This window comes from Ramlibacter tataouinensis TTB310 (assembly GCF_000215705.1).
In the GTDB taxonomy this organism is placed as follows: Bacteria; Pseudomonadota; Gammaproteobacteria; order Burkholderiales; family Burkholderiaceae_C; genus Ramlibacter; species Ramlibacter tataouinensis.
Window position 1 is genome coordinate 3,355,644 of the sequence record NC_015677.1, and the last position, 219,113, is coordinate 3,574,756.

220 protein-coding genes, 5 tRNA genes and 1 pseudogene (2 of these 226 cut by a window edge) are annotated in these 219,113 nt (G+C 70.0%); 111 read left to right on the forward strand and 115 right to left on the reverse strand.

The genetic code is table 11. The features are described from left to right. Positions 1–410: the end of a UTP--glucose-1-phosphate uridylyltransferase GalU gene (galU, locus tag RTA_RS16085; protein WP_041675669.1), read on the forward strand. Its footprint begins 478 nt before the window's first position; only the last 410 of its 888 coding nucleotides appear in the window; its start codon lies beyond the left edge, outside the window; its stop codon occupies positions 408–410. Positions 411–434: 24 nt separating this feature from the next. On the opposite strand, the gene RTA_RS16090 is transcribed toward galU, so the two are convergent. Genes RTA_RS16090 through cysM form a run of 3 tightly spaced genes read right to left on the reverse strand, consistent with a single transcriptional unit; the run spans position 435 to position 2,145 of the window. Further along, the gene (locus tag RTA_RS16090) at positions 435–662 is read right to left on the reverse strand and encodes a sulfurtransferase TusA family protein (RefSeq protein WP_013902489.1); all 228 of its coding nucleotides are present in this window, start codon (positions 660–662) and stop codon (positions 435–437) included. A gap of 41 nt (positions 663–703) precedes the next feature. Next, positions 704–1,246: an NUDIX hydrolase gene (locus RTA_RS16095; RefSeq protein ID WP_013902490.1), complete on the reverse strand. Its 543-nt coding sequence runs from the start codon at positions 1,244–1,246 to the stop codon at positions 704–706. Further along, positions 1,243–2,145: a cysteine synthase CysM gene (gene cysM / locus RTA_RS16100; RefSeq protein WP_041675670.1), complete on the reverse strand. Its 903-nt coding sequence runs from the start codon at positions 2,143–2,145 to the stop codon at positions 1,243–1,245. Before cysM ends, RTA_RS16095 begins: the two co-directional genes overlap by 4 nt. Before the next feature lie 43 nt (positions 2,146–2,188). Here cysM and RTA_RS16105 point away from each other — a divergent pair. Beyond that, positions 2,189–2,275, forward strand: a tRNA-Leu gene (locus RTA_RS16105). Positions 2,276–2,289: 14 nt separating this feature from the next. Here the strand turns inward: RTA_RS16105 and RTA_RS16110 are convergent. Continuing rightward, a complete protein-coding gene (locus RTA_RS16110) occupies positions 2,290–2,604 on the reverse strand; it encodes an H-NS histone family protein (protein WP_041675671.1) in 315 nt (104 codons plus the stop codon). A gap of 103 nt (positions 2,605–2,707) precedes the next feature. On the opposite strand from RTA_RS16110, the gene RTA_RS16115 reads away from it, so the two are divergent. The 3 genes from RTA_RS16115 to RTA_RS16120 all read left to right on the forward strand — a co-directional run bounded on the left by RTA_RS16115 (position 2,708) and on the right by RTA_RS16120 (position 6,187). Next, positions 2,708–3,742: a S1C family serine protease gene (locus tag RTA_RS16115; protein WP_013902493.1), complete on the forward strand. Its 1,035-nt coding sequence runs from the start codon at positions 2,708–2,710 to the stop codon at positions 3,740–3,742. A gap of 142 nt (positions 3,743–3,884) precedes the next feature. After that, on the forward strand, positions 3,885–4,058 hold the full coding sequence (locus RTA_RS21035; protein ID WP_013902494.1) for a hypothetical protein: 174 nt from the start codon (positions 3,885–3,887) through the stop codon (positions 4,056–4,058). Continuing rightward, entirely contained in the window at positions 4,055–6,187 is a 2,133-nt protein-coding gene (locus RTA_RS16120; protein ID WP_013902495.1) for a hypothetical protein, read from the forward strand. Before RTA_RS21035 ends, RTA_RS16120 begins: the two co-directional genes overlap by 4 nt. Here RTA_RS16120 and RTA_RS16125 read toward each other — a convergent pair. Beyond that, the gene (locus RTA_RS16125) at positions 6,184–7,110 is read right to left on the reverse strand and encodes an SDR family oxidoreductase (RefSeq protein ID WP_013902496.1); all 927 of its coding nucleotides are present in this window, start codon (positions 7,108–7,110) and stop codon (positions 6,184–6,186) included. The two genes, RTA_RS16120 and RTA_RS16125, sit on opposite strands and share 4 nt — an antisense overlap. 45 nt (positions 7,111–7,155) lie before the next feature. Between RTA_RS16125 and RTA_RS16130 the strand changes: the two genes are divergently transcribed. From RTA_RS16130 to RTA_RS16140, 3 genes are all read left to right on the forward strand, one after another. Beyond that, a complete protein-coding gene (locus RTA_RS16130) occupies positions 7,156–8,238 on the forward strand; it encodes a CDP-6-deoxy-delta-3,4-glucoseen reductase (RefSeq protein ID WP_013902497.1) in 1,083 nt (360 codons plus the stop codon). A 10-nt stretch (positions 8,239–8,248) separates the two neighbouring features. Beyond that, complete coding sequence (locus tag RTA_RS16135) at positions 8,249–9,217, forward strand: Bug family tripartite tricarboxylate transporter substrate binding protein (RefSeq protein WP_013902498.1); 969 nt, start codon at positions 8,249–8,251, stop codon at positions 9,215–9,217. Between the two features lie 183 nt (positions 9,218–9,400). Beyond that, entirely contained in the window at positions 9,401–10,018 is a 618-nt protein-coding gene (locus tag RTA_RS16140) for an outer membrane beta-barrel protein (RefSeq protein WP_013902499.1), read from the forward strand. 67 nt (positions 10,019–10,085) lie between these two features. On the opposite strand, the gene RTA_RS16145 is transcribed toward RTA_RS16140, so the two are convergent. From RTA_RS16145 to RTA_RS16165, 5 genes are all read right to left on the reverse strand, one after another. Then, a complete protein-coding gene (locus RTA_RS16145; RefSeq protein ID WP_013902500.1) occupies positions 10,086–10,802 on the reverse strand; it encodes an ABC transporter ATP-binding protein in 717 nt (238 codons plus the stop codon). A gap of 1 nt (position 10,803) precedes the next feature. Beyond that, positions 10,804–11,607, reverse strand: coding sequence for an ABC transporter ATP-binding protein (locus RTA_RS16150; protein WP_013902501.1), 804 nt, complete (start codon positions 11,605–11,607; stop codon positions 10,804–10,806). 11 nt (positions 11,608–11,618) lie between these two features. Beyond that, positions 11,619–12,716, reverse strand: a complete 1,098-nt coding sequence (locus RTA_RS16155) for a branched-chain amino acid ABC transporter permease (RefSeq protein WP_013902502.1) — start codon at positions 12,714–12,716, stop codon at positions 11,619–11,621. 10 nt (positions 12,717–12,726) lie between these two features. Further along, positions 12,727–13,656: a branched-chain amino acid ABC transporter permease gene (locus RTA_RS16160; protein WP_013902503.1), complete on the reverse strand. Its 930-nt coding sequence runs from the start codon at positions 13,654–13,656 to the stop codon at positions 12,727–12,729. Between the two features lie 173 nt (positions 13,657–13,829). Next, positions 13,830–15,152, reverse strand: coding sequence for a replication-associated recombination protein A (locus tag RTA_RS16165; RefSeq protein WP_013902504.1), 1,323 nt, complete (start codon positions 15,150–15,152; stop codon positions 13,830–13,832). Positions 15,153–15,187: 35 nt separating this feature from the next. Here RTA_RS16165 and RTA_RS16170 point away from each other — a divergent pair, with 35 nt between their 5' ends. Then, the gene (locus tag RTA_RS16170; protein WP_013902505.1) at positions 15,188–15,586 is read left to right on the forward strand and encodes a hypothetical protein; all 399 of its coding nucleotides are present in this window, start codon (positions 15,188–15,190) and stop codon (positions 15,584–15,586) included. 6 nt (positions 15,587–15,592) lie between these two features. On the opposite strand, the gene lolA is transcribed toward RTA_RS16170, so the two are convergent. The 3 genes from lolA to RTA_RS16185 all read right to left on the reverse strand — a co-directional run bounded on the left by lolA (position 15,593) and on the right by RTA_RS16185 (position 19,414). Beyond that, positions 15,593–16,225, reverse strand: coding sequence for an outer membrane lipoprotein periplasmic chaperone LolA (gene lolA, locus RTA_RS16175; RefSeq protein ID WP_013902506.1), 633 nt, complete (start codon positions 16,223–16,225; stop codon positions 15,593–15,595). A 69-nt stretch (positions 16,226–16,294) separates the two neighbouring features. Continuing rightward, positions 16,295–18,631 (reverse strand): DNA translocase FtsK, encoded by a 2,337-nt coding sequence (locus RTA_RS16180; protein ID WP_013902507.1) that lies wholly within the window; start codon positions 18,629–18,631, stop codon positions 16,295–16,297. Between the two features lie 108 nt (positions 18,632–18,739). Beyond that, on the reverse strand, positions 18,740–19,414 hold the full coding sequence (locus RTA_RS16185) for a Crp/Fnr family transcriptional regulator (RefSeq protein WP_013902508.1): 675 nt from the start codon (positions 19,412–19,414) through the stop codon (positions 18,740–18,742). Positions 19,415–19,593: 179 nt separating this feature from the next. Here RTA_RS16185 and trxB point away from each other — a divergent pair, with 179 nt between their 5' ends. The 4 genes from trxB (at position 19,594) to RTA_RS16205 (ending at position 21,726) form a co-directional block, all read left to right on the forward strand. Further along, the gene (trxB, locus tag RTA_RS16190) at positions 19,594–20,544 is read left to right on the forward strand and encodes a thioredoxin-disulfide reductase (protein WP_041676521.1); all 951 of its coding nucleotides are present in this window, start codon (positions 19,594–19,596) and stop codon (positions 20,542–20,544) included. Positions 20,545–20,698: 154 nt separating this feature from the next. Further along, entirely contained in the window at positions 20,699–20,932 is a 234-nt protein-coding gene (gene rpmB, locus RTA_RS16195; RefSeq protein WP_013902510.1) for a 50S ribosomal protein L28, read from the forward strand. A gap of 13 nt (positions 20,933–20,945) precedes the next feature. Further along, positions 20,946–21,116 carry a 50S ribosomal protein L33 gene (rpmG, locus tag RTA_RS16200; RefSeq protein WP_013902511.1) on the forward strand — a complete coding sequence of 57 codons (171 nt, stop codon included), beginning with the start codon at positions 20,946–20,948 and terminating at the stop codon, positions 21,114–21,116. 166 nt (positions 21,117–21,282) lie between these two features. Continuing rightward, the gene (locus RTA_RS16205) at positions 21,283–21,726 is read left to right on the forward strand and encodes a DUF3597 domain-containing protein (RefSeq protein WP_013902512.1); all 444 of its coding nucleotides are present in this window, start codon (positions 21,283–21,285) and stop codon (positions 21,724–21,726) included. A 63-nt stretch (positions 21,727–21,789) separates the two neighbouring features. Here the strand turns inward: RTA_RS16205 and RTA_RS16210 are convergent, their stop codons facing one another. The 3 genes from RTA_RS16210 to purN all read right to left on the reverse strand — a co-directional run bounded on the left by RTA_RS16210 (position 21,790) and on the right by purN (position 24,977). After that, positions 21,790–23,004 (reverse strand): DesA family fatty acid desaturase, encoded by a 1,215-nt coding sequence (locus RTA_RS16210; RefSeq protein WP_013902513.1) that lies wholly within the window; start codon positions 23,002–23,004, stop codon positions 21,790–21,792. A gap of 105 nt (positions 23,005–23,109) precedes the next feature. Further along, positions 23,110–24,375 carry an RsmB/NOP family class I SAM-dependent RNA methyltransferase gene (locus RTA_RS16215; RefSeq protein ID WP_013902514.1) on the reverse strand — a complete coding sequence of 422 codons (1,266 nt, stop codon included), beginning with the start codon at positions 24,373–24,375 and terminating at the stop codon, positions 23,110–23,112. 11 nt (positions 24,376–24,386) lie between these two features. Continuing rightward, positions 24,387–24,977, reverse strand: a complete 591-nt coding sequence (gene purN / locus RTA_RS16220; protein ID WP_013902515.1) for a phosphoribosylglycinamide formyltransferase — start codon at positions 24,975–24,977, stop codon at positions 24,387–24,389. 94 nt (positions 24,978–25,071) lie between these two features. On the opposite strand from purN, the gene RTA_RS16225 reads away from it, so the two are divergent. The 3 genes from RTA_RS16225 to RTA_RS16235 are packed head-to-tail and all read left to right on the forward strand — an operon-like array spanning position 25,072 to position 28,756. Next, positions 25,072–26,253: an acyl-CoA dehydrogenase family protein gene (locus RTA_RS16225; protein ID WP_013902516.1), complete on the forward strand. Its 1,182-nt coding sequence runs from the start codon at positions 25,072–25,074 to the stop codon at positions 26,251–26,253. Between the two features lie 12 nt (positions 26,254–26,265). Further along, positions 26,266–27,381 (forward strand): acyl-CoA dehydrogenase family protein, encoded by a 1,116-nt coding sequence (locus tag RTA_RS16230; RefSeq protein ID WP_013902517.1) that lies wholly within the window; start codon positions 26,266–26,268, stop codon positions 27,379–27,381. A gap of 1 nt (position 27,382) precedes the next feature. Next, on the forward strand, positions 27,383–28,756 hold the full coding sequence (locus RTA_RS16235) for an alpha/beta fold hydrolase (protein WP_013902518.1): 1,374 nt from the start codon (positions 27,383–27,385) through the stop codon (positions 28,754–28,756). A 20-nt stretch (positions 28,757–28,776) separates the two neighbouring features. Here the strand turns inward: RTA_RS16235 and RTA_RS16240 are convergent, their stop codons facing one another. After that, positions 28,777–29,334, reverse strand: a complete 558-nt coding sequence (locus RTA_RS16240; protein WP_013902519.1) for an HNH endonuclease — start codon at positions 29,332–29,334, stop codon at positions 28,777–28,779. A 130-nt stretch (positions 29,335–29,464) separates the two neighbouring features. Between RTA_RS16240 and RTA_RS16245 the strand changes: the two genes are divergently transcribed. The 4 genes from RTA_RS16245 to RTA_RS16260 all read left to right on the forward strand — a co-directional run bounded on the left by RTA_RS16245 (position 29,465) and on the right by RTA_RS16260 (position 35,682). Further along, on the forward strand, positions 29,465–30,463 hold the full coding sequence (locus RTA_RS16245; RefSeq protein WP_013902520.1) for a bifunctional riboflavin kinase/FAD synthetase: 999 nt from the start codon (positions 29,465–29,467) through the stop codon (positions 30,461–30,463). Positions 30,464–30,592: 129 nt separating this feature from the next. Then, the gene (ileS, locus tag RTA_RS16250) at positions 30,593–33,463 is read left to right on the forward strand and encodes an isoleucine--tRNA ligase (protein ID WP_013902521.1); all 2,871 of its coding nucleotides are present in this window, start codon (positions 30,593–30,595) and stop codon (positions 33,461–33,463) included. Next, a complete protein-coding gene (gene lspA / locus RTA_RS16255; protein WP_013902522.1) occupies positions 33,463–33,972 on the forward strand; it encodes a signal peptidase II in 510 nt (169 codons plus the stop codon). The genes ileS and lspA overlap by 1 nt, the downstream gene beginning before the upstream one ends. A gap of 42 nt (positions 33,973–34,014) precedes the next feature. Next, the gene (locus RTA_RS16260) at positions 34,015–35,682 is read left to right on the forward strand and encodes a Na/Pi cotransporter family protein (protein WP_013902523.1); all 1,668 of its coding nucleotides are present in this window, start codon (positions 34,015–34,017) and stop codon (positions 35,680–35,682) included. 9 nt (positions 35,683–35,691) lie between these two features. Here RTA_RS16260 and RTA_RS16265 read toward each other — a convergent pair whose 3' ends face one another. The 3 genes from RTA_RS16265 to RTA_RS16275 form a co-directional block, all read right to left on the reverse strand. Continuing rightward, positions 35,692–36,078, reverse strand: coding sequence for a response regulator (locus tag RTA_RS16265; RefSeq protein WP_013902524.1), 387 nt, complete (start codon positions 36,076–36,078; stop codon positions 35,692–35,694). A 151-nt stretch (positions 36,079–36,229) separates the two neighbouring features. Further along, positions 36,230–37,033 (reverse strand): NUDIX hydrolase, encoded by an 804-nt coding sequence (locus tag RTA_RS16270; RefSeq protein WP_013902525.1) that lies wholly within the window; start codon positions 37,031–37,033, stop codon positions 36,230–36,232. Positions 37,034–37,037: 4 nt separating this feature from the next. Next, positions 37,038–38,027, reverse strand: coding sequence for a quinone oxidoreductase family protein (locus tag RTA_RS16275; RefSeq protein ID WP_013902526.1), 990 nt, complete (start codon positions 38,025–38,027; stop codon positions 37,038–37,040). 91 nt (positions 38,028–38,118) lie between these two features. On the opposite strand from RTA_RS16275, the gene RTA_RS16280 reads away from it, so the two are divergent. Beyond that, positions 38,119–39,018, forward strand: coding sequence for a DMT family transporter (locus RTA_RS16280; RefSeq protein WP_013902527.1), 900 nt, complete (start codon positions 38,119–38,121; stop codon positions 39,016–39,018). A gap of 64 nt (positions 39,019–39,082) precedes the next feature. Continuing rightward, positions 39,083–39,592: a DinB family protein gene (locus tag RTA_RS16285; RefSeq protein ID WP_013902528.1), complete on the forward strand. Its 510-nt coding sequence runs from the start codon at positions 39,083–39,085 to the stop codon at positions 39,590–39,592. Positions 39,593–39,601: 9 nt separating this feature from the next. Here the strand turns inward: RTA_RS16285 and RTA_RS21040 are convergent, their stop codons facing one another. Further along, positions 39,602–39,781 (reverse strand): DUF3606 domain-containing protein, encoded by a 180-nt coding sequence (locus RTA_RS21040; protein WP_158307848.1) that lies wholly within the window; start codon positions 39,779–39,781, stop codon positions 39,602–39,604. Positions 39,782–39,946: 165 nt separating this feature from the next. Here RTA_RS21040 and RTA_RS16290 point away from each other — a divergent pair, with 165 nt between their 5' ends. Next, on the forward strand, positions 39,947–40,393 hold the full coding sequence (locus tag RTA_RS16290) for a septal ring lytic transglycosylase RlpA family protein (protein WP_438865675.1): 447 nt from the start codon (positions 39,947–39,949) through the stop codon (positions 40,391–40,393). 75 nt (positions 40,394–40,468) lie between these two features. On the opposite strand, the gene RTA_RS16295 is transcribed toward RTA_RS16290, so the two are convergent. The 4 genes from RTA_RS16295 to RTA_RS16310 all read right to left on the reverse strand — a co-directional run bounded on the left by RTA_RS16295 (position 40,469) and on the right by RTA_RS16310 (position 44,340). Then, positions 40,469–41,260 carry an SDR family oxidoreductase gene (locus RTA_RS16295; protein WP_013902530.1) on the reverse strand — a complete coding sequence of 264 codons (792 nt, stop codon included), beginning with the start codon at positions 41,258–41,260 and terminating at the stop codon, positions 40,469–40,471. A gap of 67 nt (positions 41,261–41,327) precedes the next feature. Beyond that, entirely contained in the window at positions 41,328–42,242 is a 915-nt protein-coding gene (locus tag RTA_RS16300; RefSeq protein ID WP_041676524.1) for a DMT family transporter, read from the reverse strand. Between the two features lie 78 nt (positions 42,243–42,320). After that, positions 42,321–43,841, reverse strand: coding sequence for a tripartite tricarboxylate transporter permease (locus tag RTA_RS16305; protein WP_013902532.1), 1,521 nt, complete (start codon positions 43,839–43,841; stop codon positions 42,321–42,323). A 10-nt stretch (positions 43,842–43,851) separates the two neighbouring features. Beyond that, positions 43,852–44,340 (reverse strand): tripartite tricarboxylate transporter TctB family protein, encoded by a 489-nt coding sequence (locus RTA_RS16310; protein WP_013902533.1) that lies wholly within the window; start codon positions 44,338–44,340, stop codon positions 43,852–43,854. Positions 44,341–44,573: 233 nt separating this feature from the next. Here RTA_RS16310 and RTA_RS16315 point away from each other — a divergent pair, with 233 nt between their 5' ends. Then, positions 44,574–45,092, forward strand: a complete 519-nt coding sequence (locus tag RTA_RS16315) for a hypothetical protein (RefSeq protein ID WP_158307849.1) — start codon at positions 44,574–44,576, stop codon at positions 45,090–45,092. Next, positions 45,085–45,756, forward strand: a complete 672-nt coding sequence (locus tag RTA_RS16320; RefSeq protein WP_013902535.1) for a hypothetical protein — start codon at positions 45,085–45,087, stop codon at positions 45,754–45,756. The genes RTA_RS16315 and RTA_RS16320 overlap by 8 nt, the downstream gene beginning before the upstream one ends. 21 nt (positions 45,757–45,777) lie before the next feature. Here the strand turns inward: RTA_RS16320 and tfpB are convergent, their stop codons facing one another. The 4 genes from tfpB to RTA_RS16340 all read right to left on the reverse strand — a co-directional run bounded on the left by tfpB (position 45,778) and on the right by RTA_RS16340 (position 50,546). Beyond that, positions 45,778–47,571 carry a type IV pilus assembly ATPase TfpB gene (gene tfpB / locus RTA_RS16325; RefSeq protein ID WP_013902536.1) on the reverse strand — a complete coding sequence of 598 codons (1,794 nt, stop codon included), beginning with the start codon at positions 47,569–47,571 and terminating at the stop codon, positions 45,778–45,780. A 10-nt stretch (positions 47,572–47,581) separates the two neighbouring features. Further along, the gene (locus tag RTA_RS16330) at positions 47,582–48,334 is read right to left on the reverse strand and encodes a class I SAM-dependent methyltransferase (protein WP_013902537.1); all 753 of its coding nucleotides are present in this window, start codon (positions 48,332–48,334) and stop codon (positions 47,582–47,584) included. Between the two features lie 31 nt (positions 48,335–48,365). Further along, on the reverse strand, positions 48,366–49,652 hold the full coding sequence (locus tag RTA_RS16335) for a serine hydrolase domain-containing protein (RefSeq protein WP_013902538.1): 1,287 nt from the start codon (positions 49,650–49,652) through the stop codon (positions 48,366–48,368). A gap of 69 nt (positions 49,653–49,721) precedes the next feature. After that, on the reverse strand, positions 49,722–50,546 hold the full coding sequence (locus tag RTA_RS16340) for a TatD family hydrolase (RefSeq protein ID WP_013902539.1): 825 nt from the start codon (positions 50,544–50,546) through the stop codon (positions 49,722–49,724). Between the two features lie 100 nt (positions 50,547–50,646). Here RTA_RS16340 and RTA_RS16345 point away from each other — a divergent pair, with 100 nt between their 5' ends. The 4 genes from RTA_RS16345 to RTA_RS16360 are packed head-to-tail and all read left to right on the forward strand — an operon-like array spanning position 50,647 to position 54,808. Beyond that, the gene (locus tag RTA_RS16345; RefSeq protein WP_013902540.1) at positions 50,647–51,654 is read left to right on the forward strand and encodes a S1C family serine protease; all 1,008 of its coding nucleotides are present in this window, start codon (positions 50,647–50,649) and stop codon (positions 51,652–51,654) included. A 23-nt stretch (positions 51,655–51,677) separates the two neighbouring features. Continuing rightward, positions 51,678–52,700 (forward strand): AAA family ATPase, encoded by a 1,023-nt coding sequence (locus RTA_RS16350; protein ID WP_013902541.1) that lies wholly within the window; start codon positions 51,678–51,680, stop codon positions 52,698–52,700. Beyond that, positions 52,681–53,754 carry a DUF58 domain-containing protein gene (locus RTA_RS16355; protein WP_081466303.1) on the forward strand — a complete coding sequence of 358 codons (1,074 nt, stop codon included), beginning with the start codon at positions 52,681–52,683 and terminating at the stop codon, positions 53,752–53,754. The genes RTA_RS16350 and RTA_RS16355 overlap by 20 nt, the downstream gene beginning before the upstream one ends. A gap of 13 nt (positions 53,755–53,767) precedes the next feature. After that, positions 53,768–54,808, forward strand: coding sequence for a VWA domain-containing protein (locus RTA_RS16360; protein ID WP_013902543.1), 1,041 nt, complete (start codon positions 53,768–53,770; stop codon positions 54,806–54,808). A 77-nt stretch (positions 54,809–54,885) separates the two neighbouring features. Here RTA_RS16360 and RTA_RS16365 read toward each other — a convergent pair whose 3' ends face one another. The 4 genes from RTA_RS16365 to RTA_RS16380 form a co-directional block, all read right to left on the reverse strand. Next, entirely contained in the window at positions 54,886–56,520 is a 1,635-nt protein-coding gene (locus tag RTA_RS16365) for an aminotransferase class V-fold PLP-dependent enzyme (RefSeq protein WP_013902544.1), read from the reverse strand. A gap of 37 nt (positions 56,521–56,557) precedes the next feature. Next, positions 56,558–57,055, reverse strand: coding sequence for a Rid family detoxifying hydrolase (locus RTA_RS16370; protein ID WP_013902545.1), 498 nt, complete (start codon positions 57,053–57,055; stop codon positions 56,558–56,560). 311 nt (positions 57,056–57,366) lie between these two features. Further along, positions 57,367–58,047 carry a lipoprotein-releasing ABC transporter ATP-binding protein LolD gene (lolD, locus tag RTA_RS16375; protein WP_013902546.1) on the reverse strand — a complete coding sequence of 227 codons (681 nt, stop codon included), beginning with the start codon at positions 58,045–58,047 and terminating at the stop codon, positions 57,367–57,369. Next, on the reverse strand, positions 58,040–59,296 hold the full coding sequence (locus RTA_RS16380; RefSeq protein WP_013902547.1) for a lipoprotein-releasing ABC transporter permease subunit: 1,257 nt from the start codon (positions 59,294–59,296) through the stop codon (positions 58,040–58,042). Before RTA_RS16380 ends, lolD begins: the two co-directional genes overlap by 8 nt. Positions 59,297–59,380: 84 nt before the next feature. Between RTA_RS16380 and RTA_RS16385 the strand changes: the two genes are divergently transcribed. Beyond that, entirely contained in the window at positions 59,381–60,334 is a 954-nt protein-coding gene (locus tag RTA_RS16385; protein WP_013902548.1) for a hypothetical protein, read from the forward strand. Beyond that, complete coding sequence (gene recJ / locus RTA_RS16390) at positions 60,331–62,052, forward strand: single-stranded-DNA-specific exonuclease RecJ (protein WP_013902549.1); 1,722 nt, start codon at positions 60,331–60,333, stop codon at positions 62,050–62,052. The genes RTA_RS16385 and recJ overlap by 4 nt, the downstream gene beginning before the upstream one ends. Here the strand turns inward: recJ and RTA_RS16395 are convergent. Both RTA_RS16395 and RTA_RS16400 read right to left on the reverse strand, forming a co-directional pair. Then, positions 62,049–62,378 carry a hypothetical protein gene (locus RTA_RS16395; RefSeq protein ID WP_013902550.1) on the reverse strand — a complete coding sequence of 110 codons (330 nt, stop codon included), beginning with the start codon at positions 62,376–62,378 and terminating at the stop codon, positions 62,049–62,051. The two genes, recJ and RTA_RS16395, sit on opposite strands and share 4 nt — an antisense overlap. Positions 62,379–62,491: 113 nt before the next feature. Then, on the reverse strand, positions 62,492–62,788 hold the full coding sequence (locus RTA_RS16400) for a hypothetical protein (protein WP_013902551.1): 297 nt from the start codon (positions 62,786–62,788) through the stop codon (positions 62,492–62,494). A gap of 133 nt (positions 62,789–62,921) precedes the next feature. Between RTA_RS16400 and RTA_RS16405 the strand changes: the two genes are divergently transcribed. Next, positions 62,922–63,830 carry a delta(1)-pyrroline-2-carboxylate reductase family protein gene (locus tag RTA_RS16405; protein ID WP_013902552.1) on the forward strand — a complete coding sequence of 303 codons (909 nt, stop codon included), beginning with the start codon at positions 62,922–62,924 and terminating at the stop codon, positions 63,828–63,830. A 30-nt stretch (positions 63,831–63,860) separates the two neighbouring features. Here RTA_RS16405 and dcd read toward each other — a convergent pair whose 3' ends face one another. After that, positions 63,861–64,427, reverse strand: coding sequence for a dCTP deaminase (gene dcd, locus RTA_RS16410; protein WP_013902553.1), 567 nt, complete (start codon positions 64,425–64,427; stop codon positions 63,861–63,863). Positions 64,428–64,542: 115 nt separating this feature from the next. On the opposite strand from dcd, the gene RTA_RS16415 reads away from it, so the two are divergent. The 9 genes from RTA_RS16415 to RTA_RS16455 are packed head-to-tail and all read left to right on the forward strand — an operon-like array spanning position 64,543 to position 72,297. Then, positions 64,543–65,040 (forward strand): RDD family protein, encoded by a 498-nt coding sequence (locus tag RTA_RS16415; protein WP_013902554.1) that lies wholly within the window; start codon positions 64,543–64,545, stop codon positions 65,038–65,040. A gap of 10 nt (positions 65,041–65,050) precedes the next feature. After that, positions 65,051–65,758 carry an RDD family protein gene (locus tag RTA_RS16420; RefSeq protein ID WP_013902555.1) on the forward strand — a complete coding sequence of 236 codons (708 nt, stop codon included), beginning with the start codon at positions 65,051–65,053 and terminating at the stop codon, positions 65,756–65,758. Further along, on the forward strand, positions 65,755–66,732 hold the full coding sequence (locus RTA_RS16425) for a stage II sporulation protein M (RefSeq protein ID WP_013902556.1): 978 nt from the start codon (positions 65,755–65,757) through the stop codon (positions 66,730–66,732). Before RTA_RS16420 ends, RTA_RS16425 begins: the two co-directional genes overlap by 4 nt. Beyond that, positions 66,722–67,453 (forward strand): hypothetical protein, encoded by a 732-nt coding sequence (locus tag RTA_RS16430; RefSeq protein WP_013902557.1) that lies wholly within the window; start codon positions 66,722–66,724, stop codon positions 67,451–67,453. The genes RTA_RS16425 and RTA_RS16430 overlap by 11 nt, the downstream gene beginning before the upstream one ends. Beyond that, a complete protein-coding gene (locus RTA_RS16435; protein ID WP_013902558.1) occupies positions 67,440–68,165 on the forward strand; it encodes a DUF4129 domain-containing protein in 726 nt (241 codons plus the stop codon). The genes RTA_RS16430 and RTA_RS16435 overlap by 14 nt, the downstream gene beginning before the upstream one ends. After that, positions 68,165–69,388, forward strand: a complete 1,224-nt coding sequence (locus RTA_RS16440) for a DUF4350 domain-containing protein (RefSeq protein WP_013902559.1) — start codon at positions 68,165–68,167, stop codon at positions 69,386–69,388. Before RTA_RS16435 ends, RTA_RS16440 begins: the two co-directional genes overlap by 1 nt. After that, on the forward strand, positions 69,372–70,364 hold the full coding sequence (locus RTA_RS16445; protein ID WP_013902560.1) for an AAA family ATPase: 993 nt from the start codon (positions 69,372–69,374) through the stop codon (positions 70,362–70,364). Before RTA_RS16440 ends, RTA_RS16445 begins: the two co-directional genes overlap by 17 nt. A gap of 10 nt (positions 70,365–70,374) precedes the next feature. After that, a complete protein-coding gene (locus RTA_RS16450) occupies positions 70,375–71,724 on the forward strand; it encodes a DUF58 domain-containing protein (protein WP_041675673.1) in 1,350 nt (449 codons plus the stop codon). Between the two features lie 39 nt (positions 71,725–71,763). Beyond that, positions 71,764–72,297: a DUF805 domain-containing protein gene (locus tag RTA_RS16455; protein ID WP_013902562.1), complete on the forward strand. Its 534-nt coding sequence runs from the start codon at positions 71,764–71,766 to the stop codon at positions 72,295–72,297. Positions 72,298–72,310: 13 nt separating this feature from the next. Here the strand turns inward: RTA_RS16455 and guaD are convergent, their stop codons facing one another. From guaD to RTA_RS16510, 13 genes are all read right to left on the reverse strand, one after another. Further along, positions 72,311–73,597 carry a guanine deaminase gene (guaD, locus tag RTA_RS16460; RefSeq protein WP_013902563.1) on the reverse strand — a complete coding sequence of 429 codons (1,287 nt, stop codon included), beginning with the start codon at positions 73,595–73,597 and terminating at the stop codon, positions 72,311–72,313. Between the two features lie 22 nt (positions 73,598–73,619). After that, positions 73,620–74,693, reverse strand: coding sequence for a BMP family ABC transporter substrate-binding protein (locus RTA_RS16465; protein ID WP_013902564.1), 1,074 nt, complete (start codon positions 74,691–74,693; stop codon positions 73,620–73,622). 75 nt (positions 74,694–74,768) lie between these two features. Then, positions 74,769–76,520 (reverse strand): tetratricopeptide repeat-containing glycosyltransferase family protein, encoded by a 1,752-nt coding sequence (locus tag RTA_RS16470; RefSeq protein ID WP_013902565.1) that lies wholly within the window; start codon positions 76,518–76,520, stop codon positions 74,769–74,771. 17 nt (positions 76,521–76,537) lie between these two features. Beyond that, positions 76,538–77,578: an adenosine deaminase gene (locus RTA_RS16475; RefSeq protein ID WP_041676530.1), complete on the reverse strand. Its 1,041-nt coding sequence runs from the start codon at positions 77,576–77,578 to the stop codon at positions 76,538–76,540. 46 nt (positions 77,579–77,624) lie between these two features. Further along, positions 77,625–78,620, reverse strand: a complete 996-nt coding sequence (locus tag RTA_RS19940; RefSeq protein WP_013902567.1) for a glycosyltransferase family 2 protein — start codon at positions 78,618–78,620, stop codon at positions 77,625–77,627. A gap of 184 nt (positions 78,621–78,804) precedes the next feature. Further along, positions 78,805–79,233 (reverse strand): VOC family protein, encoded by a 429-nt coding sequence (locus RTA_RS16485; protein WP_013902568.1) that lies wholly within the window; start codon positions 79,231–79,233, stop codon positions 78,805–78,807. A 381-nt stretch (positions 79,234–79,614) separates the two neighbouring features. After that, complete coding sequence (locus RTA_RS20435) at positions 79,615–79,857, reverse strand: DUF1653 domain-containing protein (protein ID WP_013902570.1); 243 nt, start codon at positions 79,855–79,857, stop codon at positions 79,615–79,617. 198 nt (positions 79,858–80,055) lie between these two features. After that, positions 80,056–80,403 (reverse strand): hypothetical protein, encoded by a 348-nt coding sequence (locus RTA_RS16490; RefSeq protein ID WP_013902571.1) that lies wholly within the window; start codon positions 80,401–80,403, stop codon positions 80,056–80,058. A gap of 89 nt (positions 80,404–80,492) precedes the next feature. Continuing rightward, positions 80,493–80,900, reverse strand: coding sequence for a DUF1428 domain-containing protein (locus tag RTA_RS16495; RefSeq protein ID WP_013902572.1), 408 nt, complete (start codon positions 80,898–80,900; stop codon positions 80,493–80,495). 33 nt (positions 80,901–80,933) lie between these two features. Continuing rightward, the gene (locus RTA_RS16500) at positions 80,934–81,386 is read right to left on the reverse strand and encodes a DUF4256 domain-containing protein (RefSeq protein WP_081466305.1); all 453 of its coding nucleotides are present in this window, start codon (positions 81,384–81,386) and stop codon (positions 80,934–80,936) included. Beyond that, positions 81,305–81,646 carry a DUF6714 family protein gene (locus tag RTA_RS21470; protein ID WP_353511638.1) on the reverse strand — a complete coding sequence of 114 codons (342 nt, stop codon included), beginning with the start codon at positions 81,644–81,646 and terminating at the stop codon, positions 81,305–81,307. The genes RTA_RS16500 and RTA_RS21470 overlap by 82 nt, the downstream gene beginning before the upstream one ends. Then, positions 81,573–82,025: a GNAT family N-acetyltransferase gene (locus RTA_RS16505; protein ID WP_013902574.1), complete on the reverse strand. Its 453-nt coding sequence runs from the start codon at positions 82,023–82,025 to the stop codon at positions 81,573–81,575. The genes RTA_RS21470 and RTA_RS16505 overlap by 74 nt, the downstream gene beginning before the upstream one ends. Before the next feature lie 31 nt (positions 82,026–82,056). After that, positions 82,057–82,308, reverse strand: a complete 252-nt coding sequence (locus RTA_RS16510; protein WP_041675674.1) for a hypothetical protein — start codon at positions 82,306–82,308, stop codon at positions 82,057–82,059. A gap of 67 nt (positions 82,309–82,375) precedes the next feature. Here RTA_RS16510 and RTA_RS16515 point away from each other — a divergent pair, with 67 nt between their 5' ends. Both RTA_RS16515 and RTA_RS16520 read left to right on the forward strand, forming a co-directional pair. Next, a complete protein-coding gene (locus RTA_RS16515; RefSeq protein ID WP_013902575.1) occupies positions 82,376–82,681 on the forward strand; it encodes a helix-turn-helix domain-containing protein in 306 nt (101 codons plus the stop codon). 26 nt (positions 82,682–82,707) lie between these two features. Then, on the forward strand, positions 82,708–83,640 hold the full coding sequence (locus RTA_RS16520) for a DMT family transporter (protein ID WP_013902576.1): 933 nt from the start codon (positions 82,708–82,710) through the stop codon (positions 83,638–83,640). A 42-nt stretch (positions 83,641–83,682) separates the two neighbouring features. Here the strand turns inward: RTA_RS16520 and RTA_RS16525 are convergent, their stop codons facing one another. Genes RTA_RS16525 through RTA_RS16540 form a run of 4 tightly spaced genes read right to left on the reverse strand, consistent with a single transcriptional unit; the run spans position 83,683 to position 88,422 of the window. After that, positions 83,683–84,861, reverse strand: a complete 1,179-nt coding sequence (locus tag RTA_RS16525; RefSeq protein ID WP_013902577.1) for a BMP family ABC transporter substrate-binding protein — start codon at positions 84,859–84,861, stop codon at positions 83,683–83,685. Between the two features lie 42 nt (positions 84,862–84,903). After that, the gene (locus RTA_RS16530) at positions 84,904–85,824 is read right to left on the reverse strand and encodes an ABC transporter permease (RefSeq protein WP_013902578.1); all 921 of its coding nucleotides are present in this window, start codon (positions 85,822–85,824) and stop codon (positions 84,904–84,906) included. Continuing rightward, entirely contained in the window at positions 85,824–86,894 is a 1,071-nt protein-coding gene (locus RTA_RS16535) for an ABC transporter permease (protein ID WP_013902579.1), read from the reverse strand. Before RTA_RS16535 ends, RTA_RS16530 begins: the two co-directional genes overlap by 1 nt. Next, entirely contained in the window at positions 86,887–88,422 is a 1,536-nt protein-coding gene (locus RTA_RS16540; RefSeq protein ID WP_013902580.1) for an ABC transporter ATP-binding protein, read from the reverse strand. The genes RTA_RS16535 and RTA_RS16540 overlap by 8 nt, the downstream gene beginning before the upstream one ends. Before the next feature lie 65 nt (positions 88,423–88,487). Here RTA_RS16540 and xdhA point away from each other — a divergent pair, with 65 nt between their 5' ends. From xdhA to RTA_RS16560, 4 genes are all read left to right on the forward strand, one after another. Next, the gene (gene xdhA, locus RTA_RS16545) at positions 88,488–89,987 is read left to right on the forward strand and encodes a xanthine dehydrogenase small subunit (RefSeq protein ID WP_013902581.1); all 1,500 of its coding nucleotides are present in this window, start codon (positions 88,488–88,490) and stop codon (positions 89,985–89,987) included. After that, the gene (gene xdhB, locus RTA_RS16550; protein ID WP_013902582.1) at positions 89,984–92,401 is read left to right on the forward strand and encodes a xanthine dehydrogenase molybdopterin binding subunit; all 2,418 of its coding nucleotides are present in this window, start codon (positions 89,984–89,986) and stop codon (positions 92,399–92,401) included. Before xdhA ends, xdhB begins: the two co-directional genes overlap by 4 nt. A gap of 31 nt (positions 92,402–92,432) precedes the next feature. Beyond that, positions 92,433–93,323 carry a DUF3014 domain-containing protein gene (locus tag RTA_RS16555; RefSeq protein WP_049871321.1) on the forward strand — a complete coding sequence of 297 codons (891 nt, stop codon included), beginning with the start codon at positions 92,433–92,435 and terminating at the stop codon, positions 93,321–93,323. Positions 93,324–93,500: 177 nt separating this feature from the next. Then, positions 93,501–94,352 carry a glycosyltransferase gene (locus tag RTA_RS16560; protein ID WP_013902584.1) on the forward strand — a complete coding sequence of 284 codons (852 nt, stop codon included), beginning with the start codon at positions 93,501–93,503 and terminating at the stop codon, positions 94,350–94,352. Here the strand turns inward: RTA_RS16560 and RTA_RS21045 are convergent. From RTA_RS21045 to RTA_RS16570, 3 genes are all read right to left on the reverse strand, one after another. Next, positions 94,306–94,455, reverse strand: a complete 150-nt coding sequence (locus tag RTA_RS21045) for a hypothetical protein (RefSeq protein WP_158307850.1) — start codon at positions 94,453–94,455, stop codon at positions 94,306–94,308. The two genes, RTA_RS16560 and RTA_RS21045, sit on opposite strands and share 47 nt — an antisense overlap. A 197-nt stretch (positions 94,456–94,652) precedes the next feature. Then, the gene (locus RTA_RS16565; protein WP_013902585.1) at positions 94,653–95,798 is read right to left on the reverse strand and encodes an alpha/beta hydrolase family protein; all 1,146 of its coding nucleotides are present in this window, start codon (positions 95,796–95,798) and stop codon (positions 94,653–94,655) included. Between the two features lie 26 nt (positions 95,799–95,824). Beyond that, on the reverse strand, positions 95,825–96,718 hold the full coding sequence (locus tag RTA_RS16570; RefSeq protein WP_013902586.1) for a LysR family transcriptional regulator: 894 nt from the start codon (positions 96,716–96,718) through the stop codon (positions 95,825–95,827). 82 nt (positions 96,719–96,800) lie between these two features. Here RTA_RS16570 and RTA_RS16575 point away from each other — a divergent pair, with 82 nt between their 5' ends. From RTA_RS16575 to RTA_RS16590, 4 genes are read left to right on the forward strand one after another with little or no spacing between them, the layout of a single operon-like run. Then, positions 96,801–98,954, forward strand: coding sequence for a thiamine pyrophosphate-dependent enzyme (locus RTA_RS16575; RefSeq protein WP_013902587.1), 2,154 nt, complete (start codon positions 96,801–96,803; stop codon positions 98,952–98,954). A 10-nt stretch (positions 98,955–98,964) separates the two neighbouring features. Beyond that, positions 98,965–100,578 carry an indolepyruvate oxidoreductase subunit beta family protein gene (locus RTA_RS16580; protein WP_013902588.1) on the forward strand — a complete coding sequence of 538 codons (1,614 nt, stop codon included), beginning with the start codon at positions 98,965–98,967 and terminating at the stop codon, positions 100,576–100,578. 23 nt (positions 100,579–100,601) lie between these two features. Further along, positions 100,602–101,633, forward strand: coding sequence for a Bug family tripartite tricarboxylate transporter substrate binding protein (locus RTA_RS16585; protein ID WP_013902589.1), 1,032 nt, complete (start codon positions 100,602–100,604; stop codon positions 101,631–101,633). After that, a complete protein-coding gene (locus RTA_RS16590; protein ID WP_013902590.1) occupies positions 101,633–102,046 on the forward strand; it encodes an acyl-CoA thioesterase in 414 nt (137 codons plus the stop codon). Before RTA_RS16585 ends, RTA_RS16590 begins: the two co-directional genes overlap by 1 nt. A 3-nt stretch (positions 102,047–102,049) precedes the next feature. Here RTA_RS16590 and RTA_RS16595 read toward each other — a convergent pair whose 3' ends face one another. The 4 genes from RTA_RS16595 to dctP form a co-directional block, all read right to left on the reverse strand. Then, entirely contained in the window at positions 102,050–103,393 is a 1,344-nt protein-coding gene (locus RTA_RS16595; RefSeq protein ID WP_013902591.1) for a sialidase family protein, read from the reverse strand. A gap of 69 nt (positions 103,394–103,462) precedes the next feature. Beyond that, a complete protein-coding gene (locus RTA_RS16600; RefSeq protein ID WP_013902592.1) occupies positions 103,463–104,782 on the reverse strand; it encodes a TRAP transporter large permease in 1,320 nt (439 codons plus the stop codon). Further along, a complete protein-coding gene (locus tag RTA_RS16605; protein WP_013902593.1) occupies positions 104,779–105,297 on the reverse strand; it encodes a TRAP transporter small permease in 519 nt (172 codons plus the stop codon). The genes RTA_RS16600 and RTA_RS16605 overlap by 4 nt, the downstream gene beginning before the upstream one ends. Before the next feature lie 8 nt (positions 105,298–105,305). Beyond that, positions 105,306–106,280 (reverse strand): TRAP transporter substrate-binding protein DctP, encoded by a 975-nt coding sequence (gene dctP / locus RTA_RS16610; RefSeq protein ID WP_013902594.1) that lies wholly within the window; start codon positions 106,278–106,280, stop codon positions 105,306–105,308. A 127-nt stretch (positions 106,281–106,407) separates the two neighbouring features. Here dctP and RTA_RS16615 point away from each other — a divergent pair, with 127 nt between their 5' ends. Beyond that, the gene (locus tag RTA_RS16615) at positions 106,408–107,388 is read left to right on the forward strand and encodes a LysR family transcriptional regulator (protein ID WP_013902595.1); all 981 of its coding nucleotides are present in this window, start codon (positions 106,408–106,410) and stop codon (positions 107,386–107,388) included. A gap of 425 nt (positions 107,389–107,813) precedes the next feature. Here the strand turns inward: RTA_RS16615 and RTA_RS16620 are convergent, their stop codons facing one another. After that, positions 107,814–109,169 carry a glycerate kinase type-2 family protein gene (locus RTA_RS16620; protein ID WP_013902596.1) on the reverse strand — a complete coding sequence of 452 codons (1,356 nt, stop codon included), beginning with the start codon at positions 109,167–109,169 and terminating at the stop codon, positions 107,814–107,816. Next, positions 109,166–110,071, reverse strand: a complete 906-nt coding sequence (locus RTA_RS16625; protein WP_013902597.1) for a LysR substrate-binding domain-containing protein — start codon at positions 110,069–110,071, stop codon at positions 109,166–109,168. Before RTA_RS16625 ends, RTA_RS16620 begins: the two co-directional genes overlap by 4 nt. Before the next feature lie 81 nt (positions 110,072–110,152). Between RTA_RS16625 and RTA_RS16630 the strand changes: the two genes are divergently transcribed. After that, positions 110,153–110,905, forward strand: coding sequence for a maleate cis-trans isomerase family protein (locus tag RTA_RS16630; RefSeq protein WP_013902598.1), 753 nt, complete (start codon positions 110,153–110,155; stop codon positions 110,903–110,905). A gap of 38 nt (positions 110,906–110,943) precedes the next feature. Beyond that, entirely contained in the window at positions 110,944–111,918 is a 975-nt protein-coding gene (locus RTA_RS16635; RefSeq protein ID WP_013902599.1) for a Bug family tripartite tricarboxylate transporter substrate binding protein, read from the forward strand. Positions 111,919–111,967: 49 nt separating this feature from the next. Here the strand turns inward: RTA_RS16635 and RTA_RS16640 are convergent, their stop codons facing one another. From RTA_RS16640 to xdhC, 4 genes are all read right to left on the reverse strand, one after another. Then, entirely contained in the window at positions 111,968–113,041 is a 1,074-nt protein-coding gene (locus RTA_RS16640) for a hypothetical protein (protein WP_013902600.1), read from the reverse strand. A 138-nt stretch (positions 113,042–113,179) separates the two neighbouring features. After that, positions 113,180–113,602, reverse strand: a complete 423-nt coding sequence (locus tag RTA_RS16645) for a secondary thiamine-phosphate synthase enzyme YjbQ (protein ID WP_013902601.1) — start codon at positions 113,600–113,602, stop codon at positions 113,180–113,182. Further along, entirely contained in the window at positions 113,599–114,822 is a 1,224-nt protein-coding gene (locus tag RTA_RS16650; RefSeq protein ID WP_013902602.1) for a urate hydroxylase PuuD, read from the reverse strand. Before RTA_RS16650 ends, RTA_RS16645 begins: the two co-directional genes overlap by 4 nt. Positions 114,823–114,949: 127 nt before the next feature. Continuing rightward, on the reverse strand, positions 114,950–115,753 hold the full coding sequence (xdhC, locus tag RTA_RS16655; RefSeq protein ID WP_041675678.1) for a xanthine dehydrogenase accessory protein XdhC: 804 nt from the start codon (positions 115,751–115,753) through the stop codon (positions 114,950–114,952). 142 nt (positions 115,754–115,895) lie between these two features. Between xdhC and RTA_RS16660 the strand changes: the two genes are divergently transcribed. Then, a complete protein-coding gene (locus RTA_RS16660; protein ID WP_013902604.1) occupies positions 115,896–116,408 on the forward strand; it encodes a hypothetical protein in 513 nt (170 codons plus the stop codon). Positions 116,409–116,901: 493 nt separating this feature from the next. On the opposite strand, the gene RTA_RS16665 is transcribed toward RTA_RS16660, so the two are convergent. From RTA_RS16665 to uraH, 3 genes are all read right to left on the reverse strand, one after another. Then, entirely contained in the window at positions 116,902–117,243 is a 342-nt protein-coding gene (locus RTA_RS16665) for a transposase (protein ID WP_013902605.1), read from the reverse strand. A 17-nt stretch (positions 117,244–117,260) separates the two neighbouring features. Next, complete coding sequence (locus RTA_RS16670; protein WP_143763000.1) at positions 117,261–117,995, reverse strand: hypothetical protein; 735 nt, start codon at positions 117,993–117,995, stop codon at positions 117,261–117,263. Between the two features lie 1,000 nt (positions 117,996–118,995). Continuing rightward, positions 118,996–119,352, reverse strand: a complete 357-nt coding sequence (uraH, locus tag RTA_RS16675) for a hydroxyisourate hydrolase (protein ID WP_041675679.1) — start codon at positions 119,350–119,352, stop codon at positions 118,996–118,998. A gap of 60 nt (positions 119,353–119,412) precedes the next feature. On the opposite strand from uraH, the gene puuE reads away from it, so the two are divergent. Genes puuE through RTA_RS16690 form a run of 3 tightly spaced genes read left to right on the forward strand, consistent with a single transcriptional unit; the run spans position 119,413 to position 123,363 of the window. Beyond that, positions 119,413–120,351, forward strand: a complete 939-nt coding sequence (puuE, locus tag RTA_RS16680) for an allantoinase PuuE (RefSeq protein WP_041675680.1) — start codon at positions 119,413–119,415, stop codon at positions 120,349–120,351. 1 nt (position 120,352) lies between these two features. Then, positions 120,353–122,140, forward strand: a complete 1,788-nt coding sequence (gene uraD / locus RTA_RS16685; RefSeq protein ID WP_013902609.1) for a 2-oxo-4-hydroxy-4-carboxy-5-ureidoimidazoline decarboxylase — start codon at positions 120,353–120,355, stop codon at positions 122,138–122,140. Continuing rightward, a complete protein-coding gene (locus tag RTA_RS16690; protein WP_013902610.1) occupies positions 122,137–123,363 on the forward strand; it encodes a M20 family metallopeptidase in 1,227 nt (408 codons plus the stop codon). Before uraD ends, RTA_RS16690 begins: the two co-directional genes overlap by 4 nt. Before the next feature lie 92 nt (positions 123,364–123,455). Here RTA_RS16690 and RTA_RS16695 read toward each other — a convergent pair whose 3' ends face one another. After that, positions 123,456–123,722 carry a GlsB/YeaQ/YmgE family stress response membrane protein gene (locus RTA_RS16695; protein ID WP_013902611.1) on the reverse strand — a complete coding sequence of 89 codons (267 nt, stop codon included), beginning with the start codon at positions 123,720–123,722 and terminating at the stop codon, positions 123,456–123,458. A 327-nt stretch (positions 123,723–124,049) separates the two neighbouring features. On the opposite strand from RTA_RS16695, the gene RTA_RS16700 reads away from it, so the two are divergent. The 6 genes from RTA_RS16700 to RTA_RS16725 all read left to right on the forward strand — a co-directional run bounded on the left by RTA_RS16700 (position 124,050) and on the right by RTA_RS16725 (position 128,366). Then, on the forward strand, positions 124,050–125,084 hold the full coding sequence (locus RTA_RS16700) for an ABC transporter substrate-binding protein (protein ID WP_013902612.1): 1,035 nt from the start codon (positions 124,050–124,052) through the stop codon (positions 125,082–125,084). Continuing rightward, the gene (locus tag RTA_RS16705) at positions 125,081–125,929 is read left to right on the forward strand and encodes an ABC transporter ATP-binding protein (RefSeq protein WP_013902613.1); all 849 of its coding nucleotides are present in this window, start codon (positions 125,081–125,083) and stop codon (positions 125,927–125,929) included. The genes RTA_RS16700 and RTA_RS16705 overlap by 4 nt, the downstream gene beginning before the upstream one ends. Beyond that, positions 125,926–126,702 (forward strand): ABC transporter permease, encoded by a 777-nt coding sequence (locus RTA_RS16710; RefSeq protein WP_013902614.1) that lies wholly within the window; start codon positions 125,926–125,928, stop codon positions 126,700–126,702. The genes RTA_RS16705 and RTA_RS16710 overlap by 4 nt, the downstream gene beginning before the upstream one ends. Beyond that, positions 126,699–127,529, forward strand: a complete 831-nt coding sequence (locus tag RTA_RS16715) for an urease accessory protein UreD (protein WP_013902615.1) — start codon at positions 126,699–126,701, stop codon at positions 127,527–127,529. Before RTA_RS16710 ends, RTA_RS16715 begins: the two co-directional genes overlap by 4 nt. A gap of 142 nt (positions 127,530–127,671) precedes the next feature. Further along, positions 127,672–128,154: a hypothetical protein gene (locus RTA_RS16720; protein ID WP_013902616.1), complete on the forward strand. Its 483-nt coding sequence runs from the start codon at positions 127,672–127,674 to the stop codon at positions 128,152–128,154. Further along, a complete protein-coding gene (locus RTA_RS16725; protein WP_041675681.1) occupies positions 128,151–128,366 on the forward strand; it encodes a hypothetical protein in 216 nt (71 codons plus the stop codon). The genes RTA_RS16720 and RTA_RS16725 overlap by 4 nt, the downstream gene beginning before the upstream one ends. Positions 128,367–128,590: 224 nt before the next feature. Here the strand turns inward: RTA_RS16725 and urtE are convergent, their stop codons facing one another. The 5 genes from urtE to urtA are packed head-to-tail and all read right to left on the reverse strand — an operon-like array spanning position 128,591 to position 134,158. Further along, positions 128,591–129,295 carry an urea ABC transporter ATP-binding subunit UrtE gene (gene urtE / locus RTA_RS16730; RefSeq protein WP_013902617.1) on the reverse strand — a complete coding sequence of 235 codons (705 nt, stop codon included), beginning with the start codon at positions 129,293–129,295 and terminating at the stop codon, positions 128,591–128,593. 4 nt (positions 129,296–129,299) lie between these two features. After that, the gene (urtD, locus tag RTA_RS16735) at positions 129,300–130,160 is read right to left on the reverse strand and encodes an urea ABC transporter ATP-binding protein UrtD (protein ID WP_013902618.1); all 861 of its coding nucleotides are present in this window, start codon (positions 130,158–130,160) and stop codon (positions 129,300–129,302) included. After that, positions 130,157–131,269, reverse strand: coding sequence for an urea ABC transporter permease subunit UrtC (urtC, locus tag RTA_RS16740; RefSeq protein ID WP_041675682.1), 1,113 nt, complete (start codon positions 131,267–131,269; stop codon positions 130,157–130,159). The genes urtD and urtC overlap by 4 nt, the downstream gene beginning before the upstream one ends. After that, positions 131,266–132,828, reverse strand: coding sequence for an urea ABC transporter permease subunit UrtB (gene urtB, locus RTA_RS16745; protein ID WP_013902620.1), 1,563 nt, complete (start codon positions 132,826–132,828; stop codon positions 131,266–131,268). The genes urtC and urtB overlap by 4 nt, the downstream gene beginning before the upstream one ends. A gap of 46 nt (positions 132,829–132,874) precedes the next feature. Beyond that, positions 132,875–134,158 (reverse strand): urea ABC transporter substrate-binding protein, encoded by a 1,284-nt coding sequence (gene urtA / locus RTA_RS16750; RefSeq protein ID WP_013902621.1) that lies wholly within the window; start codon positions 134,156–134,158, stop codon positions 132,875–132,877. Between the two features lie 338 nt (positions 134,159–134,496). Here urtA and RTA_RS16755 point away from each other — a divergent pair, with 338 nt between their 5' ends. Then, a complete protein-coding gene (locus RTA_RS16755; protein WP_013902622.1) occupies positions 134,497–135,699 on the forward strand; it encodes a glycosyltransferase in 1,203 nt (400 codons plus the stop codon). Positions 135,700–135,747: 48 nt separating this feature from the next. Here RTA_RS16755 and RTA_RS16760 read toward each other — a convergent pair whose 3' ends face one another. From RTA_RS16760 to RTA_RS16770, 3 genes are all read right to left on the reverse strand, one after another. Continuing rightward, the gene (locus tag RTA_RS16760; protein ID WP_049871322.1) at positions 135,748–136,947 is read right to left on the reverse strand and encodes an ATP-binding protein; all 1,200 of its coding nucleotides are present in this window, start codon (positions 136,945–136,947) and stop codon (positions 135,748–135,750) included. Between the two features lie 159 nt (positions 136,948–137,106). Further along, a complete protein-coding gene (locus RTA_RS16765; RefSeq protein ID WP_013902624.1) occupies positions 137,107–138,114 on the reverse strand; it encodes a response regulator transcription factor in 1,008 nt (335 codons plus the stop codon). Beyond that, on the reverse strand, positions 138,111–141,653 hold the full coding sequence (locus tag RTA_RS16770; protein ID WP_013902625.1) for a hybrid sensor histidine kinase/response regulator: 3,543 nt from the start codon (positions 141,651–141,653) through the stop codon (positions 138,111–138,113). Before RTA_RS16770 ends, RTA_RS16765 begins: the two co-directional genes overlap by 4 nt. On the opposite strand from RTA_RS16770, the gene RTA_RS16775 reads away from it, so the two are divergent. The 8 genes and pseudogenes from RTA_RS16775 (at position 141,652) to RTA_RS16810 (ending at position 146,129) form a co-directional block, all read left to right on the forward strand. Beyond that, positions 141,652–141,954, forward strand: coding sequence for an urease subunit gamma (locus RTA_RS16775; RefSeq protein ID WP_013902626.1), 303 nt, complete (start codon positions 141,652–141,654; stop codon positions 141,952–141,954). The genes RTA_RS16770 and RTA_RS16775 overlap by 2 nt on opposite strands. Positions 141,955–141,977: 23 nt before the next feature. Next, a complete protein-coding gene (locus RTA_RS16780; RefSeq protein ID WP_013902627.1) occupies positions 141,978–142,163 on the forward strand; it encodes a hypothetical protein in 186 nt (61 codons plus the stop codon). A gap of 16 nt (positions 142,164–142,179) precedes the next feature. After that, positions 142,180–142,485 carry an urease subunit beta gene (locus tag RTA_RS16785; protein ID WP_013902628.1) on the forward strand — a complete coding sequence of 102 codons (306 nt, stop codon included), beginning with the start codon at positions 142,180–142,182 and terminating at the stop codon, positions 142,483–142,485. After that, positions 142,486–144,204, forward strand: a complete 1,719-nt coding sequence (gene ureC, locus RTA_RS16790; RefSeq protein WP_013902629.1) for an urease subunit alpha — start codon at positions 142,486–142,488, stop codon at positions 144,202–144,204. A 3-nt stretch (positions 144,205–144,207) separates the two neighbouring features. After that, positions 144,208–144,714 (forward strand): annotated as a pseudogene (ureE, locus tag RTA_RS16795) (urease accessory protein UreE); the annotation flags it as partial. Next, complete coding sequence (locus RTA_RS16800; protein WP_013902631.1) at positions 144,653–145,375, forward strand: urease accessory protein UreF; 723 nt, start codon at positions 144,653–144,655, stop codon at positions 145,373–145,375. The pseudogene ureE and the gene RTA_RS16800, both read left to right, overlap by 62 nt. Then, complete coding sequence (ureG, locus tag RTA_RS16805; RefSeq protein ID WP_041675686.1) at positions 145,372–146,019, forward strand: urease accessory protein UreG; 648 nt, start codon at positions 145,372–145,374, stop codon at positions 146,017–146,019. Before RTA_RS16800 ends, ureG begins: the two co-directional genes overlap by 4 nt. Positions 146,020–146,039: 20 nt before the next feature. Beyond that, positions 146,040–146,129 (forward strand) — tRNA-Ser (locus tag RTA_RS16810). A gap of 8 nt (positions 146,130–146,137) precedes the next feature. Here RTA_RS16810 and hemW read toward each other — a convergent pair. From hemW to RTA_RS16835, 5 genes are all read right to left on the reverse strand, one after another. After that, positions 146,138–147,325, reverse strand: a complete 1,188-nt coding sequence (hemW, locus tag RTA_RS16815) for a radical SAM family heme chaperone HemW (RefSeq protein ID WP_013902633.1) — start codon at positions 147,323–147,325, stop codon at positions 146,138–146,140. Continuing rightward, positions 147,322–147,882 carry a non-canonical purine NTP pyrophosphatase gene (locus RTA_RS16820; RefSeq protein ID WP_049871395.1) on the reverse strand — a complete coding sequence of 187 codons (561 nt, stop codon included), beginning with the start codon at positions 147,880–147,882 and terminating at the stop codon, positions 147,322–147,324. Before RTA_RS16820 ends, hemW begins: the two co-directional genes overlap by 4 nt. A gap of 90 nt (positions 147,883–147,972) precedes the next feature. Then, a complete protein-coding gene (gene rph, locus RTA_RS16825; protein WP_041675687.1) occupies positions 147,973–148,704 on the reverse strand; it encodes a ribonuclease PH in 732 nt (243 codons plus the stop codon). A gap of 60 nt (positions 148,705–148,764) precedes the next feature. Further along, positions 148,765–149,667: a PP2C family protein-serine/threonine phosphatase gene (locus tag RTA_RS16830; RefSeq protein ID WP_013902636.1), complete on the reverse strand. Its 903-nt coding sequence runs from the start codon at positions 149,665–149,667 to the stop codon at positions 148,765–148,767. A 12-nt stretch (positions 149,668–149,679) separates the two neighbouring features. Next, positions 149,680–150,687, reverse strand: coding sequence for a serine/threonine protein kinase (locus tag RTA_RS16835; protein WP_041675688.1), 1,008 nt, complete (start codon positions 150,685–150,687; stop codon positions 149,680–149,682). 78 nt (positions 150,688–150,765) lie between these two features. Here RTA_RS16835 and RTA_RS16840 point away from each other — a divergent pair, with 78 nt between their 5' ends. The 6 genes from RTA_RS16840 to RTA_RS16860 all read left to right on the forward strand — a co-directional run bounded on the left by RTA_RS16840 (position 150,766) and on the right by RTA_RS16860 (position 155,371). Next, complete coding sequence (locus tag RTA_RS16840) at positions 150,766–151,689, forward strand: YicC/YloC family endoribonuclease (protein WP_013902638.1); 924 nt, start codon at positions 150,766–150,768, stop codon at positions 151,687–151,689. A gap of 83 nt (positions 151,690–151,772) precedes the next feature. Next, the gene (locus RTA_RS16845) at positions 151,773–151,997 is read left to right on the forward strand and encodes a hypothetical protein (RefSeq protein WP_041675689.1); all 225 of its coding nucleotides are present in this window, start codon (positions 151,773–151,775) and stop codon (positions 151,995–151,997) included. Continuing rightward, the gene (locus tag RTA_RS21050) at positions 151,994–152,152 is read left to right on the forward strand and encodes a hypothetical protein (protein WP_013902639.1); all 159 of its coding nucleotides are present in this window, start codon (positions 151,994–151,996) and stop codon (positions 152,150–152,152) included. The genes RTA_RS16845 and RTA_RS21050 overlap by 4 nt, the downstream gene beginning before the upstream one ends. An 8-nt stretch (positions 152,153–152,160) precedes the next feature. Beyond that, positions 152,161–152,781, forward strand: a complete 621-nt coding sequence (gmk, locus tag RTA_RS16850; RefSeq protein ID WP_013902640.1) for a guanylate kinase — start codon at positions 152,161–152,163, stop codon at positions 152,779–152,781. A gap of 21 nt (positions 152,782–152,802) precedes the next feature. After that, positions 152,803–153,006: a DNA-directed RNA polymerase subunit omega gene (gene rpoZ, locus RTA_RS16855; protein WP_013902641.1), complete on the forward strand. Its 204-nt coding sequence runs from the start codon at positions 152,803–152,805 to the stop codon at positions 153,004–153,006. Positions 153,007–153,100: 94 nt separating this feature from the next. Then, positions 153,101–155,371, forward strand: coding sequence for a RelA/SpoT family protein (locus RTA_RS16860; protein ID WP_041675690.1), 2,271 nt, complete (start codon positions 153,101–153,103; stop codon positions 155,369–155,371). On the opposite strand, the gene greB is transcribed toward RTA_RS16860, so the two are convergent. Then, positions 155,360–155,941 (reverse strand): transcription elongation factor GreB, encoded by a 582-nt coding sequence (greB, locus tag RTA_RS16865; RefSeq protein ID WP_041675691.1) that lies wholly within the window; start codon positions 155,939–155,941, stop codon positions 155,360–155,362. The two genes, RTA_RS16860 and greB, sit on opposite strands and share 12 nt — an antisense overlap. Positions 155,942–156,115: 174 nt before the next feature. Between greB and RTA_RS16870 the strand changes: the two genes are divergently transcribed. After that, positions 156,116–156,838, forward strand: coding sequence for a hypothetical protein (locus RTA_RS16870; RefSeq protein WP_013902644.1), 723 nt, complete (start codon positions 156,116–156,118; stop codon positions 156,836–156,838). Here the strand turns inward: RTA_RS16870 and RTA_RS16875 are convergent. Continuing rightward, positions 156,820–159,288 (reverse strand): sensor domain-containing protein, encoded by a 2,469-nt coding sequence (locus RTA_RS16875; protein ID WP_226986085.1) that lies wholly within the window; start codon positions 159,286–159,288, stop codon positions 156,820–156,822. The genes RTA_RS16870 and RTA_RS16875 overlap by 19 nt on opposite strands. Positions 159,289–159,472: 184 nt before the next feature. Here RTA_RS16875 and RTA_RS16880 point away from each other — a divergent pair, with 184 nt between their 5' ends. Then, positions 159,473–159,871: a response regulator gene (locus RTA_RS16880; protein WP_041675693.1), complete on the forward strand. Its 399-nt coding sequence runs from the start codon at positions 159,473–159,475 to the stop codon at positions 159,869–159,871. Here the strand turns inward: RTA_RS16880 and RTA_RS16885 are convergent. The 10 genes from RTA_RS16885 to RTA_RS16930 all read right to left on the reverse strand — a co-directional run bounded on the left by RTA_RS16885 (position 159,868) and on the right by RTA_RS16930 (position 172,199). Next, complete coding sequence (locus RTA_RS16885) at positions 159,868–161,691, reverse strand: putative bifunctional diguanylate cyclase/phosphodiesterase (RefSeq protein WP_158307851.1); 1,824 nt, start codon at positions 161,689–161,691, stop codon at positions 159,868–159,870. The two genes, RTA_RS16880 and RTA_RS16885, sit on opposite strands and share 4 nt — an antisense overlap. Positions 161,692–161,752: 61 nt before the next feature. Continuing rightward, positions 161,753–162,232 (reverse strand): hypothetical protein, encoded by a 480-nt coding sequence (locus RTA_RS20845; protein WP_013902648.1) that lies wholly within the window; start codon positions 162,230–162,232, stop codon positions 161,753–161,755. Between the two features lie 289 nt (positions 162,233–162,521). Further along, on the reverse strand, positions 162,522–162,827 hold the full coding sequence (locus RTA_RS20850) for a hypothetical protein (protein ID WP_143763002.1): 306 nt from the start codon (positions 162,825–162,827) through the stop codon (positions 162,522–162,524). Between the two features lie 83 nt (positions 162,828–162,910). Further along, positions 162,911–164,533: a catalase gene (locus tag RTA_RS16900; RefSeq protein ID WP_013902650.1), complete on the reverse strand. Its 1,623-nt coding sequence runs from the start codon at positions 164,531–164,533 to the stop codon at positions 162,911–162,913. Positions 164,534–164,880: 347 nt separating this feature from the next. Continuing rightward, positions 164,881–167,904, reverse strand: coding sequence for a phage tail fiber protein (locus RTA_RS16905; protein ID WP_013902651.1), 3,024 nt, complete (start codon positions 167,902–167,904; stop codon positions 164,881–164,883). 154 nt (positions 167,905–168,058) lie between these two features. Further along, positions 168,059–168,478 carry a DUF1353 domain-containing protein gene (locus RTA_RS16910; RefSeq protein WP_013902652.1) on the reverse strand — a complete coding sequence of 140 codons (420 nt, stop codon included), beginning with the start codon at positions 168,476–168,478 and terminating at the stop codon, positions 168,059–168,061. Position 168,479: 1 nt separating this feature from the next. Continuing rightward, positions 168,480–168,923 carry a glycoside hydrolase family protein gene (locus tag RTA_RS16915; RefSeq protein WP_013902653.1) on the reverse strand — a complete coding sequence of 148 codons (444 nt, stop codon included), beginning with the start codon at positions 168,921–168,923 and terminating at the stop codon, positions 168,480–168,482. Next, positions 168,920–169,258 (reverse strand): hypothetical protein, encoded by a 339-nt coding sequence (locus RTA_RS16920; RefSeq protein ID WP_041675697.1) that lies wholly within the window; start codon positions 169,256–169,258, stop codon positions 168,920–168,922. The genes RTA_RS16915 and RTA_RS16920 overlap by 4 nt, the downstream gene beginning before the upstream one ends. A 177-nt stretch (positions 169,259–169,435) precedes the next feature. After that, a complete protein-coding gene (locus RTA_RS16925) occupies positions 169,436–171,748 on the reverse strand; it encodes a phage tail fiber protein (protein WP_013902655.1) in 2,313 nt (770 codons plus the stop codon). A 139-nt stretch (positions 171,749–171,887) separates the two neighbouring features. Beyond that, entirely contained in the window at positions 171,888–172,199 is a 312-nt protein-coding gene (locus RTA_RS16930; RefSeq protein ID WP_013902656.1) for a response regulator transcription factor, read from the reverse strand. 155 nt (positions 172,200–172,354) lie between these two features. Here RTA_RS16930 and RTA_RS20450 point away from each other — a divergent pair, with 155 nt between their 5' ends. Further along, on the forward strand, positions 172,355–172,636 hold the full coding sequence (locus tag RTA_RS20450) for a helix-turn-helix domain-containing protein (protein WP_013902657.1): 282 nt from the start codon (positions 172,355–172,357) through the stop codon (positions 172,634–172,636). Positions 172,637–172,661: 25 nt separating this feature from the next. On the opposite strand, the gene RTA_RS20455 is transcribed toward RTA_RS20450, so the two are convergent. Next, on the reverse strand, positions 172,662–172,973 hold the full coding sequence (locus RTA_RS20455) for a helix-turn-helix domain-containing protein (protein ID WP_081466309.1): 312 nt from the start codon (positions 172,971–172,973) through the stop codon (positions 172,662–172,664). A gap of 423 nt (positions 172,974–173,396) precedes the next feature. On the opposite strand from RTA_RS20455, the gene RTA_RS16940 reads away from it, so the two are divergent. Next, the gene (locus RTA_RS16940; protein ID WP_013902658.1) at positions 173,397–173,738 is read left to right on the forward strand and encodes a hypothetical protein; all 342 of its coding nucleotides are present in this window, start codon (positions 173,397–173,399) and stop codon (positions 173,736–173,738) included. 508 nt (positions 173,739–174,246) lie between these two features. Here the strand turns inward: RTA_RS16940 and RTA_RS20460 are convergent. Beyond that, the gene (locus RTA_RS20460; RefSeq protein ID WP_081466310.1) at positions 174,247–175,227 is read right to left on the reverse strand and encodes a DUF4435 domain-containing protein; all 981 of its coding nucleotides are present in this window, start codon (positions 175,225–175,227) and stop codon (positions 174,247–174,249) included. 12 nt (positions 175,228–175,239) lie between these two features. After that, positions 175,240–176,751 (reverse strand): AAA family ATPase, encoded by a 1,512-nt coding sequence (locus RTA_RS16950; protein ID WP_013902660.1) that lies wholly within the window; start codon positions 176,749–176,751, stop codon positions 175,240–175,242. Between the two features lie 104 nt (positions 176,752–176,855). Between RTA_RS16950 and RTA_RS21475 the strand changes: the two genes are divergently transcribed. Continuing rightward, the gene (locus tag RTA_RS21475; protein ID WP_143763003.1) at positions 176,856–177,320 is read left to right on the forward strand and encodes a tyrosine-type recombinase/integrase; all 465 of its coding nucleotides are present in this window, start codon (positions 176,856–176,858) and stop codon (positions 177,318–177,320) included. 22 nt (positions 177,321–177,342) lie between these two features. On the opposite strand, the gene RTA_RS16955 is transcribed toward RTA_RS21475, so the two are convergent. From RTA_RS16955 to hrcA, 3 genes are all read right to left on the reverse strand, one after another. Continuing rightward, a tRNA-Arg gene (locus RTA_RS16955) sits at positions 177,343–177,419 on the reverse strand. A 46-nt stretch (positions 177,420–177,465) separates the two neighbouring features. Then, a tRNA-Ile gene (locus RTA_RS16960) sits at positions 177,466–177,542 on the reverse strand. A gap of 25 nt (positions 177,543–177,567) precedes the next feature. Further along, on the reverse strand, positions 177,568–178,569 hold the full coding sequence (gene hrcA, locus RTA_RS16965) for a heat-inducible transcriptional repressor HrcA (RefSeq protein WP_013902662.1): 1,002 nt from the start codon (positions 178,567–178,569) through the stop codon (positions 177,568–177,570). Positions 178,570–178,610: 41 nt separating this feature from the next. Here hrcA and RTA_RS16970 point away from each other — a divergent pair, with 41 nt between their 5' ends. From RTA_RS16970 to rapZ, 3 genes are read left to right on the forward strand one after another with little or no spacing between them, the layout of a single operon-like run. Continuing rightward, entirely contained in the window at positions 178,611–179,507 is an 897-nt protein-coding gene (locus tag RTA_RS16970) for an NAD kinase (protein WP_013902663.1), read from the forward strand. Next, on the forward strand, positions 179,504–181,177 hold the full coding sequence (gene recN / locus RTA_RS16975) for a DNA repair protein RecN (RefSeq protein WP_013902664.1): 1,674 nt from the start codon (positions 179,504–179,506) through the stop codon (positions 181,175–181,177). The genes RTA_RS16970 and recN overlap by 4 nt, the downstream gene beginning before the upstream one ends. Next, positions 181,174–182,076 carry an RNase adapter RapZ gene (gene rapZ / locus RTA_RS16980; RefSeq protein WP_013902665.1) on the forward strand — a complete coding sequence of 301 codons (903 nt, stop codon included), beginning with the start codon at positions 181,174–181,176 and terminating at the stop codon, positions 182,074–182,076. Before recN ends, rapZ begins: the two co-directional genes overlap by 4 nt. On the opposite strand, the gene mutY is transcribed toward rapZ, so the two are convergent. The 3 genes from mutY to mutM form a co-directional block, all read right to left on the reverse strand. After that, positions 182,077–183,117 carry an A/G-specific adenine glycosylase gene (gene mutY / locus RTA_RS16985; protein WP_041675700.1) on the reverse strand — a complete coding sequence of 347 codons (1,041 nt, stop codon included), beginning with the start codon at positions 183,115–183,117 and terminating at the stop codon, positions 182,077–182,079. Further along, complete coding sequence (locus tag RTA_RS16990; protein ID WP_013902667.1) at positions 183,114–185,072, reverse strand: dynamin family protein; 1,959 nt, start codon at positions 185,070–185,072, stop codon at positions 183,114–183,116. Before RTA_RS16990 ends, mutY begins: the two co-directional genes overlap by 4 nt. Positions 185,073–185,133: 61 nt before the next feature. Beyond that, complete coding sequence (mutM, locus tag RTA_RS16995) at positions 185,134–185,946, reverse strand: bifunctional DNA-formamidopyrimidine glycosylase/DNA-(apurinic or apyrimidinic site) lyase (RefSeq protein WP_013902668.1); 813 nt, start codon at positions 185,944–185,946, stop codon at positions 185,134–185,136. A gap of 30 nt (positions 185,947–185,976) precedes the next feature. On the opposite strand from mutM, the gene RTA_RS17000 reads away from it, so the two are divergent. The 8 genes from RTA_RS17000 (at position 185,977) to RTA_RS17035 (ending at position 192,155) form a co-directional block, all read left to right on the forward strand. Beyond that, complete coding sequence (locus RTA_RS17000; protein ID WP_041675701.1) at positions 185,977–187,725, forward strand: tetratricopeptide repeat protein; 1,749 nt, start codon at positions 185,977–185,979, stop codon at positions 187,723–187,725. Continuing rightward, a complete protein-coding gene (locus tag RTA_RS17005; RefSeq protein WP_226986086.1) occupies positions 187,722–188,243 on the forward strand; it encodes an outer membrane lipoprotein LolB in 522 nt (173 codons plus the stop codon). The genes RTA_RS17000 and RTA_RS17005 overlap by 4 nt, the downstream gene beginning before the upstream one ends. Beyond that, positions 188,243–189,106: a 4-(cytidine 5'-diphospho)-2-C-methyl-D-erythritol kinase gene (ispE, locus tag RTA_RS17010; RefSeq protein WP_013902671.1), complete on the forward strand. Its 864-nt coding sequence runs from the start codon at positions 188,243–188,245 to the stop codon at positions 189,104–189,106. The genes RTA_RS17005 and ispE overlap by 1 nt, the downstream gene beginning before the upstream one ends. A gap of 18 nt (positions 189,107–189,124) precedes the next feature. Then, positions 189,125–189,201: transfer RNA gene (locus RTA_RS17015), tRNA-Gln, on the forward strand. Between the two features lie 65 nt (positions 189,202–189,266). Continuing rightward, a complete protein-coding gene (locus tag RTA_RS17020) occupies positions 189,267–190,244 on the forward strand; it encodes a ribose-phosphate pyrophosphokinase (RefSeq protein WP_013902672.1) in 978 nt (325 codons plus the stop codon). 79 nt (positions 190,245–190,323) lie between these two features. Further along, positions 190,324–191,031, forward strand: a complete 708-nt coding sequence (locus tag RTA_RS17025) for a 50S ribosomal protein L25/general stress protein Ctc (protein WP_013902673.1) — start codon at positions 190,324–190,326, stop codon at positions 191,029–191,031. A gap of 77 nt (positions 191,032–191,108) precedes the next feature. After that, positions 191,109–191,720, forward strand: a complete 612-nt coding sequence (pth, locus tag RTA_RS17030; protein ID WP_013902674.1) for an aminoacyl-tRNA hydrolase — start codon at positions 191,109–191,111, stop codon at positions 191,718–191,720. Between the two features lie 24 nt (positions 191,721–191,744). Next, on the forward strand, positions 191,745–192,155 hold the full coding sequence (locus tag RTA_RS17035) for a hypothetical protein (RefSeq protein WP_013902675.1): 411 nt from the start codon (positions 191,745–191,747) through the stop codon (positions 192,153–192,155). A gap of 8 nt (positions 192,156–192,163) precedes the next feature. On the opposite strand, the gene RTA_RS17040 is transcribed toward RTA_RS17035, so the two are convergent. Further along, the gene (locus RTA_RS17040; protein WP_013902676.1) at positions 192,164–192,466 is read right to left on the reverse strand and encodes a YfhL family 4Fe-4S dicluster ferredoxin; all 303 of its coding nucleotides are present in this window, start codon (positions 192,464–192,466) and stop codon (positions 192,164–192,166) included. A gap of 50 nt (positions 192,467–192,516) precedes the next feature. On the opposite strand from RTA_RS17040, the gene RTA_RS17045 reads away from it, so the two are divergent. Genes RTA_RS17045 through RTA_RS17085 form a run of 9 tightly spaced genes read left to right on the forward strand, consistent with a single transcriptional unit; the run spans position 192,517 to position 202,248 of the window. Then, complete coding sequence (locus RTA_RS17045) at positions 192,517–193,467, forward strand: ABC transporter permease (protein WP_013902677.1); 951 nt, start codon at positions 192,517–192,519, stop codon at positions 193,465–193,467. After that, a complete protein-coding gene (locus RTA_RS17050) occupies positions 193,464–194,342 on the forward strand; it encodes an ABC transporter permease (protein WP_013902678.1) in 879 nt (292 codons plus the stop codon). The genes RTA_RS17045 and RTA_RS17050 overlap by 4 nt, the downstream gene beginning before the upstream one ends. 2 nt (positions 194,343–194,344) lie before the next feature. Next, positions 194,345–195,364: an ABC transporter ATP-binding protein gene (locus RTA_RS17055; RefSeq protein WP_013902679.1), complete on the forward strand. Its 1,020-nt coding sequence runs from the start codon at positions 194,345–194,347 to the stop codon at positions 195,362–195,364. Beyond that, entirely contained in the window at positions 195,361–196,173 is an 813-nt protein-coding gene (locus RTA_RS17060) for an ATP-binding cassette domain-containing protein (protein WP_013902680.1), read from the forward strand. The genes RTA_RS17055 and RTA_RS17060 overlap by 4 nt, the downstream gene beginning before the upstream one ends. Before the next feature lie 41 nt (positions 196,174–196,214). Next, entirely contained in the window at positions 196,215–197,711 is a 1,497-nt protein-coding gene (locus RTA_RS17065; protein ID WP_013902681.1) for an ABC transporter substrate-binding protein, read from the forward strand. Beyond that, positions 197,708–199,141 (forward strand): amidase, encoded by a 1,434-nt coding sequence (locus tag RTA_RS17070; protein WP_013902682.1) that lies wholly within the window; start codon positions 197,708–197,710, stop codon positions 199,139–199,141. The genes RTA_RS17065 and RTA_RS17070 overlap by 4 nt, the downstream gene beginning before the upstream one ends. Further along, positions 199,131–200,465 (forward strand): tetratricopeptide repeat protein, encoded by a 1,335-nt coding sequence (locus RTA_RS17075; RefSeq protein WP_013902683.1) that lies wholly within the window; start codon positions 199,131–199,133, stop codon positions 200,463–200,465. The genes RTA_RS17070 and RTA_RS17075 overlap by 11 nt, the downstream gene beginning before the upstream one ends. A 1-nt stretch (position 200,466) precedes the next feature. Further along, positions 200,467–201,162, forward strand: a complete 696-nt coding sequence (locus tag RTA_RS17080) for an alpha/beta fold hydrolase (protein ID WP_013902684.1) — start codon at positions 200,467–200,469, stop codon at positions 201,160–201,162. A gap of 9 nt (positions 201,163–201,171) precedes the next feature. Further along, on the forward strand, positions 201,172–202,248 hold the full coding sequence (locus tag RTA_RS17085) for an Ldh family oxidoreductase (RefSeq protein WP_041675702.1): 1,077 nt from the start codon (positions 201,172–201,174) through the stop codon (positions 202,246–202,248). Here RTA_RS17085 and RTA_RS17090 read toward each other — a convergent pair. Beyond that, the gene (locus tag RTA_RS17090) at positions 202,234–203,118 is read right to left on the reverse strand and encodes a LysR family transcriptional regulator (protein WP_013902686.1); all 885 of its coding nucleotides are present in this window, start codon (positions 203,116–203,118) and stop codon (positions 202,234–202,236) included. The genes RTA_RS17085 and RTA_RS17090 overlap by 15 nt on opposite strands. A 79-nt stretch (positions 203,119–203,197) precedes the next feature. Here RTA_RS17090 and RTA_RS17095 point away from each other — a divergent pair, with 79 nt between their 5' ends. The 4 genes from RTA_RS17095 to RTA_RS17110 are packed head-to-tail and all read left to right on the forward strand — an operon-like array spanning position 203,198 to position 208,947. After that, entirely contained in the window at positions 203,198–204,745 is a 1,548-nt protein-coding gene (locus RTA_RS17095) for a UxaA family hydrolase (protein WP_041676542.1), read from the forward strand. A 22-nt stretch (positions 204,746–204,767) separates the two neighbouring features. Then, the gene (locus tag RTA_RS17100) at positions 204,768–205,751 is read left to right on the forward strand and encodes a tripartite tricarboxylate transporter substrate binding protein (RefSeq protein ID WP_013902688.1); all 984 of its coding nucleotides are present in this window, start codon (positions 204,768–204,770) and stop codon (positions 205,749–205,751) included. 22 nt (positions 205,752–205,773) lie between these two features. Further along, complete coding sequence (locus RTA_RS17105; protein ID WP_013902689.1) at positions 205,774–207,531, forward strand: IlvD/Edd family dehydratase; 1,758 nt, start codon at positions 205,774–205,776, stop codon at positions 207,529–207,531. Positions 207,532–207,558: 27 nt separating this feature from the next. Next, positions 207,559–208,947: an MATE family efflux transporter gene (locus RTA_RS17110; RefSeq protein ID WP_226986087.1), complete on the forward strand. Its 1,389-nt coding sequence runs from the start codon at positions 207,559–207,561 to the stop codon at positions 208,945–208,947. 199 nt (positions 208,948–209,146) lie between these two features. Here the strand turns inward: RTA_RS17110 and coaD are convergent, their stop codons facing one another. Both coaD and rsmD read right to left on the reverse strand, forming a co-directional pair. Continuing rightward, complete coding sequence (gene coaD, locus RTA_RS17115) at positions 209,147–209,650, reverse strand: pantetheine-phosphate adenylyltransferase (RefSeq protein WP_013902691.1); 504 nt, start codon at positions 209,648–209,650, stop codon at positions 209,147–209,149. 48 nt (positions 209,651–209,698) lie between these two features. Continuing rightward, positions 209,699–210,334 (reverse strand): 16S rRNA (guanine(966)-N(2))-methyltransferase RsmD, encoded by a 636-nt coding sequence (gene rsmD / locus RTA_RS17120; protein WP_041675703.1) that lies wholly within the window; start codon positions 210,332–210,334, stop codon positions 209,699–209,701. A gap of 105 nt (positions 210,335–210,439) precedes the next feature. Here rsmD and RTA_RS17125 point away from each other — a divergent pair, with 105 nt between their 5' ends. Then, complete coding sequence (locus RTA_RS17125) at positions 210,440–210,637, forward strand: hypothetical protein (RefSeq protein WP_041675704.1); 198 nt, start codon at positions 210,440–210,442, stop codon at positions 210,635–210,637. A gap of 234 nt (positions 210,638–210,871) precedes the next feature. Here the strand turns inward: RTA_RS17125 and RTA_RS17130 are convergent, their stop codons facing one another. Then, positions 210,872–212,245 (reverse strand): M16 family metallopeptidase, encoded by a 1,374-nt coding sequence (locus tag RTA_RS17130; RefSeq protein ID WP_013902694.1) that lies wholly within the window; start codon positions 212,243–212,245, stop codon positions 210,872–210,874. Positions 212,246–212,263: 18 nt separating this feature from the next. After that, the gene (locus RTA_RS17135) at positions 212,264–213,682 is read right to left on the reverse strand and encodes a M16 family metallopeptidase (RefSeq protein WP_013902695.1); all 1,419 of its coding nucleotides are present in this window, start codon (positions 213,680–213,682) and stop codon (positions 212,264–212,266) included. 30 nt (positions 213,683–213,712) lie between these two features. Here RTA_RS17135 and ftsY point away from each other — a divergent pair, with 30 nt between their 5' ends. Beyond that, the gene (gene ftsY / locus RTA_RS17140) at positions 213,713–214,858 is read left to right on the forward strand and encodes a signal recognition particle-docking protein FtsY (RefSeq protein WP_081466311.1); all 1,146 of its coding nucleotides are present in this window, start codon (positions 213,713–213,715) and stop codon (positions 214,856–214,858) included. 189 nt (positions 214,859–215,047) lie between these two features. Continuing rightward, complete coding sequence (locus tag RTA_RS17150) at positions 215,048–215,455, forward strand: type II toxin-antitoxin system VapC family toxin (protein WP_013902697.1); 408 nt, start codon at positions 215,048–215,050, stop codon at positions 215,453–215,455. Between the two features lie 28 nt (positions 215,456–215,483). Here the strand turns inward: RTA_RS17150 and phnE are convergent, their stop codons facing one another. The 5 genes in view from phnE to RTA_RS17175 are tightly spaced (at most 33 nt apart) and all read right to left on the reverse strand, a layout consistent with a single transcriptional unit that may run on beyond the window. Beyond that, the gene (gene phnE, locus RTA_RS17155) at positions 215,484–216,317 is read right to left on the reverse strand and encodes a phosphonate ABC transporter, permease protein PhnE (RefSeq protein ID WP_013902698.1); all 834 of its coding nucleotides are present in this window, start codon (positions 216,315–216,317) and stop codon (positions 215,484–215,486) included. A 7-nt stretch (positions 216,318–216,324) separates the two neighbouring features. Continuing rightward, positions 216,325–217,164: a PhnE/PtxC family ABC transporter permease gene (locus tag RTA_RS17160; protein ID WP_041675705.1), complete on the reverse strand. Its 840-nt coding sequence runs from the start codon at positions 217,162–217,164 to the stop codon at positions 216,325–216,327. A gap of 6 nt (positions 217,165–217,170) precedes the next feature. Continuing rightward, a complete protein-coding gene (locus RTA_RS17165) occupies positions 217,171–218,007 on the reverse strand; it encodes a phosphonate ABC transporter ATP-binding protein (RefSeq protein ID WP_013902700.1) in 837 nt (278 codons plus the stop codon). 5 nt (positions 218,008–218,012) lie between these two features. Continuing rightward, a complete protein-coding gene (locus tag RTA_RS17170) occupies positions 218,013–218,879 on the reverse strand; it encodes a putative selenate ABC transporter substrate-binding protein (protein ID WP_013902701.1) in 867 nt (288 codons plus the stop codon). Between the two features lie 33 nt (positions 218,880–218,912). After that, positions 218,913–219,113 carry the final stretch of an SUMF1/EgtB/PvdO family nonheme iron enzyme gene (locus tag RTA_RS17175; protein ID WP_013902702.1) on the reverse strand. It continues 894 nt past the right edge of the window, so the window shows 201 of its 1,095 coding nt (coding positions 895–1,095); its start codon lies beyond the right edge, outside the window; it ends in the stop codon at positions 218,913–218,915.

The following is a 219,113-nucleotide window of genomic DNA, read 5'->3' on the forward strand; positions in this document are numbered from 1 at the left end:
AGGCCTCCGTGCTCGCCGTCCAGGAAGTGCCGCGCGATCACGTCAAGCGCTACGGCATCGTCGCCGGCGAAGCCAGCGGCGAACGCCTGATCCGGGTGCGGCAGATGGTCGAGAAGCCCGCCCCCGAGGTGGCGCCTTCGCGCCTGGGGGTGGCCGGCCGCTACGTCCTGACCCCCAGCGTGTTCGACCAGATCCGCCAGCAGCCCCGCGGCACGGGCAACGAGATCCAGCTGACCGACGGCATCGCGCGGCTGATCGCCACCGAGGGCGTCTACGCCTATGCCTACCAGGGCAAGCGCTACGACTGCGGCAGCAAGCAGGGCTTCCTGGAGGCGACGGTGGAGCTGGCGCTCAAGCACCCCGAGGTGGGCCCCGGCTTCCAGGAATACATCAAGACCACCTTCTGCTGAAGCGCTACGTGCTCGCCGGGCGCTTCAGCGCCGGCGCAGCACGTGGATGAATTCCTGCCCCGCGGTGCGCTGCTCCACCAGCTCATTGCCGGTCTGCTTGGCGAATGCCTGGAAATCGCGGATCGAACCGGCGTCGGTGGCCACCACCTTGAGCAGCTGGCCGGTCTGCATGTCGGTCAGGGCCTTCTTGGCCTTGAGGATGGGCAGCGGGCAGTTCAGGCCACGCGTGTCGATTTCCTTGTCGATGTTCATCGTGCTTGTCCTGAAGCGATGCGCCGATTCTAGGCAATGCCTCAGGCGCTGCGCGGGAACTCCATGAACTGCGGCTGGTGGCCGCGGCTGCGCAGCCAGTCGGCCAGAGCGTAGCCGGTGCCGGCCGGCCAGCACTTCACCGCGTCGTAGTCGTACAGCCGCCAGTCGGCCAGCTCGGGCGAGAGCCTGACCTCACCCTCGGCCACCACGTGGTAGGCGATGATGACCTGGTTCATGCGCTGGAAGTCGTAGACCCCGATGAGATGGACCTCGGTTGCGCGCAGGCTGGTCTCCTCCAGCACCTCGCGCGCGATGCCGTCCTGCGGCGACTCGCCCGCCTCCATGAAGCCGGTGATCAGCGCGTACATCTTGTGCTGCCAGGCGGCATTGCGCGCCAGCAGCACCTTGTCCTGGTACTGGACCACCGCGGCCAGCACCGGCGTCGGGTTGTTCCAGTGCGTCCAGCCGCAGGCCGGGCAGCGCAGCCGCTGCTTCTCGCCGCCGTCCTCCAGCTGCGCGATCCACCGCAGCGGCGTGGCACAGGCCGGGCAGAAGCGGTACGCCCCGTCCGCGCTCCCGCTCATGCGGGGAACACCCCGGTGGACAGGTAGCGGTCGCCGCGGTCGCACACCACGAAGACGATGGTCGCGTTCTCCACCTGCACCGCGACCTGCTGGGCGACCCAGCAGGCGCCGGCGGCCGAGATGCCGGCGAAGATGCCTTCCTCGCGCGCCAGCCGGCGGCACATCTCCTCCGCATCCTCCTGGCTCACGTAGACCAGCTCGTCCACGGCGCTGGGGTCGTAGATCCGCGGCAGGTACTCCTGCGGCCACTTGCGGATGCCGGGGATGCGCGAGCCCTCGCTGGGCTGCGCGCCGATGATGCGCACCGCCGGGTTCTTCTCCTTGAGGTAGCGCGAGACGCCGGTGATGGTGCCGGTGGTGCCCATGGCGCTGACGAAATGGGTGATGCGGCCGCGCGTCTGCTCCCACAGCTCGGGGCCGGTGGTCTCGTAGTGGATGCGGGGGTTGTCGGGGTTGGCGAACTGGTCCAGCACGCGGCCCCTGCCCTCGCGCTGCATGTTCTCGGCCAGGTCGCGCGCGTACTCCATGCCGCCGCTCTTGGGCGTGAGCAGCAGCTCGGCGCCGAACGCCTTCATGGTCTGCGCCCGCTCGACCGACAGGTCCTCCGGCATGATCAGCAGCATGCGGTAGCCCTTGATGGCGGCGGCCATGGCCAGGGCGATGCCGGTGTTGCCCGAGGTGGCCTCGATCAGGGTATCGCCGGGCTTGATCTCGCCGCGCTCCTCGGCGCGGCGGATCATGGAGACGGCGGGCCGGTCCTTGACCGAGCCGGCCGGGTTGTTGCCCTCGAGCTTGCCCAGCACGACGTTGCCGCGCCGGCGGTTGGCGTCGGCGCCTATGCGCTGCAGCGCCACCAGCGGTGTCTTGCCAATGGCGTCTTCGATGGTGGGGTAGTTCATGGCGACCACTGTGCCATAATTTCCGGCTCCCCTTTTTCTTGCTGCCGGAGTGGTGAAATTGGTAGACGCAGGGGACTCAAAATCCCCCGCCCGAGAGGGCGTGCCGGTTCGATTCCGGCCTCCGGCACCAGCAAGCAGCAGCGCTCAAGCCGCCAGGTCGTCGAGCTTCTTGCCGCCCTTGAGCGCGTCGACCACCCACTGCGGCTTGCGGCCGCGGCCGGACCAGGTCTTGCCGTCGGGGCCGCGGTACTTGGCGCTCGCGGCAGTCCCGCCCGCCCTGGCACTGCGCCGACCTGCGCCGGCGGCGGCGCGCAAGCCCAGGTCCTCGGCCGTGAGGCCATAGGCCTTGATCTTGGCCTTCACGTCGTTGATCGCGTCCTCGGTTTCCTTCTGGCGCAGCTGCTCGGCCTGCGCCATCAGCCGTTCGGCCTGTTCCTTGAGTTCGAGATAAGTAGCCATCGCAAGTTGAATGTTGTAGAGAGAGGGCGCGAATTTAGCCGATTGCAGGGGCATTGCGATTGGCGCATCCTCCAGCCGTCCGGTCCTCTTTCAAGGAGCTGTCATGGTCGCGATGCGTCGAATGCAGTGGTGGGGCTTGCTGGTCCTGGCTTTCGCCTCGGGCGGCACGTGGGCACAGACCCCCACGCCGCAGCAGGACGCGCAGCAGCAGGCCGTGGTGGAGGCGCTCACCCGGGCGCACGCGGCCGTCGTCGGCGTGCAGGTCGAGGCAGCCGAAGGCGCGCGCTCGGCCGAGACCCTGGGGCGCCTGCGCAGCGGCTCGGGCGTGGTGATAGCCCCCGACGGGCTCATCCTCACCATCGGCTACCTGACGCTGGAGGCCGACAGCATCCAGGTGGTCACCGCCGACAACCGCACCTGGCCGGCCCGGGCGGTGGCCTACGATCCGGCCACCGGCTTCGGCTTGGTGCGGCCGCTGCTGCCCCTGCCGGGCGTGCTGCCGGTGCCGCTGGGCACGGCTGCCGATGTCGAGCGGGGTGAGCCGCTGATGGGCGCGGTCGGCGGCGCGGATGCCGGCGTGGGGGTGCTGCAGCTGGTGGACAAGCGCCCGTTCTCCGGCTACTGGGAGTACCACATCGACACGGCCCTGTTCACCAGCCCGCCCTTGTCCAACCACAGCGGCGCGCCGCTGTTCAACCGCCGCGGCGAACTGCTGGGGATAGGCAGCCTGTTCGTGATGGACGCCGCCGGGGAGGACCGCCGCCTGCCGGGCAACATGTTCGTGCCGGTAGAGCTGCTCAAGCCCATCCTGGAGGAACTGCAGCAGACCGGCACGACCCGGCAGGCGCGCCGCCCCTGGCTGGGACTGACCTCCACCGGGCAAGGCGGCCGCGTGCAGGTGGTGCGGGTCAGCCGTGACAGCCCTGCCGAGGCGGCCGGCCTGCGCGTGGGGGACGTGGTGCTGGCGGTGGATGACCAGCGCGTGGCCACGCTGGAGGAGTTCTACAAGCGCATCTGGGCGCACCGCAACCCGGACGACGAGGTGCGGCTCACCATCCAGCAGGGCGAGCAGGTCAAGGCCGTGTCGGTCAAGGCCGTCGATCGCATGACCACCATGGTCAAGCCGGCCGGCATCTGAGCGCCGCGAAAGGCCGCACTCAGGCGCTGCAGTCCTTCTCCCACACGCCGTCGCGACGAGCCCTGACGCCGGGCGCCCGGCGCCCCGCTAGCCTCCTTCACGCGGGCGTTTCCCCGCGGACCTGACAAGGAGTGGCCGGCCCATGGCCGACGCCGAACGGATCCCGTTGACCCGCCGCCTGGCGCGGCACCTGCAGCGCTGGGGCGCCTACTGGGTGGCGGCGCTCGCCCTGCTGGCCGCCTCGGAGGTGCTGTGGTGGTGGCAGACCTGGCCCGTGCGCGAGCTGCTGCCGGCGGCGCAGGAGCCCGCCGCATGAAACGCCGGCTGCGGCTCGAGCATGCGGTGCTGGCGCTGCTGGTGGCCTGGGCCTGCGGCCTGGCGGTCGCCGCCGTGCGGCTGGATGCCTGGCGGCACGAACTGAGCCGCACCCTGATCCAGCTGCGCGCGGACACGCTGTTCCGCGCCAACATGGCCCGCGAGCGGGACAAGATCCAGCCGGCCTGGTATCGCCAGAAGGCGCTGTCGCTGATCTCCGCCCTGGAGCGGATGCGCCACGACGCGGCCTGGACCCTGTTCATGCCCGGCTCGTGGCACGTGTTCGACGACCTCGAGGAGCGCCTGGCCGGCCACATCGGCGAGGCGTTCGGCCACACCGTGGTGGACACCGTCCACCGGGAGCTGTACGCGCGGGCCGCCGTCTTGACCGGGGTGCCGCAGGATGCGGTCACGGCACAGCTTCAGGTCGGCCGCGGCTGCACGGCGCCGGGAGCGCGGGCTGCTACGGGCCGCCACGCCAACGCAACGCCCGAGGACATGCCCGAATATGCGGCGCTGACGCAGTACCTGGCCCAGGCCGAGGCGCTGGACCGGGCGGTGCAGGCGCTGACGCGGCTGCAGAGTCCCGCCACGGCCAAGCCCGAGGACGTGCAGATGCTGGTGCGCTATGCGCTGCAGGCCGAGCTTCCCGGCGAGGTCTCGCGCAGCATCGCGCTGTTCCATTCGATGGCCGGTCGCGAGGGCCGCGCCGCACACGACCTGGCGACCCGCATCCAGTGGGCGACGCGCTGCAGCCTGGGCAGCGGCATGGCGGCCCTGCATGCGCGCCTGATGACGGGCAACGAGCTGCTGTCGCTGGAGACCGAGCTGGCGCAGGCCGGCGCGGGCCTGTTCGATCCCGCGCACCGCGCCGCCCCGGCGTCGCCCGAGGCCGTGCTGGTGCGCTACCACCAGGTGTCGGCGCTGCTGCAGCGGCAGGAGGCCCTGCTCGCCCAGGGCCGGCACGAGTGGATGCAGCAGGACGCGATGCAGCTGGGGCCGGGCTACCAGCGGCTGGTCGAGCGCATAGCCGCCATCGGCCTGCTGGGTCCGCAGGCGGCGGCCCAGGTGCAGGCCGAGGCCGACCGCGCCTTCGTGCAGTTCCGCCAGCGGTTCAACGCGCTGTTCGGCCGGCCCGGCAGCGGCATCGTGTGGCTGCCGGGCGAGCGCCGGTTCGCCCTGTCGCCCGAGCGCCAGGCGCTGCGCGAAGGGTTCTCGGTGCTGCTTCGCGAACCTTCCATGGCCCTGCCCCGGGGCGCGGCGCCGGGCACCGAACCGCGGCGCACAACGGTGGCGGCCACCGTCGCCGTCGCCGCGCCGTCCGCTTTCGGGCCGGGCGACGTGCAGGAGATGCTGGAGGCGCGCAAACGCCTGCTGCGCGAGGCCCTGCCGGTGTTCCCGCCGCGCGCCCGGGCGTCCGTGGCACGGTTCGTCAACGCGCGCGTCGCGCAGGTGGCCTACGAGCGGGCCGCCCTGGCCCTGGCGCCGCCGGCCGGAGAGGCCGCCCTGGGGCCGTTGGATTCTTCTGCCGTGGCCATGCAGCGCGACCGGGCCGCCGCCCTGCAGGCCCTGTTGCAGGAGCTGGGCGCGCCAGGGCTGGCGCAGCAGCTGCGCGATACGCTGGGCCGCGAGCAGCTGCGCCGCATCGCCTCGGCTGAGGACAGCCTGCGCGGCCTGCCGCTGTTCAATGCGCGCTCGTTCGACTTCAGTTGGTGGCAGGGCGAGTCCGGGCCCTTGCTGCGGGTGTTCAACGCACCCAATGGCGAGGCGCTGCAGCGCTTCGTGCCCGAACAGGTGGGCCGGCTGGAGCGGCTGGGCGGGCAGGCCGCGCAGATGCTGGCCTCCACCGATCCTTCCATGGCCGCCGACCCGGCGGCCCAGCGCTGGGCGCCCCTGCTGGGCGAGCTGCAGCGCTACCGCAACCGGCAGGCCGACAGCAGCCTGGTGGCACTGGAGAGCTACCTGGCCGCGGTGGGCGGCGACCTGCGGCGCGACAACTGCCTGGAACGGCTGGTAGCCCAGCCGGCGCCGCAGCCGCGCGACGAGATCGGGCGCCGGCACGCTCAGCTGCATCGCGGCCTGGTCGCGCGTTGCCTGCAGCTGCGCCAGTCGGGCACGCCTGCGCTCTAGGCCCGCAAGCCCTGCGCCACCGTGGGATAGCGCAGCCGCAGGCCCAGCTCGCGCTTGAGCCGGCCGTTCAGCAGCCGTCGCGACTCGCTCATGAAACTGAGCAGCATCAGGGGCAGTTCGTCGTGCGCAGTGCCGCGGGCCACCCGGGGCGGCCGCGGCAGGCCGTAGAGATCGGCCGCCAGGTCGAAGTAGTCGCCCATGCGCAGCTCGGTGTCGTCGCTGGCGTTGTAGACGCGCTGGGACTGGCCGCGCCACAGCGCTGCCGCCACCGCGCGTGCCAGGTCGTCCGCATGGATGTGGTTGGTGTAGACGTCGTCCTCGGCCTGCAGCACCGGCGTGCCGCGCAGCAACCGCTCGCGCGGCGTGCCGCCGGCGCGGTCGGGCGCATAGATGCCGGGGATGCGCAGGATGGCGGCGCGCACGCCGGTGGCCCGGCCGTAGTGGCGCACCGCCGCCTCGGCATGGGCCCGCCGCTGGGCTCGGGGGGTGGCGGGCGCCGGCGGCCGCGTCTCGGCAACCCAGGCGCCGCCGCAGTCGCCGTACACGCCGCTGGTCGACCCGTACACCAGCGACCGCGGCGGCGAGCGCCGGCGCAGCACGCGCAGCAGCGCCAGGGTCCGAGGGTCGCGCCACCAGGCGGGCCCGCCCTCGCCGGGCGGCGGCGCCAGATGCACCACGCGCGTGGCCAGGCCGGCCAGCCGGCCCAGGGTGGCGGGCCGGTCCAGGTCGCCCACCAGCGGCGTGATGCCCCGCGCACGCAGGGTGCCCACACGCTGCGGGGTGGAGGTAAGGGCAAGCAGGCGGGTGTGCGGCGCCAGCACGCGGGCCAGGCGCTGCCCCACGTCGCCGCAGCCGACGATGAGCACGCGCTCGCGCCGGAAGCGGGCCGGCCGCGCGCCGATGGGGTTGTGGTTTGCGGGCAAAATCGGGCGCAGTCACTGCAACACGAGAGCCCGAGGATACCCAACATGACGAGCGCGACGGCCGCGGCAGGCCCCTTCCAGGTCACGGTGCAGCCCAGCGGCCGCAGCTTCGGCGCTACCGGCGGCGAGACCCTGCTGGCCGCCGCCATCCGCCAGGGCATAGGCCTGCCCTATGGCTGCAAGGACGGTGCCTGCGGCTCGTGCAAGTGCCGCAAGCTGGAAGGCCAGGTGGTGCACGGGCCGCACCAGAGCAAGGCCCTGAGCGCGCAGGAAGAGGCTGCCGGCTTCATCCTGACCTGCAGCGCCACCGCATTGACCGACGTGGTGCTGGAGTCGCGCCAGGTCACCGACGAGAGCGCCTTCCCGATCAAGAAGATGCCGGCGCGCGTGCTGTCGCTGGAGAAGAAGTCCCATGACGTGATGATCGTGCGGCTGCAGCTGCCGGCCAACGAGCCGATGCGCTACCACGCCGGCCAGTACATCGAGTTCATCCTGCGCGACGGCGACCGCCGCAGCTACTCCATGGCCAACGCGCCGCACACCCTGGTGCGCACCGATGCCGGCGCGCCCAGCGGGCCGGCGGTGGAACTGCACATCCGCCACATGGCGGGCGGAAAGTTCACCAGCCACGTGTTCACCGCCATGAAGGAAAAGGAGATCCTGCGCGTGGAAGGGCCCTACGGCAGCTTCTTCCTGCGCGAGGACTCGCCCAAGCCCCTGGTGCTGCTGGCCTCGGGCACCGGCTTCGCACCGATCAAGGCGGTGATCGAGCACATGCGGTTCAAGGGCATCCGGCGGCCGGCCACGCTGTACTGGGGCGGCCGCCGGCCGGCCGACCTGTACCTGGACGAGTGGGTGCGCGAGCGCTGTGCCGAGATGCCGCACCTCACTTATGTGCCGGTGGTCTCCAACGCCCTGCCCGAGGACGACTGGACGGGCCGCACCGGCTTCGTGCACAAGGCGGTGCTGGAGGACTTTCCCGACCTGTCCGGCCACCAGGTCTACGCCTGCGGCGCGCCCGTCGTGGTCGATTCGGCGCGCAGCGAGTACACCGGCCTGGCCCGGCTGCCGGCCGAGGAGTTCTATGCCGACTCGTTCACCACCGAGGCGGACAAGCACAAGGGCTGAGGCCAGGCACATGAAGCGAAGAAACCTTCTGCTGGTCCCCGCGGCCGCCGCCCTCGCCGCCCCTTTGCCCGGCTGGGCACAGCCCCGGCCCCTGCGCATCATCGTGCCCTATGCCGCCGGCGGGCCGATCGACGTGACGGCGCGGGTGCTGGCCGAGGGGGTCAAGGACAGCCTGGGCCCGGTCATCATCGAGAACCGGCCGGGCGGCGGCGGCAACATCGGCGCCGACGTGGTCGCCAAGGCTGCCCCGGATGGGCTGACCCTGGGCATCTCGGCGGTAGCCACGCACGCCATCAATCCCTGGCTGTTCAGCAAGATGCCGTACGACGCGGCCCGTGACTTCACCCCCATCACCCAGATGGTGCGCGTGCCCAATGTGCTGGTGATGAACGCCGACACCGCCGTGCGGCTGAAGATCAACACCTTGCCCGACCTGATCGCCTATGCCAAGGCCAACCCCGGCAAGCTCAACTACGGCTCGGGCGGCAATGGCAGCGCGGGCCACCTGGCGGGCGAGATGTTCAAGCGGGACGCCGGCATCTTCGCCGTCCACATCCCCTACAACGGCGGCAATCCGGCGCAGCTGGCGCTGCTGTCGGGCCAGGTCGACTTCAACTTCGACAACCTGGCGACTGCCGCGCCGAACATCCGCTCGGGCCGCCTCAAGGCCCTGGCCGTGACCACCCTGCAGCGCTCAACCAGCCTGCCCGAGGTGCCGCCGGTGGCCCAGACGCTGCCCGGTTTCGCCATCGATACCTGGTGGGGACTGGTGGGTCCGGCCGGGCTGGCGCGCGACACCGTGCAGCGGCTCAACCAGGCTTTCGTTGCTGCGCTGCAGGCGCCTGAGACGCGCTCGCGCTTCGCCCAGCTGCTGGCGGAGCCGGTGTCCACCTCGCCCGAAGAGTTCGGCGCCTTCATGCAGGCCGAGCTCGTCAGGTACGAAAAAATAGTCAAGGCCTCTGGCGCCAAGGTAGACTGACCGGACGCTTTTCCGGACGTTTTCTGCACTGCAACATGGCGTAGGCTGGACAGCCTGCTCCTGTTTTCGGAGTGCCGAAAAGTCGCGTCCTACGAGGGTGTGCGGCTTATCTGACAGCCAGCTCGACGGCAGGAGGCTAGATTTGTTCCCATTGGAAACAGAACCTCGCCGGGAGATACAAAAATGCCAACCCTCAAACCCTTTCCGTCGGCTGCCGCGGTCGCAGCTGCGCTGCTGGTCCTGCTCGTGGCAGTGCCGGTATGGGCCCAGCCTTCCTCGTCGCCCGGCGGCTCCGGCACGTCCCTGAGCGGCGGCCGCGGCGGTTACCTCGGCCTGAACGTGGGCCGCTCCAGCTACCGCCTCCCTTGCGGCCCCTCGTCGCTGACCTGCGACACCGACGACGAGTCGCTGAACCTGTATGCCGGCACCCTGCTGGGCAGCTTCTGGGGTGCCGAGGTCGGCTTGCTCGACATGGGCCGGGTGGAACGCGCGGGCGGACGCACGCGGGCGCGGGGCCTGAATCTCAGCCTGGTCGCGCGCGCGCCGGTGTGGCAATCGGCCGGCGTGTTCGGCAAGCTGGGGACCACTTACGGCCGCACCGACACCTCGGTCCAGACGGGCGGCGACATCCCCGGAGGCAGCGAGAACGGCTTCGGCCTGTCCTTCGGCGCCGGCATCAGCTGGGACTTCACCCCGCGGCTGTCGGCGGTGCTGGAATGGGACAGCCACGACTTCCGCTTCGCCGGCGGCGGGCGCGATCCCGTGCGCTCGACCAGCCTTGGCCTGCAATACCGGTACTGAACGAAGAAGCTCAGGGAAAGCGGAAGCCCAAGACGCCCACCGGCCGCCAGGCCGGTGGGCGATCTTCTTACTCGCCCAGGTAGGCAGCGCGCACCTTGGGATCACTGAGCATCTGCCGGGCTTCGCCCGTCATGGTGATCAGGCCCGACTCCATCACGTAGCCGCGATCGGCGATCTGCAGCGCGCGGCTGGCGTTCTGCTCGACCAGCAGCACGGTGACGCCCTGGGCGTAGACCTCGCGCACCACCTCGAAAATCTTGTCCACCATGAGGGGCGACAGGCCCATGGAGGGTTCGTCCAGCAGCAGCACCTTGGGCCGGCTCATCAGCGCCCGGCCCATGGCCAGCATCTGCTGCTCGCCGCCGGACATGGTGCCGGCCAGCTGGTCGCGCCGCTCCTTCAGCCGCGGGAAGATGGTGAACACCTTGTCCATGTCGGAGGCGATGCCGGCCCGGTCGTTGCGGATGTGCGCGCCCATCTGCAGGTTCTCGGTGATGGTCATGCGGGTGAACACGCCGCGGCCCTCCGGCACCATGGCCAGGCCCTGCCTGACCAGGTCCCAGGCGCCCTTGCCCTTGATGCTGCGGCCCAGGTACTCGATGTCCCCGCCGGCCAGCGGCAAGGTGCCGGTGATGGCCTTCATGGTGGTGGTCTTGCCCGCGCCGTTGGAGCCGATCAGCGTGACCAGCTCGCCCTCGCGCACCTCGAAATCCACGCCCTTGACGGCCTGGATGCCGCCGTAGGCGACCTTCAGGCCGCTGACCTTCAGCAGTGTCTGCGCCATCTCAATGCCCTCCGCCCTGCGCCGCGGCGGCACCCGTGCCGTGCCCGTGACCGAGGTAGGCCTCGATCACCTTCTCGTTCCTCTGCACGTCGGCCGGCGTGCCCTCGGCGATTTGCTTGCCGTAGTCCAGCACCGTGACGCGGTCGCACAGACCCATCACCAGCTTGACGTCGTGCTCGATCAGCAGGATGGTGCGCCCGTCGTGGCGGATGCGGTTGATCAGCTCGCGCAGCTGCACTTTCTCGGTGGCGTTCATGCCGGCCGCCGGCTCGTCCAGCGCGATCAGCTGCGGGTCGGTGGCCAGGGCGCGGGCGATCTCCAGCCGGCGCTGGTCGCCGTAGGACAGCGTGCGGGCCTTGTAGTCGGCGTACCGGCCGATGCCGACGTAGTCGAGCAGCTCCTGCGCGCGCCGGGCGATGGCGTCCTCCTCGGCCCTGAACTTGCGGGTGCGCAGGATGGCGCCCAGCAGGCCGGAGCCGGTGCGGATGTGCCGGCCCACCATCACGTTCTCCAGTGCCGTCATGTCGGCGAACAGGCGGATGTTCTGGAAGGTGCGCGCGATGCCGGCCTTGGCCACCTCGTGCACCGCGGTGGGCCGGTAGGGCTTGCCGGCCAGCTCGAAGCTGCCGCCGTCGGGCGTGTACAGGCCGGTGATCACGTTGAAGAACGTGGTCTTGCCCGCGCCGTTGGGGCCGATCAGGCCGTAGACCTGGCCGCGCTCGATGGTCACCCCCACGTCCGACAGGGCCTGCAGGCCGCCGAAGCGCTTGGAGATGCCGGCTACCCGGAGAACCGTTTCTGCCATGGTGCCGCTCCTCACTTGCCGCCGTTGCCCGGCACCTTGCCGTGCTCCCGCGTGGGCCACAGGCCGCGCGGGCGCAGCAGCATGATGATGATCATGGCCAGCGCGATCAGCAGCTGGCGCAGGATGGAGGCGTCCAGCCGGCCCTCGGTCAGGCGCTGCAGGTCGAACACGCCCGACACCCAGCGCAGCACCTCCGGCATCGCCGACAGCAGCACGGCGCCCAGGATCACGCCGGGCAGGTGGCCGATGCCGCCCAGCACCACCATGGCGACGATCATCACCGACTCCATCAGGCTGAACGACTCGGGCGAGACGAAGCCCTGGAAGGCCGCGAACATGGAGCCCGAGACGCCGCCGAAGGTGGCGCCCATGCCGAAGGCTAGCAGCTTCATGTTGCGCGTGTTGATGCCCATGGCCTTGGCCGCGATCTCGTCCTCGCGGATGGCCATCCAGGCGCGGCCGATGCGCGAGAGCTCCAGCCGGTGGCAGATCACCACGCTGATCACCACCAGGATGAGGAACAGGTAGTAGTAGAGCGTGACCGCCGACAGCGTGAAGCCGCCGATCTCCAGCGGACGCCCCAGGTTCAGCCCCAGGATGCGGATGGAATCGATCTGGCCCAGGCCCTTGGGGCCGTTGGTGATGTTGACCGGGTGGTCCAGGTTGTTCAGGAACACGCGGATGATCTCGCCGAAGCCCAGCGTGACGATGGCCAGGTAGTCGCCGCGCAGCTTGAGCGTGGGCGCGCCCAGCAGGATGCCCAGGATGCCGGCCAGGAAGGCGCCCAGCGGGACCACCAGCCAGATCGAGGTGTGCAGCCCGGTGGGGAACATCTTCGCGAACCAGGCGAAGGTCTCGGACAGGTGCGGCGAGGCCATCAGCCCGTACATGTAGGCGCCGATGGCGAAGAAGGCGACGAAGCCCAGGTCCAGCAGGCCGGCGTAGCCGACCACGATGTTCAGGCCCAGGGCCAGCAGCACGTATAGCAGCGCCATGTCGGCGATGCGCACCCAGAAATTGCCCATGCCTTGCAGCAGCAGCGGCAGCACCAGCAGCACCACCGCCGAGACGGCGTAGACCACGATCTTTTTATTCGGCTTGCCTGCCATGGTCCCTCCCTTAGGCGCGGTCCGCCACCCGCTCGCCGAGCAGGCCCGAGGGCCGCAGCGTGAGCATGATGATCAGCACGATGAAGGCGAAGATGTCCGAGTAGTGGCTGCCCAGCACGCCGCCGGTGACCACGCCGATGTAGCCCGAGCCGATGGACTCGATCAGCCCGAGCAGCAGGCCGCCCACCACCGCGCCGGCCAGGTTGCCGATGCCGCCGAACACCGCCGCCGTGAACGCCTTGAGCCCCGGCAGGAAGCCCATGGTGTGCTGCACCGTGCCGTAGTTGGACGCGTACATGATGCCGGCGATGGTGGCCAGCACCGCGCCGATGATGAAGGTGGCCGAGATCACGGTGTCGGGCTTGACGCCCATGAGGGCCGCCACCCGCGGGTTCTCCGCGGTGGCGCGCATGGCGCGTCCCAGCCGGGTGTAGTTCACCAGGTACATCAGCACCGCCAGCGACAGCGCCGTGAGGCCCAGGATCATGATCTGCGTGGGCGTGATCACCGCGCCGCCGACCTGGATGGGCGCGGCCGGCAGCAGCGTGGGATAGGGCTTGTAGTTCGGCTTGAAGATGATCATCGCCAGCGTCTGCAGCAGGATGGACATGCCGATGGCGGTGATCAGGGGCGCCAGCTTGGGGCTGTTGCGCAGGGGGCGGTAGGCGATCTTCTCGATGGCGAAATTCAGGACCGCGGCCACCACGCAGGAGATCAGCATCGCCAGGATCAGGATGATCCAGCCGGGCGTGCCGGGCATGGACTCCTGCATGGTCACGATGATGGCCCAGCTGGTCAGGGCCCCCACCATCAGCACCTCGCCGTGGGCGAAGTTGATCAGGTTGATGATGCCGTAGACCATGGTGTAGCCCAGGGCCACCAGGGCATACATGCTGCCGAGGACCAGACCATTGATGATCTGCTGCAGCAGGATTTCCATAGACAGTTCCCCGTTGGTGATGGGTGGCGCCTTGTGGGCCGGCCAGCCATCTAGCAAAAAACCCGCCAAGTCCTTGAGCGGGTTTACGGAGCGCGATTGTAGCGATGCGGCACAGCGGTAAGAATCGGTGCGCGCCGGGGTTTACCCTGCCGGCGCCTGCAGCGGCGGGCCGATCAGGCCTGCTGATCCGCGTCCGGGTCCTGGCCGTTCAGCCGGCGCAGCTCGCGCAGCTTCTCGCCGATGCGGATCTCCAGGCCGCGGTCCACCGGACGGTAGAAGCGCGGCGGCTGCAGGCCTTCGGGAAAGTAGCTCTCGCCCGCCGCGAAGCCGCCGGCCTCGTCGTGCGCATAGCGGTAGCCCTTGCCGTATTCGAGCTGCTTCATGAGCTGGGTCGGCGCGTTGCGAAGGTGCAGGGGCACCGGCCGCGTGCCGTCCTTCCTGACCAGCGCCTTGGCCTCGTTGAAGGCGGCGTAGATCGCGTTGGACTTGGGCGCCACGGCAAGGTAGACCACGCATTCGGCCAGCGCCAATTCGCCCTCGGGCGAGCCCAGGCGCTCGTAGGTCTCGGCGGCGTCCAGCGCCAGGCGCAGCGCGCGCGGGTCCGCCAGGCCGATGTCCTCGCTGGCCATGCGCACCAGGCGGCGCGCCATGTAGCGCGGGTCGGCCCCGCCGTCGAGCATGCGCACGAACCAGTACAGCGAGGCGTCCGGGTCCGAGCCGCGCACGCTCTTGTGCAGGGCGCTGATGGTGTCGTAGAACTGCTCGCCGCCCTTGTCGTAGCGCCGCATGCGCTCGCCCAGCACCTTGAGCAGCCAGTCGTCGGTGATCTGCGCGCGCCCTTCCTGGGTCGCGGCGACGGCCAGCGTCTCCAGCGTGTTGAGCAGCCGGCGGGCGTCGCCGTCGGCATAGGCGATCAGGCGGCCCTGCGCCGTGTCCTCCAGCGCCGGGACGGCGCCTATCGCCTGCGCCTTGGCCACCAGCTTCGCCAGGTCGTCCTCGGTCAGCGGCTGCAGCACGTAGACCGCGGCGCGCGACAGCAGCGCCGAGTTGACCTCGAACGAGGGGTTCTCGGTGGTGGCGCCGATGAAGGTGAACAGGCCCGACTCCACGTGCGGCAGGAAGGCGTCCTGCTGGCTCTTGTTGAAGCGGTGCACCTCGTCGACGAAGACGATGGTGCTGCGCTGCTCCAGGCCGCCCCGGGCGCGCTGCGCGGCCTCCACCGCCTCGCGGATGTCCTTGACGCCGCCCAGCACCGCGCTGATGGTGATGAACTGCGCGTCGAAGGCGTCGGCCATCAGCCGCGCGATGGTGGTCTTGCCCACGCCGGGCGGGCCCCACAGGATGCAGCTGTGCGGCTGTCCGGACTCGAAGGCGATGCGCAGCGGCATGCCCTCGCCCAGCAGGTGCTGCTGGCCGATCACCTCGCCCAGGCTTCGCGGGCGCAGGCGCTCGGCCAGCGGCTGGGACGGTGGGGTCGGGGTCTTGGCGGCGGCCATGGGCGGGGAGGCTGGAGTTTATAGTCCGCCCCAGCATGAACGCGGCACTGTGGTCCACCGTCTCCGCCCTGCTCGGCGCCCTGGTGGGCGGCGCCATCAGCTGGCTGCTCAACCGTCAGCAGTTCCAGCACCAGTTGCGCATGCAGCGCGAGCTGCACAAGACCGAGTTCATGGCCGAGGAGACCGCCCGCCTGTTCCTCAGCCACAAGGGCTTCACCGATCGCTCGTTCGAGACGCTGCGCCGGCACCTGGGCGGCTTCGAGGACGACGAGCTGCGCAAGATCCTGGTGCGCGCCGGTGCCATGCGGGTCTACCGCGAGGACGGCTCGGAATGGTGGCGCCTGATCTCGCGCATGGACGAGTTCATCGAGCGCAAGGCGCTGGGCCGGATCGCACGCGAGATCGAGCCGGCCGACCAGGGCCGGCCGTCTTGAGGCCGGCTACTGGCGCAGCACGTCCGCGCCTGCCGGCGGCTTGAACTGGAAGGTGCCCGCCGGCAGGGGCACGTTGGGCTGCATGCCGGTGAAGGTCATGACCGAACGCTGGCCGAAGCTGTCCAGGATCTCCAGCGCCGCCAGTTCCTTGCCGCGAAAGCCCACCAGCACGCTGCGCAGCTGGCCGTCGCGTGCGCGGGGCGTGGCCTGCACCCACTGCAGGCCGTCGCGCTGCGGCGCCTCCTGCAGCTCGAAGTCCTTGCGCAATGCGGCCAGGTCGGGCGCGGCGGCCACCAGGGCGGCCGGCGTGGCGCCCAGCACCTGGGACTGGCTGCGCGCCGTCACCTGGTTCAGGTCCAGGTCGTGCAGCCACAGCGTCTGGCCGTCGGCCACGATGACCTGCTCGAACGGCTTCTGGTAGTGGAAGCGGAAGCGGTTGGGCCGCTGGAACTCGAAGGTGCCGCTGGAGGTCTTGCTGCGCGCCTGCTGGCCTTCGCGCGCCGGCGCGGTCACCACCTGGGTAAAGTCGGCACTGCCGCTGTGCGCCGAGCGGACGAAGTTCTCCAGGCTTTCCAGCCCTGCGGCCTGCGCGGAGAGGGCGCACAGCGCTGTCGAAACGGAAGCGATCCAGGTTTTCATGGCGGTGGCGATGATGCTTGCGGTTGGGTTCGTCCGGCGGCGCGAAGTTCGCAACCGGATGTAGGCGGGCTACTCGGCGCGGCTGGGCACCAGGATCTCGCGCTGGCCCTGGCCGTTCATCGCGCTGACCAGGCCGGCGTTCTCCATGTCCTCCACCAGGCGGGCCGCGCGGTTGTAGCCGATCTTCAGGTGGCGCTGCACCAGCGAGATGCTGGCCTTGCGGTTCTTCAGCACGATCTCCACCGCCTGGTCGTACATCGGGTCCTTCTCGCCGCCGCCACCGCCGCCCGGCAGGTCGCCGCCGGCGCCGTCCTCGTCCACCGTGCCGCCTTCCAGCACGCCCTCGATGTAGTTCGGCTCGCCGCCCTGCTCCTTCAGGTAGGCCACCACGCGGTGCACCTCCTCGTCGCTGACGAAGGCGCCGTGCACCCGCACCGGCAGGCCGGTGCCCGAGGCCATGTACAGCATGTCGCCCATGCCCAGCAGGGCTTCGGCGCCCATCTGGTCCAGGATGGTGCGGCTGTCGATCTTGCTGGAGACCTGGAACGCGATGCGGGTCGGGATGTTGGCCTTGATCAGGCCGGTGATCACGTCCACCGAGGGCCGCTGCGTGGCCAGGATCAGGTGGATGCCGGCGGCGCGCGCCTTCTGCGCCAGGCGCGCGATCAGCTCCTCGATCTTCTTGCCCACCACCATCATCAGGTCGGCCAGTTCGTCGATCACCACCACGATGTGCGGCAGCCGCTCCAATGGCTCCGGCTGTTCGGGCGTGAGGCTGAACGGGTTGTAGATGAACTCGCCCCTGCCCTTGGCCTCGTCGATCTTGACGTTGTAGCCCGCCAGGTTGCGCACGCCCAGCTTGCTCATCAGCTTGTAGCGGCGCTCCATCTCGGCCACGCACCAGTTCAGGCCGTGCGCCGCCTGGCGCATGTCGGTGACCACCGGCGCCAGCAGGTGCGGGATGCCCTCGTAGACCGACATTTCCAGCATCTTGGGGTCTATCATCAGCAGGCGCACGTCCCGGGCCTCGGCCTTGTACAACAGGCTGAGGATCATGGCGTTGATGCCCACCGACTTGCCCGAGCCGGTGGTGCCGGCCACCAGCACGTGCGGCATCCTGGCCAGGTCGGCCACGACCGGGTTGCCGACGATGTCCTTGCCCAGGCCCATGGTCAGCATGGACCGGGCTTCGTTGTAGACCTGCGAGCCCAGGATCTCGCTGAGCTTGATGGACTGGCGCTTGGCGTTGGGCAGCTCCAGCGCCATGTAGTTCTTGCCCGGGATGGTCTCGATGACGCGGATGGACACCAGCGACAGCGAGCGCGCCAGGTCCTTGGCCAGGTTGACGATCTGCGAGCCCTTGACGCCGGTGGCCGGCTCGATCTCGTAGCGCGTGATCACCGGGCCGGGCTGGGCCAGCACCACGCGCACCTCGACGCCGAAATCCTTGAGCTTTTTCTCGATCAGCCGGCTGGTCATCTCCAGCGTCTCGGCCGACACCGTCTCCTGCCGCGCCTGGGCGCTGTCCAGCAGGTCGACTTGGGGCAGCTTGCTGTCGGGCATCTCGGTGAACAGCGGCTTCTGGCGCTCCTTGACCACCCGCTCGCTCTTGGGCACCTCCGCCACCACCGGCTCGATCAGCACCGGCGTGGGATGGTGCTCCTCGATCTCCACGCGCTCGACCTGCACGGTCTCCTCGCGCTCGCGGGCCGCGCGCTGGCCCAGGGCCAGGTCCTGCGCGATCTCGCGCTTCTCACGGCGCGCGGCGACGAACTCGTCCACGCGCGCGCCGATGCGCTCGGCCAGCTGGCCCCAGGAGAAACGGAACACCACCGAGGCGGCGACCACCACCAGCGCGACGAACACCAGGCCGGAGCCGGTGAATCCCAGCCACTGCACGCCCAGCGGCCCGGTCAGATAGCCCAGCGCCCCGCCGGCATGGTCCGGCAGGCGGGCTTCGAAGCGGTACAGGCGCGACCACTCCAGCCCGGTGCTGGCGCACAGCAGCACGGCCAGCGCCAGCCAGAACGCCAGGCGGGTGAGCGAGAAACGGGGCCGGTCCATGGGCTCGCCGGTGCCGCCGCGCATCCAGCGTGCCAGCGTGGCCAGCCAGGCGCGTACCGCGGCGGCGAAGCCCCACCAGACCGAGAAACCGAGCAGGAAGTAGCTGCCGTCGGCCAGCCAGGCGCCCAGCCGGCCGCCCCAGTTCGCCACCGGCGCCCCGGAACCGGACGTGGAGAACGCGGGATCCTGCGGCGAGTAGCTGAGCAGGGAGAGCAGCCAGAAAGTCAGGGCTGCCAGCCCCAGCACCAGCACGAATTCATGGGCGAAGCGCGCCGCACCTGCGCGCGGCGTGGCGCGGCGCTGGCCAGGAGGAGGGGCGAGAGTGTGGAGGGAATAGGTCATGCGAAGCTCAAGCTTAGCGCTGCGGGGAGGGTCTTCGACACCGCCGCTGCGGGGCATGCGCAGGCGGCTGGTTTCCCGTGGTGCCGCGGCGACACGCTGCGCGGTGGATCAGCCCAGCGTGTTGAGCCGGTCCTTGATCAGCATGGAGCCGTCGGCGCGCGTCTCGATGAAGCCGCGGTCCTCCAGGTCCTTCATCACCCGGCTGACCATCTCGCGCGAGGCCCCCACCATCTTGGCGATGTCCTGGCGCGAGATGCGCTCGCGGATCGTCATGTTGCCTTCGCGGTCCGGCGCGGCGAATTCCAGCAGGGCCCGGGCGACCCGGCCGTACACGTCCATCAGGGCCAGCGATTCGATCTTGCGGTCGGCCTGGCGCAGGCGCTGCACCAGCCCGCGCATGACGGCATAGGCCATGGAGCTGTTCTCGGGCAGGCAGCGCGCGAACTCGGCGCGGCCCAGGGCCAGCATGTCGGTCTGAACCTCGGCGCGCACGGTGGCGGAGTGGGCTTCGTTGTCGATCAGGCTCATCTCGCCGATGTAGTCGCCGGGCTGCAGCGTGGCCAGGATGACCTCGCGGCCGCGCTTGTCGGAGGTGACCACGCGCACGCGCCCGGTCAGGATGATGAACAGGGTGTTGGACTTCTCCCCCTGCTCCACGATCACCTCGCCGCGCTTGAAGCGGCGCTTGGCGACCGCGTCGGCCACCGACTCCGCCTGGGCCGACGTCAGCAGCGCGAACAGCGGCACGCGGCGGATCAGCTCCAGGTTGGACAGCATCGACATTACATCCCTCCCGTGCAGGGCCGGCCCGTGACGGGCCGGCGGCACACGTCATCGGTTCTTACAATCGCTTCCATTGAAAGAGACAAGCTCCCGCACTGCGTTGCGCAATTGATACTTGCCGGCGTGGCCCCGAAATGTACACCGGGCGGCAACGCGCCCGCACGGCTTTTACCGACACCATGACCACCAGACACGCCAAAGTCCTGATCCTCGGCTCCGGTCCCGCGGGCTACACCGCCGCGGTGTACGCGGCCCGCGCCAATCTCCACCCCTTGCTGATCACCGGCATCGCCCAGGGCGGCCAGCTCATGACCACCACCGAGGTGGACAACTGGCCGGCCGACGTGCACGGCGTCCAGGGGCCCGAGCTGATGCAGCGCTTCCTGGAGCACGCCGAGCGCTTCAAGACCGAGATCGTGTTCGACCACATCAACGCGGTCGACTTCGGCAAGCGCCCCTTCACCCTCAAGGGCGACAGCGGCGAGTACACCTGCGACGCGCTGATCCTGGCCACCGGCGCCTCGGCCCGCTACCTGGGCCTGCCGTCCGAGCAGGCCTTCATGGGCAAGGGCGTGAGCGCCTGCGCCACCTGCGACGGCTTCTTCTACCGGGGCGAGGTCACCTGCGTCATCGGCGGCGGCAACACGGCCGTCGAGGAGGCGCTGTACCTGTCCAACATCGCCAGCAAGGTCTACCTGGTGCACCGCCGCGACAAGTTCCGCGCCGAGCCCATCCTGGTGGACAAGGTGATGCAGAAGGTGGCCGAGGGCAAGATCGAGCTCAAGCTGTTCAAGGCCCTGGACGAGGTGCTGGGCGACGAGACGGGCGTGACCGGCATCCGGCTGAAGGACGCCAACACCGGCGCCACCGAGGACCTGCAGCTCAAGGGCTGCTTCATCGCCATCGGCCATTCGCCCAACACCGAGATCTTCAAGGGCCAGCTGGAGATGAAGGACGGCTACATCCTGACCAAGTCGGGGCTGAACGGCTTCGCCACCATGACCAGCGTGCCCGGCGTGTTCGCTGCCGGCGACGTGCAGGACCATGTGTACCGCCAGGCCATCACCAGCGCCGGCACCGGCTGCATGGCCGCGCTGGACGCGCAGCGGTTTCTTGAGCAGCAGGAGTAGCTGGCAGGCGCCTTACCGGCATCTCGCTATAATCGCGGGCTTTGCTGCATTTAGGCCTGGGAAGGCGCTGGCAGCGGATGGGTTACCGCCACCCTACTTGGCGAGGTGAGGCGCTCGTGACAACGACCGCCGTTTTTTGACTTTGGAGTGCTTCATGGCACGCGTGTGCGACGTCACGGGCAAGGGCCCGATGGTCGGGAACAACGTTTCCCACGCCAACAACAAAACCAAGCGCCGGTTCATGCCGAACCTGCAATACCGCCGTTTCTGGGTCGAGAGCGAGAACCGCTGGGTGCGCCTGCGCGTCTCCAGCGCCGCGCTGCGCTTGATCGACAAGAACGGCATCGACAGCGTGCTGGCGGACCTGCGGGCCCGCGGCCAGGCCTAAGGAGCAAGTCACCATGGCAAGCAAAGGCGGACGCGAAAAGATCAAGCTGGAGTCCACCGCGGGCACCGGCCATTTCTACACCACGAGCAAGAACAAGAAGACCATGCCCGAGAAGATCTCGATCATGAAGTTCGACCCCAAGGCTCGCAAGCACGTCGAGTACAAGGAAACCAAGCTCAAGTGATCCCGGCCTCCCGCAAGCGCGGGAGGTGCCATGAAAAAAGCCCCGCCGTGCGGGGCTTTTTTCATGGGCCGCAGCCGGCGAAAGCGCCACCGTCCCACAAGCCGGAGGCCTGGTGCGTGTCCATCATCGCTGCGGCAATCCTGCCTTGCCCTGGAGAACAGACACCATGAGCATCCTCGGAAAGATCTTCGGCCGCATCTTCCCCAAAGCCAATGCCGCACAAGCGCCGGCGGCCTCCCCCACGCCTGCGGCGGCAGCCTCGCAGCCCAATCCGGCCGTCGTGCCGCCGCAGCAGCAGCCCGCCACGAACGCGGCCGCCGCCGGTGCGGGCCCGGCCACCGCCACCATCGAGCGGGTGGACATCGAGCAGGTGCTGGAAGGCTTGGCCGCGAAGAACCCGCAAAAGCTCAATTGGCGCAATTCCATCGTTGATCTGATGAAGCTGGTCGGCATGGACAGCACGCTGCAGGAACGCCGGGAACTCGCCGACGAGCTGGGCTATACCGGTGACAAGGGCGACAGTGCGGCCATGAACATCTGGCTGCACAAGCAGGTGATGCGCCGCCTGGCGGAGAACGGCGGCAAGGTGCCGGCCGACCTCATGGATTGAGGCGGCACCCAGAAAAAAGCCCCGCATCGCGGGGCTTTTTTTCATCTGCGGCCGTCAGGGCCGTTACGCGTGTGCGGCGCGCAGCCGCATGGAGAACTGCTGCAGCTGGGCGATGCCGCTTTCCTCGGCCCGGCGGCACCAGGCCTGCAGCTCGGCGGCCAGCTGCTCGCGCGAGCGGGAGGTGTTCATCCACATCTGGCGCAGTTCCTCGCGCATGGTGGCCATGGTGTCCAGCACCGGGTGGGCGGCGCGTGCCTGCGCCAGGTGCGGGCGGGCGGCGGCCGGCACCCGGTCGTCGTCGCGGTGCAGCCAGCGCTTGGCGGCCTTGAGCACCGACAGGTCGTGGCCCTTTTCCTTGAGCAGGACGATCTCCGCCTTGCAGGCCCCGCGCATCTCGCGGCCGTAGCGGGCCATCACCTCGTAGCGGTTGGCGATCACCGCCTCCAGCGTCTTCTCGTCGGCCACCGGCTTGATGGCGCCCAGGCGCAGCTTGGGCGGCACCTTCTTGACCTTGGCCAGGCCGATCCTGCTCATCAGGCTGATGTAGACCCAGCCGATGTCGAACTCGTACTTCTTGACCGAGAACTTGGCCGACGTGGGATAGGTGTGGTGGTTGTTGTGCAACTCCTCGCCGCCGATGATGATCCCCCACGGCGAGATGTTGGTGCTGGCGTCCGGCGCCTCGAAGTTGCGGTAGCCCCAGTAGTGGCCGATGCCGTTGATCACGCCGGCGGCCGACACCGGGATCCAGAGCATCTGCACCGCCCACACCGCCAGGCCCAGGGCGCCGAACAGCGCCAGGTCCAGGATCAGCATCAGGCCCACGCCCTGCCAGGTGAAGCGCGAATACAGGTTGCGCTCCAGCCAGTCGTCGGGCGTGCCGTGGCCGAACTTGACCATGGTCTCCTTGTTCTTGGCTTCGGCCTTGTACAGCTCGGCACCCTGCCAGAACACGGTGTCGATGCCGCGCGTCTGCGGGCTGTGGGGGTCTTCCTCCGTCTCGCACTTGGCGTGGTGCTTGCGGTGGATGGCGACCCATTCCTTGGTCACCATGCCGGTGCCTATCCACAGCCAGAAGCGGAAGAAGTGCGAGGGGATGGCGTGCAGGTCCATGGCCCGGTGGGCCTGGGTGCGGTGCAGGAAGATGGTCACGCTGGCGATGGTGATGTGGGTGGTCACCAGCGTGTACAGCACGATCTGCCACCAGGACAGATCCCACAGGCCGTGGCCCAACCACTCGATCGCAGCGTTCAGCACGGCCCAGTCAGGAAGCAGCATCAAAATGGATTCTCTTTCCAAAGAAGGGTATGACTGATTTTACGGGTGGGGGTTCTGACCAGGGGCGTTAAATGTCAAGGTCAGCCGCCACTTTGCAACGGATGACTACTTTCTGGTCCAGATCGCCGCGAAAAAGCCGTCCGTGCCATGGCGGTGGGGCCACAGTCTGAGGAATTCCCCGGCTTTGCCGCTGCAGAGGCTGTCGGCCTGCGGCACCTTCAGCCCCGCCAGCACCTGCGCTGCGGCCAGGGGCGAGAAGCCGGCATCCTCGGCCGTGAAGGCCTGGGCGATGGCCTCGTTCTCGTCCGGCAGCAGGCTGCAGGTGGCATAGACCAGCCGCCCGCCCGGCTTGAGCAGGCGCGCCGCGCTGCGCAGGATGGCGGCCTGTTTCACGGTCATCTCCTGCACCGCCTGGGGCGACTGGCGCCATTTCAGGTCGGGGTTGCGGCGCAGCGTGCCCAGGCCGGAGCACGGCGCATCCACGATGACCCGGTCGATCTTGCCGGCCAGCCGCTTGATGCGCTCGTCGCGCTCGTGCGCGATGGCCGCCGGGTGCACGTTGGACAGCCCGCTGCGGGCCAGCCGCGGCTTGAGCGCGTCCAGCCGGTGCGCCGAGGTGTCGAAGGCGTACAGGCGGCCGGTGCTGCGCATGGCCGCGCCCAGCGCCAGGGTCTTGCCGCCGGCGCCGGCGCAGAAGTCCACCACCATCTCGCCGCGCCTGGCCTCCAGCAGCAGCGCCAGCAGCTGGGAACCCTCGTCCTGCACCTCGATCGCGCCGCGGCTGAAGGCATCCAGCCGGGTCAGCGCCGGCTTGTCGGCCAGGCGCAGGCCCCAGGGCGAATACGGCGTGGGCTCGGCCGCGATGCCGGCCTGCCGCAGCTCCTGGCGCACCTCGTCGCGCTTGGCGCTGAGCGTGTTCACGCGCAGGTCCAGCGGCGCCGGCCGGTGGAGCGCGTCCACCAGCGCCCAGAACTCGTCGCCCAGCTGCTGCTTGAGCGGCTGCACCAGCCACTCGGGCAGGTTGTGGCGGTGCCGCTCCAGCAGGTCTTCGGTGCGTACCGCATCGCATTGGTCGAGCCAGCGCTTCTCCGGGTCCGACAGCGCGCTCTTGAGGAAGTCGCGCGGGCCGGCAAAGCCCAGGATGGCCAGGCGGCGCTCCTTGGGGCCGCTGCCCGAGGGCGCGAGATGGTCGAACAGCAGCTTCCTGCGCAGCACCGCGTAGGCCGTCTCGGCCAGGGTGGCGCGCTCGCGCGGCCCGAGCGAACGGTGGTCGCGGAAGTAGCGCGAGACCACGGCGTCGGCGGGGTGGTCGAATTTCAGGACCAGCCGGACCAGGTCGGCGCAGGCGTCCAGCAGGGCTTTGGGGTGCATGAAGAAGATACCTACAGGCGGGGCAGCAGGCGGGCGATGGCCCGCGGGTAGAGCAGGTGCTCCTGGGTGAGCACCCGGGCCGCCAGCGTCTCGGCCGTGTCGCCGGGCAGGACCGGCACCACCGCCTGGTCCAGGATGGGCCCATGGTCCAGCTCCGCCGTGACCTGGTGCACCGTGGTCCCGGCGAAGCGGCAGCCGGCCTCCAGCGCGCGCCGGTGCGTGTGCAGGCCCGGGAAGGCCGGCAGCAGCGAGGGATGGATGTTGAGCAGCCGGCCCGCGTAGCGCGCCACGAAGCCCGGCGTCAGGATGCGCATGAACCCGGCCAGCACCACCAGGGCCGGCCGGTGCGCATCGATCACCCGGGCCAGCTCGGCGTCGAACAGCTCCCGGGATTCGAAGCGCTGGTGGTCCACCACCGCGGCCGCGATGCCCTGCTCGCGCGCGAAGGCCAGGCCCTTCGCATCGGCCTTGTTGCTGACCACGGCCGCGACCCGCGCGCCGAACCGCTGCCGCCAGTCCTCCTGCTGGGCCGCGCGCACGATGGCTGCCATGTTGGAGCCGGTGCCCGAGATGAGGATGACGATGTTCTTGTCGCTGGCCATGCTGGGCCGGGATTATCCCCGTCATGTCACAACCTGGACACGCGGAAAAGAACGCCCGTGCGGATAATCCGCCGACGCATTGGAGACACGCCCCATGGATTTGGCATTCACACCCGAAGAGCAGAAGTTCCGCGAGGACATCCGCGCCTGGGTGCGCGAGAACCTTCCCAAGGACATCGCGCACAAGGTCCACAACAGCCTGCACCTGACGCGCGACGACATGCAGCGCTGGGCCAAGATCCTGGGCAAGAAGGGCTGGCTGGGCTACGGCTGGCCCAAGCAGTTCGGCGGCCCCGGCTGGAACGCGGTGCAGAAGCACCTGTTCGAGGAGGAGACCGCCCTGGCCGGCGCGCCGCGCATCGTGCCCTTCGGGCCGGTGATGGTGGCGCCGGTGATCATGGCCTTCGGCAACGCCGAGCAGCACAAGCGCTTCCTGCCCGGCATCGCCTCCGGCGAGGTGTGGTGGAGCCAGGGCTATTCGGAGCCGGGCGCCGGCTCCGACCTGGCCTCCCTCAAGACCCGGGCCGAACGCAGGGGCGACAAGTACATCGTCAACGGCCAGAAGACCTGGACCACGCTGGGTCAGTACGGCGAGTGGATCTTCTGCCTGGTGCGCACCTCCACCGAGGGCAAGCCGCAGACCGGCATCTCCTTCCTGCTGATCGACATGAAGTCGCCCGGCATCCAGGTGCGGCCCATCGTCATGCTGGACGGCGGCCACGAGGTGAACGAGGTGTTCTTCGATAACGTCGAGGTGCCGGCCGAGAACCTGGTCGGCGAGGAGAACAAGGGCTGGACCTACGCCAAGCACCTGCTGTCGCACGAGCGCACCAACATCGCCGACGTCAACCGCGCCAAGCGCGAACTCGAGCGGCTCAAGCGCATCGCCAAGGCCGAGGGCGTGTGGGAGGACATTCGCTTTCGCGACGAGATCGCCAAGCTGGAAGTGAACGTGGTGGCGCTGGAGATGCTGGTGCTGCGCGTCCTGTCGGCCGAGAAGTCGGGCAAGAACTCGCTGGACATCGCCGGCCTGCTGAAGATCCGCGGCAGCGAGATCCAGCAGCGCTATTCCGAGCTGATGATGCTGGCCGGCGGCGCCTTCAGCGTGCCGTTCATCCTGGAGGCCATGGAAGCCGGCTGGCAGGGCGACTTCCCGGGCGGCGCCGTGGGCCTGGCCCCGCTGGCCGCCACCTATTTCAACCTGCGCAAGACGACGATCTACGGCGGCTCCAACGAGGTGCAGCGCAACATCGTCGCCCAAACGGTCCTGGGCTGAAGGAGCAAGAACATGGATTTCGATTTTTCCGACGACCAGGAACAGCTGCGCGACGCGGTGCGCAAGTGGGTGGACCGCAGCTACGACTTTGACCGCCGCCGCGCGGCCGTGAAGGCAGGCGGCTTCGACCGCGCCACCTACGGCGAGCTGGCCGAACTCGGCCTGGCCGGCCTGTACATCCCCGAGGAGCACGGCGGCATGGGCATGGGCCCGGTCGAAGGCATGGTGGTGATGGAGGAACTGGGCCGCGGCATCGTGCTGGAACCGCTGGGCCAGGCCCTGGTGGCCGGCGGCGTGCTCAGCGGCTACGCGCCCGACGCCGTCAAGTCGGCCTGGCTGCCCAAGATCGCCGCGGGCGAGGCCCTGGTGGTGCTGGCCCATCAGGAGCGCAAGGCGCGCTGGCGCCTGGACGTGTGCGCGGCCCAGGCGGCGCAACAGGGTGGCGGCTGGGCCGTCAGCGGCACCAAGAGCATCGTGCCGGCCGGCGACCACGCCGATGCCTTCCTCGTGCCGGCCACGGCGGGCGGCAGGATCGCCCTGTTCCTGGTCGAGCGCGCCGCGTCGGGCGTGAAGGCCCAGGGCTACAACACCATGGACGGCGGCCGGGCGGCCGAGGTGGCCTTCAGCAATGCACCCGCCACCCTGGTCACCCAGGACGGCCTCACGGCGCTGGAGCACGCGGTGGACGTCGGCATCGCCGCCGCCTGCGCCGAGGGCGTCGGCGTGATCGACAAGACCATGGCGCTCACCGCCGAGTACATGAACACGCGCAAGCAGTTCGGCGTGCCCATCGCCAGCTTCCAGGCGCTGCGCCATCGCATGGCCGACATGAAGATGCAGCAGGAGCTGGCCCGCTCCATGAGCTACTACGCCTCGCTCAAGCTCAATGCGCCGGCCGACGAGCGCCGCCGCGCGCTGGCCCGCGCCAAGTACCAGCTGGGCGTGGCCATGCGATTCGTCGGCCAGAACTCGGTGCAGCTGCACGGCGGCATCGGGGTGACCGACGAGTACATCGGCAGCCATTACTTCAAGAAGCTCACACAGCTGGAGCTGACCTACGGCGACACGTTGCACCACCTGGGCGAGGTGTCGGCGCGCATGCAGGACACGGCCGGGGTATTCGCCTGACATGATCGCCCGCCGCCTGTTCCTGGGACTGCTTCCCGCGCTGCTTGCGGCGGGTTGCGCCACCTCCCCCTCCCCCGCCGAGGCGCCGCCGGTCGTCTTCGTCCATGGCAACGGCGACAGCGCCGCGCTGTGGCAGACCACGCTCTGGCGCTTCGAGTCCAATGGCTGGCCGCGCCAGCGCCTGCATGCCATCGACCTGCCCTACCCGCTGGCGCGCGACGACGACGCCAGGCCGCAGCCGGGCCGCAGCGGGACCGCCGACCACATGGCCTTCCTGAAGGCCGAGGTGGACAAGGTGCTGGCCGCCACCGGCGCCAGGCAGGTGGTGCTGGTGGGCAATTCGCGCGGCGGCAACGCCATCCGCAACTACGTCCAGAACGGCGGCGGCGAGCGGACCGTGAGCCACGCCATCCTGGGCGGCACGCCCAACCATGGCGTGCACGCGATCAAGGGCTACAACGAAGGCAGCGAATTCTCCGGCGTGGGCCCCTTCCTCACCGGCCTGAACGCGCCCAAGAACGCGGCCGGCGACGAGGTCGCCGGCCCGGTGAAGTGGATGACCCTGCGCTCCGACAGCAATGACAAGTTCGCACAGCCCGAGGGCCAGTGGGTGGGCCTGCGCGGCAAGCCCACCAACGTCAGCTACGCCGGCCCCGAGCTCAAGGGCGCGACCAATGTGGTGATCCCGCGCATCGACCACCGCGAGACCTCCTACTCGCCGCAGGCTTTCGAGGCCACGTACCGCTTCATCACCGGCCAGGCACCGGCGCGCGGCGGCATCGCCACCGAATCGCCGGCGCGCCTTGCAGGCAAGGTGACGGGCCTGGGCCTGTCCTCCACCGACCCGAAGTCCGGCAACTTCAGCAACAACCTGCCCTTGCCTGGCGCCAGGCTGGAGGTCTATGCCGTGGACGCCGACACCGGCGAGCGCCGCGGTCCCGCGGCCTACACCACCACCGTCGGCGCGGACGGACGCTGGGGCCCGTTCGCGGCGCAGACCGGCCAGCCCTACGAGTTCGTGGTCAGCGCGCCCGGCTACGCCACCACCCACCTCTACCGCAGCGGCTTCCCGCGCGGCAGTGACCTGGTCCACCTGCGCCCCGAGCGCATCGCCGAGGCCGACAAGGACGCCGCGGCCCTGGTGAGCATGACGCGCCCGCGCGGCTACTTCGATCCGGCGCGCGACAAGATGAGCTTCGACGGCACCAGCCCGCCGCCCGGCGCGCTGCCGGGGGCCGGCGTCGCCAGCTCCAGGATCAAGCCGGCCAGCGCCACGGCGCGGCCGGTGGTGGCCGAGTTCAACGGCGAGCGCGTGGTCGGCCGCGTCTGGCCGGCGGCCGAGAACCGGGTGACGGTGCTGGAGCTGACGTACTGAGCGCGACGGCGCCCGGAGCGTCACGCGTGAAGGCGTGACGACTTGGGCAGGTGCGCCATCAGGAACTCCATCTGGTCCGCCAGGATGCGGCGGTTGCGCAGGATGAAGTCCTCCCACAGGCTGGGCACGTAGGGGGCATACAGCAGGGGCATGCGCGCCTGCTCGGGCGTGCGGCTGCTCTTGCGGTGGTTGCAGGCGCGGCAGGCCGTCACCACGTTCATCCAGTGGTCCTTGCCGTTCTGGGCGAAGGGGATGATGTGCTCGCGCGTCAGGTCGCACTCGTCGAAATGCCCGCCGCAGTAGGCGCAGACGTTGCGGTCGCGCGCGAACAGCTTGCCGTTGGTCAGACCGGGCTTGAGGTCGAACGGGTTGATGTTGGGCACGCCCTTGGTGCCGATGATGCTGTTGACCGCGATGACGGACTGCCCGCCCGTGACGGCGTTGTGCCCGCCGCGGAACACCGCGACCCGCGCGCCGACCTCCCAGCGCACCTCGTCGGCCGCGTAGTGCAGCACGGCCTGCTCCAGGGAGATCCAGGACTGGGGCAGTCCCTGGGCCGACAGCTTCAGGACTTTCAAGAAAAAGCCTCCTTCAACGCAACAGCAAGCACAATATAACCCTGTTTCCCACGGCACACCCGGCCCGCAGCGCTTTTGCAACAAGCCTGGGCTGCTATCAAAAAGATATCGACCTGAGGCCCCACGCGCGATGCAGATCTTCCGCGGCTTCCACCATCCCGGCATCGCACCGGCCTGCGCGCTCACCATCGGCAACTTCGACGGCGTGCACCGCGGCCACCAGGCCATGCTGGCCCTGCTGAACAGCGAGGCGCGGCATCGCGGCGTGCCCAGCTGCGTCCTGACCTTCGAGCCGCACCCGCGGGACTATTTCGCCCGGGTCCAGCGCAGGCCGGAACTCGCGCCCGCCCGCATCGCCACCCTGCGCGACAAGCTCACCGAGCTGGCCGCCTGCGGCGTCGACCAGTGCGTGGTCCTGCCGTTCGACTCGCGTCTGTCCAGCCAGGTTCCCGAGGCCTTCATCGACCAAGTCCTGGTACGAGGCCTGGGCGCCCGGTACGTGCTGGTGGGCGACGACTTCCGCTTCGGCGCGCGCCGCGCGGGCGACTACGCCATGCTGGACGCCGCCGGCCAGCACCGGGGCTTCGACGTGGCCCGCATGAACAGCTATGAAGTCCACGGCCTGCGCGTGTCCAGCTCGGCGGTGCGCGAGGCGCTGGCGCGCGGCGACATGGAGGCCACGGCGGCCCTGCTGGGCCGTCCCTACAGCATCAGCGGCCACGTGGTGCACGGCCGCAAGCTCGGCCGGGAACTGGGCTTCAAGACCCTGAACTTGCGCTTTTCCCACTGGAAGCCCGCGGCCAGCGGCATCTTCGTGGTGGAGGTGCACGGCCTGGGCGACCCGCCCCTGCCCGGCGTGGCCAACCTGGGCATCCGGCCCTCGCTCGATCCGAACGACGTCAACGGCGGGCGCGTGCTGCTGGAGACGCACTGCCTGCAATGGCCCGCCCACCTGGGTGCCGAGGGGGCCTACGGTAAAATCATCCGTGTGGACCTGTTGCACAAACTGCACGACGAGCTGAAATACCCGTCGCTCGACGCGCTCACGGCCGGCATCGCGCGCGACTGCGACGACGCCCGGGCGTTCTTCGCGTCCACCCGCCGCCAGACCACGCGCGACCGAATTTAGCTGCCGGGAACCGTCCGTTCGCCGCCTTCGACAGGCTCAGGGCGAACGGCCTCCCGACCAGCGCCGCACCCGATCCCTGCTTGCGCACCGTTCGGGCTGAGCTTGTCGAAGCCCCGAGAAAGCTTTGCCATGTCCGAAACGAAGACCGATTACCGCGCCACGCTCAACCTGCCCGACACGCCCTTTCCCATGCGCGGCGACCTGCCCAAGCGCGAGCCGGGCTGGGTCAAGGAGTGGGAGGACAAGGGTCTGTACAAGCGCCTGCGCGAGGCGCGCTGCGGGCACGAGAAGTTCGTGCTGCACGACGGCCCGCCGTATGCCAATGGCCAGATCCACATGGGCCACGCCGTCAACAAGATCCTCAAGGACATGATCGTCAAGTCGCGCCAGCTCAAGGGGCTGGACGCCGCCTACATCCCGGGCTGGGACTGCCACGGCCTGCCGATCGAGAACGCGATCGAGAAGAAGCACGGCCGCAACCTGCCGCGGGACGAGATGCAGGCCAGAAGCCGCGCCTTCGCCACCGAGCAGATCGACATCCAGCGCGCCGACTTCAAGCGCCTGGGCGTGCTGGGCGACTGGGACCATCCCTATCGCACCATGGATTTCCGCAACGAGGCCGACGAGATCCGCGCCTTCAAGCGGGTAATCGAGCGCGGCTTCGTCTACCGCGGCCTGAAGCCGGTGTACTGGTGCTTCGACTGCGGCTCCTCGCTGGCGGAGTTCGAGATCGAGTACGCCGACAAGAAGTCGCAGACGCTGGACGTGGGCTTCCGGAGCGCCGAGCCGGACAGGCTGGCGGCGGCCTTCGGCGTCGGCCGGCTGGCCAAGGACGCGTTCATCGTCATCTGGACCACCACCGCCTGGACCCTGCCGGCCAACCAGGCGCTGAACCTGAACCCGGAACTGGACTACTCGCTGGTCGACACCGAACGCGGCCTGCTGGTGCTGGCCTCGGTGCTGGTGGAGGACTGCCTGCAGCGCTACGGCCTGCAGGGCGGCACGGTGCTGGCCACCGTCAAGGGGGAGAAGCTGGGCGGGCTGGAGTTCCAGCACCCCCTGTACGACGTGGACCCCGGCTACCGGCGGCTGTCGCCCGTCTACCTGGCCGAGTACGCCACCGCCGAGGACGGCACGGGCATCGTGCACTCCTCGCCCGCCTACGGCATCGAGGACTTCAACTCCTGCGTCGCGCATGGCGTGAAGTACGACGACATCCTCAACCCGGTGCAGGGCAACGGCGCCTACGCGCCCGAGCTGCCGCTGTTCGGCGGCCAGAACATCTGGAAGGCGGCGCCGCAGATCATCGACACGCTGCGCCAGGCGGGGCGCCTGTTCGCCACCGAGACCATCACCCACAGCTATCCCCATTGCTGGCGCCACAAGACGCCGGTGATCTACCGCGCGGCCGCGCAGTGGTTTATCCGGATGGACCAGGGCGAAGGCGTGTTCACCCGGGACAAGGCCCCCGCCACGCTGCGCCAGATGGCGCTGGCCGCCATCGAGGAGACGTCCTTCTACCCCGAGAACGGCAAGGCCCGCCTGCGCGACATGATCGCCGGCCGGCCCGACTGGTGCATCAGCCGGCAGCGCAGCTGGGGCGTGCCTCTGCCCTTCTTCCTGCACAAGGACACGCACGAGCTGCATCCGCGCACCATGGAGATCCTGGACATCGCCGCCGACATGGTGCAGGCCGGCGGCATCGAGGCCTGGAGCAAGGCGTCGCCGGAGGAGATCCTGGCCAAGGTCGGGGCCGCGGCCGACGCGGCCGCCTACGCCAGGAGCACCGACATCCTGGAGGTCTGGTTCGACTCCGGCACCACGCACACTACGGTGCTCAAGGGCTCGCACCAGGGCAGCGGGCACGAGAGCGGCCCGGAGGCCGACCTGTACCTGGAAGGCCATGACCAGCACCGCGGCTGGTTCCACTCCTCGCTGCTGACGGCCTGCGCCATGTACGGCCGCGCGCCCTACCGCGGCCTGCTGACCCACGGCTTCACCGTGGACAGCCAGGGCCGCAAGATGAGCAAGTCGCTGGGCAACGGCGTGGACCCGCAGCAGACCACCCAGAAGCTGGGCGCCGAGATCATCCGCCTGTGGGTGGCCGCTTCCGACTACTCGGGCGACATCGCCGGCGACGACAAGATCCTGGCCCGGGTGGTGGACGCCTACCGGCGCATCCGCAACACGCTGCGCTTCCTGCTGGCCAACGTGAGCGACTTCGACCCGGCCCGGGACGCCGTGCCGCTGGCCGGGATGCTGGAGATCGACCGCTGGGCCATGAACCGCGCCGCGCAGTTCCAGGCGGAGGTGCTGGCGCACTACGAGGTCTACGAGTTCCACCCGGTGGTGGCCAAGCTGCAGGTCTACTGCTCGGAGGACCTGGGCGCTTTCTACCTGGACATCCTCAAGGACCGGCTCTACACCACAGCGCCCAGGTCGCATGCCCGCCGCAGCGCCCAGACGGCGCTGTGGAACATCACCCACGCCATGCTGCGCTGGATGGCGCCTTTCCTCAGCTTCACCGCGGAGGAGGCGTGGAAGGTGTTCGGCACCTCCGACTCCATCTTCTTCGAGACCTACGCCGAGATCGGCGCGCCGGACCCGGAGCTGCTGGCCAAGTGGAGCCGCATCCGCGAGATCCGCGATTTCGTGAACCAGGCGATCGAAAGCGAACGGGCGGCAGGCCGCCTGGGTTCCTCGTTGCAGGCCAATCTGTCGCTGCGCCTCGGTCAGCAGGATGTGGAGCTCCTGCGCTCCCTCGGTGATGACCTGAAGTTCGTGTTCATCGTCTCCAAGGTCACGGTGGAGCCGGCTTCCCCTGCCGACGATGTGCAGCCTGGTGAAGGTCGCTTCATCGCAGTGCCCTCGTCCGACCCCAAGTGCGAGCGCTGCTGGCACTGGCGGGCCGACGTCGGGCGGGACCCAGCGCACCCCACGATCTGCGGCCGCTGCGTCAGCAACCTGTTCGGCGCCGGCGAAGACCGGAGGCACGCCTGATGGCCCGGGCCGCCACCGCCGCCGCCGCGCCCGCCAGCGGCCGCATGCTGCCCTGGCTGGGCCTGGCATTGCTGATCGTCATCGCCGACCAGCTCACCAAGGTGCTGATCCTGGGCGCCTACCAGCTGGGCGACAGCACCACCATCACCTCCTTCTTCAACATCGTGCGGGCGCACAACACCGGCGCGGCCTTCTCCTTCCTGGCCGGCGCCTCGGGCTGGCAGCGCTGGTTCTTCACCGCCATCGGCGTCGCCGCCACGGTGTTCATCGTCTGGCTGCTGCGCTCGCACGGCGGGCAGAAGCTGTTCGCCTTCTCGCTGGCCTGCATCCTGGGCGGCGCGGTGGGCAACGTGGTCGACCGGCTGCTGCACGGCTATGTGGTGGACTTCCTGCAGTTCCACTACGGGGGCTGGTACTTTCCGGCCTTCAACGTGGCCGACAGCGCCATCACCGCCGGCGCCGTGGGGCTGATCCTGGACGAACTGCTGCGGATGCGCCGTGGCCGCTGAACGCCCATTGCTCAGCCGGGCGTATCATCGGATGCTTCAGGCATGAAGCATCTTCTGAATCTGCTGGCGGCCGTCGCGCTGCTGGTCTGGGGCACCCACCTGGTCCGCACCGGCATCCTGCGGGTGTTCGGCGCCAACCTGCGGCAGGTCCTGGCGCGCAGCACCAGCAACCGCGCCAAGGCGGCGGTGGCGGGCCTGGGCGTCACCGCCGTCCTGCAGTCCAGCACCGCCACTGCGCTGATCGTTTCCTCCTTCGTCGGCCAGGGCCTGATTGCGCTGCCGCTGGCGCTGGCCGTGATGCTGGGCGCGGACGTGGGCACCAGCCTGATGGCGGTGGTGTTCTCGTTCGACCTGTCCTGGCTCTCGCCGCTGCTGATCCTGTCCGGCGTGGTGCTGTTCCTCTCGCGCCAGACCAACAACCTGGGCCGCTTCGGCCGGGTGCTGATCGGCCTGGGCCTGATGCTGCTGGCGCTGCGCCTGGTGTCCGAGTCGGCCCAGGTGATGACGCAGTCCCCGGCGGTCAAGCTGCTGCTGGCCTCCATCTCCAGCGACCTGCTGCTGGAGATCACCGTGGGCGCGCTGCTGGCGGTGCTGGCCTATTCCAGCCTGGCCATCGTGCTGCTGGTGGCCACCATGGCCGCCTCGGGCATCGTGCCGCTGGATCTGGCCCTGGGCCTGGTGCTGGGCGCCAACCTGGGCAGCGGCCTGCTGGGCGTGCTGACCACGATGCGCTCCACGGTGGAGGTGCGCCAGGTCCCGCTGGGCAATTTCCTGTTCAAGGCCGTGGGCGTGCTGATGGCCGCGCCGTTCGCCGGCCTGTGGCTGCGGCACGCACGGCCCTACGTGCCGGACGCGGCCACGGCCGTGGTGCTGTTCCACCTGAGCTTCAACATCGTGATGGGCCTGCTGTTCATCGCGTTCACCCACGTGGCCGCCCGGCTGGTGAGCGTCTGGCTGCCCAAGGCCGACAAGTCGCTGGTGGCCGGCCGGCCGCACCACCTCGACCCGTCCGCCCTGGCCACGCCGTCGCTGGCCATCTCCTGCGCCGCGCGCGAGGCACTGCACCAGGCCGACGTGGTGGAAACCATGCTGCTGGGCATCCTGCCCGTGATCCGCAACAACGACCTGCGCCTGGCCGAGGAGCTGCGCAAGCTGGACGACTCGGTGGACGAGCTGTACTCGGCCATCAAGTACTACCTCACCAAGATCTCGCGCGAGGCCCTGGGCGAGGAGGAAAGCCGCCGCTGGACCGACATCATCAGCTTCACCATCAACATGGAGCAGGTCGGCGACATCATCGAGCGCGTCCTCCTCGACATCGAGGACAAGAAGATCCGCAAGGGCCGCAGCTTCTCCGATGCCGGCATGGCCGAGATCTGCGAGCTGCACGCCCGCCTGATCGACAACCTGCGCCTGGGCATGAGCGTGTTCCTCAACGGCTCGGTGCGCGATGCGCAGAAGCTGCTGGAGGAGAAGATGCGCTTTCGCGACCTGGAGCGCGCCTACGCCTCCACCCACCTGTCGCGCCTGTCGGGCAACACCGTGCAGAGCATAGAGACCAGCTCGCTGCACATCGACCTGATCAGCGACTTGAAGCGCATCAACTCTCACATCTGCTCGATCGCCTACCCCATCCTGGACTCGGCGGGCGCGCTGGCGCCCACCCGCCTGCGCGAGCGCAACGTGCCCGAGATGCCCGACGCGTCCTGAGCGGCGCGCTCAGCCGGCCGGCGCGGTGGTGCGCGCCTTCACGCAGTACTCGACCAGCGCGTCGATCTCGGTGGACTTGTCGAACACGGCGTCGGCACCCAGCTGGGCGCAGCGCCAGCGCACGTCGTTGGTCGCGTGGTTGGACAGCACCACCAGCTTCTGCGTGGGACGGCGGCTGCGGCAGGCCTCGATGATGTTGAGGCCGCTGCCCTCGCGCAGGAACAGGTCGATGATGGCGATGTCCCAGCGGCCGCCGTTGTGCTCCAGCCAATGCCTGCCCTCGTGCTCGGTCTCGGCCACGCCCACCGGCTCGACCTCGGCCAGCTCCTGCAGGGTCTCGATCAGGTTCTCGCGGATCGTCGGGCTGTCCTCGACGATGTAGGCTCGAAACGCCATGGCTTTCTCCCTGCCCCGCTCGGGCCTCCGGGCGGGGCCATCGATTCGTTGCCACCCACTCTAGGCAGGCGCCCTGCTCACCCATGCAAGCCCGCGGGCCAAACGACTGTAGGAAAGCCCGCGTAGGCGCCGTCGGCCATCGCGGGCGCCGCTACAACCCGGCGGCCGCCAGCAGCAGCGCCGCCTCGGTGGTGAATTCGCCCGCCAGCAGCCGGGCCACCACCTCGTCAGCGGGCATGAGGCGGAATTCGTCCACCTCGCCGTCCTGGTTGGCCGGCCACACGCCGTCCGGCACCACGCAGGTCCACCAATCGATGTGCTCGACCACGTAACCACCCCCGCCCCGGCTCTCGGCGCGGGGCCGCCGGCTGGCCAGGCGTCCGCCCCAGGCCAGGCCCCGCAGCTGCTCCAGCCGCAGGCCGGCCTCCTCCCAGGTCTCGCGCGCCAGCGCCTGCTCCGGCGTGTCGGTGGCCGGCACCATGCCGCCCATCAGCGTGTCCCACAGGCCCGGGTCGTTGGCCTTGGTCAGCGCGCGCCGCTGCACCCAGTGCTCGCCATGAGGCGCCAGGGCCAGCAGGTGGACCGCCGAGGTGGCGATGCCCAGGGGGCGCACCACCGCGCGCTCCACGGTGCCCAGCATCCGGCCCTGCGCGTCGCGCACCGCCAGCTGCTCGTCGCGCCAGGCATGGGCCAGGCCGGCCTCGCGCAAGGCCAGGGCCAGCCGGCCCAGCGTGGCCGTGAGCTCGCCTCCCAGGTGCCAGCCCTGCCCGGTCCGCCAGAGCAGCGGGCCCGCGGTATCCGACGCCAGGCCGATCCGGTCCAGGAACTCCGGCTCCACCGAGCCGATGGCCGCGTCCCGCCACCACAGGGGCACGCGCGGCCGCGCCGGCGGCTGCTGCGCGCCGGCGCGCAGCTGGGCGAGCCAGTCGGCATGCCGGGCGGCGAGCAGGCCCACCGGCTCAGAGGGTGAGGATGGTGCAGCCGGTGGTCTTGCGCGCCTCGAGGTCGCGGTGCGCCTGCTGCACCTGCGCCAGCGGATAGCGCTGGTCGATGCGGATCTTCACCTGGCCGCCGGTGACGGCCCGGAACAGGTCGTCTGCCATCTCCTGCGTGGCCTCGCGCGTGGCGATGTGCGTGAACAGGGTCTGGCGCGTCATGTAGATTGAGCCCTTGGGGCCCAGGATGCCCGGCGCGAACGGCGGCACCGGCCCCGAGGCGTTGCCGAAGCTGGCCATCAGGCCGAAGGGCTGCAGGCAGTCCAGCGACTTGTCCCAGGTGTCCTTGCCCACCGAGTCGTACACCACCTTCACGCCGCGCCCGCCGGTGATGTCCTTGACGCGGGCCAGGAAGTCCTCCTTGGCGTAGTTGATGACATGGGCGGCGCCGTGCTCCCGGGCGAGCTGGCACTTGGCGTCCGAGCCGGCCGTGCCGATCAGCTGCAGTCCCATGGCGCGCGCCCACTGGCAGGCGATCAGGCCGACACCGCCGGCGGCAGCGTGGAACAGCACGAAGTCGCCCTCCTTGAGGCCGCCCTGGGGCAGCGTGCGCTTGAGCAGGTACTGCGCCGTGAGGCCCTTGAGCATCATGGCCGCGCCGGTGTCGAAATCGATGGCGTCGGGCAGCTTGCACACGGTCTTGGCCGGCATCACCCGCAGCTCGCAGTACGAGCCCGGGGGCTGGCTGGCGTAGGCCGCGCGGTCGCCCGGCTTGAGGTGGGTGACGCCCGGGCCCACCGCCTCCACCACGCCCGCGCCCTCCATGCCCAGGGCCGCCGGCATGGGCAGCTGGTACAGGCCGGTGCGGTGGTAGACGTCGATGAAGTTCAGGCCCACGGCCCGGTGCCGGATGCGGATCTCGCCGGCGCCGGGCTCGCCGACCTCGACCTCGTCGATCGCCATCTGCTCCGGGCCGCCGTGCTGGCGGATGCGCACTGCCTTGCTCTTGGTCATGCTCGTCTCCTTCGAAGGGGCGCATGGTGCCACGAATCCGACGGGACCGTGCCAGCGCGGCGGTGCCCGCTGGGCTACAGTCGACGGCCCCATGCAGCACCGCCTGACGTTCCGCACCGCCGTCCTGCTCACCGTGCCGCCGCTGCTGTGGGCCGGCAACGCGGTGGTGGGCCGGCTGGTCAGCGGGCTGGTGCCGCCCCTCACGCTGAACTTCCTGCGCTGGGCCCTGGCCTTCGTCCTGCTGCTGCCGGCGGCGGCCTGGATCCTGCGCGCCGACAGCGGCCTGTGGTCGCATTGGCGGCGCTACGCGGTGCTGGGCCTGCTGGGCGTGGGCTGCTACAACGCGCTGCAGTACCTGGCGCTCAAGACCTCCACCCCGCTGAACGTGACCCTGGTGGCCGCGAGCATGCCGATCTTCATGCTGGCCATCGGGGCCCTGTTCTTCGGCCAGCGCATTACCGGCCGCCAGGTGGGCGGCGCCGCGCTGTCCGTCGCCGGCGTGCTGCTGGTGCTGGCGCGCGGCGACTGGGCGGTGCTGGCCCAGGTGCGCCTGGTGCCGGGTGACGTCTACATCCTGCTGGCGACGGCGGCCTGGGCGTTCTACAGCTGGCTGCTGGCCCAGCCGGGCGACCCGCCGGCCATCCGCGCCGACTGGGCCGCCTTCGTGCTGGCCCAGATGGTGCCCGGGCTGGCCTGGTCCGGCCTGTTCGCCGCCGGCGAATGGGCGCTCACGGACGCGCGCATCTCCTGGGGCTGGCCGCTGGCGGCCGCCCTGGCCTACGTGGCGGTGGGCCCGGCCATCGTCGCCTATCGCTGCTGGGGCCTGGGCGTGCAGCGCGTGGGTCCCAACATCGCCGGCTTCTTCGGCAACCTCACGCCCCTGTTCGCGGCCGTGCTGTCGGCCGCCTTCCTGGGCGAGCTGCCGCGGGCGTACCACGCGGCGGCCTTCGTGCTGATCGTCGGCGGGATCCTGGCGGCGTCGCGGCGCTAGGTCCGTTGGCAGATACCACCGGCATGGGCTAGCATGCCCATCCGTCAATGACGCTGCCATCTCGATGAGCGCCGATGCTGAGCACCTTCGCAGGCTGATGCACTACTCGGCCTGGGCCAACAATGTGCTCTACGCGGCCCTTTCCGGTGTCGATGAGAGTGTCCTGGCGCGACCGCGCCCGGGGCGCCCTGCCGGCGCGATCGGCGTGCTTGGCCATATCTACGTGGTCGGCATGATCTGGAAGGCCCATCTCACCCGGCAAGCACACGGACTCAGAACCAGGAGCCTGGAAGCGCCTCCTCCACTCTCCACCTTGCAGGCGTGGCAGGCTGACTTGGATCAGTGGTATCTCCAGTTCGCCAGCAACCTGCCGGCGGATTGGCGAAGCACCTCCATCGGCTTCCATTTCGTTGATGGCGGCACGGGCAGCATGACGGCCGAAGAGATGCTGTTGCACGTAGCCAATCACGGCACCTACCACAGAGGGTACGTGGCCGACATGCTGTACGAAGCGGGCCTGAAACCACCGACGATGGACCTGCCAGTCTTTATCCGTGAGGCGGCACCACGTTGAAAGCGCGCCTCAGGCGCGCGTGTTGAGGTAAGCGCGGACTTTGTCGGGGTCGTTCCCTACCTCAACGATGATGCGCTTGAGTTCGGCCGGACTCACTCCCAGGCTGTTCGACCAGATTCGTAGCTGTTCGGGATCGTCAGCCTGGATCCTGTCTGGGGTGGGTCTTCCCGTATGTGGCACTTCCTTCATGAGCTGCTCCTGTGGGTCTTGAGTCTTTGCAGTGTGCTTTGAAGTGCGCGCTTTCGGTGAAAACATCCTTGAGGCAGGTGCGCCCGCTTCCCGGCCGCCCGCTACCGTCCCGGCCGACGACATGATCGACCCGGCCCTGGCCTGCCGCTTCCTACAATGGCTCCCGTGAAAACGCCGGTCGCCCCCCATGCCGACAAAGACGTTGTGGCACTCCTGACGGACCGTCGCGAGCACCTGGCCGGATGGACCTTGATGGCCTTATCGGGGGTCCTGGCCGGATGCTCCACGGCACCGGACCGCGTCCGCCCAAGATCGCCGGGCGCCGAGTTCGCCAGCGGCAAGGCCTCCTGGTACGGGCCGGGCTTTGACGGCAGGCGCACGGCCAGCGGCGAGCGTTTCGACATGAGCGCCTTGACTGCGGCTCACCGGACCCTTCCGTTTGGCACCCGCGTGCGCGTGCGCAACACCCGAAATGGCCGGGAGGTGATCGTACGCATCAACGACCGCGGCCCTTACATCCGTGATCGGATCATCGACCTGAGCAAGGCGGCGGCTGCAGCGCTCGACCTGTTGCAAGCCGGCGAAGCCCCAGTCGTCCTCATCGAGCCTTGACGGGAGACGGTGCAAGGCACCTGGGCTTCGTTCGCCTGCTTGCCGGGCGCCCGACGCCAGCTGCAGCGGGGGGCTTCAGTACGTCCCCGGATACGCCCCGCCATCCGCCAGCACGTTCTGCCCCGTCATGTAGCCGGCGTGCCGGCTGCACAGGAAGGCGCAGATGGCGCCGAACTCCTCGGGCTCGCCGAAGCGCTGCGCCGGGATGGCCTTGCGGCGCGTGTCCGACACGGCCTCCAGGCTCTGGCCGGTGCGCTGGGCCATGCCGGCCAGGGTGCCCCTGAGGCGGTCGGTGGCGAAGGCGCCCGGCAGCAGGTTGTTGATGGTGACGTTGGCCGCGACCAGCTTGGGGTTGCGGGCAACGCCGGCCACGAAGCCGGTCAGGCCGCTGCGCGCGCCGTTGGACAGGCCCAGCACCTCCAGCGGCGCCTTCACCGCGCTGGAGGTGATGTTGACGATGCGGCCGAAGCCGCGCGCCGCCATGCCGTCCACGGTGGCCTTGATCAGCTCGATGGGCGTGAGCATGTTGGCATCCACGGCGCGGATCCAGGCCTCGCGGTCCCAGTCGCGGAAATCGCCGGGCGGCGGGCCGCCGGCGTTGGTGACGACGATGTCGTAGTCGCGTCGCGCCGCGAAGACCGCGTCACGGCCGGCGACCGTGGTGATGTCGGCGGCGACCGCCTGCACCTGCACGCCCGGCTGCGCATCGCCGCGCAGCCGCTCGGCCGCGGCCGACAGCGCCTCGGCGCCGCGCGCCACGACCACCAGGTTCACGCCTTCACGGGCCAGCGCCTGCGCGCAGCCGTAGCCCAGCCCCTTGCTCGCGCCGCACACCAGCGCCCATTTGCCCGCAATGCCGAGGTCCATAAATTCCTGCCGTGTCTGTGGATTGGAAGAAGCGGGCCATGATAAGTGCAGCCCGCTCTCCACGTCGTCAGCGCCCGGCGCGGCTGAAGACGTAGATGCCCGCGATCACCAGCACGGTGCCGGCGGCGATCCAGCCGGTGAACGGCTCGCCCAGGATCAGCACGCCCATCAGGATGGTAGACATCGGCCCGATCATGCCGGTCTGCGCCGACATCGCAGCGCCTATGCGCTCGATGGCCATCATCACCAGCAGCACCGGCAGCGCGGTGCACAGGGTCGCGTTGAGCACGGACAGCCAGATCACCTCGGGGGCGACGGCCAGCGCCGCCTCGACCGGGCGCAGCAGGGCGAACTGCAGCAGGCAGCACAGGCAGGCCACGCTGGTGGCCAGGCCCACCAGCCGCAGCGAGCCCAGGCGCTGCACCAGCTGGCCGCTGTAGACCAGGTAGACGGCGTAGCTCACGGCGCTGGCGAACACCAGCAGCGTGCCCAGGGCCACGTCGCCGCCCTGCACGCCGGCTTCCTGGCCGAACACCAGCAGCACGCCGGCATAGCTGAGCGCCATGCCCGCCAGGTGGATGCGCGTGAACGGCTTGCCGTAGACCAGCCAGCCCAGCAGCATCACCAGCGTCGGGTTGAGGTAGAGGATCAGCCGTTCCAGCGACGCGCTGATGTACTGCAGGCCGGCGAAGTCCAGGAAGCTGGCCAGGTAGTAGCCGGTCACGCCCAGCCCCAGCACGCCCCACCAGTCGCGCCCGGCCAGCGGCGGCTTGCCCCGGCTGGCCCACCACGCCATGCCGGCGAAGATGGGCAGGGCGAACAGCATGCGGTACATGATCAGCGTGACCGCGTCCACGCCGTAACGGTAGGCCAGCTTGACGATGATGGCCTTGCCGCTGAAGGCGATGGCGCCGACGGCCGCCAGCGCGACGCCGGTGGCCAGCTGCGGCTTGTGGCGGGGGGAGGCGAAGGGGGAGGTCATGCGCTGGCCGCGATTGTCGCAGCGCAAAAAAGAAGCGGCACCCGCAGGTGCCGCTTCGTCATGCCGGATCGCGACGGGCTATGCCTCTTCCTCGTGGAAGACGTCCTCGCGGCGGCGCTTGACCGAGGGCAGCAGCACGATGATCAGCAGCAGCGCCGCGGCGGCGAGCAGGCTGGCCGACAGGCCGCGGGTGATGAACACGCTCCAGTCGCCGCGCGAGAGCAGCAGCGCCCGGCGCAGGTTCTCCTCCATCATCGGCCCCAGGATCAGGCCCAGCAGCAGCGGCGCCGGCTCGCAGCCGAGCTTGATGAAGGTGTAGCCGATCACGCCGAACATGGCCACCATCCAGATGTCCCAGGTGTTGTTGTTGGTCGAGTACACGCCGATCGCGCAGAACAGCACGATGGCCGGGAACAGCCAGCGGTAGGGGATGGTGAGGAACTTGATCCACACCCCGATCAGCGGCAGGTTCAGGATGACCAGCATGGCGTTGCCGATCCACATCGACACGATCAGGCCCCAGAACAGCTGCGGGTTGCTGGTCATCACCTGCGGGCCGGGCTGGATGTTGTGGATGGTCATCGCGCCGACCATCAGCGCCATCACGGCGTTGGGCGGGATGCCCAGCGTCAGCAGCGGGATGAACGAGGTCTGCGCGCCGGCGTTGTTGGCCGACTCCGGGCCGGCCACGCCGCGGATGTTGCCCTTGCCGAACGGCACCTCGCCGGGCTTGAGCTTGATCTTCTTCTCGATGGTGTAGGCAGCGAAGGCCGACAGCAGCGCGCCGCCGCCCGGCAGGATGCCCAGGGCCGAGCCCAGGGCCGTGCCGCGCAGCATGGCCGGCGCCATGCGCTTGAAGTCCTCCTTGGTCGGGAACAGGCCCTGCACCTTGGCGGTGAAGACCTCGCGCTCGCTCTCCGGCTTGGACAGGTTGCTGATGATCTCGCCATAGCCGAACACGCCCATCGCGATGACGATGAAGCCGATGCCGTCGGTCAGCTCGGGGATGTCGAAGGAGTAGCGGGCGACGCCGGAGTTGACATCGGTGCCGATCAGCCCGATCAGCAGCCCCAGCAGGATCATCGCCACCGCCTTGAGCAGCGAGCCCGAGGCCAGCACCACGGCGCCGATCAGGCCCAGCACCATCAGCGAGAAGTACTCGGCCGGCCCGAACTTGAAGGCCACCTCGGTCAGCGGCGGCGCGAAGGCCGCCAGGATCAGCGTGCCCACGCAGCCGGCGAAGAACGAGCCGATGCCGGCGGCCGCCAGCGCCGGCCCGGCCCGGCCCTGGCGCGCCATCTGGTAGCCGTCGATCACGGTGACCACCGAGGACGATTCGCCCGGCAGGTTGACCAGGATGGCGGTGGTCGAGCCACCGTACTGCGAGCCGTAGTAGATGCCGGCCAGCATGATCAGCGCGGCCACCGGGGGCAGCGCATAGGTGGCCGGCAGCAGCATCGCGATGGTGGCCACCGGCCCGATGCCCGGCAGCACGCCGACCAGGGTGCCCAACAGGCAGCCGATGAAGGCATAGGCCAGGTTCTGCAGCGTGAAGGCCGCGCCGAAGCCGATGGAAAGGTTGTTGATCAGATCGCCCATGGTGCCGGCCTCAGCGTGTCAGGAAGGAAGGCCACACCGGGAACTGCAGGTTGAGCAGCCAGATGAAGGCGAAGTAACTGAAGATCGCCAGGATGGTCGCCAGGATGGCGACTTCCTTGGGGCGGAAGCGGTCGCCCGCCAGGCTGGCCACGAACACCAGGCCGTAGATCGCCACCATCAGGCCCATGGCCGGGATGCCCAGCTTGGGCAGGCCACCCAGCAGCAGGCCGAACAGCAGGTTGGCGCCGATGATGAAGCCCAGCGGTTTCCAGGCGATGGCGCCGATCTTGTGGCCGTCCTCGGTCTCGACCACCAGGGACTGGAAGGTGATCATCACCCCCAGCACCGCCAGCAGGATGCCCAGCAGCAGCGGGAAGTAGCCCGGGCCCATGCGCGCCGCGTCGCCCACGGAGTAGGTGGTGGCGCCCCAGGCGAAGGCGGCCCCCACGACCAGGAACATGAGCCCGGCGGCGAAGTCCTTCTGGCTCTTTATTTTCACGGGTGTCTCCTCGAAACGGAATGCAAACGCGCGATTGTGGGCGCATTCCGGGGGGCACCCGATGTGGGTTTCACCTATGCGAAAGCACCGGCCCGTGTCGCCGCGCCGCCACTGGCGGGCCTTGCGTCTATTGGCGACACCACGGCTCAGCAGATAAATTGCGGCTTTGCAACTGATGAGGAGTAGGAGCGATGGACCGCAGAACCGCAGTTATTACGATGGCCTCGGCTGCCATGGCCACCTTGGGCGCAGGCTGCGCTTCTTCCACCCCCGCCGACCCGAACGACACCACCCTGTCCCTGGTGTACGGCTACATCGACGGCAAGGACGCCAAGATCGACTGGGTGGAGATCAAGCAGTATGGGGAAGGCGCGGGCTACTATCAGATACCCTACAACCGCAAAACCGGCGTGTTCTTCTCGGTCAGCATCGAGCAGGGCGCCCACCAGGTGTTCAAGTTCGGCAACAGCGACACGCACTATATGTGGAGCGCCAACGGGCGCAACGCCACTGCCCTCAAGGTCGACAAGCCGGGCGCCTACTTCATGGGCTCGTACAAGTTCGTGCGGCACGACCAGGGCTTCTTCAAGGCCGACAAGTTCGAGATGCGGCCGGCGCAGCAGCCGACCGAGGCCGAGGTGCTGGCCATCGTGATGCGTGAGTTGGAAACCGATGCCGAGTTGACGTCCTACGTACACCAGCGCGGCTACGCGAAAGCGCGCCTGGCGCAGCTGGGAGGCCGCCGTGCTTGAACGCCGCTCACTGCTCCAGGCCGCTGCCGCCTTCGGCGCCGCTGCCGTGCTGCCCGCCTGCCACACCGTGCAGGAAAACGCGTCGACCGAGCTGCCGGCGCCCGGCACCGGCAAGGTGATGCTGGTCGGTCGCATCGAGGTGGTACCGCGCATCTCGCCGCGCGAGCAGAACGTCGCGGTGCAGAACGACATCTTCAACACCAAGCGCCACTTCATGGGGCGCGCTGTCATCCGTCTGGCTGACCGGCGCGACCCCGGCGACTTCCATCAACTGGGCGCCCTGTTCCTGAACCCGAACCTGGAAGAGACGTTCTTCTATTCCGTGCCGCGCACCGAGCGTTTCGTGGCAGACGCCAGCATCGCCATGGAGTGGCAAGACCTCACGCCGGCCTCGAAGAACCTGACGCTGCAGAAGGTCGAACTGAAGCTTCCGGTGCCGCTGGAGTTGGACATCCAGCCGGCCGACCAGGCGCTCTACTTGGGCACGGTCCGCATGCACCGCGACGTCTATCACACCCTGCTGCGCGTGGAAGTGCTGGACCAGCAGTCGCAGGCCCAGGAGGAGTTCAGCCGCCGCTTCGGCCCGCAGGCGCGCATGCGCAAGGCGCTGCTCAAGGTGCCGGGCGCGGTGACGCCGGCCGTACCGCGTCCGCGCGCGGCGTGACCCGGGCCGCAACGCCGTCCGTCACGCCTCCAGCGGCGGCGTGGCAGTGAGCACCTCCTCCAGGGTCGTGAGGCCCTCCGCCACCCGCAGGGCGCCGGCCAGCCGCAGCGGCCGCATGCCGTCGGCCACGGCCTGGCGGCGCAAGGCCTCCAGGCCGGGCGCCTGGGTGACCTGCGCCTTGAAGCCCTCGCTCACGGTGAGCAGCTCGTACAGGCCCATGCGCCCCATGAAGCCGGTCATGCGGCAGTCGACGCAGCCCACCGGCTTGAACGGGCGGTACTCGCCGGACAGCTTCCAGGGCCTGACGACCTCGTCCAGCGCCGCCCGGGAGGGCTGCTCTTCCGCCTGCTTGCATTGCGGGCACAGCGTGCGCACCAGGCGCTGGGCCAGCACGCCCAGCACCGTGGCGTTGAGCAGGTAGGACGGCACGCCCAGCTCCATCAGCCGGGTGAGGGCCGAGGGCGCGTCGTTGGTGTGCAGGGTGGAGAACACCAGGTGGCCGGTCAGCGCCGCCTGCACCGCCATCTCGGCCGTGGCCAGGTCGCGGATCTCGCCCACCATGATGATGTCCGGGTCCTGGCGCATCAGCGCACGCAGGCCGTCGGTGAAGCCGAAGTCCAGCTGCGGCTGCACCTGGGTCTGGTTGAAGGCCGGCTCGATCATCTCGATCGGGTCCTCCACCGTGCTGACGTTGACCTCCTCGGTCGCCACCCGCTTGAGCGTGGAGTACAGCGTGGTGGTCTTGCCCGAGCCGGTCGGGCCGGTCACCAGGATGATGCCGTGCGGCCGGCGCACCAGCGCCTCCCAGCGCTGCGCGTCGTGCGGCGAGAAGCCCAGCGCGTCCAGGTCCTTGACCGCGGTGTCGGGGTCGAAGATGCGCATCACCATCTTCTCGCCGAAGGCGGTGGGCAGCGTCGACAGGCGCATCTCGACCTCGTCGCCGCGCGGGTTTCGCGTCTTGATGCGGCCGTCCTGCGGGCGGCGCTTCTCCACCACGTCCATGCGCCCGAGCAGCTTGATGCGCGCCGTCATGGCGTTGAGCACGCCCATGGGCATCTGGTAGACCGGGTGCAGCACGCCGTCGATGCGGAAGCGGATCACGCCCTGCTCGCGCCGCGGCTCCAGGTGGATGTCGCTGGCGCGCTGGTCGAAGGCGTAGGTCCACAGCCAGTCCACCACCTGCACCACGCCCTGGTCGTTGGCGTCCAGCTGCTTGTTGCTCCTGCCCAGCTCCACCAGCTGCTCGAAGCTGCCCGCGCCGTTGTTGCCGCCGGACTTCTGGGCCGCGCGCACCGACTTGGCCAGGGCGAAGAACTCCGCCGTGTAGCGGTGGATGTCCTGCGGGTTGGCGACCACGCGGCGCACGGTGCGGCGCGACTGGCGCTCGACCTCGTCCACCCAATCGGCGAGGAAGGGTTCGGCGGTGGCCACCACCACCTCGGTGCCGGTCACCTGCACCGGCAGCACGCGGTGGCGCTCGGCATAGGCGGCGCTCATGGTGTCGGCCACCTTGCCCACGTCCACCCTCAACGGGTCGATGCGCAGGTACTCCAGCGCGGCGCGGCCGGCCAGGTACTGCGTGAGGGCCTCGATGTCCAGCGGCTTGCCGTCGGAGGCGCGCGCCATGGCCACCGCCGCCAGCCGCACCAGCGGATGCTGCGCGCTCTGGGCCTGCGAGCAGCGGGCGATGGTGCGCCGGGCCTCCTCGCGCGAGATCACGCCGTCCTCGCTCAGCCACTCGACCAGGTGGCGCCAGTCCAGCGGGCCGCGGTGCGGGGTGCGGGCGGAGACGGGCGACTGGGGGATTGCGCTCATGGACGGCAGCTCACGCGAAGGGCTTGAAGACGCGCAGCCACTTGGGGGCCGGCAGGCCCCAGCGAGTGTGGATGGTTTCCGCCCGCTCGGCAAGCGTGGCCCGGTCGGGGCGCTGCGGCATGCGCTGGGCCAGCACCACGGTGTTGCCCTCCCGCGTCGGCTTGAAGGCCCAGAGCGCCTGCGGGCCGAAGGCGGCGGCGATCTTGGCGGCGCTGCGCTCGAAGCTGGACGAGCGGCCGAACAGGTTGACCGTCATGCAGCCGTCGTCGGTGAGCAGCCGCCGGCAGTCGGCGTAGAAGGCCTCGCTGTCCAGCACCGGCGCCGCGGCCTCGTGGTCGTACAGGTCCACCTGCAGCGCGTCGATGCGGCCGCGCCAGTGGGCGTGCGAGGCCACCTCGGCGGCGTCGCCCAGGACCACCGACAGCCGCGCGTCGTCGGGCGGCAGCTTGAACCACAGGCGGCAGGCGGCGACCACCTGCGGATTCAGCTCGATCGCGGTGGTCGCCATGCGCAGCCGCTTGTGGCAGAACTTGGTCAGGGCCGCGGCGCCCAGCCCCAGCTGCATGGCATGCCGTTTCGCCACCGAGGCCGGCGGCACGAACAGCAGCCAGGCCATCATGCGCTGCACGTACTCCAGGTGGATGTCGAAGGGCTCGTCGATGCGCATCGAGCCCTGCACCCATTCGGTGCCCAGGTGCAGGTAGCGCACGTCGCCCAGGTCGGAGACGTTGACGTCGGGCAGGGGTTCGGGTCGTTTCTTCAAGCCGGCCGATTATCCGCGCCCGTCCCGGCGCTCACTTCTCCATCGCGGCGTACACCATGTTGCGCAGCATGGAGCGGTAAGGCACGCGCTGCTTGGGCGACTGCATCATGAACAACACGAACAGGTTGTTGCGCGGGTCCACCCACATGTAGGTGCCGCCGGCGCCGCCCCAGTTGTATTCGCCCGCCGGGCTCACGTAGGGCGCCTCGCCGTTCACCTTGCGCACGGCAAAGCCCAGGCCGAAGCCGTAGCCGGCGCCCGGCAAATACAGCGGCGTGGTCGCGACCGAGGTGCCCAGGTGGTCGGAGGTCATGTACTCCAGGGTCCGGGGGCTGAGGTAGCGGCGGCCGTCCAGCGTGCCGCCGTTGGCCAGCATCTGCAGGAAGCGGGCGTAGTCGTCCGCGGTCGACATCAGGCCGCCGCCGCCGGACTCGAACTTGCGCACCACGCGCGGGTCGCCCATGGCCGCGCCGGCGCCGAAGGAACGGTCTTCCGGGAAGGGCTCGGCGATGCGCGCCTGCCGTGCCGGCTCCGGCACGTAGAAGCTGGTGTCCTTCATGCCCAGCGGCTCGAACAGCCGGCTGCGCAGCAGGCTGCCCAGGCTCTGTCCGGTGGCCACCTCGAGCACCCGGCCCAGCACGTCGGTCGAGTAGCTGTAGTCCCAGGTGCTGCCCGGCTGGTAGTGCAGCGGCAGCCCGGCGAGCTTCTCCACGAACTCGGCCGAGGTGAAGTCCCCGGCGCCGACGCCGGCTTCCAGGTAGGCCTTCTTGACCAGCGAGTCGCCGAAGAAGCCGTAGGTCAGGCCCGAGGTATGCCGCAGCAGGTCCTGCACCGTCATCTGGCGGCGCATGGGCACCAGCTCCAGGCTCCTGGCGCCGGACGCGTCCACCTTCTCCACGCCCACCTTCAGGTTGGCGTAGCTGGGGATGTAGCGAGACACCGGCGTCTCCAGCAGCAGCCTGCCCTCCTCCACCAGCATCATGGCCGCCACGGACACCACCGGCTTGGTCATGGAATAGATGCGGAAGATGCTGTCCTTGGCCATGGGACGGCCGGTGCCCGGGTCCTGCTGGCCGAAGGACTGGTAGTAGGCGGTCTTGCCGTTGCGCGCGACCATGATCACCGCGCCCGGCACCTTCTTGGCCGCGATCTCCGCTTCCATCCACTGGCCCAGGCGGTTCAGCCGTTCGCTGGAAAAGCCCAGCTGCTCGGGCCGGGCGGCCGGAAGGTTCTGCGCCAGCAGCGCGGGCGCGGCGGCAACGAAGCTGGCCGCAAGCAGCCAGGAACGCCAGTGGCGGGCGAAGCCGAGGGAACGCATGGGTTTGTCTCCTGTCGTCGGGATGCGTGCTTATCGCATGCGTGCGCGCTTGGCGCAGTCGCGTGCATGTCAGCCGGGCAGCAGGGCCCGCAGGCGCGGCAGCGCCTCGCCGGCATTGCGGCAGGTCGCGGCGGCGAGCTCGTCGGCCGGCATCCCGCGAAGCTGGGCCAGCACCTCGCCCATCCTGGGCAGCTCGGCCGGTTCATTGCGCCCTTGCGGCTGGCCCTGGGCGCGCTCCTGCGCCGTACGGTAGAGCCAGTGCGGCGGGATGTCGGGCGCGTCGGTCTCCAGCACCAGCGCCGACAGTGGCAGCTCGGCCGCGAGCCGGCGGATCTGCAGGGCACGCTCGTAGGTCAGCGTGCCGCCGAAGCCCAACCGGAAGCCCAGCCGCACGAACTCCCGGGCCTGCTGCAGGCTGCCGTTGAAGGCATGGGCGATGCCGCGCACGGGAATGCGGCGCAGCTGCCGCAGCAGCGGGTCCGCCGAACGGCGTACATGCAGCAGCACCGGCAGGCCATGCCGGTGCGCCAGCCGCAGCTGCTCGCGATAGAACCATTCCTGCCGCGGGCCGTCCAGCCCGGGCACGAAGTAGTCCAGGCCGATCTCCCCCACGGCGACCAGATGGGGGTCGGCGGCATGGGCATCGAGCGCCCGCTCGAGCGCGGCCAGGTCGTGCTCCCCGCATTGGGGCGTGCACAGGGGATGGATGCCCAGCGCATAGCTGTCGCCCCAGCGGTGCGCCAGCTCGCGCACCAGCGCGAAGTTGGCCGGCGAGACCGCCGGCAGCACGCAATGCACGACCCCGGCGGCGGCAGCCCGCTCCCGCACCGCCTGCGCATCGGCGGCGAACTCAGCCGCATCCAGGTGGCAGTGCGTATCGATCCATACCGGCATGCATTGATGATGCCGTAAACCTCGTGCAGGGCCGATGGAACCGTGATACCGTGTGTTTTCGCTTTTCCTTCCTCCCCGAAGTCTCACCCAAGGTGAACGGATGCGCAGGTCCGCCCTCTACAGCTCAAGCCGCACGGTGCGCGCGGCGGAAGAAGTAACCCCCTCCGGCACCGCTGATGCCGCCGCGCCCGAGGCGGCCGGCGCCCCGGCGCCTGCCAAGGCGGGCCGCCGCCTGCGGCCCAGTTCCAACCAGATGCTGTGGGCCGCCATCCTGGTGCTGGCGGCGCTGCTGGCATGGAGCCTGAGCCTGGGCCTGCAGCCCGGCCAGCGGCGCCTGACGCAGGACGACATCAACGCCGCCGTGCTCAAGACGCTGGAGACGCAGCAGCTGCCCTCCGAGTACGCCAAGGCCTACGAGAACATCCGCCCCTCGGTGGTGCGCGTCATCAGCTACGTCAAGAAAAGCCGCCTGGAGGAAAAGGCCGACCGGCTGGCCCGCACCACGCCCAGGCCCAAGCCGCTCGGGCCCGCGCTGGGCGACCAGACCCAGGCCGCGGAGGAGGAAGAGATCGAGCACGGCGTGGGCACCGGCGTGGTCATCGTCGACAAGGGCGTGATCCTGACCAACCTGCACGTGGTGTCCGGCTCCGACCGGGTGAAGGTGGTGTTCCACGACGGCCTGGAGGCCACGGCGTCCATCACCGGCGCGCAACCCGAGAACGACCTCGCGGTGCTGCAGGCGCACCGCATCCCGGACGACATGATCGCGGCCACCATGCGCTCCACCGCCGACCTGGCGCCCGGCGACAAGGTGCTGGCCGTGGGCTTCCCCTTCGGCATCGGGCCCTCGGCCTCGGGCGGCATCGTCTCCGGCCTCAAGCGGGTGTTCCGCTCGCCCGAGGGCAAGCAGGAGATGAGCAACCTGATCCAGTTCGACGCCGCCGCCAACCCGGGCAACTCGGGCGGGCCGCTGGTCACCATGGACGGCGAGGTGGTGGGCATCGTCACCGCCATCCTCAACCCGACGCCGGCCCGCACCTTCCTGGGCATCGGTTTTGCCGTGCCGATCGAGAACGCGGCCTCGGCCGCCGGCCTGCCTCCCTTCTGACCTCTACGCAGCAGCACACCCGGATGAACGCCACCACCATGCAAGCCAACACCCGCCAGGACAGCGCCACCGCCAAGCTGATGGAGCAGATCCTCTACGAGGTCAAGCGCGTCGTGGTCGGCCAGGACCGCTTCCTGGAGCGCGTCATGGTCGCCATGCTGGCCCAGGGCCACCTGCTGGTGGAAGGGGTGCCCGGCCTGGCCAAGACCCTGACCGTCAAGACCCTGGCCAGCACCGTGCGCGGCCGCTTCAAGCGCATCCAGTTCACGCCCGACCTGGTGCCCTCGGACCTGGTGGGCACCCGCATCTACAACCAGAAGAGCGGCGACTTCAGCACCTCGCTGGGGCCGGTGTTCACCAACCTGCTGCTGGCCGACGAGATCAACCGCGCCCCGGCCAAGGTGCAGAGCGCCCTGCTCGAGGTGATGCAGGAGCGCCAGGTCACCATCGCCGGCGAGACGCATCGCGTGCCCAGCCCCTTCCTGGTCATGGCCACGCAGAACCCCATCGAGACCGAGGGCACCTATCCGCTGCCCGAGGCGCAGGTGGACCGCTTCATGATGAAGGTGCTGGTCGACTACCCCACCGACGAGGAGGAGTACGTGATCGTCGAGCGCGTCACCGGCCCCGCGGTGGAGGTGATGCCGGTCGCCACCACCGAGCAGCTGGCCGCCCTGCAGGGCGAGTGCCGGCGGGTCTACGTCGATCCGTCGCTGGTGCAGTACGCGGTCAAGCTGGTGTCGGCGACGCGCGACCCGGCCCGCCACGGCCTGAAGGACCTGCGCAAGTTCATCACCTTCGGCGCCAGCCCGCGCGCCACCATCAACCTGACCGAGGGCGCCCGCGCCCTGGCGATGCTGCGCGGCCGTACCTACGCCCTGCCGGAGGACATGACCGACCTGGTGCCCGACGTGCTGCGGCACCGCGTCGTGCTGTCGTACGAGGCCTTGTCGGAAGGCATGAACTCGGATGCGCTGGTCGCGCAGATCATGGCCAAGATCCCGGCGCCGGCGCGTCCGCTCGAGCATGAGAAGCTGGTGGCGTAAAGGGACGCCCCCCGAAGCGCCTGCGGCGCCCGGTGCCGGCAGCCAGAGGCTGCCGCTCTTCGGGCCGTCCAAGCCGGCGCAGGCCGGCTCGGAGCCGCGGCCCTCAGCCCCCACTGGGGGCGGGACTGCCACTGGCGCAGCCGAGCACGTGCTGCGCCGGCTGGAGTGGACCGTCATCCGCCGGCTCGACGGCCTGCTGCAGGGCGACTACCGCACGCTGATGCGCGGCGCCGGACTGGACCTGGCGGACCTGCGCGAGTACCAGCACCACGACGACGTGCGGCACATCGACTGGAACGTCACCGCGCGCCAGGGCACGCCGCACGTGCGGGTGTTCACCGAGGACCGCGAGATGGCGGCCTGGTTCCTGCTGGACCTCAGCCCGTCGGTGGACTTCGGCTCGGGCGAGCAGCGCAAGCGCAACGTCTCCTCCGAGTTCGTCACCGTGCTGGCGCGCATGCTGACGCGGCACGGCAACCGCGTCGGCGCCATGCTCTACGGCAGCGGCGTGGACGCGGTCATCCCCGCGCGCGGCGGCCGCCGCCACGTGCTGCACCTGCTGCACAGCATGCAGGCGCGGCCGGTGGCCACCGAAGGCCGCATCACGCGCCTGAGCGACCTGCTGCATTCCGGCGCCAGCCTGATCAAGCGCCGCTCCACCGTGTTCGTGGTGTCCGACTTCATCAGCGAGCCGGGCTGGGAGCGCCCGCTGGCGCTGCTGGCCCAGCGGCACGAGGTGGTGGCCGTTCGCCTGCTCGACCCGCTGGAGCTGCAGCTGCCCGACCTGGGGCTGCTGACCCTGCGCGACGCCGAGACCGGCGAGCAGGTCCTGGTGGACACGCACGACCCGGGCTTTCGCAAGCGCTTCGCCCGCATCGCGGCCCAGCGCGAGGCTGAGCTGCGCGAAGGGCTGGTCAAGGCCGGCGTGGACGCGCTCGAGCTGTCCACCGACGCCGACCTGGTCGACGCCATCGTGCGCTTCACCGAGATGCGCAAGCGCCGCGCCCGGCTGTCCTCGGGCAGCCTGCCGGCGCACCTGAAACACGCCGCCTGAAGAGGGTTCCCCCATGCACTTCCTCTGGCCCCAATACCTCTGGCTCCTGCTGGCCCTGCCGCTGCTGGTGCTGCTCTACACCTGGCTGCTGCGCCGCAAGAAGAAGATGGCGCTGCGCTATGCCTCGCTGTCCATCGTCAAGGAGGCGATGAACACCGGGCAGACGGTGCGGCGCCACATCCCGCCGCTGCTGTTCCTGCTGGCCTTCGCCGCCATGCTGCTGGCGTCGGCGCGGCCGGTGTCCACCATCACCCTGCCCTCGGCGCAGCAGACCATCATCCTGGCGATGGACGTGTCGGGCAGCATGCGCGCGGCCGACGTGGAGCCCAACCGCTTGGTGGCCGCGCAGAACGCCGCCAAGTCCTTCATCGCCGAGCTGCCGCGGCACGTCAAGGTGGGCATCGTCGCGTTCGCGGGCTCGGCCCAGGTGGCGCAGCTGCCCACCACCAACCGCGAGGACCTGGTGACGGCCATCGACCGTTTCCAGCTGCAGCGCGCCACCGCGACCGGCAACGCCATCGTGATCTCGCTGGCCACGCTGTTCCCGGACCAGGGCATCGACCTGCAGGCCATGCAGACCGGGCGCGAGCGCCAGCGCGGCTTCGCCATCGACGGCGAGCGCAAGGAGAAGAAGGAGATCACGCCGGTGGCGCCGGGCTCCTACACCTCGGCCGCCATCATCATGCTGACCGACGGCCAGCGCACCACCGGCGTGGACCCGATCGAGGCGGCCAAGATGGCGGCCGACCGGGGGGTGCGCGTCTACACGGTGGGCATAGGCACGGTGGACGGCGAGACCATAGGCTTCGAGGGCTGGTCCATGCGGGTGCGCCTGGACGAGGAGGCGCTCAAGGCCGTGGCCCAGAAAACCGCCGCCGAGTACTACTACGCCGGCACGGCGCAGGACCTCAAGAAGGTCTACAACAACCTGAGCTCCAAACTCACGGTCGAGAAGAAGGAAACCGAGATCTCGGCCCTGTTCGCGCTGGCTGCCGCGGCCCTGGCCTTGCTGTCGGCCGGCCTGTCGCTGCTCTGGTTCAACCGGATCCTGTAGCAGCAGCCGCACCGGCAGCGGCGCGCTGCTGCCCGTTCAGGAAGGCGGGCAGCAGCAGCGCTGCATCCTTCCTTTCCTCAGGTGGCGGAGGCCGCGATCTCGACGGCGAGGGCGCGGACGGCTTCCAGCATGCGATCGACGTCGTTCGGGTCGTGCCACAGATGGGTCGAGATGCGCAGCGGGAACTCGTTCACCGTGGTGTCGGCCGAGACCAGGCGCGGCACCGTGGTGTTGCGGATCACGATGTTGCGTTCGGTGCCCAGGCGGGTGACCAGCCTGCTGGAGGGCGACGCTGGCGTCGACGCATTGGTGGCCGTCGAGCGTCGGATCAGGTTCCTGCCCCCGTCGATGCCGTAGAACGGGTTGAACGAGGTCAGCGCCGAGCCCAGCGCCATGTCGCGCGGCGCGTGCAAGGCCTCGGCCGACCCCCAGATCTCGACGATGCGCGCCTTGGTGTACGCCGCCATGGTGGTGACATAGGTCTCGATGTTCTTGCGGCCGATCGCGTCCCAGTCGGCACACGACGCGGCCAGCGCCTGGAACAGCGGCACGTGCATGCTGCCGATGCTCTGGATGGCCGAGCCGATGTCATAGTCGCCGCGCTGCGTCCAGGGCACCGTGGCCGTGTTGTTCGAGCCGGTCAGGTAGGGGCGCGCGCCGGCCTGCCGGGTGGTGTTCGCGCTGCTGCTGACCACGGGGTAGTAAGGCGGCAGCGTGGAGGCAGCGTTCGGGCGGGCGCGGTTGCGCACGATCAGGATGCCCGTGGAACCCGGGCCGCACTGCCACTTGTGGCCCGCGCCTGACATGAAGTCCACGCCGAGGTCGCCGTAGTTGTAGGCCATCATCCCCGGCAGGTGCGCGCCGTCGCAGATGGAGATCAGGTTGAACTCCCTGCAGACCGAGACGATCTCCCGGATCGGCAGCATGATGCCCGTGAGATAGGTGGGCGAGGACCACATGATGGCGCGCACGCGCTGGCCCGCCCCCTGCGCCGCCACCACCTCGTTGCGAAACAGGGTGCGGTAGAGCTCGGCGTTGTGGGTGGCCATGGTGCCGTCGGCCAGCATGACCTGCCCGTCGCCCACCGGCAGCTTGATCCGCCGCACGACCACGCCGTAGCGCTCGACGGCGATGCCCAGCGGAACGTCGCCGCCGGGATGCTCGTGGTTGGTGGTGATGATCACGTCGCCCTGCTGCCAGGGGATGCCCAGGATGCTCTTGGACATGCCGTCCGAGGTGTTGTAGCTCATCACCAGCTCGTCGGGCTCGACCCCGAAACCCCGGCCCTCCAGGGTTCCGGTGCCGCGGGCAATGGCGGTTCTCTCGGTGAGGAAGTTGCTGTAGCCGCTCTTGGATTCCACCGCGTAGGCGACGTTTTCCGCGTTGAACTTCTCTACCGTGGTCGTGGGCATCGCGCCTGCGGTGCCGATGTTCATGAACAGCTTCTGCGGGTTGAGCATGAACCGGGCCTGGACCGAGGACCAGAAGGCCTCGTTGGCCATCAGCTGGGCGCGCAGGGTCTCGGCGGTGGTGGGCACGGACTGGGCCGACGCGCCGCCGCAGCCGGCCAGCCCGAAGGCGCCGGCGCTGCCCGCCAGCGCGCCCATGGCCTTGAGGAACATGCGCCGGTGCGGAACCCACTGCGCGGCGGGATCGAGGGCGGGCGCCTGGTCGGCGACCGGGCGGAGAGACGAAGAAGTGCTGGGGAACATGATTGACTACCTCATGGCTCAGGGTGGAAAGGATGGATCACTTGTGCGCGATCACGGCGATCTCGATCTTGGCGTCGCGGGGCACGCGGGCCACCTCGACGGTGGCGCGGGCGGGCGCCTGGGTCTTGAAGTACTCGCCGTACACCTTGTTCATGGCGGCGAATTCATTCAAGTCCTTCATGTAGACGTGCGACATGACGACGTTGTCGTAGGTCATGCCCTGGGAACGCAGCTTCACGCCGATGTGGTCCAGCACCGCACGGGTCTGCTCTTCGATGGTCGTGCCTGCCATGGCCGTGCCCGCCTTGTTGAGCGGCAGTACGCCGGAGATGTAGTAGGTGCGCCCGGCTTGCACGATCTGGGAATAAGGGCCGATCGCGGGATAGACGTCCGGCGTCGAATGGATGGTTTTCGATGCCGAGTTCGCGCCGCCTCCCGTGGAGCCCGCCATGCCGGTGGCGCACCCGGCCGACCCCAGGGCCAGAAAAAGCGCCGCACCTGTGCTCATCAATCTGCCCACAACTTGGCTGTTCATTCGATAGTTCCTTGTTGACGTTAAAAAGATGTTTCTCTCCCTGACAACAAGGTCATTCAACTGCCGTGATTGCGCTTGAACAACTAGGCTAAACACGTAGTGGTCACTCACTTAATGATGAGCCACACCAAGGCTACGAATGCCAAATACCTCTCTTCATCTCATCATTAATGAGAAGTTCCAAGAAGAAGGTATTCACAAACGCCTGGAGCGCGCGCGCAAGCGCACAGCGTTTTCTTGTGAGGATTTGTTTAGCGCGACAAGCGCGCCGAGGCGCGCCGTCGGTGGCGGCGCTTCGGCCGCGGGCGTGACTAGGTCAGCTGGCCAGCCGTCAGCCGCAGCTGGCGGCCGCAGCGCGCCGCCAGGGCCTGGTCGTGCGTGACCAGCACGAACGCGGTGCCGCGTTCGCGCGCCAGCTGCAGCATCAGGTCGAACACGCCGTCGGCCGTGCTGCGGTCCAGGTTGCCGGTGGGCTCGTCGGCCAGCACGCAGGCTGGCTGCGTGACCAGGGCACGGGCGATCGCCACGCGCTGGCGCTCGCCGCCCGACAGCTCGGCCGGGCGGTGCCTGACCCGCTCGGCCAGGCCGACGGCGGCCAGCGTCTGCCGCGCCACCTCGCGGCAGCGCTCCAGGGGCTCGCGCCGGATGCGCAGCGGCATGGCCACGTTGTCCAGCGCGCTGAACTCGGGCAGCAGGTGGTGGAACTGGTAGACGAAGCCCAGGTGCCGGTTGCGCAGCCGCCCCTGCTCGGCCGCGCCCAATGCCGAGAGCTGCTGCCCCATCAGGCGCACCGTGCCCGCGCTGGGCGCGTCCAGGCCGCCCAGCAGGTGCAGCAGGGTGCTCTTGCCCGAACCCGAAGCCCCGACGATGGCCACGGTCTCGCCGGCGCGCACCTCGAAATCCACCGCGCGCAGCACCTCCACGTCCAGGCCGCCTTCGCTGAAGCGCTTGGCCAGCTGCTCGGCCTTCAGGACCGGATCCGGATCACTCATAACGCAGGGCCTCGGCCGGGTTGACGCGGCTGGCGCGCCAGCTGGGGTAGAGGGTGGCCATGAAGGACAGCACCAGCGAGATCAGCGCCACCGGCAGGATGTCGGCGCTGCGCGGGTCGCTGGGCATGCGGCTGATCAGGTAGATGTCCTTGGGCAGGAAGCTGGCGCCCAGCGCCTGCTCCAGCGCCGGCACGAGCACGTCGATGTTCAGCGCCACCCCCAGCCCCAGCAGCAGGCCGGCCAGCGTGCCGATCACGCCCACCAGCGCGCCCTGCACCACGAAGATGCCCATGACGCTGCCCGGGCTGGCGCCCAGCGTGCGCAGGATGGCGATGTCGGCGCGCTTGTCGGTGACGGTCATCACCAGCGTGCTGACTAGGTTGAAGGCGGCCACCGCCACGATCAAGGTCAGGATGATGAACATCATGCGTTTTTCCAGCTGCACGGCCGCGAACCAGGTGCGGTTCTGCCGCGTCCAGTCGCGGATCAGGAACTGGCCGCTCAGCGAGGTGGCCAGGTCGGCCGCCACCTCGCGCGCCTGGTGCAGGTCCGCCAGCTTGAGCCGCAGGCCGGTCGGGCCTTCCAGCCGGAAGATGCGAGCCGCATCCTCCATGTGCAGCAGCACCAGGCCGCTGTCGTACTCGTAATGGCCCGAATCGAAGCTGCCCACCACCGTCATCTGCTTCAGGCGCGGCACGATGCCGGCCGGCGTCACCTGCCCGCTGGGCGCGATCAGCGTCACGGCGTCCCCCTCGCGCACGCCCAGGCTGCGCGCCAGCTCGCCGCCCAGCACGATGCCGAACTCCCCCGGCACCAGCTGCTTGAGCGCGGTGTCGCGCAGCTGCACCCCCAGGTCGGTGATCTCCGGCTCGCGCGCCGGGTCGATGCCGCGCACCAGGGTACCGCGCATGTCCTCGCCGCGCGCCAGCAGCGCCTGCGCGGCGACGAAGGGCGCGGCGCCCACCACCTGCGGATGCCGTCCCGCCTCGGCCAGCGTGCGCTGCGGATCCGGCAGCACGCCGCCGCCGGGGCCGTAGATCTCGATGTGCGACACCACGCTGAGCATGCGGTCGCGCACCTCCTTCTGGAAGCCGTTCATCACCGACAGCACGATGATCAGCGCGGCGACGCCCAGCGAGATGCCCAGCATGGACACGCCGGAGATGAAGGAGATGAAGCCGTTGCGGCGGGTGGCGCGGCCGGCCCGGGTGTAACGCCAACCCAGCAGCAGTTCGTAAGGGATTCGCATGGGCGCGTAGCTTCGCCTTCGGATGCGCCGTGGCCGGGCGCGGTTATTGTCGGGCGCCATTGTGGCATCCGGGACAATAGCCCCATGACGGACGGTGCCCACCTGCTCATCCCCTTTGCCGCCTCGCGGGACCAGGGCTGCCGCCAGGTGCTGGGCGCGCTCAGGCTGCCGGCGCTGCAGCGGCTGCTGGCGCGCCTGGAAGGCTCCGAGCCCGACACCGGCGACGAGCACACCCTGACGATGCCGCACGAGCGCGCGCTCGCGCGCGCCTGCGGCCTGTTCGCAGGCGACGGCCAGGTGCCCTGGGCGGCCTGGCAGCTGGCCCAGGCCGGGCAGGACCCCGGCGGCGACGCCTGGGCCTGGCTGACGCCCTGCCACTGGCAGGTCGGCCGCGACCGCATCGTGATGGAGCCGCCGCCACTGCTGCAGCTGGACGCCGCCGACTCGCAGGCGCTGCTGGACGCCATGCAGCCCTATTTCGAGCAGGACGGCATCACGCTGTCCTACGAGGCGCCCACGCTGTGGCGCGCGCGCGGCGAGCCGCTGCGCCACCTGCCCTGCGCCTCGCTGGACCGCGTCACCGGCCGCACGGTGGACGACTGGCTGCCGCGCACGGCCGAGGCGCGCACCATCCGCCGGCTGCAGCAGGAGATGCAGATGCTGCTGTACACGCACGAGATCAACGAGGCCCGCCTGCGCGGCGGCCTGCGCCCGGTCAACTCCTTCTGGGTCAGCGGCGCCGGCGCATTGCCGCCCGGCACCTCCGCCGCGCCGCCGCCCGGGCTGCACATCACCCACTACCTGCGCGACGCCGCGCTGCGCGGCGACTGGGCCGCCTGGGCCGCCGCCTGGCAGCAGCTGGACCAGGGCGAGGTCGCGCGCCAGCTGCAGCGGCTGGACGAGGGCGAGCCGGTGCGCCTGACCCTGTGCGGCGAGCGCAGCGCCCGCACCTGGCGGCCCGGCGCGGCCGGCTGGTGGCGCCGCGTCTCCAGCGCCTGGCGGCCCCAGCCGCTGTCTCCCATTCTTGAACAGCTATGAAAATAATCGCCAGAGACATTCCTCCCCGCGCCGCCTGGGCGCTGGAGCAGGCCGGCATCCACCCGCTGCTGGCCCGCCTGTTCGCCGCCCGCGGCGTGCTGGCCAAGGAGGAGCTCGACGACGGACTGGCGCGCCTGCTGCCGCCGGCCGGCCTCAGGGGCGTGCAGGACGCCGCCGTGCTGCTGGCCGACGCGATCGCCGCGCGGCGGCGCCTGTGCATCGTGGCCGACTACGACTGCGACGGCGCTACCGCCTGCGCCGTGGGCGTGCGCGGCCTGCGCCTGCTGGGCGCGACGCAGGTGGACTACCTGGTGCCGGACCGCGTCGCCGACGGCTACGGCCTCACGCCCGCCATCGCCCGGCGCGTGCATGCGCGCGGCGCCGACCTGCTGATCACCGTGGACAACGGCATCGCCAGCGTGGAGGGCGTGGCGGCCGCCAACGCCCTGGGCTTGCAGGTGCTGGTGACCGATCACCACCTGCCCGGCGCGCAGCTGCCGCCGGCCGCCGTCATCGTCAACCCCAACCAGCCCGAATGCGGCTTCCCCAGCAAGTGCATCGCCGGCGTGGGCGTGATGTTCTACGTGCTGCTGGCGCTGCGCGCCGAGCTGCGCGCGCGCGGCGTGTTCACGAACGACAGCCAACCGAAGCTCGATGCGCTGCTGCCGCTGGTGGCCCTGGGCACGGTGGCCGACGTGGTCAAGCTGGACGCCAACAACCGCCGGCTGGTGGCGCAGGGGCTCAAGCGCATCCGCGCCGGGCAGATGCCCTGCGGCGTGGCGGCCCTGTTCCAGGCGGCCGGCCGCAGCGCGCAGGCCGCCACCAGCTTCGACTTCGGCTTCGCGCTCGGGCCGCGCATCAACGCCGCCGGCCGTCTGGCCGACATGACGCTGGGCATCGAATGCCTGCTGACCGACGATGCGGCCCGCGCCGACGAGCTGGCGCGGCAGCTGGACGCGATCAACCGCGAGCGCCGCGACATCGAGGGCGGCATGCGCGAGCAGGCGATGGAGGTGGCGCAGGCGCTGTTCGACGAGGGCAGCATGGGCGAGGAAGGGCCGCCGGCGGCCATCTGCGTGTTCGACCCCGAGTTCCACGAGGGAGTGGTCGGCATCGTCGCCTCGCGCATCAAGGAGCGGCTGCACCGGCCGACCTTCGTCTTCGCGGCCAGCCAGGCGCCCGGCAAGGAGCACGAGCTCAAGGGCTCGGGCCGCTCCATCCCGGGCTTCCACCTGCGCGACGCGCTGGACCTGGTGGCCAAGCGGCACCCCGGCGTGCTGCTGCGCTTCGGCGGCCATGCGATGGCCGCGGGCTGCACGATCGCCGAGGAGCATTTCGACACCTTCGAGCAGGCACTGAACCAGGTGGCGCGCGAATGGCTGGATGCCGCCACGCTGCAGCGCCGGCTGCACACCGACGGTCCGCTGGCGCCCGAGTACCGCCGCGCCGACCTGGTGGACACGCTGCACCGCGAGGTCTGGGGCCAGGGCTTCGCGCCGCCGGTGTTCAGCGAGGAGGTGGAGATCCTGTCGCAGCGCCTGGTGGGCGAGAAGCACCTGGCGCTGAAGATCCGCCACCAGGGCCAGCCGGTGGACGGCATCTGGTTCGGCCGCACCGAGCCCCTGCCGGCACGCGTGGTGCTGGCCTTCCGGCTGGACGCGGACGAGTGGCAGGGCACGCGCCGCGTGCGCTTCCTGGTCGAGGGTATCGAGGCCTAGGCGGCGTTCTCGGGCGGCGGCGCCGCGCCGTGCCGCTCGTCGAACCAGGCGAACAGCCGCGCCGCGATGGCGCGCAGCTGCGGGTCGTCCAGGGTGTGGGCGCGGGCCAGCTGCCACATCGCGTACTCGCGGTCGCCCAGCATCATGGCCGAGCTGACGCAGCGGCCGTGGCCGGCCATCAGCAGGGTGAAGCTTCCCAGCAGCTCGGTCGGGCAGTAGCGCGGCGGGGCGTCGGCGAACCCGTCGGCCCAGTCGTCCGAAGCGTCCAGGGACGCGTCGCCCGAGGGCTGCGGTTCCATCACGAAGGTCGGTGCGGCTGGCGGCATGGTGATTCCATTCGTTACTGCCGCGACAATAGGCTTGCGCTACCGCCCGTGGCGTCGGCACGCAGTGCGATGCCTTGTCAGACGCAGGCTCAACGCCGGTGTCGGCGGGATGCTCAGCGGACGGCGATTTCCACCACCGAAGCGGGCACCGGCGCGGGGGCTTGCGCCCGCTGGGTCATCCGGGTGGTGCAGCTGCCGATGGTGGAATTGGCCACGTACTGCAGGCAGTCGTGCAGGGCCATCCGCTCCACCTGGACCTGGGCGTCGCGTGCCTGCGCCTTGCGCACCTGGTGGCTGACCAGCATGTAGAAGGCCAGCAGCTGCAGTGCGACCAGCGAGCCCAGCACCGTCCACAGCAGCCTGCCGCGCGCGGCGATGGAGGTGGCGTCGGCGTTCGGCGTGGCGGGCATGGGGGGCTCCTGGCGGATCGGCGGTCCAAGCGGTGTGCTGGTCCGATACTAGGAAGCGGGCCCTGGCCGCCCCACCCGTGTTTGGCGCTTCGTGCTGTAGGACAGAATCGAGGCCCCTTCCTGCCTCTGCACCATGAGTCTTGCCCTGCTCGATGCCGCGGCGACGGCCGCGCGCCTGCCCTATCCCGCCCTGGTGCACGCCGTGCAGGCGGTGCTGCGCGATCCGGCGGTGCAGGTGCCGCTGCGGCTGGTGCAGCCACTGCCCGGCGGCGCCAGCCTGTTCGTGATGCCGGCGCTGGACGGGCGCATCGCCATCACCAAGCTGATCACCTTCACCCCGGCCAACGCGGGCAGCGCACGCCCCACCATCCAGGGCGACGTGGTGGTGTTCGACATCGCCACCGGCGAGCGGCGCCTGGTGCTGGACGGGCCCACGGTCACGGCGCGCCGCACCGCCGCCGTATCGCTGCTGGCGGCGCAGCGCTTCGCGCCGCAGCCGGCGGGCCCGCTGCTGATCGTGGGCGCCGGCGCGCAGGGGCGCTCGCACCTGGAAGCCTTTGCGCAGGGCCTGCCGCTGGCCGAGGTCCGGATCGCCTCGCGCAGCGCCGCGAGTGCCGAGTCCCTGGCCGCGCGTGCGCGTGAACTGGGGCTGCGGACCCGCGTCGTGAGCGATCCCGACGCCGCCCTGGCCGAATGCCCGCTGGTGGTGACCTGCACGCCCGCCAGCAGCATCGTGCTGTCGGCCCTGCCGCGGCCCGATGCCTTCATCGCCGCCGTCGGTGCCTTCACGCCCGGCATGGTGGAACTGGCGCCCGACCTGGTGCGCCACTGCGCACGGCACGGCCGCGTGGTCCTGGACACCCCGGACGCGCGGCACGAGGCGGGGGACCTGCTGCAGGCGGGCCTGGACGTCGCGGGCCTTGCGGCCTTGGCCGACCTGCCCCGTGGTGATGGCAACGAGGCTCGCACCGGCCCCGTGCTGTTCAAGAGCTGCGGCTGGGCCGGCTGGGATTTGGCCGCCGCGCGGGCGGCCATCGGCTGAGGACGGAAGCGGGCAGCGCCGGGTCGGGGGTCAGGCCTTGGGCAGCGTCACGCCGTGCTGGCCCTGGTACTTGCCGCCGCGGTCCTTGTAGCTGGTCTCGCAGACCTCGTCGCTCTCGAAGAACAGCACCTGGGCGCAGCCCTCGCCGGCGTAGATCTTGGCCGGCAGCGGCGTGGTGTTGGAGAACTCCAGCGTGACGTAGCCCTCCCACTCGGGCTCGAACGGGGTGACGTTGACGATGATGCCGCAGCGCGCGTAGGTGCTCTTGCCCAGGCAGATGGTCAGCACGTTGCGCGGGATGCGGAAGTACTCCACGGTGCGCGCCAGCGCGAAGCTGTTGGGCGGGATGATGCAGCAGTCGTCGTGGAAGTCGACGAAGCTCTTCTCGTCGAAGTTCTTCGGGTCCACCACCGTGCTGTGGATGTTGGTGAAGACCTTGAATTCCGGCGCGCAGCGGATGTCGTAGCCGTAGCTGGAGGTGCCGTAGCTGATGATCTTGCGCCCCTCGCTCTGCCGGACCTGGCGCGGCTCGAACGGCTCGATCATGCCGTGCTGCTCGGCCATCCGGCGGATCCACTTGTCGCTTTTGATCGTCATCGGGCACTCCTGTGGCGCGCATTCTAGGACGCACCAGCGCTGCGGCCGAGCTTGGCCCCTAGAATGGTCCGCAACAACAAGCACGACCGTAGGGGGCACCTTGGAGGGGGACTCTTTGCACGACCAGCGCTATGCGCCGCCCGCTGCCCACGTAGAAGACGTCGAGGCACCGGCCGTCGGCCCCGCCACGCGGGCCAGGCGCTTCTGGGCCGCGATGCTCGACACCGGGATCGGGGTGTTCGCGCTGCTGCTCCTGGAAGCCGTGCTGCCCGAGGCCATATGGCCCGGCGATTCCGGCGAGGCCTGGTGGACCCTGCAGCCGGCGGACGCGGCCCGTGACTTCCTCCTCTTCCTGCTGCTGCATGGGGTGCTCCTGCTGCGGCGCGGCCAGACCATCGGCAAGGCGCTGCTGGGCATCCGCATCGTGCGCAGCGACGGCGGCACGCCTTCCGCATTCCAGCTCCTTGCCGTCCGGCACGGGCTGCTCTACGCCCTGATGATCGTGCCCGGCGTCGGCTTGTTCGTCGTCCTGGTCGACAGCCTGCTGATCTTCCGCAGCTCGCGCCGCTGTCTGCATGACACGCTGGCCGACACCATCGTGGTGAAGGCCTGATCGGCCGCCCATGGCGCTGGACACCCTGTACCAGGCCGAGACGCCCGAGGGCATCGCCCTGGCCTTGCGACCGGCCGGCCTGGTGGCCCGGGCGCAGGCCTGGGCCATCGACTTCGGCATCCGGCTCGGCCTCTTTTTCGTCATCAGCCTGGTCGCCGGCATCGCCGGCGGTCTCGGCGCCGCCTTCCTGCTGATCGCCTACTTCCTGCTGGAGTGGTTCTACCCGGTCGTCTTCGAGCTCGGGCGCGGCGGCGCCACGCCCGGCAAGCAGGCCCTGGGCCTGCAGGTGGTGATGGACTCGGGCCTGCCGGTCACCGTCGCCGCTTCGGTGGTGCGCAACCTGCTTCGCGCCGCCGACTTCCTGCCCTTCCTCTACGCGGCCGGTGCCATGGCGCTGCTGCTGCGCCACGACTTCAAGCGCCTGGGCGACCTCGCCGCCGGCACCCTGGTGGTGTACCGCGAAACGGTGCGGCTGCACGGCGCGCTGCCCGAGGCGCCCCCGGTGGCCCCGGCCCGCCTCCTGTCCGGCGCCGAACAGGCCGCGATCGTGGCCTGGGCCGGCCGCGGCACCCGGCTCACGCCCGAGCGGTTCGAGGAGCTGGCCCAGCTCGCCCGCCCGGTCGCCGGCCTGCCGGCCGGCGCGCGCGGCGCCGACCTCACCCGGCGGCTGCTGGGCGTGGCCCACTGGGTGCTGGGGCACCGGGAGGCGCAACGATGACGACGGCGCGGCAGTTCGAGGCGATGTACGCCGCCACCTGGGCGGCACTGGAACGCCTGCTGGACGAGGCGGAAGGCGGAGCGAAGCACTACGACGGCGCGGCGCTGGCCACGCTGTACCGCCGCAGCTGCGAGCACCTCGCCCTGGCCCGGGCCCGAGCCTATCCGATCCACCTCACCCAGCGGCTGGAGTCGCTGACGGAAAGGGCGCACCGCCAGATCTACCGGCCCCAGGGCTTCGCGCTCGGGCAGCTGCGGGATTTCGCGCTGGTCGACTTCCCGCAGGCGGTGCGCGCGCACCGCGGTTACCTGCTGGTCGCCGCCGCGCTCTTCCTGCTGCCGATGCTGGCGCTGGCCTGGGCCAGCTGGCGCGATCCGGGATTCATCCTGCACCTGCTCGACGCCCGGCAGGTCCGGCAGTTCGATGCGATGTACGGACCCGGCCCGGGGGGCATCGGGCGCGAGCGGCCAGCCGACACGGATTGGGAGATGTTCGGCTTCTACATCATGAACAACATCGGCATCGGCTTCCAGTGCTTTGCCGCCGGCATCTTCGCCGGGGTGGGCAGCGCCTTCTACCTGGTATTCAACGGCCTGTTCATCGGTGCCGTGGGCGGCTACCTGATCACGCGCGGGCACGCAGAGAACTTCCTCTCGTTCGTCGCCACCCACAGCGCCTTCGAGCTCACGGCCATCGTGCTCGCGGGCGCCGCCGGGCTGCGCCTGGGCCACGCCGTGCTCGCACCCGGGCGGCTGGGTCGCCTGGCGGCCCTGCAGCACGGCGCCCGTGACGCCGTGGTCGTGGTCTACGGCGCGGCGGCGCTGCTGGTGGTGGCCGCGGCGGTCGAAGCCTTCTGGTCGTCGGCGCGCTGGGTCGCGCCCGCCGTCAAGTACGGCGTGGCGGCCGCCTGCTGGCTGCTGGTGATCGGCTATCTCGCCTGGCAGGGACGGCCGGAGGACGCGCGTGCGGGTTGATGCGATCGCCCTGCAGCTGCGGCCGCGGACCATGGCCGAAGCCGCGGACCTCGGCGTCTTGCTGGTGCAGCGGCATGTCCGCAGCCTCGCGCGCACCTGGGCGCCCGTGTATGCCGCGGTGGCGCTGCTCGCGTTGGCCACCATCGAGCTGGGCGCCTGGGTGCCCGGGCTGGTGATCTTCTGGTGCAAGCCCTGGCTGGACCGCACCATCCTGTTCGTGCTCTCGCGCGCCGTGTTCGGCGACGCGACCAGCGCGGCCGACCTCTGGCGGCAGCGCAGGAGCATCTGGCGGGGCGACCTCCTGCGGACCCTGACGCTGCGCCGGCTGTCGCCCTGGCGCTCCTACACCCAGCCCGTGGCCCAGCTGGAAGGCCAGTCGGGCGCGGCCCGCCGGCGCCGCCGCGCCCAGTTGCTGCGTGGCAGGCGCGGCGCCGCCGCCGGCGTCCATGCCGTCTATGCGCACGTCGAACTGGTGCTGGTCACCGGCGTGCTGGCGCTGGCGGTTTGGCTTGCCCCCGAAGGGTCGCACCGCAGTGTGCTGGCCTGGCTGGGCCGCGGTGGCACGCTGTCCAACGGACTCGTGATCTCCGCCACCTATGCCGCCATCGTGCTGGTGCTGGAGCCGTTCTACGTGGCCAGCGGCTTCGCGATGTACCTGAACCGGCGCGTCGAGCTCGAAGCCTGGGACGTCGAACAGGAGTTCCGCCGTGCGCTGGCCTGAACTGGTGCTGGCCGCCTGCCTCGGCCTGGGCGCGCCGGCCCAGCTGCTTGCCCAATCGCCCAGCCGGCAGGAGGTGCAGCAGGCCGCGGACGTGGTGCGCAGCCATCCGGACCTCGGGGGCAGGAAGAAGGTCAAGACCCTGCGGCTGCGCGAACGCGACGATCCCTCCGAGAAGCAGCAGGATCCCGCTCAATGGCGCTGGGTGCTGGCGCTGTTCCGCTGGATGGCCGAAACTGCGCGGGTGCTGGTCTGGGTGGGCGGCGCGGTCCTGGTGGCGCTGTTGCTGGTGGGCCTGCGGCACTGGCTGCGGGTGCGCAGCCAGGCATTCCGCATGCCCGCGGGCGCTCCCCCGACGCACGTGCAAAGCCTGGACATACGCCCGGAGAGCCTGCCGCCGCAGGTGGGCGCCGCCGCGGCCGGACTGTGGCAGCGCGGCGAGCACGTGGCCGCGCTGTCGCTGCTGTACCGTGGCGCGCTGTCGCGTCTGGTGCACGGCCACGGCCTGCCGATCAAGGGTGCCAGCACCGAGGGTGAATGCCTGGCGCTGGCCCGCACGCGCCTCGACCCGGCCGGCGGCGCCTTCTTCTCCACCCTGGTCGCTGCGTGGCAGCTGGCGGTCTACGGCGCCCGCCTGCCCGACGGGACGCAGGTGCTCGCGCTGTGCCGCGAGTTCGACACCCAGCTTCCGGCACCTGCGCCGGGGCCCTCGTGATGAGCCGCGCCGCCTGGGTCCGCGTCGGCGTGCTGGTCCTGCTGGTGCTGGCCGGCGCCTGGCTGGTACGCGCCACCGAGTGGGTGGAGCAGGAAGTCGACCAACCGGCGCGGGGCGAGGCCGCGCGCAACGACTTCTTCGCCTTCGAGCAGCTGATGCAGCGCCTGGGCGTGCCGCTGGAGCGGCGGCGGGCGCTGGACGCCTTGCCGCCGGCCGGCGCGGTGCTGGTCCTGCAGTCGCAGTACTGGGACCTGTTTCCGCAGCGCGCGGTCCAGCTGCGCGAATGGGTGGAAAGCGGTGGCCACCTGGTGCTTCCGGGAACGATGGCGGACGACGCTGCCCTGGAAAAGTGGCTCCCGGTGCGGCTGGCCCGCCAGCCAGCCGCGCAAGCCACGGTGCCGCCACGCGAACGGCCTGCGCCACAACGCTCTGCGGCCCGCGAGCCGCAGTGCCGCCCGCTCACGGCCAGCGGCTCCGCGGTGCCGGCCGGTACCGTCGAGCGACCGTACGAAGTCTGCGCGGGCCCGTTCTGGCGCGACCTGCGGCCTGCAGACGGCGTCGTGCCGCAGTGGATGCTGGCCGGCATGGACCGCATCGAAGTCTTGCGCGTGCCCCATGGCCAGGGCAGCGTCACGGTGCATGGAGCCTGGAACCTGCTGCACAACCGCGAGCTGCTGCGCGCCGACACCGCGCCAGCGGTCGCGGCGGCCTTTCAGCTGCACCGCGGCACGCGCGTATGGCTGGTCACCGAGGAGTCGCGCCCGCCGCTGCTGCTCTGGATCTGGCGCGAAGCTGCGGTCGCGGTGATGCTGGCCACCGCCGCGCTCCTGGCCTGGCTGTGGCGTGGCGCGGTGCGTTTCGGGCCGCTCGGGGTCGTGCCGATACCGGAGCGGCGCTCGATGAGGGAGCAGCTGGTCGGCACCGCCGCTTTCCTGTGCCGCCACGGGGCGGCAACACTGCACAAGGCGCAGGTGCGTGCGCTGCACGAAGCGGCGTGCGCCCGCCTTCCCGCCCGCGCCAGCCTCGGCCAGGACGAACGCATCGAGGCGGTCGCCCGGGCCACCGGGCTCGCCGCCGTCGGGCTCGAACATGCCTGGCGCGACGGCCCGCGCACGCCCCACGCCCTGGCAGGCGATCTCGGCCTGCTCGAAGAAGCCCGCCGGCGCCTGCTGCGCGCCGATCCATTCCTGCGCTCCTCCACTGCCAATGACCATCAAGCCTGAAGACCTCGCCCGCGCTGCGGAACTCATCACCATCCTGAGAGCCGAAATCGCCAAGGCCGTGGTCGGCCAGGGCGGCGCGGTCGAACAAACGCTGGTCGCGCTGATCGCCAGCGGGCACGTGCTGATCGAAGGCGTTCCCGGCCTGGGCAAGACGCTGCTGGCGCGTGCGCTGGCCCGGGTGATGAGCCTGCGCCACGCGCGCATCCAGTTCACGCCGGACCTGATGCCGTCCGACATCACCGGCCATGCCGTGCTGGACCGCTCCGAGGCGGTCAACGGCGGGCTGGGCACGCTGCGCGTGCACCAGGGCCCGGTCTTCACCAACCTGCTGCTGGCCGACGAGATCAACCGCGCGCCGGCCAAGACCCAGAGCGCCCTGCTGGAAGTGATGCAGGAGTACCAGGTCACGCTGGAAGGCAATGCGCTGCCGCTGCCGCGGCCCTTCATGGTGCTCGCCACCCAGAACCCGATCGACACCGAAGGCACCTACCCGCTGCCCGAGGCGCAGCTGGACCGCTTCCTGCTGAAGATCAGCATCGGCTATCCCGGCGCGGCGGAAGAAACCGCGATCGTGCGCGCCAGCACCCAAGGGCAGGCGGGCAACCTGCTGCCGCTGGAGCAGCTGACGCCCTGCCTGGAGGAACGCCACGTGCTGGCCCTGCAGCAGATGGCCTCGCATGTGCGCGCTGACGACCGCGTGCTGGATTACGCGGTGCGCATCACGCGCGCCACGCGCGAATGGCCCGGCCTGTCCGCGGGCGCCGGCCCGCGCGGCGCGATCGCCCTGGTGCGGGCGGCGCGGGCCACGGCCTTGCTGCAGGCGCGCGACTTCATCACGCCCGACGACGTCAAGCAGCACGCCCTGCCGGCGCTACGGCACCGGGTCCTGCTGGCGCCGGACGCGCAGCTGGAGGGCCGCTCGGTCGACGGCCTGCTGGCAGCGGCGCTGGACAGCGTTCCCGCCCCCCGCCTGTGAACCCGTTGCGATGAAACTGCGTGCCGTCTTGCCCTCCCGCGCCGCGGCCGGGGCACTGGCATTGCTGGCCGCCGCCTGCGCGGCAGCGCTGCTGGCGGGCGTGCCTCGGCCGCAAGTGTTGGCCGGCGCCACGCTGGCGGTTGCCCTCGGGCTCGCCTGGTCCGCGCTGGACCTGGCCTGGAGCCTGCGCGCGGCGGCACGCGCGCCGCTGCGCGTCGAACGCCGGGCGCCGGCCGCCTTCGCACTGGGCGTGCCGACCGATGTCGTGCTGCACCTGGACAACGACGGACCGCGCGCAGTGCAGGTGGCCGTGTTCGACGAGCCCGATGCCCGCCTGGCTTTCGAAGGGCTGCCGCAGGCCGTGCGGGTGCCGCCCGGCAGCCGCGCCGTCATCCGCTACCGGGTCACCGCCCTGCAGCGTGGCCCGGTGCGCTTTGGCGCCACCCAGCTGCGCTCGCGCAGCGCCGGCGGTGCCTTCGAGCTGCTGCACGCCGCAGGCGCGGGCCAGCTGCTGCGCGTGTACCCCAACTTCGCCGCCGTGGCCGGCTATGCCTGGCTGGCGGGCGACCGCCGGCTGGCGCAGATGGGCATCAAGGCCTACGCTCAGCGCGGCCTGGGCACCGACTTCCGGCAGCTGGCCGAATACAGCCCGGGCGAGCCGGTGCGGCACATCGACTGGAAGGCCACGCTGCGCCAGGGCAAGCCGATCGTGCGGCAGTTCCAGGACGAGCGCGACCAGCGCGTGCTGTTCCTGCTGGACTGCGGCCGCCGGATGCGCGCGAGCGACGGCGCAGTCAGCCACTTCGACCAGGCGCTCGACGCCCTCATGCTGCTCGCCTATGTGGCGCTGCGCGAGGGTGACGAGTTCGGCGCCCTCACCTTCGGCAACCGCCCGGGCGAGCAGCGCGATTTCGCGCCGCGCAAGGGCGTGGCCAGCCTGAATGCGCTGATGAACCGGCTGTACGACCTGGAGCCGGCCGCGGTGCACTCGGACTATGTGCAGGCCGCGGGCGACCTCATGCGCCACTTCCCGCGCCGCGCGCTGGTGGTGGTGCTGACGAATTTCCGCGACGAGGATGCCGAGGAACTGCGCCCCGCGATCGCGCTGCTGCGCTCGCGCCACCTGGTGCTGGTGGCGAGCCTGCGCGAGCGGGTGCTAGGCGAAGTCGCCGCACAGCCGCTGGCGCGCCCGGAACACGCGGCCGAGGCCGCAACCGCGCACCTGTTCGCGCAGGCCCGGCGGGATGCCTTCGCCAGGGTGGTGGGCAGCGACCCGCTGTCCTTGGATGTGGAGCCGGCGCAACTGCCAGCCGCGCTGGTGAACCGGTACCACGCCGTCAAGCGTGCGAAATTGCTCTGAAAGTCCTACATTGGGTGTTCAACCAGGAGGAGGAACTCCATGCATACCGCCAATCCCTACGCCCCGCCGCGGGCCGCTGTGGCCGACGTCGGCCACGACCCGGGTGTCACGGCGCCCGTGAAGAACTGGTCCGCCCAGGGCCGCATCGGCCGCCTGCGCTACCTGGCGCACCTCACCGGCGCCTACGTCCTGCTGGCCCTGGTCGGTTTCGTGGCCGGTTTCATCGCTGCCATGCTGAAGACGCAGATGGCGGTTCCCGTCGCCGTCGGCGCCGCTCTCATCGCCTACCTGTGGTTCACGGTGCTCAAGACGATCCAGCGCAGCCACGACATGGACTGGTCCGGCTGGACCTCGCTGCTGGCCCTGATCCCGCTGGTCGGGTTGGTATGGGTGTTCAAGGCGGGTACCGCCGGGGGCAACCGCTTCGGCCTGCCGCCGCCGCCCAACTCGCTGGGCGTGAAGATCCTGGGCCTGCTGTTCCCGATCGTGGCCGGCATCGGCATCGTGGCCGCCATCGCCCTGCCCGCCTACCAGGACTACACGACCCGCGCCCGCGCCGCCCAGCAGCGCTAGCCGGCCAGGGCAGCTAGGCAGCGGCGCCACCGACGTAAACCCGCTCGACCACCCGGTCGTCGCCCAGCACGATGAGCGAGAACAGCAGCTCGTCCAGGTCGCGCGCCTGCGCGGTCTTGCGCGCCAGCAGCGGCGTCGCCCCCGGGTTCAGCACCAGGAAATCGGCCTCGCAGCCGGGCCGCAGGTTGCCGGCCACCCGGTCCAGGCCCAGCGCCTGCGCCGCGCCGGCCGTGTGCTGCCACCACAGGTGCCCGGGTTTGAGCGACACGCCGGGCTTGGTCTGGCCCTCGCGGCCCACGTAGTAGGCCGCGAGCATGGTGTGGAAGGGGCTGAAGCTGGTGCCGCCGCCCACGTCGCTGGCCAGGCCGTAGCGGAAGCCCACGCGGTCGGCACCCTCGTAGTCGAAGAAGCCGCTGCCCAGGAACAGGTTGCTGGTGGGGCTGACGGCTGCGGCCGCGCCGCGCTCGCGCATCAGGCGCCGGTCGTCGTCGTCGAAGTGGATGCAGTGGGCGTAGATGGCGCGCTCGCGCATCAGGCCGAAGCCGTCGTACACCGCCAGGTAGCTGCGCGCATCGGGGAACAGCTCGAGCGCCCAGCGGACCTCGTCCCTGTTCTCCGCCACGTGGGACTGGATCCACACGTCGGGATAGCGCGCCGCCAGCTCGCCGGCGCCGCGCAGCTGCGCCTCGGAGCAGCTGGGCGCGAAGCGCGGCGTGATGGCATAGCCCAGCCGGCCCTGGCCGTGCCAGCGGCGGATCAGGTCCTCGGTGTCGACCAGGGACTGCTCCGTCCGGTCGCGCACCCCATCGGGCGAGTGCCGGTCCTGCAGCACCTTGCCGGCGATCAGGCGCTGGCCGCGCCGCTGCGCCGCCGCCATCAGCGCATCGACCGACGCCGGGTGCGAGGTGCAGAAGGCCAGCGGCGTGGTCACGCCGTGGCGCTGCAGCTCGTCGAGGAACACCTCGGCCACGCCCTGCGCGTAGGCCGCATCGGCAAAGCGCGCCTCGTGCGGGAAGGTGTAGTTCTCCAGCCAGGGCAGCAGGCCCTCGGCCGGCGAGCCGATCACGTCGGTCTGCGGGAAATGCACGTGCAGGTCGATGAAGCCGGGCGCCAGGATGCGGCCGGGCAGGTGCTCCACCGCCACGCCGGGGTAGTTGTCCTTGAGCGCGGACCAGGCGCCGGCGGCGCGCACCACCTGGCCGCCCTGCGCATCGGGCCCGACGACCAGCAGGCCGTCCTCGTCGTACAGGGCCGAGCCGTCGTCGGCGAAGCGCAGCAGCGCGGCGCGGAAAGCTTTCATCAGGGATGCTCCCAACCACCCGCTATTGTGGAAGCTTTCCCTGCACGCCGGCCACCAGGAAGTTCATCTTCAGGATCTGCTCGTCGGTGAGCGCCGCGCCCTGGGCCAGCACCGGGCGGCCGGCGTTGTCCGCGATCGGCCCGGCAAAGGGCCGCAGGCGGCCGGCGGCGATGTCGGCCTGCCGCGCCAGCACCTCGTCCCGCACGGCCTGCGGCACCCGCGGGCCGAAGTCGCCCACTCTCACCATGCCTTCCTTCACGCCGCCCCAGACATTGCCCGGGGTCCACTGCCCCGCCAGCACCTGGCGCGCGCGCCGGGTGTAGTAATCGCCCCAGTGGTGGGTCACGGCCACGATCTGCGCGTCGGGCGCGACCTGCCGCATGTCGGAGTGGTAGGCCACGGCCAGCTTGCCGCGTTCCTGCGCCGCCGCCATCACGGCGGTGGAGCCGGTGTGGAAGGCCACCACGTCAACCTGCTGGTTGAACAGGGACAGGGCCGCGTCGCGCTCGCGCGGCGGGTCGAACCAGGTGCCCAGCCACACCACCTTCACCTGCGCCTGCGGGTTGACCGAGCGCATGCCCAGCGTGAAGGCGTTGATGCCCTGCAGCACCTCGGGGATGGGAAAGCCCGCCACGTAGCCGGCGACATGGGTCCGGGTCATGCGGCCGGCGGCGATGCCGGCCAGGTAGCGGCCCTCGTAGTAGCGCGCATTGGCCACCGCCACGTTGGGCGCCGTCTTGTAGCCGGTGATGGACTCGAACTTCACGTCGGGAAAGTCGCGCGCCACCTTCAGCGTGGGCTCCATGTAGCCGAAGCTGGGCGTGAAGATCAGCCTGTGCCCCTGCCGGGCCAGGTCGCGGATCACGCGCTCGGCATCCGGTCCCTCGGGCACGTTGGCCACGAAGGTGGTGGCCACCTGCGGGCCCAGCGCCGCCTCGACGGCGCGGCGGCCCTCGTCGTGCTGGCGCACCCAGCCCGCCTCGGTAACAGGCGTGACGTAGACGAAGCCGGCTTTCAGCGGCTCGCGGGTCTGGGTGTGCGCGGGGGAAAGAAGGACGCAGGCAGCCGCGAACGCGGCGGCGAGGTTTTTGTACATGGTGTTCCTCTACATGGCCCCGGCGATGCTGGAAAAACGAAGAGGCCCCGGGGCAGGCCTCTTGCGGACGCAATTCTAAGTCGGGGCCCCGAAGCCCGGCACCGTGCGGGCCAAGGCCTCGGGCAGGCGCGCGAACACGCTGTCCCAGTCGCCGCTGGTGCGCTGGCGCAGCAGGCGCGCCGTCGGGTACCAGGGGTTGTCCTCGCGCTCCTCGAACCAGCGCCAGTCCGCCGGCCGCGACAGCAGCACCGCCGTCGGCCGGCCCAGCGCGCCGGCCAGGTGCGCCACCGCGGTGCAGATGCTGATGACGCCGTCCAGCGCGCAGGCCTGCGCTGCCATGTGCTCGAAGCCGGTTTCCGGGAAGCGGTGGAGGGGCGTGAGCCCGTCATCCGCCAGCGCCGGCATGTCGTGCTTGAGTGACCAGTAGTCGGCCCCCGTCGGCAGGGCCGCGCGGAAGCGCTCCAGCGCCACCGAGCGGCGGTGGTCGTTCCAGTTGGCCGGGTTGCCCGACCAGGCCACACCGATCTGCGGCCGGCCGCGGCCGGCCAGGTGCCGGCGCCAGCGCTCCACCAGCGCCGCGTCGGGCTGCAGGTAAGGCACGGATGCCGGGATGCCTTCCATCGTGGTGCCGAAGGCCAGCGGCAGGCTCATCATCGGGCAATGCAGGTCGAAGGCGGGCAGCGGCTCGCCTTCGCGCAGCAGTTGCGCCACGCCGGGCAGCGAGCGCAGCAAGCCGTGCAGCAGTGGCTGCACCTCCAGCACCACGCGCGCGCCCTGCTGCGCCAGCAGCGGCACGTAGCGGCAGAACTGCAGCGTGTCGCCCAGGCCCTGCTCGGCATGCACCAGCACCGTCCTGCCGGCCACGCCCTTGCCGCGCCACTGCGGCTGCGCGAAACCGCGCTGGCGCTTGCCCAGGCGCTCGGCCTGCCAGCGCGCCTCGTAATCCGCCCAGCCCTCGCGCAGCCGGCCGGCCGCCAGCAGCGACAGCGAGCGGTTGAAGCGCAGGTCGGCGCGCACCGGCTGCAGGGCCAGGGCCTGGTCGTAGACCTGCAGCGCCTGCTCATGCCGCCCCTGGTCGCGCAGGGTGTTGGCGATGTTCATCAGCACCTCGGGCTGGCCTGGGCGCTGGGCCAGCACGGCGCGGAAGTGCTCCAGCGCCTCGTCGCGCCGGCCCTGCTCGGCCACCGCCGTGCCCAGGTTGAGGCGCGCGTCGGCGTCCTGCGGCTGCGCCTTCAGCACCTGCCGCAGCAGCGCCTCGGCCTCGGCGTGGCGGTGCAGCTGGTTCAGCGTGATGGCCAGGTTGACGCGGCCCTGGGCCGACGCACCCAAGGCCACCGCCTGCTGCAGCGCCGGCAGGGCCTCCTCGAAGCGGCCCAGCGCATGCAGCGCCACGCCGCGGTTGTTGAGGGCGGGCAGGAAGCGCGCGTCCTGCGCCAGCGCGGCGTCGTAGGCGGCCACGGCCTCCTCCAGCCGCCCCAGGTTCTTGAGCGCGAGACCGCGGGCGTTGTGCACCGCGGGCGCCTTCAGGCCGGCGGCCAGCGTCCCGTCGAAGGCGGCCAGCGCCTGGGCATCACTACCGGCCTGCTGGTGCACCAGCCCCAGCTGGAAGCGGTACATGGGCTGCGCGGGCGCGCGCTGCACGGCGTCCTGCAGCAGCCGTGCACCCTCGTCCAGCGCGCCGCGCTGCGCGACCAGCAGGCCCAGCAGGGCCAGGCCGGCCGCGTCCTGCGGCGCCTGGGCCAGGTGGCCGCGGCACAAGGTCTCGGCCTGCGGCAGGTGGCCGGCGCGCTGCTGCGCCAGCGCCTCGGCCAGGAGCGAAGCGGACATGGCTGGGCGAGGCGTGGTCAGGCGAAGGACGCGAAAGCCGCGTCCAGCCGCTCGACGTAGCGGCGCTTGGCCGCGGCGTCGACGAAGCTGGCCTCGAAGCTGTTCCTGGCCAGCTGCCAGGCCTGGGGCGCGGTCAGGCCGGTGGCGGCGAAGGTCTGGATGAAGTTGTCGTTCAGGTAGCCGCCGAAGTAGGCCGGGTCGTCCGAGTTGACGGTAGCGACCAGGCCGGCGTCCAGCAGCCGGCCGAGGTTGTGGTCGGCCAGCTGGGGAAAGACGCACAGCTTCAGGTTGGACAGCGGGCACACGGTGAGCGGGATGCGGTCCTGCGCCAGGCGCCTCACCAGCGCCGGGTCCTTGGGCGACTGCACGCCATGGTCGATGCGCTCGGCCTTGAGGATGTCCAGCGCCTGCCAGACATAGGCGGGCGGGCCCTCCTCGCCGGCATGGGCCACGATGTGCAGCCCCAGCTCGCGGCAGCGGGCGAAGACCCGGGCGAACTTCTCGGGCGGGTGGCCGACCTCGCTCGAATCCAGGCCCACGCCGATGAACCGGTCGCGCAAGGGTAGCGCCTGCTCCAGCGTCTCGAAGGCGTCGGCCTCGCTCAGGTGACGCAGGAAGCACAGGATCAGCGAGGCCTGCACGCCCAGCTCGGTGCGGGCCCGTTCGCAGGCGCTATGCAGGCCGCGGACCACCGTCTCCATGGACACGCCGCGGGCAGTGTGGGTCTGCGGGTCGAAGAAGATCTCGGCGTGCAGCACGTTGTCGGCCTGGGCGCGGCGCAGGTAGGCCCAGGCCATGTCGTGGAAGTCCTGCTCCTTCAGCAGCACGCTGGCGCCGGCGTAGTAGATGTCCAGGAAGCTCTGCAGATTGGTGAAGGCATAGGCCTTGCGCAGCTCCTCCACATTGGCGTACGGCAGCGACACGCCGTTGCGCCGGGCCAGCTGGAAGATGAGCTCGGGCTCCAGCGAGCCTTCGATGTGGATGTGCAGCTCGGCCTTGGGCATGCGGCGCAGCAGCTCGGGCAGGCGGTCGGGGGCGATGGTGGGCAGGTGGTCCATGGTCACGGGCTGCAAGATAGCAGACTGCCCCGGGCGGATGTCGCCCTCAGGAGGAACCACGCAGGCGCTGCTCCCGCGGCTCCGCGGCGGCGCCGGCCCGGCTGGCGGCCGCGATGGCGGCGGCCACCGCGAGCACGTTGGACCGCGGCACCACCGGGTCGCGCATCACGGCCATCAGCTCGCCCACCGACCAGCCCATGTTCCAGAACCATTGCGCCAGCCCATGCCGGCCATTCGGCTCACCCCGTGCTGAAGCAAGCCAGGCGGGCAAGCCCTCTGGCAGCAGTCGCCCGGCGGCCAGCAGTTTCCTGGGCAGCTCGAGTCCCTGAGCGGGGACGCCGTAGTACTGCAGCAGCCGCACATAGTCGCGGCCCCAGGCGCGTCCCTGGCGGAAGCGGGCCAGGGGACCGGCCTTCTCCCGGTAGTGGACCAGGGCCCGGGGTTCCAGGTGCAGCGAGTAGCCGGCCAACTGCGCGCGCCACGAGTACTCGGTGTCGTGCACGCAGGGGAAATGCGAGTCCAGCGGACCGACCCGCTCGTAGACCGCGCGGCGCAGGCCGAAGCTGCAGCCGCTGGCATGCGCGAGGTAGGGATAGCCCCTCATCTGCGACAGCCGCTCGGACTGGTAGCCCTCCCCTTGCAGCGGATGCAGCCATTCGGGATTGAGCTTGCGGTGGTCCAGGCGGGCCGCCACGAAGTCGTGCCGGGCCAGCGCCTCGCCCATGGCCGCCAGCCAGCCCGGCGCCACCTCGTCATCGGCCTCGCAGAACACGAAGGCGTCGCCGGTGGCGGCCTGGATGCCTACGTTGTAGGAATGGGGCACGCCGAAGCGCGGGGTGCCGGGCACGTGCGCCTGGACGATCTTCAGCGCCGGCAGCCGCTCGCGGTACCGCTCCACGATGGCCATGGAGCCGTCGGTGGAGCCGTTGTTGGCGACGATGAGTTCCCAGCCATTCGGCCAATGCTGGCGGCACAGCGCTTCCAGCTGCACGGCGAGGGTCGCCGCGCCGTTGTAGCAAGGAAGAATCACGCTCAGCTTCATGGCGCCTCCCAGTGGCGGTGAGCGTCGGGCTCGCGCGTATCGGTCGGCGCAGTTGCTCATCGACGTCAGGTCGACGTTAGCAATTCGCCGGCTGCTGGGTTTGAGTTTCTTTTGTGACTGTTAACGGCCGAGCTGGAGACGCCGGGCTCGCGTGACCCTGGGACTCAGTGGCCGCGCGCCCCTGCTAGAAGCTGATGCGCACGGAAGGCGCGCTGCGTTTTGCTTCGCCATGGTGGACGGCTTCGATGTTGTTGCCGTCGGGATCCAGGACGAAGGCAGCGTAGTAGCCCGGATGGTAAGCGCGCTCTCCGGGCGGGCCATTGTCCTTGCCCCCGTTGGCCAGGGCAGCTTGGTAGAACGCATCCACCATGGCCCGGCTCTCCGCCTGGAACGCCAGGTGATGGCGCCCGGTCAGCGCCCCTTGCGCCGCTTCGCTGCCGGGCGTGGAGACGAACAATTCGTCAGCCCAGAAGAATCCATCGCCGGTTCCCCCGATCGGAACATTCAGGACATCGAAAACGGCCGCGTAGAACCTCTGGGCGGCGGAGAGGTCGCGCACCACCAGCTGGAGATGGTCGATCAATCGTCCACGGTGCAATTCCTGAGCTTCCATGCTGTCGCTCCTTCAGGCGACGTTGTACTTGTTTTTGCCGTCCGGAACCATGTGGATCTCCTTGCCGGCGCGCGCGCTCATCGGCGGCAAACGCTGGAAGGAACCGGCATTCATGAGGAGAACAACCTCAGGAGAACCCCGACGGCGATCAGCCACCAGCTCACCTGCTGCGCCACTTTCGCCGATTCTTCGGATATGGGAAAGAACTCGACCTGGCGCCATGCCCAGACGTCGTGCCTGCGGGATCGTACGACTCGCCAGTCATCCACATGACCAGGAGCAACAGCAAGAGTGCGGACGCCGCCGACGTGGCGAGGGCGACTATCCAGTGTCCTCGCGTCATCTGCCCTGGCCAGCGCTCGCCGAACCATCTGCGGGAGCTCACGTTTCCCTCCCATCGACACGGGCGAAACGTGGCTGCCATGCCCCATCGACTTCAACTCGCTCAAAAAACATGGCATGCGGGCGCACCCAGAGACCGGACTCGTTGTAGAGCGGGCGGTAGAGGACCAGGGGCTCCAGGGTCTCGCTGTGGCGGGCTGCACCGAGTACTTCGTACTCGCCACCTTTATAGTGGCGGTACCGTCCAAGGGGTGTGTCGGGCAGTGGCGGAAGGTCAGACATGATGCCGTGGGCCTCTGCAGATACGGCCAGCTCTCTCCAATTCCTACGCTATCTGCTTGCAATAAACCGGCCACTCGCCTGCGCCAGTCTCTATGGCGAGCTTGCGGCAGTCAAGAGCCTGGAACAGCGAGTCCGTCAGCGTTCGGTAGTCCTGGTATAGGGCGATTAGGCCCTCGCGGGATGCCGCAGGCGCAGTGCTCACCTGCCGCCCTCTTTCCTCACCGCGGACAGGAAGGGCTCGAGCCGCTGGTCGATCTTCAGCTGGCGCGCGTGCTCCAGGAAGCACGTATCGATGGCATTCCCGAGCGCGCCAGGCGCGGCCAGAGCCCTTGCCACGAGCTCGGCGAACTTTCGCAGCTGCCGGTCCGTGAACCGGTCGACGTCCTTGGCGAAAAAGTACGCGAACTCCCGCATGACCGAATGGTAGGTAGGGCCGGCGTCCGCGAAGACCGACTCCCCCGACGAAGCGAAGTCAGCCGGTAGCGATGGGAAGATGGCCTGGAGCGTGTTTCTGAGCTCCGAAGCCGACTGAGGCAGACTCTTCATGAAATCCGATGCCTGGGTGAGCGCCTATTGAACATGCCGGTTTCCGAGCTCACCAAAGCGAAGGAGGAGCCCACAGCCATGACGAACCCTTAGGCACCACGCGCCTCATCCAGCATGGGCAGGAACCCTGCCGCTATGAGCCGCGAGCCATCGAATGCGGGTGCCTTCCCCTCGAACTGCATGCGTGGGTCGCTTGTCACCTTCTCCATGCCCGCGTCCCTGGACGCCTTGTCGGGCCACTCGATCCAGGACATCACCACCGTCTCGCCGTGCTTGGCGCCGGCTGCAGCGATGAAGCTGCCGTACTCGCCAGGTTCACCGCGCGCTGTTTCTCCATGGTACGTCGAAGCATCCGGCCCCGCGTCGTCAAGCCAACACTCTACGACCCGCAGCGCCCCATGCTCCTTCACGACCTGGGCCGAGATCTTCGCAAGCAGCTCGTACTCGGACCTGTTGGCGCTCGGTACCGGCGCCAGAAAGCAGTCGATGTAGCTCATGGGGAAGTTCCAGTTCGAGGCTTCACGTCGAGCTCACAGGGAGTGCAAGCTGCGGAAGCCTCTCGCCGCATAGTGCGACTGGGCGCCGTTGTGGTACATGAACACCCTGCCATAGCGGCGGTCGCAGAAGAGGGCGCCACCCAGCGAGCGGACATCCGGCGGGGTCTTGACCCAGCTGGACGTCTTCGCATCGAACTCACCCAGCTTCTGCAGCCCCCGGTACTGTTCTTCCGTCAACAGGTCGATGCCCATCTCGGCGGCCAGTTCGACCGCGCTGCCCTGCGGCTTGTGCTCCTTGCGCGCATCCAGGACTGCACGGTCGTAGCAGACACTTCTGCGACCCATCGGGCTCTCCGCGGAGCAATCGCAGAACGTGAAGAGCCCGGTCTGCTTGTCGTGGCCAATCACGTCCGGCTCACCACCACTCCTCCAGCGCCACGATGGCTTCTGCGGCGAACAAGGAGCCTGGAGCGAAGGCCATGGCATCCCTCATCGATGTGACGCAAGCAGTAGTCGAGCAATGCTGGCATGTAGAGCCGAAAGGAAGCGGCATCGAGGTGAGGGATGCCCCAGTGGTGGTGTTCGAGATACCTGTCCGAGACCCTGTCGTCGATATGAATTGCTGGGAAGCAGCTGGTACGGGCGCCGCTTGCCGTGCCCTCATGCGCGCGCTCAGAGCGCCAGGTTATAGACATAGAACTGCTGGTCGCGGTTCCAGCCGAGAGATTCGTACACGCCCTGAGCATGCGTATTGGTGACGGCGGTGGAGAGCGTCAGCCGCACCGCGCCAGCCGCCCTGGCGAACTCCGCCGCAGCCTGCATCAGCGCCTTGCCAATGCCAATGCCTCGGGACTCCTCACGCACGAACAGGTCGTTGAGGATGTAGATGCGCGCCATGGCGGCCGAGGAAAAGCTCGGGTACAGCTGGGTGAACCCCAACGCCTGCTCGTTGTCGAAGGCCAGGAAGATCACCGATTGGGCATGCTGGAAGCGCTCGAGCAGGAAGGCATGCGCACCGGCCGGGTCGCTCGGCCGCTTGTAGAACCGGCGATAGCCGTCGAACAGCGGCACCAGCGCCGGCACGTCGTGGATCGTGGCTTGGCGGACGGCGAGTTCGTTTGCCATGGCATCCTGCTGCGGTGATATGCCGCGCATGCTAATCGATCGCGTCCAGGGCCCTGTACAGCCAACCCAGCAGCCTTAAGGAGTTCGCGCCGGGCCGACCGAGCCACTGGAAGGGCAGCGGCGCGTCGAACGGTGCGCAGCCCAGGTTTTCACCCACAGCCATCTCAGCAGCCAGCGCGCCGCCGAAGGTCGCCATGGTGAGGCCGTGGCCGCCAAAGCCCAACGCAAAGAACAAGTGCAGCCGGGCGAGCCCCTGCTCGGGCTGATGATTCCAATCGTGCAACGTGCGTTTATGTACATTCGGCCAACCTGTCACACCTAAGGCCTGCTTTGGAAAAAGGGAGTTTCACATGCTTAAGCGTGATTCAAAATTGCGGTTTAACAAGGACCTGTTCAACCGTCTCATGATTGAAAACGGATACGACTCCGCGGCCTTGAGCCGTGCGATGCACAGGTCCGAGGGGTACGCTGGGCCCCTGATCGACCCGCGCAACATCCAGCGCTGGCGCAACGGGGAGGTCAACCCGAACATCGGTTTTGTCAAACGCATCGCCGAGTTCTTCGGCGTGCCGCTGCGCGGCTTCCTTGTCGAGGAGGATTTGCCGGTGACGGAAAGGTGCAGCCACGACCAGCGGTGGGCGACCCCGCAGGAATGAACCAGTCATAGCAGAGGAGCCCGCGCGTGCGCAAATCATTGTCGTCTCTCGCCGCCGCACCGCGGTCGTCCACTCTGCGCGAAGCCAAGGGCGCGCTGGCTGCCGGCTTTGCCAGCCTGATGGTCGGCCTGGCAGTGATTGCCACGCGCGACATCGCAACGCGTATCGACCCGCTGCAACTCGCTTTCCTGCGCTACTTCCCGGCCGGGCTGTGCTTCCTGCCGGCGCTGTGGCTGCGACGCGAGCGCATAGCCAGCCGCGACGCGCTGGCGCTGGGGTTACTGGGAGCGGTGTTCTATTGCCTCTATCCGTGGCTGTTCAGCGCATCGCTGAAGTACACCACCGCGCTCCACGGCGCTCTGATCCTGCCGCTGATCCCGATGGCCACTCTGCTGGCGGCGGCCGCGCTGCGCCTCGAGCGCATCACCTGGCAGAAGCTTTCGGGCATCGCTGTGGCAACCGCCGGTGTGGCAGTGACGCTGGCCGGCAGCTTCATCACCGATGCGGCAGTGAAGCTGCCGGCCGAGGCTTGGAAAGGCGATCTGCTAATGCTGGCCTGCGTAGGGCTCTGTGCAGCCTTCAACACACTCAGCCGGCCCTTCGTGCTGCGCTACTCCACGCTCACTGTTACGTCGGTCACCATGGCGGCGGGTTGCGTGTCGCTGATCGCCGTGGTGCCGCTGGGTGCCGTGGCCGAGGCGGCGGCCGACTTTAGCGGCCGCGACTGGGCAATCGTGGGTTTTCTGTCGCTGGGCGCCGCCGCGGCCGGCAACTACTTGTGGATTCTGGCGCTGGGCCTCACCACGGCCAGCCGGGTTGCGCTGTTCACTACGATTCCACCGGTCGTGGTGGTGATCCTGGGCACGGTATTGCTCGGCGAACAGCCCACCTTGGCCAGCTTGCTTGGGCTGATGCTGGTGCTGAGCGGCATCGTGCTCGCCTACGGCGGTAAGGCCTGAACACGAAAGCGACGGCCGTGATCCGGACGCGCAGCTTTCGACTTACTTCTTCTCCCCGCCCGGCACTTTGCCTTCCACGCCCGCGACGTAGAAGTTGACGCCGCCCAGGAACTTGTCGTCGGCCACCTGGTCCTTGGCCAGCACTTCCTTGCCGGTGTTGTCCCTGATCGGGCCCTTCCAGATGGCGAAGCTGCCGTCCTTCAGGCCGGCCCTGACCTCGTCGATGCGCTTCTTGGTGTCCTCCGGCACGTCGGCCGCGACGGACACCATGTCGATGGCGCCTTCCTTCACGCCCCACCAGGCCTGCTGGCCGCCCTTCCAGCTGCCGTCCAGCGCCTCGCGCACCGCCTTGGTGTAGTACGGCGCCCAGTTGATGACGGCCGAGCCCAGGTGGGCCTTGGGGCCGTAGGCCGTCATGTCGCTGTCCCAGCCGAAGGCGCGCTTGCCCATCTTCTCGGCGGTCTGCAGCACGGCCGAGGAGTCGGTGTTCTGCATCAGCACGTCGGCGCCGCCGTTGATCAGCGAGGTGGCGGCCTCGGTCTCCTTGGGCGGGTCGAACCACTTGCCCACCCAGACCACGCGGGTCTTGATCTTGGGGTTCACCGACTGCGCCCCCAGCGTGAAGCTGTTGATGTTGCGCACCACCTCGGGGATCGGGATGGAGCCGACCACGCCCAGCGTGCCGGTCTTGCTCATCTTGCCGGCGATCACGCCGGCCATGTAAGCGCCCTCATAGGTGCGGCTGTCGTAGGTGCGCAGGTTGTCGGCGGTCTTGTAGCCGGTGGCGTGCTCGAACCGCACGTCCTTGTGGTCGCCCGCGACCTTGAGCATGGGCTCCATGTAGCCGAAGGTGGTGCCGAAGATCAGCTTGTTGCCATTGGCGGCCATGTCGCGGATAACGCGCTCGGCGTCGGCCGACTCGGGCACGTTCTCGACGAAGCTGGTCTCGACCTTGTCGCCGAATTCCTTCTCCACCGCCTTGCGGCCGTTGTCGTGGGCGAAGGTCCAGCCGCCGTCGCCCACCGGGCCGACGTAGGCGAAGGCGATCTTCAGTTTCTGAGGCGCGGGTGCCGGCGCGGGAGCGGCAGGGGCGGCGGCCGTGGGCGCCTGGCCCGGAGCCGGCGCGGGCGGCTCGGACCGGCCGCAGCCCACCAGGGCGGTGGCCGCCAGCGCGGACAGGGCGGCGGCCTGCAGCAGCGAGCGTTTCGTGATGTCGGTCATGGGTTCCTCTGAGTGCAAGGTGGAAAACGACGGAAGAGCAAATTATGAGCCGGGATGGAAGGGCTTCCCCAGCGAGGCCGGCATGTTGACCCGGATCCATGCCGGGTTGCGCGAGATCAGCGCCAGCACCACGATGGTGGCGACGTAGGGCAGCATGGTCAGGAACTGGCTGGCCACCTCCACCCCGGCGCCCTGCAGGTGGAACTGCAGCATGGTCACGCCGCCGAACAGGTAGGCGCCCAGCAGCACGCGGGCCGGCCGCCAGGTGGCGAAGGTGGTCAGCGCCAGCGCGATCCAGCCGCGGCCGGCCACCATGCCCTCCACCCACAGCGGGGTGTAGATCACCGCCAGGTAGGCGCCGGCCAGGCCGCACAGCGCGCCGCCCGCCACCACCGCCAGCAGCCGGATGCGCCGCACCGGGTAGCCCAGCGCATGGGCCGACTCGGGCGATTCGCCCACCGACCGCAGCACCAGGCCGGCGCGCGAGCGGTAGAGGAACCACACCAGCCCCAGCGCCAGCGCGATGGCCGCGTACACCATGGGGTGCTGGCGGAACAGCGCCGGCCCCACCAGCGGCAGGTCGCCCAGCACCGGGATGGAGAACTGCGCCCGCTCGGGCAGCTTGGCCTGCACGTAGCCGGTGCCGGCAAAGGCGGAGAAGCCGGCGCCGAACAGGCTGAGTGCCAGGCCCGTGGCGTACTGGTTGGTGTTGAGCCAGATCACCAGCAGGCCGAACACCGCCGCCAGCAGCGCGCCGGCCGCCGCGCCGGCCACGAAGCCCAGGGCGTCGCTGCCGGTGTGCACCACGGTGGCGAAGCCCGCCAGCGCGGCGCACAGCATCATGCCTTCGGCCCCCAGGTTGACGATGCCCGCCTTCTCGTTGACCAGCAGCCCCAGGGCGGCGATGGCCAGCACCGTGCCCGCGTTCAGCGTGGCGGCCAGCAGCAGCGCGTAGCTTTCCATCAGGCGGCCCTCGGCAGGGCGGCCCAGCGGACGCGGTAGGCCAGCAGGGTGTCGCAGGCCAGCAGCGTGAACAGCAGCAGGCCCTGGAACACGCCGGTCAGCGACTTGGGCAGGCCCAGGCGCGACTGCGCCAGCTCGCCGCCGATGTAGAACATGCTCATGAGGATGGCCGAGAACACCATGCCCACCGGGTGCAGCCGCCCGACGAAGGCCACGATGATGGCGGCGAAGCCGTAGCCCGCCGGCACGTAGGGCGTGAGCTGGCCGATGGGCCCGGCCACCTCCAGCGCGCCAGCCACGCCGGCCGCGCCGCCCGAGACCAGCAGCGCCGTCCACAGCGCGCGGCGCGAGGAGAAGCCGGCGTAGCGGGCCGCCGCCGGCGCCAGCCCGCCCACCTGCTGGGCGAAGCCGGCGCGCGTGCGGAACAGATAGACCCACAGCACCGCCACACCCGCCAGGGCGACCAGCAGCCCTATGCTCACCCGCGAGCCCTGCATCAGGCGCGGGACCTGCGTGACCGACTCGAAGGTGCGGGTCTGCGGGAAGTTGAAGCCGCCCGGGTCCTTCCACGGGCCGAACACCAGGTAGAACAGCAGCTGCTCGGCCACGTACACCAGCATCAGGCTGACCAGGATCTCGTTGGCGTTGAAGCGGTCGCGCAGCAGCGCCGTGACGCCGGCCCACAGCATGCCGCCGGCCAGCCCGGCCAGCAGGATGGCCAGCACGATCCAGCGGCTGCTGTCCTTGCCGGCCAGCAGGGCCACGCCGCCGGCGAAGATGGCGCCGATGACGAACTGGCCCTCGGCGCCGATGTTCCACACGTTGGAGCGGAAGCACACCGCCAGGCCCAGCGCGATCAGCAGCAGCGGCGTGGCCTTGACCATCAGCTCGCCCAGCGCATAGGGCGTCTTGACCGGCTCCCAGAAGAAGACCTGCAGGCCGCGCACCGGGTCCTTGCCCAGCGCCAGGAACAGCAGCGTGCCGATCACCACCGTGACCGCCAGCGCCAGCAGCGGCGAGGCCAGGCTCCAGAAGGCCGAGGCCTGGGGGCGCGGCTCCAGCCTAAACACGGGCGGCCTCCTGGGCGGCTTCCTGGTGCGGACGGTCCCACAGGCCGCTCATCCATTCGCCCATCCGTTCAACGCTCGCGTCGGCGCGGGCGATGGAGGGCGACAGCCGCCCCTTGGCGATCACGTGCAGGCGGTCGCTGATCTCGAACAGCTCCTCCAGCTCCTCGCTGACCACCAGCACGGCGCAGCCGGCGTCGCGCAGCCGCAGGATCTCGGCGCAGATCTGCGCGGCCGCGCCCACGTCCACGCCCCAGGTCGGCTGCGAGACGATCAGCAGCCTGGGGTCGGCGGCGATCTCGCGGCCGACGATGAACTTCTGCAGGTTGCCGCCCGAGAGCGAGCGCGCCGCCGCGTCGGGCCCGCCGGCGCGCACGTTGAAGCGCTCGATCACCTGGCGCGCCTGCTGACGCAGCGCGCCCATGCGGATCCAGCCGCCGCCGGCCACCGCCTCGGTGCGCGTGAGCAGCAGGTTGTGCGCCAGGCCCAGCGTGGGCACGGCGCCGCGGCCCAGCCGCTCCTCCGGCACGAAGTGCAGGCCCAGGGCGCGCCGCTGCGCCGGCCCCAGCCGGGCCGCGTCGCGCCCGGCCACCTGCACCATGGCGGGCTGGGCGCGCGTGTCCTCGCCCGACAGGGCATACAGCAGCTCGCGCTGTCCGTTGCCCGAGACGCCGGCGATGCCCACCACCTCGCCGGCGCGCACCTCCAGCGAGACGGCCTCCAGGTCGGTGCCGAAGGGCGTGTCGCGCGGCAGGCTCAGCTGCCGCACCCGCAGCACGGCCTCGCCGGTGCGGGCCTGCCGGTGCTGCAGCCGCGGCGGCTCGGCGCCGATCATCATGCGGCTCAGCGATGCGTTGCTCTCACGGCGCGGGTCGCACTCGCCCGTCACCTTGCCTGCGCGCAGCACGGTGCAGGCGTCGCACAGCGCCCGGATCTCGTGCAGCTTGTGGCTGATGTAGAGGATGCTGCAGCCCTGCGCCGCCAGCCGGCGCAGCACCACGAACAGCTTGTCAACGGCCTGGGGGGTCAGCACCGAGGTCGGCTCGTCCAGGATCAACAGCTGCGGGTCGGTCAGCAGCGCGCGGATGATCTCCACCCGCTGCATCTGCCCCACCGACAGGGTGTGCACCGGCCGGCCGGGGTCCACGTCCAGCCCGTACTCGGCCGCCTTGGCCTGGATGCGCTGCGTCACCTCGGCCAGCGACAGGCGCTTATTGAGGCCCAGCCAGACGTTCTCGGCCACCGTGAGCGTGTCGAACAGGCTGAAGTGCTGGAACACCATGCTGATGCCCAGCGCCCTCGCCTCCTGCGGTCCCTGCACCGTGACCGGGCGGCCGTTCCACAGCAGCTGCCCGGCGTCGGGCTTGACGCTGCCGTAGATGATCTTCATCAGCGTGGACTTGCCGGCGCCGTTCTCGCCCAGCACGGCGTGGGTCTGGCCCGGCAGCACGGTGAGCGAAACGTCGTCGTTGGCCACCACCGCCGGATAGCGCTTGGTGATGCGGGCCAGTTGCAGGCGGGGCGGTGTCACGCGGGCACGGAATGTGGATGGCTTGCCGGGTTGTCCCCGCGCGGGATTGACCGATACTGACTCCCATGGAAGCCAGAACGATTCGATTCATCCGCCGCGGCGAGGTGGTGTCGGCGGGCAATGTACCACCCGACCGCACCCTGCTGGAGCTGCTGCGCGAGGACCTGGGCGCCACCGGCACCAAGGAAGGCTGCGGCGAAGGCGACTGCGGCGCCTGCACCGTGGTGGTGGCCGAGCCCGCCGAGCCGCAGGCGAGCCACGGTCCCGGGGGCCTGCGCTACAAGGCCATCAACAGCTGCATCCGCCTGGCCCATTCGGTGGACGGCCTGGCGCTGTGGACGGTGGAGGACCTGCAGGCGGCCGACGGCACGCTGCATCCGGCGCAGGAGGCCCTGGTGCGCTGCCATGGCTCGCAGTGCGGCTTCTGCACGCCCGGCTTCGTGATGAGCCTGTTCGGCATGTACCAGAACCATGTCTGCCAGGGCCGCCCGGTCACCCGCGAGCTGGCCCAGGCCGAGCTGTCGGGCAACCTGTGCCGCTGCACCGGCTACCGGCCCATCCTGGACGCGGCCCAGCAGATGGCGCAGCTGCCGGCAGTGCGGGTGGACGAACAGCGGCTGGCCGCGCAACTGCAGGCCATCCACCCGGCGGCTGTCGAGGATACGGCTTCAGCCGGTGCCGCGTACTGGAGCCCCGAGCGGCTCGACAGCCTGCTTTCGCTGCGCGCCGCCCATCCCCAGGCCCAGCTGGTGGCCGGCTGCACCGACGTGGGCCTGTGGGTGACCAAGCGGCACCTGCGGTTCGGCCAGGTACTGGACCTCACCCGGGTGGAGGAACTGCGCCGCATCGCCCGCGTGGCGGACGGCGGCCTGGCCATCGGCGCGGCCGTCACGCTCACCGACGCCTTTGCCGCGCTGGTCGCCCAGCGGCCGCAGCTCAAGGCCTTCGGCGAGCGCTTCGCAGGCCTGCCGGTGCGCAATTCCGGCACCCTGGGCGGCAACATCGCCAACGGCTCGCCCATCGGCGATTCGATGCCGCTGCTGATCGCGCTGGGCGCCCGCCTGGTCCTGGCCAGCAGGCGCGGCGAGCGCGAGCTGGCATTGGAGGACTTCTACACCGGCTACCGGCAGACCGTGCTGGCGCCGGACGAGGTGGTCGCGCGCATCCTTGTGCCTGTGCCGGCGGCCGGCGAATTCCTGCGCGCCTACAAGATCAGCAAGCGCTTCGACGACGACATCTCGGCCGTGTGCCTGGTGGTGCGGCTGGTGCTCGACGCGCACAACACCATCAGGCAGGTGGGCATAGGCGCCGGCGGCGTGGCCGCCACCCCGGCGCGCGCCCGGCGCACCGAAGCCCTGCTGCTGGACAAGGGCTGGACCGAGCAGGCGGCCCTGGAAGCCGCGGCCAGCCTGCGCGCGGAGTTCCAGCCCATCAGCGACATGCGCGCCTCGGCGGACTACCGCCGGCAGGTGCTGGGCAACCTGATGCGGCGCCTCTGGCTGGAGAGCCAGGGCCAGGCCGGCATCAACCTGGAGAGCCTGCGGCTGCAGGAGGTCACCGGATGAATGCCCGCGAGAAGGAATTCACCTCCGCCTCCGGCGGCGGGCCCGCCGGTCCGGCCGATGCCGGCGAGCGCAACCTGGCGCCCGCCACGCAGTCGCCGCACGCACCGGCCAGCCCGGCGCCGGCCGTCGGCAGCTCGCGCCCGCACGAGAGCGCCCGCGCGCAGGTGGCCGGACTGGCCACCTACATCGACGACCTCCCCGAGCTCAAGGGCACACTGCATGCGGCGCCCATCCTGTCGCCGGTGGCGCACGGCCGGCTGCGCAGTGTCGATGCCCGGGCGGCGCTGCAGCTGCCCGGCGTGCGCGGCGTGGTGCTGGCGGCCGACATCCCCGGCGACCCGGTGCTGGCCACCTTCGTGCACGACGAACCCATCTTCGCGCGGGACACCGTGCAGCACGCGGGCCAGGTCATCGGCCTGGTGGTGGCCGAGTCGGTGATGGAGGCGCGCCGCGCGGCACGCCAGGTCCGGCTGGACATCGAGGCGCTGCCGGCCGTGCTGGACGTGCGCCAGGCCCATGCGGCGCGCAGCTACGTGCTGCCGCCGGTGACCGTGCGCCGCGGCGAGCCCGAGGCGGCGCTGGCGCGCTCGCCGCACCGGCTGTCCGGCCGGCTGGAGGTGGGCGGCCAGGAACACTTCTACCTGGAAGGCCAGGTGGCCTACGCCATCCCGCTGGAGCAGGACCAGTGGCACATCCACTCCAGCACCCAGCACCCGGGCGAGGTCCAGCACTGGGTGGCGCATGCGCTGGGCCTGGAGAACAACGCCGTCACGGTGGAATGCCGGCGCATGGGCGGCGGCTTCGGCGGCAAGGAGACCCAGGCCGGCCACATGGCCGTATGGGCGGCGCTGGCGGCGCGCAAGCTGCGCCGCCCGGTCAAGCTGCGGCTGGACCGCGACGACGACTTCATGGTGACGGGCAAGCGCCACCCCTTCGCCTACGACTGGGAGGTGGGCTTCGACGGCGGCGGCCGCATCACCGGGCTCAAGCTGGCCATGCTGGCCAACTGCGGCTTCTCGGCCGACCTGTCGGGCCCGGTGGCCGACCGCGCCATCTTCCACACCGACAACGCCTATTTCCTGTCCGACGTGGAGATCGCGTCCTACCGCTGCAGGACCAACGTGCAGAGCCACACCGCCTTCCGCGGCTTCGGCGGGCCACAGGGCGTGATCCTGATCGAGGCCATCCTGGGCGACATCGCCCGGCACCTGGCGCTGGACCCGCTGGACGTGCGTATGCGCAACCTCTACGGCGCGGGCGACGGGCGCGACGTCACGCACTACCGGATGAAGGTGGAGGACAACATCCTGCAGCCGCTGCTGTCCCGGCTGGAGCAGTCCTCCCAGTACCGCCGCCGCCGGCAGGCCATCGCGGCCTGGAACGCCGGCAGCTCCGTCATCAAGCGCGGCATCGCCATCACGCCGGTCAAGTTCGGCATCAGCTTCACCGCCACCTTCTTCAACCAGGCCGGCGCCCTGGTGCACGTGTTCACCGACGGCAGCGTGCAGCTCAACCACGGCGGCACCGAGATGGGCCAGGGCCTGCACACCAAGATCATGCAGCTGGTCGCCGACGAGCTGGGCGTGCCGTTCGAGCGGGTGCGCGTCACCGCGACCGAGACCGGCAAGGTGCCCAACGCCTCGGCCACCGCCGCCTCCAGCGGCACCGACCTGAACGGCCGCGCGGCGCAGTTCGCGGCGCGAAACATCAAGGGCAACCTGGCGGCCTTCGTCGCCGGGCTGGATGGCTGCGGGGCCGGCGCGGTGAGCTTCCAGGCCGGCCAGGTGGTCTCGCCCAAGCAGACGCGCAGCTTCGACCAGGTGGTCAAGCTGGCCTACGCCAACCGCATCCAGCTGTGGAGCGACGGCTTCTACCGCACGCCCAAGATCCACTACGACAAGGTGACGCTCACCGGCCGGCCGTTCTACTACTTCAGCTACGGCGCCGCCTGCAGCGAGGTGGCGATCGACGCGCTGACCGGCGAGAGCCGGGTGCTGGCGGTGGACATCCTGCACGACGTGGGCCACAGCATCAACCCGGCCCTGGACATTGGCCAGATCGAGGGCGGCTTCATCCAGGGCATGGGCTGGCTGACCACCGAGCAGCTGGTGTGGAACGCCAGGGGCGAGCTGGCGACGCATGCGCCCAGCACCTACAAGATCCCCGCCACCGGCGACCTGCCGGCGCGCTGGCAGGTCGAGCTCTGGCCCGAGCCCAACCCCGAGGACAACGTGGGCCGCAGCAAGGCGGTGGGCGAGCCCCCCTTCATGCTGGCGATCAGCGTGTGGGAGGCGATCCGCGACGCGGTGGCGGCCGGCGGCGGCGAGCCCCGCGCCCTGGCGGCACCGGCAACTGCCGAGCAGGTGCTGCGGGCCTTGGGCGACGGGCCGGCGTCCGGGACAACCCCGGGTTGATCTTGCCTTCGTGCATGCGCACCATGCGCCCATGACCGCCTACGACGAACTGACGTTCAGGCCGCCCGCACACCAGCCTGGGCTGCACCCCCATGACCGCCGCACCTGGACCTGGGTGCTGGTGCTGGGCCTGCTGGTGGCTGTGCCAGCCCTGCTCTGGCTGCTGCGGCCCGTGATCGGCCCGGCGCCGCAGCCCCCGCAGGCGGCGGAGGCGCCCGCCGAGCCGCCGGGCACCGAGGCCGGCAGCCCGACGCTGCCGGACACGGCGATCCGCTACCCCTTGCCCGCCGCGCCTTCGGCGCCGCCGCGGGACTTCGCCGCCGCGCTGCGCGAGCTGCTGGGCCGCCGGGGCCTGGCCTTCCTGCAGGCGGGCGACCTGCCGAGCCGCTTCGTCGCCACCGTCGACAGCCTGGGCCGCGAGCATGCCGCGCCGGCCAGCTGGCCCGTGCTGCCCACGCCCGGGCGGTTCAGCCCCGCGCCGGCCGAAGGCCAGGCCGTGATCGCGCAGGGCAACGCCGAGCGCTACGCACCCTTCGTGGCCTGGATCGAGTCGCTCGACGTGGAGCGCACCGTCGGGCTCTACCGCGCGGCCTACCCCTTGTTCCAGCAGGCCTACCGCGAGCTGGGTTTCGGCGACCGCCACTTCAACGACCGGCTGGTCGAGGTGATCGACCTGCTGCTGGCCTCGCCGGAGCCGGTGGAGCCCATCGGCGTGCAGCTGACCGAGGTGAAAGGCCCGCTGGAGCCGGAGCGCCCCTGGGTCCGCTACGAGTTCACCGACGCGCGCCTGCAGGCGCTGCCGGCCGGGCAGAAGATCATGGTGCGGATGGGCACGGACCACCAGCAGCGGCTCAAGGACAAGCTGGGCGCCTTCCGCCGCGCCCTGGTGGCCGGCAGCGCCGAACAGGGCGTATCGCGCTGAGCGTCGGCACCAAGTCGCAAGGCCAGGTAACCGCCGGGTAGCAATCCCCCAGGAGCCTGCGCACAGACGGTAGACCTTCATACGTCTTCATACATGGGCTGAGCGGGCCCAACCCGACGATGCGTCGGTCAGCTGCACAGGCATGTTGCTCATGCGTGCCGACTCACCGGAGCGTCCATGAAGGCCTATGTCACCTTGTTGAGCACCGCCGACTACCTGCCGGGCGTGCTGTGCCTGGCGAAATCGCTGCGGGCCACCGGCACGCCCCATCCGCTGGTGGTGGGCCTGTCGGCCTCGCTGCCCGCCGAGTGCGACGAGGTACTGCGCCAGGCGCAGCTGCCAACGGTGCGGCTGCCGGCCGCCTCGCCGGTGCCGCGCACCATGGAGCAGAATGGCCACCACTGGGGCCGCACCTTCGACAAGCTGCACCTGTTCGGCCTGGCGCACTACAGCAAGCTGGTCTACCTGGACAGCGACATGCTGGTGTTGTCTTCCCTGGATGAGCTGTTCGAGCGGCCGCACCTGTCGGCCGTGCCGGCGGGACGCCTGGTCCATCCGGACTGGGATCGGCTCAATTCCGGGTTGATGGTGATCGAACCCGACGCGGACCTGCCCCGGGCCATCGGCAACCGCCTGGACAATGCGCTGGCCACGGCGGCCCAGGCCGGCAACCAGGCGATCGGCGACCAGGACCTGATCAACGCCTGGGCCCCGGGCTGGCCCTCCAGCGGCCTGCAGCTGGACGAGGGCTACAACGTGTTCGACAGCCTGCTGGACGACTACCTGGACCGCGGTTACGCGCTGCCGACGCAGCCGGGCGGGGACGGCGCCAAGCCGGTCAAGGTGGTGCACTTCATCGGGCCGGTCAAGCCCTGGCATCCGCGGGCGCTGGGGCGCCACTGGCTGCGCAGCCTGCAGGGCCGCACCTCACCGGCGCAGCGGCAGATGTTCCGCCTGTACCGGCACTGGCTGCGCCAGCCGCTCAGGCCCACATCCGCTGCGCCTTATCGTCCAGCTCCTGGCGCTTGAGCAGGATGCGCGGCACGTCGGGGTGGAGCGGGTCGATCTCCCGCAGCGCCCAGTGGTAGAACGCCCGGGCGAACGTCAGATGGAGCAGGTTGATGATCTTCATGGGCTGCATCGTCGGCGGTATGCCTGAGGCAGCGCGTGCGAAGGAGCCTCTTCAATTTGTCGTCGTTTGTAAACGGGTTTGTCAGACAGTCGCGATGACGTGTAAGACAAACAAGACAACCGTACGGCCCCAGACATAAGCTCATCCGCCCACGGTGACGCTCGCGCGCCGCAAGCTCATGCAGGGACACCGGCGTCTCAGCGCGCCAGCATCCACGCGGCCATCTCGTCGGCCACCTGCGCCACCAGCTGCGGCTGGCCGGCCAGGTAGTGGTTGCCGCCCTTCACGTCGACGTTGCGGATGCGGTCGCCGCCCGCCGCCAGCCAGGCGTCGCGTGTGCTGGGGAAGGTGGAGCGGTCGGCGGTGTAGGTGAACAGCAGCAGCGGCACCGAGGTGCGCGCCAGGTTGGCCGGACCGTCGGCGCGGCTGCGCGGCGACCACTGCGACAAAAAGGCCGTGAGCGAGGTGATGCGGCCCATCTGGCTGGCGGCGTAGTTCACCGCGCGGGCGCCGGCCGCGCCTGCGCCCCAGACGCTGCCCACGTCGCGGTCGTTGGTATCCAGCGAGAGGTCCAGGCAGCGCGGGTCGGCATGCGTGCGGTGGATCAGGAAGGTCTGGTCGCGCGGGCTGCCGGGCTCGCGCAGGCTTCGCAGCCGCGCCAGGCGGTCACCCACCCACTGGTCGATGCGCTCCAGGCGCGAGCGCTGCGCGGCCTCGAAGCGCGCCAGGAAGTCCGCGCCGTAGGGCGGGCCGTTGGCCGGCTCGTACATGTCCAGCGCCGGATCGCGCGAGAGCGGGTCGTGCTCGTCGGTCACCGACGGGTCGATCCAGCGGCGCATCAGGCGCGAGCGGCCCTCGTGCGCGCCGCACAGGGCGATGCCCGCCACCGGCGGCAGGTCCGAGGGCACTAGGCCGGCCGGGTCGCCGTCCGGCAGGGTCTCGATGTCCAGCCGCTCGGCCTGGGCCTGGTACAGCGCGGCCAGGGCCGCGCCGCCCGAGTTGCCGACCAGCACCACCTTGTCGTAGCCCTGCGCCTGCAGGAACCTGACGCCGGCGCCCAGGTCCTGGATGGCCCGCTCCATCAGCAGCAGGGTGTCGTTGCCGGCATAACGCGTGTTCAGGCCCATGCAGGCGACGCCGCGCGCGGCCAGCGGCTCGATCAGGTAATGCCCCATGAAGTTGCTGGTGGGGTGCATCACGATGGCCGCCACCTTCCGGGGCCCGGGCGGCTGCATCCAGGCGCCCCAGATGCGCGGCCGCAGCAGCGCCAGGCCGGACTGGCTCTCCAGGGCGGCGCCGGGCTTGACGTCGATGGCGGCGAGTTGGAGCGGGGGCGCGGACATGCGGGCAGTGTGCCAGTGCCTGCCTTTCAGCGGCAGAACAGCTCGCCCACCAGCTCGCGCATCCAGCGGTGCCCGGGGTCGGCCTCGAAGCGCCGGCTCCAGTGCAGCGACACCGTGAAGTCGCGCAGGGGGAATGGCGGCTCGACGATGGCGTAGCCGGTACCGAACCCCTGGGCGATGTTGCGCGGCACCACGGCCGCCAGGTCGCTCGCGCGCACCAGCGAGGGCAAGGCCAGGAAGTGCTCGGTCACCAGGCGCAGGCGTTCCTCCAGCTGCAGCAGCTCCAGGATGCGGCGGGTGTCGGCATGCGCGCGCACGGCCACGAACTCCAGCTCGCGCAAGGCGCCCAGCAGCGCGCGCCCGGTGCGCCGCCGCGCCGCGAACGGATGGCCGCGGCGCAGCAGCAGCACGTAGCGGTCGTCCAGCAGCTGGATGCGCTGGGTGTCGCGCAGCATGGGCAGGAAACCGAAGGCGAAGTCGATGCGGCCGCTGTCCAGCGCCGTGGTGATCTGCTCGCGCGGCAGCGGCCGCGTCTCCACGCGGGCGCCGGGCGCGCGCTCGCGCAGGGCCGTCACCAGCTCGGGCAGGAAGCGCGCCTCGCCGATGTCGCTCATGTGCAGCTGGAAGGTGCGGCGCGAGCGCAGCGGGTCGAACGCGGCGGAGTCGCCCAGCGCCTGCTCCAGGGCCGCCAGGGCCTGCCGCACCGGCTCGGCCAGCCGGTCGGCGCGCGGTGTGGGCTGCACGCCGCCGGGCGCGCGCATGAACAAGGGGTCGCCCAGCAGGCCGCGCAGCCGCGTCAGGCCCTGGCTGGCCGCGGGCTGGGTCAGCCGCAGCTGCTCGGCGGCGCGGCTGACGCTGCGCATGCGGTAGACCGCGTCGAACAGCCGCAGCAGGTTCAGGTCGACCTGGTTGATATGCATGCCACTTATGTCACTTAGTCACGTCATTTTATTGTTGGATGACGCGCGCGCGGTCACACTGCCCGGCTGCCAGGAGACCAGCGTGGAAGTTTCGTTCAGCCAAGAAATCGAGCAGCTGCGCCTGGGGCGCGGCCAGACCTTCCACGGCGAGGGCATCCTCGCCATCACCAAGGCGCTGCTGCAGTCCGGCGTCGCCTACATCGGCGGCTACCAGGGCGCGCCGGTGTCGCACCTGCTGGACGTGATGGTGCAGGCCAGGGACTACATGGACGAGCTGGGCGTGCACGTGGAAGCCTGCTCCAACGAGGCCTCCGCCGCCGCCATGCTGGGCGCCTCCATCCACTACCCCCTGCGCGGGGCGGTGACCTGGAAGTCCATCGTCGGCACCAACGTCGCGGCCGACGCGCTGTCCAACCTGTGCTCGCCCGGCGTGACCGGCGGCGCGCTGCTCGTGGTGGGCGAGGACTACGGCGAGGGCGCCTCGGTGATCCAGGAGCGCACGCATGCCTACGCGCTGAAGTCCGGCATGTGCCTGCTGGATCCGCGGCCCGACCTCGAGGTCATGACGCGGATGGTGGAGCACGGGTTCCGGCTGTCCGAGGCCTCCAACATGCCGGCCGTCCTGGAGCTGCGCATCCGCGCCTGCCACGTGCGCGGCAGCTTTCAGGCCAAGGACAACGTCAAGCCGGCCATCTCGACGCGCCAGCTGATGGAGAACCCCTCCGGCTTCGATTACATGAAGCTGGCGCACCCGCCGGTGACCTTCCGCCACGAAAAGCTCAAGGGCGAGCAGCGCATCCCCGCGGCGCGCAGGTACATCGTGGAGAACAAGCTCAACGAGCTGTTCGACGGCGAGCACCAGGACCTCGGCATCATCGTCCAGGGCGGCATCTACAACAGCCTGGTCCGCTCCCTGCAGCAGCTGGGCCTGGCCGACGCCTTCGGCAACAGCGACATCCCGCTGCTGGTGCTGAACGTCACCTACCCGCTGGTGCCGGAACAGGTGGCCGACTTCTGCGTCGGCAAGCGCGCGGTGCTGGTGGTGGAGGAAGGCCAGCCGGAGTACATCGAGCAGGAGATCGCCACGTTGCTGCGGCGCCGCGACATCCAGACGAAGCTGCACGGCAAGGACGTGCTGCCTTCGAGCGGCGAATACAGCGTCGAAGTCGTGGCCAACGGCCTGGTGCACTTCGCCACCAGCTACCTGTCGGGCACGGTGACGGACGAAGCGCGGCGCTGGCTGGCGGCCAACACCGACCGCCGCCAGGCGGCCGCCGCCGCGCTGGCCCAACCGCTGCCGGCGCGGCCGCCGGGCTTTTGCATCGGCTGCCCCGAGCGGCCGGTGTTCTCCGCGCTCAAGCTGGCGCAGCAGGAGATCGGCAACGTGCACATCGCCGCCGACATCGGCTGCCACGCCTTCGGCACCTTCGAGCCCTTCTCGATGGGCCATTCCATCCTGGGCTACGGCATGTCGCTGGCCTCGCGCGCAGGCGTGTCGCCGATGATGCAAAGGCGAACGCTGGCCCTCATGGGCGACGGCGGCTTCTGGCACAACGGCCTGCTGACCGGGGTGCAGAGCGCGCTGTTCAACGGCGACGACGCGGTGCTGCTGATCTTCAAGAACGGCTACACCTCGGCCACCGGCACCCAGGAGATCCTCTCCACGCCCCGGGACGCGGCCAAGGAGGCCGCCGGCGACAAGGGCGCCAGCATGGTCCACACCAACCAGACCATCGAGTCCGCCCTCAAGGGCCTGGGCGTGCAGTGGATGCGCACCGTCCACACCTACGAGGTGGAGCAGATGCGCAGGACGCTGACCGACGCCTTCACCAGCGACTTCAACGGGCTGAAGGTGATCGTCGCCGAGGGCGAATGCCAGCTGGAACGCCAGCGTCGCATCAAGCCCTGGATCCAGGGCCTGCTGAAGAAAGGCAAGCGCGTCGTGCGCGTGAAGTACGGCGTCGACGAGGACGTGTGCAACGGCGACCATGCCTGCATCCGGCTGTCGGGCTGCCCCACCTTGACCCTCAAGGACAACCCGGATCCCTTGAAGGTGGATCCGGTGGCGACGGTGCTCGACGGCTGCGTCGGCTGCGGGTTGTGCGGGGCCAACGCCCACGCCGCCACGCTATGCCCCTCGTTCTACCGGGCGGAAATCATCCAGAACCCGAAGTGGCATGAGCGGATGCTGGCCTCGATGCAGTCGTGGGTGGTCAGGGCCTTGCGGCCGGCCTAGGCAAGCAACAATGAACCAACAGCAACCCATCACCTTGCTGATCAGCGCCCTCGGCGGCGAAGGCGGCGGCGTCCTGACCGAGTGGCTGGTCGACACCGCGCGCCATGCCGGCTATCCGGCGCAGAGCACGTCCATCCCCGGGGTGGCCCAGCGCACCGGCGCGACCACCTATTACATCGAGGTGTTCCCGGTGAAGCGGGCCGAGCTGGGCGGCAGGCGCCCCGTCTTCAGCCTCAACCCGGTGCCCGGCGCGCTTGATGCGATGGTGTCGTCCGAGCTGCTGGAGACGGCGCGCCAGGTCGGCAACGGCATGACGGCGCCCGACCGCACGCTGGTGATCACCTCGTCGGCGCGCACCCTGACCACGCAGGAACGCATGCAGCTGGGCGACGGCCGCGCCGAGCCGGCCGAGCTGCTCAAGATCGTCCGCCAGTTCAGCCGGGCCCACCAGGTGTTCGACATGGCGGCAGTCGCCAGGGAAACCGGCACGGTGGTCAGTGCCGTGATGCTGGGCGCCATCGCCGGCAGCGGTCTGTTCCCGTTCAGGCGCGAGGACTACGAGGCGGTGGTGAAGGCCGGCGGCAAGGGCGTGGAAGCCAGCCTGCGCGGCTTCGCCCGGGCCTGCGAGATCGTCTCGCAGGGCAAGACCCAGTCGGACTACGTCGCCCAGGTGCTGGCCCCGGCGGCTGAGCCCGCGCCTGCCGGCACGCTGGCGCCGCAGGCATCGCCGCCGCAGCACCCGCACCGCGGCGTGTTCCCGCCGACCGTGCAGGAGATGTTCGCCCTGGGCTACGCGCGCCTGCTGGAGTACCAGGACAAGGGCTATGCCGAGCTCTACGCCCGGCGCCTGCGGTCGGTGCTGGATGCGGAGCGCGAGGCCGACCCGCAGGGCGTCCACGGCTTCGCGACGACCCGGGAGATGGCGCGCTGGCTGGCCCTGTGGATGGCCTTCGACGACATCGTCCGCGTCGCCCACCTCAAGAGCCGCGCCTCCCGCTGGCAGCGCGTCAGGGGCGAGGTCAAGCCGGGTGAGGAAGACCTGCTGAAGCTGTACGACCACTTCAAGCCCGGCGTGCCCGAGTTCGCCGCCCTGCTGCCGGCATCGCTGGCCGGCAGGCTGGTGGCCTGGGACCGCCGCCGCGTCGCCGCCGGCCGGCAGCCGTGGGCGCTGCCGCTGAAGATCGGCACCCATGGCGTGTTCGGCATGCTGGCCCTGCGCACGCTGGCCGCCGCGCGGTGGCTGCGGCCGCACGGCAGCCGCTTCGCCCTGGAGCAGCGGATGATAGTCAAGTGGCTGCAGGGCGTGGTCGACGGCACACGGCGCCACTGGCAGCTCGGCCAGGAGATCGCCCTGTGCGGGCGCCTGATCAAGGGCTATGGCGCCACCAACGAGCGCGGCAAGGAGAACCTGCTGCACGTGCTGGACCACCTGGCGCAAGGGGGCGACCCGCAGGCCGCCGCGCTGGCAGTCGCCGCCGCGCGCAGCGCCGCCCTGGCGGACGACGCCGGCAAGGCGCTGGACGCCACCCTGGCGGCGCACGGCGCGCCCGCACGCCCGGTGAAGGCGCAGCCCATCCGTTTCATGCGCAAGCCCGAGGCCGCGAAGCCCCGACAGCCGGCCTGAGCCGGCATCACCGAGGAGACCCGATGCAATCCCGCCACCCCATCCGGCCGCCCACTGCTCCCACCGGCGCCCGCCGGGCGCTGCTCGCCGCGCTGTCCATGGTCCTGGCCGCGGCGCCGCTGCCGGCTGCCTGGGCCCAGGCGGCCACCGCAGCCGCCGCCTGGCCCGGCAAGCCGGTGCGCGTCGTCGTCAGCTTCCCGCCCGGCGGTGCGGCCGACCAGATCGCCCGCGCGGTCTCCGAGCCGCTGGCGCAGGCGCTGGGGCAGCCGGTGGTGGTGGAGAACCGCGCCGGCGCCAACGGCAACATCGCCGGCGACCACGTGGCCAAGCAGCCGGCCGACGGCCACACGCTGCTCATGAGCTCGGGCGGCACGGTGTCCATCAACCCGCACCTGTACGCCAGGATGCCGTTCGACCCGGTGAAGGACCTGGTGCCGGTGGCCGCCGCGGCGCGCGTGCTGGTCTACCTCGAGGTGCATCCCAAGGTGCCGGTGAACGATGCGCGCGATTTTCTGGCCTACCTCAAGGCCAATCCCGGACGCCTGAGCTACGGCTCGCCCGGCAACGGCAGCTCGCCGCACCTGGCGGCCGAGATGATGAAGGCGCAGACCAACGCCTTCGCCACCCACATCCCCTACCGCGGCGCGGCGCCGGCCATGCAGGACCTGCTGGGCGGCCAGATCGACTTCATGTTCGACCCCGGGGTGGGCCTGCAGCACGTCAAGGCCGGCAAGCTCAAGCTGCTGGCCGTGGGCAGCCCGCGCCGCTCGCCGCAGTTCCCCGACGTGCCGACCATGGATGAGGCTGGCCTGCGCGGCTTCGACGCCGACACCTGGTTCGGCTTCTACGCGCCGGCCGGCACGCCGGCCGCGGTGGTGACGCGGCTGAACGCCGAGATCAACACGGTCCTGCGCAGCCCCGCTTTCGGCGAGCGCATGGCCGCGATCGGCGGCATCCCGTCGCCCATGAGCCCGCAGGACTTCGCGGCGCGCGCGCAGGCCGACAGCGAGCGCTTCGGCGCCCTGATCAAGGCGCGCAACATAAGGGGGGACTGATGACACGGACGGTTGTCTATCAGGTGCGCGTCGAGTTCGGCGACTGCGACCCGGCGCGCATCGTCTGGTTCCCCAACTTCTTCCGCTGGATCGACGCGGCCTCGCGCCACTTCTTCGTCGAGTGCGGCGTGCCCCCCTGGCATGAGACCGAGCAGGCGCTGGGGGTGATCGGCACCCCGCTGGTGGACACGCACGCCAAGTTCGTCAAGACCGCCAGCTACGGCGACCTGCTGCGCATCCACACCAGCGTGGCGGAATGGCGCGGCAAGAGCTTCATCCAGCGCCACCGCGTGATGCGCGAGGACACGCTGGTCATGGAATGCGACGAGGTGCGCATCTTCGCCGGCCGGCGCGCCGATGGGAGCATCTTCGCGCTGGAGGTGCCGGGCGCGATCCGCGACGCGTGCCGCTGACGCTCAGCGCTGCACCGCGCCGCGCAGCATCCACACCCGGCTGTGCGAACCCTCGCGCAGCGCGCTGTTGACCAGCGCCAGCCGGCCGGCACCGTCCGCCGCCAGCTTGCGCATCAGCAGGCCCTGCGTGCTGCCGTTGGCGCCGCCGCGCGCGTCGGCGCTGCCGGGCACCACGGACGCGGGGCCGAAGCGCTGGCCGCCATCCGTGGAGACGGCCAGCGCCAGCCCGCGCGGCCGCCCACGCTCGTCGGCGTACAGCTCCCAGGCCACGTAGACACCGCCCCGCGCATCCAGGGCCAGCTGCGGGTAGGCGGCGCTGACGGCCTGCGGCGGCAGGGGCTGCGACAGCACCCGGGGCGGCTCGAAGGTCGCGCCCCGGTCGCTCGAGCGGGTGTAGTGGATGCGGTGGCGCTCGAACGGACCGCCCGCGCTTTCCGCATAGGCCAGGTGCAGCACGCCGTCGGGGTCCACGGCGAGCTTGGGCGCGTCCGAGTACGTGGCGCTGGGCGCCACCCGCACGGGCGCATCGAAGGTCGCGCCGCCGTCCGTCGAGCGGGTGACGTGGATGTCGGCCGCGGCGTCCTCGCCCACGGTCCAGGCCAGGTACAGCGTGCCGTCGGCGGCCAGCGCCAGCGAAGGGCCGCGGGCGGGCGGGGCCTGGCCCGCGCCGGCCAGCTGCAGCGGGCGCGAGAAGCGGCGGCCCCCGTCGGTCGAGCGGCTGAACCACAGCGGGCCGTCGTACTCGGTCCAGGCGGCGTACAGCACGCCGCCCGGGCCGGCCACCAGGTCGTAGCTGCCGTTGTGCCAGACCTCGGGGTTGATGCGGCCCTTGCCGTCCCCTGGCGTCGAGTTGGACAGGTTCACCGGCGCGGAGAACGAGCGTCCGCCGTCCTCCGAGCGGGCCAGCATCATCTCGCCGCCGTGCGAGCCGCCGGAGAAGATGATCTCCTGCCACAGCACGAACAGCCGCTGCGGCGCGTCCGGCGCCATGGCCAGGCGCGGCAGCCAGGAGAAGGTGGCGGGCTGGCGCGAGACGTCCACCGGCTGCGCCAGTCGAGGCGCGCCGGTGGGCCCGAACCGCTGGAACAGCACGGCCTTGCGCGCCTGGTCGACCCAGGCCACGGCCGCGTCGCCGTCCGGCGCCAGGATCACCGTCGGATCGTCGACGAAGTCGTAGCGCGACTCGTTCTGCGCCCAGGGGCCGCGCTGGCCGCGCCCGGCCGCGATCTCCACCGGGTCCTGCCACTCTACCGAGGGGGACGGCGGGCGGGCCGGCAGCAGCGCGGCGGCCAGCAGCAGGACCAGGCCGAGCAGGAAGCGGCGGGAATGGTGGTAAGTGGCGAGCATGGCCGCTTGGAGCGGCTGGGCGCGGCCGGGTTTTGCTGATCCATGCGCTTTTCCACTGCTGCCGCGCAGTCAGCCGATCAACGCCGGCAGCCAGGTAGCGATGGCCGGCCAGTGGAACACCGCCGCCAGCAGCAGCAGGCTCATCGCGACATAGGGCACGACCGCGCGGAAGATGTGCGCCATGGTCACCTGCGGCGGCGCGACCCCGCGCATGGTCATCAGCAGCAGGCCGTGCGGCGGCAGCAGCAGCCCCAGCTGCATGCAGATCAGGAACATGACGCCGAACCACACGGGATCGACGGCCAGCGCCTGCACGATGGGCATGAAGATGGGCAGGGTGATCATCATCATGCTGACCTGGTCGACGAAGATGCCCAGGAAGATCAGCAGCCCCAGCATGCCGGCCACCACGGCCGCGGTGGACAGGCCCTGGCCGGTGATCAGCTGCACCAGGCCGTTGCTCGCGCCCGAGAACGACAGGATCTGCGCGAAGGTGGTGGCGCCCAGGATGATGAACAGGATCATCCCGGAGATCGCAGCCGTGCCCTGCAGCGCCTTGAGCAGGGCCTGCGCGGTCAGGGCGCGGTAGCAGGCCGCCAGCACCAGGGTCGCGAAAGCGCCCAGCGCCGCGCACTCGGTGGGCGTGGCCCAGCCGGCCGCCAGCGCGCCCACCACCACGCCGAAGATGGACAGCGTGGGCAGCACGTAGGCGAAGAACGGCCGCCAGCGCGCCCAGCCGGAAGGGCCGGCGCCCTCGTCCGGGTCGGGCGGCGCCAGGCGCGGGTTGGACTTCACCCGCAGCACGATCCACAGCACGAACGCCACCGACAGGATGGCCCCCGGCACCACGCCGCCGATCAGCAGCTTGGAGATGGAGATGCCCGACAGCGAGCCCAGCAGCACGGTGAGCGCCGACGGCGGGATCAGCATGTCCACGGCGCCGATGGCCATCAGCGGGCCGGTGGCCAGCGTGGGGTGGTAGCCGCGCGCCAGCATGATGGGCAGCATCAGCGAGCCCAGCATGGCCGTGGTGGCGATGGTCGAGCCCGAGATCGCCGAGAACACCGTGCCGGCGACCACCGCCACCACGGCCAGCCGGCCGGGCACGCGGCGGATCAGCCGCTCGATGCCCTCGATCACCTTGAGCGCCAGGCCGGTGTGGAACAGCACCTCGCCCATCAGCACGAACAGCGGGATGGGCGTGAGCGAGAAGGCGGCGACCGAGCTGACGCTGCTGCGCGCCAGCTGCGCCAGGCCGACCTCGCCGCCCATGTACAGCCAGGCGCCGACGATGTTGACGGTGATGAAGGTCAGCGCCACCGGCATGCCCAGGAACAGCAGCACGGTGGACCCGCCCAGCATCAGCCAGGCCGCGAATTCCCAATTCATGCCGCGCTCACCGCGTCGCGCCGCGGCCCGCGCTCGCCGGCGTACAGCCGCGCCATGCGGAACAGCATCTCCCCCGCCAACAGCAGGAACACCACCGGCAGGGGCGCCAGCGACCACCACTCGGGCGTGACCAGGGTCTTGATGCTCAGCGAACCGGAGGCCCAGCTCTCCCAGGCGGCGCGCGCGCCGTACCAGGCCATGAACAGGCAGCAGGCCAGGCCCAGCGCATCGCCCACCCATTCCAGCGTCCAGGCTAGGCGCGGCGGCAAGGCCTGCAGCAGGATGTCGACCCGGATGTGCTGGCCCTGGCGCAGCAGCCAGGGCGCCACCAGCAGGGTCAGCAGGTACAGCATCAGCTCGGAAACCTCGTTGCTCCAGGCCAGGCCGCGCGGCAGGCCGGGCACCGGGATGTTGCGCAGCGCCACGTCGGCCACGATGACCAGCATCATCGCGAACAGCAGCGCGCAGCCGGCCAGCGCCAGAGCGGCAAGCAGGCGCCCGTAGGCGCGGGCCATGCGCCCGCTCACCTGGACGGGGAGAACAGCGCCTTGAAGCGCGCCGCGATCTCGGGGCTCTGCTTCTCGGCGCCGGCCCAGCCGACCTGGTAGGCGCGGTCGACAAAGGCCTTGGACGTGGCGGCATCGAACTTGACGGCCTGGATGCCGGCCTTCTCCTGGCGCGCCGTCTCCTCCTGGGCATAGCGGGTCCAGAAGCCGTTCTCCCCCTCCAGCGCGAGCAGCTGCTTTTGCAGGTAGGCGCGCTGCGGCTCGCTCAGCCTGCGGTACGCGGGCAGGTTCATGATCAGCGAGACCTCGGCGTCGTAGAAGCCCGGGTCGACGCGGAACTTGGTCCGCTCGTGCCAGTTCAAGTCGAAGATGCCGCCGATCGGCCAGCCGTAGCCGTCGACCACGCCGCGCTCCAGCGCGGTGTAGACCTCGCCCGGCGCGGTGGTCACCACGCTGGCATTCAGGGCCTGGAAGAAGTCGCGGTACACCGGCGTGATGCGCACCTTCAGGCCCGCCAGGTCGGGCTTGTCGATCTTCTTGTTCAGGTAGATGTGGAAGGGCTGGTTCTCCACCATGCGGGCCAGGTACTGCATGTTGCCCTTGTCGTTCCAGACCTTGTTGATCGCGTCGAACGCGCCGTTCCGGCGCTGCTCGGCCACCGGGATGCGCGTGAGCTTGAGGAAGTCGGCCTCAGGCATCACGTTGGTGTAGAAGGCGCCGGTGTTCAGCGCCATGTCGACCACGCCGGTCTTGACGGCGTTGCCCACCTCGAAGGACGGGATGGCCTTGGGCCCGCCGATGAAGTTGATCTGCAGCACGCCCTTGCCTTCGGCGTTGAACTTCTGGATCCAGGTCTGCAGGCGCTGCACGTAGATGCCGTTCTCGGCGAAGGCGCTGACCAGGCGCAGGGTCGCCTCCTGGGCGGACACGCCGGCCGCAAAGCCCGCCGCCAGCAGGAGCGCCGCCATCTTCTTCAACACGCGTGGGCTCATCACCTGTCTCCTTGGAATTTGGGAATCGGGGGCAATTTACGCACCGTGCTTGTATTTGGCGAATGGGTTGTGTGAATGCACTACATTCATCTCGTGAATGTCAGGGTGAACCCTGAAAGTCCGGTGCATGAACTTCCGCCAGCTCGATCTGAACCTACTGCGCGTGCTCGCGGCGATCCACGCGACGCGGTCGGTGACTGCCGCCGGCCGCCGGCTGGCGCTGTCGCAGTCGGCCACCAGCAACGCGCTGGCGCGGCTGCGCGGCTTCTTCGGCGACCAGCTGTTCGTGCGCTCGCCGGGCGGGCTGGAGCCGACGCGCCGCTGCGAGGAGCTGGCGCCGGCGGTGGTGCAGCACCTGCGCCAGCTGGAGGCGCTGGTCACCGGCGAGAGCCGCTTCGACCTGGCCACCACCGACATGCACTGGAAGCTCTCGCTGTCCGACCTGGGCGAAATGCTGTTCCTGCCGCGGCTGGCCGCGGCGCTGCGCGCCGAGGCGCCGCGCGCCCGCCTGTCCAACATCTCGGTGGCCGCGGCCGACGTGGCGGCGGCGCTGGAGACGCGCGAGATCGACTGCGCCGTCGGCATCCTGCAGCCGCGCCACCGCGGCGTGCGCGCCGAGCCGCTGTTCCGCGAGCAGTACGTGGCCCTGGCCTCGCCCCAATGGCGGCCGCCCGCCGGCCGGCCCGGCCGGGCGCTGACGCAGGCGCAGCTGGCCGATGCCGCCCTGGTGGTGGCCTCGCCCACCGCGACCTTCCACACCGGCGTGGAGCAGATGCTCACCCGCGCGCGGCTGGCGCACCGCATCGTGCTGCGGGCGCGCCACTTCGGTGCCCTGCCCGAGCTGGCGCGCGCCACCGACCTGGTGGCCATCGTGCCCGAGATGTACGCGCGCGACCTGGGCGAACGCTACCAGCTGCGCACCTGGCGGCTGGCCGACGCGCCGCACTACGACGTGCGCCTGGTCTGGCACGCCAGCACCGAGCGCGACCCGGCGCACCAGTGGATGCGGGCGCTGCTGCACCGGCTGTTCGGCCGCGCGGTGGCTGTTTCCCCCCCTTCTCCCCCCCGCCCCTCTTCGCCCCCGCCGGGGCGAAGAGGGGAGCCTTGATTTGGTTTCGTCGCGCCGGCTACGCAACTACAGGCCAACGTCGCCACCTCCGCGGCGCACCACGGCCCAGGCGCTGCAGTCCTAGGAATGGCTGGCCGACCGGCGGGGAGCCGCGAGCCAGCGCGCAAGCGCGGCCGGCTCGTAAGGGGAGCGGCATCCCGTCTTCTTGTCTCGTCCTGGCCAGCGCTTGGCGCGGCCAGCGGCTCCGAGCCAGCCGGCCTCGAAGCGCGTCCAACAGCAGGTTCGCGCCGTGGCGTGCTGGTCGGCAACGCAGCCTCACCCCTGTAGCGAGTAGTCGGCGCGCGCGGGCAAATCCAGGCTCCCCTCTTCGCCCCGGCGGGGGGCGAAGAGGGGCGGGGGGGAGAAGGGGGGGCAAGCGAGGAGCATCTACAGCCCTAAAAGCATCCCAACACCAATCGATAACTTCAGAGCACCAGCAGCGCGCGAAAATCGTTGACGTTGGTGTAAGTCGGCCCGGTCACCACCAGGTCGCCCAGCGCGCTGAACCAGCCGTAGGCGTCGTTGCGGTCCAGGTAGGCGCCGGGCTTCATGCCCCGCGCCAGCGCGCGCTGCAGCGTGTCGGGCGCGACGAAGGCGCCGGCGTTGTCCTCGATGCCGTCGATGCCGTCGGTGTCCGCCGCCAGCGCCCAGACCCGCGGCTGGCCCTGCAGCGCCTGCGCCAGGCCCAGACAGAACTCGCCGGCCCGCCCGCCCCGGCCGGGGTGGGCATCTGAATCCTCGCCCCGGCCGGGGCGGGCGTCCGGCGCTCCTTCGGGCGGCTTCCTCACCGTCACCGTGGTCTCGCCGCCGGACAGGATGACGCAGGGCTTGCGGAACGGCTGGCCGCGCGCGGCCACGGCGCGGGCCAGGGCGGCGTGCACCTTGCCCACCTCGCGCGACTCGCCCTCGATCTCGTCGCTCAGGATGTGCGCCTCGATGCCGGCGGCGCGCGCGGCCTGCGCCGCCGCCTCCAGCGACTGCTGGGGCGTGGCGACCAGGCGCACCTCGTGGCCGTGGAACAGCAGGCTGCCCGGCTTGGGCGTCTCCAGCCCGCCCTGCTCGAGCTGGCGCAGCAGCAGCGGCGGCACCTCGATGCCGTAGCGGCGCAGGATGTCCAGCGCTTCGGCGCAGGTGGTCGCGTCCGGCACCGTCGGGCCGCTGGCGATCACCGACACGTCGTCCCCTGGCACGTCGCTGATGGCCAGCGTGACCACGCGAGCCGGCGCGCAGGCGGCCGCCAGCCGCCCGCCCTTGATGCGCGAGAGGTGCTTGCGCACGCAGTTCATCTCGTGGATGTTGGCGCCGCTGGCCAGCAGCTGGCGGTTGATGCGCTGCTTGTCTTCCAGCGACAGGCCCTCGGCCGGCAAGGTCAGCAGGGCCGAGCCGCCGCCGGAGATCAGGCACAGCACCAGGTCGTCGGGGCCCAGGCCCTGCGCCAGCGCCAGCATGCGCTGGGCCGCGGCCAGGCCGGCGGCGTCGGGCACCGGGTGCGCGGCCTCGACCAGCTCGATGCGCCGCGGCAGCCCCTCGGGCCGCGGCGGCACGTGGTGGTAGCGGGTGACCATCAGGCCCGACAGCGGCGCCTCCCGCGGCCACAGCGCTTCCAGCGCCTGGGCCATGGCCCCGCCGGCCTTGCCCCCGCCCAGCACCAGGGTGCGGCCGCGCGGCGGCGCGGGCAGGCACGGGCCCAGGGTGTGCAGCGGCAGGGCGCGTCGCACGGCGGCCTGGTACAGGTGCTCGAGGAAGGCGCGGGGGTGGGTGGAGGGGTCGGGTGCGGTCATCGGAGCTCCTCGCGCGATTGTGCCGCGCCGGCCCAGGCCAGCAGGGCCTGCATGAACTCGCGCACCGCCGGCTGCGGCTCGTCGATGCGGCGCAGCGCGTACACGTCGCCGGCCGGCATGTGCGCGCCCAGGCGGCAGGTCGCCACCTCGCCCGCACGCAGCCGCGCCAGCGAGGCGGGCACCAGGGCCACGCCCAGGCCCGCCGCCACCAGGTGCACCAGCGCCGGCAGCTCGATCACCTGCTGCACCGTGCGGGGCACGAAGCCGGCTTCCAGGCAGGCGTCGAACAGGCGCTGAGCGAACGCCGACGATTCGCGCCGCAGCGCGACGAAGGGCTCGCCGCGCAGCTCGGCCAGCCGCAGCGTCTTGCGGCGGGCCAGGCGGTGGCCGCGCGGCAGGGCCGCCACCACCGGGTCGCGCCACAGCAGCTGGCTGGCCAGCTGCCCGTCCGACAGGGACGAGCGCGACACGCTCAGGTCCACCCGCCCCTCGCGCAGCGCGCGCAGGTGGTCCACCGGCGCCATCTCCTGCAGCACGATCTCCACGCCCGGCCGGCTGGCGCCGAACCGCTGGATGAAGCGCGGCAGGGGCCCCAGGAAATGCGAGCCCGACAGGCCCAGCTTGATGCGGCCCTCCAGGCCGTTGGCCACCAGGCCGACGTGGCTGCGCGCCTCGTCCAGCCGCTCCAGCACCGCCAGGGCGTGCGGCAGGAAGGCCTTGCCCGCATCGCTGAGCTGCACGCTGCGGCTGGTGCGCTCGAACAGGCGGGCGCCCAGCTCCTTCTCGAGGTTGGCGATCTGCAGGCTCAGCGGGGGCTGCGAGACGTGCAGCTTGCGCGCCGCCCGCGTGAAGCTGAGCTCGGCGGCGAGCACGGTGAAGTAGCGCAGCTGCCGCAGCTCCATGGATCCATACCTTCCGGCAAATGAATCGATACCGATTCTGTATTTGCCAGTATAGATAGCGGCGGCGCAAGATCGCGCGCCATGAGCCGTTCGTACCGCCTGGGCCTCATCGTCCCCAGCTCCAACACCACGATGGAAACCGAGATCCCCGCCATGCTGCGCGCGCGCGAGGGCGTGCTGCCGGAGCGCTTCACCTTCCACTCCAGCCGCATGCGCATGAAGGAGGTGACCAAGGAGCAGCTGGAGGCCATGGACCGCGACTCCGACCGCTGCGCAACCGAGCTGTCGGACGCCCGGATGGACGCGCTGGGCTACGCCTGCCTGGTCGCCATCATGAGCATGGGCAAGGGCTACCACCGCGAGTCGCAGCGGCGCCTGCACCAGGTGACGGTGGGCAACGGCGCGCCGGCGCCGGTGACCACCAGCGCCGGCGCCCTGGTCGAGGGCCTGCAAGCCCTGGGCGCCAAGCGCGTGTCCCTCATCGCGCCCTACATGAAGCCGCTGACGCGGCTGGTGATCGACTACCTGGAGCACGAAGGCATCGAGGTGGTGGACAGCCTGTCGCTGGAGATCCGCGACAACGTGGCGGTAGGCGCGCGCGACCCCAAGGCGCCGGCCGAGCTGTGGAAGCAGCTGAACGTGAAGGGCGCCGACGCCATCGTCGCCTCGGCCTGCGTGCAGATGCCCTCGCTGGCGGCCGTGCCGATGATCGAGGCCGCCAGCGGCCTGCCGGTGGTGTCCAGCGCGGTGTGCACCACCTGGTCGCTGCTCAAGCACCTGGGGCTGGAGCGCCGCGTGCCCGAGGCCGGCACGCTGCTGTCCGGCCGCTACTGAAGAAAAATCCCAACCGAACGACCCAAGGAGACTCTCTCATGAACAAGCGCCATTTCGTCCGACGCCTCGCCGCCTTGGCGGCCGCCAGCCTGCTGGCCGGCGGTGCCGCCGCCCAGGCCTTTCCCAGCAAGCCCATCACCCTGATCGTGCCCAACCCGCCCGGCGGCCTGGTGGACGGCTCGGCCCGCCTGCTCAGCGAGCCGCTGGCCCGGGTGCTGAACCAGTCGGTGGTGGTGGACAACAAGGGCGGCGGCAGCGGCAACGTGGCCTACGGCCTGGTGGCCCGCGCGCCGGCCGACGGCCATACCCTGCTGACGTCCTACTCGGCCTACCACGTGGGCAACCCCAACCTCACGCCCAAGCTGCCGTGGTCGCAGAAGGACCTGGTGCCGGTGGCCTTGATCACCACCGCCACCAACGTGATCGCCGCCCACCCTTCCGTGCCGGCCAACACGCTGACCGAGTTCATCGCCCACCTGAAGCAGAACCCGGGCAAGCTCAGCTATGCGTCGCAGGGCAACGGCTCGCTCTCGCACATCGGCACCGAGATGTTCAAGATGCAGACCGGCACCAGCATGGTCCACATCCCCTACCGCGGCTCGGGCGCCGCGATCTCGGACGTGCTGTCCGGCCAGGTGCAGGTCTTCATCACCACGCCGCCTTCGGTGATGGGCCATGTGCAGCAGGGCAAGCTCAAGGGCTATGCGGTCACGGGCAAGAGCCGCCACCCGGGCCTGCCCAACGTGCCGACCACCACCGAGGCCGGCCTCAAGGGCTTCGAGCTGGAGGCCTGGGTCGGCATCTTCGCGCCGGCCGGCACGCCGGCGGAGGTGGTCACCAAGCTGACCACCGGCATCAAGCAGGCGCTGGAGCTGCCCGAGACCAAGACCCGCGCGGCGGCTGCCGGCATCGACCTGCGCTACCTGCCGCCGGCGGAGCTGGACGCGCTGGTCAAGCGCGAGACCGAGTTCTGGGGCAAGACCATCAAGGCGGCCGGCATCACGGCCGACTGATGCAGCCTCTACCCTGGCATTCCCGTTGCGGGTCTGCCAGGGCAAGGCCTTACTGCGCCCGGCCGATCTCGAACAGGCCCGGCACGAACGTGTTGCCGCGAGCGGCTGCGACCACCCCGATGTGGGTGGAGCGGATGGAGAAGAAGTTGCCCTGGTCCGCGGTCTGGATGCCGACCATTGACGTCGGTCCGATGCCACCCAGCGAATTCACGGTACCTTCGCGCGTCACCGTCGTGCCGCTCGGCGTCACGCCGCTGGCGCTGTGGGCGGTGGAGGATACCGTGAACGTTCCGGCCGTGCCCAGCGTGTTGACGCCGGTGAAAGTGCCGGCCGCGTAAGCCGCCGTTTCGGGCGTGCCGACCCAGAAGCGGCGCGACGTGCCAGGCGATATGGTCACGCGCAGGAACACCTTGTCGGAACCGATGCGGGCCACGCGGAACCGCATGTTGCCCGTAGCCGTGGCGCCTATGAACTCGTCACCAGAGACGGTGAGCGTTGCGGTCTGCACGGAGGCAGCCGGGCACTGCGCGATGGCATAAACCGCGTTGTCCTGGCAATAGCGCAGCGTGCCGGCCGAGGTGATCTCGCCGGAGAAGATGGACGTGTTCGGCGCTACCGACGGCTCGATGATGCGCGCCAGGAAGTTGTAGGTTCCCACCGCTTCGGCCACGGTCGTGATGAAGTTGCGTGAGGCGATGAAAGTTCCGACGCCGGCGCCGGACGGGAAGCCGCCGACCACCGAATCGTCGGCGATCGTGAAGCGGGCCGTGTTGCGCGCTGCGCCGCTCGGGGCCGGCTGGAACAGGTAGCCCGATCCGTCGGCCACGATGGTGCCGGTGGCGTTGGTGGCGTTGCCGCTGACCGCATAGGTCATGGCGTCGAAATCCAGGCTCAGGGTGTACAGATAGCCGTCGGTGCCGAAGGCCGTGTAGTCGCCATTGCGTGCATCAGGCGTTGGCTCGGGCGTTGCTACGGGCAGCGGCTCGGGCGTTGCTGCGGGCGTTGGCTCGGGCGTTGCCGTTCCGCCGCCCCCGCCCCCGCCCCCGCCCCCGCACGCCGCAATCGCTGCCGCGACGATCCCAGCGCCCAGCCAACGGCCGGCGTACTGCCAAGTTGCTCTCATTGCCTCCCCTCCTCGGGATTTGCTTCACCGCGCAATTCGCGGCGGGGCATCATAGATGCCAGTCCTGCGCAGGCAAAGCGGCTTGCCTGAAAACCAACGCACCCTCCGAAAATTACCGCCCGGCGGCACCCTCTCGGTTCAGCCGCCCAGCACCGTCACCACGACCCGGCGCTGCTGCGGCCCGGTGCGGTGCTCCCAGAGGTACAGGCCCTGCCAGGTGCCCAGCAGCAGGCGCCCGCCGGCCACGGGCACGGTGAGCGAAGGCCCGGTCAGCACGCTGCGCGCATGGGCCGCCATGTCGTCCGGCCCCTCCAGGTCGTGCCGGTAAGCCGGGTCGCCATCGGGCGCCAGGCGCGACAGCACGGTTTCCAGATCGCGGCGCACGTCGGGGTCGGCGTTCTCGGTGATGGCGAGCGAGCAGCTGGTGTGCAGCACGAACACCTGCGCCAGGCCGGTGCGCACGCCCGAGGCCGCCACCACCTCGGCGACGGCGGCCGTGATGGAGACGGTGCCGCGGCCGGCGGTCGCGATCTCCAGGGTGCGCTGGGTGACCCGGCTCATTCCAGCCGCGCACCCTCGCGGAACCACTGCCCGACCAGGGCGCGCTCGGCCTCGGTCATGCCGGTGGCGTTGTTCATGGGCATGAGGCGCGTGACCACCACCTGCTGGTAGATGGCCTGGGCGTGCTGCTTCACGGCCTGCGGCGTGTCCACCCGCACGTTCTTCATCTGCAGCTGCTCGCCGTGGCACTGGTAGCAGCGCTGGGCCAGCACCGGCTGCAGCTTTTCGTAGGCGATCGGGCCTGCAGCCCGCACGGCCCCTGGGCCCGCAGCCGCTGGATCCGCGGCACCCGGCCGGGGCGCCAGCCAGACGGCGGTGCCGGCGATCACGGCCACGCCCGCCAGCGCGTAGGCCAGCGGATGCCGGTTGCGTCCCAGCTTCCAGCCGTGGCGCAGCACGAAGAACTGGCGGACGGCGGCGCCCGCGGCCATCAGCAGCACCAGCACCAGCCAGTTGCGCGGATGGCTCCACAGGAAGCTGTAGTGGTTGGAGACCATCGCCAGCAGCACCGGCAGCGTGAAGTACGTGTTGTGCACGCTGCGCTGCTTGCCGCGGATGCCGTGGATGGGGTCCACCGGCTGGCCGGCGCGGATGGACGCCACCATCTTCTTCTGGCCCGGGATGATCCAGAACAGCACGTTGGCGCTCATGGCGGTGGCGATCATGGCGCCCACCAGCAGGAAGGCGGCGCGCCCGGCGAACCAGTGGCAGGCCAGCCAGGACGCGATGCCCACCAGCAGCGCCACCAGCGCGCCGACGATCGCCTCCCCGTGCTTGCGCCCGCCGAACACACGGCAGATGGCGTCGTACAGGATCCAGAACACCCCCAGGAAGGCCAGCGCCACGGCGACGGCGGCGCCGGGCGACCAGTCCATCAGCGACTTGTCCACCAGGTAGGTGCCGGCGTTCCACAGGTACGAGACCGTGAACAGCGCGAAGCCGGACAACCAGGTGGAATAGCTTTCCCAGTAGAACCAGTGCAGGTGCGCCGGCAGCCGGGGCGGCGCGACCGCGAACTTCACCGGGTGGTAGAAGCCGCCGCCATGCACCGCCCACAGCTCGCCGCTCACGCCCTGGCGTTGCAAGTCCTCGTCCTGCGGCGGGGTGAGGCTGGCGTCGAGGAAGACGAAGTAGAACGAGGAGCCTATCCAGGCGATGGCGGTGACGACGTGCAGCCAGCGCAGCAGCAGGTTGGCCCAGTCCAGAAGGTAGCTTTCCATGGCGGTTGCCCATCAGGCCTGCTCACCACCGCGGGCGCTCTGAGCAGAGGAAGGCCGCGCACCCATGGGCCGGCGGGGTGCCGGCCCGGCGCCGCTGCGGCGACAGCAGCCGCAGTGTATGCAACTTCTAGGGCGCCGCGGCGCCGCGGCGCTGCTGCAGCAGCTGCGCGGCCACGGCAACCGCGATCACTTCCGGTTCCTTGCCGGCGATGCCCGGCAGGCCGATGGGACAGGTGACCTGGGCCAGCTCGCCGTGGCTGAAGCCGCGGTCCGCAAGCCGGTGCCGGAAGGTCGCCCACTTGGTGGCGCTGCCGATCAGGCCGATGAAGGGCAGGTCGGCGCGCTCGCGCCGGCGGCGCAGGCAGGCGGCCACGATGTCCAGGTCCTCGGCGTGGCTGAAGCTCATGATCAGCACCTGGGAGGCCGGCGCGAGATCGGCCACCGCGGCCTGCACCGGGTCGGAATGCTCGCAATGCACGCCGGGCGGCAGCTGCACGGGAAAGATCTCGTCGCGGCTGTCGATCCACCGCACCTCGAAGGGCAACCCGCCCAGCACCTGCACCAGGGCCCGTCCCACGTGGCCGCCGCCGAACAGGGCGACGGGCGGATGAGGAACCGCCAGGCGTTGCCGAAGCGCCGGCAGGTCGCCGGGCTCGAACCGGCTGTAGCGCAGATGCATCACGCCGCCGCAGCACTGGCCCAGGCTGGGGCCGAGCGCGCAGCGCTGTTGCTCCGACGGCACACCGGCACCGGCCAGCAGGGACCGCGCATGCGCGATGGCCTGGAACTCCAGCTGGCCGCCGCCGATGGTGCCGTGCACGGTGTCGGCCGTCACCGCCATCCAGGTGCCGGCCTCTCGCGGAACGGACCCCTGGGTGGCCATCACCTCCACCACGATACCGGCCGAGACGATTAAAGAGAAATCATTCATGGACGGGCCGGTGAACTGTGGTTTCGAACGCAAGTGAATGCATCATTTCGTAACCAGCATCGTCTAAATCTTGCAGCTTGCATTCAAGCTCGCGTTCAATAGCTCAGCCGCAGTCTGACGGCGTAATTTGAGGAGAGAGATCATGATGCAAGCTCGCACCCTGCGCCGCCTGCTCACCATTGCAACCATGGGCGCAGCCGCGCTGCTGGCGGCCTGCAGTTCGGCACCGCCGGCCCCCGCCCCCGCAAAATCCCCCGAGCCGGCCGTGGCCGTGCCTGCGCCGCGGCCCGGTCCGGCGGCCACGCCGAAGAACGCCTCCGCGGCCGCGGACGCCCGGGCCTACCGCCAGGATGCCGCCAAGCACCTGTACGGCCTGAACAAGAGCCGCATCTACAAGGGCCGCATGCCGCCCCTGCTGTACGCCATTGGCGTGCTGCAGGTCGAGGTGGACGGCAACGGCGGCGTGCAGAACATCAGCTGGATGCGCGCGCCGAACCACGCGCCCGAGGTGGTCGCCGAGATCGAGCGCACCGTGCGCGCCGCCGCCCCCTTCCCTGTTCCGGCCCGCATGGGCAAGGTGGTCTACACCGACACCTGGCTGTGGCACAAGAGCGGCCGCTTCCAGCTGGACACCCTCACCGAAGGACAGGACTGAGGTCAAGGCTCCACTGACATCAAGGCCGGCATTGCCGGCCTTTTTCTTTTAGACGCTATTAGGCGGTAACCGCCCATAGATGAGCCGCGAGGGTACTCCTACCCTCGCGGCATGTCATCACGCATCCCTTCATCGCTCAACTGGCTCGTCGATCGACGACGTGCCGTGGCCGGCCTCCTCAACGCTGCAAAGAGGCGCCGCAAGCAACTGCTCGAGACGCACGAAAAGCAGCTGCAGAAGCAGTGCAACCAGATGAGCCTGGAGATCCAGGCACTCCAGCGGGACTTGGCCGCTCTGGACCACTCGATTCGCCACCACGAGATCCAGGTGGACACGTCCAAGCTGGGCGCAACCCAAATCCAAGAAGCGCCAAGGCGGCTCGCGTATCGAGTCACGACACGGGCCATCCTGACCGCGCTTGCTCAAGCCAAGCCGAAGGCACCCAACACCGACACGGTGGCCAGCTTTGTCTGTGTGAGCTGCGAGCTCAATCCTAGCGCGGAGGAGTACGACTCGGCCTGTTGTCGTTCACGCCGTCGTCACTGCAGTACTCGCGCGGGTGCACCACGCTGCGATGGTTGAACCAGCGAGACAGCTGCGTGAACGCGTTGCTCTCGTCGGTCATGACGATCGAGCCTGGTGTCACGTAGCTTTGCGCAAAGCGCATCATGTCGGCTTCGTTCTCGCTGGTGGCAATGTACACGAGGGTGCGGCGAGCACCCTTGCCCGGCTCTGGATACAACTCCCGCAGCACGTACACCGAGCGGCACTTCCTTTTGCGGATGAGATTGGCGCGATCCGCGGCCGCCATCTGCAAGCGACGCTTGTTGCGCATGGAGCGCGCGCCTTCGATCAGAACTCCTGCTGCCAGGACACGCGCAGGCGCCAGTCCGTGGCGCTGTCGCGCAGGCCGGCGCCTACTCCGAAGCCGAGAACACCCTCGCCAACCTTCTGCCGCAGGCCCGCTTCGAGCAGGCGGTCGTGGCGGCCCCGCTCACGGGCCTGCTCGACCACGTAGTCGGCCAGCAACAGCGTGCCGCCGCGCAGCTGGACGTCGTAGCCGACGACCAAGCCGCGCCGGTTGCTGCGCTCGTTCGGCCGCGGCTCCTGGTTGTTCTCCAGCAGCGCGTTGAGGTGCACGCGGTGGCGCTCGGCCAGTGTCTTCGTAGCCAGCAGCTTGAAGCGCGTGTCCAGCCCTTCGCTGTCGCGGCCGGTGGGCAGGTCCAGCCGGAGGGACGCCCCCAAGGACGGCAGCCAGCCGGCCTCATCGTTGAACTTGCCTTGAAGCCCCAGGCGGACATCACCGCTCGTGGCACGCGACGCGGAGCCGCCGATGACCGGGACAGTGACGCTGGCCTGCCAGCCTTCCGCAATGCCGGCCTTCAGCTGGGGGTCGAGTCGGGCGCGGTGGTCGCCGGCGGCCGTGCGTTCGGCGGCCGTCGACAGTTGGGCCGTTCGCTTGCCCCTGCCGGTCACGGTCGTGTCGTCCACCGTCAGCGGCGCGCCCTCGGAGATGTCCTCCGGCGTGGCGGCAACGGCTTGGGCGACGGCAACTGTCGCGAGCAGGGGTATAACGAGGCGGAGCATGCGGCTTTTTGAAGATGGGGCAGGGCAGCGTAAGCAAAGCGCCGTCACCCGTGGGGCGGATCCTCACCGCCGAGCGTGTGACTCCTGTGTCGGTATGCGACGCGGGCCTATGTGGCTAGCGACTTCGAGTCGCGTACTCAAGCAGTTTGCCGACCCCCATGAGTCAACCCCGCAGGCCACGTTGGTTCATCAAGGTGACCGCCAAAGGGTACGAAGCTACGCCTCCTCACTCGCTGCAGCCTTGTGAGCCAAAGTCCCAATCCACTAACGCCAAACAGGTTTATTCCACAGGGACGCACAACTGCCTCCGCGCCTGTGGCCCTCCTGGTTTTGGCCGGTCAATCCCGATGTTAGGGCGGTTCCAGACAGGTCGGTTCAGTGCGAGATGTCTGCTATGAGTCGAAGGCAGACATGGGCTGCAAGGCGGAGAGTTGGCACAGTAGATCGGCATGCTAGTCATGGGCGCTTGCACCTACTCGCGCCCGCGATCCACGTTCATGTGCAGCAACACGATCGCGCTGCTGCGCGCGTTGCGAGTTCAGATGCCTCGTCGTTAGCGGCAAGCGGATTTCAACGCACGCGCTGACTAGCTCGACGTCAGCGCCGGATGCGCGCCACGTCGCACCGACAGCCGCAGCATCCGTTCAAGCTCGTCTTTTTCCAGAGCTAGTGCACCTGCAACACTGAGGTGGTGCGCGGCCCCGTAGAAAGGCACGCCGCCGGCGTTGACTTAGCAGGTATCCCGGCACAGCCTGTCAGGGGTCAATGTAACGACATTGGGCGTTCTCCTGAAGCTGGCCGACCGCTTGCAAAATCGCGGCGTTCGTCTCGCGCTATGCGGCCAGGGGTGGCCGTGAGGTGCTACTCAGCACCGCCGATGAGATACCTGAGTAGCACCTCAGCACTCACACCTGTGAGGCGCTCCTGCACTCACCTATACCGGACCTGCTACCTTTTTAGTTATTTGAAGTTCATGGGGCAATAGCCACCTAATAGCGTTTTACGACCCCCGGTACGTGGAGTAGCTCCACGGGCTGACCAGCAGCGGCACGTGGTAATGCGCCGCCGGGTCGGCGATGCCGAAGTCCAGCGCCACCTGGTCCAGGAAGGGCGGCTCGGGCAGTTCCACGCCCCGGCCGCGGAAATAGCCCGCCACCTCGAATACCAGCCGGTAGGTGCCGGCGCGCACGCTGGCGCCGTCCAGCAGCGGCCCGTCCGGGGCGCGGCCATCGGCGTTCAGCTCGACGTGTTTCAGCAGGCGGGCCTGGCCGCCCGCGCCGGTGGCATACAGCGCCACCCGCATGCCCGCCGCGGGGCGGCCATGCGCGGTGTCCAGAACGTGGGTGCTCAGGCCCATGGTCGGCTCCAGAATGGTCGACGGAAGTGTATACAGTCGGGCGGCCCTGCCCTGAACGCCATGCATTACGACAGCACCGCCCCCTACCCCCGCGACCTGGCCGGCTACGGCCGCCATCCACCGCACGCCAGGTGGCCCGGTGGCGCCCGCATCGCGGTGCAGTTCGTGCTGAACTACGAGGAAGGCGGCGAGAACTGCGTGCTGCATGGCGATGCCGGCTCCGAGCAGTTCCTCTCCGAGATGTTCAATCCCGCGGCCTACCCCGGGCGGCACCTGAGCATGGAAGGCATCTACGAGTACGGCTCGCGGGTCGGCGTGTGGCGGCTGCTGCGCGAATTCGAGCAGCGCCGGCTGCCGCTGACCGTGTTCGGCGTGACCAGCGCGCTGCAGCGCCATCCGGAAGTGACGCAGGCCTTTGTCGAGCTGGGCCACGAGATCGCCTGCCACGGCTGGAAGTGGATCCACTACCAGACCATCGACGAAGCCACCGAGCGCGAGCACATGCGGCTGGCCATGGACGGCATCCGCCAGCTCACCGGCGAGCGGCCGCTGGGCTGGTACACCGGGCGCGACAGCCCCAACACGCGCCGGCTGGTCGCCGACTTCGGGGGCTTCGCCTACGACAGCGACTACTACGGCGACGACCTGCCGTTCTGGATGAAGGTGCGCAGGACCGACGGCGCCGTGGTGCCGCACCTGGTCGTGCCCTACACGCTGGACTGCAACGACATGCGCTTCGCCCTGCCCCAGGGCTACTCGCATGCGGATCCCTTCTTCCAGTACCTGCGCGACAGCTTCGACGTGCTGTACGCCGAGGGCGAGGAGGCGCCCAGGATGATGAGCATAGGCATGCACTGCCGCCTGCTCGGACGCCCCGGACGCATCACCGCGCTGCAGCGTTTCCTCGACCATATCGCGGCGCACGACCGCGTCTGGGTGTGCCGGCGCATCGACATCGCGCGCCACTGGACCCAGGTCCATCCCTACCAGCAGGCCTGACATGCCCCTGACCCTCGAACAGATCAATGCCGCCGATCGCGCCGAAGCCACCCGGCTGCTCGACGGCCTCTACGAGCACTCGCCTTGGATCGCCGAAGCGGCGCTCGCGCAGCGGCCCTTCCGCTCCCTCAGCCACCTGAAGCAGGCGATGGCCGACGTGGTGCGCGCCGCCGGGGAGGACCGGCAGCTGGCGCTGATCCGTGCCCACCCGGAACTGGCGGGCAAGGCCATGGTGGCCAGGACGCTGACCAGCGAATCCACCGACGAGCAAAGCCGGGCCGGCCTCGCGCACTGCTCGCCGCAGGAGTTCGCGCGCCTGCAGCAGCTCAACGCGGACTACAACGCCAGGTTCGGCTTCCCCTTCATCCTGGCCGTGCGCGGGCCGCGCGGCACCGGCCTCGCGCGCCAGCAGATCATCGAGACCTTCGCGCGCCGGCTGGAAAACCCGGCGGACTTCGAGCGCGCCGAGGCGCTGCGCAACATCCACCGCATCGTGGAGCTGCGGCTGAACGACAAGTTCGGCGTGGAGCCCGCGCTGGGCCACCTGGTGTGGGACTGGCAGGAGAGTCTGGCGCAGCACAGCGACCCCGGCTATGCCGACAAGGGCCAGCTCACGGTCACCTACCTCACGGATGCGCACCGCGCGGCGGCCCGGCAGCTGGTGGCGGACATGCGCGAGTGCGGGTTCGACGAGGTGGAGATCGATGCGGTGGGGAATGTGGTGGGGCGGTACCGCGGCGCGGCCGCCGGCGCGAGGTACCTGCTGACCGGCTCGCACTACGACACCGTGCGCAACGGCGGCAGGTACGACGGCCGGCTGGGCATCTTCACGCCCATGGCCTGCGTGCGCGAACTGGCCCGGGCCGGGCGACGGCTGCCCTTCGGCATCGAGGTGGTGGGCTTTGCCGAGGAGGAGGGCCAGCGCTACAAGGCCACCTTCCTGGGCTCGGGCGCGCTGATCGGGCACTTCAACCCGGCCTGGCTGGAGCAAAAGGATGCCGCCGGTATCCCCATGCGCGAGGCCATGCGCGACGCCGGCCTGCCGGCGACGCTGGAGGCCATCGCCGCGCTCAGGCGCGATCCCTCGCGCTACCTGGGTTTCGTCGAGGTCCACATCGAGCAGGGCCCCGTCCTCAACGAGCTGGACTTGCCGCTCGGCATCGTCACCTCGATCAACGGCGGCGTGCGCTTGCAGTGCGAGGTGACCGGCATGGCCAGCCACGCCGGCACCACGCCCATGGACCGGCGGCGCGACGCCGCGGTGGCGGTGGCCGAGCTCGCGCTGTTCGTGGAGCAGCGCGCCCGGCGCGACGGCGACTCGGTCGGCACCATCGGCATGCTGGAAGTGCCCAGCGGCTCGATCAACGTGGTGCCGGGCCGCTGCCTGTTCTCGCTGGACCTGCGCGCGCCCGACGATCCGCAGCGCGACGCGATGGTCGCCGACGTGCTGGCCAAACTCAAGGAGATCTGCACCCGGCGCGGCCTGCGCTTCGTGGTGGAGGAAACCATGCGCGCCGCCGCCGCGCCCAGCGCGCCGGACTGGCAGCAGCGCTGGGAACGCGCGGTGGAGGCACTGGGCGTGCCGCTGTACCGCATGCCCAGCGGCGCCGGCCACGACGCGATGAAGCTGCACGAGGTGATGCCCCAGGCGATGCTGTTCGTGCGCGGCCAGAATTCCGGCATCAGCCACAACCCGCTGGAGTCCACCACCAGCGACGACATCGACCTGGCGGTGCGCGCCTTCCAGCGCCTGCTGGAGGACCTGGCCCGGGAGCAGCCAGCAGCATGACCGACCACGACAAGCTCGACGCCTGGGTGGATGCGCACTTCGACGAAGAGGTGCGCTTCCTGCAGGAACTGATCCGCGTGCCCACCGACACGCCGCCCGGCGACAACGCGCCGCATGCCGAGCGCACGGCGCAGCTGCTGGCCGGCTTCGGCCTGCAGGCCGAGAAGCACCTCGTGCCCCAGGAGGAGGTCCGGGCCGCCGGGCTGCAGTCCATCACCAACCTGATCGTGCGGCGGCGCTACGGCCAGGGCGGCCCCACCGTGGCGCTGAACGCCCATGGCGACGTGGTGCCGCCCGGCGAGGGCTGGACGCGCGATCCCTACGGCGGCCAGGTGGAGGACGGCCGCCTCTACGGCCGCGCCGCGGCGGTGAGCAAGAGCGATTTCGCCAGCTTCACCTTCGCGCTGCGCGCGCTGGAATCGCTGGGCGCGCCGCTCAGGGGCGCGGTGGAGCTGCACTTCACCTACGACGAGGAGTTCGGCGGCGAGCTGGGCCCCGGCTGGCTGCTCAGGAAGGGCCTGACCCGGCCCGACCTGCTGATCGCCGCCGGCTTCAGCTACGAGGTCGTGACCGCGCACAACGGCTGCCTGCAGATGGAGGTGACGGTGCACGGCAAGATGGCGCACGCGGCCATCCCCGACAGCGGCATCGACGCGCTGCAGGGCGCCGTGCACATCCTCAACGCCCTCTACGCCCAGAACGAGCTGTACAAGCAGACCACCTCGCGGGTGCCCGGCATCCGCCATCCCTACCTGAACGTCGGTCGCATCGAGGGCGGCACCAACACCAACGTCGTGCCGGGCCAGGTGGCGTTCAAGCTGGACCGCCGCATGATCCCGGAGGAAGACCCGGTGCAGGTGGAGGCGACGATCCGCGACCTGATCGCCACCGCCGCCGCGCAGCGGCCGGGCCTGTCGGTGCAGGTGCGGCGCCTGCTGCTGGCGCGCGCCCTGCAGCCGCTGCCGGGCAACCGCCCCCTGGTGGAAGCCATTCAGCGGCACGGCCAGGCGGTGTTCGGCCAACCCATCCCGGCCATGGGCACGCCGCTGTACACCGACGTGCGGCTGTACGGCGAGGCCGGCATCCCCGGCGTGATCTACGGCGCCGGGCCGCGCACCGTGCTGGAATCGCATGCCAAGCGCGCCGACGAGCGGCTGGAGCTGGCCGACCTGCGCCGGGCCACGCGGGTGATCGCGCGCACGCTGCGCGACCTGCTGGGCTGACCCAGCAAGAAAGGGCGCAAGGCGCTATGGGCAACCCATAGCGCCTTGCGCCCTTTCTTGTGGCTGAGCCCTGCCCGGCCGTGCAGCGGCGCTTAGCGCACGCGGCCGCGGCGGAACAGGTTGACGATGGCCAGCAGGATCACGGCGCCGACCAGCGAGACCAGGACCGAGCCGATGCTGATGCCCTCGTTGATCGTGCCCACGCCGACCATGGGCGAGATCACCCAGCCGCCGATGAACGCGCCCACGATACCGACGATCACGTTCAGCAGGATGCCCTGCTGCCCGTCGGTACGCATGATCAGGCTGGCCAGCCAGCCGACGATACCGCCCACGATTAACCAGATCAGGAAACTCATGTTGACACTCCTAAAGCCGACCTTCGGCATGTTGTTGATGGGGCCTTCACCGCCGGGGTCGCCGCCGGTTCGGACCACCTGCCGCCCCAAACGGGCAACCGGTGTTTGGCAATATGGTTTTGCCCGTCAAGCGCGGGCGTAGTCGGCGGCACAGGCTCACCGTGCGTCCTTCGCTCATGGCCGCGTCAGACAACCCCTACCTTTTGCTCGGGAATTGCCGGGGAATGTCCTGAGCCTCCGATGGGGGTGGCACCGGTGAAAATATGCTGTTCGGCACCGTTTTTGCTTCGGTGGCCCGGTCGTCTTTTCTTCGCTTTGGAGTTCTCAATGAAAAAGAGGGTTTTCGTCCAGTCCGCCGCCGCCTTCGCCCTGGCGGCCGCCGTCGGCACTGCTCATGCGCAGGCCGCCACGCCCATCAAGTTCCAGCTGGACTGGCGTTTCGAAGGCCCCGCCGCCTTTTTCCTGACCCCGGCCGCCAAGGGCTACTTCAAGGACGCCAAGCTGGACGTGACCATCGATGCCGGCAACGGCTCGGGCGGCGCGGTCACCCGCGTGGCCTCCGGCACCTACGACATGGGCTTCGCCGACCTGGCCGCGCTGATGGAGTTCCACGCCAACAATCCCGATGCGCCGAACAAGCCGGTGGCCGTGATGGTGGTCTACAACAACACGCCGGCCTCGGTGATGGCGCTGAAGAAGTCGGGCATCAAGGGCCCGGCCGACCTCAACGGCAAGAAGCTGGGCGCGCCGGTGTTCGACGCCGGGCGCCGCGCCTTCCCGATCTTCCAGAAGGTCAACGGCATCGGCAACGTGGCCTGGACCGCGATGGACCCGCCGCTGCGCGAGACCATGCTGGCGCGCGGCGACGTGGACGCCATCACCGGCTTCACCTTCACCTCGCTGCTCAACCTGGAGGCACGCGGCGTCAAGGCCGAGGACGTGGTGGTGCTGCCCTACCCCAGCTACGGCGTCAAGCTCTACGGCAACGTCATCATCGCCAACCCGCGGCTGGTGCGCGAGAACCCGCAGGCCATCAAGGCCTTCCTGAGCGCCTTCACCAAGGGCGCCAGGGACGTGCTGGCCCAGCCCGAGGCGGCCATCGCCGACGTCAAGGCGCGCGACGGCATCATCAACACCGCGATGGAGGCGCGCCGGCTCAAGCTGGCCATCGACACCGTGATCAACAGCCCCGACGCGCGCGCCGAGGGCTTCGGCCAGATCAACCCGGCCCGCCTGTCGCTGATGGCCTCGCAGGTGTCGGACGCCTTCAACACCAAGACGCGCGTCAACCCCGACGCGGTCTGGGACGGCTCCTTCCTGCCCGCCAAGGCCGAACTGAACATCCTGCCCGCGCGCAAGTGACAGCCGCACGCAAGGACGGCGCCGCGGACCGTGGCGCCGTTTTCGTCGATTTCTCGGACGTTTGGCTCGCGTACAACGAGGAACTGCTCGCCCAGGGCCATTTCGCGGTCGAGGCCATCGACCTGCAGGTGCGCCAGGGCGAGTTCATCGCCATCGTCGGCCCGTCGGGCTGCGGCAAGTCCACCTTCATGAAGCTGGCCACCGGGCTGAAGAGGCCTTCGCGCGGCCGCATCCTGATCGACGGGCAGCCGGTCACCGGGCCGCTGAAGATCTCCGGCATGGCGTTCCAGGCGCCCTCGCTGCTGCCCTGGCGCACGACGGTGGACAACGTGCTGCTGCCGCTGGAGATCGTCGAGCCCTACCGCCGCAGCTTCAAGGCCCGCAAGGCCGAGTATGCCGAGCGCGCCCGCGCGCTGCTGCGCAAGGTGGGCCTGGGCGGCTACGAGGACAAGTTCCCGTGGCAGCTGTCCGGCGGCATGCAGCAGCGCGCCAGCATCTGCCGCGCGCTGATCCACGAACCCAAGATGCTGCTGCTGGACGAGCCCTTCGGCGCGCTGGACGCCTTCACCCGCGAGGAGCTGTGGTGCATCCTGCGCGACCTGTGGACCGAGCAGCGCTTCAACGTCATCCTGGTCACGCACGACCTGCGTGAATCCGTCTTCCTGGCCGACACGGTCTACGTCATGAGCAAGAGCCCCGGCCGCTTCATGGTGCGCCGCGAGATCGCCCTGCCGCGCCCGCGCGAGCTGGAGGTCACCTACACCCGCGAGTTCACCGACATCGTGCACGAGCTGCGCGGGCACATCGGCGCGATCCGAAAGACCAGCGCCGGGGTGAGCCCATGAACGCCTTGCGACGCCGCCAGCTCGAACGCTGGTCGCCGCTGATCGCCGCCGCGGCCCTGCTGCTGCTGTGGCAGCTGGTGTGCTCGGTGTTCGGCATCGCCGACTACATCTTCCCCAGCCCCTGGACCATCGCCCAGGCCATGGCGGAGTTCTTCTCGCCCATCATGGAAGCGGCGTGGAAGACCTTCTGGGTCACCATGGTCGGCTTCGGCCTGTCCATCGTCGTGGGCGTGCTGCTGGGGTTCCTGATCGGCTCGTCGCGGCTGATGTACAGCGCGCTGTACCCGCTGCTGGTGGCCTTCAACGCCGTGCCCAAGGCCGCCATCGTGCCCATCCTGATCGTCTGGTTCGGCATCGGCGTCGGGCCCGGCATCCTGACGGCCTTCCTGATCTCGTTCTTCCCCATCACCGTGAACATCGCCACCGGCCTGGCCACGCTGGAGCCGGAGCTGGAGGACGTGCTGCGCGTGCTGGGCGCCAGGCGCTGGGACGTGCTGATCAAGGTCGGCCTGCCGCGGTCCATGCCCTACTTCTACGGCTCGCTCAAGATCGCCATCACCCTGGCTTTCGTGGGCACCGTGCTGGCCGAGATGACGGCCGGCGACTCGGGCATCGGCTACCTGATGCAGAGCGCCGGTTCGCAGCAGCGCCTGCCGCTGGCCTTCGCCGGCCTGGTGGTGATCGGCGTCATGGCCATGGCGATGTACGAGCTGTTCAGCTACGTGGAGAAGCACACCACCGGCTGGGCGCACCGGGGCTCGCAGAACGCATGACCTGGGCCGCCCGGCTGCGGCTGGACCTGCAGCGCTCGGGCCCGCGCACCACGGTGCGCTTCGCCCACGAGGGCCCGCTGCGGATGCTGCAAAGCCTGTACCCCGAGGGCCCGGCCATCGCCCACACCGTGCTGGTGCATCCGCCCGGCGGGCTGGTGGGCGGCGACGAGATCGACCTCCAGGTGCACCTGGGGCCGGGCGCCCAGGGGCTGGTCACCACCGCGGGCGCCTCGCGCTTCTACCGCTCGGACGGCGCGGTCGCGGCCCAGCGCACCCGGCTGGTGCTGGAAGCCGATGCCCGGATGGAGTGGCTGCCGCTGGAAGCCCTGTGCTACAGCGGCTGCCATGCCGACAACCACCTGCGGATGGAGCTGGCGCCCGGGGCCGAGGTCATGGGCTGGGACATCGTGGCGCTGGGCCTGCCGGCGGCCGGCCGGCCCTTCGAGCAGGGGTGGCTGCGGCAGCACCTGGAGGTGGCCGGCGGCTGGCTGGAGCGCGGCACGCTGGACGCGGCGGACCGGCGTTTGCTGGACGGCCCGCTGGGGTTGGCCGGCCGGCGCTGCCTGGCCACGCTGTTCCTGGCCGGCGGCAGCGGGTTCGACCGCGACCGGCGCGAGCGCGCGCTCGGGCTGGCCCGTGAGGTGATCGACGGCCATGCGCTGCGCGACAGCGCGGGCGCCACCCTGCCCGACCGCGCCACCGTGGTGGTGCGGGTGCTAGCGCCGCTGGTCGAGCCGGCGCGCCAGCTGCTGCAGGCAGTGCGCGATGCCTGGCGTCCGGCCTTGTGGGGGCAGGCGGCCTCGCAGCCGCGCACCTGGGCCCTGTAGCGGGCACCCACTGCCAGCTGCGTCCTACGGCGTCACCGGCAGCTCACCGCCGCCAGCCGCCGCCCCTTTCCGGCAGCCCGGCCTGGCAGCCCTTCCTAGACTCTGGGCATCGGAAACCTTGTTCGTTTCCAGGAGATTGCACATGAGCCACCCCGAAAAGAACCGCACGCGCCGCAGCCTGGTGTCCTTCGGCGTCACCGCCCTGCTGGCCATGACCGCCGCCACCGCCCAGGTCGCTACCGGTACCGCCAGCGCCGACATCGATGCCTCGGGCAGCTACCGCCAGGAGGTGCAGGCCTGCATGAGCGGCCGCACCCAGCAGGACCGGGACGCCTGCCTGCAGGAGGCGCGCAACGCGCAGGCCGCCAAGCAGCGCGGCAAGCTCGAGACCTACGGCAACCACGAAGCGAACGCGCTGGCCCGCTGCGAGCCGCTGATCGGCGAGGACAAGGCGGCCTGCCAGGCGCGCGTGATGGGCTACGGCAGCACCAGCGGCAGCGTGGCGGGTGGCGGCATCCTGCGCGAGGTGGAGACGGTGGTGCTGCCGCCGGGCCAGACGTCGATCACCATCGAACCCAAGACCTCGGAACCGGTGGTGCTGGTGCCCACCGAGCCATCGCGATGAGCCGCGCGGACGAGCCCGGCAAGGCAAAGGCCGGGCACGGCTACCGCAACGAGGTGACCTGGGACGGCGCCGCCGGCCGCCAGCCCTATTCCAACCAGGGAGAGGAGGAAGGCGCGGCGCCCAACCTTCCCCCGGAACATGCCGAGGGCGACCGCGGCAGCCGGTCCGGCACCAACCTGGACCAGCTGGAAGAAGTCAAGCGCAAGCCCTGAGCGCCCGGCGCCGGGCGTCCAGGCCCGGTCAGACCACGCCGAACAGCATCAGCAGCAGGACGACGGTCAGCGGTACGCCGAGGAGCCAGAGGATGAGGGGCATGATCGTCTCCGAATTCATGCGCGCACGATACGGGCTCGTCGCCGCTGAGCCTGACGGGGACCGGCGCCTTGCGCGGTAGGCTGCTGCCTACAACTGCCGGGCTGAGGCCGGGCCCGCCGCGCTAAATCGCGACCAGGCCGCGCACGCCGTCCCGCTCCATGTCCCGGCCGGCCCCGCGGGCGACGATCTCGCCGCGCTCCATCACCAGGTAATGGTCGGCCAGCTCGCGCGCGAAGTCGTAGTACTGCTCGACCAGCAGCACCGCCACGGGCCGGCCGTCCAGGCCCTGGTCGGCCAGGCGGCGGATCACCCGGCCCATGTCCTTGATGATGCTGGGCTGGATGCCTTCGGTAGGCTCGTCCAGCACCAGCAGCCGCGGCCGGGCTGCCAGCGCCCGGGCGATGGCCAGCTGCTGCTGCTGGCCGCCGGACAGGTCGCCGCCGCGCCGGTGCAGCATCTGCGCCAGCACCGGGAACAGCTCGAACAGCTGCGCGGGAATGGGCGTCGACGCGGGCCGGGAGGCCAGGCCCATGCGCAGGTTGTCCTGCACCGTGAGGCGGCCGAAGATCTCGCGCCCCTGCGGCACGTAGCCGATGCCCGCCCGCGCCCGCTGGTAGGGCGTGGCCTGCTGCAGGGCCCGGCCTTCGAGTTCAATGCGGCCGGTGCGCACCGGCACCAGCCCCATCAGCGACTTCAGCATCGTGGTCTTGCCCACGCCGTTGCGGCCCAGCAGCACCGTAACCCGGCCCGCCGGCACCTCGAACGACACATCGCGCAGGATGTGCGAGCCGCCGTAGTACTGGTTGACGCCCTGGACGCTCAGCATCGCTTCACCTTCCGAGGTAAACCTCGATCACCCGCTCGTCGTTCTGCACCTGGTCCAGCGTGCCCTGGGCCAGCACCCGGCCGTCGCACAGCACGGTGACGGTCTCGCAGATGCTGCGCACGAACGGCATGTCGTGCTCCACCACGACCAGCGAATGCCGGCCCTTGAGCGAGAGGAACAGCTCGGCGGTGCGCGCCGTCTCCTCGTCGGTCATGCCGGCCACCGGCTCGTCCAGCAGCAGCAGACGCGGCTCCTGCATCAGCAGCATGCCGATCTCCAGCCACTGCTTCTGCCCGTGGCTGAGCGTGCCGGCCAGGCGGCGCTCGCTGCCAGCCAGGTGGATGGTGCGCAGCACCTCGGCCACCCGGTCGGCCTGGACGGAGTCGAGGCGGAAGAACATCGAGGCGCGCACGCCCTTGCCGGTCCCCAGCGCCAACTCCAGGTTCTCGAACACCGTGAGCTGCTCGAACACGGTGGGCTTCTGGAACTTGCGGCCTATGCCCAGCTGGGCGATCTGGGCCTCGGTGTGGCGCAGCAGGTCGATGGTGGAGCCGAAGAACACGGTGCCGGCATCCGGCCGGGTCTTGCCGGTGATGATGTCCATCATCGTGGTCTTGCCGGCGCCGTTGGGACCGATGATGCAGCGCAGCTCGCCCGGCGCGATGTCCAGCGACAGGCCGTTGATCGCCTGGAAGCCGTCGAAGCTCACGCTCACGTCCTCCAGGTACAGGATGCGGCCATGCGCCAGATCGACCTCGCCCGGCGTGGCCGGCCGTCCGAAGCCGGCCTCGCGCCCGCCCGAGGCCGTGGCCGCGGCCCGCTGCTGCACGCGCTGCGCGCCTTGTTCCAGCAGGTCGGGCGTCATCGCCGCCGTCCCCGCAGGCGCCGCAGCAGGCCCACCAGGCCGTCCGGCAGGAACAGCGTCACCGCGATGAACAGCGCGCCCAGGAAGTACAGCCAGAACTCCGGCGCGGCCACGGTCAGCCAGCTCTTGGCCCCGCCCACCAGGAAGGCGCCGGCGATCGGGCCGACCAGCGTGGCGCGGCCGCCCACCGCCGCCCAGACCGCGATCTCGATGGAATTGGCCGGGCTCATCTCGCCGGGGTTGATGATGCCCACCTGCGGCACGTACAGCGCGCCGGCCACCCCGCACATGGCGGCCGAGATCACCCAGATCGTCAGCTTGTAGCGCACCGGGTCGTAGCCGCAGAACATGGCGCGCGACTCCGCGTCGCGGATCGCCTGCAGCACGCGGCCGAACCTGGCCGCCACCAGCCAGCGCGCGAACAGGAAAAACCCCAGCAGCGCAAGCCCGGTCAGCACGAACAGCGCCATGCGCATGGAGGGCGTGGCAATGGGCAGCCCCAGGACGCGCTTGAAGTCGGTGAAGCCGTTGTTGCCGCCCAGGCCGGTCTCGTTGCGGAAGAACAGCAGCATGGCAGCGAAGGTCATGGCCTGGGTGATGATGGAGAAGTACACGCCCTTGATGCGCGAGCGGAAGGCGAAGAAGCCGAACACGAAGGCCACCCCGGCGGGCACCAGGACCACCAGCGCGAGCGTCGCCGCGAAGCTGTCCGACAGCTGCCAGTGCCAGGGGAGCTGCTTCCAGTCCAGGAACACCATGAAGTCGGGCAGGTCGCTGCCGTAGTGGCCCTGGCGGCCGATCTGGCGCATCAGGTACATGCCCATCACGTAGCCGCCCAGCGCGAAGAACAGGCCGTGCCCCAGCGACAGGATGCCGGTGTAGCCCCACACCAGGTCCATGGCCAGCGCGCAGATGGCGTAGCACATGATCCGGCCGAGCAGGGCCACGCCGTAGTCGCCGAGGTGGAAGGCGCTGGTGGGCGGCACCGCCAGGTTCAGCACCGGGGCCAAAGCGCAGACGGCGATCAGGGCGACCAGGAACGCGGCCCAGCCAGCGTTGGTGAGCAAGGGCTCCGGAGGGGGCAACGCAAGCCGGGAGTCACCTCTCATGCTCTTCCCTTGACCGCGAACAGCCCCTGCGGCCGCTTCTGGATGAAGACGATGATCAGGACCAGCACCGCGATCTTGGCCAGCACGGCGCCGGCCCAGCCCTCCAGCAGCTTGTTCAGCACGCCCAGCCCGAGCGCGGCGTAGACCGTGCCGGCGAGCTGCCCGACCCCGCCCAGCACCACCACCATGAACGAGTCGACGATGTAGCTCTGGCCCAGGTCGGGGCCGACGTTGCCGACCTGGCTGAGCGCGCAGCCGGCCAGCCCTGCGATGCCCGAGCCCAGCGCGAAGGCATAGGTGTCGGTGCGCGCCGTGTTCACGCCCATGCAGGAGGCGATGGGCCGGTTCTGCGTGACGCCGCGCACGAACAGGCCCAGGCGCGTGCGTGCGATCAGGAACGCCATGCCGGCCAGCACGCCGGCGGCGAAGGCGATGATGACGATGCGGTTCCAGGGCAGCTGCAGGTTGCCCATCACCACCAGACCGCCGCTCATCCATCCGGGGTTCTCCACGGCCACGTTCTGCGCGCCGAACACCGAGCGCACGGCCTGCATCAGCATCAGGCTGATGCCCCAGGTCGCCAGCAGCGTCTCCAGCGGCCGGCCGTACAGGAAGCGGATCACGCCGCGCTCCAGGATGGCGCCCAGCAGGGCGGAGGCGGCGAAAGCCGCCGGCACCGCCGCCACCAGGTACCCGTCGAACGCGCCCGGCAGGTGCTGGCGGAACAGGTTCTGCACCACGTAGGTGGCGTAGGCGCCGATCATCATCAGCTCGCCGTGCGCCATGTTGATCACGCCCATCAGCCCGTAGGTGATGGCCAGCCCCAGCGCCACCAGCAGCAGGATGGAGCCCAGGCTGATGCCGGAGAACAGCTGCCCGAGGCGCTCGCCCCAGGCCAGGCGGCCCTCCACCTCGCGCAGCGCCGATGCCATGGCGGCGCGCACCTGGGCCTGAGGCTCCGGGCGCATGCGCTCCAGCAGCAGGGTCTTGGTGCCCGGGTCGCCGCTGGCCGCGAGCAGCCGGGCCGCCTCCAGCCGGCGCGCCGGGTCGCTGCTGCCCAGCAGCATGGCGGCGCGCACCCGGGCCAGCTGCGCCCGGATGCCCGGGTCGCCCTCGGCCGCGTAGGCCTTGTCGATCAGCGGCAGGCGGCCTTCGTCGGTCTCGCCCGCCAGCGACCTTACCGCCTGGGAGCGAACCGCCGGGTCCTGCGAGAACAGCCGCAGCGCGGCCAGCGCCATCTCCAGCTCGCCGCGCATGCGGTTGTTGCTGATCACGTCCTCGGCATCGGCGGGCAGCGCCACCTCGCCGCCGGTGACCGGGTCCAGGCCCCGGCCGCCGCGCACGATGAACACCTGGCCGCCGGCCGTGGCCTTCACCGCGTCGTCGGCCAGGGCCTGCAGCAACGCCACGGTCCTTTCGTCGGCGCCCTGGACGGCCTGGCCCAGGGCTACGATGCGCGCGTCGGAGTCGCCTACGGCCAGGGCAGTGGCCTGCTCCTGCGTGAGCGCATGGGCCTGCGCACCAAGGAAGACCGTCAGCAGAAGAAGAAGTTTTCTCATGAGAACCTGACTCCCTCTCCCGCATGGCGGAGAGGGAGGAACGGCCTTACAGCTTCGACTTGCCGTCCGGCTCGTCCTTCTTCTTGTCGTTGCCCTCGATGAAGGGGCTCCAGGGCTTGGCCTTGACCGGGCCGGGCGTCTTCCAGACCACGTTGAACTGGCCGTCGGCGCGCACCTCGCCGATGAACACCGGCTTGTGCAGGTGGTGGTTCTTCTCGTCCATCTTGGCGGTGAAGCCGGACGGCGCCTTGAAGGTCTGGCCGCCCATCGCGGCGATGACCTTGTCCACGTCGGTGGTCCTGGCCTTCTCCACCGCCTGCTTCCACATGTGGACGCCGATGTAGGTCGCCTCCATCGGGTCGTTGGTCAGCGGCTTGTCCTTGTGGCCGGCGATGCCCTTGGCCTTGGCGTAGGCGGCCCACTTCTTCACGAACTCGTCGTTGGTGGGGTTCTTCACCGACTGGAAGTAGTTCCAGGCGGCCAGGTGGCCCACCAGCGGCTTGGTGTCGACGCCGCGCAGTTCCTCCTCGCCCACCGAGAAGGCCACCACCGGCACGTCCCTGGCCTTCAGGCCGGCGTTGCCCAGCTCCTTGTAGAACGGCACGTTGGAGTCGCCGTTGATGGTGGAGATCACCGCGGTCCTGCCGTCGGCCGAGAACTTCTTGATGTCGGCCACGATGGTCTGGTAGTCGCTGTGGCCGAAAGGCGTGTACTTCTCGTCGATGTCGGATTCCTTGACGCCCTTGGACTTGAGGAAGGCGCGCAGGATCTTGTTGGTGGTGCGCGGGTAGACGTAGTCGGTGCCCAGGAGCACGAAGCGCCTGGCACCGCCGCCCTCCTTGGACATCAGGTACTCCACCGCGGGGATGGCCTGCTGGTTGGGCGCCGCGCCGGTGTAGAACACGTTCTTGGACAGCTCCTCGCCCTCGTACTGCACCGGGTAGAACAGCAGGCCGCCCAGCTCCTCCACCACCGGCAGCACCGACTTGCGCGACACGCTGGTCCAGCAGCCGAAGACGGCGGCCACCTTGTCCTGCGTGAGCAGCTGCCGCGTCTTCTCGGCGAACAGCGGCCAGTTGGACGCGGGGTCCACGATGACGGGCTCGAGCTTCCTGCCGAGCACGCCGCCCTTGGCGTTGATCTCCTCGATGGCCATCAGCGCCGTGTCCTTCAGCACGGTCTCGGAGATCGCCATGGTGCCGGACAGGCTGTGCAGGATGCCGACCTTGATGGTGCCGCCCGCGGCCTGGGCATGGACGGAGGAAACGCCGGACAGGCTGGCCAGGGCGGTGGCGGCGGTGATCGCCTTGAGGGTGAGACGTCGTTGCATGTGCGCTCCAGGTGAAGGGGAGGAAGCCGGAAGTTGTCGCCGGACGTTTCAGCAGCTGATCGGTACGGCGTGCGACGCATGCTAGGGAGCGCAGCGTGCGCGGCCAATACGCCGCTTGGCGTATGGCTTGCGGTTTCAGCGGCCGTGGGGCTTGTAGGAAAAGGTCGTGACATGGGCGCAAAGGCTGTCGATGACCCCACGCCGGCAAAGGCTTCCGATAGAGTTTTTAGCTAAGTCGCGGGGTCCTTTCGCCAAGGGCCATGCGGCTGGCGCAACGCTCGCCCGGGAGGGGTGGGCGTTGCCCGCAGTTCATTCATACAGACCCTGCAAGGAACGTCATGCAAACCCTCGTCGTCTTTTCCCACCTGCGCTGGAACTTTGTCTACCAGCGCCCCCAGCACCTGCTGTCCCGGCTGGCCGCGCGTTGGCGAGTGGTTTTCATCGAGGAACCCATGCTCCACGCGCAGGAGCCGCACCTGGAGCGCATCAAGCCCTGCCCCGGCGTGCAGGTGTGGCGTCCGCACGTGAAGGGCGACACCCCCGGTTTCCATGACGACCACCTGCCGGTGCTGCAGCAGATGGTGATGCAGGCCATGGCCGAGGAGAACGTCAAGGACTACTGGGTCTGGTTCTACACCCCCATGGCCTATCCGCTGGCCTCGGAAATGACGCCGCGTGGCGTGGTCTACGACTGCATGGACGAGCTGGCGGCCTTCAAGAACGCGCCGCGCCAGCTGCTGCAGCGCGAGAACGCGCTGTTCAAGGCCGCCGACCTGGTGTTCACCGGCGGCCCCAGCCTGTACCAGTCCAAGCGCACGCGCCACCCCAGCGTGCACTGCTTCCCGAGCAGCGTGGACGCCAAGCACTTCGCGCGCAACGTGCCGGACCATCCGCTGCAGGCGCAGCTGCCGCATCCGCGCGTGGGTTACTGCGGCGTGATCGACGAGCGCGTGGACCTGGGGATGGTGGCGGCCCTCGCCGACGCGCGGCCCGAGTGGCAGGTGGTGATGGTCGGCCCGGTGGTCAAGATCGATCCGGCCAGCATCCCCCAGCGGCCCAACATCCACTGGCTGGGCCAGCAGAGCTATGACGACCTGCCCGCCTTCATCTCGGGCTGGGACGTGTGCATGCTGCCGTTCGCGCTGAACGAGGCCACCCGCTTCATCAGCCCCACCAAGACGCTGGAGTACATGGCCTGCGGCCGGCCCTCGGTGAGCACGGCCATCAAGGACGTGGTCGAGCCCTATGGCCACGTGGTGCCCATCGTCTCCACGCCCGAGGAGTTCGTCGCGGCCTGCGACGAGATCCTGGCGCGCACGCCCGAGCTGCAGCTGCGTCACGCCAAGGCGCTGGCCGAGGTGGTGGCCCGCACCTCCTGGGATGCGACCGCCAACGGGATGGCGGAACTGATCGCCCAGGCCGACCAGGAGAACCAGGCGGCCAAGCGCGCGGCCGCCGCGCCGGCGGTCGGTGCGTCGCGGCCCGCGTCGGCCATGCTGACCGAGCCGCTGGTGGCGGCGCGGCGCGCGGTGGTGGGCTAAGGACCGGCCGGGCCCCTGGCACCGGCGGGAGGGTGGCCGGTGCCTGGATCAGGCCGCCTCCCACAGTGCGGCCATCGGCACGGCCAGAAGGTCGGGCCCGAAGCGCAGGACGGCATCGCCGTCGTACATCACGATGCCGCAGCGCCAGCGCGGACCGGCCACTTCCCTGAGCTTGCGCAGGCCGCGGAAATCGGCTTCCCGCACCGTGCTGGACGCCTTGACCTCCACACCGGCCAGTTCCTGGGGCCCCCTCTCCAGGACGATGTCCACTTCGTGGTCGTCGCGATCGCGGAAGTGATGGAAGGCCACGGGTTGCGGCTGCCAGCTGGCCTGGCGCCGCAGTTCCTGGAAGACGAAGGTTTCCGCCAGCTGCCCCAGCAGGGTGCGGTCCTGGTAGACCTCGGCCGCGTCCACCCGCAGCAGCGCACAGGCGAGGCCGGTATCGCCCAGATGGATCTTGGGCGTCTTGACCAGCCGCGGCAGCTGGCGCAGGTGCCATGGCGGCAAGGTTTCCAGCAGGAACAGGCGTTCCAGCAAGATCAGGTAGTCGCGTATCGTGGGACGACTGAGCTGGAACGGGCCTGCCAGCTCGCTGAGGTTGAAGAGCCTGGCTGTCTGCGCAGCGGCGAACTCGAGCAGCCTCGGCAGCGCGTCCAGGGCGCTGATGCGGGCCAGGTCGCGTACGTCCCGCTGCACCAGGGCCTGCACGTAGGCCTGGTACCAGGCGCGCCGGCGGTTTTCGCTGCGCGCGAGCGCCGCAGGATAGCCGCCCGCCACGATGCGCTGCGCCAGTGCCAGCCCGAGGCGCTGGTGCCTGGCCGGTGCGAACCGGCCCCCGAAAAGCTTGTGCAGGAAGGTGCCGGGACGCCGCTCGATCTCGCACTGCGCCAAGGGGTGGAGACGCTGGGCTTCCAGCCGTCCGGCCAGCGAGTCCGCCAAGGCCGGCAGCAGCAGGACATTGGCCGAGCCGGTCAGAAGGAACCGCCCGGGCCGGCGGTCCTTGTCGACCGAAGCCTTGAGCGAGGTGAAGATTTCAGGAATGCGCTGGATCTCGTCCAGCACCATGCGCGGCGGCAGATCAGCCACGAAGCCGACGGGGTCGGTACGGGCGGCCGCCAGCAGGTTGTCGTCGTCGAAACTCAGGTAACCATAGCCGGCCGGCTCGGCCACGGCACGCGCCAGGGAGGTCTTGCCGCTCTGGCGCGGGCCATGCAGCAGGACCACGGGCGTGTCCGCCAGCGCCTCCATGAGCGGTTGCTGGGCGAAACGGGGAAATACGGGGTCGCTGGTTGAAAGTTCCGGCACCGGCTGATTGTAAGTAACATGCCCGGCTGATTGAAACCCTGGATCCCGGCTGATTGAAACCTTCGGTGCGGACGAGGAGCGCCCGGGTGCTCGACGACGTCCTCAAGCCTCGAACTGCGGCTGCAGCTGGCGGATGCGGTTCAGGGCCATGGCCGCCGCGGCCGTGCGCGTCTCCACGCCCAGCTTGGCCAGGATGCGCTCCAGGTGCTTCTTCACCGTGGCCGGGCTGGCGCCCAGGATGTCGGCGATGTCGCGGTTGATCTTGCCCTTGGCCACCCAGTAGAGCACCTCGGCCTCGCGGGCGGTGAGCTTGAAACACAGGCTCATGGCCTCGACCACGGCGGCGTCCGACACCTCGCGCATCACGATCAGCCACTCGCCCTCGCCCGTGCCGCCGTCGCCGGTCTGCTGGTGCAGCCGGAAGGTGAGGCGGCGCGCACCGAGCTCGACCACCAGGCGCGGCGGCTCCACCTGCCGGTTCGCATCGGCCAGGCTGCGGCGCAGCCAGTCGGTCACCGCCTGCGGCGCCAGGTTCGGCCAGTGCGGCGGATGGCCGCCGAAGTAGGCCAGCAGCAGGTCGCGCGCCAGCGGGGTCTGCCACATCAGCCGGCCGTCGTCGGCGCGCACGGTGATGCTGGCGTAGCCGAAGGCGTCCAGCGCGTTGCGCGCCTGGCCGGCCTGCTGCGCCTCCTGGCGCGCGCGGCGCGCGCTCCCCAGGTGCACGTTCATGCGGGCCAGCACCTCGCGCGGCTTGATCGGCTTGGTCACGTAGTCCACGCCGCCGGCCTCCAGCCCCGCCACCAGGTGCTCGGTCTCGGTCAGGCCGGTCATGAAGATGATGGGGATGTGCGCCGTGGCCGGCCCGGCCTTGAGCCGGCGCGCCACCTCGAAGCCGTCCATGCCCGGCATCACCGCGTCCAGCAGCACGATGTCGGGCAGGGCCTGCAACGCCCGCTGCAGGGCCGCCGCGCCGCTGGTGGCCACCAGCACCGTGCAGCCGGACTCCTCCAGCGCATCGTGCAGCAGCGCCAGGTTGTCGGGCACGTCGTCCACCACCAGGACCAGGTCGCCCCGGGCCCGGTCCAGCGCCGCAGCGGCCGTGCGGCTCATGCCGCGCCCTCCGGCGCGCCGGCGCGCGCCAGCTGCAGCGCGATCGCCTCGATCTCGAAGCGGCGCGCCTGCTCGCGCAGCGAGCGGCAGAAAGCTGCGCTGGCCGGCTGCGCCGCCTCGATCTCGTCCAGCCGGTTCAGGATGCCGCGCAGATAACCCAGCTCCACCACTTCGCGCAGGGCAGCCAGCGCCGCGGCATCGGGCGGCACCAGGGGCGCCGGGGACGCCGCCGCCTCTGGTGCCGGGTCCGGCGGCGCGTACAGCCAGCGCAGGCCCAGGGCGCGCTGCAGCCAGTCCAGCAGCTCGCCGTGGCGCACCGGCTTGAGGATGAAGTCGTCCGGCTGCACGCCGGCGTCGTTGTCCAGCCCCTTGTCGAAGGCGTTGGCGGAAACGATGGCGATCCGGGCCTTCACCGGCGGCGGCAGCCGCCGCAGCCGGCGGAGGGTCTCCCAGCCGTCGATGCCCGGCATGGCCAGGTCCATCAGGATGGCGTCGGGCACGAAACGGCCCGCGTGCAGCAGGTCCAGCGCATCATGGCCGCTGGCGGCGGTGCGGATCTCGAAGCCCAGCGGCGCCAGCAGCTGCACCAGCAGCTCGCGGTCGGCCTCCTCGTTGTCCACCACCAGCAGGCGGCGGCGCGCGCCCTCGTAGCCGCAGCGCCGCGCGGGCCGACCGGCCGCCGGCGCCGCCTCTGCGGCCACCTCGGGCATGAACAGGCGCAGGCGGAAGGCGGCCCCCGCGCCGGGCCGGCTGCTCACGGTGAGCTCGCCGCCCATCAGGGCCGTGAGCATCTTGGCGATGGTCAGGCCCAGCCCGGCGCCGGGCGCGGCGCCCGAGGCGGCGCTGCTGCCGCGGGCGAAGGGCTCGAACACGCGCTCGATCTCCTCCTGCGACAGGCCCGGCCCGGTGTCCTCGATGTCGATCAGCGCCATCTCGCGCGCGTGCCGAACGCGGAAGGTGACGCCGCCCCGCGCCGTGAACTTGACGGCGTTGCCCAGCAGGTTGAACAGGATCTGGCGCAGCCGCTTTTCGTCGGCGCGCACCGCCTGAGGGAGGCCGGTCGCCTCGAAGCGGAAGGCCAGGCCCTTGGCCGCCGCCTGTGGCTCGAACATGGCCGCCACCTCCTGCACGCAGTCGGCCAGGCGTATGGGCGCCACCTGCAGCGCCAGCTTGCCGGCCTCGATGCGGGCGATGTCCAGCGTGCCCTCGATCAGCGACAGCAGGTGCTCGCCGCCGCGCCGGATCACGTGCACCGCCTGGCGCCGGTGCGGCGGCACGCCGGCGTCCTCGGCCATCAGCTGGGCATAGCCCAGGATGCTGTTGAGCGGGGTGCGCAGCTCGTGGCTGACGGCGCCGATGTAGCGGCTCTTGGCCTGGTTGGCCTGCTCGGCGGCATGGCGCGCCTCCTCCGCCACGCGCCTGGCCTGCTGCAGCGCCTGGTCGGTCAGGCGGTGCGAGTCGATCTCGCGCACCAGCAGCCGGGTCTGGCGGTTCGATTCCTGCTGCGCCACCTGCCGGCTCTGGTGCGCCAGCACCAGCCACCAGGCCACGATGCCGGCGATTACCAGCAGGGCCACGTAGGCCTTCAGGAAGCCCGAGCGCAGCGGTCCCTCGAACAGCGGCGGCCCGTCGCCGGCCACGGCCTGCAGCGCGCGCATCTCCTGGTGGTACAGCAGGCCGAACACCGCGGCCAGCACCGGCGCGATGACCAGCATCAGCAGGATGAAGTGGCCCAGGCCGGTGTCCAGGTAGGGCCACACGCGCCGCGGCAGCAGCCGGCGCAGCGTGGCCGACCACTGGGCCGCCAGGCTGGCGTGGGGCTTGCACGCGTCGCCGCAGCGTGCGTCCAGCGTGCAGCACAGCGAGCAGATGGCGCCCTGGTAGGCCGGGCAATGCGCCATGTCGGGCGCCTCGTAATCGCGCTCGCAGATGACGCAGCGCGCGAGGGTGGACGCCTGCGCCGCCGGGCGGTCCGAAGGCTTTCGGGCAAGGTAGTAGCGGCCTCGGGTGAACCAGGCGATGGCCGGCGCGGCGACGAAGGCCACCACCAGGGCCACCACGGCCGAGAAGGCCTGCGCCGCCGCGCCGAACACGCCCAGGTGGGCGGCGATGGACAGCGCCGAGGCCAGCGCCATGGCGCCCACCCCCACCGGGTTGACGTCCCACAGGTGGGCGCGCTTGAACTCGATGCCGGGCGGCGACAGGCCCAGCGGCTTGTTCACCACCAGGTCGGCCACCACCGCCATGAACCAGGCGATGGCGATGTTGGCGTACAGGCCCAGCACCTCGCCCAGCGCGTGGAACACGTTCATCTCCATCAGCATGAAGGCGATCAGCGTGTTGAACACCACCCAGACCACCCGGCCCGGGTGGCTGTGCGTGACGCGCGAGAAGAAGTTGGACCAGGCCAGCGAGCCGGCGTAGGCGTTGGTGACGTTGATCTTCAGCTGCGAGACCACCACGAACAGCGCGGTGGCGGTCACCGCCCAGCCGTACTGGGGGAACACGTATTCGTAGGCCGCCAGGTACATCTGGTTGGGGTCGACCGCGCGCTCGGCCGGCACCATGTGGCTGATGGCCAGCCAGGCCAGCAGCGCGCCGCCCAGCATCTTGACCACGCCCAGCAGCACCCAGCCCGGCCCGCCGGCCAGCACCGCCGCCCACCAGCCGCGGCGGTTGGCCGCGGTGCACGCGGGCATGAAGCGCAGGTAGTCGGCCTGCTCGCCCATCTGCGTGATCAGAGCGATGCCCACCGTGAGCGCGGCACCGAACAGGTGCAGATCGAAGCCGGCGGCACCACCGGCGTGCCCGGCGTAACCCGTGATGCCGTCGAATGCACCAGGATCGCGCGCCAGCACGTAGGCGAAGGGCACGACCAGCATCACCAGCCACAGCGGCTGGGTCCACAGCTGCAGCCGGCTGATGGCCGACACGCCGTGCGTCACCAGCGGGATGACGACCACCGCGCACAGCAGGTAGCCCCAGGTCGGCGGGATGCCCAGCGCCAGCTCCAGCGCGTAGGCCATGACGGCCGCCTCTAGCGCGAAGAAGACGAAGGTGAAGGAGGCGTAGATCAGCGAGGTGAGGGTGGAGCCGATGTAGCCGAAGCCGGCGCCCCGCGTGAGCAGGTCCATGTCCACGCCGTAGCGGGCGGCGTAGTAGCTGATCGGCAATCCCGCCAGGAAGATGATCAGTCCCGTGGCGACAATGGCCCAGAAGGCATTGGTGAAGCCGTACTGCACCAGCAGCGTGGCGCCCACCGCCTCCAGGATCAGGAACGAGGCCGCGCCGAAGGCGGTGTTGGCCACGCGGAACGGCGACCACTTGCGAAAGCGCTGCGGCGTGTAGCGCAGCGCGTAGTCCTCCAGGGTCTCGCGCGCCACCCAGCTGTTGTAGTCGCGGCGGACCTTGACCACGCGCTGGGGCGCGTCGGCCGGTTGCGGGGGGATGCTCTCGCTCACGCGGGGCGGGGTGCAGGTTCCATGCCAAACGGCTCGGCATGGCCCTTGCAATAAGATGCCCGACACCCCGCCCGCCATGGAACTCACCCCCCGCGAAAAGGACAAGCTGCTGATCTTCACGGCCGCCCTGCTGGCCGAGCGCCGCAAAGCCCGCGGCCTGAAGCTCAACTACCCGGAGGCGGTGGCACTGATCTCCGCCACCGTCATGGAAGGCGCGCGCGACGGCCGCACCGTCGCCCAGCTCATGAGCGAAGGACGCACCCTGCTCACGCGCGACGAGGTGATGGATGGGGTGGCCGAGATGATCCCCGACATCCAAGTCGAGGCCACCTTCCCCGATGGGACCAAGCTGGTGACCGTGCACCAGCCCATCGTCTGACACAGCGCCAGGAGGCATTGCCGATGACACGTTCGATCACCCTCAAGGCCGCTGCCGCGGGCGCCTGGCTGGCGCACGCCGGGGCCGCCTTCGCCCACGAAGGCCACGGCTTGGCCGGTGACCACTGGCACGCGACCGACAGCTTCGGCCTGCTGCTGGTGGGCGCCCTGGCGGCGCTGGCGGTCTGGCTGTCGCGCGGCGGCCAGTAGCGCGAAGGCGGCGGCGATGATCCCTGGCGAGCTGCTGGCGCAGGCCGGCGACCACGAACTCAACCCCGGCCGGCGCACGGCCACGCTGGTGGTGCGCAACACGGCCGACCGGCCGATCCAGGTCGGCTCCCACTACCACTTCGCCGAGACCAACGGCGCGCTGGACTTCGACCGCCTGGCCGCCCGCGGCATGCGGCTGAACATCGCCTCGGGCACCGCGGTGCGCTTCGAGCCCGGGCAGCAGCGCACGGTGGAGCTGGTCGACTACGCCGGCGGGCGCGCCGTGCACGGCTTCCGCGGCCTGGTCCAGGGAAGGCTGTAGATGGCCAGGATCGCGCGCCAGGCCTATGCCGAGATGTTCGGCCCCACCACCGGCGACCGCGTCCGGCTGGCCGACACCGACCTGCTGGTCGAGGTCGAGGACGACTACACGCTGCGCGCCGGCGGCTATGGCGAGGAAGCCAAGTTCGGCGGCGGCAAGACCATTCGCGACGGCATGGCGCAGTCGCAGCGCACGCGGGCCGAAGGGGCCATGGATACCGTGCTGACCAATGCCCTCATCCTGGACCACTGGGGCATCGTCAAGGCCGACATCGGCCTGAAGGGCGGGCGCATCGCCGCCATCGGCAAGGCCGGCAACCCCGACACCCAGCCGGGCGTGGACATCGTGATCGGGCCGGGCACCGAGATCATCAGCTGCGAGGGCGCCATCGTCACCGCAGGCGGCATCGACAGCCACATCCACTTCATCTGCCCGCAGCAGATCGAGGAGGCGCTGGCGTCCGGCATCACCACCATGTTCGGCGGCGGCACCGGACCGGCCACCGGCACCTTCGCCACCACCTGCACGCCCGGCTCCTGGAACATGGAGCGCATGCTGCAGGCCGCCGACGCCTTTCCCATAAACCTGGGCTTCATGGGAAAGGGCAACGCCAGCCTGCCGCAGGCGCTGCGCGAGCAGGTGGCCGCCGGCGCCATCGGGCTGAAGCTGCACGAGGACTGGGGCACCACGCCCTCGGCCATCGGGAACTGCCTGGATGTGGCCGACGAGATGGACATCCAGGTAGCCATCCATTCGGACACGCTCAACGAGTCCGGCTTCGTGGAGGACACCATCGCGGCCACGAAGGGACGCGGCATCTGCGCATTCCACACCGAGGGCGCGGGCGGCGGGCATGCGCCGGACATCCTGCGCGTGGTGGGCGAGGCCAACTTCCTGCCCTCCTCCACCAACCCCACCATGCCGTACACCGTGAACACGCTGGACGAGCACGTGGACATGCTGATGGTGTGCCACCACCTGGATCCCGCCATCGCCGAGGACCTGGCCTTCGCCGAGAGCCGCATCCGCAAGGAGACCATCGCGGCCGAGGACATCCTGCACGACCTGGGCGCGATCAGCATGATGTCCAGCGACAGCCAGGCCATGGGGCGCGTCGGCGAGGTCATCCTGCGCACCTGGCAGACCGCGCACAAGATGAAGCAGCAGCGCGGCGCGCTGGAAGGCGATGGCCCACGCAATGACAACTTCCGCGCCAGGCGCTACGTCGCCAAGTACACCCTCAACCCCGCCATCGCCCACGGCATCAGCCACGAGGTGGGCAGCGTGGAGCCGGGCAAATGGGCCGACCTGGTGGTGTGGAAGCCGGCCTTCTTCGGCATCAAGCCGTCGCTCATCCTCAAGGGCGGCTTCATCGCCATGGCGGCCATGGGCGACGCCAACGCCTCCATCCCCACGCCGCAGCCGGTGCACTACCGGCCCATGTTCGGCAGCTTCGGCGGCGCGCTCGCCAAGGGCGCCCTCACCTTCGTCTCCCAGGCGGCGCTGGCCGCCGGCGTGCCCGAGCGCTTCGGCCTGCGCAAGACCATCGGCGTGGCCAGGGACATCCGCGCCGTGCGCAAGCAGCACATGGTCCACAACGGCTGGCTGCCGAAGATGGAGATCGACCCGCAGACCTACACGGTGCGCGCCGACGGCCAGCTGCTGACCTGCAAACCCGCCTCCGTGCTGCCGATGGCGCAGCGCTACTTCCTGTTCTGACCCATGCTGCAAGCCAGCAAGCTGCTGCCCGCCGGCCGGGGCCTCGCCCCGGTGCTGCTCAATCGGGCGGCCACCGTGGAACTGGACTGGGACGTGCGCCAGAAATCGCGCTTCGACTGCGCGGACTCCCGCGGCCGCCACATCGGCGTCTTCCTGCCGCGCGGCACGGCGGTGCGCGGCGGCGACGTGCTGGTGGCCGAGGACGGCTCCCTCGTCCGCGTGCTGGCGGCGCCGCAGCCGGTGCTGCTGATCACCCACTGCCCGCGGCACGGCACCCCGTTCGACCTGATGCGCGCCGCCTACCACCTGGGCAACCGCCACGTGGCCATCGAGCTCCAGCCCGACCAGCTCAGGATCGAGCCCGACCACGTGCTGGCGCAGATGCTGCGCTCCATGCACCTGATCGTGCGGGAGGCGCAGCTGCCGTTCGAGCCCGAAGGCGGCGCCTATGGCGGCCACGGTCACGGCGGGCACCAGCACGGGCATGGGCATGACCACGGCCACGCGCACTGACGCCGCCCTGCTGCAGCTGCTGTGGCTGGCCTCGCCGGCCCTGCCGGTGGGCGGGTTCTCGTACTCCGAAGGGCTGGAGGCCGCCGTGGAACAGGGGCTGGTGACCGGCGAGGCCAGCGCGGGGGCGTGGCTGGCGGACCAGTTGCACCTGGGCCTGGCGCGGGCCGACCTGTCGGTGCTGGCGCAGGCGGTGACGGCCTGGCGCGAAGGCGACGCGGCTCGCGTGGCCGCCCTCGACGCCTGGGTGCGGCGCACGCGCGAGACCAGCGAGCTGCGGCTGCAGACCGAGCAGATGGGCCGTTCGCTGCTGGAGTGGATGAAGGCGGTGGGAGCGGACGCCGCCGACCTGCCCTCGCCCGCCCCCACCTACCCCGTCGCCTTCGCCCTGGCTGCCGGCCGCAGCCCCGCCCCGTTGCGCGAGATCGCCCTGGCCTACGCCTTCGGCTGGGCCGAGAACATGATGCAGGCCGCCATCAAGTCGGTGCCGCTGGGCCAGGGCGCGGGCCAGCGCATCCTGGCGCGCCTGGCCGCCGAGATCCCCGCCGCGGTCGACCAGGCCCTGGCCCTGGGCGACGACGACCGCCAGTCCTTCGCGCCCATGCTGGCCATCCTGTCGGCCCGGCACGAGCACCAGTACTCCCGTTTGTTCCGATCATGAGCACACTGCACCACATCCCGAATCGCACCAAGCCGCTGCCGCCCCTGCGCGTGGGGATCGGCGGCCCGGTGGGCTCGGGCAAGACCACCCTGCTGGAGATGCTGTGCAAGGCCATGCGCGCGCGCTGGGACCTGGTGGCCATCACCAACGACATCTACACCAAGGAAGACCAGCGCCTGCTCACCGTCAGCGGTGCGCTGCCGGCCGAGCGCATCCTGGGCGTGGAGACGGGCGGTTGCCCGCACACGGCCATCCGCGAGGACGCCTCCATCAACCTGGAGGCCATCGACCGCATGCTGGGCGAGTTCCCCGAAGCCGACATCGTGTTCGTGGAGTCCGGCGGCGACAACCTGGCGGCCACCTTCAGCCCCGAGCTGTCCGACCTGACCATCTACGTGATCGACGTGGCCGCCGGCGAGAAGATCCCGCGCAAGGGTGGCCCCGGCATCACCAAGAGCGACCTGTTCGTCATCAACAAGACCGACCTGGCGCCGCACGTGGGCGCCGACCTGGCGGTGATGGAGGCCGACACCCGGCGCATGCGCAAGGACAGGCCCTACGTGATGACCAACCTCAAGACGCTGGCCGGCGTGGATGAGGTGGTGGCCTTCATCGAGCGCAAGGGACTGCTGGTCACGGCCTGACGCTTAGAATCTTCGGTCCCGGAGAGTTGGCAGAGCGGTTGAATGCACCGGTCTTGAAAACCGGCGACGTCGCGAGGCGTCCGTGGGTTCGAATCCCACACTCTCCGCCACCGGCGGGTCACCCCGGCAAAAACAGCGCCTGCAGGTCGCTCAGGAAGTCGAAGCCCCGCGCGGTGGGCCGCACATGGCCCAGGCTCCGTTCGATCAGCCCGCGGCGCTGCGCCTCTTCCAAGCCGCCTTCGATCGCCGTCAGCGGCAGCCCCGTGCGCTCGCTGAAGTCGCGCAGCGCGAACCCGTCCTTCAGCCGCAGCGCATTGAGCATGAACTCGAACGGCAGGTCGGCGCGGCGCACCTCGTCTTCCTGCGCGATCGGTTGGCCGGCCAGCGCCCGCTCCATGTACAGCCGCGGCTCGCGATAGCGCACCTGGCGGACGACGCGGTGCGCGAAGCTCAGCTTGCCGTGCGCGCCCGCGCCCAGCCCCAGGTAGTCGCCGAACTGCCAGTAGTTGAGGTTGTGCCGGCAGGCATGGCCGGGACGCGCATAGGCCGACACCTCGTAGCGCCCCAGCCCGGCCGCCGCCGTCCGCTCGGTCAGGCGGTCCAGCATGGCGTAGGCGGTGTCGTCCGGCGGCACCTGCGGCGGGAACTTGGCGAAGTAGGTGTTGGGCTCGATGGTGAGGTGGTAGACCGACAGGTGCGGCGGCGCCAGGGCCAGCGCCTGGGTCAGGTCCTGGTCCAGCTGCTCCAGCGTCTGGCCCGGCAGCGCGTACATCAGGTCGAGGTTGAAGGTGCCGAAGGCGCCGGCGGCCTCTTCCACCGCGGCGATGGCCTGCGCCCGGTCGTGCACCCGGCCCAGGGCCTTCAGGTGCGCGTCGTCGAAGCTCTGCACGCCCACCGACAGCCGGGTCACGCCGGCGGCGCGGTAGCCGCGGAAGCGCTCCTTCTCGAAGGTGCCGGGGTTGGCCTCCAGCGTGATCTCGCAATCCGGCTCCAGCCGCAGGCGGGCGCGCACGTCCCCCAGCAGCCGGTCGATGGCGGCCGGCGAGAACAGGCTGGGCGTGCCGCCGCCGATGAAGATGCTGTGGATGGTGCGGCCCCACACCAGCGGCAGGGCCGACTCCAGGTCCGCGACCAGGGCGTCCAGGTAGCGCTGCTCGGGCATGTCGGTCGCCCGCATCTCGTGCGAATTGAAGTCGCAGTACGGGCACTTGCGGATGCACCAGGGCAGGTGCAGGTACAACGACAGCGGCGGCAGCGCGCCCAGCTGCAGCGTGCCGGGGCGCATGTAGTGCTGCAGGTCGATCATGAGGCAATCCCCTGGAACCAGCGTTCGCGCATCAGCTGCAGCATCTGCCGCGCCGCCCGGCCGCGGTGGCTGTTCGCGTTCTTCACCTCGGGCGGCAGCTGGGCGAAGGTCCGGCCGAAGGAAGGGATGAACATCACCGGGTCGAAGCCGAAGCCGTGGGCGCCCAGCGGCTCGCGCGTGATCTCGCCCACGGCCCGGCCCACCGCGATCAGCGGCTCGGGGTCGTCGGCACTGCGCAGCGCCACCAGGGTGCTGACCAGGGCCGCCCGGCGGTTCTCCACGTCGCGCATCTGCTCCAGCAGCGCGCGCACGTTGTGGTCGTCCCCCTTGGGGTAGCCGAACCGGGTGGCGTAGTAAGCCGTGTCCACGCCCGGCAGGCCGCCGAAGGCATCCACGCACAGGCCGGCATCGTCGGCGATAGCCGGCAGGCCGCTGACGCGCGCGGCATGGCGCGCCTTGGCCAGGGCGTTCTCGACGAAGGTGCGGTGCGGCTCCTCGGCTTCGCTTACGCCCAGCTCGGACTGGCGCACCAGCTGCACCCCCAGCGGCGCCAGCATGGCCTGCAGCTCGGCCAGCTTGCCGGCATTGTTGGACGCCAGGACGATCTTCGCAATCACGTCGGCTGCCGGCCCGCGGGCCGGCCTTGGTCAGTCGTTGGAAAGCGCCCGGCGCTGCAGCCCGACCAGCTCGGCGATGCCTTTTTCGGCCAGCCGCAGCAGCTCGTCCATCTCGGCGCGGGTGAAGGCCGCGCCCTCGGCCGTGCCCTGCACCTCCACGTAGTGGCCGGCGCCGGTCATCACCACGTTCATGTCGGTGTCGCAGGCCACGTCTTCCACGTACTCCAGGTCCAGCAAGGGCGTTCCTTCGACGATGCCGACGGAGACCGCGGCCACCGGGCCGGTGATGGGCGAGGCGGCCAGCTTGCCCTGGGCCATCAGCTTGGTTACCGCGTCCTGGGCGGCGACGAAGGCGCCGGTGATGGCCGCGGTGCGGGTGCCGCCGTCGGCCTGCAGCACGTCGCAGTCCAGGTGGATGGTGCGCTCGCCCAGGGCCTTGAGGTCGAACACGGCGCGCAGCGAGCGGCCGATCAGGCGCTGGATCTCCTGGGTGCGGCCGCTCTGCTTGCCCTTGGCGGCCTCGCGGTCGCCGCGGGTGTGGGTGGCGCGCGGCAGCATGCCGTATTCGGCCGTGACCCAGCCCTCACCGCTGCCGCGCTTGTGCGGCGGCACCTTCTCCTCCACCGAGGCGGTGCACAGCACCCGGGTCTGGCCGAACTCGATCAGCACCGAGCCTTCGGCATGGATGGTGAAGCCCCGCGTGATGCGCACGGGCCGCAGCTGGTCGGCGGCGCGGCCGGTGGTTCTTTGGAATGAGGTCATGGGTATTCGGGAAGGAGTCAGGACATCCGTGCGGATGTCCGGCTTCGGCCAGCCCGGCTCCTAGGTCTTGCGGGCGGCCGAGCGGCGGATGGCCTCGTTGATCTCGGCGATGGAGCGCTCGATGGCCTCGTCGTCCAGGTCCTCCACCATGCCGTCCAGCACGCCGGCCTGGATGGTGGAGGCGAACACGCCTTCGCTGATGCTGTCGGTGGACACGCCGTGGGTGGACTCGAAGGCGTCGGGCGTCTCCCACTCCAGCGCGATCACGGTGACGTTGTCCGAGCCCTCGCCGGCGCTGCGCAGCGCCGCCTCGACCAGATCGGGCACCGCGTCGGCGACGGGCTTGGTGCTGAGGTGCTGCACGATCACGTCGTCCGGCAGGCTGCCCCACAGCCCGTCCGAGCACAGCAGGATCCTGTCGCCCTGCTGCAGCACGACCGGCCCCGTCACGTCGAACACCGGCTTGACCGGCGAGCCCAGGCAGGTGAACAGGATGTTGCGGTTGATGCGCTCCAGCTGGATCACGCCGGCGCTGTGCTGCTCCAGGTAGGAGTGGTCGCGCGTGCGCGTGAGCAGCTCGCCGTCGCGCACCACGTACAGCCGCGAGTCGCCGCAGTGCACCCAGGTGGCCGCGCCCCCTTGCAGCAGCGCCGCCACCAGCGTGGTGCGCGGCGTGTCCAGCATGCCTTTCTCGCTGGCGTAGCGGATGATCTGGTGGTGGGCCGCCATCACCGCGCCGGCCAGGAATTCGGTGACGTCGCCCACCTGGGGCCGCGCTTCCCGCTGGTACAGCGCCGAGACGGTCTGCAGCGCCAGCTGCGCCGCGACCTCGCCCTCGGGGTGGCCGCCCATGCCGTCGGCCAGCACGAACAGCCCGGACTCGCGCGTGTAGCAATAGCCCATGCGGTCTTCGTTCTTTTCGCGGCCGCCCTTGCGGCTGATCTGGAAGATGGAGAACTTCACGGCCCGTGCGCCTTACTTCAGCTTGGCGCCGAAGCCGGTGGCCCGCTTCACGCCTTTCTTGGTGTCCGTCACCATGTTGTCGAACTGCAGGCGCATCTTCTCGCCCACCGTGAGCTTGGTGTAGCGGCGCTCGCCCTCGCGCGAGAGCTCCTTCTGCAGCGCGAACACGGACTGCGGACGCGACAGCGGGTCCAGCGACATGCACCACTCGACCACCTCGATCAGGTTGTCGGAGTACACGCCGCGCAGGCGCGACAGGGCCAGCGCCAGGCGGTCCTTCTCCAGCCGCTGCGGCGCGTCGTTGGGCGGGTAGCCCTGCATGCTGGCGTAGATGCAGGCGCCGATGGCGTAGATGTCGGTCCAGGGGCCCATGGACGAGTCGCGCCGGTACATCTCGGGCGCGGCGAAGCCGGGCGTGTACATCGGCCGGATGAAGTTGCCTTCCTTGGACAGCACCTCGCGCGCGGCGCCGAAATCGATCATCACCGCCTTGTTGTCGTCGGTGATGAAAATGTTGGCAGGCTTGATGTCCAGATGCAGCATCTTGTGCTGGTGCACGATGCGCAGGCCGCGCAGGATCTCGTCGAACAGCGACCGGATGGTCGATTCGCGGAACACCTTCTGCTTCTTCAGTTCACGGGCCGTGATGATGAAGTCCTGCAGGGTCGCGCCCTCCAGGTAGTTCATCACCATGTAGACGGTCTCGTTCTCGCGGAAGAAGTTCAGCACGCTCACCACGGAGGCATGCGAGATCTGCGCGAGCGCGCGCCCTTCCTCGAAGAAGCTCTTGAGGCCCAGGCGGTAGAGGGAGAGCTTCTCCGGCTGCACCTGCGGCAGCAGCTCGCCGGGGCCGCGGGTGGCCAGCGAGGAGGGAAGGTATTCCTTGACGGCGACCTGCTGGCCCTCGTTGTCGACGGCCAGGTACACCACCCCGAAGCCGCCGGCGGACAGCTTGCGCACCACCCGGTAGCCGCCGATCACGGTGTCCGGTGGCAAGGGGGCTGGTTTGACCTTTGACATAATTTAAGAATGTAGCGGCCCACCACGGGCCCGCCATCCTCGCTATCCCGCAACACGAAGACCCTGTCGGACACCTCGATGCCAGTTTACAGCATGACCGGTTACGCAAGCGCCCAGCACAACGGGGCGCAAGCGCCGTCCGGTCAGGAGGCCAGGGCCACCACCGGCCGCCTGGGCCTGGAGATCCGCTCGGTCAACAGCCGCTTCCTGGACCTCAGCTTCCGCCTGCCGGAAGAACTGCGCCAGCACGAACCGGCGCTGCGCGAACTTCTGCAGGGCCGCCTCAAGCGAGGGAAGGTCGAAGTCCGCGGCGGCGTCGAGGGCGGCGCAGGCGATGCGGTGGCCGATCCCGGCGCGCGCCTGCTGCAGCGGCTGGCCAGCCTGCAGGACACCGTGCGCAGCTGGCTGCCCGAGGCGCCGGCGCTGGGCGTGGCCGACGTGCTGCGGCTGTCGGCCGCGCAGCAGGCACCCGCCGGGGACTGGGGCGAGGCGGTGCAGCAGCTGGCACGGCAGGCGCTGGACGACCTGCTGGCATCGCGCGAGCGGGAGGGCGCGCGGCTGGCGGCCATGCTGCTCGGCCACCTGGAACAGCTGCGCGCCCTGGCTGGCCAGGCGCGGCCCCTGGTGCCGCAGCTGGTGGAGCAGCAGCGCGCGCGCTTCCTGGAGCGCTGGAACGAGGCCATGGCGCTGGGCGGCGGCACCGGCGGCGCCCCGGCCACGGAAGCGGCGCAGGACCGGGCCCTGGCCGAGGCCACGGCTTTCGCCATCCGCATCGACGTGGCGGAGGAACTGACGCGGCTGGGCGCCCACCTCGACGAGATCGAGCGCCTGGTCAAGAAGGGCGGCGAGGTCGGCAAGCGGCTGGACTTCCTGATCCAGGAGCTGCACCGCGAGGCCAACACCCTGGGCTCCAAGTCGGCCGCCCTGGAGCTCACGCGCATCTCGGTGGACATGAAGGTGCTGGTCGAGCAGATGCGCGAGCAGGTGCAGAACATCGAGTAGCCCCGAGGCGGCGCATTGACCAACGCCTGCCTCCTTGATGCAGCCCACGCTAAAATGCGTCAAGTACGCTCGGCTGCATCATCATGCGAACCACGCTGACCATTGAGGATGACGCTTCCGACCAGGCGCAGGCGGGTGCCCATGCTCGCTCGCTCAAGTTGGGACAAGCCGGTTCGGAGCTGATTCGTCGAAGCATTGGCAAGCTGTCCATGAAGCAGAAAAATGGCGTCTGGGTGTTCGACCTCCAGCCCGGCACATCGCTAGCAACGTCGCGCCAGGTCCGGGACCTGATGGACGATCCCTCGTGACCCACCTGCTGGACGCGAACGCTTTGATCATCCCCGGTTGGCTGGCTGCCCTGGCCATCCGCCACAAGGTCAGGCTGCTGACCTTCGACGCCGGCATCGCGCAGCTGCTGGCCACCTCCGAGGAGCGCCAGCAGCACCTCACCCTGTTGAACTAGGGCCGCACATGGACTATCCCGGAAACCTGTTCGTCGTCGCCGCCCCCAGCGGCGCCGGCAAGTCCAGCCTGGTCAAGGCCCTGCTGGAGCTGGACTCGCGGGTGCAGCCCTCGGTCTCCCACACCACCCGGCCTCCGCGCGGGCAGGAAAAGCACGGCCGGGAGTACTACTTCGTCTCGACCCAGGAATTCGACACCATGGTGCTGGCCGACGCCTTCGTCGAATGGGCGCACGTGCACGGCCAGCGCTACGGCACCTCCAAGAAGGCGATCGAGGAGCGCATCGCCCAGGGCTCGGACGTGATCCTGGAGATCGACTTCCAGGGCGCGCTGCAGATCAAGCGCATCTTCGCCAACGCGGTGCTGGTGTTCATCCTGCCGCCCAGCTGGGAGGAACTGCGCTCGCGGCTGGAGCGCCGGGGCGAGGATGCCCCCGAGGTGATCGAGCTGCGGCTGGCCAACGCGGCCAAGGAGATGGCCCAGGTCGGCGAGTTCGATTTCGTTATAATCAACGAGCTTTTCGAGCGCGCGCTGTTCGACCTCAAGGCGATCGTCCATGCGCAGCGCCTCAAGGTATCGGCCCAGCGCCGCGCCCGGGCCGACACCTTCAAGGCCCTGAACATCATCTGACCGACCGCCCGAAAGACGCCCATGGCCCGCATCACCGTCGAAGACTGCCTGCAGAAGATCCCCAACCGCTTCCAGCTGGTGCTGGCTGCGACCTACCGCGCTCGCATGCTCAGCCAGGGCCACGCGCCCAAGATCGAGAGCAAGAACAAGCCGGGCGTCACGGCCCTGCGCGAGATCGCCGAAGGCAAGGTCGGCCTGGAGATGCTCAAGAAGGTCCCCGGCTGACCCCGGCGCCGCAGCACTTCACGAAAAGCACCGCGCCGCGGTGCTTTTTTGTTGGTGCCGGGGGCACGGATGGCGCCCGCGCTACATTTGAGCCATGAGCGCGGTGCTGAACTTCTTTGGCAGGGGCAGGCAAAAGGCTCCGCCCGCTTCGCCGAGCCCCGCGGCCGCGAATGCGGCGGCCGCCAGCTTTGCCGCGCTCACGGCCAGGCTGGACTACCTGGAAGCCGTCGACATCGAACAGGTGCGGCGCGCCTACCGCTTCGCCGACGAGGCGCACCTGGGCCAGATCCGCGCCAGCGGCGAGCCCTACATCACCCACCCCATCGCGGTCGCCGCGCAATGCGCCGAATGGAAGCTGGACGCCCAGGCGCTGATGGCGGCCCTGCTGCACGACGCCATCGAGGACTGCGGCGTCACCAAGCCCGAGCTGATCGAACGCTTCGGCGCGCCGGTGGCGGAGCTGGTGGACGGCCTGACCAAGCTGGACAAGCTGCAGTTCAACACGCGCGAGGAGAACCAGGCCGAGTCCTTCCGCAAGATGCTGCTGGCCATGGCGCGCGACGTGCGCGTCATCCTGATCAAGCTGGCCGACCGCACCCACAACATGCGCACGCTGGACGACGTGCCGCGCGAGAAATGGACGCGCATCTCGTCCGAGACGCTGGAGATCTACGCGCCCATCGCCCACCGGCTGGGCCTGAACCAGACCTACCGCGAGCTGCAGGAGCTGTCGTTCCGCCACCTCAAGCCCTGGCGCTACCAGGTGCTGTCCAAGGCGGTGACCAAGGCCCGCAGCCGGCGCCGCGACCTGATCCAGAAGGTGCAGCGCGAGGTGGAGGCGGCTTTCGAGGCGGCGGGCATCGCCATCCGCCTGGCCGGGCGCGAGAAGACGCTGTACTCCATCTACCGCAAGATGGACGAGAAGCACCTGAGCTTCGCCCAGGTCACCGACATCTACGGCTTCCGCGTCGTCGTGCCCTCGGTGATCGACTGCTACACCGCGCTGGGCATCCTGCACCAGATGTACAAGCCGGTGCCCGGGCGCTTCAAGGACCACATCGCCATCCCCAAGGTCAACGGCTACCAGTCCCTGCACACCACCCTGGTCGGCCCGTCGGGGGTGAACGTCGAGTTCCAGATGCGCACCGAGGCCATGCACGTGGTGGCCGAGTCAGGCGTGGCGGCACACTGGCTCTACAAGGCCAGCCCGCCGGAAGCCGACACGGCCGAGCGCCTGGGCACCAAGTGGCTGCAGTCCCTGCTGGACATCCAGCACGAGACGCGCGACGCCGCCGAGTTCTGGGACCACGTCAAGATCGACCTGTTCCCCGACGCCGTCTACGTGTTCACGCCCAAGAGCCAGATCATGGCCCTGCCGCGCGGCGCGACGGTGGTGGACTTCGCCTACGCCATCCACAGCGACATCGGCGACCGCACGGTGGCGGCCAAGATCAACGGCGTGCAGGTGCCGCTGCGCACCGAGCTGAAGAACGGCGACGTGGTGGAGGTGGTCACGGCGCCGGTGTCCACGCCCAACCCGGCCTGGCTGGCCTTCGTGCGCACCGGCCGCGCCCGCTCCAAGATCCGCCACCACCTCAAGACCCTGGCCCAGACCGAGTCGCAGGAGCTGGGCGAGAAGCTGCTCACCCAGGCGCTGCGCGCCGAGGGCATCGAGAAGCTGCCGCCCGAGACCGGGGACTACCAGCCGCTGTGGGAGAAGCTGCTGCGCTTCACAGGCAACAAGAGCCGCGCCGAGCTGCTGACCGACATCGGACTGGGCAAGCGCATCGCCAGCATCGTGGCCAAGCGGCTGATGAACCTGATGGCCGAGCACGGCCAGAAGCCCGACGCGCTGCTGCTCACGCGCGAGCGCTTCACCGCGCACGAGAACGTGTCCCAGGGCGCGGTGTCGCTGGACGGCAGCGAGAACGCCTCGGTGCAGTACGCCTCCTGCTGCCGCCCGGTGCCGGGCGACCGCATCGTGGGCTACCTGGGCCGCGGCGAAGGCCTGGTGGTGCACATGGAGGACTGCGGCGTGGCCAAGCGCCTGCAGCACAAGGACAGCGAGCGTTTCATCGGCGTCGAATGGTCCGAGGAGCCGGTGCGGCCCTTCGAGACCAACCTGCTGGTCACCATCGCCAACGGCAAGGGCGTGCTGGCCCGGGTGGCGGCCGCCCTGGCCGGCGCCGAGGCCGACATCACGCACGTGGACATGGACGACGAGCGGGCGCAGGACGCCACTGACCTGCGCTTCGTGATCGCGGTGCGCGACCGCAGCCACCTGGAGGCGGCCATGCGCACCCTCAAGCGCACCTCCGGCGTGATGCGCGTGCAGCGGGTGCGCCCCGGCCATTCAGCGCGTTGAAGCCGCCGGCGCCGGCGCGGGGTAGCTCACCTCCAGCACCTCGATCTCCTGCACGCCGGCCGGCGTGACCAGCTTGACCACGTCGCCCTCGCGCGCCTTGAGCAGGGCCCGGGCAATGGGCGAGATCCAGCTCACCTGGCCCTGCCGGCTGTCGGCCTCGTCGATGCCCATGATGCTGATGGTGCGCTCCTGACCCGCGCCGTCGGCGTAGCGGACGGTCGCGCCGAAGAAGACCTGGTCGCGGCCATGGTGCACCGAGGGGTCGGTGACCTCCGCCGCCTCCAGGCGCTTGGTGAGGAAGCGGATGCGCCGGTCGATCTCGCGCAGCCGCTTCTTGCCGTACAGGTAGTCGCCGTTCTCCGAGCGGTCGCCGTTGCTGGCCGCCCAGTGCACCACTTCCACCACCTTGGGCCGTTCCTCGTCGATCAGGCCGAGCAACTCGGCGCGCAGGCGCGCGTAGCCGGCGGGGGTGATGTAGTTGCGGGTGCCCGCGGGCAACGCCGGCACGGCGGCGTCTTCGTCGTCGCCCTCGCCCCCGCCGTCGCTTTCGCGCGTGAATGCCTTGCTCATGGCCCGAGGATAGCGGCGCCGCAGGGGCGCTTGACGTGCCGCCCCGCGCCAAGCCGGCGTCCTACAGGGTTGTCGGCCTACGCCTGACATCAGGGCTTGCAGCCCGGCGAGGACAATTCCGCGGATGCACAGTCATCCGCCGCTCGGCATGCCGGCCCCAGGGAGCGAACAGGCATGACCGCAGTTTCCTCGTTGCCGGCGACGCCTGCTGCTGCGCCCGGACGCCGGCGCGCGGACGCCGAGGCGGCGCGTTACGGCGTGCTGCGGCGCCTGGCCCCGGCCCTCAAGCACGACATGGTGGTGAACCTGCAGGCCGTCGCCATGATGGCCGAAGTGCTCAATGCCCGGCTCGAAAAGGGAACGCCCGCCGGGGGCGATCTGCAGAAGCAGGTCTCCAAGATCAACCGGCTGGCACGCGAGGCGGTGCTCAATTGCCTGCAGGTGGCCGCCTGGATCGAGCCGTCCGAGGACGAGGGCATCCGCCTGCGCGAAGGCGTGGACGAATGCGTGGCCCTGCTGCGCAGCAACTTCAACTTCCGCGGCTTCTCCGTCGACAACCAGGTGCCGGATTCCGGCTTCGAGGTGTCGCGGGTGAAGCTGCGCAACCTGCTGGCCGCCGTGCTGATCAGCCTGACCGACGAGGCGCACAGCCCGGGCGAGCTGCTGGTGCAGGCGCAGGTGGGCGGCGGCTGGGCCAGCCTGTCCATCGTCTTCGTGCCGCGCCAGGAAGAGGACGCCGCCCTGCCGCCCTTCGAACCCAATTACCGGGCGCTGGACTGGGCCGACGTGCAGGCGCTGGCGGCCGCGGAGTCCGTCGAGCTGTCGCGCGAGGAGGGCCCGGTGGCGCTGCGGCTGCCGCGGATGACCGCGACCCCGCTTCAGATCGTGCCGCTCTGAATCTCCAGCTGGCCGGACAGCTGGGCATCGATGAACGCCTCCAGGCGCTGCAGCGGCAGGGGCCTGCAGAACAGGTAGCCCTGGAAGGCATGGCAGCCCTGCCTTGCCAGGAAATCCCGCTGTGCTTCGGTTTCCACGCCCTCGGCGATCACCTCCAGGTGCAGGCTCTGCGCCAGGCCGATGATGGTGCGCGCGATGGCCGCGTCGTTGGCGTCGGTCAGCACGTCCTTGACGAACTCGCGGTCGATCTTCAGCTGGTCCAGCGGCAGGCGCTTCAGGTAGGACAGCGATGAGTAGCCCATGCCGAAATCGTCCAGCGAGAGTGCGACGCCCATGGCCTTGAGGTTGCCCATCTTGGCCACCGTGACCTCGATGCCGTCGGCCAGCAGGCTCTCGGTCAGCTCCAGCTTGAGCTTGTGCGGCGCGATCCCCGATTCCTTGATCGCGCTCATCACCTCGTCGACGAATTCCGGGTGCCGGAACTGGCGCACGCTGACGTTGACCGCGATGCTCAGGTGGTCGCGCCCCGGCTGGTTCTCCCAGGCCTTGAGCTGCGCGCAGGCGGTGTCCAGCACCCAGCGGCCGATGGGGATGATCAGCGAGGTCTCCTCGGCGATGGGGATGAACTGCTCGGGCGGCACCACGCCGCGCTGCAGATGCTGCCAGCGCAGCAGCGCCTCCACGCCCGTCATGCGCCCGTCCGGCCCGACCTGGGGCTGGTAGTCGATCTGGAACTGGCGCTCGCGCCAGGCCTGGCGCAGGTCGGCCGCCAGGGTCGCGTTGGCGGTGGCCACGGCCTGCATCTCCGGATCGAAGAAGCACACGGTGTTGCGGCCGGCGCTCTTGGCCTGGTACATGGCCAGGTCGGCCTGCTTGAGCAGCTCGCTCACGGTCCAGGGCGTCTTGCCGAACAGCGTCACGCCGATGCTGCAGGTGCTGTGGTGCAGGTAGCCCGGCAGCACGTACGGCTCGCCCAGCGCCGCCAGGATGCGCTCGGCCACCGAGCGGGCGCCGGCCGCCGGATCCAGCGGCTTGTCCTTGCGGTTCTCCAGCAGGATCACGAACTCGTCGCCGCCCAGCCGGGCCACCGTGTCGCCCTTGGAGACGCAGGAGCGCAGCCGTTCGGCCACCTGCTGCAGCAGCAGGTCGCCCTTCTGGTGGCCCAGCGTGTCGTTGAGCACCTTGAAGTTATCCAGGTCGATGAACATCAGCGCGCCCTCGCGCGTCTGGTGGCGGTTGGCCAGCGATTCCTGCAGGCGGTCCAGCAGCAGCTGGCGGTTGGGCAGCTTGGTCAGCGCATCGTAGAAGGCCAGGTACTGGATCTTCTCCTCGGCGATCTTGCGCTCGGTGACGTCGCGGCCCACGGCCACCCAATGGGTGAGCTTGCGCGCCTTGTCCCAGACCGGCGAGATGTCCAGGTCGACCCAGAAGGCCTCGCCGTTCTTGCGGTAGTTGATCAGGTCGACCCGGACCGGGCGCCATTCCTCCAGGGCATCGCGCACCCGGTCCAGCCGGTCGCGCTGGGTCTCGGGGCCCTGCAGCAGGCGCGGCGTGCGGCCCAGCACTTCGTCGCGGCCATAGCCGGTGCGCGTCTCGAAGGCCTCGTTGACGAAGACGATGCGCGGTCCGGGCGCGTTGAACGGCCCGGCTTCCGTGATGATCACGATGTCGTTCAGGCGCGCGATGCTGCCTTCCAGCAGCCGCAGCTGCTCCTGCGACTTGCGCCGCGCCGTGACGTCGGCCAGCCGCAGCGCCATGCCGCCCTCGAAGGGCTGGCCGCGCACCTCCAGCCAGCGGCTCTGCCGGGTGTCCGGCTCCTCGAACTCCACCGGCTCATGGGACGCCAGCGCCGCCCGCACGCGCTCTTCCAGCCGCAGCCGGCCGGTCTTCTGGAACGAGTTCCACAGGCTGCGCCCCAGCAGGGCGCCGGCGGGGGCGCGCAACAGCTGCTCCGCCGCCGCGTCCAGGTAGGTCCAGCGGCCTTCGGTGTCGACCGTGGCGAATGCCTGGCCACCGGCCGGCGAAGCGCCCACGGCCAGGGAGCGGCGCAGGGACCCTTCCCCGGCGGTCTCGGTGGGTGCGATCTCCTGCACCAGTCCTTCCACCCGGACCACCCGCCCGTCCGGTCCGCGCACCGCCTCGCCCAGCACCCGCACCCAGAGCGGGCGGCCCTGACGCGTGACGATCTGCGCCTCCTCGTCAAAGGCGATGCCGTCGCGGCAGCAGCGGTCGACGCAGCCGGCGATGCGCTCGCGCCAGGGCGCTGCGTAGAACGCAAGCGCCTCGTCCGAGGTGGAAGTCCCATGGGCCGGCACATCGTGCAGCCGCGCCAATTGCGGCGACCACGTCCACTGGCCGGCGGCGGCATCCAGGCTCCACCAGCCGGCGTGGGCGGAGCGCTCCAGCAGGCTCACCAGCGTGGCGGTCGGCAGCGTGTGGGATATCGACATCGATTCGGAGGACAGCGCAGTCACCGGAGGGGGCGCACGCGCGGCAATTGGCCGGGCATGTTAAGCGGGTCGGCGCCCGCCGCAGGATGCCGGTAGGCAGTTTCCTACAGGGGAAAGCGCAGCTTTCCGAGCCGGCCACCCAGGCCCGGCACTACAGTGGTAACGACTTGATACTGACTCAACCATGAGCGCTCCCGAATTGCATGCCTACGTCGTCGAAGACAACTCGACGATCCGCGAGAACCTGGTCGGCACGCTGGAGGAGCTTACCTGCGTCAAGGTCGTCGGCGCGACCGCGACCGAAGACGAGGGCTGGTCCTGGCTGGAGCAGAACGCCGGGCGCTGGGACCTGCTGATCGTGGACCTGTTCCTCAAGCGCGGCAGCGGCATCCGCCTGGTGGAGCGCGTGGGACAGCGCCATCCTGGCCAGAAGATCATCATCTTCAGCAATTACGTCAACGCCGCGGTGCGCAAGCGATGCGCCCAGCTGGGGGTGGACGCCGTCTTCGACAAGTCCACCGAGATCGATGCGCTGGTGGACTATTGCGTGCGCCAGTGCTTCCAGCAGACCGCCGACGCCTAGGCTGAGGCGGGCGCCGCCTGCAGCATGCGGGCCAGCTGCTCGGTCGACAGGGGCGCGCTGTACAGGAAGCCCTGTGCCTGGTCGCAGCCCAGCTCGCGCAGCAGGCTGGCCTGGGACTCGGCTTCCACCCCTTCGGCCACCACTTTCAGGCCCAGGTTGTGCGCCAGCGAGATGCAGGTCTCCACCACGTCGCGGTAGGCCGGATCGGAGTTGGACTTCTGCACGAAGCAGCGGTCGATCTTCACCTCGTCGATGGGCAAGCTGACGAGATAGGCCAGCGACGAGTAGCCGGTGCCGAAGTCGTCGATGGCCACCGGGATGCCGAGCTCGCGCACGCGCCGCAGCACCTCCGCCGCCCTGCGCATGTCGACGATGAGCGCGCTCTCGGTCACCTCGATGGACAGGGCTCCGGCCGCGCCGGCCGCGCCCACCGCCTCGGCCAGCTCCTCCACGAAGCGCTCGCTGCGCAGCTGCGCAGCGGCCACGTTCAGGGCGATGCGCGGTGCGGCCAGGCCCTGCTCGCGCCAGCGGTTCCAGTCGGCCAGAGCGCGGCGCAGCGTGTGGGCGCCGACCTCGGCGATCAGCCCCGTCGATTCAAGCGCCGGCACGAACTCCGACGGCGGCACCAGGCCGCGCTGCGGATGCTCCCAGCGGACCAGCGCCTCGACGCCCACGATGCGCCCGGTGGCCAGATCGATCTTGGGCTGGTAGTGGTTGACGAACTCGCCCTCGGCCAGCGCTTGGCGCAGCTTCGGCTCCAGCCGGAAGTACACGCTCTGCACGTTGGCCACCGTCTTGTCGAACGAGGCCATGGTTTCCTCGCGCTCGATCGCCAGCTGCAGCGCAGAGTCGGCCGCGTTGACAACCTCGTCCAGCGAACGGCCGTCGCGCGGGAAGGCCGCGACACCCAGGTTCACCGGACAGACCAGGTTGAGCTCGCCGGCGGCGTAGGGCAGCGCCAGGCGCTCCACGAGCTGCGTTGCCAGCTCGTTCTCGAAGGCCTGCGGCTCCACCCCGGGGAAGAACAGGATGAACAGCCCGCGCTTGACCCGGCCCACCAGCGCCCCATGGGCGTTCGCGACCTCGCGCAGCCGCTGGGCCGCCTGCTGGATGAGCGCATCGGCCACGCGGAAGCCATGGGCCGAACTGATCTGGCCGACGGTGCGCAGGCGCACGAAAGCCGCCACGCCGCGAGCCGGGCGGGCGGCCCCGAACTGCGATTCGAAGTGGGACCAGTTGGGCAGGCCGGTCAGCCGATCGGTCTGGGTCGCGACGCGCAGCTGGCGGCGCAGCTCCAGCTGAGAGCACACGGCCTGCGCCAGCATGTCCAGGGTGCTGCGCTGGGCCTCGGTCAGCCGGCGCGGCACCTGGTCCATCACGCACAGCGTGCCCACGGCACTGCCGTCGCCGCAGCGCAGCGGCACTCCGGCGTAAAAGCGCACCGGCTGCGAGTGCGGGCCGTAGAGCTGAGGGTCGAACCAGGGCACCAGGGCGGTGTCGGGAACCTCCAGCAGGCGCTCCGCCGTGAGGATGGCGTGGGCGCACAGGCCGTGTTCACGCGGCGCATGCTCCACCGGCACGCCGACGCGCGACTTGTGCCACTGGCGGCCCTCGCCCACCAGGCTCAGCATCGCCATGGGGGCTTCGCATGCCAGCGCAGCCAGCTGCACCAGCCGGTCGCAGTCGGCGTCGGGCCCGGTGTCCAGCAGGCCCAGCTCGCGCAGCCGGGCCAGGCGGCCGGCTTCGTCGGCCGGTGGCTGCGGCGGCAGCAGCAGCTGCGGTGGCCGGGGCCGGGCCACCCGGACGGCCAACGGCCTCATGGAGGAAACGGCCGCGGGACGGCGGGCTGAGGCGCGGCGGACCGCGGCAGCGAAACGGGTTTCAAGCATGGGCGTGCTCCCGCAAGACCTTGGCGAGCCGGCTCAGATCGACATCCACTGCGGACGGGAGCCGGCGGGCCGCCGCGCGTGGGGGTTGGAGGAAAAAGGAGGCCCACCCGCCGGCCAGCGCCAGCGCCAGCACCAAGGCCACCCAGGCCAGCAGGCCGAATCCGGCGGAACCTGTCGCGGCCTCGCCCACCTGCCGCTGCAGCGAGGTCATGGCTTCGCGCTGGCGGGCCGCCAGCTTCCGCAGCGCCGCCAGCTCGCCTTCCATTTCCTGCAGGCGGTAGGTCACGCGCAGCAGGTCTTGCGGGTGCGAGCGCAGGACTTCCCACTGCAAGGCGGCGACGGCGCGCTGGCTTGGCGCCGGCCCCTGCGCCAGGCGGGTGGACACGCGCAGCAACCCCGCAGGCGCCGAGGCGCTGGGCAATGCGGTGCTGCCGCAGGGCACCTCGGCCGCCATGCAGTGGCGAGGCGCCATCCCTTGACCTTGGCTGAAGGATGCAGCCACGGTCGTCGGCAGTACGCCAGCAAGTGCCAGCACGGCAGCCCATCGGCAGGATGTAAGCAAATTTTTCATCGGCTGAGCCAATGTAAGCATTGCCCGGCCAGCGCCTGTCAGCGGCTTTACGCTCTTCTTGTAGGATCAGGCTTACAAGACGCGCGCCTCCACGCTTCGACGCGCTACTTTTTCCATAGCATCGAATGCTTCATGGAAGCGGCATTCACAACCCTTCCATGAAAAACGGGGCCTGGGCCCCGTTGCTTGGTTACCGCGCGCCGCCGCCGGAGCCACTGCCCCCGGCACCCGAACCACCGGCGCCACCCGCGCCACCGCCGCCCACGGTCCCGCTGGGAGTGGCGGTGCCGGGACCCGAAGTCGTGCCGGTGCGGTTGCCGGTGGTGCCCGCGCTGCCCGAGCCCATGCTGCCCGTGCCGGAACCCGAGGTGGAGCCGCTTGCGCCCGAGCGCATCGAGCCCGAGCCGCCGTCCTGGGCGCAGCCGGCAAGGAGCAGCGCGCCGGTGCACAGCGCGGCCGCGGCAGCTCGTGAAATGAGAGATGAAGAGAAGGACATGGATATCTCCTGTTGAGGTTAAGGCGCATGGCGCGCCTGCCTGCCGGCAACCGGCGTGCCCGAGCGTGGCAGCCGGCCTGGGCTCATTTGGCGGACGCCATCTCGTCCTGGGTCTGCGCCTGTCTGTCTGGCTCTTCCTTGCGCCCGCTGGTGTAGGTGGGGCCGTCGCGGCGCTGGTGCGGCGCCGGCTTGCCTTCCAGCGGCGGCAGCTGGAGGGCCTGCTGCAGGTCCACCCCCGCAGCCTCGGCCACGCGCCGGCCGTAGTCCTCGTCGCAGTGCCAGAAGTGCCAGACCATGCGCAGGCGGATGGGCTCCGGGCACTCGCGCAGGTCGGCGCCCAGGTTGGCGACCAGGTCGTCGCGCTCCCACGGCTCGAAGCTGCGGTACCGGTCGCCGGCCTGGCGGTAGTCGTCGACGGTGCGCGTGGTCTGGTAGCGGCCCAGGTGGCCCTCGACCCACTGGTGGTACTCGCGCGCCGGCTTGGGCGCCTCGCGCAGGCCGGCCACCATGCTGGGCTCGTAGTTGACGTGCTTGTTGGCGCCGGTCGGGTCCACGTAGTAGGCCATCTGCCCGCTCTGCTGGTTGGTGTGGGCGCGGGCCTTTTCCTGGGGCGCATTGATGGGCAGCTGCAGGTAGTTGGGCCCCACGCGGTAGCGCTGCGTGTCCGAGTACGACAGGGTGCGGCCCTGCAGCATCTTGTCGTCCGAGAAGTCGATGCCGTCCACCAGCACCCCGGTGCCGAAGGCCGACTGCTCGGTTTCGGCGAATACGTTGTCGGGGTTGCGGTCCAGCACCAGGCGGCCGACCGGCAGCAGGGGGAACTGGTCCTCCGGCCAGCGCTTGGTGTCGTCCAGCGGGTCGAAGTCCAGTTCCTCGTGCGCGTCGTCGCTCATGACCTGCACGCACATCTCCCACTCGGGGAAGTCGCCGCGCTCGATGGCGTCGTACAGGTCCCGGGTGGCATGGCCCACGTCCCTGGCCTGGATCTCGGCGGCCTGCTGGCTGGTGAGGTTGCGCACGCCCTGCCTGGGCTGGAAGTGGAACTTCACCAAGTGGGCCACGCCCTGGTCGTTGACCAGCTTGTAGGTGTTGACGCCCGAGCCTTCCATCTGGCGGTAGTTGGCCGGGATGCCCCACGGGCTCTTGACCCAGGTCACCATGTGCAGCGACTCCGGATGATTGGCGATGAAATCGTAGAAGCGCCAGGGCTCCTCCCGGTTGGTGACCGGGTCGGGCTTGAAGGCGTGGATCATGTCCGGGAACTTGATCGCGTCGCGGATGAAGAACACCTTCAGGTTGTTGCCCACCAGGTCCCAGTTGCCGTCGACGGTCTTGAACTTGATGGCGAAGCCGCGCGGGTCGCGCTTGGACTCGGGCGATTCCCTGGCGCCGATGACGGTCGAGAACCGCAGGAACACCGGCGTGCGCATCCCGGTCTGGGTCAGCACCTTGGCCCGGGTGTACCTGGCGGCGGGCTCATTGCCGATCTTTCCGTAGGGCTCGAACCAGCCATGCGCCCCCGTGCCGCGCGCGTGCACCACGCGCTCGGGGATGCGCTCGCGGTCGAAATGGGTGATCTTCTCGATGAACTGGTAGTTCTCCAGCGTCGCCGGGCCCCGCTCGCCCACCGACCGCAGCGACTGGTTGTCGCTCACGGGGTGGCCCTGGCGGGTGGTCAGCGTGGGACGCTCGGGATTCATGGGCATCAACGACTCCTTGGGGACGGTCCGGCGCCCAGCGCACCGGTTGGAGCCAGGGTAGCCAGCGCCCCCTCGGCCGTGGGTATCGGAGGCCTAGGAAGGTCTCAAGACGTAGCGCCGGGCACGGCGGTGGCCCGTCCGTACAGGTCCATCACGGCCCACCTGGGGCGTAGCCCTTGTGCGCGAGGAAGAAACGCTCCCATCCGCGCCGGCCGCCAAACAGAAGTGCGGCACCCTCTTGCGTGGGTGCCGCACCGGCTGGGTGACGATGACGCTGCGTGTCGCCGCCGATTCTTACGGCGCGCGCAGCTGCGGCTCCAGCCTTTTGAGCTCGCTCATCCAGACCGGCACATTCACGGCGTCCACCAGTTGCCAGTTGCGATCAGCAGGTTCAGCAGCTGAAGGTCCGAATCGTAGTAGTTGTTCCGGAAATTCTGGAAGTTGGCTTGCACCAGGGTGTTCAAGTAGGCCTGGTGCGCCGGGTTGGTCATGGCGCCGGTCATCAGGCTGCTCACGGATCCCGGGCCGAAGTAGCGCACGTCGTCCACCACCGAGCCATCCAGCCGATAGTTCGCACCCGTTCGGAACGGATCGCCTGCGGTATCGTTCTTGATCCAGGTAACGATGTCCGAGGCCTTGGCGCCCCAATAGCTGTTGCCGGTCAGCACGTAGTCCACACCCCAGCGCCACGGGCAGCGGATGGCGTTCGGGCCGTACATGCCAGTGAACGGGTGCGGGTCCGCGTAGTACGGAGGGGCTGGCTGGCCGGGGCCTGAATCGAGGCCCACGATGAAGTCGGGAACCAGCTTGGCGTTGGGCGAATAGTTGTTGATGATGTGGGTGATCATCGATTCGCACCGGGGGATTACCGTGTCGGACCAGTAGAGGTCCCCCGTGGCCCTGGCAAAAGCGCGGAAATGGTTGGTCATGATGTCCGAGGTGCGCACCCCGTCGCCACCTGACGGCCTGCCATCAGGCTTGAAGTTGACCACCTTCATGGCATTGATGGTGTTCAGCGCTTCCTGGCGGTAGTTGATGGCCCCGCCCGACCCCCATTGGCGGTGGGCCATGAGCAGCGCCAACGCGATATCCAGATCGCCGTCGTGCGCGTTCCATCCGCCGCCAGCGGAGGACATGTCGCTGTGCAGCCTCCAGTCCATCAGGTAGACGGCCTGGGGCTTGCCCTGGCCCATATGGCCATATGCCGGACAGGCACGTGCCACGCGCAGCATCCCGTCAAAGTAGGTCCGCGCCTGTGATTCGTGGCCCGCCATGACCGCCATGGTCAGCATGCCGTAACCGATGCCTTCGGACACGCAGGCAATGCCGGTTTCCTGCTTGTCGACGTGGTAGCCGTCGGTGATGGACGCGCCCGCGTAAATCGACTGCGGGTGGGAGTTGAAAGTGGGAGACTTCTTCAGCAGCGCGGCCTTCCACGTGGCGTAGCAGGCCTTGACGTTGTCGTCCATCTGCGTCCGCGTGTAGTTGGTCGGCATGATTCCGTAGGGATACCGCTCGCCGTTGACCAGGTCCACCCGCGAGCCGAACGGAACCGGCGGGAGCTCAGCCGTTCCCAGCAGGGGATGCATCAGGTTGCCCCAGCGGTTCGCGTTGGCCTGGGTGGTGCGGGTCGACCCGAAGCCCATGATCGTCTCGGCCGACCAGCCGAACATGCCGCGGATGCCCGGGTACTTGGCCCTGATCTTGTCCCACTCGCGCCGGTTGATCTCGTTGTCCGGGCCGCCAAGGCCGCCAGTGCCGGTATAAGGCGAGAAGTAGTCGGCGCCGAAGCCCACCACCGTCTTGGACGCATCGCCGGCGCACACCTCGATGATCCAGGCGTCGACCGTGTTGAAAATGCGGTCCACATCGCGCCAGCTGTCCGAATCGCGGTGCTGCGAGCTGCAGAACTGCATGGCCCCGGCGGCCATCATCTCCTTGCAGAAGCGCCGCTGCAGCGCCTCGTCCGTCTGGGCCGGCGCGGTGATCCAGAAGTCCCTGCCGTAGGTCGCGCGCAGCTGATCGGCGATGTAGCGGCATTCGTTGAAGAAGGCCGTGTAGTTGCTATCGGTGAGTGCCCCGAACTCGAAGTTGTAGAAGTTCAGGCCGTCCAGGCCGCCCATGCCGTCGATGAGGGTCTTGAGCGAGTTCACCGCCGCCTGCGACTGGGCGCGCGTCTGGTAGACGAAATTGTTGCCGCCGCCGCCGAGGGTCAGCATCACTTTCTGGCCCCGCTGGCGGCAGCGCTGGATCTCGGCGGGCGTCACCGTATCGAGGAACGGGAAGTTCACCGAGCCGTCGGTGCCGAACCGCGCGTTGTGCAGGTACAGCAGGTTGTATTGCTGGTAGGGCAAGGTGTCGATCTGCGGATAGGGGGCGGCCTGCCAGGCCTGGTAGGCCTCGTAGTAGGCGCCGAACAGCTTGGCCGGCCAGGTGCTGGCCGCGGGCGCCTCCGACTCGCCGGTGCGAACGTAGGGCGCGGGGGCGCTGCCTACGTTGAGCATGGCGTCGTTCATGCGGATGGTGCCCAGGCACTGGTCGTCACCGACACCGGCCACGTCGACCGCGCCGACCATGATGGCTGCCGTGGTGCTGCCCTGCTGCGTCCAGGTCACCGAGTGGCGCACCAGGCTGCCCGTGAGCGTGGCCTTGGTGGAGGCGCCGGTGTTCCAGGCCAGCGTGTTGTTGGTCGTCAGGCGCGCCGCGGCCGCCGGGCCCACGCGGCCCTGCTGCAGTTCCACCGAGAAGGTGTAGGTCTGGCCCACCACCAGGCCGCTGACGTGCTGGCGCACGTAGAGGCTGCCCGAGTAGTTGGTGGTCAGCTCGTCCACCGTCTGGTGGCCCTGGGCGTCTCCCGACACGTTGGCCTGGACCAGCGGCTGGCCGCTGGCCAGAGTGGCGCGCCAGGCCTCGGCATTGAACTGCTCGGAGTAGGTCAGCAGGTTGGTCGTGCCAGCGACGGCGCCGCTGGCGGCGATGGTGTCCACCGTGATGTCCAGATCGCCGGCGGGCACCCGGAACACGTCGCCGGTGTTCACGGTGCGGCTGGCCGCCAGCGGTGCCCAGGCCAGCAGGTTGCCGCCGCTGGGTGCGTCGAACACGGCTACGTGCGTCACCGGAGCGGACCAGTTGGCCGTGGCCGCAGGCCACTCGATGGCCCCGCCGTTGGTGGCCAGCGTCGGGTTGGTGCCCGACACCGTCATGGCCGGCAGCGCGAGCCGCGCGTAGCCGCCGGTGGCCGACAGCTCGGTGCCGCCGCCGGCGTCGCTCGGAGCGGCCGAGAACAGCGCCAGGAACCTGGCCGGTTTGGTGAACGTGGTGCCGCCGTACAGATGGTTCAGGACGGCCGCTTCGGTGTAGTCGGAAAAGGATGACATGGTGCTACCTCAAACGTGCGTGAGTCTCGGGATCTCCCCGAGGGCTGCGCCCTCCCGCCGGCCTTGGTGGCCTGCGACAGGGCTCGCGCAGTGTTGAGGCCAAGGCGGCTTGGGGCTTCATTGCTGTAGGTGAACTACCTAGAAACCGCCGGGGTCAGCCGGTGTCGGACATCTCTTCTTCGATATGCGGCACCGGCTGCGGCACGTTCGGGCGGCCCCAGGGCAGCCAGCCGCCCACGCGCACGCCCAGCCACATCCACCAGGCGGTGCCCTGGCTGTGCCCCATGGCCTTGATCGCCTCGTGGAAGATCGCGTCGGCCCGGGCCCGACTCGTCTTGCGGGTGGAGTACAGCCAGTCATGCACCACGGCCGCCGCGCTGCCCTTGCCGCCCAGCAGCAGGTAGGCGAACGGGATGCGCGGCACGCTGGCAAAGTCGGTCAGGAAGCCAGTCGGCACGACCACGGTCCAGGGCTCGTCGTCGCGCACGTAGACCAGCGGCGCGTCCACGCGCCAGAGGGCCTTGGGCCGGAACTCGACCTGGGTCACCTGCAGGGACGTGGCGAACCGGGGCATGTCAGGCTCCCGGGGCGTACTGCCAGACGCCGGTGCGCACCTGCTCGGACAGGCGCAGCGCGCGCGCCGGCGTCTGCCTGGCCCACTTGCTGCGCAGCATGTTGTTGGCCGCCGCCTCGTAGTCGCCGCGCTGCAGCAGGGCCAGCGTGGCGTGGAACCCCAGCAGGCCATCCACCCCGAGCTGGAAGCTCATGTTCAGCAGCACGCCCTTGCGCGCGTCGTCCAGATCCTGGAACCACGGCAGCCGCTTGCCCAGCGCGTTGATGCGGTCGTCGATGTCGTTCTGGAGCATGAAGTCCATCTCGACGGGCCGCAGGCCCGCGCCGGGCCGGCGCCGGTCCACCAGGCGGCCGGTGCCGATGGTCCAGTAGCCCAGGCTGTCCTGGTAGGCGCAGGGCTCCACGCCCTCGTCGCCGCGCAGCTGGCGCATCAGTTCGGTCCTCATCTAGCTGCCCCTGACAGGACCCACTGGGCCAGCTTGGCCACTGCGGCCCAGCCGCCGACGCTGTAGACGATCATCCCGCCCACCAGGAACAGGCCGGCGTTCTCCCACATCTTGCGAAACACACCGCGGATGACACCGCCGGCCCAGGTGTCCATCTTCAAGCCGGCCTGCTGCTTCATCACGTCGAGGAACACGATGGCGAACTCGGCCGCCGCCTGCTTGGACATCGCCTCGCGGATGCCCTCGCGCACCGCCGTCTTCATCTCGTCGCGCAGCAGCGCTGCCAGCAGCATGCGGGACTCTTCCGTCAATGCCATCTGCTGGTGGGTCGCCATCACGCTGGCTCTCAGGGCCGCACGGGCCCGCTCCTCTGTGGTGGGTTCTTCGTCGCTCATCCGACTGGCCTCACGCCTTGACGATGATGTTGATGCCCAGGTAGGGCCTGGCGGCCGGGCCGCCGCCCCGAGATGATCGGGGCGGCCTCGGCCTCGGTGCCCGAGGCGGGTCGTCGCCTACAGGCGGGGATGCATCAGGTTGCCCCAGCGGTTCGCGTTGGCCTGCGTGGTGCGGGTCGGACCGAACCCCATGATGGTTTCGGCGGACCAGCCGAACATGCCGCGGATGCCCGGGTACTTGGCCCTGATCTTGTCCCACTCGCGCTGGTTGATCTCGTTGTCCGGGCCGCCAAGGCCGCCAGCGCCGGTATAGGGCGACAGGTAGTCGGCGCCGAAGCCCACCACCATCTTTCGCGCATCGCCAGCGCACATGTCGGCGATCCAAAAGTCCACGGAGTTGAAGATGCGGTCCACGTCGCGCCAGCCGTCCCAGTCGTAGTGTTGCGGGTTGCAGAACTGCATCGCGCCCACAGCCATCATCTCCTTGCAGAAGCGGCGCTGCAGCGGGTCGTCCGGCTGCGCCGGCGAGCTGACCCAGAAGTCAGGGCCGTAGGTGGCGCGCAGCTGCTCGGCGATGTAGCGGCACTCGTTGAAGAAGGCCGTGTAGTTGCTGCTGGTGACGACGCCGGACTCGAAGTTGTTGAAGTCCAGGCCGTCCATGCCGCCCAGGTTGTTGATGATGGTCTTGAGCGAGTCCACCGCCGCCTGCGACTGAGCGCGCGTCTGGTACACGAAGGGGTGACCGGCGCCGCCGATGGTCAGCATGATCTTTTGGCCGCGCTGGCGGCACTGCTGGATCTCGGCCGCCGTCACCTCGTTGTAGAACGGGTACACCACCGAGCCGTCGCTGTTGAAGCGGCAGTTAAAGACATACAGCAGGTTGTACTGCTGGTAGGGCATTGTCGTGATCTGCGGGTAGGGGGCCGCCTGCCAGGCGTGGTAGGCCTCGTAGTAGGCGCCGAACAGCTTGGCTGGCCAGGTCGTAGCGGCCGGCGGCGCCTCCGATTCGCCGGTGCGAACGTAGGGCGCGGGGGTGCTGCCGACGTTGAGCATGGCGTCGTTCATGCGGATGGTGCCCAGGCACTGGTCGTCACCGGCGCCGGCCACGTCGACCGCGCCGACCATGATGGCTGCCGTGGTGCTGCCCTGCTGCGTCCAGGTCACCGAGTGGCGCACCAGGCTGCCCGTGAGCGTGGCCTTGGTGGAGGCGCCGGTGTTCCAGGCCAGCGTGTTGTTGGTCGTCAGGCGCGCTGCTGCGGCCGAGCCCGAGCGGCCCTGCTGCAGCTCCACCGAGAAGGTGTAGGTCTGGCCCACCACCAGGCCGGTGACGTGCTGGCGCACGTAGAGGCTGCCCGAGTAGTTGGTGGTCAGCTCGTCCACCGTCTGCTGGCTCTGGGCGTCTCCCGACACGTTGGCCTGAACCAGCGGCTGGCCGCTGGCCAGCGTGGCACGCCAGGCCTCGGCATTGAACTGCTCGGAGTAAGTCAGCAGGTTGGTCGCTTCGGGCTCGCCGGTGCGCACATAGGGCGCGGGGGCGCTGCCGACGTTGAGCATGGCGTCGTTCATGCGGATGGTGCCCAGGCACTGGTCGTCACCGACACCGGCCGCATCGGCCGTGCCGATCATGATGGCCGCCGTGGTGCTGCCCTGCTGCGTCCAGGTCACCGAGTGGCGCACCAGGCTGCCCGTGAGCGTCGCCTTGGTGGAGGCGCCGGTGTTCCAGGCCAGCGTGTTGTTGGTCGTCAGGCGCGCCGCGGCCGCCGGGCCCACGCGGCCCTGCTGCAGTTCCACCGAGAAGGTGTAGGTCTGGCCCACCACCAGGCCGCTGACGTGCTGGCGCACGTAGAAGCTGCCCGAGTAGTTCGCCGTCAGCTCGTCCACCGTCTGCTGGCCCTGGGCGTCGGCCGACACGTTGGCCTGCATCAGTGGCTGGCCGCTGGCCAGCGTGGCGCGCCAGGCCTCGGCATTGAACTGCTCGGAGTAGGTCAGCAGGTTGGTGCCGGAGACCACGACGCCGCTGGCGGCGATGCTGCCGTCCACCGTGATGTCCAGATCGCCGGCGGGCACCCGGAACACGTCGCCGGTGTTCACGGTGCGGCTGGCCGCCAGCGGTGCCCAGGCCAGCAGGTTGCCGCCGCTGGGTGCGTCGAACACGGCTACGTGCGTCACCGGAGCGGACCAGTTGGCCGTGGCCGCAGGCCACTCGATGGCCCCGCCGTTGGTGGCCAGCGTCGGGTTGGTGCCCGACACCGTCATGGCCGGCAGCGCGAGCCGCGCGTAGCCGCCGGTGGCCGACAGCTCGGTGCCGCCGCCGGCGTCGCTCGGAGCGGCCGAGAACAGCGCCAGGAACCTGGCCGGTTTGGTGAACGTGGTGCTGCCGAACAGGTGGCTCAGGACGGCCGCTTCGGTGTGGTCGGAAAAGGATGACATGGTGCTACCTCAAACGTATGTGGACCTCGGGGCTCTCCCCCGAGGGCTTCGCCCCCTCGTCGGCCGTGATGTCCTGCGACAGGCTCGCGCAGTGTTGAGGCCAAGGCGGCTTGGGGCTTCATTGCTGTAGGTGGACTACCTAGGATTCACGGCGGGCGGTGTCCTGGGCCTGCCGGCGCTGGCGGTCCCACATCAGCACCGCCTCCAGGGTCGAGCGTGCGCCCATGCGCTGCCGCGCGCGGTACAGCTGCTCCTCGATGGTGCGGACGGACCGGCCCAGCCGCTGCGCGGCGGCACGATTGCTGCCCAGCTCGGTGACCAGTTCCAGGATCTCCGCCTGCCCGGGTGTCACACCCCACGGGGTGCGGTGCCGACGCTCCCGGTGCACCCGGCCGCGCGCCTCGGGCGCCGCCACCCGTACCGGGCCGATCAGCTGGTCCCAGGGGTTCATGCCCGCGCTCCTGCCCCGGCGGCGGGCACGCGTACCGTCGTGGCATGTACGGTCAGGAGAAAGAGAGAGCACTGCTCGTCCATGCAACGAATCTAGGCAAATATGCCTTTAGCGTCAAGACATATTTGCCTAGCTTTTCTCGGCAGCATTGCGTGATGGCAAAAGTGCCCAGCAAAGCCCTGCAGGTTCTCGCCGCGAACCTTGAGCGGTTGATTGCTGAGCACAAGGAGCTGAACAGCCAACCGAAGCTGGCGGCCGCAGCCAAGATCGACCAGAAGACGGTCTACCGCATCGTCACCAAGCAGAACGAGCCCAGCACGGACAAGCTGGAAAAGCTGGCCAAGGCTTTGGGGGTGCAGACCTGGCAGCTGCTCGTACCGGGGCTAAAGCCCGGGGCACTTCCCGAGTTGGCGGTCAAGGAGACGAGCGAGGTTTAGCGCAGCCGCGGTCGTGTGGTTCGGCTCACCCTGGTGGGCGTGCGGAAAGCTCGGAGGTGGGCCCTGGGCGCCCTTGCCGCCGCCGCAGCACCTCTTGCAGCACAGCCGGCACGTCTTCCACTTTGAGTCCGATCAGGATCGTGTCGGCCGAGACGTCGTAGAGCAGAAGCAGCTCATACAGCCAAGCCAGCTTGGGCAGACTGACGCCTCGTTCCCACGCTGAAACGGCTTGCCTGCGCACGGGCAGCCGCCGGGCCACCTCATCTTGCGTGAGCCGGGCTGCCCGCCTGGCTTCCCGCAGTCGCCTCCCAATGATCTTCCCGTTAGGGGCGTTCATAGCTGCACATTCTGTGCCTAAGGCCCGGTAGACGCTGACCGGCACCCCTGTCAAAACTGCCAGCTGCGCAGCAGGTCACCGTGCCTCTTACACCCAGCAATAAAGCAATTGCAGGTTGCGCAGCGGGACAGTACTTCGACCCTGAAAAGCCGAAAAGCAACCTGGAGTTGCGCAATTCCAGATTGCTTTGTTGCGGAGCGCTACCCGACTGTCGGGTCCGGCTTTCGACGGCGACAACGACCAAGGGCAAACCCGCATGAATCCTTGGGCAAATTTGTCTTGATCAGAAAGGCATATTTGCCTAGACTCTCTCCTCACGTCCGCTTTGGGCGGCCTGACCGGAGCAGAGAGCATGAGCATCAGCCCCACGGAAAGCTCCGCCAGCCGCGGCGAGCCGGACGGCGCGGCTACCAGGGGCGGATCGTGAGTGCGCCGGCCATCACTGCCACCTGCGCGGTCTGGCTGTGCGATGTCTACACGCCGCATGACCTGATGGCGGCGCTTGCCGCAGGCAAGGCCGGGCGCGTCGTGGAGATGCTGTCCTTCCACGGGTCGCCCGACAAGCAAGAGTTCGGCGACGGGTACGTGCGCATGGGCGACGCCGACATCACCATCCGCCTGCTGCCCCAGGACGAACAGGTGCGCATGGCCGTGCAGTCCCTGCAGCGGCAGCTGGAAGCCGAACGCGCCAGGTTCCACGAGCGCCAGCAGGCCCTGCTGCGCGAGATCGGGAAGCTGCAGGCGCTGACCTTCGACGGGAGCTGACGGCGTGACCACCCGCCGTTACGCCCGCACCCTGGCCCAAGCCTTTCCCCGCTCGGTCCTGTATGCCTGCGCCATCGAACGCCCGCGTGCTTCCGTCTAGCGGCGCCTGGCTGCAGCGCTCTGGAGGTGGCTGTGATCGCATGATCCCGCCTCGCTTCATCCGCTGCCGCGACGCGCCGGCCTGCGTGGGCGTGGACCGCAACCGCTTCGATGGCGTGAAGAACGCGACCATCAACTGGTCGCAGTAGGTAGCGCAAAAGAAAATGGGTCGGGTGCTTGTGGCACCCAACCCATTGAATCTGCTGACTAATCTGGCGCGGCTGGCAGGATTCGAACCCACGACCCCTTGGTTCGTAGCCTGCTTCAAGTTAAACAGGGGCAGTGAAATCAACGACGCCCATTCGATTTTGTGTGCTCAGGAGTGCTATGGAGCAGTGGTAGAACTCACGCAAATCCCACGCAGAGGCAATTGCTGGAGTTGTGCAGAAGCGATGCACACGGGTTCAGCTCATGCAGCTTGGCCCCCCTGAACTCCGAGTGGCGGAACCTTCAAGCCTCCTGTGATCGTGTCGATGAAATGCTTCAAGGAAGGCGGCGCTGAAGACTTTGCAGCCAATGAGTCGAGCGGAACGTGGCCCTGCGCCACCTCTCCCTCCTTGTCTAACCCGGCGAAGAACACTGATGCCTCTGAGTTGCGGTCTGCTGCCAGCAACTGCAACCATCTCTTAAGGAACATGTAAGCGAACTTTCCTCTGTACCGTTGCCGGGGATCAAGGGCGTCAAACTCGCTCTGCAATAAGGTGATCTCGTCACCTGTCGGTTCGCGGTCTAACACAACGAGTGCCTCTGGCGCAACGCCGCTGCTCTCAACTGTCACTAGCTGAACCTTAGCAAGACTGTTCAGCTTTTCAGGCCATGGCTCCTTGCGTGAGATGCCTATGCGTCTAGCAAGGAAAATCCTCTTGTTCACTTCGCGAGTGACAACCAAGAAAGCGTCGTAAACCTCGTCGAACTTCTCAAGTACGGCCTGACGACAGGCGGGCTGACCATGGCAATCGATCTCGACTGCGAGTACTCCTGCCAAGACCTCCTTACAGACGAGGTAGTTCTCAACTGAATAAGCGTCCGTAATGTATACATCAGGTCCATCCGGGTGCCCGCGCAGCCCGTCGAAGTCCCGATCCACGAAAAAATAGACGCTCTTGTACAACTCGGCTCGATCCCGCTTCAACAGCTCGCGGAATTCCAAGAGTTTTCCCTTGCCTTTGCAGACTATGAATTCATACGTCAGAAAGGGCGCAACTTGCTTGAGCCAATGGTAATAGATGACTTTGTCATCGATACCCTCAAAAGCGAGTACCAAGACGTCCGGTAACTGCGCCCGCAGGGTAGCGAGCTTGATCTTGAGAACTGTGGGCCGCTCTCTAGAGTCACGCATTTCTTGCAGCAGATCACCGGGACCGTCCACATTGCTAACTTCGTTCGCCATGGTGACCCTTCTTTACGCTGGGTCCTCAGTGCTCGCAACCTGATCAGAAATCGTCAAGTGCAGCGGTCTCGCGAAAGCATCAAGGTCGTTATCGAAGATGAATGGCGAGTGCGTTATGGCAACGACCTGCCTGCATAGTGTTGCATTAACGATATCGGGCAAGATCTTCCTCTGCCAGTCAATCGACAGAGAAAGCTCTGGTTCATCGATCAGGACTAGCTTCTCCTTCGGATAAAGGTAGAGTCTTGAGAAGAGCGAGATCATTTGCTTCTCTCCTGAGGAGAGAGCGTCCAGCGGGATCTCGTTCTTGCCACGGCGGCGGCGCACCGAGACATCGAGGCTGGCACGATCCAGCTTCAGAACCTTGTCGTCGCTATGTCCTCCCGCCTCAGGCACCCCTGCACTTGGGTCTTGTGCAGAGAGGTATCGATTGCAGCTTTCAACGAAACTCTCAACCACTCTCTCGGTTTCACGAGTTTTTTGGATAACGTTGTTCAATTTCCCCAAGAAGTACGTCAAGAACTTGACTGAGTTCGGAGGAACGTTGCCGCTGTAAATGCGGTCGAGGTCGGGTATGTTGATCGGGTACGGTCCGTAGACCATCCCTCTTGCCGACTTCATTCGCTCGAAGAACACGTTGAGATCTTCACGGCTTGGACGCTCTTCAAGACTCGGCACTTGCTCCTCAAAGGAGCCGCTAATCAGATCGTCGATGATGTTGGCGCTAATCTCAGCGTATTTCTGGTTCGACTCGAACATGATCTCTTGATTCAGCTGTCTGAGCCTTGCTGAGATGTCCGAAAGACCAAATTGGATGTCCCCAGCATGTAAGCCCCGGCGAGAAAGTCCGAGCTTCGCCTGAACGCTGGTGGGCCGCCTTGCTGATCGAGGATCGTCTGTCTCCGGCAGCGAAAGTTCAATTCGCCGGTATGTGGGTAGATAGACCACTTCAATATCCGACATCGCGGACGAGATTTCCTTTCGCAACTGTTCGATGGGGGAGAACGCGACGTTAGTCAGCTCAGAGAGCTTCCGAAACAGCGAAAGGGCAGAGTCGTACGTGTATGAGGTGTGGTGATAGATCTTCTGGAAAACCGGCTGCTGATGGAAGTCCATCCGGTTCCGAAGAACTGGGAAGTCCCAAAGAACGAAGAACAAGAGGTCCGCTGGGTCCAAATCGTGGACCTTGGCGACTCGAAGAATCTCCGTGTTCTCCCCCACTGTCCGTAGGTACTCGTCGAGATCCGCTTTCTCCAGAACTAAGGGCCGCTCAACCCCTCTGATCCTGCACTCGATCCTTTTGAAGTCCAGTTCCGCCAACCGCCCGAATTGGCACCGTAGAAAGGCATCGAGTGCTCCGAGCATGGTGGTCTTGCCCGCGCCGTTTGGAGCTATGAGGATCGTCGCCGCGTACTCGGAATCCAAACTCACCGAGCGATAGCCAAACAGCCCCTGAATTGAAAAGTGCTGCACTAGTGAATTTCGCCCACCAGCTTCGCTGACGCGGCTTGCGTCCTCGTTCATACATCTCTCCTCACAAGACCTCGAATGTAAGCGAGCGAGCAGCGTCCTTCCTATGATTCGACACTGCCAGTTGCTTCAACTAACGGCGAAGGGTGCTGGCTTTGATGTTGTACCTGAACGACGTCGCATGGAACATTGTTCAGAAGCAACGCGATAAGCACAAAGAGTTCGCTTTTGTTTGGCGGCGTGAGCGGATAAAGAACCTCAAACTGGATCCAGCGATGGAATATCGCCGGATCGAAACGATGAACAACACAGCGCGGCAGAACGCTAGACGCGCTGTCGGGCTTCAGTCTGTTCGGATTCATGACCTGAGGCACACGTTCGGTCAACGACTTCGGCAGGCGGGGGTGCCCAAGGAAGACCGCACATCACTGCTTGGACACGCAGTTGAAGACATGCCGGAGCACTACGCGACAGCGACTGTCGAGCAACCGATAAAAGCCGCCAATCCGTGTGGGCGGAACGCTCGACCGAACGACCCTGCTGCGGGTGGTAAACGGCTAGGCAGAAAAGGTCACGCGGAGAGTCACGCAAGAAAAATGGGGTTACGCCCTTGCGAGACGTAACCCCTTGATTTGCTTAGCAATCTGGCGCGGCTGGCAGGATTCGAACCCACGACCCCTTGGTTCGTAGCCAAGTACTCTATCCAACTGAGCTACAGCCGCCGAGCCCGCGAGTATACCAGGGGTTTGGCCAGGCTCCCGGCGGGCCTGGTAGGGCGTGCTGGACTTGAACCAGCGACCAAGGGATTATGAGTCCCCTGCTCTGACCAACTGAGCTAACGCCCCGGGCACGCGTCGGATTGTAGGCGCCCTACTTGTTGTGGCTGAGCGCGTTGCTCACCAGCTTGGCGGTGATGTCCACGATCTGGATCATGCGGTCGTAGGGCATGCGGGTGGGGCCGATCACGCCCAGGGTGCCCACGACCTGGCCGTCCACCTCGTACGGGGCGCTGACGATCGAGAGTTCCTCGAACGGCACGACCTGGCTCTCGCCGCCGATGAAGATGCGCACGCCCTCGGCCTGGCTGGAGATGTCCAGCAGCCGCATCAGCTGCGTCTTCTTCTCGAACAGCTCGAACGCCCGGCGCAACTGGCTCATGTCGCTGGAGAAATCGCTCACCGCCAGCAGGTTGCGCTCGCCGGAGATCACCACCTCGTCGGCCTGGCTCATGGCGTCGGTGCTGGCGTCCACCGCCGTCTTCATCAGCTGGCCGATCTCGCCGCGCAGCTTGTCCACCTCGCCCTTGAGGCGCTCGCGCACCTGCTCGATGGTCAGGCCCGCGTAGTGGGCGTTGAGCAGGTTGGCGGCCTCCACCAGCTGCTGCTGCGTGTAGTCGCCCTCGGTGAACACCACCCGGTTCTGCACGTCGCCGTCGGGCGAGACGATGATGACCAGGTAGCGGCGGTCCGACAGCCGAAGGAACTCGATGTGGCGGAACACCGAGTTGCGCCGCGGCGCCATCACCACGCCGACGAACTGCGACAGGTTGGACAGCAGGTGCGCCGCGTTGGTGATCACGCGCTGCGGCTGGTCGGGCGCCAGGCTGGCGGCGGGCAGCCGCTCGCGCTGCACCGTCAGCATGGTGTCCACGAACAGGCGGTAGCCGCGCGCGGTGGGTACGCGGCCGGCCGAGGTGTGCGGGCTGGCGATCAGCCCCAGGTCCTCCAGGTCCGACATCACGTTGCGGATGGTGGCCGGCGACAGCTCCAGGCCGGAGGCGCGCGAGAGGGTGCGCGAGCCCACGGGCTGGCCGTCGGCGATGTAGCGCTCGACCAGGGCTTTCAACAACAACTTGGCACGGTCATCGAGCATGGCTGGCGGCTTTGGCCGAATTTTAGTGATGTAATTTGTGAATGGGTTCCCAGTTCCGCCATGTTGCGCTGTTTGGCAAGTACCACGCCGCCGTGACAGCCAGCGCGGCGGAATCGACGCGCGCTGCCCTGGAGGATATTGCCCGCTTCCTCGCCACGCAAGGCTGCAAGGTGGTGCTGGAGAAAGAAACCGCCGCCCATGCCGGCGTCCAGGGCTTCGACAGCCTGGACATGGAGGCCATCGGCCGCGAGTGCGACCTGGGGCTGGTGGTCGGCGGCGACGGCACCATGCTGGGCGTGGGCCGCCGGATGGCCCGCCACAACGTCCCCCTGATCGGCATCAACCAGGGCCGCCTGGGCTTCATCACCGACGTCCCCCTGGACGGCTTTCGCGCCACCCTGGAGCCCATGCTGCGCGGCGAGCACGAGGAGGACCGGCGCAGCCTGATGCACGCGCGCGTGATGCGCGACGGCCACTGCGTGTTCGACGCCCTGGCCATGAACGACGTGGTGGTCAACCGCGGCGCCACCTCCGGCATGGTGGAGCTGCGCGTGGAGGTCGACGGGCATTTCGTGGCCAACCAGCGCGCCGACGGCCTGATCGTCGCCTCGCCCACCGGCTCCACCGCCTACGCCCTGTCGGCCGGCGGGCCGCTGCTGCACCCGGCCAACCCGGGCTGGGTGCTGGTGCCCATCGCGCCGCACACCCTGTCCAACCGCCCCATCGTGCTGGCCGACGCCGCGGAGATCGCCATCGAGCTGGTCTCGGGCCGCGGCGCCAGCGCCAATTTCGACATGCAGTCGCTGGCCTCGCTGATGCACGGCGACCGCATCACCGTGCGCCGGTCGCAGCACCAGGTGCGCTTCCTGCACCCGCGCGGCTGGACCTACTTCGACACGCTGCGCAAGAAGCTGCACTGGAACGAGGGGGGATCATGAGCCTGAAGAGGATGGCGCTGCGCGACTTCGTGATCGTGCGCGAGCTGGAACTGGACCTGTCGGGCGGCTTTTCCGTCCTCACGGGCGAGACCGGCGCGGGCAAGTCCATCCTGGTCGACGCGCTCCAGCTGGCGCTGGGCGCCCGGGCCGATGCCGGCGTGGTGCGCGAAGGCGCGGCGCGCGCCGACATCAGCGCCGAATTCGACCTGCCGGCCCAGCTGCGGCCCTGGCTGGAGGAGGCCGGCTTCGAGCACGAGGACAGCCTGCTGCTGCGCCGGAACATCGACGCGCAGGGCAAGAGCCGGGCCTGGATCAACGGCGCGCCAGCCACGGCCGGCCAATTGCGCGAGCTGGGCGAGCAGCTGGTGGACATCCACGGCCAGCACGCCTGGCAGAGCCTGACGCGGTCCGAGGCCGTGCGGGGCCTGCTCGACGCGTACGCCGGCGTCAACGTCCAGCCCCTGCAGCAGCTGTGGCAGCGCTGGCGCGCGGCCCAGAAGGCGCTGGCCGACGCGCGCGCCGCACAGGATTCGCTGCAGCGCGAGCGCGAGCGCCTGGCCTGGCAGATCGGCGAGGTCGACAAGCTGGCCCCCGGCGCCGACGAATGGGACGAGCTGAACGCCAGCCACACCCGGCTGGCCCATGCCCAGAGCCTGCTCGACGCCGCCCAGCAGGCGCTGGACGCGCTGGAAGGCGACGAAGGCGGCGCCGCGGCCCAGCTTGCCAAGGCGCATGCCACGCTGCAGGACCAGGAGCACCTGGAGCCCGAGTACCGGGCCCTGGCCGAGGTCCTGGCGTCCAGCCTGGCCCAGGCCGAGGATGCTGCCCATTCGCTGCACGCCTACCTGCGCAAGACCGAGCTGGACCCGCAGCGGCTGGCCGAGCTGGACGAGCGCATGTCGCTGTGGCTGTCGCTGGCGCGCCGCTACAAGCGGACACCGGCCGAGCTGCCGGCCCTGCTGGCGTCCTGGCGGGAGGAGTTGGCGCAGCTCGATGCCGCGGCCGACCTGGCCGCGCTGGAAGCGGCCGAGAAGAAGGAATCCGATGCCTACATGGCGGCCGCGCGCAGCCTGTCCAAGGCGCGGGCCAAGGCCGCGCCCCAGCTGGCGCAGGCCATCACCCAGGCGATGCAGGGGCTGGGCATGCAGGGCGGCCGCTTCGAGGTGGCCCTGGAAAAGACCGAGCAGCCCACCCAGGCCGGCCTGGAGGACGTGGGCTTCCTGGTAGCCGGCCATGCCGGCAGCTCGCCGCGGCCGGTGGGCAAGGTGGCCTCGGGCGGCGAGCTGTCGCGCATCGCCCTGGCCATCGCCGTCACCACCAGCCAGCTGGGCAGCGCCCAGACCCTGATCTTCGACGAGGTGGACGCCGGCGTGGGCGGCGCCGTGGCCGAAACCGTGGGCCGCCTGATGAAGCAGCTGGGCCGCGACCGGCAGGTGCTGGCCGTGACCCACCTGCCCCAGGTGGCGGCCTGCGCCGACCACCACCTGGTGGTGGCCAAGCAGGCCGACGCGGGCGGCACCTGGAGCACCGTCTCGCCGGTGCAGGGCGAGCAGCGGGTGGGCGAGATCGCCCGCATGCTGGGCGGCGAGCGCCTGTCCGGCACCACGCTGGCCCATGCCAAGGAAATGCTGGGCCAGGGCGCCCGGCCCGGCGCGCGGGCCCGCTCATGAGCAAGACGCCCGCGAGCCCCCTCGAGCTGGTGCTGATCACCGGCATGTCCGGCTCGGGCAAGTCGGTCGCGCTGCGGGCCCTGGAGGACGTGGGCTACTACTGCGTGGACAACCTGCCGCCCGAGCTGCTGCTGGACTTCGTGGCGCTGGAACGGCAGGTCGCCGCCAAGCAGGTGGCCATCGCCATGGACGTGCGCAGCGCCATCTCGCTGCCCCTGGTGCCGGCGCAGCTGCGCAGCCTGCGCGAGCAGGGCGTGGCCGTGCGGTCGCTGTTCCTGGATTCCACCACCGAGACCCTGGTGCGGCGGTTCTCCGAGACGCGGCGGCGCCATCCCCTGTCGGGCCGCAGGGAAGCGGCCAAGGGCGTGCCCCCCACCGACGAGAGGCATGCGCTGGTGGACGCGATCGAGCTCGAGCGCGAGCTGCTGGCCGATCTGCGCGAAGAGGCGCACGTGATCGACAGCAGCGTGATCCGGCCGGCCCAGCTGCAGGCGCACCTCAAGTCGCTGCTGTCGGCCCCCACCAGCCAGCTGACCCTGGTGTTCGAGTCCTTCGCCTTCAAGCGCGGGATCCCGGTCGACGCGGACTACGTGTTCGACGTGCGCATGCTGCCCAACCCGCACTACGAGCCGGAGCTGCGCGAGCTCACCGGCCGCGACGCGCCCGTGATCGCCTATCTCGAAGCGCGGGCCGACGTGGCCCGGATGCGAAACCACATCCAATCCTTCCTGGACCAGTGGCTGGAGCCGCTGGCGCGCGACCACCGCAGCTATGTGACGGTGGCGATAGGCTGCACCGGCGGGCAGCACCGTTCGGTGTACCTGGTGGAGCAGCTGGCCGCGGCTTTCGGCAGCCGCTGGACCACGCTGCGGCGGCACCGCGAACTCGAGCGCGGTTGACTAGGCGGCGGTCGCCAGCAGCTTGCGGATGGGCGCGGGCAGTCCCAGGCCGGGCCACTGCGCCGCTTCGAACCAGCTGCCCTCCCCCGCGCTCGGTGCGCTGCCCTGCGGCAGGCGGGCCGTCACGGGATGCAGGTGCAGGTCCTTGTGCGTCAGCACATGGACGAAGGGTTCCCCGTCCTCCAGCAGCCTTCTGTTCTCGGGCGGCACCGCGGCTTCCAGCGCCTCGCGCGAGCCGAAGGCCGGCAGGCAGTAGAGGCCGGCCCAGATACCGGCATCGGGCCGGCGCTCCAGCCACACCCGGCCGTCGGCGCCGCGCGCGTGCAGCAGCCACAGGGTCTGCGCCGTGCGCTTGAGCTTGCGGCTCCTGACCGGGTAGCGCTGCGGATCGCCCTGGGCGGCAGCCCGGCACAGCCCGCGCACCGGGCAGATCAGGCAGCTCGGGTCGCGGGCCAGGCACACGGTGGCGCCCAGGTCCATCAGGCCCTGGGTGTAGGCGGGCATGGGTTCGCAGGCTTGCGGCAGCAGCGCCTCGGCCTGCGTCCACAGCCGGCGCTCGCCGCCCTGCTGCGCCAGGTCCTCGCCGAAGGCCAGCACCCGGGTGAGCACGCGCTTGACGTTGCCGTCCAGGATGGCCGCACGCTCGCCGAAGCAGAAGGCGGCGATGGCGGCCGCCGTGGAACGGCCGATGCCGGGCAGCTCGGCCAGCTCCCGGGCAGTGCGCGGGAACCGCCCGCCATGGCCCGCGGCCACCACCTGGGCGCAGCGGTGCAGGTTGCGCGCGCGGCTGTAGTAGCCCAGGCCGCTCCACAACGCCAGCACATCGTCCAGCGGCGCGGCGGCCAGCGCGGTCACGTCGGGGAAGCGGTCGAGGAAGCGCTGGTAGTAGCCCAGCACGGTGGCCACCTGCGTCTGCTGCAGCATGACCTCGGACAGCCACACGCGGTAGGGGTCGCGCGTGTTCTGCCAGGGCAGGTGGCTGCGCCCGTGGCTGGCCTGCCAGCGCACCACCTGGCCGGCGAAATCCCCAGCCAGGCTCATGCCCGTTTCTGCAGCGCCGGCTCGTTGGATGCCAATGCCGGCGTGGCGATCAGGTGGGCCGTGAGCTCGGCCAGCTTGGCGTCGAGCTGGTCCAGGGCCGTCTCCTGCGCTTCGATCTCGGCGATGCGGTCGTCCAGGCCGCTGGCGGCTTCCTGGATGCGCTCGATGGCCTCGATGCGGCGCACGAAGTTGCGGCGCCGCTCGCGCAGCTGGGCGTCGAGCTGGGCGGCGGCGGACTTGTTCCACAGCTCCACCTCGCCCAGCGCGGATTCGTAGATCACGCGCAGCCGCGTCGACAGCGCGCGCACCAGGCGGTCGGCGAATTCCGGCTGCGCCAGCCGCAGCGCATTGCCCATGCCCAGGTACTGGGTGTGGCTGCGCTCGACCAGCTCCAGGTCGCGGCTGAAGCGCTCCAGGTCCGGCTCCTTGGGCGCCTGCAGCGAGAAGCCGTACTCCGCGTTGAGCTGCTTGAAGGTGCCGGTCAGCATGGACTGGATCTCGGCGCTGGTGGTCTGCGCCTTGCGCAGGCCGGCGTGCAGCCGCTCGAAGGTCTGGGTGTAGGCCTTCTTCACGCCCAGCTTGATGCCGGGCTGGCGCAGCGCGTCGGTGAGGCCGGCCATCTCGGTCTTGAGGGTCTTGGTGCCCAGCAGTGTGAAGACCTCGCGCAGCAGCCGCAGATGGACCGAGCGCACCGCGTGGATCTTGGCCCCGCTGACGTCGAACTCCTCCTGCTCCTGCTCGATGCGCCCGCGCATGTGCTTGATTACCGAGCTGTTCTTGCCGCGCAGGCCCCTGAGCTCGCCCAGCTGGTCGGCCAGGTCGCGGCGGCGCACGTTCAGCGCGCGCGCGGCTTCGGTGCGCAGGTCGACGATGTTGCCCGAGACGGCGGCCCGCAGGATCTTCTGCCGCTGGCCCATCACGCCCTGGGCCAGGGCGCGCTCGAGCACCGGCAGCTGGCTGGCCTGCAGCAGCGCGGCGTCGTCGCTGACCTTGGCCACCAGGCCCTTCTGGGCCGACACCGGGATGACCTGCTCCACCGGCAGGCCCAGGATCTCGGCCGAGGTCGCGCGCTGGCGCTCGATCTGGGCCTGCACCTGGGCCGAGCTGCTCAGCGAATCCCACATGGTGTCTATCTTGTTCAGCACCACCAGGCGGGAGTCGGTCTCCTCGGATTCGGCGATCAGGTGCTCGCGCCAGATCGCCAGGTCGGACTTGGTCACGCCGGTGTCGGCCGCCAGGATGAACACCACCGCATGGGCCTGGGGGATCAGGTTCACGGTCAGTTCGGGCTCGGCGCCGATGGCGTTGAGGCCCGGCGTGTCCAGGATCACCAGGCCCTGCTTGAGCAGGGGATGGGCGATGTTGATCAGCGCATGCCGCCAGCGCGGGACCTCGACCAGGCCCTCGGCATTGAGCATGGGGTTGTCTTCCGGCGTGTCGTCGTGCCAGAAGCCCAGGGCGCGCGCCTCGTCCTTGGTCACGTGGACCACCTCGGCGACCTTCTCGAAGGCCTGGGCCAGCTGGGCGGAGTCGTTGACGTCCAGGTCCACCCTCACCCACTTCTCGGGCACCATGCGCCACTCCATCAGCGCCTGCGGCTGCAGGCGCGTCTCGATGGGCAGCAGGCGCAGGCAGGGCGGCACCTCGCTGTCGTAGCCCAGCTCGGTCGGGCACATGGTGGTGCGGCCGGCGCTGGCCGGCATGATGCGCCGCTTGTAGCCGGCGAAGAAGATGGCGTTGATCAGCTCGGACTTGCCGCGCGAGAACTCGGCGACGAAGGCCACCATGACCTTGTCCGAGCGCATCTGCGTCTCCAGGCGCCGCAGGCGCTCCTCCACGGCCGAATCCAGCAGCTCGTGATCTTTCAGCCACTCGGACAACAGCTTCAGCCGCAGCGCGAATTCGCGCCGCCAGGCGCCGTGCTGGTCGAACTGTTCGTTGAAGGAAGTGCCCACTAAGCCCCCAGGTATGCCGTTTTGAATATAGCACCGGGCATGAGGAGCCCAACAGTTTTACTCAGGTCTGGCAGGAAGGGCAGTAGAAAGTCGCGCGCTGGCCCTGGCGGATGCTGCGTACCGGTGTGGCGCAGATGCGGCAGGGCTGCCCCGCCCGGTCGTAGACCATGGCTTCGAGCTGGAAATAGCCGGCCTGGCCATCGGCGTTGGAAAAGTCGCGCAGGGTGCTGCCGCCGCGGCTGACGGCCTGCGCCAGGACCTGGCGCACCGCGGCATGCAGGCGCAAAGCGCGCTCGCGGCCCAGGCGCGAAGCCCGGGTCGTGGGCCGGATGCCCGCCAGGAACAGCGCTTCGGACGCGTAGATGTTGCCCACGCCCACCACCACGTCGCCGGCCAGCAGCACCTGCTTGATGGGCGCGTTGCGGCGGCGCAGTCCGGCATGGAAGGCCGCGGCTTCGAATCCCTCGCCCAGCGGCTCGACCCCCAGCCGCCCCAGCAGCTTGGCCGCCTCGGGGGCCTGCTCGCCGGGCGCGAACACCACGGCGCCGAAGCGGCGCGGGTCGTTCAGGCGCAGCACGCCGCGGGTGGTGGCGAGGTCGAAATGATCGTGCGGGCCCGGCTCGGGCTGGCTGGCCCGGAAACTCAGGCTGCCGGACATGCCCAGGTGCAGCAGCAGCAGGCCTTCGTCCAGATCCAGCAGCAGGTACTTGCCGCGGCGGCGCACGCCGCGCACCGTGCGCCCGGCCAGCAGCGCCGGGTCGCAGCCCAGGGCCCAGCGCAATGGTTTGCCTATGCGGGCCGACAGGATGCGTCCGCCGGCGATGCGGTCGGCAAAACTCAGGCGCGTGACCTCGACTTCTGGCAGTTCGGGCATGGGTTGGAGGGTGCGGATTATGATGGTTCGATGAAGCGTCCTCCCCGCATCGCCACCGCAGTGACCTTGCTGTGCGCCCTGGCCCAGGCCGCGTGCGCGCAGACGCCGCCCGCCGCCGCCCGCTCCGCCGCCCCCGACGGCACCACCGTGTCCGCGCTCGATGCCGAACTGTTCTACCAGCTGCTGCTCGGTGAGCTGAACGCGCGTGGCGCGGAGCCGAGCGCGGGCTACTCGCTGGTGCTGGACGCGGCGCGCCGGACCAACGACCCCGAGCTGTACCAGCGCGCGGTGGAGATCGCCTTCCAGTCCCGGTCGGGCGACGCCGCGCTGCAGGCCGCGCGCGCGTGGGCGCAGGCGCATCCCTCCTCGCGCGATGCCAACCGCTTCGTGCTGCAGATCCTGCTGGCCCTGAACCGGGTGGCCGAAAGCGTCGAGCCGCTCAAGCGCGACATCGCCCTGGCCAACGCGCCGGAGCGCAATGCGGCGCTGGCCGCGGTGCCGCGCTACTACGCGCGGGTCAGCGACAAGAAGCTGGCCGCCAGCGTGGTGGAGCAGGCGCTGGCCGACGCCCTGGCGCAACCCGCCACCGCCGCCGCGGCCTGGACCACCATAGGCCGGTTGCGCCTGGCGGCCGACGACACCGCCGGAGCACTGGAGGCTGCGCGGCGCGGCCAGGCGGCTGCGCCGCAGGCCGAGGGGCCGGCGCTGCTGGGGCTGGAGCTGATGGAGCCGCGCCTGCCCCAGGCCGAGTCCCTGGTGCGCACCTACCTGCAAGGCCAGCCGCTGCCCGAGCTGCGGCTGGGCTACGCACGCGCGCTGCTGGACGCCCACCGCTACTCCGAGGCTTCCGAGCAGATCCGCCGGGTGACCACGGACAAGCCCGAGATCGCCGAGGCCTGGTTGATCCAGGGCACGCTGCAGCTGCAGGACAGCCAGCTGCCCGCCGCCGAAACCTCACTCAAGCGCTACATCGCGCTGGCGCAGGCGCAACGCACGGGTGAGGAACGCAGCCGCGGCCTGGCCCAGGCCTACCTGGCCCTCGCACAGGTGGCCGAAAAGCGCAAGGACTTCGCCCAGGCCAACGCCTGGCTGGACCGCATCGACAACGCCCAGGACCTGGTGTCGGCCCAGAGCCGGCGCGCCTCCCTGCTGGCGCAGCAGGGGCGCCTGGAAGAGGGGCGCAAGCTGCTGCGCGCGCTGCCCGGGCGCACGCCCGCGGAGGCCCGCATGAAGCTGATGGCCGAGGTCCAGCTGCTGCGCGACAACAAGCAGTACAAGCCGGCCTATGACCTGCTGATGCAGGCGGCCGCCAAGGACCCTTCCAATGCCGAGCTGCTGTACGACCAGGCCATGCTGGCCGAAAAGCTGGGCAACCTTCCCGAGATGGAAAAGCTGCTGCGCCAGGTGATCGCCATCAAGCCCGATTTCCACCATGCCTACAACGCGCTGGGCTACTCTCTGGCCGATAGGAACATCCGCCTGCCCGAAAGCAAGCAGCTGATCCAGAAGGCGCTGGAATACGCGCCCGGCGACCCCTTCATCAGCGACAGCCTGGCCTGGGTGGAATTCCGCATGGGCAACCGCGCCGAAGCGCTGCGCATCCTGGAGGCCGCCTACACGAACCGGCCCGATGCGGAGATCGCGGCGCACCTGGGCGAGGTGCTGTGGAGCATGGGCCAGCGCGACCGCGCCCAGGCCATCTGGAAGGAAGGGCTGCTGCTCAACGCGGAGAACGAAACCCTGCTGGAAACGCTCAAGCGCTTCCGGGTGCGGCCGTGAAGGCGGTGAACCCGGTGGCGGCCGCGCGTACCGGCCTGGCGGCCTGGGGCCTGGCCGCCGCGGTCCTGTTGCTGGCCGGTTGCGCAGCGCCCCTGCGCCAGGGCGCCCAGGACGGTGCCACGGCCAGCAGCTGGAGTGGCCGCCTCGCGCTGCAGGTGCAGGACGACGCCCGGCAGTCCTTCTCGGCCGCCTTCGAGCTGCGCGGCCGGCCGGAAGCCGGCGAGCTGAGGCTGTTCAACCCGCTGGGCGGCACGGCCGGCGTGCTGACCTGGTCGCCCGGCCGGGCCGTGCTGGAGACCGGCGGCCAGACCCGGCAGGCCGCCTCGCTGGAGGAGCTGGTGGCCCAGGCCACGGGCTCGCCCATCCCGGTGACTGCCTTGTTCGACTGGCTGGCGGGCATAGACACGCCGGTGCCCGGCTGGAAGGCCGACCTGGAGCAGCTGGCGCAAGGCCGCATCCGCGCCCAGCGGCTGGCGCCTCCGCCCCTGGCCGACCTGCGCGTGGTGCTCGACCGCTGATGAAGTCGCTGCACGACGTCCCCGCACCGGCCAAGCTCAACCTGTTCCTGCATGTCACCGGCCGGCGCGCCGATGGCTACCACCTGCTGCAGTCGGCCTTCATGCTGCTGGACTGGCACGACAGCCTGCATTTCGAGCTGCGCGGCGACGGCCGCCTCAGTCGCGAGGACCTGACCACGCCCCTGCCCGACGACGACCTGTGCCTGCGCGCCGCCCGCGCCCTGCAGCAGGCCGGCGGCACGGCGCAAGGCGCGCACATCGCCATCGCCAAGCGCCTGCCGGCCCAGGCCGGCCTGGGCGGGGGCTCGTCCGACGCGGCCACCTGCCTGCTGGCGCTCAACCGCCTGTGGCGGCTCGGGCTGGATCTGGGCCAGCTCGAGGCCATCGGTCTGGCGCTGGGCGCCGACGTGCCGTTCTTCCTGCGCGGGCGCAACGCCTGGGTGGAGGGCATCGGCGAGCGGATCACACCCATCGATCTGCCGCCCGCGCGGTTCGTGGTGCTCAAGCCGCAGGCCGGGCTGCAGACGCAGCAGATCTTCACCGACCCGGCCCTCAAGCGGGATTCGCACCCTGCTATACTCTCGGGCTTTGCTGCAAACCCCTACGGCTTTGGCCGTAACGACTTGCAGCCGGTTGCCCAGCGGCTGTGCCCGCAAGTCGGCCAATCGCTCGATTGGCTGGCCTTGCAAGGCCTTCAGCCCCGGATGACCGGTTCCGGCAGTGCGGTGTTCGCGCTGCTGCCGCGAGGCCACCAGCCGCTGCAGGCGGCGCCGGCCGGCGCGCAGTTGAGGGTCTGCGGCAATTTGGAGGTCCATCCCCTGGTGGGGTGGGCACCCAGCGACGATTCATCGGTGGGCGGCTGATTGGCCGTCAACCCGTGTAGGGGAGTCGCCAAGTTGGTTAAGGCACCGGATTTTGATTCCGGCATGCGAGGGTTCGAGTCCTTCCTCCCCTGCCAAATCCTTGCTCGCCACGGGGTGGCGGCTTCGACAGGCACATAGTTACCGATCGCTGGGTCCGCACATGCAGGCTGCACCGCATTCCGATTTCATGGTGTTCACGGGCAACGCCAATCCCGGCCTGGCGGCCGAGATCGCCCGCCATCTGGGCATCCAGCTCGGCGCCGCCTCGGTGGGCCGCTTCTCCGACGGCGAGGTGACCGTCGAGATCAACACCAACGTGCGCGCACGCGACGTGTTCGTGGTGCAGTCCACCTGCCAGCCCACCAACGAGAACCTGATGGAGCTGCTGATCATGGTCGACGCGCTCAAGCGCGCCTCGGCCGAACGCATCAGCGCCGTGATCCCCTACTTCGGCTACGCCCGCCAGGACCGCCGCCCGCGCTCCTCGCGCGTGCCGATCTCGGCCAAGGTGGTGGCCAACCTGCTGCAGACCGTGGGCGTCTCGCGCGTGCTGACCATGGACCTGCACGCCGACCAGATCCAGGGCTTCTTCGACATCCCGGTGGACAACATCTACGCCTCGCCGGTGCTGCTGTCCGACCTGCGGCAGAAGAACTACCCGGACCTGATCGTCGTCAGCCCGGACGTGGGCGGCGTGGTGCGCGCGCGCGCCCTGGCCAAGCAGCTGGGCACCGACCTGGCCATCATCGACAAGCGCCGGCCCAAGGCCAACGTCAGCGAGGTGATGCACGTCATCGGCGAGATCGAGGGCCGCAACTGCGTGGTCATGGACGACATGATCGACACCGCCGGCACGCTGGTGAAGGCGGCCGAGGTGCTCAAGGAGCGCGGCGCCAGGAAGGTGTATGCCTACTGCACGCACCCCATCTTCTCCGGCCCCGCCATCGACCGCATCGCCAAGGGCACGGCGCTGGACGAAGTGGTCGTGACCAACACCATCCCCTTGTCCGACGGCGCCAGCGCCTGCGGCAAGATCCGCCAGCTCACCGTGGCACCGCTGATCGCCGAGACGATCCAGCGCATCGCCAAGGGCGAGTCGGTGATGAGCCTGTTCTCGGAGCAGGAGAACCTGTTCTGAGGCTTTGCCGGCCTCCAGCCCGGAGGCCTTTTTCAACCGGAGCCACACTGGTCGCGGTGGGCTCTCAACGGAGTCAACTATGAAATTCGTCGCTTTCGAGCGCGCCAAGCAGGGAACGGGTGCGAGCCGCCGTCTGCGCAACACGGGCAAGACGCCCGGCATCGTCTACGGCGGCGAAGGCCAGCCGCAGCTGATCGAGCTGGACCACAACGCGCTGTGGCACGCCCTCAAGAGGGAAGCCTTCCACTCCACCATCCTCGAGATGGAAGTGGCCGGCAAGACCAGCAAGGTGCTGCTGCGCGACGTGCAGATGCACCCGTTCAAGCAGCTGGTGCAGCACATCGACTTCCAGCGCGTGGACGCCCGCACCAAGCTGCACATGAAGGTGCCGCTCCACTACAAGAACGCCGAGGAGTCCCAGGCCGTCAAGTTCGAGCACTGCGTGGTCAACCACGTGATGTCCGAGCTGAACATCTCCTGCCTGCCGGGCGACCTGCCCGAGTTCATCGAGGTCGACCTGTCGGGCCTGAAGAAGGGCACCTCGCTGCACCTGAACGACATCCAGCTGCCCAAGGGCGTGAACGCGGTGACCGGCGGCAAGAAGAACCCGGTGCTGGTCTCGGTGGTCGCCACCGTGGCCGAGGAAGCGCCCGCGGCCGACGCCGCTGCGGCCGCACCGGCCGCCGACGCCAAGGCCGCGCCGGCCAAGGCGGCCCCCGCCAAGGCCGCCGGCAAGGACGCCAAGGCCGCGGCACCCGCGCCCGCCAAGGCCGCCGGGAAGAAGTGATCGCCCGCTGGCGCCGCTGCGGCGCCCTGGCGAAAGGCCCGCTGCGCGGGCCTTTTTTTCGTCTCTAATACACCGTCATGTCCATCAAGCTCTTCGTCGGCCTGGGCAACCCCGGCACCGAGTACCAGGCCACGCGGCACAACGCCGGCTTCTGGTGGGTCGATGCGCTGGCGCGGGAACTCAAGCTCACGCTGGCGCCGGAGCGGGGCTACCATGGCCTGGTCGCGCGCGGCAGCGCGAGCGGCCAGACCCTGTGGCTGCTGGAGCCGCAGACCTTCATGAACCTGTCGGGCAAGTCGGTGGCGGCGCTGGCGCGCTTCTACAAGATCCGCCCGGAGGAGATCCTGGTGGCGCACGACGAGCTGGACGTGGTGCCGGGCCAGGCCAAGCTCAAGTTCGGCGGCAGCCACGCCGGCCATAACGGCCTGCGCGACATCCATGCGCAGCTGGGCACCGGCGACTACTGGCGGCTGCGGCTGGGCATAGGCCATCCCGGCGTCAAGGCCGAGGTGATCGACTGGGTGCTGCAAAAGCCGGCGCCCGAGCAGCGCGCGGCCATGGAGGACTGCATCCAGCGTACGCTCCAGGCCGTTCCGGCCCTGCTGGCCGGCGAGATGGACAAGGCGACGCTGATCGTGCATACCAGCAAGCCGCCAAGGCCCAAGCCGGCGCGCCCGCAGCAGGCCTGAACGATTCACACAGGGAGGTACAACATGAGAAACAGCATCGCGATCGCCGCCGCCGCCATGGTGCTGGCCCCCGCATGGATGGGACCGGCCACTGCCCAGGACATCTACAAGTGCGCGGACGGCTACCGCCAGCAGCCTTGTCCCGGCGGCACGCCCCTGAAGGCTGCCGACGAACGCACCCCGTTGCAGAAGACCCAGGCCGACGCCGCAGCGCGCCGCGACGCGCGCCTGGCGGAAGCCATGGAGAAGTCGCGCCAGAAGCAGGAGGCGCAGGCCGTGCCCCAGTACACGCCCCCGCCGCGCTTCGCGCCGGCCGACGAGGGGGCTTCAGCGGCCAAGCGCCCCGGCGGCAACGGGCCCGAGACCTTCAGGGCCGTGTCGCCGAACAAGCCCGGCGACAAGCCCAAGACCAAGAAGAAGCAGCCGCAGAAGTAGCCGCGGCATCAGCCCGCGGCCGGCGGCGCGGCGGGGAGATCGCCCGCGCCCGGCGCCGCCTGCGGCTGCCCGGTCAGCCGGCGGTACTTGCGCCACAGCGACTCGCGGTCCTCCAGGTGGGCCGGGTTCAGCGGGATGCACGCCACCGGGCAGACCTGCACGCACTGCGGCTCGTCGAAATGGCCCACGCACTCGGTGCACTTGTGCGGGTCGATCTGGTAGATCTCCGGACCCAGGAAGATGGCCTGGTTCGGGCACTCGGGCTCGCACACATCGCAGTTGATGCACTCGTCGGTAATCATCAGCGCCATGGCGGGGAAGGTCCTGTGCGGCCGGGGGTTCTGGCATTATCCCCGGCTGCATGAGCCTGTTCCTCGTCAAGCGCCTCATCACCCTGCTGGCGACCCTGGTGGGCACCTCGGTGGTGGTGTTCCTGGTGCTGGAGGTCCTGCCGGGCAACGCCGCGCAGATCCAGATGGGGCCGGACGCCTCGCCGGAGGCGGTCGCCGCCCTGGCCAGCAAGCTGGGCCTGGACCAGCCGGCGGCCAGCCGTTACTGGCAGTGGGTGAGCGGCCTGCTGCGCGGCGACCTGGGGCTGAGCTACGCCTACGGCACGCCGGTGGGCGAGCTGGTGCTGGAACGGCTGGCGCTCACGGTGCCGCTGGCCCTGCTGGCCATGGCGCTCACCGTCGCGCTGGCTCTGGCCGCCGGCCTGTACGCCGCGTCGCGCCACAACAAGCTGGGCGACGTGGGCATCATGGGCCTGACCCAGCTGGGCATCGCCATCCCCAATTTCTGGTTCGCCATCCTGCTGATCCTGCTGTTCTCGGTGCACCTGCAGTGGTTCTCCGCGGGCGGCTTCGAAGGCTGGGGCGAAGGCGTCCTGGCCGGCCTGCGCTCGCTGCTGCTGCCCGCGCTGTCGCTGGCGGTGGTGCAGGCTGCCATCCTGGCGCGCATCACCCGCTCGGCGGTGCTGGAGGTGATGCGCGAGGACTTCGTGCGCACCGCCCGGGCCAAGGGCGTGTCCCGGCGGGCCGTGCTGTGGCGCCACGTGCTGCGCAACGCGCTGATCCCGGTCATCACCGTGATGGGCCTGCAGTTCGCGGAGCTGCTGGCCGGCACCATCGTGGTGGAAAGCGTGTTCTACCTGCCGGGCCTGGGCCGGCTGATCTTCCAGTCGATCTCCAACCGCGACCTGATCGTGGTGCGCAACTGCGTGATGCTGCTGGCGGCCATGGTGGTGGTCGTCAACTTCGTGGTCGACGTGCTGTACGCGGCCATCGATCCGCGGGTGAAACCTTCCGACATATGAGCGCCGTGCTGCCCACCGCCGCGCCCGTGCTGGCCAAGGCGCCCGGCTTCTGGCGCCGCGCCAGGCGCCATCCCAGCTTCGTCCTGGGCGCGGTGTTGACGGTGCTGCTGGCGCTGGCGGCGGCGCTGTCCCTGGTCTGGACGCCGCACTCGCCATACGACGTCAACGTCGCCCAGCGGCTGCTGCCGCCGGGGCCGGCCCACTGGCTGGGAACCGACCCCTACGGCCGCGACGTGGCCTCGCTGCTGCTGGTGGGCGCGCGAGCCTCCATCCTGGTGGGCGTGATCGCGGTGGGCATCGGCCTGGGTGTGGGCACGGCGCTGGGCCTGCTGGCCTCGGCGCGGCGCGGCTGGGTGGAGGAAGGCGTCATGCGCGTGGCCGATTTCGGCTTCGCCTTCCCCGCCATCCTGTCGGCCATCATGCTCACGGCGGTGTTCGGCCCGGGCATGGTCAACGCCATCGTCGCCATCGGCATCTACAACATCCCGACCTTCGCCCGCATCACCCGCGCCTCGGCCAACGCGGTGTGGGCGCGCGAGTTCGTGCTGGCGGCACGGGCCTGCGGCAAGGGCAGGTTCAGCATCACGATGGAGCACGTGCTGCCCAACATCGCCTCAGTGCTGATCGTGCAGGCCACCATCCGCTTCGCCATCGCCATCCTGGCCGAGGCCGCCCTGTCCTACCTGGGCCTGGGCACCCAGCCGCCGCAGCCCTCGTGGGGCCGCATGCTGAGCGAGGCGCAGACGCTGCTGTTCCAGGCGCCGCTGCTGGCGGTGTTCCCCGGCGTGGCCATCGCCCTGGCGGTGCTGGGCCTGAACCTGCTGGGGGACGGCCTGCGCGACCTGTTCGATCCCCGGCTCGCAAGAAAGCGATGAGCATGCCCTTGCTGCAGGTCCGGGACCTGTCCATCCAGCTGCAGACGCACCGCGGCCCGGCCTACGCGGTGCGCGACGTGGGCTTCAGCCTGGAGCGCGGCGAAACGCTGGGCCTGGTGGGCGAATCGGGCTGCGGCAAGTCCATCACGGCCTTGGCCCTGATGGGTCTGCTGCCGGAAAACGCCCGGGTCAGCGGCAGCATCCGCCTGGGGGGCCAGGAGCTGGTGGGCGCGGGCGAGCGCGAGATGACGCGGCTGCGCGGCGACCGCATGGCCATGGTGTTCCAGGAGCCCATGACCGCGCTCAATCCGGTGCACACCGTGGGCCGGCAGGTGGCCGAGCCGCTGCGGCTGCATCGTGGCCTGTCGTCCGCCGACGCCCGGCGCGAGGCTGTCGCGCTGCTGGACCGCGTGGGCATCCCCCATGCGGCACGCCGCATCGAGGCCTACCCGCACCAGTTCTCCGGCGGCCAGCGCCAGCGCATCACCATCGCCATGGCGCTGGCCTGCGGGCCCGACCTGCTGATCGCCGACGAGCCGACCACTGCCCTGGACGTGACCGTGCAGCGCCAGATCCTGGAGCTGATCCGCGAGCTGGTGGCCGAGCGCGGCATGGGGCTGATCCTGATCTCGCACGACCTGGGCGTGATCGCGCAGAACGCTTCCCGCATGCTGGTGATGTACGGCGGCCGCGTGGTGGAGAGCGGGACCACGGCCGAGGTGTTCGCCCACCGCATGCACCCCTACACCCTGGGCCTGTTCGGCGCGCGGCCGGGTCTGCATTCCGCCAGGGGACAGCGCCTGGCCACGATTCCCGGCACCGTGCCGGAGCTGGTGGACCTGCCGCCCGGCTGCCCGTTCGCCGGCCGCTGCGCCTTCACCATCGCCGATTGCCACGGCACCGTGCCGCCGCCCTACGAGGTCGAGTCCGGCCACCACGCGCGCTGCATCCGCCTGGACGCCGTGGCCATGTCCAAGCAGGCAGCCCTCACGCCTGCCCACTTCCGGAGGGAGAGGGAGTGAGCACGCCCCTGCTGCAGGTCGAGAGCCTGGCGCGCACCTACCAGCTGCCGCGCGAGAAGCTGCTGCGGCCGCCGCCGACGGTGCAGGCCCTGCAGGGCGTGAGCTTTTCCATCGAGGCGGGCCGCAGCCTGGGGCTGGTGGGCGAGTCGGGCTCGGGCAAGTCCACGCTGGCGCGGCTGGTGATGGCGCTGGACCGGCCCACAGCGGGCCGCGTATTGCTCATGGGCCGCGACCTGCATGCCCTGCCGCGCGAGGAACTGCGCCGCGCACGGCGCGATTTCCAGATGGTGTTCCAGGACCCGTACGGCTCGCTGGACCCGCGCCAGACCGTGGAGCGCATCGTGGCCGAGCCGCTGGCCGCGCAGGGCGGGGCCACCCGGGCGCAGCAGCGGGCGCAGGCCGCCGAGGCGGTCGAGTCGGTGGGCCTGCGCGCCGCCGACCTGGCCAAGTACCCGCACGAGTTCTCGGGCGGCCAGCGCCAGCGCATCGCCATCGCCCGTGCCCTGATCACCCGGCCGCGGCTGATCGTGGCCGACGAGCCGGTCAGCGCGCTGGACGTGTCGGTGCAGGCGCAGGTGCTCAACCTCATGCAGGACCTGCAGGCCGGCTTCGGCGTGACCTACCTGCTCATCAGCCACGACCTGGCGGTGGTGCGCCACCTGTGCGACGAGGTGGCCGTGCTCTGGCAGGGGCGCATCGTGGAGCAGGGGCCGCCGCAGCGGCTGTTCACCGCGGCGGAACACCCGTACACCCGTTCGCTGGTGGAGGCCGTGCCGCAGGCCGAGCCACCCCCGCCGCCATCCTGGTAGAACATGCCTTTCCCCGTCCGTTCCCTCCTTGGAGCTCATTCATGTTGAAGCGACGCAGCGTCCTCACGCACTCGGCCTCCCTCGCCGCCCTGGCCGCCCTGCCCCCGGCGGCCCTGGCGCAGGCACGCAAGGACACGATCACCATCGCCATGACGCTCGAGCCGCCGGGCCTGGACCCGACCGCCGGCGCCGCCTCGGCCATCGCCGAGATCACGCACTACAACATCTACGAGACGCTGACCAGGATCAACCCGGACGGCAGCGTCACGCCGCTGCTGGCCGAAAGCTGGGAGGTCTCGCCCGACCTGCGCACCTACACCTTCCGGCTGCGCCGCGGGGTGAAGTTCAGCAACGGCGAGCCCTTCAACGCGCAGACCGCCGCCTTCTCCTTCAAGCGCGCCGGCGGCGAGAAGAGCACCAACAAGGACAAGCGCACCTTCGCCAGCATGGAGAGCATCACCGCGGTGGACGACCACACCCTGGTGATCGTCAACAAGGAGCTGGACCCGGACTTCCTGTTCCTGATGGGCCAGGCCACCGCGGTGATGGTGGAGCCCAAGAGCGCGGACACCAACGGCACCAAGCCGGTGGGCACGGGCCCGTACCTGCTGGAGAACTGGGCCAAGGGCTCGTCGGCCACGCTGACCCGGTGGAACGAGCACCGCAACGCGGCCAGCGTGAAGATCCGCCGGGCGACGTTCCGCTTCATCCCCGACTCCACGGCCCAGGTGGCCGCACTGCTGGCAGGCGACGTGGATGCCGCCCCGCGCGGCATCTCGGGACGCTCGGCGGCGACGCTGCAGAACAATCCCCGGCTGCAGGTGATCGTCTCCGGCTCTCGTGCCAAGACCATCCTGGCCATCAACAACGGCAAGAAGCCGCTGGACGACGTGCGCGTGCGCCGCGCCATCGCCGCGGCCGTGGACCGCAAGGCCCTGATCCAGGCGATGGTCGAGGGCTACGGCGTGCCCATTGGCAGCCACTACCCGCCCAGCGCGCCCGGCTATGTGGACGTGACCGGCGTCAACCCCTACAACCCGGACAAGGCGCGCGCCCTGCTCAAGGAGGCCGGCATCACCGGGCCGCTGGAGCTGACCGTCACCCTGCCGCCGCCGCCCTATGCGCGCCAGGGCGGCGAGGTCGTCGCGGCCATGCTGTCCAAGGTGGGCATCAATGCCAGGCTGCAGAACGTGGAATGGGCGCAGTGGCTGTCGGGCACCTACGGCAACAAGAACTACGACCTGACCATCATCTCCCATGTCGAGCCGTTCGACCTGGGCAACTTCGCCAAGCCCGAGTACTACTGGAACTACCAGTCGCCCAGGTTCAACGCGCTGTACGACAAGTACAAGGGCACGCCGGGCGCGCAGGACCGCATGAAGCTGCTGGCCGACATGCAGCGCCTGCTGGCCGAGGACAGCGTGCACGCCTTCCTCTACCAGCCCCAGTGGGTGACCGGCGCCAACAGGAACGTGCGCGGCCTGTGGAAGGACATGCCCATCTTCGTCAACGACCTGGCGGGGATGTCCTGGGCGTGAGCACGACGGCAACGGCCCTGCACGAGCTGGGCGCCGCGGAGCTGGTGGCGGGCTACCGCCGGGGCACGTTCTCGCCGGTGGAGGTGGCCCAGGCGGTGCTCGGCCACATCGAGCGCTGGGAGCCGCACCTGCGGGCGCTGTACCTGCTGCGGCCGGAGAAGGTGCTGGAGCAGGCGCGCGCCAGCCAGGCGCGCTGGCGGCGTGCCCAGCCGCTCGGTCCCATCGACGGCGTGCCGGTCACCATCAAGGACAACATCGCCACCCAGGGCGACCCGACGCCGCTGGGCACGGCCGCCGTGCCGCTGCTGCCGGCCGCGGCCGACGCGCCGCCGGCGGCGCGGGTGCGCGAGTCGGGCGGGATGGTGATCGCCAAGACCACCATGCCCGACTACGGCATGCTGTCCTCGGGACTGTCGAGCTTCCACAAGCTGGCGCGCAACCCCTGGGACCTGCGCAAGACACCGGGCGGCTCCAGCGCCGGCGCGGGCGCGGCCGCCGCCGCCGGCTACGGGCCGCTGCACATCGGCACCGACATCGGCGGCTCGCTGCGCCTGCCGGCCGGCTGGTGCGGCATCTTCACCCTCAAGCCCAGCCTGGGCCGCATCCCCATCGATCCGCCTTACATGGGGCGGGCGGCGGGGCCTATGACGCGCACGGTGGCCGATGCCGCCTTGTTCATGCAGGTGCTGGCCCGGCCGGATGCGCGCGACAGCATGAGCCTGCCGCCGCAGGACATCGCCTGGGACCGGTTCGACGCGGGCCCGGACAAGCTCAAGGGCCTGCGCATCGGCCTGCTGCTGGAGGCCGGCTGCGGACTGGCGGTGGAGCCGGAGGTGCAGCGCGCCGTCGAGGCGGCCGCGCGCCTGTTCGAGCGCGCCGGCGCCAGCATCACGCCCATGAAGCCCTTCATGACCCAGGCGATGCTGGACGGCATGGACCATTTCTGGCGCATGCGCTCGCATGTCGACATGAAGGCCCTGCCGCCCGAAACCCGGGCCCGGGTGCTGCCCTACATCCGCCACTGGGCGGACAGCGCCGAAGGCATGGGCGGCGAGGCGGTGTTCCGCGCCTTCAGCCAGTTCCATGCCACACGGGTGGCGGCCGTGGCCGCCTGCAACGCCTACGACTACGTGATCTCGCCGGTCTCGCCGGTGCCGGCGTTCGACGCGCACCTGCCCTCGCCCACCAACGACCCGCTGCGGCCGCTGGAGCACATCGGCTTCACCGTGCCCTTCAACATGTCGGAGCAGCCGGCCGCATCCGTCAACTGCGGCTACACGGGGTCGGGCCTGCCGATCGGCCTGCAGATCGCGGGCCGGCGCTTCGACGACCTGGGCGTGCTGCAGGTGGCGCGCGCCTGGGAACTGGTCCGCGGGCCGCAGCGGCCCTGGCCCGTGCCGCCTTCCGAGGCGCTGCAGCATGTGGACTGACGCGCTGGGCAACGCGGTCACGCTGGACAGCGGCGCCGCGCTGTCCGCCGTCGACGATTTCGCCCTAGGCTTCATCGCCAGCGAAGCACGGGCGGCCAACGTGCTGGCCGCGGCGCAGGCCGACGGCAGCCCGCTGCTGCAGGCCTACGCGGCCGCGGTCCACCTGTTCGCCGAGTCGCGCGGGGCGGCCGGCAGCGCCCGCCCCTTCCTGGCCAGGGCGCAGGCCGGCGCGGCGCGGGCCACGGCGCGCGAGCGGCGCTTCATCGCCGCCGTCGCCGCCTGGATCGAGGGCGACACCGCGCGCGCCATCGCCTTGCACGAAGAGCAGGCGCGGGAACATCCGCGCGACCTGGCCTCGCTCAAGCTGGGCCACTATCACCTGTTCAACCGCGGCGACTCGCCGGGCATGCTGCGCCTGGCCCTGGCCGCGCTGCCGGCGGCGGCCGACGTGCCCTACCTGCACGGCATGCTGGCCTTCGCCTGGGAGCAATGCCATGCGCTGGAGGCGGCGGAGGCCAGCGCGCGCCGCGCCATCGCGATGCGGCGCAAGGAGCCCTGGGCCCACCACGCGCTGGCCCATGTGATGCTGACCCAGGGCCGCCTCACGGAAGGCCATGCCTTCCTGGCCGAGGTCAGCGACACCTGGACCGGGCTGAACTCCTTCATGGTCACGCACAACTGGTGGCACCAGGCCCTGTTCGCGCTGGAGCTGGACCGGGCGGACGAGGTGCTGGGGCTCTACGACCGGCAGGTCTGGGGCGTGGCCAAGGACTACACCCAGGACCAGGTCAACGCGGTCTCGCTGCTGGCGCGGCTGGAGCTGGCCGGCATCGCGGTCGGCGGTCGCTGGCAGGACCTGGCCGACCACCTGGCGGCCCGCACGCAGGACCAGGTGCTGCCCTTCCTGGACCTGCAGTACCTCTATGGCCTGGCCCGTGCCGGCCGGACCGAGGCCGAAGTGCTGATGCGCAACATCGAAACGCATGCGCGGACGTCGGACAACCCGGTCTGGCGCCAGGTGGCGCTGCCGGCGGCGCGCGGCCTGCTGGCGCATGCGCAGGGCCGGCCGGCCGAGGCGGTGGATGCGCTGGGCCAGGCCCTGCCGCGCCTGGTCGAGATCGGCGGCAGCCATGCGCAGCGCGACCTGTTCGACCAGGTCTACCTGGACGCGCTGGCGGGCAGTGGCCGGCTGGGCGGCGCCCAGCACCTGCTGCAGCAACGCTGCCGCGCGCAGCCGCAATCGCGCAGGCTGCGCCGGCAGGCACGCGGGCTGTACGGCACGCTGGGCCTGGCGTCGGCGGCCGACACCCTGCTGGCGCCCTGACGTGACGCAGCTGGTGCTCCTGCCCGGCCTGGCCGGCGACGCGGCCATGTGGCAATCGCAAGCCAGGGCGCTGGCCGGCTGGCAGCCACACATCAGCGACGTGCACATGCGCCACGGCCGCATCGAAACCATGGCCTCGGCGCTGCTGGCCGAACACCCTGGCGAGCTGGTGCTGTGCGGCGCCTCCATGGGCGGCATGGTGGCGATGGAAGCCGCCCGGCAGGCGCCCGGCCGGGTGCGCGGCCTGGCCTTGCTGGGCACTACCGCGCAGCCCGAGACGCCGGACATGCAGGCACTGCGCGAGGATGCCGTGAAGCTGTTCGAACAGGGCCAGGTGGCCGAGGTGATCGAACCCAACCTGCGCTTCGCCTTCCACCCCCACCATGCCGCCGACCCGGCGCTGGCGCGGGCCTACGTCGATTTCGTGCTGCGCGCCGGCGCCGGGCAGCTGGTGCGGCAGAACCGCGCCGTGATGGCGCGGCCCGATGCCCGCACCCACCTGCCGGCGCTGCGCTGCCCGGTGCTGGTGGTGTGCGGCGAGGACGACCAGCTCACGCCACCGGACTGCTCGCGCGAGATCGCCGCCCTGGTGCCCGGCGCGCGGCTGGTGCTGCTGCCGCGCTGCGGCCACATGCTGACCATGGAGCGGCCGCAGGCGGTCAATGCCGTGCTGCTGGCTTGGTTGAACAACCTGTAGCCCTACCCCATGACCCTTCCTGCACATTCCCGCTTCGACGCCGGCGCCCTGCGGAGCTTCGCCGAGCAGATGTTCCTGCGCGCCGGCATGCCGGCCGACAAGGCCCGGGACGTCGCCGACATCCTGGTCGAGGGCGACCTGCTGGGCCACGACACCCACGGGCTGCAGCTGCTGCCCGTGTACCTGGAGGAGATCGCGCAGGGCCGCATGACGCTGGACGGCGGGCCCGAGGTGCTGAACGACCACGGCGTCGTGCTCGCCTGGGAAGGCAGGCGCCTGCCCGGGCCCTGGCTGATGCTGCGCGCGATCGAGGAGGCCAGCGCCCGCGCGCGGCGCCTGGGCACCGGCATCGTCAGCGTCCGCCACAGCCACCACATCGCGGCGCTGGCCACCTACGCCCGCCGCGTCGCCGAGGACGGCCTGGTCCTGGTGCTGATGTCCTCCGCGCCCGGCACCAGCAGCGTGGCGCCGTTCGGCGGCACCCGAGGCGTGTTCTCGCCCAGCCCGATCGGCGTCGGCATCCCCACGGGCGGCGAGCCGGTCATGGTCGACGTCTCCACCTCCATCACCACCATGGGCCTGACCGGGCGCCTGGCCAGGGAAGGCGCCCGGCTGCCCGGCGCCTGGGTGATCGACGAGCAGGGCGTGCCCACCGACGATCCCGCGGTGGTGACGCCGCCGCGCAAGGGCGCGCTGCTGCCGCTGGGCGGCACCGACGTCGGCCACAAGGGTTACGGGCTCGGCCTCATGGTGGAGGCGCTGACGGCGGGGCTCGCCGGGCAGGGACGCTCCGACCCGGGCCCGCGCTGGGGCGCGACGATCTACCTGCAGGTCATCGATCCGCAGGCCTTCAGCGGCACGGCGGCGTTCGAGCAGCAGATGGACTGGATCGCGCGCCAGTGCGAAAGCAACCCGCCGGCCGATCCGGCGCGGCCGGTGCGCCTGCCCGGGCGCCGCGGCCTGGCGCTGCGCCGCGAGCAGCTCGGGCACGGGGTCAGCCTGCCGGCCTCGGTGGTGAAGTCGGTCGGCGAGTGGGCGGCCAAGCTGGGCGTGCCCATGCCCGAGCCGCTGTCAGGCGGGAGCTGAGGAAGGTCCCCAGACTTTTTCGGCTTCGGCCAGCAGGGCGCGGGCCAGCGCCGCTTTCGGCCCCTCGGTCCAGACCAGCCCCATGCGCCGCACCGGCACCGGCGGGGGCAGCGGGATGCGCACCACCTCCAGCCCCTCGGGCCAGGGCGGGGTCCAGTCCGGGACCAGCGACACGCCCAATCCCTGGTGCACGAACACGGCGATCGCGTTCAGCGCGTCGATCTCGATGCGCTCCTGCGGCTGGATCTGGTGTTCGCGCAGGTAGCTGTCGGCCAGGCGGCCGCCCCACATGGTGCGGTCGTAGCGGATGAAGGGCTCGCTGGCCAGCAGGGCCAGCGGGTCGCGGCCGGCCAGCGCGCCCGGCGCCAGCACGCACAGCGGCTCGTCCACCAGCACCTGCCAGCCGCAGGACTTGGGCAGCGTGAACTGCGGCTCCACGATGACGGCCGCGTCGAGCATGCCGCCGGTGACGCGCTGGTACAGCGTGCCGGAGTTGCCGGGCTCCATGTAGACCGCCAGCTTGGGATGCTTGCCGTACATGCCGCGCAGCAGCGGCGGCACCACCCCGGTGAGCGCGGAGGTCGAGACGCCGAGCCGCCATTCGCCCAGCGGGGCGTCGTCGTTGGCCAGGGCATGGAGGTCGCGCAGGTCGCGCAGCACGCCGCGCGCGTGGCTGAGGATGCGCAGGCCGGCCTCGGTGGCCTTGACGGTGCGGCCGGCGCGGCGCACCAGCGTGGTTCCCATCGCCTCTTCCAGCGACTTGACGCGGGCGGCGACCGCGGCGGGCGTGAGGTCCAGGCGGCGCGCCGCCTCGGCCATCGACCCGGCGTCGACCACCATCACGAAGCTTTGCAGGAACTGCGTGTCCATGCGGAAGAAAACTCCATTATCGAGTGAAGATGGGAAAGGGGGATGTACGGCCCCCGCGCCGGGGTCCATCATGCCGGCCATGATCGAACTGAGCGAAAAGCGGGTCACCGGCCCCGTCATCCGCCTGCATCCCAACGACAACGTGGTCGTGGCGCGGGTCGACGTGGCCATCGGCACCGCCGTGCCCGGCGAGGGCTTCACCAGCCGCAGCCAGGTGCCGGCCGGCCACAAGATCGCCGCCCGCGCCATCAGGCAGGGCGAGGCCATCCTCAAGTACAACGTGTGCATCGGATTCGCCGCCGCCGACATCGCGCCCGGCACCTACGTGCACTCGCACAACGTGAGCTTCCGCGAGTTCGACCGCGACTACGCCTACGGCAAGGACTACATCCCCACGCCGGTGCTGCCCGAGCCGGATCAGGCCAGGTTCATGGGCTACCTGCGCTCCGACGGCCAGGTGGGCACCCGCAACTTCATCGGCATCCTGTCCACGGTGAACTGCTCGGCCACCGTGGTGCACAAGGTGGCGCAGTGGTTCACCGAGGAGCGGCTCGCCGACTTCCCCCACATCGACGGCGTGGTGGGCCTGTCGCACGGGCTGGGCTGCGGCATGGAGATGAGCGGCGAGCCCATGGACCTGCTGCGGCGGACCCTGGGCGGGTACGCCAGGCACCCCAACTTCGCCGGCGTGCTGATCATCGGCCTGGGTTGCGAGCGCAACCAGCTGTCCGGGCTGATGGCGCAGCAGGGGCTGGAGGCCCACCCGCGCCTGCACACCTTCGTGATGCAGGAGAGCGGCGGCACCCGCAAGACGGTGGAAGCGGCGATCGAGGCGGTGCGCGGGATGCTGCCGGCGGCCAACGACGTGAAGCGCGTGCCGGTCTCGGCGAGGCACCTCAAGATAGGCCTGCAGTGCGGCGGCTCCGACGGCTTCTCCTCGATCACCGCCAACCCGGCGCTGGGCGCGGCCATGGACATCCTGGTGCGCCACGGCGGCACGGCGATCCTGTCGGAGACGCCGGAGATCTACGGCGTGGAGCACACGCTGACGCGGCGCGCGGTCAGCCGCACGGTGGGCGAGAAGCTGATCGAGCGCATCCGCTGGTGGAAGCAAGAGTATTCGCCCGGCCGCGACGTGCAGATCAACGGCGCGGTCAGCCCGGGCAACCAGGTCGGCGGCCTGGCCAACATCTTCGAGAAGTCGCTCGGCTCTTCCATGAAGGGTGGCACGACCGGGCTGATGGAGGTGTACCGCTACGCCGAACCGGTGAGGCAGAGCGGCTTCGTCTTCATGGACACGCCTGGCTTCGACCCCTGTTCGGCCACCGGGCAGATCGCGGGCGGCGCCAACATGATCCTGTTCACCACCGGCCGCGGCTCCATGTTCGGCGCCAAGCCGGTGCCCTCGGTCAAGCTGGCGACCAACACGCCCATGTACAGCCGCCTGACCGAGGACATGGACTACAACTGCGGCACCATCCTGGACGGCACCCAGACCCTGCCGGAGGCCGCCGAGGGCATCTTCCGGCTCATGCTCGCGGTGGCCTCGGGCGAGCGCAGCAAGAGCGAGCTGCTCGACTTGGGCAACCACGAGTTCGTGCCGTGGAACATCGGCGTCGTCAGTTAAACCTTCAACGGAGACAAACCCCATGCCCCAGATCCTGCGCCGCGGCCTTTGCGCCGCCCTCGCCACCGCCGCCCTGCTGCCGGCCGCCGCCCTGGCCGCCTGGCCCGACCATGCGGTCAAGCTGGTGGTCCCCTACCCGCCGGGCGGGGCCACCGACGTGATCGGCCGCATCGTCGCCCAGCGCCTGTCCACGGCGCTGGGCCAGCAGGTGGTGGTCGACAACCGCGGCGGCGCCGGGGGCAACATCGGCGCCGACCTGGTCGCCAAGGCCAAGCCCGACGGCTACACGCTGCTGATGGCGGCGATGACCTCGCATTCGACGATGGCGCGGCTCGAACGCGGCAAGCTGGCCTACGACCTGCAGAAGGACCTGGTCCCGGTGCAGGTGGTCGGCTACGTGCCGCTGGTGTTCGTGGTGCATCCCTCGGTGCCGGCCACCAGCTTCCAGCAGCTGGTGAGCTTTGCCAAGGGCAACCCGAAGAAGCTGACCTACGCGTCCTCCGGCGCCGGCGCGCCGCAGCGCATGGCGGTCGAGATGTTCCGCGTCCAGAGCGGGGCCGACATGATCCACGTGCCCTACAAGGGCAGCGGCCCGGCGATGAACGACCTGATCGGCGGCCAGGTGCTGATGGCGGCCGAGACCGTCCCCGCGGCCCTGCAGCAGGTTAAGGCCGGCAAGCTGCGGGCGCTGGCGGTGACCACGCCGCAGCGCATCTCCATGCTGCCGGACGTGCCCACCGTGAACGAGTCCGGCTGGAAGGACTTCGACGTGGTGTCCACCTTCGGCGTGATGGCGCCCGCGGGCACCCCGCCGGAGGTCCTGGCCAGGCTGAACGCCGAAATCGGCAAGATCATGCAGGACCCCGCGGCCAGGGAGCAGTTCCTGCAGCAGGGCGTGTACACCCTGCCGCCGCAGAGCCCGGCCGAGGCCGCCGGCCGGCTGAAGGCCGAGGTCGCCAAGTGGTCCAAGGTGATCGACGAGACCGGCGTCAAGGCCGACGAGTAAAGCCCATCGAGAGTTCCTTTCCATGTCCTCCCCTTCCGATCCCAAGAAGACCGGCGCCGACGACCAGGCCGCCGGCATGCGCAAGGGCCTCACCAACTACGGTGATGCCGGCTTCTCGCTGTTCCTGCGCAAGGCCTTCATCAAGGGGGCGGGCTACACCGACAGCGCGCTCGACCGCCCGGTGATCGGCATCGCCGACACCGGCAGCGGCTACAACCCCTGCCACGGCAACATGCCGCAGCTGATCGAGGCGGTGCAGCGCGGCGTGATGCTGGCCGGCGGCCTGCCGGTGAAGTTCCCGACCATCTCCATCGGCGAGAGCTTCGCGGCGCCCACCAGCATGTACCTGCGCAACCTGATGTCCATGGACACCGAGGAGATGCTGCGGGCCCAGCCGATGGATGCGGTGGTGCTGATCGGCGGCTGCGACAAGACCGTGCCGGCGCAGCTGATGGGCGCCGCCTCGGCCGGCCTGCCGGCGATCCAGCTGATCACCGGGTCCATGCTGACCGGCTCGCACCGCGGCGAGACCGTCGGCGCCTGCACCGACTGCCGGCGCTACTGGGGCAAGTACCGGGCCGACGAGATCGATGCGCAGGAGATCGCCGACGTCAACAACCAGCTGGTGGCCAGCGTCGGCACCTGCTCGGTGATGGGCACCGCCAGCACCATGGCGTGCATCGCGGAAGGCCTGGGCATGACGGTGCCTGGCGGCGCCTCGCCGCCGGCCGTGACCTCCGCCCGCATGCGGGTGGCGGAGCAGACCGGCACCGTCGCCGTCCAGATGGCCAAGACCCGCCTGACCGTCGACAAGATCCTGACCGCCAAGGCCTTCGAGAACGCCATGCGCGTGCTGCTGGCGATCGGCGGCTCGACCAACGCCATCGTGCACCTGACGGCGATCGCCGGCCGGATGGGCTTCGAGGTGGACCTGAAGGCGCTGGACCGCATGGGCCGCGAGACGCCGGTGCTGGTGGACCTGAAGCCTTCCGGCCGGCACTACATGGAGCATTTCGACGCGGCCGGCGGCATGACCACGCTGCTGCGCGAGCTCAAGCCGCTGCTGCACCTGGACGCGCTCACCGTCACCGGCCGCACGCTGGGCGAGGAACTGGAGCGCGCCAGCCCGCCGTTCAGGCAGGACGTGATCCGGCCGCGCGACAACCCGATCTACCCGCAAGGCGGCATCGCGGTGCTGCAGGGCAACCTGGCGCCGGGCGGCGCGATCATCAAGCAGTCGGCCGCGGACCCCAGGCTGATGGAGCACGAGGGCCGCGCCGTGGTGTTCGACAGCCTGGCGGACCTCGCCGACCGCATCGACAGCGACGACCTCGACGTGCGGGCCGACGACATCCTGGTGCTGAAGAACATCGGCCCCAAGGGCGCGCCCGGCATGCCGGAGGCTGGCTACATCCCGCTGCCGCGCAAGCTGGCGCGGCAGGGCGTGAAGGACATGGTCCGCATCTCCGACGGCCGCATGAGCGGTACGGCGTTCGGCACCATCGTGCTGCACGTGACCCCGGAGTCCGCCATCGGCGGTCCGCTGGCGCACGTGCGCAACGGCGACCGCATCCGCCTGTCCGTGGACAAGCGCGAGATCAGCCTGCTGGTGCCGGACGCCGAACTGGCGCGCCGCGCCCGGGAGCAGCCGGTGCAGGTGCCCAGCGCCGAACGCGGCTTTCGCAAGCTGTTCCTGGCCACGGTGACGCAGGCGGACAAGGGCGTGGACTTCGACTTCCTGGCGGCGGCGCAGATGCGCGGGACGGTGCCGAAGGCATAGGACCTGCGGGATACCATGCAGCCCACCATGGCTGCGCCCCCGTCCCAAGTTGCGCCCGCGCGTTCTCTGCCGGTCCGGTTCCTGTGGTTCCTGGGCCCGTTGATCGCCACCAACGTCCTGCAGGCGCTCTCGGCCACCCTGAACAACATCTACCTGGGCCAGTTGCTGGGGACCCGGGCCATGGCGGCGGCCGCAAGCTTCTTTCCGCTGCTGATGTTCTGCGTCGCCTTCGTGATCGGCCTGGGCACCGGCGCCTCCATCCTCGTCGGCCAGGCATGGGGCGCAAAGGATCTGGAGAAGGTCCTTCGCATCACCGCGACGGTCTTGCTGGGGGACGCGCTGCTCGGCATCACTGTCGGCTTGCCCGCCATGGCAGGCATCGGCGTCCTGCTCCAATGGCTGGGTACGCCGGCCGACATCCTTCCGCAGGCCACGACGTACGCGCGTGTCATGCTTCTGAGCCTGCCCGTGATGTTCGTCTACATGCTGGCGGGCGCCCTCCTGCGCGGCATCGGCGACACGGTCACGCCGCTGCGGACCGTGGTGATCGCCTGCGGGGTGGCCATGACGCTGACGCCCGCGCTGATCCTGGGATGGCTGGGCCTGCCTCCTCTGGGCGTGGCAAGCGCGGCCTGGGCCAACCTGGCGGCCAGCATGGTCGGCGTGTCATGGCTGGTGTGGCACCTGGCTCGGCGTCAGCATCCGCTCGCCTGGAAGGCACTGCGGCAGCACCTGCGCCTGGACGGGCGCATCCTGCTCACCACGGCACGGCTCGGCATCCCCACGGGCCTGTTCTTCGTGACCGGTTCGCTGGCGGACCTTGCCTTGCTGTCGCTGGTGCACCGCCACGGTTCCGACGCCACCGCCGCCTGGGGCGCCGTGAACCAGGTGATGACGTACGTGCAGTTCCCCGCCATGTCCATCGCCATGGCGGCCTCCATCTTCACGGCGCAAGCCATTGGTGCCAACCGGCTCGCCGAGGTGGATCGCGTGACCCGGGTCGGGCTGGCGCTCAATCTCTCGCTGACCGCGGGATTCGCCGTGCTGGCGGCTCTGGCGGCTCCCCAAGCGGCGGCACTGTTCCTGAAGGATCCGGCCGTCGTCGCCCTGGCCGCTTCGCTGCTGCGCATCACCGTCTGGGGGAGCATTCTCTTCGGGACGGCCAGCGTGTTCACCGCCGTCATGCGCGCGGCGGGCACCGTGCGGGTGCCCACCATGATCTCGCTGGGCTGCCTGGCCTTCGTGCTGGTTCCCCTGGGCTGGAGCCTGCACCAGGCGTTCGGGCTGCCGGGCATCTGGATGAGCTACCCCTCACCTACGCCAGTGCCTGCGTGCTGCAGGGAGCCTACTTCTATGGCTTCTGGCGGCGTCGCCCGCTCCGCCGGCTCGCCTGATTCCAGGGCGTCCGTCCGCTAAGACCGCGGCCTCAGCCAGTTCTCGGCATCCAGCAGGTTGGAGAACTCCGCCGTGGCGATGCCTTGCTGGCTGGCCGCCTGCCGGATCAGGCCGTGGCTGGTGCGCGCCGGGACGACGATCGCCAGCCGCTCGATCCGCGATCAGCACGTACTCGCCCCGGGTCTGGGCGCTCACGGTGAACATCTGATCCCCGCCGGTCCTATTCCCGCCCCAGGCTGCGCACCTTTTCCGTCAGCCGCTGCTGCACGGTCGGCGAGACGAACTTGTCGATCTCGCCGCCCAGCACCGCGATCTCGCGCACGAAGGTGCTGCTGATGAACTGGTACTTGTCGCTGGGCGTGAGGAACACCGTCTCCACGTCGGGCATCAGGCTGCGGTTCATGCCGGCCAGCTGGAACTCGTAGTCGAAGTCGGTGACGGCGCGCAAGCCCCGCACCATCGCCTTGCCGCCGCGCGCCACCACGAAGTCGCGCAGCAGGCCGGAGAAGCTCTCCACCTGCACCTGCGGATAGGGCCGGACCACCTGGCGCGCCATCTCCATGCGCTCCTGCAGGGTGAACATGGTCTTCTTGTGGTGGCCGGCTGCCACCGCGACGATCACGCTCTCGAACAGCTGGGTGGCGCGGCGCACCACGTCCTCGTGGCCCAGGGTCATGGGGTCGAAGGTGCCGGGGTAGACGGCGATCACAGGGTGCTGGGCCATGACTGTCTCCTCGGGCTCGGTGGGGCCGGGGTGGTTTGCTGCGGCGCATTATGACGCCGGCGGCTCGTCGGCGCGGCGCAGCAGGTGGGCATGCACGGCGCCGGCCTTCAGGTGGCGCTGCAGAGCCAGCCCATGGCGCAGCAGCGCCGGCGCGTCCCAGGCCGTGGACGCCTCCAGGTACAGCCAGCCGCCGGGCGCCAGCACCGGCGCGGCGGCAGCCAGGGCCTTGTCGAACAGCCCGGCTTCGAACGGCGGGTCCAGGAACACCAGATCCTGGCTGGCCGGCGCCAGGTCGCGCAGCACGCTCAATGCGTTGCCACGCTGCACACGCACGCCCGACGCTTGCAGCCGGGCCACAAGGGCCCGCAGTCCGTCCACCAGCTGCGCGTCCTGCTCGACCAGCAGCACCTCGGCCGCGCCGCGGGAGGCCGCCTCCAGCCCCAGGGCGCCGGTGCCGGCGAACACGTCGGCGCAGCGCCAGCCCGACAAGTCCTGGCCCAGCCAGTTGAACAGCGTCTCGCGCACCCGGTCCGGCGTGGGCCGCAGGCCGGGCCGGTCGGCCACCGGCAGCCGGGTGCGTTTCCACTGGCCGCCGATGATGCGCACCTCGTTCGGCACGCCGCGGCCGGCCGGGCGGCGGCCGGTGGAAGAAGGCGGGGAAGCTCGGCCGGAGGGGAAAGCCATGGATCGAGCATAAGGCAGGCGCCGGGCCCGCCTGTCGGCGGGACCGCACGCGGCTTGTGGCCGCCTGCCTACCCAGCTCAGGCCCGGCCTCACGCAGCATGCCGCATGCTTGAACGCTTTGCCCAGCCTCACCTTGCCGACGACGACGACACGCTCACCCGGTGGGCCGTCATGTCGGAGAAGGATGGCCGGCTGCGCGGCGAGCGCCGGACCGAGGCGCAGCCGGACCGCCTGATCTGGGTGATGCTGGTCGCCCTGGCTTTCGGCCCGGCGATCGGCTACTTCCTGGCCCAGTTCTGGTAGGCGCCGCGGCGCCCGCCATCCGCCCCAAAAAAAAACGCAGCCGGCTGGCTGCGTTTGTAACTCTCTCTGTGCTCTCTCTGTGCTCTCTCTGTGCTCTCTCTCGACTCTCTCTGTCGACTCTCTCTCTCTTTATGCCCTGTGTCGTACCCTGTGTGACAGCGGTGAATGGATTTTGATGCCAGTCGGCCGCGGCGCAAGCCCTGCCCCTGTCAGGATTGACAGGGCGAGCGCCATTTAGCGCGCCGCCGCCGCAGCGGGTGTTGCGCCGGCGCCGACAGTAACGGTGACCATGCGTCCCGGCTGCAGCTTGCGCCCGAAAGCGGCGCGGATCTGCTCCAGCGTCACCGCGCGCACCTTCTGCTGCCAGGTGTCCAGGTAATCCAGCGGCAGGTCGTTCCAGGCGATCGCCGACACGTTGTCCAGCAGCTTGCGGTTGCTGTCGATGCGCAGCGCGAAGCCGCCAGCCAGGTTGTCCTTGGCCGCCTGCAGTTCGGCAGCGGTCGGGCCTTCGGCGACGAAGCGCGCCACCGTGCCCTGCACCACCTGCACCGCCTGGGCCGCCTGGTCGGGCCGGGTCTGCAGGCCCACGGTGAAGGCGCCGGCATGCAGGCCCGGCGAGAAGTAGCTGTAGACGCTATAGGACAGGCCGCGTTTTTCCCGCACTTCGGTAGTCAGGCGGGAAACGAAACCGCCGCCGCCCAGGATGTAGTTGCCCACGAACAGCGGGAAGTGGTCCGGGTCGCTGCGCCGGTAGCCGGGCTGGCCGATCAGCACATGGGCCTGGGCCGAGTCGAAGGGGATGGCCTGCACCACCGGCGTGGCCAGCGGCGCCACCTCGGGCACAGGCGGCAGCGGCTCGCAGCGCTGGGCCTGGGGCGGCAGGCGCGCCAGCAGCTGGGCCGCCAGCCGGTCGGCCTGGGCCCGGTCCACATCGCCCACGATGCTCACTTTGGCCCGGCAGGGCTGCACATGGCGGGCATAGAAGCCCCGCATGTCCTCCAGGGTGATGGCGGCGAGCGTGGCTTGGGTGGTCTCCTGGCCGTAAGGATGGTCGCCGTACACCGCCGGCTGGAAGGCCAGCGAGGCCACGGTGGCGGGCCGGGTGAGCGACTCGCGGATGGAGGCGGCGATGCGCTCGCGGTCACGCTGCCACACGTCCTGCGGGAAAGAAGGCTCGCCCAGCTGGCGCGCCGCCAGGGCGACGGCCTTGGGCAGCAGGTCGGGATAGCTCAGCGAACGCAGCGAAAAGCTCATGCGGTCGCTGCCGGCGCTGCCGCCGAAGCCGGCGCCCAGGTCGGCCCAGGCCTCGCCCAGCTGGTTCTCGTCCAGCGCCGGCTCGCCATCGCGCGCGAGCACGCCGTTGTCGACCATGCCGGCAGTGACGCTGGCCAGCCCCGCCTTGCCGGCCGGGTCGCGCCGGCCGCCCGCGTCGAAATCGACCTGCACGTCCACCATGGGGATGGAGCGGCTCTCGACCAGGTAGATGCGGGCCCCGCTGGGCTGGGTCCAGTGCTGGATGGGCAGGGCGGCGAGCGCGGCCTGGCCGCCCAGGGCGAGCAGCACGCCGGCCAGCAGCCGGCCCATGGCTTGTTTGTTCATGGCGATCATCGGAGAAAAAAGCGGTGGCTAGTGGCGGGCGCCGGACGGCGGCGTGCGGGCGGGGCGGCTCGGGTCTGGCGGCAGGGGCCGCAGCGTGCCGACGGTGAGCTGGTCGTCACCGAAGTAGCGGGCGGCCACCGCCTGGACCTGTGCGGCCGTGACGCCGCGCAGGCGCTGGATCAGCCGCTCGCCCGCGTCCAGGGGCAGCCCTTGCGACCACAGGCTGCCCAGTTCGCGCGCCTGGTTCATCACCGAGTCGAGCTTGTAGACCTCGCCGGCGATCCAGCGCGTCTTGACCCGCTGCAGCTCGGCCTCGGACACGCCTTCGCGCGCGACGCGGGCGACCTCGGTGCGCAGCGCGGCCTCGGCCTGCGCGGGCGTCTTGCCCGGCGCCGGCACGGCGTCCAGCGTGAACAGCTGCGGCCCGCGGCCCCACAGGCCGTTGCCGGCGCCGGCGCTGTCGGCCACGCGGTCCGGCCCCTGCGTCAGGCCGCGGTCCAGCCGGGCGCCCGAGTAGCCGTCGAGCACCGCGGCCAGCACGGTGAGCGCCAACGCATCGTCGTTGGCCGGCGTGGACTCGAACGAAGTGAGCTGCGGCACCTTGAACGCCAGCGCCACATAGGACTGCTCGGCCGGCGCCTTGTACTCGATGCGGCGGATGCCGGCCTGCGGCGGTTCGGGCCGGGGCTTGCGATCGGGCACGGGCCGCGCCTGGATGCCGCCGTAGTGCTTCTCGGCCAGGCGCCGCACCTGGGCCACGTCGACGTCGCCCGCCACCACCACGGCCGCATTGGCAGGCGCGTACCACTGGCGGTAGAACGCGCGCGCGTCCTCGGGCTTCATGGACACCAGGTCGCCCATCCAGCCGACGATGGGCCGCCGGTACGGCGAGGCCTGGAAGGTGGCGGCGTTGAGCGTCTCCCACAGCATCGCGCGCGGCGAATCCTCGGTGCGCAGGCGCCTTTCCTCCTTGACCACTTCCAGCTCGCGGCGGAACTCCTCGTCCGGCCACTGGTTGTTGGCGAAGCGGTCCGCCTCCAGCCGCATCACGTCCTCCAGCCGCTCGGCGGGGATCTGCTGGAAGTAGCCGGTGAAGTCGCGGCCGGTGAAGGCGTTCTCCTGGCCGCCCAGGGCCGCCACGCGGCGCGAGAACTCGCCGGGCGCCAGCGTCTTCGTGCCCTTGAACAGCATGTGTTCCAGCACGTGGGCCACGCCGCTCAGGCCGTCGACCTCGTCCATGGCGCCCACGCGCACCCACAGCATGTGGACCGCCGTGGGCGCGCGGCGGTCGGGCTTGACGATCACCGTCATGCCGTTCCTGAGCGTGAACTGCTCGGCTTTGGTGGGGGCGGGAGGCGGGTTCTGGGCCGCCGCGGGCGGCAGGAAGGAAAGAGCCAGCAAGGACAGCAGGGGCGCCGCCAGCCAGCCCGGCAGGAGGTGTTTCATAGAATCCCTGTGATTCTAGAAACGGTGCCGATGTTCAGTTTCTTCCGGAAAAAACCCGCGGCGACGCCGGCGCCCGCCCCCATCCCACCCGTCGCGGCGCCCACGCCCGCGCCGGCTCCGACGCCTCCCGCCCCCATCGCCGAACCGGCCGCGCCAGTGGTGGCAGCGCCCGAACCCGCCCCTGCGCCGGCCCCTGCCCGCAGCGGCGGCCTGATCGGCAGCGCCCTGGTGCAGGCCATGGACATCCCCGTGGCAGCGCCGGTGGCGCCGGAGCGCCAGGGCTGGTTCGGCAAGCTCAGCAGCGGCTTGCGCAAGACCGGCAGCAACCTGTCGCAGGTGTTCACCGGCGGCGTGATCGACGAGGCGCTGTACGAGGAGCTGGAGTCGGCCCTGCTGCTGGCCGACGCCGGGGTGCAGGCGACGCAAACCCTGCTGGATGCCGTGCGCAAGAAGGTGGCGTCCAGCGGGGCCACGCGGCCGGTGCAGGCCAAGAACATCCTGGCCGAGGCGCTGACGCAGCTGCTCAAGCCCCTGGAAAAGCCGCTGGTGATCGGCCGCCACCAGCCCACGGTGATCATGGTGGCCGGCGTCAACGGCGCGGGCAAGACCACCTCCATCGGCAAGCTGACCAAGCATCTGTCCAGCGAGGGCGCCTCGGTGCTGCTGGCGGCGGCCGACACCTTCCGCGCCGCCGCGCGCGAGCAGCTGGCGATCTGGGCCGACCGCAACACGGTGGAGATCGTCAGCCAGGAAGGAGGCGATCCGTCGGCGGTGAGCTTCGACGCGGTGAGCGCCGGCCGCGCCCGCGGCAAGGACGTGGTGATCGTGGACACCGCGGGCCGCCTGCCCACGCAGCTGCACCTGATGGAGGAGCTGCGCAAGATCAAGCGCGTGGTGCAGAAGGCCGATGCGAGCGCGCCGCACGAGGTGCTGCTGGTGATCGACGGCAACACCGGCCAGAACGCCCTGACCCAGGTCAAGGCCTTCGACGCGGCGCTGGGGCTCACCGGCCTGGTCATCACCAAGCTGGACGGCACGGCCAAGGGCGGCGTGCTGGCAGCCATCGCGCAGGAGAAGCCGGTGCCGGTGTATTTCATCGGCGTGGGCGAGAAGCTGGAGGACCTGGAGACGTTCAGCGCGCGGGAATTCGCGCTGGCGCTGCTTGGGCAGGGCTGAGTCTTCGCGGGCCGTGCAGGCATGCCCGGCGCCGCGGTGCTCGTCCCCGTGGGCGAGTTGCGGCGGCTGCAGGCGGCGGCGAAACCGTCCTTGAAGGAGTTGCTGCTGTCGGACGCCGGCCGGACCGATCTGGTGCTGCCTGCCCGGGGTACGGCGCGCCGTCGCTTGCCTCGGACGCACGGCTGACGCATGTACCTGCTGGACACCAACGTCGTCTCGGAACTGCGCAGGCCGAAGCCGCACGGCGGGGTCGTGGCATGGCTGCGCGGCGTCGACGACCTCCACCTGCACTTGTCGGCGGTGACGGTGGGCGAGATCCAGGCCGGCATCGAGCTGACCCGCGAGCAGGATCCGGCCAAGGCGGCCAGCCTCGAGCAGTGGCTGGCCTCGCTCGCGAACGCCTACAACGTGCTTCCCATGGACGCGTCGGCCTTACGGGCCTGGGCCGTGATGATGCCCCGCAGATCGGACACTCTTTACGAGGACGCGATGATCGCGGCCACCGCGCAGGTGCACGGCCTTGCCGTGGTCACCCGCGACGTCTCCGATTTCAAGGCCTTCGGCGTGCCGCTGTTCAACCCGTTCGAGGGCGCTTGATGCCACCACGCAGCCGGCCGAAGCCGGTTCAGCGAGACATCACCCGCCGCGCGAAGTAGCTCGCCGCATCCACCCCCAGCACCAGCACCAGCATCGCCGCCAGCACCGACGAGGTCTCGGCCATCTGGAACAGCCCCAGGTGGAAAGCCAGCAGCTGCCCCAGGCCGCCCGCGCCCACCACGCCCAGCACCGCCGCGGCACGGATGTTGTTCTCCCAGCGGTACAGGGTGTAGCTCACCAGCTGCGGCAGCACCTGCGGCAGCGTGGCATACAGCAGCACCCGGCCCTCGCCCACGCCGCGCAGGCGCAGCGCGAAGCCCGGGCCCTCGGGCGCGTTCTCGAGGCCTTCCGCGAACAGCCGGCCCAGCACACCGGTGGTGTGCAGCGCCAGGGCCAGCGTGCCGGCCAGCGGCCCGAGGCCGGCGGCCACCAGCAGCAAGGCGGCCCACATCAGCTCGGGCACGCTGCGCAAGGCGTTCAGCAGCAGCCGGCTGGCGCCGCGCCAGCGCGCGGGATCGCCCGTGTGCGTGCGGGCCGCGGGCAGCGCCAGCAGCAGGCCGAAGACGGCCGCCAGCAGCGTGCCCACCACGGACATGGCCAGTGTTTCCAGCATGGCCGGCAGCAGCCTGGCAAGGAAGCGCGCGTCGGTGCTGGGCGCGAGCAGCTCCGCCAGGAAGCGGCCCATGTGGCGCAGCGCGTCGATCGAGAGGAACTTGCCCCACTGCAGGTCCAGCGACCAGAAACTCGCCACCACCAGGGCCAGCAGGCCCGCCACCATCCAGCAGGCGCGGCAGCGCGCATCGAACAGCGGGGGCGGCAGGCGGTAGACCTGGTTCGCGGCGGGCGGACGGCGGGAACTCATGACCTGTTCATCCCAGCGCGCGGCGCAGCACGGCGCTCAGACGGTCGGTCAGGGCCACCAGGATCACGAACACGGCCAGCAGCGTGCACACCTCGGACCCGTTGAACATCTTCATCGAGTTGTCCATCTGCTGGCCCAGGCCGCCGGCCCCGACGAAGCCCAGCACCGCCGACGAACGGATGGCGCATTCCCAGCGGTAGACCGTGTAGCTGGTCAGCTCGGCAGCGCTGGCGGGCAGCAGGCCGTAGAAGAAGGCCTGCAGGCGGCCGGCGCCGTTGCGCAGCAGGGCGGTGCTGGCCTGGGCATCGCCGCTGTCCAGGATCTCGCCATACACCTTGCCCAGCATGCCCGCATAGGTGAGCGCGATGGCCAGCACGCCGGCCGTGGGCCCCAGGCCCACCACGCGCACGAACACCAGGGCCCAGATCAGCTCGGGCACGCTGCGCAGCACCACCAGCACGGCACGCACGATGGCCCGCAGCAAAGCGGGCATCGCCGCCATGCGGCCGGCCAGCCCTGAGATCGACAGCGCGCGCACGGACAGCAGGGCCAGCGGCACGGCCACCAGCCAGGCCAGCGCCAGGCCGGCGGTGGCGATGGCGATGGTGCGCCAGGTCTCGCGCGCCACCAGGCCCAGGAACTCGCCGTCCAGCCGCGGCGGCAGGAAGTCGGCCAGGAAGCGCAGGGCGGGCCGGACGCTGTCCGGCGCAAGCAGGGTCCAGGGCCTGAATTCGGCCAGCACCAGCAGCGGCCACAGCACCGCGGCCGCCGCCAGCAGCCAGAACACGCGGCCGGCCCAGGCCGGGTCACGCGCGGCGGACGCGAAGGTCGGGCGGGTGACGGCCATGGGCGGTCAGCGGCAGTGCATCACCACCGGCACGGGCACCGCGGCCTCGGGCAGCCGAACCGACGCCGGCGCGCGGTCGTCCAGCTCCTCGGGATGCTGCGCATACAGCGTGCGCAGGAGCTCGGGCGTGACCTGCGACGCCGGCAGATCGAAGGCGACGCGGCCCCCCTGCAGGCCCAGGATGCGAGGGAAGTGGCGCAGCGCCATGGGCACGTGGTGCAGGGTGCACACCAGGGTGGCGCCCTGCTCGCCCGCCGCCTGGGTCAGGCTGTCCATGGCCTGGTCCGCGCGGGCCGGGTCCAGCGCCGACAGCGGCTCGTCCACCAGCAGCAGGCGCGCTTCGGCCACCAGCGCGCGGGCCAGGCCCACGCGCTGGCGCTCGCCGCCGGAGAGCCGGTCGACGCGGGCGAACAGCTTGTCGTCCAGGTCGAAGCGGGCCAGCGCGGCCTCGGCCTCGGCGATGCCCACGGGGTAGAACAGGCTGCGCAGGCTGCGCAGCACGCCCATGCGCGGCAGCGTTCCGGCCAGCACCGCGGTCACCACCCGCTGGCGCGGCGGCAGCGGCGGCACCTGGGGCGCCAGGAACAGCCGGCCGCGCAGGGCGCGCAGCTCGCGCGCGGGCAGGGCCCAGGGATCCCGGTCTCCCAGCGAGATGCGGCCGGCGACCGGCCGCAGCGCGCAGGCCATGGCCTGCAGCAGGCTGGTCTTGCCGGCGCCGGACGGGCCGATCACCGCCACCTGCTCGCCGGCGGACAGCTGCAGGCTGGCCTCCTGCAGGGCCGGCGCAGCACCGCGCGCGGCCGCGGGATGGCGCAGGGACACGCCGGACAGGCCGACCTCCATGCCCGCTACTTCAGCAGCCCGGCGCTGCGCGCCGCCGCCTCGATGCCCCGGTAGTTCTCCACGCGCGTCGGGATGAAGCGCGTGGCCCGCTGCAGCTCCAGGATCTGGCGCCCCTCGGGCGTGGCTGCGGACAGGTCGGTGAAGGCCCTGGCCAGCTGCTCGCGCCGGGCGGGCGGCATGTCGGCATGCACCGTCCAGTTGTAGTCGTAGTACGCCGGCGTGGTGTGGAAGACGCGCAGCCTGGCGGCATCGACCTTGCCGTCGGCCACCAGCTTGTCCCACACCGAGATGTTGAGCGCACCGGCATCGACCTTGCCGGAGGCCACGGCGGCCACGGTGGCGTCGTGCGCGCCGGAGTAGGCCACCCGCTTGAGGTCGCGGTCGGGGTCGACGCCGGCGGCCAGCAGGAAGCTGCGCGGCATCAGGTGGCCCGAGGTGCTGGAGGGCGAACCGAAGCTGAGGGTCCTGCCCTTGAGGTCGGCCAGCGACCGGATGCCGGCGTCGGTGGTGATGAACACCGAGCGGAATTTCTGGTCCTCTTCGCGCTGGACCAGGGGCACGGCCTTGCCGCCCGAGCGCTGCAGCGCCTGCACGAAGGTGAAGCCGCCGAACCAGGCCAGGTCCACCTGCTGGCTGGCCAGGGCCTCGACCGCGGCGGCGTAGTCGGTCACCGGCGTGAACTCCACCTTCACGCCCAGGCGCTGCTCCAGGTAGCGCACCAGGGGCGCCGCCTTGCGCGCCAGCTCGGTGGGCGACTCGTCGGGGATCGCGGTGATGCGCAACGGCCGCTGCGCCGCTTGCCCATGGACGATGCCGGCCGCGGCGGATGCAGCGGCCGCAAGCAGGGTGCGGCGGGTGAAGGCGGTGGGCATCGGCGGATCTCCTGGAGGACAGGCAACCGGCGATTAGAGCGCAAGCACGCGGGGGCCGCCCGCGCAGCTGCGAAAGCCCGCAAAGATGTCGGTGCGCCCCGGCGCGAAGAAATTGCGGTAGCGCGGATGCGCCAGCCAGGGCGAGGTGGCGTCGCAGGCGCCGCGCAGCACGCGCCGGTCCGGGCCGAACCAGGGCGCCGAGTAGTCGCGGTAGGGATGCGGCCGGAAGCCGGC

Coding starts and splice junctions, on each gene's coding strand:
- RTA_RS17050 (WP_013902678.1), top strand. CDS start 193,464: ATGAGCGCCGTGCTGCCCACCGCCGCGCCCGTGCTGGCCAAGGCGCCC.
- RTA_RS17125 (WP_041675704.1), top strand. CDS start 210,440: ATGCTTGAACGCTTTGCCCAGCCTCACCTTGCCGACGACGACGACACG.
- RTA_RS16620 (WP_013902596.1), bottom strand. CDS start 109,169: ATGACCGCACCCGACCCCTCCACCCACCCCCGCGCCTTCCTCGAGCAC.
- RTA_RS16530 (WP_013902578.1), bottom strand. CDS start 85,824: ATGGAAAGCTACGCGCTGCTGCTGGCCGCCACGCTGAACGCGGGCACG.
- recJ (WP_013902549.1), top strand. CDS start 60,331: ATGAAAATAATCGCCAGAGACATTCCTCCCCGCGCCGCCTGGGCGCTG.
- ispE (WP_013902671.1), top strand. CDS start 188,243: ATGAAGTCGCTGCACGACGTCCCCGCACCGGCCAAGCTCAACCTGTTC.
- rapZ (WP_013902665.1), top strand. CDS start 181,174: ATGAGCAAGACGCCCGCGAGCCCCCTCGAGCTGGTGCTGATCACCGGC.
- RTA_RS17110 (WP_226986087.1), top strand. CDS start 207,559: ATGGCTGCGCCCCCGTCCCAAGTTGCGCCCGCGCGTTCTCTGCCGGTC.
- RTA_RS19940 (WP_013902567.1), bottom strand. CDS start 78,620: ATGAAGCTGAGCGTGATTCTTCCTTGCTACAACGGCGCGGCGACCCTC.
- RTA_RS16275 (WP_013902526.1), bottom strand. CDS start 38,027: ATGACCAAGAGCAAGGCAGTGCGCATCCGCCAGCACGGCGGCCCGGAG.
- RTA_RS17040 (WP_013902676.1), bottom strand. CDS start 192,466: ATGGCGCTGATGATTACCGACGAGTGCATCAACTGCGATGTGTGCGAG.
- xdhA (WP_013902581.1), top strand. CDS start 88,488: ATGGAAGCCAGAACGATTCGATTCATCCGCCGCGGCGAGGTGGTGTCG.
- RTA_RS16215 (WP_013902514.1), bottom strand. CDS start 24,375: ATGCACCCCAAAGCCCTGCTGGACGCCTGCGCCGACCTGGTCCGGCTG.
- RTA_RS16605 (WP_013902593.1), bottom strand. CDS start 105,297: ATGGCCCGCGCCTACGGGCGCCTGCTTGCCGCTCTGGCGCTGGCCGGC.
- RTA_RS16455 (WP_013902562.1), top strand. CDS start 71,764: ATGCATACCGCCAATCCCTACGCCCCGCCGCGGGCCGCTGTGGCCGAC.
- RTA_RS16875 (WP_226986085.1), bottom strand. CDS start 159,288: ATGTCGATATCCCACACGCTGCCGACCGCCACGCTGGTGAGCCTGCTG.
- RTA_RS16180 (WP_013902507.1), bottom strand. CDS start 18,631: ATGACCTATTCCCTCCACACTCTCGCCCCTCCTCCTGGCCAGCGCCGC.
- RTA_RS16265 (WP_013902524.1), bottom strand. CDS start 36,078: ATGGCGTTTCGAGCCTACATCGTCGAGGACAGCCCGACGATCCGCGAG.
- RTA_RS16665 (WP_013902605.1), bottom strand. CDS start 117,243: ATGCGCAACAAGCGTCGCTTGCAGATGGCGGCCGCGGATCGCGCCAAT.
- RTA_RS16670 (WP_143763000.1), bottom strand. CDS start 117,995: ATGCTCCGCCTCGTTATACCCCTGCTCGCGACAGTTGCCGTCGCCCAA.
- RTA_RS16340 (WP_013902539.1), bottom strand. CDS start 50,546: ATGCCGGTATGGATCGATACGCACTGCCACCTGGATGCGGCTGAGTTC.
- RTA_RS16525 (WP_013902577.1), bottom strand. CDS start 84,861: ATGACCGACATCACGAAACGCTCGCTGCTGCAGGCCGCCGCCCTGTCC.
- RTA_RS17025 (WP_013902673.1), top strand. CDS start 190,324: ATGAAATTCGTCGCTTTCGAGCGCGCCAAGCAGGGAACGGGTGCGAGC.
- recN (WP_013902664.1), top strand. CDS start 179,504: ATGAGCCTGAAGAGGATGGCGCTGCGCGACTTCGTGATCGTGCGCGAG.
- RTA_RS16860 (WP_041675690.1), top strand. CDS start 153,101: ATGAGCGCGGTGCTGAACTTCTTTGGCAGGGGCAGGCAAAAGGCTCCG.
- RTA_RS20450 (WP_013902657.1), top strand. CDS start 172,355: ATGGCAAAAGTGCCCAGCAAAGCCCTGCAGGTTCTCGCCGCGAACCTT.
- xdhC (WP_041675678.1), bottom strand. CDS start 115,753: ATGAATGATTTCTCTTTAATCGTCTCGGCCGGTATCGTGGTGGAGGTG.
- RTA_RS21035 (WP_013902494.1), top strand. CDS start 3,885: ATGGCCGACGCCGAACGGATCCCGTTGACCCGCCGCCTGGCGCGGCAC.
- RTA_RS16630 (WP_013902598.1), top strand. CDS start 110,153: ATGAGCCGTTCGTACCGCCTGGGCCTCATCGTCCCCAGCTCCAACACC.
- cysM (WP_041675670.1), bottom strand. CDS start 2,145: ATGAACTACCCCACCATCGAAGACGCCATTGGCAAGACACCGCTGGTG.
- RTA_RS16120 (WP_013902495.1), top strand. CDS start 4,055: ATGAAACGCCGGCTGCGGCTCGAGCATGCGGTGCTGGCGCTGCTGGTG.
- RTA_RS16765 (WP_013902624.1), bottom strand. CDS start 138,114: ATGAGCCGCACGGCCGCTGCGGCGCTGGACCGGGCCCGGGGCGACCTG.
- RTA_RS17105 (WP_013902689.1), top strand. CDS start 205,774: ATGTCCTCCCCTTCCGATCCCAAGAAGACCGGCGCCGACGACCAGGCC.
- RTA_RS16210 (WP_013902513.1), bottom strand. CDS start 23,004: ATGCTGCTTCCTGACTGGGCCGTGCTGAACGCTGCGATCGAGTGGTTG.
- RTA_RS16140 (WP_013902499.1), top strand. CDS start 9,401: ATGCCAACCCTCAAACCCTTTCCGTCGGCTGCCGCGGTCGCAGCTGCG.
- RTA_RS20845 (WP_013902648.1), bottom strand. CDS start 162,232: ATGGCGCCTCGCCACTGCATGGCGGCCGAGGTGCCCTGCGGCAGCACC.
- RTA_RS16145 (WP_013902500.1), bottom strand. CDS start 10,802: ATGGCGCAGACACTGCTGAAGGTCAGCGGCCTGAAGGTCGCCTACGGC.
- RTA_RS16640 (WP_013902600.1), bottom strand. CDS start 113,041: ATGAGAGCAACTTGGCAGTACGCCGGCCGTTGGCTGGGCGCTGGGATC.
- RTA_RS16885 (WP_158307851.1), bottom strand. CDS start 161,691: ATGAGGCCGTTGGCCGTCCGGGTGGCCCGGCCCCGGCCACCGCAGCTG.
- RTA_RS17045 (WP_013902677.1), top strand. CDS start 192,517: ATGAGCCTGTTCCTCGTCAAGCGCCTCATCACCCTGCTGGCGACCCTG.
- RTA_RS16160 (WP_013902503.1), bottom strand. CDS start 13,656: ATGGAAATCCTGCTGCAGCAGATCATCAATGGTCTGGTCCTCGGCAGC.
- RTA_RS17035 (WP_013902675.1), top strand. CDS start 191,745: ATGAGAAACAGCATCGCGATCGCCGCCGCCGCCATGGTGCTGGCCCCC.
- RTA_RS17090 (WP_013902686.1), bottom strand. CDS start 203,118: ATGGACACGCAGTTCCTGCAAAGCTTCGTGATGGTGGTCGACGCCGGG.
- RTA_RS16090 (WP_013902489.1), bottom strand. CDS start 662: ATGAACATCGACAAGGAAATCGACACGCGTGGCCTGAACTGCCCGCTG.
- uraD (WP_013902609.1), top strand. CDS start 120,353: ATGCCCCTGACCCTCGAACAGATCAATGCCGCCGATCGCGCCGAAGCC.
- urtA (WP_013902621.1), bottom strand. CDS start 134,158: ATGCAACGACGTCTCACCCTCAAGGCGATCACCGCCGCCACCGCCCTG.
- RTA_RS16515 (WP_013902575.1), top strand. CDS start 82,376: ATGCTTAAGCGTGATTCAAAATTGCGGTTTAACAAGGACCTGTTCAAC.
- RTA_RS16775 (WP_013902626.1), top strand. CDS start 141,652: ATGGAACTCACCCCCCGCGAAAAGGACAAGCTGCTGATCTTCACGGCC.
- RTA_RS17000 (WP_041675701.1), top strand. CDS start 185,977: ATGAAGCGTCCTCCCCGCATCGCCACCGCAGTGACCTTGCTGTGCGCC.
- purN (WP_013902515.1), bottom strand. CDS start 24,977: ATGGCCAGCGACAAGAACATCGTCATCCTCATCTCGGGCACCGGCTCC.
- RTA_RS16915 (WP_013902653.1), bottom strand. CDS start 168,923: ATGAGGACCGAACTGATGCGCCAGCTGCGCGGCGACGAGGGCGTGGAG.
- RTA_RS16380 (WP_013902547.1), bottom strand. CDS start 59,296: ATGCGAATCCCTTACGAACTGCTGCTGGGTTGGCGTTACACCCGGGCC.
- trxB (WP_041676521.1), top strand. CDS start 19,594: ATGACCACCAGACACGCCAAAGTCCTGATCCTCGGCTCCGGTCCCGCG.
- RTA_RS16870 (WP_013902644.1), top strand. CDS start 156,116: ATGACCGCAGTTTCCTCGTTGCCGGCGACGCCTGCTGCTGCGCCCGGA.
- ureG (WP_041675686.1), top strand. CDS start 145,372: ATGAGCACACTGCACCACATCCCGAATCGCACCAAGCCGCTGCCGCCC.
- RTA_RS21475 (WP_143763003.1), top strand. CDS start 176,856: ATGTTGTACCTGAACGACGTCGCATGGAACATTGTTCAGAAGCAACGC.
- RTA_RS16260 (WP_013902523.1), top strand. CDS start 34,015: ATGAAGCATCTTCTGAATCTGCTGGCGGCCGTCGCGCTGCTGGTCTGG.
- RTA_RS16370 (WP_013902545.1), bottom strand. CDS start 57,055: ATGAACAGCCAAGTTGTGGGCAGATTGATGAGCACAGGTGCGGCGCTT.
- urtB (WP_013902620.1), bottom strand. CDS start 132,828: ATGAGAAAACTTCTTCTTCTGCTGACGGTCTTCCTTGGTGCGCAGGCC.
- RTA_RS16500 (WP_081466305.1), bottom strand. CDS start 81,386: ATGCCATGGCCTTCGCTCCAGGCTCCTTGTTCGCCGCAGAAGCCATCG.
- RTA_RS17055 (WP_013902679.1), top strand. CDS start 194,345: ATGCCCTTGCTGCAGGTCCGGGACCTGTCCATCCAGCTGCAGACGCAC.
- RTA_RS16315 (WP_158307849.1), top strand. CDS start 44,574: ATGGCCACCTTGGGCGCAGGCTGCGCTTCTTCCACCCCCGCCGACCCG.
- RTA_RS16400 (WP_013902551.1), bottom strand. CDS start 62,788: ATGCCCGCCACGCCGAACGCCGACGCCACCTCCATCGCCGCGCGCGGC.
- RTA_RS16385 (WP_013902548.1), top strand. CDS start 59,381: ATGACGGACGGTGCCCACCTGCTCATCCCCTTTGCCGCCTCGCGGGAC.
- lolD (WP_013902546.1), bottom strand. CDS start 58,047: ATGAGTGATCCGGATCCGGTCCTGAAGGCCGAGCAGCTGGCCAAGCGC.
- urtE (WP_013902617.1), bottom strand. CDS start 129,295: ATGCTGAGCGTCCAGGGCGTCAACCAGTACTACGGCGGCTCGCACATC.
- RTA_RS16920 (WP_041675697.1), bottom strand. CDS start 169,258: ATGGCGACCCACCAGCAGATGGCATTGACGGAAGAGTCCCGCATGCTG.
- RTA_RS16615 (WP_013902595.1), top strand. CDS start 106,408: ATGAACTTCCGCCAGCTCGATCTGAACCTACTGCGCGTGCTCGCGGCG.
- RTA_RS16185 (WP_013902508.1), bottom strand. CDS start 19,414: ATGTCGATGCTGTCCAACCTGGAGCTGATCCGCCGCGTGCCGCTGTTC.
- RTA_RS16165 (WP_013902504.1), bottom strand. CDS start 15,152: ATGGCCGCCGCCAAGACCCCGACCCCACCGTCCCAGCCGCTGGCCGAG.
- RTA_RS16595 (WP_013902591.1), bottom strand. CDS start 103,393: ATGCTCGCCACTTACCACCATTCCCGCCGCTTCCTGCTCGGCCTGGTC.
- tfpB (WP_013902536.1), bottom strand. CDS start 47,571: ATGAGCGCAATCCCCCAGTCGCCCGTCTCCGCCCGCACCCCGCACCGC.
- RTA_RS16560 (WP_013902584.1), top strand. CDS start 93,501: ATGAAGGCCTATGTCACCTTGTTGAGCACCGCCGACTACCTGCCGGGC.
- RTA_RS16150 (WP_013902501.1), bottom strand. CDS start 11,607: ATGGCAGAAACGGTTCTCCGGGTAGCCGGCATCTCCAAGCGCTTCGGC.
- RTA_RS16645 (WP_013902601.1), bottom strand. CDS start 113,602: ATGAGCCGGGTCACCCAGCGCACCCTGGAGATCGCGACCGCCGGCCGC.
- ureC (WP_013902629.1), top strand. CDS start 142,486: ATGGCCAGGATCGCGCGCCAGGCCTATGCCGAGATGTTCGGCCCCACC.
- dctP (WP_013902594.1), bottom strand. CDS start 106,280: ATGAGCCCACGCGTGTTGAAGAAGATGGCGGCGCTCCTGCTGGCGGCG.
- RTA_RS16820 (WP_049871395.1), bottom strand. CDS start 147,882: ATGCTGGCGCCGCTGGGGGTGCAGCTGGTGCGCCAGTCCGAGCTGGGC.
- pth (WP_013902674.1), top strand. CDS start 191,109: ATGTCCATCAAGCTCTTCGTCGGCCTGGGCAACCCCGGCACCGAGTAC.
- RTA_RS16395 (WP_013902550.1), bottom strand. CDS start 62,378: ATGCCGCCAGCCGCACCGACCTTCGTGATGGAACCGCAGCCCTCGGGC.
- RTA_RS20850 (WP_143763002.1), bottom strand. CDS start 162,827: ATGTCCTTCTCTTCATCTCTCATTTCACGAGCTGCCGCGGCCGCGCTG.
- RTA_RS16445 (WP_013902560.1), top strand. CDS start 69,372: ATGACCATCAAGCCTGAAGACCTCGCCCGCGCTGCGGAACTCATCACC.
- RTA_RS16305 (WP_013902532.1), bottom strand. CDS start 43,841: ATGGGCGATCTGATCAACAACCTTTCCATCGGCTTCGGCGCGGCCTTC.
- xdhB (WP_013902582.1), top strand. CDS start 89,984: ATGAATGCCCGCGAGAAGGAATTCACCTCCGCCTCCGGCGGCGGGCCC.
- RTA_RS17065 (WP_013902681.1), top strand. CDS start 196,215: ATGTTGAAGCGACGCAGCGTCCTCACGCACTCGGCCTCCCTCGCCGCC.
- RTA_RS16900 (WP_013902650.1), bottom strand. CDS start 164,533: ATGCCCATGAATCCCGAGCGTCCCACGCTGACCACCCGCCAGGGCCAC.
- lolA (WP_013902506.1), bottom strand. CDS start 16,225: ATGAAAACCTGGATCGCTTCCGTTTCGACAGCGCTGTGCGCCCTCTCC.
- RTA_RS16570 (WP_013902586.1), bottom strand. CDS start 96,718: ATGCATATCAACCAGGTCGACCTGAACCTGCTGCGGCTGTTCGACGCG.
- hemW (WP_013902633.1), bottom strand. CDS start 147,325: ATGATCGACCTGCAGCACTACATGCGCCCCGGCACGCTGCAGCTGGGC.
- uraH (WP_041675679.1), bottom strand. CDS start 119,352: ATGGGCCTGAGCACCCACGTTCTGGACACCGCGCATGGCCGCCCCGCG.
- RTA_RS16350 (WP_013902541.1), top strand. CDS start 51,678: ATGAACGCCACCACCATGCAAGCCAACACCCGCCAGGACAGCGCCACC.
- RTA_RS16505 (WP_013902574.1), bottom strand. CDS start 82,025: ATGGCAAACGAACTCGCCGTCCGCCAAGCCACGATCCACGACGTGCCG.
- RTA_RS20435 (WP_013902570.1), bottom strand. CDS start 79,857: ATGTCTGACCTTCCGCCACTGCCCGACACACCCCTTGGACGGTACCGC.
- RTA_RS16335 (WP_013902538.1), bottom strand. CDS start 49,652: ATGCGTTCCCTCGGCTTCGCCCGCCACTGGCGTTCCTGGCTGCTTGCG.
- RTA_RS16475 (WP_041676530.1), bottom strand. CDS start 77,578: ATGGACCACCTGCCCACCATCGCCCCCGACCGCCTGCCCGAGCTGCTG.
- gmk (WP_013902640.1), top strand. CDS start 152,161: ATGGACTATCCCGGAAACCTGTTCGTCGTCGCCGCCCCCAGCGGCGCC.
- RTA_RS16110 (WP_041675671.1), bottom strand. CDS start 2,604: ATGGCTACTTATCTCGAACTCAAGGAACAGGCCGAACGGCTGATGGCG.
- RTA_RS16590 (WP_013902590.1), top strand. CDS start 101,633: ATGACACGGACGGTTGTCTATCAGGTGCGCGTCGAGTTCGGCGACTGC.
- RTA_RS16440 (WP_013902559.1), top strand. CDS start 68,165: ATGAGCCGCGCCGCCTGGGTCCGCGTCGGCGTGCTGGTCCTGCTGGTG.
- mutY (WP_041675700.1), bottom strand. CDS start 183,117: ATGAGCCTGGCTGGGGATTTCGCCGGCCAGGTGGTGCGCTGGCAGGCC.
- RTA_RS17020 (WP_013902672.1), top strand. CDS start 189,267: ATGCAGGCTGCACCGCATTCCGATTTCATGGTGTTCACGGGCAACGCC.
- RTA_RS16405 (WP_013902552.1), top strand. CDS start 62,922: ATGAGTCTTGCCCTGCTCGATGCCGCGGCGACGGCCGCGCGCCTGCCC.
- RTA_RS17160 (WP_041675705.1), bottom strand. CDS start 217,164: ATGGCCGTCACCCGCCCGACCTTCGCGTCCGCCGCGCGTGACCCGGCC.
- RTA_RS16650 (WP_013902602.1), bottom strand. CDS start 114,822: ATGGAAAGCTACCTTCTGGACTGGGCCAACCTGCTGCTGCGCTGGCTG.
- rpmB (WP_013902510.1), top strand. CDS start 20,699: ATGGCACGCGTGTGCGACGTCACGGGCAAGGGCCCGATGGTCGGGAAC.
- RTA_RS17130 (WP_013902694.1), bottom strand. CDS start 212,245: ATGATCGCCATGAACAAACAAGCCATGGGCCGGCTGCTGGCCGGCGTG.
- RTA_RS16625 (WP_013902597.1), bottom strand. CDS start 110,071: ATGGAGCTGCGGCAGCTGCGCTACTTCACCGTGCTCGCCGCCGAGCTC.
- RTA_RS16700 (WP_013902612.1), top strand. CDS start 124,050: ATGAAAAAGAGGGTTTTCGTCCAGTCCGCCGCCGCCTTCGCCCTGGCG.
- puuE (WP_041675680.1), top strand. CDS start 119,413: ATGCATTACGACAGCACCGCCCCCTACCCCCGCGACCTGGCCGGCTAC.
- RTA_RS20455 (WP_081466309.1), bottom strand. CDS start 172,973: ATGAACGCCCCTAACGGGAAGATCATTGGGAGGCGACTGCGGGAAGCC.
- urtD (WP_013902618.1), bottom strand. CDS start 130,160: ATGACGCCCGACCTGCTGGAACAAGGCGCGCAGCGCGTGCAGCAGCGG.
- RTA_RS16280 (WP_013902527.1), top strand. CDS start 38,119: ATGCAGCACCGCCTGACGTTCCGCACCGCCGTCCTGCTCACCGTGCCG.
- RTA_RS16095 (WP_013902490.1), bottom strand. CDS start 1,246: ATGAGCGGGAGCGCGGACGGGGCGTACCGCTTCTGCCCGGCCTGTGCC.
- RTA_RS16205 (WP_013902512.1), top strand. CDS start 21,283: ATGAGCATCCTCGGAAAGATCTTCGGCCGCATCTTCCCCAAAGCCAAT.
- RTA_RS16225 (WP_013902516.1), top strand. CDS start 25,072: ATGGATTTGGCATTCACACCCGAAGAGCAGAAGTTCCGCGAGGACATC.
- RTA_RS16720 (WP_013902616.1), top strand. CDS start 127,672: ATGAGCCACCCCGAAAAGAACCGCACGCGCCGCAGCCTGGTGTCCTTC.
- RTA_RS16465 (WP_013902564.1), bottom strand. CDS start 74,693: ATGTACAAAAACCTCGCCGCCGCGTTCGCGGCTGCCTGCGTCCTTCTT.
- RTA_RS16450 (WP_041675673.1), top strand. CDS start 70,375: ATGAAACTGCGTGCCGTCTTGCCCTCCCGCGCCGCGGCCGGGGCACTG.
- RTA_RS16580 (WP_013902588.1), top strand. CDS start 98,965: ATGAACCAACAGCAACCCATCACCTTGCTGATCAGCGCCCTCGGCGGC.
- RTA_RS16295 (WP_013902530.1), bottom strand. CDS start 41,260: ATGGACCTCGGCATTGCGGGCAAATGGGCGCTGGTGTGCGGCGCGAGC.
- RTA_RS16715 (WP_013902615.1), top strand. CDS start 126,699: ATGACCTGGGCCGCCCGGCTGCGGCTGGACCTGCAGCGCTCGGGCCCG.
- mutM (WP_013902668.1), bottom strand. CDS start 185,946: ATGCCCGAACTGCCAGAAGTCGAGGTCACGCGCCTGAGTTTTGCCGAC.
- RTA_RS16360 (WP_013902543.1), top strand. CDS start 53,768: ATGCACTTCCTCTGGCCCCAATACCTCTGGCTCCTGCTGGCCCTGCCG.
- RTA_RS16910 (WP_013902652.1), bottom strand. CDS start 168,478: ATGCCCCGGTTCGCCACGTCCCTGCAGGTGACCCAGGTCGAGTTCCGG.
- RTA_RS16420 (WP_013902555.1), top strand. CDS start 65,051: ATGGCGCTGGACACCCTGTACCAGGCCGAGACGCCCGAGGGCATCGCC.
- RTA_RS16585 (WP_013902589.1), top strand. CDS start 100,602: ATGCAATCCCGCCACCCCATCCGGCCGCCCACTGCTCCCACCGGCGCC.
- RTA_RS16285 (WP_013902528.1), top strand. CDS start 39,083: ATGAGCGCCGATGCTGAGCACCTTCGCAGGCTGATGCACTACTCGGCC.
- RTA_RS16780 (WP_013902627.1), top strand. CDS start 141,978: ATGACACGTTCGATCACCCTCAAGGCCGCTGCCGCGGGCGCCTGGCTG.
- RTA_RS16155 (WP_013902502.1), bottom strand. CDS start 12,716: ATGGCAGGCAAGCCGAATAAAAAGATCGTGGTCTACGCCGTCTCGGCG.
- rph (WP_041675687.1), bottom strand. CDS start 148,704: ATGACCTCATTCCAAAGAACCACCGGCCGCGCCGCCGACCAGCTGCGG.
- RTA_RS16115 (WP_013902493.1), top strand. CDS start 2,708: ATGGTCGCGATGCGTCGAATGCAGTGGTGGGGCTTGCTGGTCCTGGCT.
- RTA_RS16130 (WP_013902497.1), top strand. CDS start 7,156: ATGACGAGCGCGACGGCCGCGGCAGGCCCCTTCCAGGTCACGGTGCAG.
- RTA_RS16495 (WP_013902572.1), bottom strand. CDS start 80,900: ATGAGCTACATCGACTGCTTTCTGGCGCCGGTACCGAGCGCCAACAGG.
- RTA_RS16355 (WP_081466303.1), top strand. CDS start 52,681: ATGAGAAGCTGGTGGCGTAAAGGGACGCCCCCCGAAGCGCCTGCGGCG.
- RTA_RS17170 (WP_013902701.1), bottom strand. CDS start 218,879: ATGCCCACCGCCTTCACCCGCCGCACCCTGCTTGCGGCCGCTGCATCC.
- RTA_RS17075 (WP_013902683.1), top strand. CDS start 199,131: ATGTGGACTGACGCGCTGGGCAACGCGGTCACGCTGGACAGCGGCGCC.
- lspA (WP_013902522.1), top strand. CDS start 33,463: ATGGCCCGGGCCGCCACCGCCGCCGCCGCGCCCGCCAGCGGCCGCATG.
- phnE (WP_013902698.1), bottom strand. CDS start 216,317: ATGAGTTCCCGCCGTCCGCCCGCCGCGAACCAGGTCTACCGCCTGCCG.
- RTA_RS16635 (WP_013902599.1), top strand. CDS start 110,944: ATGAACAAGCGCCATTTCGTCCGACGCCTCGCCGCCTTGGCGGCCGCC.
- RTA_RS17085 (WP_041675702.1), top strand. CDS start 201,172: ATGACCCTTCCTGCACATTCCCGCTTCGACGCCGGCGCCCTGCGGAGC.
- RTA_RS16785 (WP_013902628.1), top strand. CDS start 142,180: ATGATCCCTGGCGAGCTGCTGGCGCAGGCCGGCGACCACGAACTCAAC.
- RTA_RS16835 (WP_041675688.1), bottom strand. CDS start 150,687: ATGTCAAAGGTCAAACCAGCCCCCTTGCCACCGGACACCGTGATCGGC.
- RTA_RS16555 (WP_049871321.1), top strand. CDS start 92,433: ATGACCGCCTACGACGAACTGACGTTCAGGCCGCCCGCACACCAGCCT.
- ileS (WP_013902521.1), top strand. CDS start 30,593: ATGTCCGAAACGAAGACCGATTACCGCGCCACGCTCAACCTGCCCGAC.
- RTA_RS16905 (WP_013902651.1), bottom strand. CDS start 167,904: ATGTCATCCTTTTCCGACTACACCGAAGCGGCCGTCCTGAACCATCTG.
- RTA_RS16690 (WP_013902610.1), top strand. CDS start 122,137: ATGACCGACCACGACAAGCTCGACGCCTGGGTGGATGCGCACTTCGAC.
- RTA_RS16925 (WP_013902655.1), bottom strand. CDS start 171,748: ATGTCATCCTTTTCCGACCACACCGAAGCGGCCGTCCTGAGCCACCTG.
- RTA_RS16245 (WP_013902520.1), top strand. CDS start 29,465: ATGCAGATCTTCCGCGGCTTCCACCATCCCGGCATCGCACCGGCCTGC.
- hrcA (WP_013902662.1), bottom strand. CDS start 178,569: ATGCTCGATGACCGTGCCAAGTTGTTGTTGAAAGCCCTGGTCGAGCGC.
- RTA_RS21470 (WP_353511638.1), bottom strand. CDS start 81,646: ATGCTCAGGGCGTGTACGAATCTCTCGGCTGGAACCGCGACCAGCAGT.
- RTA_RS17135 (WP_013902695.1), bottom strand. CDS start 213,682: ATGAAACACCTCCTGCCGGGCTGGCTGGCGGCGCCCCTGCTGTCCTTG.
- RTA_RS16490 (WP_013902571.1), bottom strand. CDS start 80,403: ATGAAGAGTCTGCCTCAGTCGGCTTCGGAGCTCAGAAACACGCTCCAG.
- RTA_RS17100 (WP_013902688.1), top strand. CDS start 204,768: ATGCCCCAGATCCTGCGCCGCGGCCTTTGCGCCGCCCTCGCCACCGCC.
- RTA_RS16760 (WP_049871322.1), bottom strand. CDS start 136,947: ATGGAGGCGCTGGCGGACACGCCCGTGGTCCTGCTGCATGGCCCGCGC.
- rsmD (WP_041675703.1), bottom strand. CDS start 210,334: ATGGCTTTCCCCTCCGGCCGAGCTTCCCCGCCTTCTTCCACCGGCCGC.
- RTA_RS16770 (WP_013902625.1), bottom strand. CDS start 141,653: ATGGCGGGCGGGGTGTCGGGCATCTTATTGCAAGGGCCATGCCGAGCC.
- RTA_RS16230 (WP_013902517.1), top strand. CDS start 26,266: ATGGATTTCGATTTTTCCGACGACCAGGAACAGCTGCGCGACGCGGTG.
- RTA_RS16845 (WP_041675689.1), top strand. CDS start 151,773: ATGCGAACCACGCTGACCATTGAGGATGACGCTTCCGACCAGGCGCAG.
- RTA_RS17165 (WP_013902700.1), bottom strand. CDS start 218,007: ATGGAGGTCGGCCTGTCCGGCGTGTCCCTGCGCCATCCCGCGGCCGCG.
- RTA_RS16880 (WP_041675693.1), top strand. CDS start 159,473: ATGAGCGCTCCCGAATTGCATGCCTACGTCGTCGAAGACAACTCGACG.
- RTA_RS16660 (WP_013902604.1), top strand. CDS start 115,896: ATGATGCAAGCTCGCACCCTGCGCCGCCTGCTCACCATTGCAACCATG.
- RTA_RS16970 (WP_013902663.1), top strand. CDS start 178,611: ATGGGTTCCCAGTTCCGCCATGTTGCGCTGTTTGGCAAGTACCACGCC.
- RTA_RS16840 (WP_013902638.1), top strand. CDS start 150,766: ATGCCAGTTTACAGCATGACCGGTTACGCAAGCGCCCAGCACAACGGG.
- RTA_RS21045 (WP_158307850.1), bottom strand. CDS start 94,455: ATGAAGATCATCAACCTGCTCCATCTGACGTTCGCCCGGGCGTTCTAC.
- RTA_RS16365 (WP_013902544.1), bottom strand. CDS start 56,520: ATGTTCCCCAGCACTTCTTCGTCTCTCCGCCCGGTCGCCGACCAGGCG.
- RTA_RS17150 (WP_013902697.1), top strand. CDS start 215,048: ATGTACCTGCTGGACACCAACGTCGTCTCGGAACTGCGCAGGCCGAAG.
- RTA_RS16135 (WP_013902498.1), top strand. CDS start 8,249: ATGAAGCGAAGAAACCTTCTGCTGGTCCCCGCGGCCGCCGCCCTCGCC.
- RTA_RS16425 (WP_013902556.1), top strand. CDS start 65,755: ATGACGACGGCGCGGCAGTTCGAGGCGATGTACGCCGCCACCTGGGCG.
- RTA_RS16485 (WP_013902568.1), bottom strand. CDS start 79,233: ATGGAAGCTCAGGAATTGCACCGTGGACGATTGATCGACCATCTCCAG.
- RTA_RS16695 (WP_013902611.1), bottom strand. CDS start 123,722: ATGAGTTTCCTGATCTGGTTAATCGTGGGCGGTATCGTCGGCTGGCTG.
- RTA_RS16470 (WP_013902565.1), bottom strand. CDS start 76,520: ATGTCCGCTTCGCTCCTGGCCGAGGCGCTGGCGCAGCAGCGCGCCGGC.
- RTA_RS16930 (WP_013902656.1), bottom strand. CDS start 172,199: ATGAACCCCTGGGACCAGCTGATCGGCCCGGTACGGGTGGCGGCGCCC.
- RTA_RS16600 (WP_013902592.1), bottom strand. CDS start 104,782: ATGAATTGGGAATTCGCGGCCTGGCTGATGCTGGGCGGGTCCACCGTG.
- RTA_RS16565 (WP_013902585.1), bottom strand. CDS start 95,798: ATGTCCGCGCCCCCGCTCCAACTCGCCGCCATCGACGTCAAGCCCGGC.
- RTA_RS16755 (WP_013902622.1), top strand. CDS start 134,497: ATGCAAACCCTCGTCGTCTTTTCCCACCTGCGCTGGAACTTTGTCTAC.
- RTA_RS16170 (WP_013902505.1), top strand. CDS start 15,188: ATGAACGCGGCACTGTGGTCCACCGTCTCCGCCCTGCTCGGCGCCCTG.
- RTA_RS16235 (WP_013902518.1), top strand. CDS start 27,383: ATGATCGCCCGCCGCCTGTTCCTGGGACTGCTTCCCGCGCTGCTTGCG.
- urtC (WP_041675682.1), bottom strand. CDS start 131,269: ATGAGAGGTGACTCCCGGCTTGCGTTGCCCCCTCCGGAGCCCTTGCTC.
- dcd (WP_013902553.1), bottom strand. CDS start 64,427: ATGACGATCAAAAGCGACAAGTGGATCCGCCGGATGGCCGAGCAGCAC.
- greB (WP_041675691.1), bottom strand. CDS start 155,941: ATGAGCAAGGCATTCACGCGCGAAAGCGACGGCGGGGGCGAGGGCGAC.
- RTA_RS20460 (WP_081466310.1), bottom strand. CDS start 175,227: ATGGCGAACGAAGTTAGCAATGTGGACGGTCCCGGTGATCTGCTGCAA.
- RTA_RS16300 (WP_041676524.1), bottom strand. CDS start 42,242: ATGACCTCCCCCTTCGCCTCCCCCCGCCACAAGCCGCAGCTGGCCACC.
- rpmG (WP_013902511.1), top strand. CDS start 20,946: ATGGCAAGCAAAGGCGGACGCGAAAAGATCAAGCTGGAGTCCACCGCG.
- guaD (WP_013902563.1), bottom strand. CDS start 73,597: ATGAAAGCTTTCCGCGCCGCGCTGCTGCGCTTCGCCGACGACGGCTCG.
- RTA_RS21040 (WP_158307848.1), bottom strand. CDS start 39,781: ATGAAGGAAGTGCCACATACGGGAAGACCCACCCCAGACAGGATCCAG.
- RTA_RS16710 (WP_013902614.1), top strand. CDS start 125,926: ATGAACGCCTTGCGACGCCGCCAGCTCGAACGCTGGTCGCCGCTGATC.
- RTA_RS16725 (WP_041675681.1), top strand. CDS start 128,151: ATGAGCCGCGCGGACGAGCCCGGCAAGGCAAAGGCCGGGCACGGCTAC.
- RTA_RS16950 (WP_013902660.1), bottom strand. CDS start 176,751: ATGAACGAGGACGCAAGCCGCGTCAGCGAAGCTGGTGGGCGAAATTCA.
- rpoZ (WP_013902641.1), top strand. CDS start 152,803: ATGGCCCGCATCACCGTCGAAGACTGCCTGCAGAAGATCCCCAACCGC.
- coaD (WP_013902691.1), bottom strand. CDS start 209,650: ATGGCCCAGCACCCTGTGATCGCCGTCTACCCCGGCACCTTCGACCCC.
- RTA_RS16800 (WP_013902631.1), top strand. CDS start 144,653: ATGGCGGCCACGGTCACGGCGGGCACCAGCACGGGCATGGGCATGACC.
- RTA_RS17095 (WP_041676542.1), top strand. CDS start 203,198: ATGATCGAACTGAGCGAAAAGCGGGTCACCGGCCCCGTCATCCGCCTG.
- RTA_RS16345 (WP_013902540.1), top strand. CDS start 50,647: ATGCGCAGGTCCGCCCTCTACAGCTCAAGCCGCACGGTGCGCGCGGCG.
- ftsY (WP_081466311.1), top strand. CDS start 213,713: ATGTTCAGTTTCTTCCGGAAAAAACCCGCGGCGACGCCGGCGCCCGCC.